This window comes from Pseudomonas putida (genome assembly GCF_002741075.1).
Classification (GTDB): Bacteria; Pseudomonadota; Gammaproteobacteria; order Pseudomonadales; family Pseudomonadaceae; genus Aquipseudomonas; species Aquipseudomonas putida_T.
Genome location: NZ_CP016634.1, coordinates 4,213,209 through 4,387,500 on the forward strand (window position 1 = coordinate 4,213,209; position 174,292 = coordinate 4,387,500).

Annotated in this window: 153 protein-coding genes, 2 tRNA genes, 2 rRNA genes, 3 pseudogenes and 1 riboswitch (2 of these 161 only partly in view); of the genes and pseudogenes, 71 read left to right on the forward strand and 89 right to left on the reverse strand. The window is 62.9% G+C overall.

Annotated features, from left to right (window positions below; all coding sequences use genetic code 11):
* From IEC33019_RS19710 to IEC33019_RS19735, 5 genes are all read right to left on the reverse strand, one after another.
* On the reverse strand, nucleotides 1-891 hold the 5' portion of the coding sequence (locus IEC33019_RS19710; protein ID WP_070093625.1) for a tetratricopeptide repeat-containing response regulator. It extends 717 nt beyond the left edge of the window; the window shows 891 of its 1,608 coding nt (coding positions 1-891); its start codon is at nucleotides 889-891; the stop codon falls past the left edge of the window.
* A 148-nt stretch (nucleotides 892-1,039) separates the two neighbouring features.
* Nucleotides 1,040-3,754, reverse strand: coding sequence for a LuxR C-terminal-related transcriptional regulator (locus tag IEC33019_RS19715; protein ID WP_070093624.1), 2,715 nt, complete (start codon nucleotides 3,752-3,754; stop codon nucleotides 1,040-1,042).
* 229 nt (nucleotides 3,755-3,983) lie between these two features.
* Nucleotides 3,984-5,348 (reverse strand): DUF1329 domain-containing protein, encoded by a 1,365-nt coding sequence (locus IEC33019_RS19720; RefSeq protein WP_070093623.1) that lies wholly within the window; start codon nucleotides 5,346-5,348, stop codon nucleotides 3,984-3,986.
* Between the two features lie 24 nt (nucleotides 5,349-5,372).
* A complete protein-coding gene (locus tag IEC33019_RS19725) occupies nucleotides 5,373-7,235 on the reverse strand; it encodes a DUF1302 domain-containing protein (protein WP_070093622.1) in 1,863 nt (620 codons plus the stop codon).
* A 313-nt stretch (nucleotides 7,236-7,548) separates the two neighbouring features.
* Entirely contained in the window at nucleotides 7,549-9,231 is a 1,683-nt protein-coding gene (locus tag IEC33019_RS19735) for a fatty acid--CoA ligase (RefSeq protein WP_070093621.1), read from the reverse strand.
* A 226-nt stretch (nucleotides 9,232-9,457) separates the two neighbouring features.
* Here IEC33019_RS19735 and IEC33019_RS19740 point away from each other — a divergent pair, with 226 nt between their 5' ends.
* From IEC33019_RS19740 to IEC33019_RS19750, 3 genes are all read left to right on the forward strand, one after another.
* Entirely contained in the window at nucleotides 9,458-10,423 is a 966-nt protein-coding gene (locus IEC33019_RS19740; protein ID WP_070093620.1) for a 2-hydroxyacid dehydrogenase, read from the forward strand.
* Between the two features lie 50 nt (nucleotides 10,424-10,473).
* A complete protein-coding gene (locus IEC33019_RS19745) occupies nucleotides 10,474-11,472 on the forward strand; it encodes a class I SAM-dependent methyltransferase (protein ID WP_070093619.1) in 999 nt (332 codons plus the stop codon).
* Nucleotides 11,473-11,510: 38 nt separating this feature from the next.
* Nucleotides 11,511-11,632: riboswitch (yybP-ykoY riboswitch) on the forward strand.
* Nucleotides 11,633-11,722: 90 nt separating this feature from the next.
* Nucleotides 11,723-12,307 (forward strand): TMEM165/GDT1 family protein, encoded by a 585-nt coding sequence (locus tag IEC33019_RS19750; RefSeq protein ID WP_170831795.1) that lies wholly within the window; start codon nucleotides 11,723-11,725, stop codon nucleotides 12,305-12,307.
* A gap of 56 nt (nucleotides 12,308-12,363) precedes the next feature.
* Here IEC33019_RS19750 and IEC33019_RS19755 read toward each other — a convergent pair whose 3' ends face one another.
* Nucleotides 12,364-13,179 carry a M48 family metallopeptidase gene (locus IEC33019_RS19755; protein ID WP_070093617.1) on the reverse strand — a complete coding sequence of 272 codons (816 nt, stop codon included), beginning with the start codon at nucleotides 13,177-13,179 and terminating at the stop codon, nucleotides 12,364-12,366.
* A gap of 148 nt (nucleotides 13,180-13,327) precedes the next feature.
* Between IEC33019_RS19755 and IEC33019_RS28275 the strand changes: the two are divergent.
* From IEC33019_RS28275 to IEC33019_RS28285, 3 genes and pseudogenes are all read left to right on the forward strand, one after another.
* Nucleotides 13,328-14,180 (forward strand): annotated as a pseudogene (locus IEC33019_RS28275) (cache domain-containing protein); the annotation flags it as partial.
* Between the two features lie 239 nt (nucleotides 14,181-14,419).
* Nucleotides 14,420-14,614 (forward strand): annotated as a pseudogene (locus IEC33019_RS28280) (HAMP domain-containing protein); the annotation flags it as partial.
* Nucleotides 14,615-14,725: 111 nt separating this feature from the next.
* Entirely contained in the window at nucleotides 14,726-15,469 is a 744-nt protein-coding gene (locus tag IEC33019_RS28285) for a methyl-accepting chemotaxis protein (protein ID WP_372340677.1), read from the forward strand.
* 33 nt (nucleotides 15,470-15,502) lie between these two features.
* Here the strand turns inward: IEC33019_RS28285 and IEC33019_RS19765 are convergent, their stop codons facing one another.
* Genes IEC33019_RS19765 through IEC33019_RS19775 form a run of 3 tightly spaced genes read right to left on the reverse strand, consistent with a single transcriptional unit; the run spans nucleotide 15,503 to nucleotide 16,581 of the window.
* Nucleotides 15,503-16,123, reverse strand: a complete 621-nt coding sequence (locus tag IEC33019_RS19765) for an SOS response-associated peptidase (protein WP_070093615.1) — start codon at nucleotides 16,121-16,123, stop codon at nucleotides 15,503-15,505.
* 12 nt (nucleotides 16,124-16,135) lie between these two features.
* The gene (locus tag IEC33019_RS19770; RefSeq protein ID WP_070093614.1) at nucleotides 16,136-16,396 is read right to left on the reverse strand and encodes a putative signal transducing protein; all 261 of its coding nucleotides are present in this window, start codon (nucleotides 16,394-16,396) and stop codon (nucleotides 16,136-16,138) included.
* On the reverse strand, nucleotides 16,396-16,581 hold the full coding sequence (locus tag IEC33019_RS19775) for a CPXCG motif-containing cysteine-rich protein (RefSeq protein WP_043213807.1): 186 nt from the start codon (nucleotides 16,579-16,581) through the stop codon (nucleotides 16,396-16,398). Before IEC33019_RS19775 ends, IEC33019_RS19770 begins: the two co-directional genes overlap by 1 nt.
* A 123-nt stretch (nucleotides 16,582-16,704) precedes the next feature.
* Here IEC33019_RS19775 and IEC33019_RS19780 point away from each other — a divergent pair, with 123 nt between their 5' ends.
* Nucleotides 16,705-17,874 (forward strand): 1-acyl-sn-glycerol-3-phosphate acyltransferase, encoded by a 1,170-nt coding sequence (locus tag IEC33019_RS19780; RefSeq protein ID WP_170831794.1) that lies wholly within the window; start codon nucleotides 16,705-16,707, stop codon nucleotides 17,872-17,874.
* Between the two features lie 96 nt (nucleotides 17,875-17,970).
* On the opposite strand, the gene IEC33019_RS19785 is transcribed toward IEC33019_RS19780, so the two are convergent.
* On the reverse strand, nucleotides 17,971-18,231 hold the full coding sequence (locus IEC33019_RS19785) for a hypothetical protein (RefSeq protein WP_070093612.1): 261 nt from the start codon (nucleotides 18,229-18,231) through the stop codon (nucleotides 17,971-17,973).
* A gap of 159 nt (nucleotides 18,232-18,390) precedes the next feature.
* Between IEC33019_RS19785 and IEC33019_RS19790 the strand changes: the two genes are divergently transcribed.
* Nucleotides 18,391-18,597, forward strand: a complete 207-nt coding sequence (locus tag IEC33019_RS19790; RefSeq protein WP_070093611.1) for a hypothetical protein — start codon at nucleotides 18,391-18,393, stop codon at nucleotides 18,595-18,597.
* 72 nt (nucleotides 18,598-18,669) lie between these two features.
* On the opposite strand, the gene IEC33019_RS19795 is transcribed toward IEC33019_RS19790, so the two are convergent.
* Nucleotides 18,670-19,254, reverse strand: a complete 585-nt coding sequence (locus IEC33019_RS19795; protein WP_043213803.1) for a YajG family lipoprotein — start codon at nucleotides 19,252-19,254, stop codon at nucleotides 18,670-18,672.
* Between the two features lie 717 nt (nucleotides 19,255-19,971).
* Between IEC33019_RS19795 and mqo the strand changes: the two genes are divergently transcribed.
* Complete coding sequence (mqo, locus tag IEC33019_RS19800; protein ID WP_099593862.1) at nucleotides 19,972-21,483, forward strand: malate dehydrogenase (quinone); 1,512 nt, start codon at nucleotides 19,972-19,974, stop codon at nucleotides 21,481-21,483.
* Nucleotides 21,484-21,583: 100 nt separating this feature from the next.
* On the opposite strand, the gene IEC33019_RS19805 is transcribed toward mqo, so the two are convergent.
* The 4 genes from IEC33019_RS19805 to IEC33019_RS19820 form a co-directional block, all read right to left on the reverse strand.
* Nucleotides 21,584-21,874: a PA4642 family protein gene (locus IEC33019_RS19805; RefSeq protein ID WP_070093609.1), complete on the reverse strand. Its 291-nt coding sequence runs from the start codon at nucleotides 21,872-21,874 to the stop codon at nucleotides 21,584-21,586.
* A gap of 68 nt (nucleotides 21,875-21,942) precedes the next feature.
* Complete coding sequence (locus IEC33019_RS19810) at nucleotides 21,943-22,413, reverse strand: hypothetical protein (protein WP_070093608.1); 471 nt, start codon at nucleotides 22,411-22,413, stop codon at nucleotides 21,943-21,945.
* 128 nt (nucleotides 22,414-22,541) lie between these two features.
* Nucleotides 22,542-23,015 carry a WbuC family cupin fold metalloprotein gene (locus IEC33019_RS19815; protein ID WP_070093607.1) on the reverse strand — a complete coding sequence of 158 codons (474 nt, stop codon included), beginning with the start codon at nucleotides 23,013-23,015 and terminating at the stop codon, nucleotides 22,542-22,544.
* Between the two features lie 2 nt (nucleotides 23,016-23,017).
* The gene (locus IEC33019_RS19820; RefSeq protein ID WP_070093606.1) at nucleotides 23,018-23,575 is read right to left on the reverse strand and encodes a hypoxanthine-guanine phosphoribosyltransferase; all 558 of its coding nucleotides are present in this window, start codon (nucleotides 23,573-23,575) and stop codon (nucleotides 23,018-23,020) included.
* Between the two features lie 168 nt (nucleotides 23,576-23,743).
* Between IEC33019_RS19820 and upp the strand changes: the two genes are divergently transcribed.
* The gene (upp, locus tag IEC33019_RS19825) at nucleotides 23,744-24,382 is read left to right on the forward strand and encodes a uracil phosphoribosyltransferase (protein WP_028691132.1); all 639 of its coding nucleotides are present in this window, start codon (nucleotides 23,744-23,746) and stop codon (nucleotides 24,380-24,382) included.
* 2 nt (nucleotides 24,383-24,384) lie between these two features.
* The gene (locus IEC33019_RS19830; protein WP_070093605.1) at nucleotides 24,385-25,659 is read left to right on the forward strand and encodes a uracil-xanthine permease family protein; all 1,275 of its coding nucleotides are present in this window, start codon (nucleotides 24,385-24,387) and stop codon (nucleotides 25,657-25,659) included.
* Nucleotides 25,660-25,776: 117 nt separating this feature from the next.
* Here IEC33019_RS19830 and hemH read toward each other — a convergent pair whose 3' ends face one another.
* Together hemH and IEC33019_RS19840 are read right to left on the reverse strand one after the other, a co-directional pair.
* A complete protein-coding gene (gene hemH, locus IEC33019_RS19835; RefSeq protein WP_070093604.1) occupies nucleotides 25,777-26,790 on the reverse strand; it encodes a ferrochelatase in 1,014 nt (337 codons plus the stop codon).
* A gap of 13 nt (nucleotides 26,791-26,803) precedes the next feature.
* Nucleotides 26,804-27,709, reverse strand: coding sequence for a TIGR01777 family oxidoreductase (locus IEC33019_RS19840; protein ID WP_070093603.1), 906 nt, complete (start codon nucleotides 27,707-27,709; stop codon nucleotides 26,804-26,806).
* Nucleotides 27,710-27,896: 187 nt separating this feature from the next.
* Between IEC33019_RS19840 and IEC33019_RS19845 the strand changes: the two genes are divergently transcribed.
* From IEC33019_RS19845 to phrB, 4 genes are all read left to right on the forward strand, one after another.
* A complete protein-coding gene (locus IEC33019_RS19845; protein WP_070093602.1) occupies nucleotides 27,897-28,883 on the forward strand; it encodes an NAD(P)/FAD-dependent oxidoreductase in 987 nt (328 codons plus the stop codon).
* A 106-nt stretch (nucleotides 28,884-28,989) separates the two neighbouring features.
* Complete coding sequence (locus IEC33019_RS19850; RefSeq protein WP_099593865.1) at nucleotides 28,990-29,958, forward strand: DUF523 and DUF1722 domain-containing protein; 969 nt, start codon at nucleotides 28,990-28,992, stop codon at nucleotides 29,956-29,958.
* Nucleotides 29,948-30,811, forward strand: coding sequence for a MerR family transcriptional regulator (locus IEC33019_RS19855; protein ID WP_070093600.1), 864 nt, complete (start codon nucleotides 29,948-29,950; stop codon nucleotides 30,809-30,811). Before IEC33019_RS19850 ends, IEC33019_RS19855 begins: the two co-directional genes overlap by 11 nt.
* Nucleotides 30,812-30,821: 10 nt before the next feature.
* Entirely contained in the window at nucleotides 30,822-32,237 is a 1,416-nt protein-coding gene (gene phrB, locus IEC33019_RS19860; protein ID WP_070093599.1) for a deoxyribodipyrimidine photo-lyase, read from the forward strand.
* 60 nt (nucleotides 32,238-32,297) lie between these two features.
* Here the strand turns inward: phrB and murI are convergent, their stop codons facing one another.
* The 5 genes from murI to hemA are packed head-to-tail and all read right to left on the reverse strand — an operon-like array spanning nucleotide 32,298 to nucleotide 37,024.
* Nucleotides 32,298-33,095, reverse strand: coding sequence for a glutamate racemase (gene murI / locus IEC33019_RS19865; RefSeq protein WP_070093598.1), 798 nt, complete (start codon nucleotides 33,093-33,095; stop codon nucleotides 32,298-32,300).
* A complete protein-coding gene (locus tag IEC33019_RS19870; RefSeq protein WP_070093597.1) occupies nucleotides 33,088-33,843 on the reverse strand; it encodes a molybdopterin-synthase adenylyltransferase MoeB in 756 nt (251 codons plus the stop codon). Before IEC33019_RS19870 ends, murI begins: the two co-directional genes overlap by 8 nt.
* Nucleotides 33,837-34,667 carry a peptide chain release factor N(5)-glutamine methyltransferase gene (gene prmC / locus IEC33019_RS19875; protein ID WP_070093596.1) on the reverse strand — a complete coding sequence of 277 codons (831 nt, stop codon included), beginning with the start codon at nucleotides 34,665-34,667 and terminating at the stop codon, nucleotides 33,837-33,839. The genes IEC33019_RS19870 and prmC overlap by 7 nt, the downstream gene beginning before the upstream one ends.
* The gene (gene prfA / locus IEC33019_RS19880; RefSeq protein ID WP_070093595.1) at nucleotides 34,668-35,750 is read right to left on the reverse strand and encodes a peptide chain release factor 1; all 1,083 of its coding nucleotides are present in this window, start codon (nucleotides 35,748-35,750) and stop codon (nucleotides 34,668-34,670) included.
* Nucleotides 35,747-37,024, reverse strand: a complete 1,278-nt coding sequence (gene hemA / locus IEC33019_RS19885; protein WP_070093594.1) for a glutamyl-tRNA reductase — start codon at nucleotides 37,022-37,024, stop codon at nucleotides 35,747-35,749. Before hemA ends, prfA begins: the two co-directional genes overlap by 4 nt.
* Before the next feature lie 520 nt (nucleotides 37,025-37,544).
* On the opposite strand from hemA, the gene IEC33019_RS19895 reads away from it, so the two are divergent.
* The 8 genes from IEC33019_RS19895 to ychF all read left to right on the forward strand — a co-directional run bounded on the left by IEC33019_RS19895 (nucleotide 37,545) and on the right by ychF (nucleotide 44,344).
* Nucleotides 37,545-39,272, forward strand: coding sequence for a tetratricopeptide repeat protein (locus IEC33019_RS19895; RefSeq protein ID WP_070093593.1), 1,728 nt, complete (start codon nucleotides 37,545-37,547; stop codon nucleotides 39,270-39,272).
* Between the two features lie 3 nt (nucleotides 39,273-39,275).
* On the forward strand, nucleotides 39,276-39,893 hold the full coding sequence (gene lolB, locus IEC33019_RS19900; protein ID WP_070093592.1) for a lipoprotein insertase outer membrane protein LolB: 618 nt from the start codon (nucleotides 39,276-39,278) through the stop codon (nucleotides 39,891-39,893).
* A 3-nt stretch (nucleotides 39,894-39,896) separates the two neighbouring features.
* Nucleotides 39,897-40,742 carry a 4-(cytidine 5'-diphospho)-2-C-methyl-D-erythritol kinase gene (ispE, locus tag IEC33019_RS19905; RefSeq protein WP_070093591.1) on the forward strand — a complete coding sequence of 282 codons (846 nt, stop codon included), beginning with the start codon at nucleotides 39,897-39,899 and terminating at the stop codon, nucleotides 40,740-40,742.
* Nucleotides 40,743-40,776: 34 nt separating this feature from the next.
* Nucleotides 40,777-40,851: transfer RNA gene (locus tag IEC33019_RS19910), tRNA-Gln, on the forward strand.
* A 47-nt stretch (nucleotides 40,852-40,898) separates the two neighbouring features.
* A complete protein-coding gene (locus tag IEC33019_RS19915) occupies nucleotides 40,899-41,840 on the forward strand; it encodes a ribose-phosphate pyrophosphokinase (protein WP_043214915.1) in 942 nt (313 codons plus the stop codon).
* A gap of 120 nt (nucleotides 41,841-41,960) precedes the next feature.
* A complete protein-coding gene (locus IEC33019_RS19920) occupies nucleotides 41,961-42,557 on the forward strand; it encodes a 50S ribosomal protein L25/general stress protein Ctc (RefSeq protein WP_070093590.1) in 597 nt (198 codons plus the stop codon).
* Between the two features lie 79 nt (nucleotides 42,558-42,636).
* On the forward strand, nucleotides 42,637-43,221 hold the full coding sequence (pth, locus tag IEC33019_RS19925) for an aminoacyl-tRNA hydrolase (protein ID WP_043214910.1): 585 nt from the start codon (nucleotides 42,637-42,639) through the stop codon (nucleotides 43,219-43,221).
* Nucleotides 43,222-43,243: 22 nt separating this feature from the next.
* A complete protein-coding gene (ychF, locus tag IEC33019_RS19930; protein WP_070093589.1) occupies nucleotides 43,244-44,344 on the forward strand; it encodes a redox-regulated ATPase YchF in 1,101 nt (366 codons plus the stop codon).
* Between the two features lie 94 nt (nucleotides 44,345-44,438).
* Here the strand turns inward: ychF and IEC33019_RS19935 are convergent, their stop codons facing one another.
* Nucleotides 44,439-45,743: a cation:dicarboxylate symporter family transporter gene (locus IEC33019_RS19935; RefSeq protein ID WP_070093588.1), complete on the reverse strand. Its 1,305-nt coding sequence runs from the start codon at nucleotides 45,741-45,743 to the stop codon at nucleotides 44,439-44,441.
* 203 nt (nucleotides 45,744-45,946) lie between these two features.
* Entirely contained in the window at nucleotides 45,947-46,360 is a 414-nt protein-coding gene (locus IEC33019_RS19940; protein ID WP_070093587.1) for a VOC family protein, read from the reverse strand.
* Between the two features lie 100 nt (nucleotides 46,361-46,460).
* Between IEC33019_RS19940 and IEC33019_RS19945 the strand changes: the two genes are divergently transcribed.
* Nucleotides 46,461-47,327, forward strand: a complete 867-nt coding sequence (locus IEC33019_RS19945; RefSeq protein ID WP_070093586.1) for a LysR family transcriptional regulator — start codon at nucleotides 46,461-46,463, stop codon at nucleotides 47,325-47,327.
* 195 nt (nucleotides 47,328-47,522) lie between these two features.
* Here the strand turns inward: IEC33019_RS19945 and ycaC are convergent, their stop codons facing one another.
* Nucleotides 47,523-48,143, reverse strand: coding sequence for an isochorismate family cysteine hydrolase YcaC (gene ycaC, locus IEC33019_RS19950; protein ID WP_043214892.1), 621 nt, complete (start codon nucleotides 48,141-48,143; stop codon nucleotides 47,523-47,525).
* Nucleotides 48,144-48,455: 312 nt separating this feature from the next.
* Here ycaC and IEC33019_RS19955 point away from each other — a divergent pair, with 312 nt between their 5' ends.
* Nucleotides 48,456-49,580: a hypothetical protein gene (locus tag IEC33019_RS19955; RefSeq protein WP_070093585.1), complete on the forward strand. Its 1,125-nt coding sequence runs from the start codon at nucleotides 48,456-48,458 to the stop codon at nucleotides 49,578-49,580.
* Here IEC33019_RS19955 and IEC33019_RS19960 read toward each other — a convergent pair.
* From IEC33019_RS19960 to IEC33019_RS20015, 12 genes are all read right to left on the reverse strand, one after another.
* Nucleotides 49,577-50,998 carry an undecaprenyl-phosphate glucose phosphotransferase gene (locus tag IEC33019_RS19960; protein ID WP_070093584.1) on the reverse strand — a complete coding sequence of 474 codons (1,422 nt, stop codon included), beginning with the start codon at nucleotides 50,996-50,998 and terminating at the stop codon, nucleotides 49,577-49,579. The two genes, IEC33019_RS19955 and IEC33019_RS19960, sit on opposite strands and share 4 nt — an antisense overlap.
* 423 nt (nucleotides 50,999-51,421) lie before the next feature.
* Nucleotides 51,422-52,159: a WecB/TagA/CpsF family glycosyltransferase gene (locus IEC33019_RS19965; RefSeq protein WP_099594207.1), complete on the reverse strand. Its 738-nt coding sequence runs from the start codon at nucleotides 52,157-52,159 to the stop codon at nucleotides 51,422-51,424.
* Between the two features lie 5 nt (nucleotides 52,160-52,164).
* Entirely contained in the window at nucleotides 52,165-53,352 is a 1,188-nt protein-coding gene (locus IEC33019_RS19970; protein WP_070093582.1) for a glycosyltransferase family 2 protein, read from the reverse strand.
* Entirely contained in the window at nucleotides 53,349-54,551 is a 1,203-nt protein-coding gene (locus IEC33019_RS19975) for a glycosyltransferase family 4 protein (RefSeq protein ID WP_070093581.1), read from the reverse strand. Before IEC33019_RS19975 ends, IEC33019_RS19970 begins: the two co-directional genes overlap by 4 nt.
* A 30-nt stretch (nucleotides 54,552-54,581) precedes the next feature.
* The gene (locus IEC33019_RS19980; RefSeq protein ID WP_070093638.1) at nucleotides 54,582-55,550 is read right to left on the reverse strand and encodes a DUF535 family protein; all 969 of its coding nucleotides are present in this window, start codon (nucleotides 55,548-55,550) and stop codon (nucleotides 54,582-54,584) included.
* 7 nt (nucleotides 55,551-55,557) lie between these two features.
* Complete coding sequence (locus IEC33019_RS19985) at nucleotides 55,558-56,535, reverse strand: glycosyltransferase family 2 protein (protein WP_070093580.1); 978 nt, start codon at nucleotides 56,533-56,535, stop codon at nucleotides 55,558-55,560.
* 4 nt (nucleotides 56,536-56,539) lie between these two features.
* Nucleotides 56,540-57,049, reverse strand: a complete 510-nt coding sequence (locus IEC33019_RS19990) for a serine O-acetyltransferase (RefSeq protein ID WP_070093579.1) — start codon at nucleotides 57,047-57,049, stop codon at nucleotides 56,540-56,542.
* A gap of 8 nt (nucleotides 57,050-57,057) precedes the next feature.
* Nucleotides 57,058-58,014: a glycosyltransferase family 2 protein gene (locus IEC33019_RS19995; RefSeq protein WP_070093578.1), complete on the reverse strand. Its 957-nt coding sequence runs from the start codon at nucleotides 58,012-58,014 to the stop codon at nucleotides 57,058-57,060.
* On the reverse strand, nucleotides 58,011-58,631 hold the full coding sequence (locus IEC33019_RS20000; protein WP_070093577.1) for an acyltransferase: 621 nt from the start codon (nucleotides 58,629-58,631) through the stop codon (nucleotides 58,011-58,013). The genes IEC33019_RS19995 and IEC33019_RS20000 overlap by 4 nt, the downstream gene beginning before the upstream one ends.
* A 126-nt stretch (nucleotides 58,632-58,757) precedes the next feature.
* On the reverse strand, nucleotides 58,758-60,224 hold the full coding sequence (locus IEC33019_RS20005; RefSeq protein WP_070093576.1) for an FAD-dependent oxidoreductase: 1,467 nt from the start codon (nucleotides 60,222-60,224) through the stop codon (nucleotides 58,758-58,760).
* A 2-nt stretch (nucleotides 60,225-60,226) separates the two neighbouring features.
* Complete coding sequence (locus tag IEC33019_RS20010) at nucleotides 60,227-60,430, reverse strand: twin-arginine translocation signal domain-containing protein (protein ID WP_306282826.1); 204 nt, start codon at nucleotides 60,428-60,430, stop codon at nucleotides 60,227-60,229.
* Nucleotides 60,431-60,493: 63 nt separating this feature from the next.
* The gene (locus IEC33019_RS20015; protein ID WP_070093575.1) at nucleotides 60,494-61,870 is read right to left on the reverse strand and encodes an oligosaccharide flippase family protein; all 1,377 of its coding nucleotides are present in this window, start codon (nucleotides 61,868-61,870) and stop codon (nucleotides 60,494-60,496) included.
* Nucleotides 61,871-61,967: 97 nt separating this feature from the next.
* Here IEC33019_RS20015 and IEC33019_RS20020 point away from each other — a divergent pair, with 97 nt between their 5' ends.
* From IEC33019_RS20020 to IEC33019_RS20035, 4 genes are all read left to right on the forward strand, one after another.
* On the forward strand, nucleotides 61,968-63,494 hold the full coding sequence (locus IEC33019_RS20020) for an O-antigen ligase family protein (RefSeq protein ID WP_070093574.1): 1,527 nt from the start codon (nucleotides 61,968-61,970) through the stop codon (nucleotides 63,492-63,494).
* 5 nt (nucleotides 63,495-63,499) lie between these two features.
* Nucleotides 63,500-66,127, forward strand: a complete 2,628-nt coding sequence (locus IEC33019_RS20025) for a cellulase family glycosylhydrolase (protein WP_070093573.1) — start codon at nucleotides 63,500-63,502, stop codon at nucleotides 66,125-66,127.
* Between the two features lie 134 nt (nucleotides 66,128-66,261).
* Nucleotides 66,262-67,233, forward strand: coding sequence for a UDP-glucose 4-epimerase GalE (gene galE, locus IEC33019_RS20030; protein ID WP_070093572.1), 972 nt, complete (start codon nucleotides 66,262-66,264; stop codon nucleotides 67,231-67,233).
* 243 nt (nucleotides 67,234-67,476) lie between these two features.
* On the forward strand, nucleotides 67,477-68,439 hold the full coding sequence (locus IEC33019_RS20035; protein ID WP_099593050.1) for an IS110 family transposase: 963 nt from the start codon (nucleotides 67,477-67,479) through the stop codon (nucleotides 68,437-68,439).
* Between the two features lie 326 nt (nucleotides 68,440-68,765).
* On the opposite strand, the gene IEC33019_RS20040 is transcribed toward IEC33019_RS20035, so the two are convergent.
* The 5 genes from IEC33019_RS20040 to eppA form a co-directional block, all read right to left on the reverse strand.
* The gene (locus IEC33019_RS20040; RefSeq protein WP_070092719.1) at nucleotides 68,766-69,557 is read right to left on the reverse strand and encodes a CpsD/CapB family tyrosine-protein kinase; all 792 of its coding nucleotides are present in this window, start codon (nucleotides 69,555-69,557) and stop codon (nucleotides 68,766-68,768) included.
* 11 nt (nucleotides 69,558-69,568) lie between these two features.
* Entirely contained in the window at nucleotides 69,569-71,134 is a 1,566-nt protein-coding gene (locus IEC33019_RS20045; RefSeq protein ID WP_070092720.1) for a GumC family protein, read from the reverse strand.
* Nucleotides 71,135-71,155: 21 nt separating this feature from the next.
* Nucleotides 71,156-72,271 carry a hypothetical protein gene (locus tag IEC33019_RS20050; RefSeq protein WP_070092721.1) on the reverse strand — a complete coding sequence of 372 codons (1,116 nt, stop codon included), beginning with the start codon at nucleotides 72,269-72,271 and terminating at the stop codon, nucleotides 71,156-71,158.
* A gap of 18 nt (nucleotides 72,272-72,289) precedes the next feature.
* Nucleotides 72,290-72,847: a polysaccharide biosynthesis/export family protein gene (locus IEC33019_RS20055; protein ID WP_070092722.1), complete on the reverse strand. Its 558-nt coding sequence runs from the start codon at nucleotides 72,845-72,847 to the stop codon at nucleotides 72,290-72,292.
* Between the two features lie 364 nt (nucleotides 72,848-73,211).
* Nucleotides 73,212-73,388: an EPS-associated small membrane protein EppA gene (gene eppA, locus IEC33019_RS27570; protein WP_170831782.1), complete on the reverse strand. Its 177-nt coding sequence runs from the start codon at nucleotides 73,386-73,388 to the stop codon at nucleotides 73,212-73,214.
* A 343-nt stretch (nucleotides 73,389-73,731) separates the two neighbouring features.
* Between eppA and IEC33019_RS20060 the strand changes: the two genes are divergently transcribed.
* The 4 genes from IEC33019_RS20060 to IEC33019_RS20075 all read left to right on the forward strand — a co-directional run bounded on the left by IEC33019_RS20060 (nucleotide 73,732) and on the right by IEC33019_RS20075 (nucleotide 78,634).
* The gene (locus tag IEC33019_RS20060) at nucleotides 73,732-74,121 is read left to right on the forward strand and encodes a YybH family protein (RefSeq protein ID WP_070092723.1); all 390 of its coding nucleotides are present in this window, start codon (nucleotides 73,732-73,734) and stop codon (nucleotides 74,119-74,121) included.
* Between the two features lie 89 nt (nucleotides 74,122-74,210).
* The gene (locus tag IEC33019_RS20065) at nucleotides 74,211-75,710 is read left to right on the forward strand and encodes a purine-cytosine permease family protein (RefSeq protein ID WP_070092724.1); all 1,500 of its coding nucleotides are present in this window, start codon (nucleotides 74,211-74,213) and stop codon (nucleotides 75,708-75,710) included.
* Nucleotides 75,711-75,723: 13 nt separating this feature from the next.
* Nucleotides 75,724-77,154, forward strand: coding sequence for an aldehyde dehydrogenase family protein (locus IEC33019_RS20070; protein WP_070092725.1), 1,431 nt, complete (start codon nucleotides 75,724-75,726; stop codon nucleotides 77,152-77,154).
* 262 nt (nucleotides 77,155-77,416) lie between these two features.
* A complete protein-coding gene (locus tag IEC33019_RS20075) occupies nucleotides 77,417-78,634 on the forward strand; it encodes a DUF3422 domain-containing protein (protein WP_070092726.1) in 1,218 nt (405 codons plus the stop codon).
* A gap of 108 nt (nucleotides 78,635-78,742) precedes the next feature.
* Here IEC33019_RS20075 and IEC33019_RS20080 read toward each other — a convergent pair whose 3' ends face one another.
* The 5 genes from IEC33019_RS20080 to IEC33019_RS20100 all read right to left on the reverse strand — a co-directional run bounded on the left by IEC33019_RS20080 (nucleotide 78,743) and on the right by IEC33019_RS20100 (nucleotide 85,906).
* Nucleotides 78,743-81,136 (reverse strand): DUF3772 domain-containing protein, encoded by a 2,394-nt coding sequence (locus IEC33019_RS20080; protein ID WP_099593867.1) that lies wholly within the window; start codon nucleotides 81,134-81,136, stop codon nucleotides 78,743-78,745.
* Nucleotides 81,137-81,192: 56 nt separating this feature from the next.
* Complete coding sequence (ada, locus tag IEC33019_RS20085; protein WP_070092728.1) at nucleotides 81,193-82,260, reverse strand: bifunctional DNA-binding transcriptional regulator/O6-methylguanine-DNA methyltransferase Ada; 1,068 nt, start codon at nucleotides 82,258-82,260, stop codon at nucleotides 81,193-81,195.
* Nucleotides 82,261-82,350: 90 nt separating this feature from the next.
* Nucleotides 82,351-82,977 carry a DNA-3-methyladenine glycosylase family protein gene (locus IEC33019_RS20090; RefSeq protein WP_070092729.1) on the reverse strand — a complete coding sequence of 209 codons (627 nt, stop codon included), beginning with the start codon at nucleotides 82,975-82,977 and terminating at the stop codon, nucleotides 82,351-82,353.
* A 192-nt stretch (nucleotides 82,978-83,169) separates the two neighbouring features.
* Nucleotides 83,170-84,330 carry an MFS transporter gene (locus IEC33019_RS20095; RefSeq protein ID WP_099593869.1) on the reverse strand — a complete coding sequence of 387 codons (1,161 nt, stop codon included), beginning with the start codon at nucleotides 84,328-84,330 and terminating at the stop codon, nucleotides 83,170-83,172.
* A 361-nt stretch (nucleotides 84,331-84,691) separates the two neighbouring features.
* Nucleotides 84,692-85,906 carry an MFS transporter gene (locus IEC33019_RS20100; protein ID WP_070092731.1) on the reverse strand — a complete coding sequence of 405 codons (1,215 nt, stop codon included), beginning with the start codon at nucleotides 85,904-85,906 and terminating at the stop codon, nucleotides 84,692-84,694.
* A gap of 303 nt (nucleotides 85,907-86,209) precedes the next feature.
* On the opposite strand from IEC33019_RS20100, the gene IEC33019_RS20105 reads away from it, so the two are divergent.
* A tRNA-Met gene (locus tag IEC33019_RS20105) sits at nucleotides 86,210-86,286 on the forward strand.
* Between the two features lie 71 nt (nucleotides 86,287-86,357).
* Here the strand turns inward: IEC33019_RS20105 and IEC33019_RS20110 are convergent.
* Complete coding sequence (locus IEC33019_RS20110) at nucleotides 86,358-86,975, reverse strand: LysE family translocator (protein ID WP_070092732.1); 618 nt, start codon at nucleotides 86,973-86,975, stop codon at nucleotides 86,358-86,360.
* A 198-nt stretch (nucleotides 86,976-87,173) separates the two neighbouring features.
* Here IEC33019_RS20110 and IEC33019_RS20115 point away from each other — a divergent pair, with 198 nt between their 5' ends.
* Nucleotides 87,174-88,067, forward strand: a complete 894-nt coding sequence (locus tag IEC33019_RS20115; protein WP_070092733.1) for a LysR substrate-binding domain-containing protein — start codon at nucleotides 87,174-87,176, stop codon at nucleotides 88,065-88,067.
* Here IEC33019_RS20115 and IEC33019_RS20120 read toward each other — a convergent pair.
* The 4 genes from IEC33019_RS20120 to IEC33019_RS20135 form a co-directional block, all read right to left on the reverse strand.
* Nucleotides 88,031-88,615 (reverse strand): D-Ala-D-Ala carboxypeptidase family metallohydrolase, encoded by a 585-nt coding sequence (locus IEC33019_RS20120; protein WP_216641843.1) that lies wholly within the window; start codon nucleotides 88,613-88,615, stop codon nucleotides 88,031-88,033. The genes IEC33019_RS20115 and IEC33019_RS20120 overlap by 37 nt on opposite strands.
* A gap of 63 nt (nucleotides 88,616-88,678) precedes the next feature.
* Complete coding sequence (can, locus tag IEC33019_RS20125) at nucleotides 88,679-89,317, reverse strand: carbonate dehydratase (protein ID WP_070092734.1); 639 nt, start codon at nucleotides 89,315-89,317, stop codon at nucleotides 88,679-88,681.
* A gap of 52 nt (nucleotides 89,318-89,369) precedes the next feature.
* Entirely contained in the window at nucleotides 89,370-89,825 is a 456-nt protein-coding gene (gene rimI, locus IEC33019_RS20130; protein WP_070092735.1) for a ribosomal protein S18-alanine N-acetyltransferase, read from the reverse strand.
* Entirely contained in the window at nucleotides 89,822-90,610 is a 789-nt protein-coding gene (locus tag IEC33019_RS20135) for an energy transducer TonB (RefSeq protein ID WP_070092774.1), read from the reverse strand. Before IEC33019_RS20135 ends, rimI begins: the two co-directional genes overlap by 4 nt.
* 289 nt (nucleotides 90,611-90,899) lie before the next feature.
* Between IEC33019_RS20135 and mksB the strand changes: the two genes are divergently transcribed.
* The 3 genes from mksB to mksF are packed head-to-tail and all read left to right on the forward strand — an operon-like array spanning nucleotide 90,900 to nucleotide 95,702.
* Nucleotides 90,900-92,177 carry an Mks condensin complex protein MksB gene (gene mksB, locus IEC33019_RS20140; protein ID WP_043208486.1) on the forward strand — a complete coding sequence of 426 codons (1,278 nt, stop codon included), beginning with the start codon at nucleotides 90,900-90,902 and terminating at the stop codon, nucleotides 92,175-92,177.
* On the forward strand, nucleotides 92,167-92,874 hold the full coding sequence (mksE, locus tag IEC33019_RS20145) for an Mks condensin complex protein MksE (protein WP_070092736.1): 708 nt from the start codon (nucleotides 92,167-92,169) through the stop codon (nucleotides 92,872-92,874). The genes mksB and mksE overlap by 11 nt, the downstream gene beginning before the upstream one ends.
* Complete coding sequence (mksF, locus tag IEC33019_RS20150; protein WP_070092737.1) at nucleotides 92,871-95,702, forward strand: Mks condensin complex protein MksF; 2,832 nt, start codon at nucleotides 92,871-92,873, stop codon at nucleotides 95,700-95,702. The genes mksE and mksF overlap by 4 nt, the downstream gene beginning before the upstream one ends.
* A gap of 113 nt (nucleotides 95,703-95,815) precedes the next feature.
* On the opposite strand, the gene IEC33019_RS20155 is transcribed toward mksF, so the two are convergent.
* The 5 genes from IEC33019_RS20155 to rplU form a co-directional block, all read right to left on the reverse strand.
* Nucleotides 95,816-96,229, reverse strand: coding sequence for a CreA family protein (locus IEC33019_RS20155; RefSeq protein WP_170831783.1), 414 nt, complete (start codon nucleotides 96,227-96,229; stop codon nucleotides 95,816-95,818).
* Nucleotides 96,230-96,281: 52 nt separating this feature from the next.
* Entirely contained in the window at nucleotides 96,282-97,400 is a 1,119-nt protein-coding gene (gene proB, locus IEC33019_RS20160; RefSeq protein WP_070092739.1) for a glutamate 5-kinase, read from the reverse strand.
* A gap of 87 nt (nucleotides 97,401-97,487) precedes the next feature.
* The gene (gene cgtA / locus IEC33019_RS20165; protein WP_070092740.1) at nucleotides 97,488-98,711 is read right to left on the reverse strand and encodes an Obg family GTPase CgtA; all 1,224 of its coding nucleotides are present in this window, start codon (nucleotides 98,709-98,711) and stop codon (nucleotides 97,488-97,490) included.
* Between the two features lie 187 nt (nucleotides 98,712-98,898).
* Nucleotides 98,899-99,156 (reverse strand): 50S ribosomal protein L27, encoded by a 258-nt coding sequence (gene rpmA / locus IEC33019_RS20170; RefSeq protein WP_070092741.1) that lies wholly within the window; start codon nucleotides 99,154-99,156, stop codon nucleotides 98,899-98,901.
* 37 nt (nucleotides 99,157-99,193) lie between these two features.
* Nucleotides 99,194-99,508 carry a 50S ribosomal protein L21 gene (gene rplU / locus IEC33019_RS20175; protein WP_003247466.1) on the reverse strand — a complete coding sequence of 105 codons (315 nt, stop codon included), beginning with the start codon at nucleotides 99,506-99,508 and terminating at the stop codon, nucleotides 99,194-99,196.
* Between the two features lie 246 nt (nucleotides 99,509-99,754).
* Between rplU and IEC33019_RS20180 the strand changes: the two genes are divergently transcribed.
* The 3 genes from IEC33019_RS20180 (at nucleotide 99,755) to IEC33019_RS20190 (ending at nucleotide 101,617) form a co-directional block, all read left to right on the forward strand.
* Complete coding sequence (locus tag IEC33019_RS20180) at nucleotides 99,755-100,723, forward strand: polyprenyl synthetase family protein (RefSeq protein WP_070092742.1); 969 nt, start codon at nucleotides 99,755-99,757, stop codon at nucleotides 100,721-100,723.
* 159 nt (nucleotides 100,724-100,882) lie between these two features.
* The gene (locus IEC33019_RS20185) at nucleotides 100,883-101,224 is read left to right on the forward strand and encodes a zinc ribbon domain-containing protein YjdM (RefSeq protein ID WP_043208469.1); all 342 of its coding nucleotides are present in this window, start codon (nucleotides 100,883-100,885) and stop codon (nucleotides 101,222-101,224) included.
* Nucleotides 101,225-101,371: 147 nt separating this feature from the next.
* Complete coding sequence (locus IEC33019_RS20190) at nucleotides 101,372-101,617, forward strand: PA4570 family protein (protein ID WP_070092743.1); 246 nt, start codon at nucleotides 101,372-101,374, stop codon at nucleotides 101,615-101,617.
* A 102-nt stretch (nucleotides 101,618-101,719) separates the two neighbouring features.
* Here the strand turns inward: IEC33019_RS20190 and IEC33019_RS20195 are convergent, their stop codons facing one another.
* From IEC33019_RS20195 to IEC33019_RS20215, 5 genes are all read right to left on the reverse strand, one after another.
* Nucleotides 101,720-102,337, reverse strand: a complete 618-nt coding sequence (locus tag IEC33019_RS20195; protein ID WP_070092744.1) for an FKBP-type peptidyl-prolyl cis-trans isomerase — start codon at nucleotides 102,335-102,337, stop codon at nucleotides 101,720-101,722.
* A gap of 93 nt (nucleotides 102,338-102,430) precedes the next feature.
* The gene (locus IEC33019_RS20200; protein ID WP_070092745.1) at nucleotides 102,431-102,736 is read right to left on the reverse strand and encodes a DUF6482 family protein; all 306 of its coding nucleotides are present in this window, start codon (nucleotides 102,734-102,736) and stop codon (nucleotides 102,431-102,433) included.
* Between the two features lie 138 nt (nucleotides 102,737-102,874).
* Nucleotides 102,875-103,363, reverse strand: a complete 489-nt coding sequence (locus IEC33019_RS20205) for a TIGR00645 family protein (protein WP_043208460.1) — start codon at nucleotides 103,361-103,363, stop codon at nucleotides 102,875-102,877.
* A 183-nt stretch (nucleotides 103,364-103,546) separates the two neighbouring features.
* Nucleotides 103,547-103,885, reverse strand: coding sequence for a hypothetical protein (locus IEC33019_RS20210; RefSeq protein WP_070092746.1), 339 nt, complete (start codon nucleotides 103,883-103,885; stop codon nucleotides 103,547-103,549).
* 162 nt (nucleotides 103,886-104,047) lie between these two features.
* Nucleotides 104,048-106,486 (reverse strand): Lon protease family protein, encoded by a 2,439-nt coding sequence (locus IEC33019_RS20215; RefSeq protein WP_070092747.1) that lies wholly within the window; start codon nucleotides 106,484-106,486, stop codon nucleotides 104,048-104,050.
* Between the two features lie 262 nt (nucleotides 106,487-106,748).
* Here IEC33019_RS20215 and IEC33019_RS20225 point away from each other — a divergent pair, with 262 nt between their 5' ends.
* The 4 genes from IEC33019_RS20225 to IEC33019_RS20240 all read left to right on the forward strand — a co-directional run bounded on the left by IEC33019_RS20225 (nucleotide 106,749) and on the right by IEC33019_RS20240 (nucleotide 110,253).
* The gene (locus tag IEC33019_RS20225) at nucleotides 106,749-107,237 is read left to right on the forward strand and encodes a DUF3015 domain-containing protein (RefSeq protein ID WP_043208451.1); all 489 of its coding nucleotides are present in this window, start codon (nucleotides 106,749-106,751) and stop codon (nucleotides 107,235-107,237) included.
* 79 nt (nucleotides 107,238-107,316) lie between these two features.
* Entirely contained in the window at nucleotides 107,317-109,170 is a 1,854-nt protein-coding gene (locus IEC33019_RS20230; protein ID WP_070092748.1) for an Lnb N-terminal periplasmic domain-containing protein, read from the forward strand.
* A gap of 161 nt (nucleotides 109,171-109,331) precedes the next feature.
* On the forward strand, nucleotides 109,332-109,688 hold the full coding sequence (locus IEC33019_RS20235) for a hypothetical protein (protein ID WP_070092749.1): 357 nt from the start codon (nucleotides 109,332-109,334) through the stop codon (nucleotides 109,686-109,688).
* Nucleotides 109,689-109,755: 67 nt separating this feature from the next.
* Nucleotides 109,756-110,253 (forward strand): GreA/GreB family elongation factor, encoded by a 498-nt coding sequence (locus IEC33019_RS20240; RefSeq protein WP_070092750.1) that lies wholly within the window; start codon nucleotides 109,756-109,758, stop codon nucleotides 110,251-110,253.
* Between the two features lie 145 nt (nucleotides 110,254-110,398).
* Here IEC33019_RS20240 and gdhA read toward each other — a convergent pair whose 3' ends face one another.
* The 3 genes from gdhA to IEC33019_RS20255 all read right to left on the reverse strand — a co-directional run bounded on the left by gdhA (nucleotide 110,399) and on the right by IEC33019_RS20255 (nucleotide 114,331).
* The gene (gene gdhA / locus IEC33019_RS20245; protein WP_070092751.1) at nucleotides 110,399-111,739 is read right to left on the reverse strand and encodes an NADP-specific glutamate dehydrogenase; all 1,341 of its coding nucleotides are present in this window, start codon (nucleotides 111,737-111,739) and stop codon (nucleotides 110,399-110,401) included.
* A gap of 281 nt (nucleotides 111,740-112,020) precedes the next feature.
* Nucleotides 112,021-113,688, reverse strand: coding sequence for an energy-dependent translational throttle protein EttA (gene ettA, locus IEC33019_RS20250; RefSeq protein ID WP_070092752.1), 1,668 nt, complete (start codon nucleotides 113,686-113,688; stop codon nucleotides 112,021-112,023).
* A gap of 250 nt (nucleotides 113,689-113,938) precedes the next feature.
* The gene (locus IEC33019_RS20255; protein ID WP_070092753.1) at nucleotides 113,939-114,331 is read right to left on the reverse strand and encodes a hypothetical protein; all 393 of its coding nucleotides are present in this window, start codon (nucleotides 114,329-114,331) and stop codon (nucleotides 113,939-113,941) included.
* Between the two features lie 241 nt (nucleotides 114,332-114,572).
* Between IEC33019_RS20255 and IEC33019_RS20260 the strand changes: the two genes are divergently transcribed.
* The 3 genes from IEC33019_RS20260 (at nucleotide 114,573) to IEC33019_RS20270 (ending at nucleotide 120,641) form a co-directional block, all read left to right on the forward strand.
* Nucleotides 114,573-118,403, forward strand: a complete 3,831-nt coding sequence (locus tag IEC33019_RS20260) for a sensor domain-containing protein (protein ID WP_070092754.1) — start codon at nucleotides 114,573-114,575, stop codon at nucleotides 118,401-118,403.
* Between the two features lie 243 nt (nucleotides 118,404-118,646).
* Nucleotides 118,647-119,900, forward strand: coding sequence for a serine hydroxymethyltransferase (glyA, locus tag IEC33019_RS20265; protein ID WP_043208438.1), 1,254 nt, complete (start codon nucleotides 118,647-118,649; stop codon nucleotides 119,898-119,900).
* Between the two features lie 159 nt (nucleotides 119,901-120,059).
* The gene (locus IEC33019_RS20270) at nucleotides 120,060-120,641 is read left to right on the forward strand and encodes a hypothetical protein (protein ID WP_099593871.1); all 582 of its coding nucleotides are present in this window, start codon (nucleotides 120,060-120,062) and stop codon (nucleotides 120,639-120,641) included.
* Nucleotides 120,642-120,684: 43 nt separating this feature from the next.
* Here the strand turns inward: IEC33019_RS20270 and yjiA are convergent, their stop codons facing one another.
* The 3 genes from yjiA to IEC33019_RS20285 form a co-directional block, all read right to left on the reverse strand.
* The gene (gene yjiA, locus IEC33019_RS20275) at nucleotides 120,685-121,668 is read right to left on the reverse strand and encodes a GTPase (RefSeq protein ID WP_070092756.1); all 984 of its coding nucleotides are present in this window, start codon (nucleotides 121,666-121,668) and stop codon (nucleotides 120,685-120,687) included.
* Nucleotides 121,669-121,865: 197 nt separating this feature from the next.
* Nucleotides 121,866-122,063, reverse strand: coding sequence for a YbdD/YjiX family protein (locus tag IEC33019_RS20280; protein ID WP_008094130.1), 198 nt, complete (start codon nucleotides 122,061-122,063; stop codon nucleotides 121,866-121,868).
* A gap of 18 nt (nucleotides 122,064-122,081) precedes the next feature.
* Complete coding sequence (locus IEC33019_RS20285; RefSeq protein ID WP_070092757.1) at nucleotides 122,082-124,148, reverse strand: carbon starvation CstA family protein; 2,067 nt, start codon at nucleotides 124,146-124,148, stop codon at nucleotides 122,082-122,084.
* Nucleotides 124,149-124,317: 169 nt separating this feature from the next.
* Between IEC33019_RS20285 and IEC33019_RS20290 the strand changes: the two genes are divergently transcribed.
* Together IEC33019_RS20290 and IEC33019_RS20295 are read left to right on the forward strand one after the other, a co-directional pair.
* Nucleotides 124,318-124,683, forward strand: coding sequence for a PilZ domain-containing protein (locus IEC33019_RS20290; RefSeq protein ID WP_070092758.1), 366 nt, complete (start codon nucleotides 124,318-124,320; stop codon nucleotides 124,681-124,683).
* A gap of 261 nt (nucleotides 124,684-124,944) precedes the next feature.
* Nucleotides 124,945-126,462 carry a nucleobase:cation symporter-2 family protein gene (locus IEC33019_RS20295; RefSeq protein ID WP_070092759.1) on the forward strand — a complete coding sequence of 506 codons (1,518 nt, stop codon included), beginning with the start codon at nucleotides 124,945-124,947 and terminating at the stop codon, nucleotides 126,460-126,462.
* A 186-nt stretch (nucleotides 126,463-126,648) separates the two neighbouring features.
* Here IEC33019_RS20295 and radA read toward each other — a convergent pair whose 3' ends face one another.
* Nucleotides 126,649-128,016, reverse strand: a complete 1,368-nt coding sequence (radA, locus tag IEC33019_RS20300) for a DNA repair protein RadA (RefSeq protein ID WP_043208425.1) — start codon at nucleotides 128,014-128,016, stop codon at nucleotides 126,649-126,651.
* A gap of 175 nt (nucleotides 128,017-128,191) precedes the next feature.
* Between radA and mscL the strand changes: the two genes are divergently transcribed.
* Nucleotides 128,192-128,602 carry a large-conductance mechanosensitive channel protein MscL gene (mscL, locus tag IEC33019_RS20305; RefSeq protein ID WP_070092760.1) on the forward strand — a complete coding sequence of 137 codons (411 nt, stop codon included), beginning with the start codon at nucleotides 128,192-128,194 and terminating at the stop codon, nucleotides 128,600-128,602.
* 121 nt (nucleotides 128,603-128,723) lie between these two features.
* Here the strand turns inward: mscL and IEC33019_RS20310 are convergent, their stop codons facing one another.
* Nucleotides 128,724-129,500 (reverse strand): ferredoxin--NADP reductase, encoded by a 777-nt coding sequence (locus IEC33019_RS20310; RefSeq protein WP_070092761.1) that lies wholly within the window; start codon nucleotides 129,498-129,500, stop codon nucleotides 128,724-128,726.
* 169 nt (nucleotides 129,501-129,669) lie between these two features.
* Here IEC33019_RS20310 and IEC33019_RS20315 point away from each other — a divergent pair, with 169 nt between their 5' ends.
* On the forward strand, nucleotides 129,670-130,794 hold the full coding sequence (locus IEC33019_RS20315) for a methyltransferase (RefSeq protein ID WP_070092762.1): 1,125 nt from the start codon (nucleotides 129,670-129,672) through the stop codon (nucleotides 130,792-130,794).
* Nucleotides 130,795-130,825: 31 nt separating this feature from the next.
* On the opposite strand, the gene IEC33019_RS20320 is transcribed toward IEC33019_RS20315, so the two are convergent.
* Genes IEC33019_RS20320 through IEC33019_RS20330 form a run of 3 tightly spaced genes read right to left on the reverse strand, consistent with a single transcriptional unit; the run spans nucleotide 130,826 to nucleotide 133,425 of the window.
* Nucleotides 130,826-130,966, reverse strand: a complete 141-nt coding sequence (locus IEC33019_RS20320; protein ID WP_043208419.1) for a DUF2474 domain-containing protein — start codon at nucleotides 130,964-130,966, stop codon at nucleotides 130,826-130,828.
* Nucleotides 130,967-130,977: 11 nt separating this feature from the next.
* Complete coding sequence (gene cydB, locus IEC33019_RS20325; RefSeq protein WP_070092763.1) at nucleotides 130,978-131,985, reverse strand: cytochrome d ubiquinol oxidase subunit II; 1,008 nt, start codon at nucleotides 131,983-131,985, stop codon at nucleotides 130,978-130,980.
* A gap of 3 nt (nucleotides 131,986-131,988) precedes the next feature.
* Nucleotides 131,989-133,425 carry a cytochrome ubiquinol oxidase subunit I gene (locus IEC33019_RS20330; RefSeq protein WP_070092764.1) on the reverse strand — a complete coding sequence of 479 codons (1,437 nt, stop codon included), beginning with the start codon at nucleotides 133,423-133,425 and terminating at the stop codon, nucleotides 131,989-131,991.
* 343 nt (nucleotides 133,426-133,768) lie between these two features.
* Here IEC33019_RS20330 and IEC33019_RS20335 point away from each other — a divergent pair, with 343 nt between their 5' ends.
* From IEC33019_RS20335 to IEC33019_RS20355, 5 genes are all read left to right on the forward strand, one after another.
* The gene (locus IEC33019_RS20335; protein ID WP_070092765.1) at nucleotides 133,769-134,989 is read left to right on the forward strand and encodes an MFS transporter; all 1,221 of its coding nucleotides are present in this window, start codon (nucleotides 133,769-133,771) and stop codon (nucleotides 134,987-134,989) included.
* A gap of 253 nt (nucleotides 134,990-135,242) precedes the next feature.
* Entirely contained in the window at nucleotides 135,243-136,538 is a 1,296-nt protein-coding gene (locus tag IEC33019_RS20340) for an NCS2 family permease (protein ID WP_070092766.1), read from the forward strand.
* Complete coding sequence (gene trmA, locus IEC33019_RS20345; RefSeq protein WP_070092767.1) at nucleotides 136,535-137,620, forward strand: tRNA (uridine(54)-C5)-methyltransferase TrmA; 1,086 nt, start codon at nucleotides 136,535-136,537, stop codon at nucleotides 137,618-137,620. The genes IEC33019_RS20340 and trmA overlap by 4 nt, the downstream gene beginning before the upstream one ends.
* A gap of 58 nt (nucleotides 137,621-137,678) precedes the next feature.
* The gene (locus IEC33019_RS20350; protein ID WP_070092768.1) at nucleotides 137,679-138,584 is read left to right on the forward strand and encodes a LysR family transcriptional regulator; all 906 of its coding nucleotides are present in this window, start codon (nucleotides 137,679-137,681) and stop codon (nucleotides 138,582-138,584) included.
* Nucleotides 138,585-138,687: 103 nt separating this feature from the next.
* The gene (locus IEC33019_RS20355; protein WP_070092769.1) at nucleotides 138,688-139,125 is read left to right on the forward strand and encodes a cupin domain-containing protein; all 438 of its coding nucleotides are present in this window, start codon (nucleotides 138,688-138,690) and stop codon (nucleotides 139,123-139,125) included.
* 32 nt (nucleotides 139,126-139,157) lie between these two features.
* Here the strand turns inward: IEC33019_RS20355 and pcaG are convergent, their stop codons facing one another.
* A complete protein-coding gene (pcaG, locus tag IEC33019_RS20360) occupies nucleotides 139,158-139,763 on the reverse strand; it encodes a protocatechuate 3,4-dioxygenase subunit alpha (protein ID WP_070092770.1) in 606 nt (201 codons plus the stop codon).
* Nucleotides 139,764-139,774: 11 nt separating this feature from the next.
* Nucleotides 139,775-140,494: a protocatechuate 3,4-dioxygenase subunit beta gene (pcaH, locus tag IEC33019_RS20365; RefSeq protein ID WP_070092771.1), complete on the reverse strand. Its 720-nt coding sequence runs from the start codon at nucleotides 140,492-140,494 to the stop codon at nucleotides 139,775-139,777.
* A gap of 199 nt (nucleotides 140,495-140,693) precedes the next feature.
* Here pcaH and ypfJ point away from each other — a divergent pair, with 199 nt between their 5' ends.
* From ypfJ to IEC33019_RS28295, 3 genes and pseudogenes are all read left to right on the forward strand, one after another.
* Nucleotides 140,694-141,581, forward strand: coding sequence for a KPN_02809 family neutral zinc metallopeptidase (gene ypfJ, locus IEC33019_RS20370; protein WP_070092772.1), 888 nt, complete (start codon nucleotides 140,694-140,696; stop codon nucleotides 141,579-141,581).
* A 413-nt stretch (nucleotides 141,582-141,994) separates the two neighbouring features.
* Nucleotides 141,995-142,885: pseudogene (locus IEC33019_RS28290) on the forward strand (methyl-accepting chemotaxis protein); the annotation flags it as partial.
* 198 nt (nucleotides 142,886-143,083) lie between these two features.
* The gene (locus IEC33019_RS28295) at nucleotides 143,084-143,788 is read left to right on the forward strand and encodes a methyl-accepting chemotaxis protein (RefSeq protein ID WP_372340683.1); all 705 of its coding nucleotides are present in this window, start codon (nucleotides 143,084-143,086) and stop codon (nucleotides 143,786-143,788) included.
* Between the two features lie 147 nt (nucleotides 143,789-143,935).
* Here IEC33019_RS28295 and ggt read toward each other — a convergent pair whose 3' ends face one another.
* The 3 genes from ggt to IEC33019_RS20390 form a co-directional block, all read right to left on the reverse strand.
* Nucleotides 143,936-145,603, reverse strand: coding sequence for a gamma-glutamyltransferase (ggt, locus tag IEC33019_RS20380; RefSeq protein WP_070092776.1), 1,668 nt, complete (start codon nucleotides 145,601-145,603; stop codon nucleotides 143,936-143,938).
* A 118-nt stretch (nucleotides 145,604-145,721) separates the two neighbouring features.
* Nucleotides 145,722-146,618 carry a LysR family transcriptional regulator gene (locus tag IEC33019_RS20385; RefSeq protein ID WP_070092777.1) on the reverse strand — a complete coding sequence of 299 codons (897 nt, stop codon included), beginning with the start codon at nucleotides 146,616-146,618 and terminating at the stop codon, nucleotides 145,722-145,724.
* Between the two features lie 77 nt (nucleotides 146,619-146,695).
* Nucleotides 146,696-147,286 (reverse strand): NAD(P)H-dependent oxidoreductase, encoded by a 591-nt coding sequence (locus tag IEC33019_RS20390; protein ID WP_070092778.1) that lies wholly within the window; start codon nucleotides 147,284-147,286, stop codon nucleotides 146,696-146,698.
* A gap of 191 nt (nucleotides 147,287-147,477) precedes the next feature.
* On the opposite strand from IEC33019_RS20390, the gene IEC33019_RS20395 reads away from it, so the two are divergent.
* The 8 genes from IEC33019_RS20395 to IEC33019_RS20430 all read left to right on the forward strand — a co-directional run bounded on the left by IEC33019_RS20395 (nucleotide 147,478) and on the right by IEC33019_RS20430 (nucleotide 154,162).
* Entirely contained in the window at nucleotides 147,478-147,792 is a 315-nt protein-coding gene (locus IEC33019_RS20395; protein WP_070092779.1) for a putative quinol monooxygenase, read from the forward strand.
* A gap of 148 nt (nucleotides 147,793-147,940) precedes the next feature.
* On the forward strand, nucleotides 147,941-148,336 hold the full coding sequence (locus IEC33019_RS20400; RefSeq protein ID WP_070092780.1) for a hypothetical protein: 396 nt from the start codon (nucleotides 147,941-147,943) through the stop codon (nucleotides 148,334-148,336).
* An 84-nt stretch (nucleotides 148,337-148,420) separates the two neighbouring features.
* Nucleotides 148,421-149,026 carry a CDP-alcohol phosphatidyltransferase family protein gene (locus tag IEC33019_RS20405; RefSeq protein WP_070092809.1) on the forward strand — a complete coding sequence of 202 codons (606 nt, stop codon included), beginning with the start codon at nucleotides 148,421-148,423 and terminating at the stop codon, nucleotides 149,024-149,026.
* A gap of 30 nt (nucleotides 149,027-149,056) precedes the next feature.
* Nucleotides 149,057-150,811, forward strand: coding sequence for a bifunctional alpha/beta hydrolase/class I SAM-dependent methyltransferase (locus IEC33019_RS20410; protein WP_070092781.1), 1,755 nt, complete (start codon nucleotides 149,057-149,059; stop codon nucleotides 150,809-150,811).
* Nucleotides 150,811-152,169, forward strand: coding sequence for a phosphatase PAP2/dual specificity phosphatase family protein (locus tag IEC33019_RS20415; protein WP_070092782.1), 1,359 nt, complete (start codon nucleotides 150,811-150,813; stop codon nucleotides 152,167-152,169). Before IEC33019_RS20410 ends, IEC33019_RS20415 begins: the two co-directional genes overlap by 1 nt.
* The gene (locus IEC33019_RS20420; protein WP_070092783.1) at nucleotides 152,166-152,594 is read left to right on the forward strand and encodes a hypothetical protein; all 429 of its coding nucleotides are present in this window, start codon (nucleotides 152,166-152,168) and stop codon (nucleotides 152,592-152,594) included. Before IEC33019_RS20415 ends, IEC33019_RS20420 begins: the two co-directional genes overlap by 4 nt.
* A 10-nt stretch (nucleotides 152,595-152,604) precedes the next feature.
* The gene (locus IEC33019_RS20425) at nucleotides 152,605-153,228 is read left to right on the forward strand and encodes a lysophospholipid acyltransferase family protein (RefSeq protein ID WP_070092784.1); all 624 of its coding nucleotides are present in this window, start codon (nucleotides 152,605-152,607) and stop codon (nucleotides 153,226-153,228) included.
* Nucleotide 153,229: 1 nt separating this feature from the next.
* Entirely contained in the window at nucleotides 153,230-154,162 is a 933-nt protein-coding gene (locus tag IEC33019_RS20430; protein WP_070092785.1) for a phosphatidate cytidylyltransferase, read from the forward strand.
* A gap of 121 nt (nucleotides 154,163-154,283) precedes the next feature.
* On the opposite strand, the gene IEC33019_RS20435 is transcribed toward IEC33019_RS20430, so the two are convergent.
* The gene (locus IEC33019_RS20435) at nucleotides 154,284-154,559 is read right to left on the reverse strand and encodes a metal/formaldehyde-sensitive transcriptional repressor (protein ID WP_043208377.1); all 276 of its coding nucleotides are present in this window, start codon (nucleotides 154,557-154,559) and stop codon (nucleotides 154,284-154,286) included.
* Nucleotides 154,560-154,629: 70 nt separating this feature from the next.
* On the opposite strand from IEC33019_RS20435, the gene dmeF reads away from it, so the two are divergent.
* Both dmeF and IEC33019_RS20445 read left to right on the forward strand, forming a co-directional pair.
* Nucleotides 154,630-155,568 carry a CDF family Co(II)/Ni(II) efflux transporter DmeF gene (gene dmeF, locus IEC33019_RS20440; RefSeq protein WP_070092786.1) on the forward strand — a complete coding sequence of 313 codons (939 nt, stop codon included), beginning with the start codon at nucleotides 154,630-154,632 and terminating at the stop codon, nucleotides 155,566-155,568.
* Nucleotides 155,569-155,883: 315 nt separating this feature from the next.
* Nucleotides 155,884-156,228, forward strand: a complete 345-nt coding sequence (locus tag IEC33019_RS20445) for a cupin domain-containing protein (protein ID WP_043215260.1) — start codon at nucleotides 155,884-155,886, stop codon at nucleotides 156,226-156,228.
* Nucleotides 156,229-156,471: 243 nt separating this feature from the next.
* Here the strand turns inward: IEC33019_RS20445 and mmsB are convergent, their stop codons facing one another.
* A complete protein-coding gene (mmsB, locus tag IEC33019_RS20450) occupies nucleotides 156,472-157,359 on the reverse strand; it encodes a 3-hydroxyisobutyrate dehydrogenase (RefSeq protein WP_070092787.1) in 888 nt (295 codons plus the stop codon).
* A gap of 10 nt (nucleotides 157,360-157,369) precedes the next feature.
* Nucleotides 157,370-158,896, reverse strand: coding sequence for a CoA-acylating methylmalonate-semialdehyde dehydrogenase (locus tag IEC33019_RS20455; RefSeq protein WP_070092788.1), 1,527 nt, complete (start codon nucleotides 158,894-158,896; stop codon nucleotides 157,370-157,372).
* A gap of 129 nt (nucleotides 158,897-159,025) precedes the next feature.
* Here IEC33019_RS20455 and IEC33019_RS20460 point away from each other — a divergent pair, with 129 nt between their 5' ends.
* Entirely contained in the window at nucleotides 159,026-159,970 is a 945-nt protein-coding gene (locus IEC33019_RS20460) for a LysR family transcriptional regulator (RefSeq protein WP_070092810.1), read from the forward strand.
* Nucleotides 159,971-160,016: 46 nt separating this feature from the next.
* Here IEC33019_RS20460 and IEC33019_RS20465 read toward each other — a convergent pair whose 3' ends face one another.
* The 8 genes from IEC33019_RS20465 to IEC33019_RS20500 all read right to left on the reverse strand — a co-directional run.
* Nucleotides 160,017-160,517, reverse strand: coding sequence for an OmpA family protein (locus tag IEC33019_RS20465; RefSeq protein WP_070092804.1), 501 nt, complete (start codon nucleotides 160,515-160,517; stop codon nucleotides 160,017-160,019).
* A gap of 3 nt (nucleotides 160,518-160,520) precedes the next feature.
* A complete protein-coding gene (locus IEC33019_RS20470) occupies nucleotides 160,521-161,792 on the reverse strand; it encodes a diguanylate cyclase domain-containing protein (protein WP_070092805.1) in 1,272 nt (423 codons plus the stop codon).
* Complete coding sequence (locus IEC33019_RS20475; RefSeq protein ID WP_099593873.1) at nucleotides 161,789-162,331, reverse strand: YfiR family protein; 543 nt, start codon at nucleotides 162,329-162,331, stop codon at nucleotides 161,789-161,791. The genes IEC33019_RS20470 and IEC33019_RS20475 overlap by 4 nt, the downstream gene beginning before the upstream one ends.
* 107 nt (nucleotides 162,332-162,438) lie before the next feature.
* Complete coding sequence (gene recD, locus IEC33019_RS20480) at nucleotides 162,439-164,514, reverse strand: exodeoxyribonuclease V subunit alpha (RefSeq protein ID WP_070092806.1); 2,076 nt, start codon at nucleotides 164,512-164,514, stop codon at nucleotides 162,439-162,441.
* Nucleotides 164,511-168,188, reverse strand: a complete 3,678-nt coding sequence (recB, locus tag IEC33019_RS20485) for an exodeoxyribonuclease V subunit beta (protein WP_070092807.1) — start codon at nucleotides 168,186-168,188, stop codon at nucleotides 164,511-164,513. Before recB ends, recD begins: the two co-directional genes overlap by 4 nt.
* The gene (gene recC, locus IEC33019_RS20490) at nucleotides 168,185-171,667 is read right to left on the reverse strand and encodes an exodeoxyribonuclease V subunit gamma (RefSeq protein ID WP_070092808.1); all 3,483 of its coding nucleotides are present in this window, start codon (nucleotides 171,665-171,667) and stop codon (nucleotides 168,185-168,187) included. The genes recB and recC overlap by 4 nt, the downstream gene beginning before the upstream one ends.
* Nucleotides 171,668-171,858: 191 nt before the next feature.
* Nucleotides 171,859-171,974 (reverse strand): 5S ribosomal RNA (gene rrf / locus IEC33019_RS20495).
* A gap of 128 nt (nucleotides 171,975-172,102) precedes the next feature.
* A 23S ribosomal RNA gene (locus IEC33019_RS20500) occupies nucleotides 172,103-174,292 on the reverse strand; it runs 701 nt beyond the window's last position.

Here is a 174,292-nt window from a genome sequence, read left to right on the forward strand (position 1 = left end):
CTGGCCTTGGTTGACCGCATGGCGATAGGCCTTGGAAGCGCTTTCGAAATCCTCGTTGTCCAGCGCCAGCTTGCCCAGCGCCGCCTGCCGGCGTACCGCTAGCGGCGACAGGCGCACCGCCTCTTCCAGCATGTGCTGGGCACGCTTGGTCTCGCCCTGGGCCACCAGCACTTCGGCCATGCCGTCGTACAACCCCGGCATGATCGGGAAGGCTTTGAGCGCCTGCTCATAGACACCCTGGGCCTGGGCGTGCTGGCCGCGCTTGTGCAGCAGGCTGCCGAGGGCTGAGTAGACCCAGGGCTGGGGGCGGCTGGCGAGGATGCTGGTGAGGAATTTTTCCAGTTCCTCGAAGCGGTTCAGGTCGCGCAGTGCGTCCGCGCGGTAGCGCAGGCACAGCGGGGCGAAGCGCGGGTCCTTCTTGCACAGCTCGGCGCAGGCCGCCAACACTTCGGCGGGGCGTGCGCGGTCCAGGGCCTGAAGGATCGGCTTGAGCAAGGTCTTGCGCTGAACCAGTTTTTCCAAGCGCTGGGCCAGGCCCACGCGGTTGAACGGTTTGGTCAGATAGGCATCCGGCTCGTGCTCGAGGGCGCTCAGGACGATGGACTGGCTGCTCTCGGCAGTGACCATGATGAACACGCATTCATGGCTGATCAGCTTGTCGAGCAGCAGGTCTTCGAGCACCTGCTGGCCGTTCTTCTTGCCATCACCCAGGTGGAAGTCCTGGAGAACGAAGTCGTAGCGCTTCTGCGCACACATGCGCAAGGCCTGCTCGCCGCTGTCGGCGGTATCCACGTCGCGTACACCCAGCTCACGGAGCATGGAGCGGGTCGAGGTACGAAAGTCGGTGAAATCGTCGACGATCAGGAAGCTTTTTTGCCCGTACTGCAGCATCAACACGACCTTGTATTGGCAAGAGATGGAAAATGGTCCGTGGCGATGCGTACCGCCGAACAGGCTATCGGCAGCGAGTCAGGAAAGATGAGCCCGCAGTGGCTGGCCAAAATAATGGCCATGCGCCATTATCCGATCCGATCAACGATCAGGCAAGCAGCCCCAGGCTCTTGGCTTTGGCCACAGCCTGGGTGCGACGCTCCACCCCGAGCTTACTGTTGATGTGGCTGGCGTGGGTCTTGACGGTATGCAGGGAGATGAACAGCCGCTCACTGATCTGCTGGTTCGAGCACCCCTGGGCGATCAGTTCGAGTACCGCCAGCTCACGCCCACTGAGCGCCTCGACGTTTTCCGTGACTGTCGCAGGGCGCGGCAGGCGCGCGAGCAGTTCGGTCTGCACCTGGCACGCCGGGCGTGCCACCAGTTGCTCGCGCAGCCAGTGCGGCTGCTGCTCGAGCAGTCGCTGGAACGGCTGCAGCACGCCGCCTCGGGCGGCCTCCAGAGCCTGAGGCAGCAAGGCCGCCGCTTCCTGCTCCTGCCCCTCCACCAGCAGCAGTGCCATCCATTGGCACAAGGCGTTGACGACCAGCATCATGCCTCCACTGGCCTGGCCACGCGCCACCAGCGCGCGCAACCGCTCCACCGCCTCCTGGGGCCGCGCCAGCACGGGTTCGAGCAGTGACTGCTGCAATTCGATGTGCAACGCCAGCAACGGGTGGAACTCCGGCGCTGCCGCCGGTCGCTCGCCGCCGTAGGTCTGGCCCAGGCGCAACAGCCAGGACCCGGCCAGGTCGGTACGACCCTGGGCCAGCCACAGCTCGCATTTCACCAAGGTGATCATGGCCAGATAGAAGATCGGCGGGACATCCCAGATATGCATCAGCCGCTCGGCCTCGGCCAGTTCGGCGAAGGCTTCGGCGAACTGGCCCTCGCGACCGTCGAGCGAGGCGATCACGCAATGACCGATCAGCACACTGATATCGCGACAAGCCCGCGCTTCGCTGAGACCGGCACGCAGCCGTGCACGGCCCTGGGCCGGCTGCAGGCGCGAGACCAGCAGGTACCCCTCGTACAACGTCAGCCGCGCGCGCACGGCATACAGGCGTTGCGCCGATAGCCCCTGCAAACGCTGCAACCCCTGGCGCACTTCATCCAGGGCGCGCAGCACCTCGCCCCGGGCGTGCAGGACCCGCGCCCGGTCGTAATGGGCCAAGGCCTCGAACAAGGGATTGCCCACCCGCTGCGCCAACTCCAGGGCTTCACGGTTCCAGCCTCGGGCCCGCCAGAAATCACCGTCGGCGATCGCCAGATTGGAAAGCGTGGACAGGCACACCAGGCGCTGGCCATAGCGCTTGTAGGGCAGGCTGCGCAGCGCCTCGCCACAATAGGCCAGGGTGCGTTGACGATCTCCTCGCCCCCGGGCGATGACCCCGCTCAATGCCAGCCACTGGGCGAGCATGGACTTCTGCGCGGTGGCCGAAGGCGCTGGCAGAAAACGGCTCAGGTGAGCCGCAAGCTCTTCAGCAGCATCGAGCTGACAGGCCAGGCCCAAAGCCCAGCTGTACAGCACGATCAAGCGCGGAGTGCTGATCAACAGACTGTCGGGCAGGTCCATCTTCCAGCGCAGTAGCATGCCGACATTCTGTTCGGCCAGAAGCTGCTCTTCGGACAGGCTTTGCACCAGGTCGGCGGCCACATCCAGATGCCCCGCGCGCAGGGCTTGCTCCACGGCTTCATCGAGCAACCCCTGGGCCTGGAACCAGCGGCACGCCCGCAGGTGCAACGCGCCCAGAGGCTCGCTGGCCTGGCGGCTGCGCAACAGGTCGGAGAACAGATGGTGATAGCGGAACCAGTGGCCATGCTCGTCCAGCGGCACGAGGAACACCTGGTGGGCCTGCAGGTATTTCAAGATGCCGGCGCTGTCCTCGCGCTCGCGCAGGGCGTCGCACAGCTCGGCGCAGAAGCGCTCCTGGCTGGCGGTGTCGTAGAGAAACGCCTGCACAGGGGCCGGTAGGATCTCGATGACTTCCTCCAGCAAATAGTCGCGAATCAACCCTTCCCCGCCGTGCAAGGCCTGGGGCAAGGCATTGTCCTCGCCGGACTCGCTGGCCGCCAGTTGCCAGAAGCGCAGCCCTGCAACCCACCCGTCGCTACGCTGGATCAGGTTGTCCAGCGCCTGCCCGCGCAGACCCGTGGGTTGGCGACCGATCACCGCCAACGCTTCATCGGGTGTCAGGCGCAGGTCCTGCTCGTTGAGCTCGACCAATTGACGCGACAGGCGCAAGCGCGCCAGGTGCCAGTCCGGTCGCTGGCGGCTGGTGATCAGCAGCACCAGGCCGTTGGGCAGGTGGCTTAGGAAGAACTGCAGGCAACGGTCCAGCACCGGCCCTTGGGCCAGGTGGTAGTCGTCCAGCACCAACAGTAAGGGGGCATCCGGCTGCAGGTAGAGCGCGAGTTCGTCGAGCAGGCCGTCGAGCCACTGTTCGAAGGCGAACGGTTGGTGGCGCTGACGCATTTTCAGCAGCCCCATGGCCTGGCCACCCAGGGCCGGACAGCACTGCTGGAGGCCTTCGAGCAGGCGCTCGAGGAAGCGCCCAGGGTCTGCATCGCGCTGGCTCAGGCCAAGCCACAGGCTGCGCCAGTGAGCGGGTAAGGCCTGACAGAACTCGATCGCCAGGGAACTTTTGCCAAAACCTGCCGGGGCATTGACCAGCAATAGGCGCCCGCTGAGGCCGAACTGCAGACGCTGGCATAGCCGTGACCGGGGTACATGGCCATCAGGCAAGGGCGGCCGGAAGAAACGCCCGTCCGACAGGCCAAAGGCCTGACTGGCAAATCCATGCGTACGGGACAGGTCTGTCATGGCCGGCTCGGTCTGGGTGGAGGACTACGGCGGGTACGGATTGTTGCGAGACTAGCGGGTAACGCAGCGCATTTGAAGATGATGGCCGCGACTGACAAGAAAAAGACTACAACAAAAAGAAACAAGGCCGATGGCGGGAATGAGCAGGCATTGGATGCGTGAATGGCCAGGGGGGGCAAATCCCTTGGGGCTGCTTTGCAGCCCCAAGGACTTCAGGCGAAATCAAACCTCAACGGACGCCATCCTGGCGCAGCGCTGCCGGCTGGAAGTCGCTCTTGCTGGCACTGAAGCCGAAGTCGTAGGCGCGTTTTTCCTCGTTCTTCATGCCCAGCGCCAGGTAACGGCCCGATTGCAGGTCATAAATGGTCTCCAGGGTGTACCAGGGCACCTGCACGTTGTAGTAGTCCTGGGCATGAGCCTCAGAGACCCGCCACAGCTGGCCACGGCCGTCATACTGGTCGATCACCGCAGCCTGCCAGGTGTCCTCGTCGATGTAGAAATCACGCTTGGCATAGATGTGCCGCTGACCCGGCTTCAAGGTCGCGACCACATGCCAGACACGGCGCAGCTCGTAGCGCGCCAGGTCCTGGTTGATGTGGCCAGGCTTGAGGATGTCGGCGTACTTGAGGTTGGGCGAGTCGAGCTTGTAGCTGTTGGAAGCGATGTACAGCTCCTTCTTGCCTTCGAGCTTCCAGTCGTAGCGGTCCGGTGCACCGTTGTACATGTCCAGGTTGTCGGAGGTACGCAGCCCGTCCGCGGCGGTGCCCGGCCCGTCGTAGGACACCTGCGGGGCCTGGCGCACGCGGCGCTGGCCGGCGTTGTAGATCCACGCCTTGCGCGGTTCCTTGACCTGGTCGAGGGTCTCGTGAACCAACAGCACGGTGCCCGCCAGACGCGCCGGCGCGGTGACCTTCTGCTTGAAGTAGAACAGGATGTTGCCCGGGTTGTTCGGGTCGTAGTCCTTCATCCGGTCACGGAAGACGAACTGGTCCTGGAAATACACCAGGCTGTAGGAGCCGTTCTGCTGGGGCGTGGCCTGGGTGACCAGGCGGGTCACGCTGCCGCCGCGATAACGGGTGATGTGGTTCCAGATCACCTCAAGACCGCTCTTGGGGATCGGGAAAGGGATGGCAGTGCGGAAGTTGTTCAGGCCGTTGCCGCCTTCGACCAGCGTGGTCTTGGTGGCGTTTTCCTTGATGGCAGCGAACACTTCATCGGGCACGGTCGCGCCACGATGGGTCTTGTACACCGGGATCCGGTAACTGTCTGGGTAGCGTTTGAACATCGCCACCTGGCCCGGGGACAGCTTGTCCTTGTACTGATCGACGTTCTGCGCGGTGATGGTGTACAGCGGCTTGTCGCTGGCATAGGGGTCGGACAAAAAGCCCTTGGCGTCAGCGCTGCCCGCCGTCTTGGACAAAGGCTCCCAGGGGCCGATGGAACCATCGGCATTGCCGGCCTTCTCTGCGCCCATCGGGGTCAGGCTGGTGCCCAGCTTGGCAGCCTCATCGGCGGACACCGCGGCCATCACGCTGGTGGCCAGCAGGGACAGCCCCAGTACACCGGCTTTGAGCAGACTTCTGGTCTTGTTCATTGTTGTCGTCCTGGATCAGTGTTCTTAGAAGTTCACGCCGAAGCTCAGCGCCACGAAGTCGCGGTCGTCCACGGTGCTGTACTTGCCATCGAAGAAGTTGGTGTACGAAAGGCTCGCCGTGTAGGTGTTCTGGTACTCGGCGTCCAGGCCCAGGCTGACGGCTTTGCGACCTTCCTCGAAGTTGGCGCCAGGGCCTGGTGAGTAACCCGAGACGTCATGGGACCAGGCCACGTTCGGCCGCAGGTTCACCCCGGCGAAGACATCGTTGTAGTCCCAGATGGCGCGGGCGCGGTAACCCCAGGAGGTCGTGGTGGTAAAGCCATCGTTCTCGCAGTTGCGGCTGATGTTGGCGGTGGAGCTGTTCAGGCCAGAGCCGCCGATGGTGCTGCCGTTGAGCGCCTCGCAGGTACCGTTGGGCAGATTGCCTGGGCCAAAGACCGGGTCGCGACCGTACCGCGCTTTGCTCGAGCTCTCGAGCCCGCCTACGTGGGTGACGCCCACTTCACCCACCACGGTGAGGCGGCTGGCGCCCATGACCTGATCGAAGAAGTGGGTCAAGGTGGTCTGGAACTGGGTGATTTCCTTTCGGGTGTACCCGTGCAGGTCTTCGCCCGGCACGCCGGTGAGCACCGAGGCATCGGCGTAAGGACCGCCCAGCGGACGCACGGCCGAGAAGAGGATGTCGGTGGTGTTCAACTGCACCGGAGCGTTGGGGCGGTAGCTCAGCTCGCCACTCCAGGCAGTGCCGGTGGGCAGCGTGGTGGAGAAGCTGAGGCCATACAGACGGATATCCTCAGGGTATTCGACGAAGTATTTTGAGTTACCCGCGACGATGATCGGCGCCAACCGACCGAAGTTGCCCGCTGCGGCATAGACCGACGCAGGTGCGCCAGTCGCGCTGAAGATCGGCGCACGGCTGTGGTAGTTCATGAAATACGCGCCGAACTCGGTATCCAGCGGCTCGAACATGTAGCGCATGGCCACGCCGAACTGGCCACTGTCGCGTGCATCGCGGTCCGGTCCACGGGCGACCTTCACGCCCTCCTGGTTGATATCCACCCCTTGGCTGGCCAGAAGGCCCAGCACCGGAGCCGGCAGGGAGCGGCTGCTGTTGAGCACCCGCAGGTTGTCGGTGCAGCCGTCGGCGATGATGTCCGCCTGGGAGAAGAAGGTGCCGCAGTTGTCGACGACCGTCTGGTCCCATTCGATCTGGTAGAAGGCCTCGGCCGACAGGTTGTCGGTCAGGCTCTGGGAGATGTAGAACATGTTGACCGGGATCAGGCCTTCCTTGATCTCGGCGCCAGGGCGACGGAAGGCGGAGACGTCGATCGGGTTGATCGCGTTGATGCCGCCGCCGATGAAGGTGCTCTCCCCCCAGCTGACCACCTGCTTGCCCAGGCGCACCGAGCCTGGCTGATCGCCGATGGAGTAGTTGTGGTAGACGAAGGCGTCGAGCAGCTCGGCGCCCGACGACTTGGCGCCTTCCTTGCGATTGGAGTCGCTGATGTCCTTGAACTCGCGGTGCTCGTCCTTGAGTTCGAAGTCATACCAGTACTTGCCACGGACGAACACACCCGTGTCGCCGTACTTCAGCTCCAGGTCATGGATGCCCTTGAAGATCTTCGAGAAGGTCTCGCCCTTCTTGAAGTTCAGGTGGCCGTCATCGGAGGTCTGGGACAGGCCCTTGCCGCCATTGTTGACCCCGATCAGGTTCTGGTTCGGATTGGCCGTCGACCAGCTGGCGCCGACGGAGAGCGACGAATCGAACTGGCCTTCGATTTCCCCGATGTTGAAGCTGACACCGAATGCGGGGCTTGCGAGCGTGGAAGCGAGACTGACGGCCAGAGGCAACTTCGCCCGGCGCCAGAACAGGTTTGCGGATGTCATCGACGCTACTCCATGTACTTTATTGTTATGGCAGTGAGTCCTTTCAGAAACGGCCCGTGCGACCGGTCTGCAGGCTTTCGCCCGCGGCACTGCGACTTGCACGCAGTGACTTGCCCCATTCCTGAAAATCACCTGGGCCCGACTATAGCCAGCAGGTCCAGGTGCTTGATCCCTCTAAAGTGTGATTTGTGTATCCCAGGGCCGAAGGCGGCCTGCAGGGCGCGCGCAAGCATGGCGCAATTTCAGCGTTTTACAAGCATCAGCCGCTCTGGAATGCGGGTCGCGCACGAATGAGCGCGACCCGTGGGAGGGGTTACAAGGTCGACAGGAACGCGCTGTTGCTGGCCTGCCAATGGACGATGTCCTGGCGGATGCGCTTCTTGTCGAGCTTGCCGACGCTGGTCTTGGGAACTTCAGTAACAATCGCGATCTGGCTAGGGATCGCCCACTTGTTGATGTGCCCCTGCTCGACGAACGGCTTGAGGTGATCCTTGAGCGCACGGGCATCGATGGCCTGCCCTTCGCGGACCACCAGCAAGGCGAACGGCCGCTCGCCCCACTGCGGATCGGCGACACCGACCACCGCCACTTCGCGCACCGCCGGGTGGCGGCTGATCAGGTCTTCGAGGTCGAGCGAGGAGATCCACTCGCCACCGGTCTTGATCACATCCTTGATGCGGTCGCGGATGTCGATGTAGCCCATGCCGTCGAGGGTCGCGACATCACCCGTGTGCAGCCAGCCGCCCGCCCAAAGCTCCTCGCTCTTCTCGGCTTCCTTGAAGTAGCCCTGGGTCAGCCAGGGCGCGCGCAATACCAGTTCGCCCTGGGTCTCGCCATCGGCCGGCAGGAAGTTGCCATCGCCATCGACGATCGCGGCCTCCACCAACGGTACCGGCACACCGGCTTTGATGCGGTAGGAAATACGCTCGTCCTCGCTGCCGGCCTGCAACTCATCGTTGAGGTGGGCGCAGGAAATCAGCGGACAGGTCTCGGACATTCCGTACGCGGCGGTCAGCTGGATACCCCGGGCCAGCGCGGCCTGGTAGAGCGCCCGGTTGAGCGCGCTGCCGCCGATGATGATTTTCCAGCCGCCAAAATCCTCGCCTTGGGCAGAGGGGCAATTGAGCAGCATCTGCAGGATGGTCGGCACGCAGTGGGAGAAGGTGACCTTTTCTTCGCGCCACAGCTTCACCAGCATTTCCGGCTCGTAGCGTCCCGGATAGACCTGCTTCATGCCGAGCATGGTGGCCGCGTAGGGAATGCCCCAGGCATGCACGTGGAACATCGGGGTGATGGGCATGTAGACATCGTTGCTGCCCAGCAGGCGCACGCTGTCGATGCTGCCGGTGACCGACGCCTCGGCCAGGGTGTGCAGCACCAGCTGGCGGTGAGTGAAATACACTCCCTTGGGGTTGCCGGTGGTGCCAGTGGTGTAGAAGGTGGTGGCCACCGAGTTCTCGTCGAAATCGGGGAAGTCATAGCGCGGACTCGCCGCGGCGAGCAGTTGCTCGTACTCGCCAACCAGATTGGGCAGGTCGGCCTGCTTGTCCGGCCCATCGGTCAGCAGCAGGGTCTTGTCCACCGTGGTCAACTGGCCGGCGATAGCCTGGTAGAGGCCGACGAAGTCGCTGTTGACCAGCACCACGCGATCCTCGGCGTGGTTCATGGTGTAGAGAATCTGCTCCGGCGACAGGCGCACGTTGATCGTGTGCACCACCGCGCCGATCATTGGAATGGCGAACATGCACTCCAGGTAGCGGTGGCTGTCCCAGTCCATCACCGCCACGGTATCGCCGGCCTTGACCCCGGCCTCGGTCAGCACGTTGGCCAGGCGCGCGATGCGCTCGACCAGTTGCGGGTAGGTCAAGCGCAGTTGGTCACGATAAACGATCTCACGGGTCTTTTCGTAGCGGCTGCCAGACATCAGCAGACGTTTGATCAACAGCGGGAAGGTGTAGGCGCCCTCGGCGGGCTGGATGATACGCGTCTGCAACATAAGGATCCCTTTTCTGCAATGCTGGCCGGAGAAGTCTGATATCTACTCTAGAACTGTGACGCTCCGATCAAATCAGCCGAAGGAATGATTCGACGGGATAAAGGTATGAGTGACCTCGCACCCCACGCTTGACACTTTGCCAGCCCACCTTCAGCTTGATGGGCTGCGCTGTCGCGCAACGGCTGACCTGAACTGTCACCGCCCGAACCCCAGCCCGGAGCCCCTCATGCCCAGCCCGCGTCGCGCCGTCTTTCTCGATCACCAGTCCCTGGACCTAGGCGACCTCGATCTCTCGCCCCTGCAGCGCCCCTTCGACAGCCTGCAGTTGTTCGCCTCCACCCTGCCCGAACAGGTCGCCGAGCGCCTGCAAGGCGCCACGGCGGTGATCAGCAACAAAGTGATGGTCGACGCCGCGGCCATGGCGGCCAACCCACAGCTCAAGCTGATCCTGGTCGCCGCCACCGGCACCAACAATGTCGACCTGGCTGCCGCCCGCGCCCAGGGCATCACCGTGTGCAACTGCCAGGGCTATGGCACTGCGTCGGTCGCCCAGCACACCCTGGCCTTGCTGCTGGCCCTGGCCACGCGCCTGTGCGACTACCGCCAGGCGGTCGCCGAAGGCCGTTGGGCCAAGGCCAGCCAGTTCTGCCTGCTGGACTTCCCCATTGTCGAACTGGAAGGCAAGACCCTCGGCCTGCTCGGCCATGGCGAACTGGGTGGCGCGGTGGCGCGGCTGGCAGAGGCGTTCGGCATGCGCGTGCTCAGCGGGCAGATTCCAGGTCGCCCGGCCCGCGCCGAACGCCTGCCGCTAAATGAACTGCTGCCCCAAGTCGATGCGCTGACCCTGCACTGCCCGCTCAACGAGCACACCCGCCACATGATCGGCGCGCGCGAACTGGCGCAGCTCAGGCCCGGCGCCTTGGTGGTCAATACCGCCCGAGGTGGCCTGATCGATGAACAGGCCCTGGCCGACGCCCTGCGCAGCGGCCATCTCGGGGGCGCGGCCACTGACGTGCTGAGCGTCGAACCTCCGGTCGATGGCAACCCTCTGCTGGCCCCGGACATCCCGCGCCTGATCATCACCCCGCACAGCGCCTGGGGCGCAGTGGAGTCGCGCCAGCGCATCGTCGGCCAGTTGAGCGAGAACGCGCAGGCCTTCTTCGCCGGTCAGCCACGGCGAGTGGTCAGCTGAATCAGCAAGGGGCTCTGGTACACTGCGCGCTTTTTCAGGAGACGTCGTCCATGGACCCGCGCAGTGAAGTGTTGCTTCGCCAGGCCGAACTGTTCCAAGGCCCGCTGCTGCTCGCCGGGCTGCCCGCCGACGACTTGCTCGGCCAACTGCCGCAGGCCAGCGGCTGGTCCTGGCACGCCGGGGACCAGGCCCTGCTCGACAGCCGTTTCAGCGGCCGCAGCCACTATGGGGTGAACGTGCCCGAGGTGGCCTTCGCAGCCGCCGTGCTGTTCCTGCCCAAATCCCGGGAGCTTGCCGCCTATCTGCTCAATGCCCTGGCCTCGCGTCTTGCGGGCCGCGAGCTGTACCTGGTCGGCGAGAAGCGCGGCGGCATCGAGGGCGCGGCCAAGCAGTTGCAAGCCTTCGGCAAGCCTCGCAAGCTCGACAGCGCGCGTCACTGCCAGCTGTGGCAGGTGACGGTGGACAACGCACCACAGGCCAAAACCCTGGAGAGCCTGGCCGAACGTTTCGAGCTGCCCCTGGACGACGGCCCGCTGCAGGTCGTGAGCCTGCCCGGCGTGTTCAGCCATGGCCGCCTGGATCGCGGCACAGCCCTGCTGCTCCAGCACCTGGACGACCTGCCAGCCGGTCACGTGCTGGACTTCGGCTGCGGCGCCGGCGTACTGGGGGCGACCATCAAGCGTCGTTATCCACAGAGCCGAGTCACTCTGCTCGATGTGGATGCCTTCGCCGTGGCCAGCAGTCGCCTGACCTTGGCGGCCAATGGACTGGAGGGCGAGGTGATCAGTGGCGACGGCATCGATGCCGCGCCCACCGGCCTGAACGTGATCCTGAGCAACCCGCCGTTCCATACCGGCGTGCACACCAATTACCAGGCCTCGGAAAACCTGCTGAAAAAATCAGGCGATCATCTGCAAAAAGGTGGTGAGATGCGCTTGGTCGCCAACAGCTTCCTGCGTTACCAACCCCTGATCGAAGGCGCCCTGGGCAATTGCCAAGTTTGCGCCGAAGCGGACGGTTTTCGCATCTACCGGGCCACCCGCGGCTGAAACAGGGCTTGCCGAAACGCTTTCACCTAGGCAGAATCCGCACCGTCCTAGGGGAGTAGTCTCCCGCGAGCGCCCTGCTCGCCCGGCACGCGTCAACACACTTGGCCCACAGGCCATGGCGCGTGCGACCCACGATCTGCACCAGACAGATCCAGGGTTTGACAAGACCTATGACACGCACACCTTACCCGGGGCGGGGAGGTCGTACGTGTCATAGCCGTGTCGGCCCGCCCCCGTAGGAAACCTGATGCTGGAATCCCTGCTCGTCCCCACCGCAATCGTCGCCCTCGCTGAAATCGGCGACAAGACGCAATTGCTCGCGCTCATCCTCGCCGCACGTTTTCGCAAGCCTTGGCCAATCATCGCCGGCATCATCGCCGCCACCCTCGCCAACCACGCCGCCGCCGGTGCCGTTGGCGCCTGGGTCAGCAGCTTCTTCAGCGAAACGGTGCTGCACTGGATCCTTGCCGCGAGCTTCACGGCAACGGCCTTGTGGACGCTGGTTCCGGACAAGATGGACGATGACGAAAACAGCGCCGCACGTCGCTTCGGCCCATTCGTCACTACCTTGATCGCGTTCTTCCTGGCTGAAATCGGCGATAAGACCCAGGTTGCCACGGTCATGCTGGCGGCCCAGTACCCTCACCTGATCATGGTCATCATCGGAACCACCTTGGGCATGCTGATCGCCAACGTGCCGGTGGTGCTGGCGGGCAACTTCGCCGCCGAGAAGCTGCCGCTGACGCTGATTCGCCGCCTGGCAGCGGCTGCATTCTTCGTCCTGGCCATCGTCGCGGTGTACTCGGCGATGAAGACCAGCGGCTGGGTGGGCTAAAAGCTGCAAGAGAAGCGAGTCGCCTTCCTTGCAGCTTGAAACTTGCAGCTCGAAGCTTACTTCTTGGCCGCCTGATACAACGGCATCACCTTCGGAATTGCCGCCTGCAGCGAGGCAATACGGCTGCTCGAGGCCGGGTGGGTGCTCATGAACTCAGGCGGTGCACCTTCAGAGGCCTGGCTCATCTTGTTCCACAAGGTGATCGCGGCATTCGGGTCGTAGCCGGCACGAGCCGCCAGCTCCAGGCCGATCAGGTCGGCTTCGTTCTCGTTGGCGCGGCTGTTGGGCAGGGTCATGGCGTAATTCACCACGGTGTCCGCCAGGGCCATGCCGCCCTGACCCAGGCCGAACAAGGCACCGGCGCCCTGGCGCGCCATTTCCACGCCATAGGCCTTGGACATGGCCTCGCGGCCGTGCTCACGCAGTGCGTGGGCGATTTCATGGCCCAGTACGGCCGCGATCTCGGCGTCAGTGAGCTGCAGCTTGTCCATCAGACCGGTATAGAAAATGATCTTGCCACCCGGGCCGCAGTTGGCGTTGAGCTCGTCGCTGTCGATCAGGTTGACTTCCCAGTTCCACTGCGCGGCGTCCGGCCGGAACTTGGGCGCCTGGGCGATCAGGCGGCTGGCGATGCCCTGGATACGCTTGGCCTTGGCACTGTTCTTGTCCAGTTCGCCCTTGGAAGAGGCCTCGCTGAGCGTCTGTTGGTAGGACTGGGCATACATCTGATTGACCTGGTCGGTCGAGAGCATGCTGAACATGTACTGCTGGCGATCGACGCCCACCGCACCACCGCTGGTGGTATTCACTGCCTGGCAACCAGACAACAGGATACTGGCGCCGATCAGGCTGGCAACGAATGAACTACGCATGAAAGCACTCCGTTTTTACATGCCGCGTATCCTAGGCCGAGTCGTCTGGCCTCGCCAGAGCCGCAGGTAAGATTTCTCGCGCCCCCTCATGCTTTGGCAGGCCCCCGCCGATAACTCGGGAAACAACCATTCTCGTGCGCGGTGCCCCATGAAGTTCAAGTCGATCCAGTTTTCCGTGGCCGCCCTGGCGGGCGCCATCGTGTTGAGCATTGTCGCGGCCCTGGTGCTGTACGCCGTGTACTCCGGCGAACGCACCCAATCGCTGGTGCAGGAGCGCACCCGTCAACAGTTCGAAACCGTGATCGAGCAGCGCCTGGCTGCCCTCGCCCGCACCCAGGTCAGCGAGATCCAGCGTGGGCTGGAGGCGCCGCTGCTGATTTCCCGTAGCCTGGCCACCAGCAATGCCATGATCGGCATGCAGGGCGCCGATGGCCAGCCGTTGATGCGCATCGATCGCCAATCCCTGGTCAACCAGCTCAAGCGCACCGTCGAGGTCAACCCGACCGTGCTCGGCGCCTACCTCGGTTGGGAGCCCAACGCCCTGGACCATGACGATGCCCGCTATGTCGGCAGCAACATGGTTGGCGTCGATGGTGCTACGGGGCGCTTCCTGCCGTGGTGGTTCCGCAATGGCGATGGCAGCCTCGGCCAGGACAAGCTGATCGATGTGAACGACCACACGGTACTGGCCACGGGCGTGCGCGCCAGTGAGTACTACCTGTGCCCGAAAGAGTCGAAGAAGGCCTGCGTGATCGACCCTGCGCCCTACAAGGTAGGCGACAAGACCGTCATGCTCGCCTCTTTCGTCGCACCGATCATGATCGATGGCCAGTTCCAAGGCATGGCCGGTGCCGACCTGTCGGTGGACTTCATCCAGGACCTGCTCAACAACGCCGACCGCCAGCTGTACAACGGCGCCGGCGAACTGGCCCTGGTCTCGAGCAACGGCCGCCTGGTGGCCTATACCCGTGACTCGTCGAAGTTCGGTGAAAAAGCCAGCGACGTGCTGGATGCCGAGGAGTCGGGCACGCTTACGTCCCTGACGGGCGAGGACCTGCACTACGAGCTCGACGAATCCAAAGACCGCATCGAACTCTACCTACCCTTCCGCGTCGCCAACACCGACGCCCGCTGGACCCTGCTGCTCGAACTGCCGCTGAGCACGGTGATGGCCGACGTCAATCAACTGCAGAAAGACCTGGCCGCGCAGCGGCGCACCGACATCACCGGCATGACCCTGATGGGCCTGGGCATCGCCGCCGTCGGCTTGCTGGTGATCTGGCTGCTGGCCCATGGCATCGCCCGCCCGCTGCGTCAGATGGTGGCCATGCTCGACGACATCGCCCAGGGCGAAGGCGACCTCACCCGCCGCCTGCACAGCGACCGTGCCGACGAACTGGGCGCGATCGCCAAAGGCTTCAACACCTTCCTGGCCAAGTTGCAGGCGATGATCACCCAAGTGGTGGGCTCGGTGCAGAAGGTCAGCGACTCCTCGGAGCACACTGCCGACATCGCCATCCGCACCAACCAGGGCGTGCACAAGCAAATGGCCGAGATCGACCAGGTGGCCACTGCGGTGCAGGAGATGACCGCTACCGCCCAGGACGTGGCCCGCAACGCGACCCACGCCGCCCAGGCCGCGAACAATGCCGACCAGGCGGCCAACCAGGGCTTGCAGATCGTGCGCGACACCTCCCACTCGATCAGCGTCCTGGCCACCGAGATCGGTCGCGCGGTGGATGTGGTCCAGACCCTGGCCCGCGACAGCGAAAACATCAATGCGATTCTTGTGGCGATCCGCGCCATCGCCGAGCAGACCAACCTGCTGGCGCTCAACGCCGCCATCGAAGCCGCCCGTGCGGGCGAGCAAGGCCGAGGCTTTGCCGTGGTCGCTGACGAGGTGCGCAACCTGGCGCAGAAGACCCAGCAGGCTACCGAAGAAATCCAGCAGATGATCCAGCAGTTGCAGCAAGGCACCCGCGAAGTGGTCAAGGTCATGGAAGACAGCCAGGGCAAGACCGACGACAGCGTGCAGCAAGCCACCCGCGCCGCCGAGGCGCTGGAGAGCATCACCCAGGCCGTGTCGGTGATCAACGACATGAACACCCAGATCGCCAGCGCCGCCGAGCAGCAGAGCGCCGTGGCCGAAGACATCAACCGCAACGTCATCAACATCGGTCAGGTGGCCGGTGAAGTGGCCGGCGGTGCCGATGAATCGAGCCAGGCCAGCGCCGAACTGACCAAGCTGGCCGAACAGCAGCGCCGGTTGATCAACCAGTTCCGCGTTTGAGGAACAAGGGGTTGCTTTGCAGCCCCTTGAGGCTCACGCCGGGGTCAGGCACTCCGGCGCATCGAGCTTCGGATCATTGACGAAATGCGCCAGCGCCCGCTCGCGCAAAGCCGCAGGCGGGCTGGCGAGCAGGTCATGCAATCGCGCCAGCGGCGTGCCCACATCCAGCCAGGCCGCCTGGCCCGCTTCGTCGAGGATGAGCGGTCGACGTTGGCTCATTGCCGCCTGAGTCACCACCGCACAACTCAACCAGATCTGATCCTGTACCGGGTAGGCCTCCCACACCGCAGCGAAGAACAGCGAGGCCCCCTCCCCCGGCGTCAGCCAGTACGGCCGCTTGCGCACCGTACCACGCCACTCGTAGAAACCATTGGCCGGCATCAGGCAACGCCGCTGGCGGAAGGCTTCGCGGAACATCGGTTGTTCAGCCAGGGTTTCGGCACGCGCCTGGGCCGGCGTGCGGGACAGGTCGGTCAGCCAGGCCGGGGTCAATCCCCAGCGGGCCCTGGCCAGCTGCATCTGGCCATCGAGCTGACGCTGGATCAGCACCGAAGCGCCTGGGGCTATGTTCCATTGCGCCTGCTGGTCGGCGGGATACCCGGGCAAGGCGGCAAAGGCCGGGGACCAGCGAAACAGGGCGTAGCGTCCACACATGGCGATAAAAACTCAGCAGATCAGGGTTCCGGGAAAACTCTCCGGTTCGTCGCCGGCAAGTGGCAGGGCCGCATTGTACGCATCGATCAACTGCCGTGCGTACCCGGCCTGCTCGTCGGGCACCACCAGACCGAGCAACCCGTGCATCGGCAGCTCCCCGGCACCACCGACCAGATCACGCCCAGCCAGATGCACCTCGACTCCCTCGCTGGCGAGCATGCCCATCAGCAACTGCGCCTCCATCAGGCTCTCGGGCTCGTAGATCCGCCTCATCAGGCATCGTCCTCGCGTCTGACATCGAGCATCCATTCGTCACCGTGGACCTGCAAGATGAACACCACGGGCTGGCAGCACACCTGACAGTCCTCGGTGTACACCTGGTCGCCGCCGGAAATATCCACCGTGGTTTCCACGGTTTCACCACAATAGGGACAACGATAGAAGTCGGTTTCCAGCATCGCGGCCTCCACGGTGACTTATGCGTATAATTGCCGGTCTGTTTACAGGGCCTGCGTGTGTCCGAGCCGTTTTTTCGGGCCCCACCCCTACCTTATTACCCTAGCCGTTTCCAACAAGAGAGCATGATGGGCGAATTCGATGCCATCCGACCCTACGACGACGCTGAGGTCCCTGCCGTCCTGGCACGCCTGCTCAGCGACCCGGCATTCCTGGATATCCTCACCCACTTCCGCTTCCCGCGGGCAGCCGGTGCCTTTGGCTGGTTGCTCAAGCCGCTGATCGCCCGCCGCCTGCGCAACGAGTTCGCCGGCGTTACCTGCGTCTCGACCCTGCAGGACAAAGTCGAGCACTACGTCGACCAGACCATCGAGCGCGCCACCGACGGCGTCACCTACTCCGGTGTCGAACAGCTCAAGTCCGGGACCGCCTACCTGTTCCTGGCCAACCACCGCGACATCGTCATGGACCCGGCCTTCGTCAATTACGCGGTGTACCACGCAGGCCTGCCGACGCCGCGCATCGCCATCGGCGACAACCTGCTGCAAAAGCCCTTCGTCAGCGACATGATGCGCCTGAACAAGAGCTTCATCGTCCATCGCTCGCTGAGCGGTCGCCGGGAAAAACTGGCCGCCTACCAGCTGCTGTCGGCCTACATCAACCACTCGATCCGCACCGACTGCGTATCGATCTGGATCGCCCAGGCCGAAGGACGGGCGAAGGACGGCGACGACCGTACCGACTCGGCGATCCTCAAGATGTTCCACATGAGTCGCAAGGACGAGCCGTTCGGCGCGGTGATCCAGGGCTTGAACCTGACGCCGGTGTCGATCAGCTACGAGTACGACCCGTGCGACCTGGCCAAGGCCCGCGAGCTGTACATCCGCGCCACCACCGGCACCTACAAGAAGGCGCCGGGCGAGGATGACAACAGCATCGCCCAGGGCATCACCGGCTATAAAGGCCGGGTACATATCAACTTCGCAGCGCCGGTGACCGAGTATTTCGAGGACACCAAGCAACTGGCCCAGGAAATCGACCGACAGATCCTCGGCGGCTACCGCCTGTTCCCGGTGCATTACCTGGCCTATGGCATGTGGAGCGAAGCAGACCCGGCGCTGCAGGTGCCGAGTGCGGAGAAACTGTTCCCCGCGCAGGAGTTAGCCAAAGCCAAGGAAGAGTGGCAGCGTCGCCTGGACGCCTGCCCGGTGGAACACCAGCCTTACCTGGTGCAGCAATATGCAACACCGGTGCGCAACCAGTACCAGGTCAAGGCCCAAAGCCCCGTCGCCTGACACTCTGCCTCTGTGAGAAGGGCGCTACCCGCGAAAGCTATGGCATGGCCGCCATCTGATTCGCGGGTGGCCCGCTCCCGGAGGGGTATCAGGCATTCAGACCCAGGTGCTGAACCAAGACAGCAGCAGGGCCATGGCCAGGCAAGAGAATCCGAGGATGTAGTAGTAGCGCGGCACCCGCTGGCCGAAGGCATCGACCACCGCTTCGTCGCTCGCACCACTCGCCCGGGCCACCACCTCGCGCCGCCGGGCACTTTGCAGCAGCAGCCCGCCAGGGCAGGTAATCAGCAGGGCCAGCAGGTTGATCAACTTGGCAGGATGGGCAGCCAGGAATCCCCAGAGCACTTGCAAGGACATCGCGTAACCTCGGAAAAGAACGACAGCAAAGCCCGGCATTCTACCCAAGCCCACCCCAACTGCTCGGCTTTTGCGACCAACTGTCATTGAATTTCACTGTCACACGCTCGTCATCAGGACAGGCCACCATGTCGGCCTTTTCCTACGATGGAGCTCGTCATGTTGCACGCCGAAAACCAGGACCGCCTCTACCTCGTCGCCCAAAGCGATGAACAACAGGCGCTGATCGACGGCTTCGCCATCAATGTCCAGGACCGCCAGTGGCTTGTCTATTGCGCCTTGGGCGGCCACGCTCACCAAGATTTGCCCGAAGTGGATCTCTGCACCGGCCGCAGCGTGCTCGACTTTCATATAGAAGCAGCCTGAGGCAACGAACAGCCAACAAAAAGCCCGCTGCCGGCATACCCGGCAGCGGGCTTTTTATCGAGGACGCTGCGTTTACTCGCCCAGGACCTGACCGATGGTTGGATCCTTGAACAGGCGGGTCAGGGCATCGCTGAGCACATCGCCGACCAGCTTGGTATTCGTTTCCTGGTTCGGCGCCATGCCGAAGCGCTGGTCCAGGGAGGCGCCGTAGCGGCCACTGTAGCGGCGGTTGGCATTGGACACATCGGCACGGAAGGTGGCGCCGATGGTAGCTTCGGTCACATACATCTTGTCCTTGGGCGACTGATACTTGAGCTCGGCCAGGGTCACGGTCAACTGAGGCGCATTGTAGGCGTTGGGCGTCGGGGTGAAGCCGAGCAGACGTACCGCGGCTTCGGCCTGAGCCTGCAACTTGGGCACGATATCGTTGCCACTGACGCTGATGGTGCTGGTTTCAGGGTACATGCCACCACGGGTGCCCAACGATTGCGAGGCACGGCCATCGACCACCTTGACCACGACCGGCTGGCCACGACCTACCGGGTTGAGCTGGGCAGTGAGCTTGGGTTGCGGGCTGAGTTGTTGCGGGCTGTGGGCACAACCGACCAGGCTCAGGCTGGCCACCGCGATCAAACCGAACAACAGACGTTGCAACATGCGCGTTTCTCCAGAAAATGCGGCAAAGGCCCACAGTATACCTAGCGGCGAGAAAAAGCGGGACGGGCCGCCTTGCCAGCCTGGTCCTGGCTTTTGCATCCATGCAAGTGATCAGCCTGACAAACGCAGCAATAAAAAGCCATTAAGCGCACCTTTCTGCCCGCGACATCGTTATAATCTCCCCCCGATTATAAGGACGTCTCCTGATCGGGCCCCGCATCGCCGTTGACCACGGCACTTTTGACGCTTTGCCCACAGAGAGCCTTCCACTCAGGTCTTGCATCTGCCCGCGCCTGCTGTTTCCGGCCTTTGCATTGCAGGAACCTGTGGATTGCCATCGCGCAGTCCCTTTTGAGGTTCACGTTCCAAAAGAGCGTGAAAAAACGGGTTTTTCAAACTTCACAAGAGTGTGGCGAGCAAATGAACAGTCTGGCATGTGCAAAAGCGACAGATGCGTCCCGAACAGCCTCGAACAGACGGCAAAAGTGCTCATCCTCGATGAACTGCTGAAGCCGGTCCATACCGCACGGCGGATACCTTGACCATAAGTCGAATTGCCGCACCCGTGGCAAGCGGCGTTCAATAGCTGAACACCAAGACTGAGTTGGCAGGGTCCGCGGAAGTGGCAAGAACTGCGAAGAGTCGGACATGGCGATCCTGGCCACCCCAGGGATCCTATGCTGTCAATTAGGTGCTGTAGATTGTGGAGACGCGTTAATGGCGCAGAACGAATCGGTTGATGTGGTACTGGTAGGCGCAGGCATCATGAGTGCCACCCTGGCCGTACTGCTCAAGGAACTCGACCCGTCGATCAAGCTGGAGGTCGTCGAGGCGATGGACTCCGGTGCCGCGGAAAGTTCCAACCCCTGGAACAACGCAGGGACGGGCCACGCAGGCCTGTGCGAGCTGAACTACACGCCCCAGGCCGCCGATGGCAGCATCGACATCAAGAAGGCCGTGCACATCAATACCCAGTTCGAGGTGTCCCGCCAGTTCTGGGCCTACCTCGTGCGCAAAGGCGGCTTCGGCTCGCCCCGTGCCTTCATCAATCCGGTCCCGCACCTGAGCTACGTCGAAGGTGACAAGGGTGTTTCCTTCCTCAAGAAGCGCTTCGAGCTGCTCAAGCAGCACCATGCCTTCACCGAGATGGAGTACACCGAAGACAAGGCCGTGATGGAACAGTGGATGCCGCTGATGATGCCGGGCCGCCCGGCCGACCAGCGCATCGCCGCCACCCGCGTGCTCAAGGGTACCGACGTGAACTTCGGCGCCCTGACCAACAAGCTGCTCAAGCAACTGGGCAACAGCGCCGATGTGCAGGTCAAGTACAGCAAGAAAGTCGTCGGCCTGCGCCGCAACGGCAGCGGCTGGACCGTCAGCATCAAGGACGTCAACAGCGGCGGCAGCCGTGAAGTCGACGCCCGCTTCGTCTTCCTCGGCGCCGGTGGTGCCGCCCTGCCGCTGCTGCAGCTGTCCGGCATTCCGGAAAGCAAAGGCTTCGGTGGTTTCCCGGTCAGCGGCCAGTGGCTGCGCTGCGACAACCCCGAGATCGTCAAGCAGCACCAGGCCAAGGTCTACAGCCAGGCAGCAGTCGGCGCACCGCCCATGTCGGTTCCGCACCTGGACACCCGCGTGGTCGATGGCAAGAAGTCGCTGCTGTTCGGCCCGTACGCAGGCTTCACCACCAAGTTCCTCAAGCACGGCTCGCTGCTCGACCTGCCGCTGTCGGTACGCATGGGCAACATCGGCCCGATGCTGGCCGTCGCCCGTGACAACATGGACCTGACCAAGTACTTGGTCAGCGAAGTGATGCAGTCGATGGAGCAACGCCTGGACGCCCTGCGTCGCTTCTATCCAGAAGCCAAGGCCGAGGACTGGCGCCTGGAAGTTGCAGGCCAGCGTGTGCAGATCATCAAGAAGGACCCGAAAAAAGGCGGCATCCTGCAGTTCGGTACCGAGCTGGTCGCGGCCCAGGACGGCAGCCTGGCTGCCCTGCTCGGCGCCTCGCCAGGTGCTTCGGTGACCGTCTCGATCATGCTCGAACTGATCGAACGCTGCTTCCCCGAGCAGGCCAAGGGTGCCTGGGCTGCCAAGCTCAAGGAAATCTTCCCGGCTCGCGAGAAAGTCCTGGCCACCGATGCCGCGCTCTACCACAAGATCAGCGCCCAGAACGACGAAGCGCTGGAAATGGTGGAAGACAGCAGCAGCCCGGCTCAGCACTACGCCTGATTCCGGCCCATAAAAAAACGCCCCTCGGGGCGTTTTTTTATGCCTGACTCTTGCCACCCTCTTCGCGGGGTTCCCCGCGAAAGGGCCGGTGGCTTACAGATCAGCCACGGGCGTTTTCGATGATCTCGATGTACTCAGGGGCATTGCGCTGGTCGGCGATCAGTTCGACGAAGGTCTTGCCGTGCTCGTCCTTGCCGTCCAGGTCCAGGCCTGCCTCGACGAAGAAGCCGACGAAACGCTCGAAGTCGTCGACGCGCAGGCCACGATAGGCCTTGACCAGTTTGTGCAGCGACGGCGAGGTCACGCCATCGGCCGGCTCGAACTGGAGGAACGTCTTGACGTAGTCGTCGCTGATCTCGTCACCAATCACCTGCTTCTTGTCTTTACGCATTGCCGACTCCAACTGGGCCATCATGGGCATTCAAAGGCCGGCAGTTTACCCCTCACGACCCACGGGCCTCAACGCGTACGTACGGTGCCGGTGTGCAGATCCGCCCAGAGGTGACCGTTGGGATAAGTGAGGAACTGCACATACAACGTCTCGTTGCGCAGCAGGTCCATGATGACCCGGTAGTTGGCCAGCGGGTAGCTCAGGGTCAGCGTTCGGGTCTTCTCGTCGTAGACCGGCTTCTTCAGGCTCTTGCCGCCCTCGCCATCAAAGTTGATCAGGACTTGGCTGAGGGTGGCGCCCTTGCTCAGCGGCTTGCCTTTCAGGCGCAGCAGCAACGAGGAGGTGATCGGGATCGGTTGCTGGTCAGACTGACGCTGGATGCCGGTCACCACCGAATAGTCGGTCACCTGCAGCAGTTGCTGGCTGCTTGGGGCCTCCTGGCGCAGGGACAAGTCATCGGGGGGCAGGAACTGGCCATGCAGCGGCGCCGCGGACAACGGCAGGCTCACCGCCAGCAGAAAAGGAAGAATCGCACGCATGTGAGGCTCCTTGGCAGGGAGGAGCACTCTAGCACGCAGATGAGCCCAGGATCCCGGAGTCCCAGAGAAACGCGAAACCTTGAAGGAGCGACCTCGTGCGGCGAAAGGGCCGCAGCGCGGCCCCAGTATCAGTCAAACTGCGCGCGCATCCAGGCATGGTATTGCGCCACACCCGGCTCGCCTTCACGAGGCGCCCAGTGGGCATGCTCGCCCTCACCCACCGGCCGGTAAGGCCCGGCCTTGCATTCGAACAGCATGCTGTCGGCTTCGAGCACCACCAGCCCATGGTAGGTGCCCGGTGCCAGGTCGACGCCCAGGCAATCGCCCCCGGCCTGCATCACCCGCTTATCGATCACTGCGCCCTGCTCATCGAAGATCAGCAGGCCAAGACGCCCCTTGAGCACGATCAACGCCTCGGCCTTGTCGTCGCTCAGGTGACGGTGGGGCGGGATGTAGGTGGTGGGCTGCAGGCCGACGACCATGCGGTGGCAGGGCTCCTCCATCGCATGGAAGTTGTGATGCTGCCGGCCACGGGGGCTGTCGGCGGCTTTTTGCGCCAACTCGGCAAACAACGCATGGTCGATGAATGCAGGTTGGCGCATGGTTACAGGCCCTTGACCGCGAAGATGCCGTTGGCGTTGCGCCAGTAGCCCTTGTAGTCCATGCCATAGCCGAAGATGTAGCGATCGACGCATGGCAGGCCGGCGTAGTTGGCCTTCAGGTCCGGGCTGGCCTTACGGTCGTGGTCTTTGTCGATCAGCACGGCGGTGTACACGGAGCGGGCACCGGCATGCTTGCAGAAGTCGATGATGGCGCTGAGGGTATGCCCTTCATCGAGGATGTCGTCGACGATCAGCACGTCGCGGTCGATGAACGAAATCTCGGGCTTGGCCTTCCAGAACAGCTCACCACCGCTGGTCTGGTTGCGGTAGCGTGAGGCGTGCAGGTAGGAAGCTTCCAGCGGGAACTGCAGGTGGGTGAGCAGCTTGCCGGCGAAGATCAGGCCACCGTTCATGACGCAGAAGACCACCGGATTCTTGTCATGCAGGTCTTGGCTGATCTGTTCACCGACCTTGGCGATGGCCGCTTCGACCTCGGCTTCGGTGTACAGGCAGTCAGCCTCGCGCATGACTTGACGGATATGCTCGAGATCGGCGGACATGGCGCTCTCCAGGGGGGGCTTGGAATTGGAAAAGCGGGCAAAGGTACGCATCCGCCCGTCACAGATCAAGCATTTATGGACTAACGTCCAGAATGAGCAGACGACATGCTGAGCTGAATAGATTAATCTAGCGCGGTTTTTTTGCCCGCCTCCCGGAGCCCTCCCCCTATGCCTACTCGTGAGATCCGCCATCCGCTGATCCGCCACAAGCTCGGCCTGATGCGCCGTGCCGATATCAGCACCAAGAATTTTCGCGAACTCGCCCAGGAAGTCGGCGCCCTCCTGACCTATGAAGCCACCCAGGACCTGCCGCTGGAAACCTACGAGATCGACGGCTGGTGCGGCAAGGTGCAGGTCGAGAAAATCGCCGGCAAGAAGATCACCGTGGTCCCGATCCTGCGCGCCGGCATCGGCATGCTCGACGGCGTGCTCAGCCTGGTACCGGGCGCCAAGGTGAGCGCCGTGGGCGTCGCCCGCAACGAAGAAACCCTCGAAGCGCACACCTACCTGGAAAAGCTCGCGCCGGACATCAACCAGCGCCTGGCCCTGATCATCGATCCGATGCTGGCCACCGGCGGCTCGATGGTCGCCACCATCGACCTGCTCAAGAAGGCTGGCTGCAAAGAGATCCGTGCCATGGTCCTGGTCGCCGCCCCCGAAGGCATCGCCGTGGTGGAAAAAGCCCACCCTGACGTGCAGATCTACACCGCCTCGATCGACCAACGCCTGAACGAACACGGCTACATCGTCCCTGGCCTGGGTGATGCCGGCGACAAGATCTTCGGCACCAAGCAGAAGGACGCCTGACCATGCAGGACGGCTTCAACGACCCGCTCTGGCGCCAGGTCGTCTCGGGCGCGCAGATGCTCTTCGTGGCATTCGGCGCGCTGGTACTGATGCCGCTGATCACAGGCCTCGACCCCAACGTGGCGCTGTTCACCGCAGGCATCGGCACCTTGCTGTTCCAGCTGGTCACTGGCCGTCAGGTCCCGGTGTTCCTGGCCTCAAGCTTTGCCTTCATCACCCCCATCATCCTCGCCAAGGGCCAGTTCGGCCTCGCCGAGACCATGGGCGGCGTGATGGCAGCAGGCTTTGTGTACACCTTCATGGGCCTGATGGTGAAGATCAAGGGCACCGGTTTCATCGACCGTATGCTGCCGCCCGTGGTGATCGGCCCGGTGATCATCTCCATTGGCTTGGCCATGGCGCCGATCGCGGCCAACATGGCCATGGGCAAAGCCGGTGACGGCAGCGTGCTGATGCCATACAAGACCGCCATGTTGATCTCCATGCCGGCCCTGCTGACCACGCTGATCGTGGCCGTGTTCGGCAAAGGAATCTTCCGCCTGGTACCGATCATCGCTGGCGTGCTGGTGGGCTTTGGCCTGTCGTTCGCCTTTGGCGTGGTCGATACCGCCAAGATCGCCGCGGCGCCATGGTTGGAACTGCCGAACTTCACCGCGCCGGCATTCAACTGGCAGGCGATCCTGTTCATCGTTCCGGTGGCGCTGGCGCCGGCGATCGAGCACATCGGCGGCGTCATCGCCGTGGGCAGCGTGACCGGTCGCGACTACCTGAAGAAGCCTGGCCTGCACCGCACCCTGCTGGGCGATGGCCTGGCCACCACCGCAGCCGGCCTGTTCGGCGGCCCGCCCAACACCACCTACGCCGAAGTGACCGGCGCGGTGATGCTGACCAAGAACTACAACCCGAAGATCATGACCTGGGCGGCGATCTTCGCCATCACCCTGGCCTTCATCGGCAAGTTCGGCGCGCTGTTGCAGAGCATCCCGGTGCCGGTGATGGGCGGCATTCTGTGCCTGCTGTTCGGTTCGATCGCCGCGGTGGGCATGAACACCATGATCCGTCACAAGATCGACCTGGCCGAAGCCCGCAACCTGGTGATCGTCTCGGTGACCCTGGTGTTCGGTATCGGCGGCGTACTGATCGGCAGCGGCGACGGCCCGGATGACTGGGGCCTGAAGGGCATCGCCCTGTGCGCCATCGTGGCCATCGCCCTGAACCTGATCCTGCCGGGCAATGACAGCTGGAAGCACAAGAAACTGGATGATCAGTTGCCTTGAGAACCAGGGGCTGCTACGCAGCCTTTTCGCGGCCCAAGGCCGCTCCTACAAAAGAACGCGATTGCCTTGTAGGAGTGGCCTTGTGTCACCAAAGCCCCACAAAGGGGCCTTAGCTATTCAGGCCTTTTCGCACATTCCTGCCAGCGCTTTCACCCACTGCGGGTGATCGTTCAGGCACGGCACCAGCACCAGCTCCTTACCTCCCGCCTCGATGAACTGCTCGCTGCCGCGCTGACCAATCTCCTCCAGCGTCTCGATGCAGTCGGCGACGAACGCCGGGCACATCACCAGCAACTTTTTCACCCCTGCCTTGCCCAGCTCGTCCAGGCGCGTCTCGGTATAGGGCTCGATCCACTTGGCGCGCCCCAGGCGTGACTGGAACGACACCGACCACTTGCCATCGGCAATCCCCATCTTCTGCGCAAATGCCTTGGCCGTGGCCAGGCATTGACCGCGATAGCAGATCGCACGAGTCTGGGCGTCGGCATCCTTGCAGCAATCGGCGGCCTGGAAATCGTGCTTGCCGGTCGGGTCGAGCTTCTTCAGATGGCGCTCGGGCAAACCGTGGAAACTCAACAGCAAGTGATCGTAGTCCTGCTCCAGGTAAGGCCTGGCGCTGGCGGCCAAGGCCTCGATGTAGTCGGGGTGCTCGTAGAACGGCTGCAGCACGCGCATCTGCAACGGCAACTGCCGGGTCGCGAGGGTCTGCCTGGCCAGCTCTACCACGGTGGTGACCGTGCTGTCGGCGAATTGTGGATAAAGCGGCGCCAGGGTGACCTTGCGCACGCCCTGGGCAGCCAGACGTTCCAAGACTTCAGGCAAGGCCGGCTCGCCATAGCGCATGGCGATTTCCACCGGGCCATGGGGCCAATGCTCGGCCATGGCCGCTTGCAGGCGGCGAGTCAGCACCACCAGGGGCGAGCCCTCGTCCCACCAGATCGAGGCGTAGGCATGGGCCGACTGCTCGGGTCGCTTGATCAAAATCAACGACACCAGCAGACGGCGCACCGGCCACGGCAGGTCAATCACGTAGGGGTCCATCAGGAACTGGTTGAGGTAACGGCGTACGTCGGCCACCATCGTTGAAGCCGGCGAACCCAGGTTGACCAGTAGCAGGGCGTGATCGGTCATGCAGCGTCCTATGTCAGAGGCGGCTGGAGAGGTTGTCCAGGGCCGATTGCAGATCGTTGAAGCGGAATGTGAAGCCTGCCGCCAGCAGACGGACCGGGCGCGCCCGTTGCCCGCCGAGCAGCAGCGTGGACAGCTCGCCCAGGCCCACCCTGAGCAGCGGCGCCGGCATCGGCATGAACGCAGGCCGATGCAGGGCCCGGCCCAGGCGCTTGGCGAATTCGCGGTTGCGCACCGGCTCCGGCGCGCAGGCATTATAAGGACCGGTGGTGTCCTTGTGCTGCAAGAGAAAATCAATCAAGCCGATCTGGTCGTCTATATGGACCCACGGCATCCATTGCCGACCATCTCCCAAAGGCCCGCCCAGTCCCAGCTTGAACGGCAGGCGCAGGCGCGACAAAAAGCCGCCGTCGCTGGCCAGTACCAGCCCGGTACGCACCAGTACCACGCGAATGCCCAGCCGTTGCGCACGCTGGGCGGTCTCTTCCCAGGCGATGCAAAGCTGGCTGGCGAAGTCTTCTTTCACGGGGGGCGAAGCCTCGGTCAATTCCCGCTCGCCACCATCGCCATACCAGCCCACCGCGGATCCGGATATCAGCACCTCCGGGCGCTGCTCGCGGCTCTCCAGCCAGGCCAGCAACTGCTCGGTGAGGGTGATGCGACTGGTCCACAGCAAGGTGCGTCGCGACGCGGTCCAGGGACGGTCAGCGATCGGTGCGCCAGCCAGATTGATCACCGCGTCCACGGCATCGTCCGCTGCCAGGTCTTCCAGCCGGGCGATGCCGCGCACGCCGGTACCGCAGATCCGGGGGACCTGCTCCGGGCGACGGCTCCATACGGTCAGGCGATGGCCCTGGCCGCGCCAGTACTGGCACAGGTGCCGGCCGATCAAGCCAGTACCGCCGGTCAGCAATATATGCATGGCTGTGTCCTCGCAAGTTGCGGCCGTGGTCTATTTTTAAGAACAAGGCACTTTTTAGACCGGATGCTCTCGGATAAACATAGGCCAACCTGCCCTATCGAGGGGAATAACCTTATACAAATATTATGCATTGTACAGGTTTTCCTGACAGCGTAGTCTGCTAACAGCAAGGTTCGAAGAGGCCATCATGACAGTACCTATTGCCATCATCGGTGCCGGTATCGCCGGCCTTTCCGCCGCCCAGGCCCTGCAGAAAGCCGGGCAGACCGTCCACTTGTTCGACAAGGGCCATGGCAGCGGCGGCCGCATGGCCAGCAAGCGCAGCGAGGCCGGTGCGCTGGACTTGGGCGCGCAGTATTTCACCGCCCGCGACCGGCGTTTCGTCGAGCAGGTCCACCAGTGGGTCGAGGCAGGCTGGGCCGCGCAGTGGAAGCCCCAGTTGTACAACTACCGCGATGGCGAGCTGACCCCCTCCCCCGACGAGCAGACACGCTGGGTGGGCGTGCCGCGCATGAGTGCCATCACCCGAGGCCTGCTCAAGGACGTGACGGTGAACTTCGGCTGCCGCATCGCCGAGGTCTTTCGTGGCAAACAGTACTGGCACCTGCAGGACACCGAAGGGTGCAGCCATGGCCCGTTCAGCCGCGTGGTGATCGCCGTCCCTGCGCCCCAGGCCACCCCGCTGCTGGCGGCGACGCCCAAGCTCGCGGCCGTGGCCGCTGGCGTGCAGATGGAACCCACCTGGGCCGTCGCCCTGGCCTTCCAGACCGCCCTCGATACGCCCATGCAAGGCTGCTTCGTCCAGGACAACCCGCTCGACTGGCTGGCCCGCAACCGCAGCAAGCCAGGGCGCGACGAGCAACTCGATACCTGGGTGCTACACGCCACCTCGAGCTGGAGCAAGCAGCATATCGACCTGCCCAAGGAGGACGTGATCGAGCAGTTGTGGGGTGAGTTCGCGGAGCTGGTCGGTTGCATCGTGCCACCGCCGACCTTCGCGCTGGCGCACCGCTGGTTGTATGCCCGTCCGGCCGGCAACCATGAGTGGGGCGCCCTGGCCGACGCCGACCTGGGGCTGTACGCCTGCGGCGACTGGTGCTTGTCCGGGCGCGTAGAAGGGGCCTGGCTCAGCGGTCAGGAGGCCGCCAGACGGCTGCTGGAGCACCTCGATTAACGACCACGGATAGCTATACAAAAAATTCTGCTTGCATAAGTTTTTCGGTGTGCTGGAATTAACCTGTACAAGACCAATATTTGTGTACAGGTTTTCCGGAGACCGCATGGACATCAATTCGATCACCGACAAGCCGCGGATTGGCATCAGCGCGTGTCTACTGGGCCATCCCGTGCGCTTCAACGCCGGCCACAAAGCCTCACCCCTATGCCTTGAGCTACTCGAAGACCATTTTGAATGGGCACCCGTGTGCCCGGAAATGGCCATCGGGCTGGGCGTTCCCCGTGCGGCCATCCGCTTGGTCGGCGACCCCGCCCATCCCGAAGTGGTGGCCGCACAAAACCCTGGCACCGACCTCGCCGGCCCCCTGCGAGGCTATGGCGAGCAGATGGCAGAGGCGCTCGACGACCTGTGCGGTTATATCTTCATGCAGAAGTCGCCCTCCTGCGGCCTGGAGCGGGTGAAGGTCTATCAGCACGACGGCCAGCTCTCCCGCCAGCCGGGGCAAGGCGCCTACGCCAGTGCATTCTGTGCCCGCCGCCCGGATCTGCCAGTGGAAGAAGAAGGTCGCCTGCACGACCCGGTGCTGCGCGAAAACTTCATCAGCCGCGTTTACGCCTACGCCGACTGGCAGCGCCTACTGGCGCAGGGCCTGGATCGCGGAGCCCTGGTACGTTTTCATTCGCGCTATAAGTACCTGCTCATGGCCAACAACCCCCAGGCCTATCGTGAGCTGGGCAGGATGCTCGGCAGCATGCGCCGTGACGACGACCCACAGGTCATCGGCCCTCGTTACTTCAGCGCGCTCATGCAGGCCCTACGCCGCCGCGCCAGCCGAGGTACCCATGGCAACGTCTTGCAGCATCTGAGTGGTTACCTGCGCACGGTTCTTGGCCAAGGCGACCGCACGGAACTGCACCACATCATCGGCCAGTACCAACAAGGCGTGGTGCCGCTGGTGGTACCTCTGACCTTGCTCAAGCACCACCTGCGCAAGCACCCCGACCCTTATCTGCTGCAACAGGCCTACCTGCAGCCGCACCCCGAGCCACTGGGCCTGCGCAATGCGCTCTGAAATCCTGCTGCCGATCGGCGAGCTGGCCCGACGCACAGGCGTCAACCCAATCACCCTGCGGGCGTGGGAGCGACGTTACGGCTTGCTCAAACCCCAGCGCACCGCCAAAGGCCATCGCCTGTATCCGCCAGAACAGGTCGAGCGGGTACACGCCATCCTGAGCTGGCTGGAGCGCGGCGCGTCGGTGGGGCAGGTGCGTGAGCTGCTCGAGCGAGCGCCCAAGATTGCGCCGGTGGGCGACTGGCAACTGCGAGAACAGGCGATGATCGAGGCCATCGCATCACTTTCCCATAACGCCCTCGACCAGCAGTTCAACCAAGCTATGGCGCTGTATCCGGCGTTCACCCTATGCGAGCAATTGCTGCTGCCCCTGCTCGACAGCCTGGAACAACGCTGGCGCAATTACTTCAATGCCCGGCTCGAACAGGCATTCTTCCACACCTGGCTGCGTAGCAAGCTGGGCGCTCGCGTTGCCCACGACAGCTTGTCGCTGCCTGGCCCCCCCGTGCTGGTCACAACCCAAGACGAGGGCTCGTTCAATCCACACCTATGGCTGTGCGCTTGGCTGCTCGGCAACAGCGCGATCGCGGTCGAAGTATTCGATCACTCTCTCAGCGCGCCTTGTCTGCATCGTGCGGTACAAGCCCTACGACCCCGGGCGGTGATTCTCTACCTGGGTACACGCATCGATACCCGGGCGCTCAAAGCCGCGTTGGCAGACATTCACATCCCGATACTGGCAGGCGGCGGCACGATCCCTTTGCACGGCCAGCGCCTGGTCGAGTCCGACGTCGAGGGCTTGCAGTTGTTCGACACGCCCCTGGCAGCCCTGCGCCTGCTGCAATCACTGTGAGGAAATGGTTTTGCAATTGATCTGGCTGCGCAGCGATCTGCGCGTCGATGACAACACTGCCCTGAGCGCCGCCTGCGCCCGCGGGCCGACCCTCGCCCTGTGGCTGGCCAGCCCCGGTCAGTGGCAGGCCCATGACGATGCCCCCTGCAAGGTCGACTTCTGGCTGCGCAACCTGCAGGCCCTGCGCCAGTCGCTGGAGCGCCTGAACATTCCGTTGCTGATCCGCCATGTCGACACCTGGCGGCAAGCGCCCCAGGCAGTGCTGGAGGTCTGCCGGCAGCATCGGATCGAGGCGGTGCACTGGAACGAAGAGTACGGCGTCAACGAGCAGCAACGCGACACCGCGACCCAGGCCCTGCTCGAGCAGGCGGGCATCCTCATCCATAGCCATCTGGACCAACTGCTGCTGCGTCCAGGCTCGGTATTGACCCGAAGCGGTCAGTACTTCCAGGTGTTCGGCCAATTCCGCAGGGCTTGCCTGGAGCAATTGCACCTGAGCCTGCCTCGCCTGGCACCTCAGGTTAAGCGTCAGGCGCCACTGGCCATTGCCAGCGACCCCATCCCCCAAGGCTTTGCCGGGTTTACCTCACCTTCGCGCAGTCTGCGCGAGCACTGGCCCGCCGGTGAAAACGAGGCGCAGCGACGCCTCACGCGCTTCATCGATGAGACTGTCGAGGATTACCCCCAACTGCGGGACCTGCCCGCCCGGACCGGCACCAGCCAGCTTTCGCCATACCTGGCTGCCGGCGTGATCTCACCGCGCCAATGCCTGCATGTCGCGCTCAGTGGCAACCAGGGTGAGCTGGATAGCGGCAGCGTGGGCGTACAGACCTGGATCAACGAGCTGCTGTGGCGGGAGTTCTACAAGCACATCCTGGTGGGTTATCCACAGGTCTCCCGACACCGGGCATTCCGTGCTCACACCGAGGCATTGCCCTGGCGTGATTCGCCTGAAGACCTGGAGGCCTGGAAAGCCGGTCGTACCGGCTTCCCGATCATCGATGCCGCCATGCGCCAGTTGCTGCACACCGGCTGGATGCATAATCGGCTGCGCATGGTCGTGGCGATGTTTCTGAGCAAGAACCTGCTGATCGACTGGCGCCTGGGCGAGCGCCATTTCATGCGTCATCTGATCGACGGCGACCTGGCTGCCAACAACGGCGGCTGGCAATGGTGCGCCTCCACCGGCACCGATGCGGTGCCGTACTTTCGCCTGTTCAACCCGGTGAGCCAGTCACGGCGCTTCGATCCCAAGGGGCAGTTCATTCGTCATTGGTTGCCGGAGTTGCACGGTCTGGATGACAAAGCCATCCATGAACCGGGGACAGGGGGGGATCTGTTTGCTTCGCCCTATAGGCAGCCGATCGTCGACCTGGGCAGCAGTCGAGCACGGGCGCTGGCGGCATTTCAGGGACTCAGGGGTTGAGTTTGGGGACACGAAGCGACGCTTCAGGTACACCAGGGTTATCGGCCTGACAGCCCCACTTTAAAGAGGCAGTGGCAGAACCCGATCAGCCCGGCCCCAGAGCAACGGCAGGACCTTGTCCAGCGACTGTGGCTCGGCGCTGGTCCAAAACGCGGTATCGCGCGCCGGCCCTTCGGCCAGCAGATCCCGTGCCGCCAGCAGCCGCTGCAGTTGTCGCGCCACGGCGGCGCCGGTGTCGATGATGGCTACGTCCGCCGGCACCATGTCGGCCAGCAGCGCGCGCAAGAAGGGGTAATGGGTGCAACCCAGAATGACCGTGTCGCAGCCGGCGTCCAGCAAAGGCTGCACATAGCCTTGCAACAACTGGCGCAGTTGCGGGCTATCGAGGTCACCGGCCTCGATGCGCTCCACCAGCCCAGGGCACGGTTGGGTGATCACCTGGACATCGTTGGCAAAACGATCGAGCAAGGCGGCGAACTTGGCGCTCTGCAAGGTGCCGGTGGTGGCCAGCACCCCAACCACGCCAGAACGAGTCGCCGCAGCGGCCGGCTTGACCGCAGGCTCCATGCCCACCAGGGGCCAGTCCGGGTACAACTCGCGCAGGTCGGCCACCGCGGCCACGGTCGCGGTGTTGCAGGCCAGGACCATCGCCTTGGCACCCCGCTCGCGGAAGAACCCGGCAATGTGGCGTAGGCGCTGGCGGATGTAGTCCGGTGATTTTTCGCCGTACGGCACATGACCGCTGTCGGCAACATACAGCAGTGATTCGTTGGGCAGCAGACGCTGGATCTCGGCGAGCACCGACAGGCCGCCGACCCCGGAGTCCATCACGCCGACCGGCGCCGAACGCTCAGCCATGCCGGCTGCCACAGACCGCGCACGCCGGGTCGCGCTTGACCCGCAGCTCACGCATGCGTGTGCCCAGCGCATCGATCAACAACAGGCGCCCCACCAGTGGATCGCCGAAGCCGGCCAGCAGCTTCATCGCCTCCAGCGCTTGCAAACTGCCCACCAAGCCCACCAACGGACCTAGCACGCCCGCCTCGCTGCAGGTCAGCTCGGCCTCGCTGCCATGGCCGTAGAGGCAGTGGTAGCAGGGGCTGTAGTCACGACGAGGGTCGAACACCGACAACTGCCCTTCCAGGCGAATCGCCGCGCCACTGACCAGCGGCTTGCCTGCGGCGACACAGGCGGCATTGACCGCTTCGCGGGTGGAGAAATTGTCGGAGCAGTCCAACACCACATCGACCGCACCGACGGCCGCGGCCAGGGAATCTTCGTCCAGGGCCTCGCGGTGCGGGACCAGCTTGACCTCGGGGTTGATCGCTTCCAGGCGCTTGCACGCCGAGTCGACCTTGCTCATGCCCACGCTGTCGCTGTCATGGATGACCTGGCGCTGCAGGTTGGTCAGATCGACCGTGTCGAAGTCGGCCAGGTGCAGCTCGCCCACACCCGCGGCGGCCAGGTACAGGGCCACCGGCGAGCCAAGCCCACCGAGCCCGACCACCAGCGCCTTGCTGCGCTTGAGCCGCAACTGGCCGTCGATATCCACCTGAGCCAGCAGGATTTGCCGGCTGTAGCGCAACAGTTCCTGATCACTCAGCATGGCAGTCGTCCCATGGAAATACGTTCGTGCCCGGCCAGGTCCAGACGGCTGGCCACGTCGATGAAGCCGTGGCGGGTGAGCAGCTCACGCACAGCCATGGCCTGGTCGTAACCGTGTTCGAGCAGCAGCCAGCCACCGGCCGCTAGATGATCTGGCGCCTGGGCGATGATCACCCGCAGGTCATCCAGACCATCCTGGCCCGCCACCAGGGCACTGCTGGGCTCGAAGCGGACGTCACCGGCAACCAGGTGCGGATCGTCAGCGGCGATGTACGGCGGGTTGCTCAGGATCAAGTCGAAGCGCCCGCCAGCCACCGCGTCGTACCAGTGGCTCAGCCGTACCTGCGCATTGGCCAGCCCGAGGCGCTCCCGGTTGCGCTCGGCCAAGGCCACGGCTTCCGGCACGCGGTCCAGCGCCGTCACCTGCCAGGCCGGGCACTCGCTGGCCAGGGCCAGGGCGATGGCGCCCGTGCCGGTGCCCAGATCAAGCACCCGCGCAGGTCGCGCGGGCAGCAGCTCCAGCGCAGCTTCCACCAGCAGTTCGGTTTCAGGGCGCGGGATCAGGGTGTGTGGCGCGACCTCCAGGTCAAGCTTCCAGAAACCCTGCTGGCCCAGGATGTACGCCACCGGTTCACCGGCCCGGCGACGCGCCAGGTAGCCGGCGAAGGTCTCGGCCGCTTCGCTGCTGACGATGCGCTCGGGCCAGGTGTGCAGGTAGCTGCGCGACTTGCCCAGGGCGGCAGCCAGCAACAGCTCGACGTCCAGGCGCTCGGTCGGGGAATCCGGCAGCTGCGCGTCACGCAGCAGGCTGGCGATGATGGTCATTCAATCCCCCAGGGCGGCCAGCTGATCGGCCTGGTATTCGGCGAGCAAGGGCTCGATGACCGCATCGACGCCCCCGGCCAGAATGTCATCCAGGGAGTACAGCGTCAGGTTGATGCGATGATCGGTCACCCGGCCCTGTGGATAATTGTAGGTGCGAATGCGCTCGGAGCGATCGCCCGAACCCACCAGCAGCTTGCGCTCGGAGGCAATGGCATTCTGCGCGGCGCTGGTCTGCATGTCGTTGAGCTTGGCCGACAGCCAGGACATGGCCCGGGCGCGGTTCTTGTGCTGCGACCGCTCCTCCTGACACTCGACCACGATACCGGTGGGCAGGTGAGTGATGCGGATCGCCGAATCGGTCTTGTTCACGTGCTGACCACCGGCGCCCGAGGCGCGGTAGGTATCGATACGCAGGTCGGCCGGGTTGATCTCGATCGCGACCTGCTCGTCAGGCTCCGGCAGCACGGCAACGGTGCAAGCGGAGGTGTGGATACGCCCTTGTGACTCAGTCTCCGGCACCCGCTGCACGCGGTGCGCGCCAGATTCGAACTTGAGCTTGCCGTAGACACTGTCGCCTTCGACCCGGGCGATGATCTCCTTGTAGCCGCCGTGCTCGCCTTCGTTCTCGGAGAGAATCTCCAGGCGCCAGCCACGCTTTTCGGCGTAGCGCGAATACATGCGGAACAGGTCGCCCGAGAAGATCGCGGCCTCGTCGCCGCCGGTACCGGCGCGGATCTCGAGGAACACGTTGCGCCCGTCGTTGGGGTCCTTGGGCAACAGCATGCGCTGCAACCGGGCCTCCAGGCCGACCAACTGCTCCTTGGCCTCACGCACTTCCTCGACAGCCATCTCGCGCAGGTCCGGGTCGCTGTCCTTCAGCAGCGCCTGGGCCCCGGCCAGATCGTCCTGGACCTTGCGCCACTCTTTATAGGCGTCGATGACCGGCTCGACCTCGGCGTATTCACGCGAGTAGGCGCGGAAACGGGTCTGGTCGGAAATGACCTCGGCATCGCCCAGGAGGGCGGTGAGTTCTTCGAAGCGGTCCTGGAGCGTGTCCAGTTTATTGAGCAGCGACGCTTTCATTGCGGGGTTTTGTCCGTCGAGCCCTCGTTGAGGGCAAAGAGTTCCTGGGCCATGGCCAGCGCATCGAGGCGGCCTTCGGCGGAGAGCTTTTTCAATTGCACGCTGGGTGCATGCAGCAGTTTGTTGGTCAACCCCCGGGCCAGTTGGGCCAGTACGTCTTCGGGGTTACCGCCGTTGGCGAGCAGGCGCTGGGCCTTTTGCAGTTCTTCGTCCCGCAGCCGCTCGCTTTGCTGGCGATAGGCCTTGAGCACATCCACCGCCGCCAGCTCGCGCAGGCGCGCCATGAAGTCCTCGGCACCGACCGACACCAGTTCCTCGGCGGCCTGGGCAGCGCCTTGGCGGCTCTTGAGGTTTTCCGCGACGACGTCATGCAGGTCATCGACTGTATAGAGGTAGACGTCATCAAGCTCGCCAACCTGCGGCTCGATGTCCCGTGGCACGGCGATATCGACCATGAAGATCGGCTTGTGCCGACGCTGCTTCAGGGCGCTTTCCACCGCACCCTTGCCGAGGATCGGCAACTGGCTGGCGGTGGAACTGATGACGATGTCGCTGTTGGCCAGCTCCTGAGGGATGTCCGAGAGCAGCACCGCGTGGGCGCCGAACTGCTCGGCCAGGATGCTGGCACGCTCCAGGGTACGGTTGGCCACGACGATACGCCGTACGCCCTGCTCGTGGAGATGGCGGGCGACCAGGGTGATGGTCTCGCCAGCGCCGATCAGCAGCGCCTGGCTGCGCCCCAGGTCACTGAAGATCTGCTTGGCCAGGCTGACTGCGGCGAAGGCCACGGAAACCGGGTTCTCGCCGATGGCGGTATCGGTGCGCACCTGCTTGGCGGCGCTGAACGTGGCCTGGAACAGGCGCCCGAGCAGCGGGCCGATGGTGCCAGCCTCGCGGGCCACGGCATAGGCCGACTTCATCTGACCGAGGATCTGCGGCTCGCCCAGCACCAGCGAATCCAAGCCCGACGCCACGCGCATCATGTGCTTGACCGCGTCATGCTCTTCGTGGATGTAAGCGCTGGCCCGCAGCTCATCGAGGTTGAGCTGATGATACTCGGCCAGCCACTGCAGCACGGCGTCGGCGGCCAGGTGGTCCTGTTCGATATAGAGTTCACTGCGGTTGCAGGTCGACAGGATCGCCGCCTCACGGCTGGCGGTCAGTCGGCAAAGCTGCTGCAGGGCATCGACCAGTTGCTCTGGCGTAAACGCCACGCGCTCGCGTACGTCTACCGAGGCAGTCTTATGGTTGATACCAAGTGCAAGAAAGGCCATGCAAGGTCGCTGGTTGTGACGAGAAGCCGATAATTGTCCTACTTCGCAGGTTCCAGAACAACCACCGTTCGCTATTGTCGCGATACCTGGGGGCTATCGTCGGTAGCGGGCCGTTGCGCAGGCCAGAGGCGCCGGCTGCATAGCCCATAGAGCCCGCCCTCCACTTGCCCCTACCTTCGCTTGGCTTTGGCTTTGGCTTTGGCTTTGGCTTTGGCTTTGGCTTTTCAGTGCACAGTGGCCCAGGCGCCGTCAGTTGCGACTTCAGGAGGCCGAGTGGAGGTGCCTTGACTATTTGTGCAATTAAAAAGCAAAGCAGATCGGGATCGGGATCGGGATCGGGATCGGGATCGGGATCGGGATCGGGATCGGGATCTCAGGCTATTGATTTCGACCGTTCAGAACAACGCGCTCATAGAATGGTCCGAACAATCCGAAACCTTGCAACCACGACCTTCGCTGGTGGGTTTGCCATCGCGCTTGTGTCATCATGCTCCGACCGCCGGTATCCAAAGCCTTCTTTATGAACAAGTCCTACGCATTGCTGCTTGCCCTCGCCCTGCTACAGGGCTGCCAAAGCCTGGCCCCGCAGAAGAACGAGGCCGGGTCGCCCGTTGCCGAGGCTGGCAAAGGCGCGCCGGAAAAGCCCGTTGTGTACGGCTCGTTCAAGGAAGAAACACTCTATAGCCTGCTGGTGGCGGAACTGGCCGGGCAACGCAACCGCTTCGACATCGCCTTGGCCAATTATGTCGACCAAGCCGAGAAGACCCAGGACCCAGCCGTTTCCGAACGCGCCTACCGCATCGCCGAATACCTCGGTGCCGACGAGCCTGCGCTGGATACCGCACTGATCTGGGCACGCAATGATGCTCAAAACCTCGACGCCCAACGCGCCGCCGCCATTCAACTGGCCCGCGCCGGGCGCTACGACGAATCCATGGCCTACATGGAGAAAGTCCTGCAGGGCCAGGGCGATACCCATTTCGACTTCCTCGCCCTGTCCGCAGCCGAAACCGACCAGAACACCCGCGACGGCCTGCTGCAGAGCTTCGACCGCCTGCTGGTCAAGTACCCGGACAACGGCCAGTTGGTGTTCGGCAAAGCACTGCTGCTGAACCAGGATGGCAAGACCGAGCAAGCCCTCGAGCTGCTCGAATCGCACCCACCGCAAAACGGCGAAGTCGCCCCGGTACTGCTGCGGGCCCGCCTGTTGCAGGCACTGGACCGTGGCTCGGAGGCCCTGCCGCTGCTGCGCGGCGCGATTCGTGACAACCCGGATGACAAGCGCCTGCGCCTGACCTACGCCCGCACCTTGGTCGAGCAAGACCGCATGGCCGACGCCAAGGCCGAGTTCGAAAGCCTGCTCCAGCAATACCCCGAAGATGACGAACTGCGCTACTCACTCGCCCTGGTCTGCCTGGAAACCAAGAACTGGGACGAGGCCGAGGGATACCTTCAGGAACTGGTCGAGCGTGACAGCAATGTCGACGCCGCCCACCTGAACCTCGGCCGTCTACGCGAAGAACGCGGCGACCCCGTGGCTGCCCTACGCGAATACGCCCTGGTTGGCCCTGGCCCCGATTACCTGCCTGCGCAACTGCGCCAGGCCGACATCCTCATCGCCAACGGCCGAGCCAGCGAAGCGTCGCGCCTGCTCGGCGAAGCCCGCGAGGCCCAGCCGGATTACGCCATCCAGCTGTACCTGATCGAAGCGGAAAGCTACGGCAACAACGGCAAGGAGGCCCAGGCCGAACAAATCCTGGCCCAGGCGATCAAGCGCTACCCGGACGACCTCAACCTGCTTTATACCCGCGCCATGCTGGCCGAAAAGCGCGATGATCTGGGGCAAATGGAAAAAGACCTGCGCGCCATCATCCAACGCGAGCCGGAAAACGCCATGGCCCTGAACGCGCTCGGCTATACCCTGGCCGACCGCACCACCCGCTACGCCGAAGCCAAGGCGCTGATCGAGAAAGCCCACCAGCTCACCCCGGACGACCCAGCCGTACTCGACAGCCTGGGCTGGGTCAATTACCGCATGGGCAACCTCGACGAAGCCGAACGCCTGCTGCGCCAGGCCCTGGAACGCTTCCCCGACCATGAAGTGGCTGCCCACCTGGGCGAAGTCCTCTGGGCCAACGGCAAACGCCGCGAAGCCCGCCAGGTCTGGGCCAAAGCCTTCGAAGGCCAGCCCGACAGCCAAATCCTGCGCAAGACCCTCCTGCGCCTGACCGGATCAGAGACCCTGTAAACCATGTTCCTGCGTCATTGCATCACCTTCACCCTGATCGCCCTGCTCGCCGGCTGCGCCGGTTTCGGTAGCCGCGAGTCCTTGCAAGGCCACGGCGACCCGCAGTTGTGGCGCGCCCATAAAGAGCAGTTGAGCACCCTCGACGGCTGGCAGATCAACGGCAAGGTCGGCATTCGCGCCCCACGTGACTCCGGCAGTGGCACCTTGTTCTGGCTGCAGCGCCAGGACTACTACGACATCCGCCTGGCCGGCCCCCTGGGTCGCGGGGCGGCACGCCTGACCGGGCGCCCCGGTGGCGTGGTGCTGGAGGTGGCCAACCAGGGCCGCTACGAGGCACCGAGCCCCGAGGCACTGCTCGAAGAACAACTGGGCTGGGAACTGCCGGTGTCGCACCTGGTCTGGTGGGTCCGCGGCCTGCCCGCCCCCGACAGCAAGAGCCAGCTGACGCTGGACGGCGACAGCCGCCTGGCCAGCCTGACCCAAGACGGCTGGCAGGTGCAGTACCTGAGCTACACCCAACAGAACGGCTACTGGCTGCCCGAGCGCCTTAAGCTGCACGGCCAGGACCTGGACGTCACCCTGGTGGTCAAGGACTGGCAGCCACGCCAGCTGGGGCATTGATCGATGACCATGCTCACGCTTCCCGCCCCGGCCAAGCTCAACCTGTGGCTGCACATCATCGGTCGCCGCCCCGACGGTTACCACGAGCTGGAAACCGTATTCCAGTTTCTCGACCATGCCGATGAGCTGCGCTACAGCCTGCGTGAAGATGGTCAGATCCACCTGCGCACCGAGATCGCTGGCGTGCCCCACGACAGCAACCTGATCGTGCGCGCCGCCCGCCAGCTACAGCAAAAATCCGGTTGCTCGCTCGGCGTCGACATCTGGCTGGACAAGATCCTGCCCATGGGCGGCGGTATCGGCGGCGGCAGCTCCAACGCCGCGACCACCTTGCTGGCACTCAACCACCTGTGGCAACTGGGCTGGGACGAAGACCGTCTGGCCGACCTGGGCCTGGGGCTCGGCGCCGATGTGCCGGTGTTCGTCCGAGGCCACGCCGCCTTCGCGCAAGGCGTGGGTGAGCAATTGATCCCGGTGGACCCTGAAGAGCCCTGGTACGTCGTGCTGGTGCCGCAAGTGTCTGTCAGCACAGCGGAAATTTTTTCGCATCCAGAGTTGACACGTGATTCCCTCCCCCTTAAGATGCGCCCCGTTCCCGAGGGAAACAGTCGAAATGACTGCCAACCGGTGGTAGAGCAAAGTTATCCAGAAGTTCGCAATGCGCTGAATATGCTGGGTAAATACACTGAAGCTCGTCTAACCGGCACTGGAAGTTGTGTGTTTGGGGCCTTCCCAAGCAAAGCCGAAGCTGATAAAGTTCTGGCCCTTCTTTCAGAGACCCAAACAGGGTTTGTGGCAAAGGGAAGCAACATTTCGATGTTGCATCGCAAGCTGCAGAGCCTGCTCTAGAAGTCGAGTATTCGGTACTCGCAGCAACAGATACAGGGGCGTCGCCAAGCGGTAAGGCAGCAGGTTTTGATCCTGCCATGCGTTGGTTCGAATCCAGCCGCCCCTGCCATTTTCCTTATACTCATCCAGGTTACCCTCAGCCTTCAGGTACTGCGCGTGTCCAAGATGATGGTCTTCACGGGGAATGCCAACCCCGATCTGGCTCGGCGTGTCGTACGTCAGCTGCATATTCCACTGGGTGATGTTTCTGTCGGTAAATTCTCCGACGGTGAAATCAGTGCTGAAATCAATGAAAATGTTCGTGGTAAGGACGTTTTCATCATTCAGCCAACCTGTGCCCCTACCAACGACAATCTGATGGAACTGGTAGTGATGGCCGACGCCTTCCGCCGCTCCTCAGCGTCACGAATCACTGCCGTGATTCCTTACTTCGGATACGCCCGCCAGGACCGCCGTCCGCGTTCGGCACGTGTAGCCATCAGCGCCAAAGTCGTCGCTGACATGCTCACTGTCGTGGGTATCGACCGTGTTCTCACCGTCGACCTGCACGCTGACCAGATCCAGGGCTTCTTCGATATTCCCGTCGACAACATCTACGGCTCGCCCGTACTGGTCGACGACATCGAAGACCAGCGTTTCGAGAACCTGATGATCGTCTCCCCGGACATCGGTGGTGTCGTGCGCGCACGTGCCGTCGCCAAGTCCCTGGGTGTCGACCTGGGTATCATCGACAAGCGCCGCGAGAAGGCCAATCACTCCGAAGTGATGCACATCATCGGCGACGTCGAAGGACGCACCTGCATCCTGGTAGACGACATGGTCGACACCGCTGGCACCCTGTGCAACGCTGCCAAGGCCCTGAAGGACCACGGCGCTGCCAAGGTCTACGCCTACTGCACGCACCCGGTACTGTCGGGCCGTGCGATCGAGAACATCGAGAAGTCCGTGCTGGACGAGCTGGTGGTTACCAATACCATCCCGCTGTCCGCCGCTGCTCAAGCCTGTGACCGTATCCGCCAGTTGGATATCGCACCGGTTGTCGCTGAAGCGGTTCGCCGTATCAGCAACGAAGAATCGATCAGCGCGATGTTCCGCTAAGCGGAACGCTCGCTGACGAAAAGCGCCCCGCCCCGGCATCTTGTCGGGGCGGGGCTTTTTTGCCAATCCCAATGGCGCTGGTCGCAAACGCCATTCGGGAGGCTATTTTGGAGAAGCAAAATGACCAACTTCACCCTGAACGCCCAAGCGCGTACTGACCTGGGGAAAGGTGCGAGCCGCCGCCTGCGTCACTCCGCCAGCATCCCAGCCGTTGTCTACGGTGGTAACCAGGACGCCCAGTCGCTGACCATCGTCGCCAAGGAAATCGCCAAGCTGTTCGAAAACGAAGCTGCCTTCAGCCACGTTCTGGAACTGAACGTCGACGGCGCCAAGCAGAACGTTGTCGTCAAGGCCCTGCAGCGTCACCCAGCCAAAGGCTTCATCATGCACGCCGACTTCGTTCGCGTCGTTGCTGGCCAGAAGCTGACCGCCAAGGTACCGGTTCACTTCATCAACGAAGAAGCCCCGGTCAAGAAAGGCGGCGAGATCTCCCACGTCGAAGCCGAGATCGAAGTTTCCTGCGAAGCCAAGGACCTGCCTGAGTTCATCGAAGTCGACCTGGCCAAGGCTGAAATCGGCACCATCATTCACCTGTCGGACCTCAAAGCTCCGAAAGGCGTAGAGTTCGTCGCTCTGGCCCACGGTGATGACAAAGCTGTTGCCAACGTCCACGCCCCGCGCGTAGCCGCTGACGCTGCTGAAGGCGCTGCCGAGTAATCCACTCGCACGCCGGCGTTGATCGGGTTACAGTGCCGCGCGCACCGTAACCCACCAACTCCAAGGAAGAGCCCCTGACGTGACCGCCATCCAGTTGATCGTCGGCCTGGGTAACCCCGGCCCCGAATACGAACAGACCCGGCATAACGCAGGGGCTCTTTTCGTTGAACGCCTCGCCAGCGCCCAGCGTGTATCGCTGACCGCTGACCGCAAATATTTCGGCCTGACGGCTAAATTCAGCCATCAGGGCCAAGACGTTCGTCTGCTCATTCCCACCACCTACATGAACCGCAGCGGCCAGTCCGTGGCGGCATTGGCCAATTTCTTCCGGATCCCGCCGGCGGCCATCCTGGTGGCGCATGACGAACTCGACCTGCCCCCGGGCGTCGCCAAGCTCAAGAAAGGCGGCGGCCATGGTGGGCACAACGGCCTGCGCGACATCATCGCGCAGCTCGGCAACCAGAACGACTTCCATCGCCTGCGGCTTGGCATCGGCCACCCGGGTGACGCCAAACTGGTTTCCAACTTCGTCCTGGGCCGCGCACCGCGTGCCGAGCAGGAGAAGCTCGACGCCAGCATCGATTTTGCCCTCGGCGTGATGCCCGACGTGCTCGCTGGCGATTTCGCCAAGGCGATGCGCGAACTGCACAGCCAGAAGGCCTGATTTCCTAGAGAGGGGAATTCCCATGGGTTTCAATTGCGGCATCGTCGGCCTGCCCAACGTCGGCAAGTCCACCCTGTTCAACGCCCTGACCAAGTCCGGTATCGCGGCGGAGAACTTCCCCTTCTGCACCATCGAGCCGAACAGCGGCATCGTGCCGATGCCCGATGCACGCCTCGACGCCTTGGCCGAAATCGTCAAGCCTGAGCGCGTACTGCCCACCACCATGGAGTTCGTCGACATCGCAGGTCTCGTCGCCGGCGCCTCGAAGGGCGAAGGCCTGGGCAACAAGTTCCTCGCCAACATCCGCGAGACCGACGCCATCGCCCACGTGGTGCGCTGCTTCGAAGACGAGAACGTCATCCACGTCTCCAACAGTGTCGACCCCAAGCGTGACATCGAGATCATCGACCTGGAACTGATCTTCGCCGACCTGGACAGCTGCGAGAAGCAACTGCAGAAGGTCGCGCGCAACGCCAAGGGCGGCGACAAGGAAGCCCTGGCCCAGAAGGCCCTTCTGGAGAAGCTCATCGCCCACTTCACCGATGGCAAGCCTGCGCGCAGCCTGATGAAGAACATGAGCGTCGAGGAGAAGGCCGTGATTCGCGGCTTCCACCTGCTGACCAGCAAGCCGGTGATGTACATCGCCAACGTTGCCGAGGACGGCTTCGAAAACAACCCGCACCTGGACGTGGTCAAGGCCATCGCCGAAGAAGAAGGCGCCGTCGTGGTGCCGGTGTGCAACAAGATCGAAGCCGAGATCGCCGAACTGGAAGAAGGCGAAGAGAAGGACATGTTCCTCGAGGCCCTGGGCTTGGAAGAGCCTGGCCTGAACCGCGTGATCCGCGCCGGTTACGCCCTGCTCAACCTGCAGACCTACTTCACCGCTGGTGTGAAAGAAGTCCGCGCCTGGACCGTTCGCGTAGGTGCCACTGCGCCACAAGCCGCCGCCGTGATTCACACCGACTTCGAGAAAGGCTTCATCCGCGCCGAAGTCGTGGCCTATGACGACTTCATCCAGTACAAGGGTGAAGGCGGCGCCAAGGAAGCCGGCAAATGGCGTCTGGAAGGCAAGGACTACATCGTCAAGGACGGTGACGTGATGCACTTCCGCTTTAACGTCTAATCGGGAATCGAGATCGCACCAGATCCTGATGGACATCAAAACCCCTTGAATCCAGCCGATTCAAGGGGTTTTTTATTGTCCGCGGGCGTCCGATTCAAACACCCCCTTCGCTTGCCAAGGCGCTCGCAGGGCGCTCACTCGTAACGGCACCAGGCTGCTCGGTAGGCGCTATTCGAAATTGGTTTTCCCACTTGGCGATCACCAAGGGAGCCAAGGCGTTGCCCAGCACATTCAATGCGGTGATCGGCATGTCCATGAGGCGGTACACACCGGCGATGAAAGCGATGCCCTCCACGGGAAGCCCGGCACTGGTCAGCGTCGCGGTGAGGATGACGAACATCGCTCCCGGTACACCCGCCGCGCCTTTGGACGTCAGCACCATGATGAGCACCAGCACCGCTTGGTCAGCAAGGCTCAAGGGGATCTCATACAGTTGGGCGATGAAAAGCGTACCAATGCCCACGAAGAGCGATGCGCCATCCAGGTTGAATGAGTACCCGGTAGGAATCACCAACGTAGCAATGGACCTCGGGGCGCCGTAAGCCTCAACCTTCTCGATAAGCTGTGGCATCACGGTAGCCGAGGTGGCGGTACTGAACGCCAGAATCAATTCATCCTTGATGAACTTGATCAGGTCGAAGATGTTAATGCCGACGGCTTTTGCTATCCCGCCCAGCACGACCAGTCCGAACAACAGGACAGCGGCGTAAGTGACAAGAATCAATTTACCCAACGGCAACAGCGCAGAAAGCCCAAAGTTAGACACCGTCACGCCAATGAGGCCGAAGATGCCGATCGGCGAATAGTGCATGACAATGTGCGTGACTTTGAACATCGCCCCAGAAATGGCGTTGAACACAGCGATCAGCGGGCGCTTCTTATCCGCATCAAGCGCATTCACACCAAAACCGAACATGATCGAAAAGAACAAGATGGGCAGCAAGTTACCCTGCGCCATTGCGTTCACGATGTTATCCGGAATGATAGCAAGCATCACATTCCCGAAATCGCCGCCCTCCGAGGAAGATGGCAGCGTCAGTGATTGGGCAGCCGAAAGGGTGCTCAAGTTTGCGCCGGTACCCGGCTGGGCCACATTACCTATGATCAAACCACAAACAATGGCGATACCCGTGACGACGAAGAAATAGAACATCGTTTTGACACCCACCCGCCCTATCGCCTTGCTGTCGCCATTACCGGCAACGGCACTGACCATGCAGGCAAAGACCAGAGGCGCCACGATCATTTTCATCATCTTGATGAAAATATCACCAGCCGGCTGCAGAACCTGACTACTCACCCATACCTTGTAATCTGGATAAATATTCAACAGGGCACCCACTAGAATGCCCAGTACCAAGCCCACGATGATTTTTGTAACCAAACTCGTCTTAGCCATATGTCCTCCCGTTATTATAATTTGGACTGTCAACTGGCTGGCAAACGTCGCGCACACTTAAGCATCTGCTCTTATCTGGCAGGCGTTGATGCTCATGATCTAGGCAACGCGTGTGGACCCTGGCATTGAAAGACTTTCACACCAGAATCATTTGACCATTAACTTCTATCAAAACAAGGGGTCGGCTTGATCAAAGCATGCCCTCAAGCAGCAAAGACCCCTTTAAAGTCTTTGAAACCTTTTATCTCGATTGGGTTGCCGCTTGGATCGAGGAAGAACATTGTCCGCTGCTCACCCGGCTGACCAGGAAAGCGCACAACGGGAGGAATATCGAACTTCACCCCATGGGCTTGTAGGCGCTCAGCCATCGCCATCCAGTCATCCAACTGAAGCACCAGGCCGATGTGCGGCATCAGCACCATGTGCTCGCCGACCTTGCCGGTGCGCGTAGTCGGAAATGGCGTACCTAGGTGAAGGGAAATTTGATGACCGAATAAGTCGTAATCGATGTACGTCTCGCTGGCGCGGCCTTCTTTACAGCCCAGCACCTCGCCGTAAAACTTACGAGACTCTTCAAGATTTGTTACATGGTAGGAGGCATGGAAAAATGCAGTCACGGAAACGCCCTCTTGTTTACATGGGAATTTCGTGCAGCCTACCCTATCCTTTCTCGTGTTCTGGAGCGTGATTTTCCATCTCTGACCGAAAGGAATTGTTTTGGACATTCGATTTCTCGAAAGCTTGATCGCGGTTATTGAGACAGGCTCCATCGCGGCAGCCGCCCGCAGAGAAAACCTTACTGCACCTGCCGTCAGCCAGCGTATCCAAGCACTCGAGAAATCGCTCAGCTGTGAACTATTGAACCGTGGATCCCATTCGGTTGAGCCCTCAGAGCAATGCTTGGCACTCTTGCCGAAAATGCGCAACTTGATTCAGAGCGCCACCGAACTCAGGGATGGACTCGACAGGAGTGGACTCACAGGTGATTTCAACTTAGGGGCTATTTCAACCGCATTGACAGGCTTACTGCCAGAGTTAATGCACCAATTAACGATAACGGCACCTCAGCTGAAACTAAGAATCACACCTGGCGATTCGCGCACACTGTATGAGCAGGTGGTATCGGGCGAACTCGATGCTGGGCTCATGGTCTGCCCCCCGTTTTCCGTACCGAAGTCCATTAAAATGCAAACACTGCGACATGAACCCTTGATGCTGTTGACAAAGGAACCCATTGAACCGATCAATATAAAAAAGACCCTCCTCACCCACCATTTGATTCGCTACGATTCAAATGCCTGGGGCGGGCAGATAGCCCTGCAGTACTTGCATGACCACGATCTGAGCCCTGAACTCCTGTGTAACCTCGATGCACTTGATGCCATTTACATCATGGTAGAGAAAGGGATGGGCGTATCGCTCGTTCCCTCATGGGCAGGTTTGAAAAGTGGGGAAGTATTCGCCACGCCCGTCTCAGATTCCGATGACTACATACGCCAACTCGTTTTACTTTATAAATCCACCCCGCGAAGGCCCAAGGCGCTGGGCGCCATAAAAGAAATACTCAAGCGCACGACCTCATGATCCGCCCTCGATGAAACGGATACCGAGCCCTGCAGCTCCCAGACCTCCCCAAACAACCCCTCGCGGCCTCCTCGCCTCAAGGGGTTTGTTGTGTCCTAAGACTCCTGCTCGAGCTGCTCACCACATCCGCCCGTACCCGGGCATCGCGGGTCCACGGAGCGCGGGAGTACGCTCAGACGAGGCCCCTGCGCCGGACTACTTCGTCAGTGTGCTGAAGCTGGTCATCAGGTTGCGGTAGTCCGGGATGTGGTTGGAGAACAGCGTGCCCAAACCTTCGATGTCGTTGCGCCAATCGCGGTGCAGCTCGCAGGCCACGCCGAACCAGGTCATCAGTTGCGCACCGGCCGCTTCCATTCGGCGCCATGCCGAATCACGGGTCAATTCGTTGAAGGTGCCGGAGGCATCGGTGACCACGAACACATCGAAGCCTTCTTCCAGAGCCGACAGCGCTGGGAAGGCCACGCACACCTCGGTCACCACGCCGGCGATGATCAGTTGCTTCTTGCCAGTGGCCTTCACCGCCTTGACGAAATCCTCGTTGTCCCAGGCGTTGATATTGCCGGGACGGGCGATATACGGCGCATCCGGGAACTGCGCCTTGAGTTCGGGTACCAGCGGGCCGTTAGGGCCGTTCTCGAAGCTGGTGGTGAGGATGGTCGGCAGCTTGAAGTATTTGGCCAGGTCCGAGAGGGCCAGCACGTTGTTCTTGAAGCGGTCCGGTTCGATATCACGCACCAGGGAGAGCAGACCCGTCTGGTGGTCAACCAGCAAGACAGCGGCGTCATTCTTGTCCAGACGCTTGTATTGGAAAGCCATGGCGATGCTCCTTTCTTCGGTGGAATTATTAGACGTACGCAATCCAGTTGTCGCCTGCCCACAATTGCTGTGCGGGACTATCAGCGTAGGCAATACCGGCCACGCCAAGCGACCGTCAGTCGGCTGGATTCGGCAGTCGGCGCCCCCTGTGAAACACAACGGGCATAACGTTGGTTCGAGCCGGTAGATGCCAAAATCGAACCCCTGCGTTCCATCAGGTGAACACTGACGCCCCGCCTTGCGAGCTGGCTATTTCACATCTTTACTCGTTCTAGACAGGCTCATGCCCCCTGAAGGAGCGCCAGCACCGCGATGAAAGAACAGCTCGCCTTACTGGCCAGGCAGTGCATTTCGCCGTCGACCCGCTTCGAAATCAGGGCCGCGTCGGCCCGGTTCAAAGACCTGCTCAGCCGCGCCTGCCTGTGGCGATGGGAGCGCAGCCGCTTCAAGCCCGGCCAGCAGAGCAGCCATGAGGTGGTCTACCTGGGCCGCAAAGCCCACCGGGACCTGGCCAAGCTGCTGATGGGTGCCACCACCCCAGCCAGCTCGACCAGCGATGCCGTGGTCCTGGCCAGCGAGATGCCGGTGCCCGGTGCCTTGCAGGTGCCGCACTTTCTGAGCGCCGTGGTCCCACTGGGCCGCTCTCTGGACAGCATCGTCGCCACCTACAACAGCGAGCTGCGGCGCAGCCTGCGCAAGCATCGGCCGCGCTATCACATGCGCCCGGCCGTGACCGACGAAGAGATCGCCCACGCCGACACGGCAATGCTGCAACCCTATGCCAAAGCGCGCCACGGGGAATCCGCCTCGCAGATTTCCACCGCCGAAGTCTTCAGGCTCGCCAAATCCGCCGGGCGGCTGGACCTGATTCTGCGCGACGATGAAGTGGTGGCCTGTCACCTGGGCTGCGTCATCACCCGCGCCGGCAAGCGCTACTGGAGCACCATCCGCTTCGGCTACCCGGAGTCGGTTTTCACCGATGCCAAGCAGCTGCGCGAGGTCAACTCGATCACCACCTTCATGGCCTTGGAGTGGGCACTGGACAACGGCTTCGACTATTACGACATCGGCTGTTGCCTGGCCCGACCCGACGATGGGCTGCTGGAGTGGAAAAGACGCCGTGGCGGCGATGTGGATACCTTGGGCAACCATGCCCACTTCTTTGTGAGGCTCCCCCGCAGCGGCTCGGAATGGTTCCTGTGGAGCACGCCACTGTTCGCGGTGGAGGATGGCCGACTGACCCTGCACCTGGGCCTGCCCGAGGGGCCGAGTGACGAAGAGATCGCCAGCCGCTACCGGGAAATGGGTTTTGGCGGGTTATCCAAGGTGTACCTGCATTGCACCCGGGAACCGAGCCCGTCGCTGATGGAGACCTTGCGCAGCCGCTACGCGCACCTGAATCCGATGCCGATGATCCAGACACGCCTGACTCGCTAGTACGCCTGCTTGCCGGTGAACGCCGAAAGCGTGCGCACGAGAATGATGAAGTCCAGCCACACCGACCAGTTGTTGATGTACTCGATGTCCGAGTCGACCCGCTGGATCATCTGCCCGAGGTCCTTGGTCTCCCCCCGGTAACCGCGCACCTGCGCCAGCCCCGTCATGCCAGGCTTGATGTTGTTGCGCGCAAAGTAGTCGGCGATGTCCCGGGAATACTGGGTGTCGTGCTGGATGGCATGCGGGCGCGGCCCCACCAGAGACATCTCGCCCATCAGCACGTTGAACAGCTGCGGCAGTTCATCGAGGCTGGTACGGCGAATGAACGCGCCGACCCGGGTCATGCGCGGGTCGTTCTTCTGCGCCTGTTGGAGCACACCGGCTTCGGGCTGATGCACGAACATGCTCCTGAACTTCCAGATGCGGAAGGTCTCACCGCTCCAGCCCATGCGCTCCTGGCGGAAGAACACCGGCCCCGGGCTGTCGAGCTTGATGGCCAGCGCGACGATCAGCAGTACCGGCGCGGCGCACAGCAAAATCAACGCGGCCAGGAGTTTGTCCTCGAGGTTCTTGAGGAACAGGCTGGTGCCGGTGAGTGGTGTTTCGGAAAGGGTGAGCACCGGAATACCGGCAATTTCACGCACGCTGTGGTTGATCAGCCGCAATGAGAAGATGTCGGGAATCCAATTGACCGAGACGCACTTGTCCAGCAGCCGCAGGTAGACATCGCGGATCAGCTGCGAGCCCTCCAGCGGCGTGACCAGGTAGACGGTCTTGATGCCATGGCGCACCACGATGTCATCCAGGTGGGAGATATCGCCCAGGATCACCGGGCCGCCCTCGCCTTCCTGCTCCCCCACTTTTACGTCCGTCTCGCCGATGTGCACGCAGCCGACGATCTTCTCGCCAAGCCAGGGGTTGTTGCTGATCTTCTTGTGAAGGAAGGTCGCCAATTCACCGGAACCGATGATCAAAGCGTTCTCCTGGCTGTAGGGCAGCGTCAGGAACTTCACCTGGATTTCGCGTACCAGAAAATGCAGCAGCAACTGGATGAAATAGCCAATGACGAACAGCTCGCCCACCAGCAACCGCGAATACTGCTCGCTCTGCTTGGTGAGAAAGGCCATGGCCACGAGGAAACAGAACGTCACCGTCCACGCCTTGAACAGCTTGAACGCTTTGATCGACAGGCCCACGTTGCTGCGGTAGATGGCGTAATGGTCGTAGACCACCGCCAAGGCGCCGATCAGCAACAGCAGCATGATGACGTAATCGGGGGTGATGTAGCCGACATGCAGGTAGATCAGGTACCAGGCGACCCCGGTCACCGCGATGCCGTCGAGCCCGGCCTGGATGGCGTTGCTGATGCTGCGTCTGCGCTGGAGTAGGGAACGGTTACTTCTGGGTTCGAAAACCATTGTTCGTCCTCACTGATGCCGAGAAACCACACGCTTTCCTACCAAGCCAAGAACAACCGCATTCATCCTGAAAAGACAAAGACCCGACGCGCACTCGGCGAGTGCCGCCTGGTCAATGACGTAGGAAGATCGTCCCCGTGACTATCGATCACCTGAGGCACACGCCAATGCGTGGACCGCTTCCCAGGGGCGATAGTGCGACCCGTTTGCCGAGGATCCCCGACACAGGGTGCGTTTGATATCACTGTAGCAGTACTTTGGAATGACGCCGGGGGATTTGCACCCTTTGGGGTCGCTTCAGATATGTGTCACGCCCTTCGCGGGCAAACCCGCTTGCAAGAGGGTGTTTACTCACTCCACAGGTTCGGCGCAGGTCGTGTGGGAGCGGGTTTGCGAAGCAGACACCGCGCAGGTAGCGACCTGTCAGTGACTATGGAGCCGCGCATAGCTGAGCGTACGCCAGAGGAACAACGGATTGCCGACCACATACCGGCTGAACAGCCGCCTGGGCTCGCGCACCAGTCGGAACAACCATTCGCAGCCCAGGCGCCGCATCCACCCCGGTGCACGCGTCACCTTATTGCCGAGAAAGTCCAGGATCGCCCCGCCGCACACCACCACACAGGGCACGCCGCTTTGCGCCAACCGGGCAGCGACCGCCTCCTGCTTGGGCATGCCCATGCCCAGCACGATCAGCTCCGGTCGCTGCCGATGCGCCAAGGCCAGGTAGGTATCAACCTCATCGAAGCCATGATGAACCGACATCACCTGAACCCCGAACCGCGCTTCGCTGCTGCGCGCCGCGTTGTCCAGAAAAGGCGCTTCGGTGCCCCAGAACGCCACTCGCCGCCCTTTGAAGGCGGACAGTAACTTGGGAATGAAATCGGTGCCATTCATGTTCAACCCCGGCGTCAAGCCCAGCCGACGCAGCAGAATCGCCATGCCCGAGCCATCGCGCAGCAGCACGTCCGCCGAGGTCAGCGCCTGGTGATAAGCGCTGTCTCGGGTCACCAGGTTCATGGCATGGGCATTGACGAAGCCCAGCACCCGCTGCGCTCCGGGTGTGGACAGCTGCGCCAGCAAACGCTGCTCGTGCTCTGCGTCCTCCACCACCTGCAGCTTGTCGACGATGGTTTTCCAGTGGCCCTGCCAGATCGAGATAGGCATCAGCTGTCATCCCGTTTCGAACGCACCCAGTCCACCTGGCGCTTGACCAGGAACCCCAAGTAGATGGGGATCTTCTTTGCCGCATAGAGGGGCGCGTAGAGCAACACCGAAAACGCGATCAACCCTCGGCAGAACCGATACCAGGCCAGCAAGATGGCAATGCCCAGCAGCCCCAGCGCGCCGCTCGCCAACCAGAACGCCGCACTGACGTCCAGCAGCAACCAGGCCAGCCACGAAAGGCAGAAGACCCCGGTCAAGGCCAGCACCAACAAGGCCAGTGGTGGCACCATCAAGTCCAGCGCGAGCGCCAGCAGCGCCCCGTCGCGACGAACGAGGCTTTCGATCAGCAACCGTGGCGCATCCTTGAGCAGAACGCCCAGATGCCCATGCTCCCAGCGCCGGCGTTGCGCGCCCAGGCCTTCGTCACTGACGGGAAACCAACTGGTGACCAAGGCATCGGGACAGAACAGCGGCGCCTTGCCGATGCGGCACAGGTCCAGGCCCATCTTCACGTCCTCCACCAAATGCCCACTGGCAAGCTCCAGCGAGGCCAGGTCACGCCAGGTGAAGGCCATGCCGGCGCCCATCAACTGACAGGGCAGGCCAAGACGCGCCGAGCCGCGCGGGCGCACCAGGTTCTTCACCCGCCAGGCGAACTCGGCCACCCGGGTCTTGAGCCCTGCGCCGGCAGGCGCTTGCATCAGGTACAACGCCTGCACCGGGCGCCCGCTGTCGATGCAGCAGGTGGCAAGGCGTGTGAGCGCGCCTTCGCCCAGTTGGCAATCGGCATCCACCACGATGATCACCGGTGGTGGATCGAAACCCAGGTAGCGCACCCCGAAGTCCAGCGCATAGCCCTTGCCCCGCGCCTGTGCATCGAAGCGCTCGACCACCTCGGCACCGGCTGCCCGCGCAAGCGCTGCGGTGTCATCGGTGCAGTTGTCCGCCACCACCAGCAGCCGATCACCCTCGCACAGCTGCGCGCGGATGCTGTCCAGCGTCGCGGTGATGATCAAGGCCTCATCGTGGGCCGGCACCAGTACTGCCAACCGCGGGCGCGGCACCCGCGCCGCTGGCGGCATGCGCGCGGGCAGGCACGCCATCACCACCTCGACGAACAACACCAGCGTCGGCAACAGCACGAGCAACGCCAGCGCGCCCAGTACGCCCGCCACGAGCCACGTCATGCCGGCGCCCTGAACAGTGCGGCCAGTTTGCCGGCCTCGGTGTCGATGTCATGGCGCTCCAGCACCCGCGCGTACGCCGCGTCGCCCATGCGCTGAAGCACCTCCACCGGTTGCTCCAGGCAATCGGCCATGGCCTGCGCCAGCTCCTCCACGGCCCCGGCGCAGAACAACCAGCCGTTCTCACCCTGGCGGACCAGCTCGGGAATGCCCGCCACATAGGTCGTCAAAACAGGTCGACGCAACGCCATGGCCTCCATGATCACCACCGGCAAACCCTCAGCGAAACTCGGCAATACCAACGCACGTGCCGCCAGGATCTCGGCACGCACCTGGGCGCTGCTGATCCAGCCGGTGATGCGCACCTGAGCGTGCAGGCCGTACCGGGCGATCAGCGTCTCGATGTCCGCGCGCATCTCGCCATCGCCCGCCAGCACCAGCTCGAAGGCCACGCCGCGTTCGGCCAGGCGCCGCGCCGCCTCGAGCAACAGCAACTGCCCTTTCTGCTCACACAGCCGCCCCACGCACACCAGCCTCGGCACAGCGGCGGCCGGCACCGCCGGCACCTCATGGAACATCCGCTCAAGACCGCAATGCACCACCTTCACCTTGGCCCAGTGCCCATGGGCCACCCAGCGGAACAACTGGCTGCGCCCATAGGAGCTGATCGCCGCGACGAACGCCGCGCGCCGGACCTTCTCGCCCAAGTGGAGAAACTGAGGTTTGTCGAACTCTTCGGGGCCGTGCACCGTAAAGCTGTACGCCGGCCCGCCGAGGGCGTTGGCCAGCATCACCACTTCGGTGGAGTTGGTGCCAAAGTGTGCGTGCACATGCTCGCTGCCGAATGCCCGCAACCCCTGCAGCACCCAACAGGCTTCGGCCAGGTAGACCAAGTGATACGGCAAAGGCCGGTCGGCGCGCCGGCCCAGGCGCAGGGCCAGCCAGAGCGCGCTGAAAAACCGTCGAGGATCGGCCCGCAGCACCTGCAGCAAGGGTTTGATCAGGCCTTTCAGGCCACCCTGCAGGACGTACTGGGTCTGATCCCGCTCGGCCACGTCGTCGGCATCCAGCAACTGCGCATCCCAACCCCGCAAGGCCATGCGCTGGATGGTGAAGCCCTGACGCTCCAGCGCCAGGATTTCACGGCGAATGAAGCTATGGCTGACCTTCGGGTACTGATTGACGAAATACGTAATGCGCATAGGGACCCGGCTGAATGCGTGTTCGATTGATTATGGGTGCACTCCTGACTCAGGGTAGCCTGCCTCCTTCAAGCGCACCGATTGTTTACCCTGCAAGCGCAACGTGGCGTCAACCTGGGCGAACACATCGTCCAGCAGTTCATGACGCCGGCGGTACATGGCGCGCTTCTTGGGCGCAATATCGTCCAGGCTGCGCCGGACCTCGTCGATCGGCATGGCGTAGAAGTCCTGACGCTGCGAAGGCAACGCGCCATGCTCCTGCCAGATGACGTCATAATTGGTCGCCAGCTCCTGGGCTTTTTCCGCGCCGAAGTAGGCATGGCGGTGATGCCGGTAGCCATCCCCCACGGCGTACAGCCGCGCGACGCCAAGCCGCGTGGCCAGGTGGCGGAGCACCTCGATCAACAGGCTGCGGGGCCGCAGCCCTTCGAAATCCTTGGTCAATGTCCGGTAGATTGACAGCGACGTTTCGCTGTCGATGCCTTTGTGAATGCCCTGCACTGCGCCGATGAACACGCACAGCTCGCCCTCCTCCAGGCCCAGGCTGAAGGCCAGTGACGCCACCCGCAGATCGTGCTGGAACAGGTTCAGCACCAGCTCCCCTTCGCGCATGAACCAGAACGCGCGATCCAGCACCAAGGTGCATGCCGGCGAATAGCGCGACAGGTCATCGAGCAGCAGGCGCTCTTCGCGTCCGAGCAGCAGCAGGCTCGGGCACCGGCTGCTGACCACTTCGTAGTGCGAGGCCAGCGCATCGAAGCGCGTCGACGCCGGCCACTCCTTGCTGATGTAGGGCCACTGGACCAGGCCGATGCAATCGATGCCCAGCCGCTCCCGGCCACGGTCGCCCAAGGCAAGCGACAGGCGCCGCTGGAAGGCATTGAGGCCAGACCATTCACGCGCCATGTGCTGCACCAGGCGAAGCTTGTTGTGCAGCGCCCGCAGCGAATAACCGGGGTGCAGGGTGAATACGCTTTTGACCAGTGACCGATATGTCATGGGCATCTCACTTGTATTCGATCAACACGGATTTTCCGACACCGAACCTTTTCAGCAAGAACTTCACCTGCCCACACATCTCGGGAAATTTGCCCAATACCAAAAATCCCGCCTGCAACCCGTTCTGCTGCAACGACCCTCGCCCCCGGCGCATCAGCCGCACCACCTGCAGCGGATAGACCAGCAACAACAAAAGCCCGCCCCAACCGAACTGCACACAGGCCAGCAAGGTCGCCAAGGGAATTGCCAGTCCCCATACCCAGGCCCGGCGTGACTCGCGCAGCCAATGGCGCTCCGGTGCAGCGCCATGCAGAAAAGCGCCTTCGGCAAAGGCGTAGCCACCGCGCAGGCTGCGCCGCCACCACTGGCTGAAGCGGGTCATGGCGGCGTCGTGCAGGGTCATTTCGGCGTCCAGGCGCCAAATCTTCCAGCCCTGGGCACGCAGGCGCACGCACAGCTCAGGTTCTTCCCCGGCGATCAGGTCGGCGCGGTAACCGGCCGCCTGGATGAAGGCATCGGCGCGCATGAGCGCATCGCCGCCACAGGCCTTGGCCAGGCCGACCGGGGTGTCCCATTCAAGGTCACACAGCTGGTTGTAGATCGAGCGTTTGGGGAATCGCTCGCGGCGCCGTCCACAGACCACCGCGACGTCCAGATGCTGCTCGAGGAAGGCGCGGGCTGCAGGCAGCCAGCCGGCCACCACCTCGCAATCGCCATCGACGAACTGCACGTAGCGCACCTTAGGCATCAAGCGATGCAACCGGGTGAAGCCTTCGTTGCGCGCCCGTGCGGCGGTGAAGGGCTGTGTCATGTCCAGGGCCAGCACCTCGACGCCTCGCGCCTGGGCCATCTGCACCGAGCCGTCGGTGGAGCCTGAGTCGACGTACACCACCTGATCGGCCAAACCGGCCAACGAATCCAGGCAGCGCTCCAGCCGCGCGCCCTCGTTGCGGCCGATCACCACCACACCGATGCCAGTCATCATGGGCTTACCCGCCACTGCGTCGGGGTTTGATGATCGCGGGCACGCCGACAGCCAGCGAATCGTCGGGCACATCGGTCAACACCACCGCGTTGGCCCCAATGATCACGTTGTTGCCGATGCGGATATTGCCCAGCACCTTGGCGCCGGTGCCGATATCGACATTGTTGCCGAACACCGGCGCGATGGGCTCCTGCACGTTCTTCAAACCCACCACCACGCCATTGCGGATGCGGCAGTCGTCACCGAAGCGGGCATAGCCGCTGACCACGATGCCGCCAAAATGGTCGATGACGAAGTTGCGCCCCAGCTCCACCTCGCAGGGCAGCTCGATGCCGGTGAGGATCTGCACCAGCTTGAACAGCACCTTGTAGACGAACGACAGCAGCTTGCGCAGCAACGCCGGCCGCACCCCGTAGCGCCAGCGTCCGAAACGGTAGACCAGCATCACCCAGAAGCCCTGGGCCGCCCAATCGCCTCCATGGGCCCGCAGGTCCGCGCGAACGTTTTCGAACATACGGCCCCCTAGCGCGTTGGCTGACTGGCAAAGCGAGTGTCGAAGAGCAACGCCCAGGTTGCCCGGGCATGCTTCCAGCTGGCTTTGACGGCCCCCCAGCCGCGACGTTTGAGCAATGCCTTGAGCGCCAGCAAGGTGTCACCGAGGCTCACCAGCAGCATGTGCAGCGCAAGTCCGGGCACGCCATGGTGCTTGCGAAAGTACAGCAGCTCGCTTTCGATCTGCATCACCGAGATCTGCCGGCTGGCCGCTTCGAGCTCGGTGACCGACTTGGAACTCTCACCGCCGATATGCACCACCGTGGTGTAGGGGTAGTACACGACTTTCCAGCCGGCCTGTTTGACCCGTTTGCAGTGGTCCACCTCCTCGTAATAGAGGAAGTAGCGCGGGTCGAACAGGCCGACCTGTTCGATGACCTCACGCCGCACCAGGTAGAAGCACCCCGGCAGCCAGTCGCATTCACGCACCGAGTCGTGGTCCCAGTTCATCTCATCGATGGTCTGCAGCCCGGGGAAGAAGTGCTCCAGCCCCGTGCGCGCGGCAAACATGTTCAGCGGCGTCGGAAAGTACCGGCAGCTGGGCTGCAAGTCTCCCTCACGCCCCACCAGACGCACGCCGAGCACGCCGCACTCCGGGTGCGCCTCCATGTACTCGACCGTGCGCGCCAACGTGTCGTCCGCGACGAAGGCGTCGGTGTTGAGCAGCAAGGCGTACTTGCCCCTCAGGTGCTCGACCAGTTGGTTGTTGGCGCGGCCGAAACCGACGTTCTTCGGATTGGCCAACAGCAGCGCCTCAGGACAGACCGCCGCCAGGCGCTCCAGGGAATCATCGACCGAGGCGTTGTCGACCACCAGATAGCTCGCCAGATCCGCACCCTCGCCACGGCGCAGGGCATCGAACATCGGCTGCAACAGCCCTGCGGTGTTGTAGTTGACGATCAGCACATCGACGAGCTTTTCAGTCATGTCTCCTGCCTCCCGGCCCCGTAGAAGTACTCGGCGCGCATGGCGGCCAGTTTCGGCTCCAGCTGTGGATCGAAGACATCTGCGCGATTTTTGATCAGGTCGATCCAAGGGTAGGCCTCGCAACGCGCCTCGACCCGCTTGATCAGGTCTTCGAGCGTGCACAGTACCTTGGCCGGATTGCCACCGACGACGGTACCCGGTGGCACGTCCTTGGTGACCACCGCCCCTGCGGCCACGATGGAGTTCGGCCCGATGGTCACCCGGGGCATGACGATCGCTCCGTGGGCGACCCAGCTGTTGTCACGGACATCGATGAAACCCACCGAATCGAGTTTCTTGCCGTAGACGGCCTCGATCAGGTCCACCACGCCGTCATGCCCGATCAGCGTGCAATCGGACAGCCCGCAATTGCTGCCCAGGCGCACCAAGGTAGGGTCGGTGATATTGCACCCCGGGTTTATATGGACGTTGTTGCCGGTGGAATAGAACTGTCCCCAACGTGTCATGAACTGGCCCCACTCCATTGCGGTCGGTCGGCACAGGCGCCTGTACAACCCGCGTCCACGTCCGGTGGACATGGCGTAGTGCCTCACGATTTTCTTCAACAATCCCATCATGCTGTCGCCCTCACACACCTATCGATATCGAACCGAACCCAGGCCACGCGCCCCTCGCGCACGGTACCTGCCCCCATCAGCGCAGCTGCGAAACATCCACAGGTTGCAGACACGCTGTCACACTCTTCAGGCGACTTCGCCCGCCTGAGACTTCATCTTTGCATCCAGATGGTCCGCCAGTCGCAAGGCGAACTGGAGCAGCGGCATCGTCGGATTGCTGGCCCCGCCCTTGGCGAAGATGCTGCTGCCAGCGATGTACAGATTGTCCGTGCCGAACACCTTGCAGTCCGGGTCGACCACGCCGGCATCCGGCGAGGCCGCCATGCGCGTCGTACCCATGTGGTGCGCGTGAGGCGACATTTTCAGTGGCAGGGTGGTGTCGTAGACGAAGTCGTTCAACTTGACGAAGGCCAGCCCGTTCTCGGCGAAACGCTTGGCCAACTCAACGCCAATGCACTTGATGGTCTGGCGGTCATCGCCGCTCAATACCCAGTGCATGTTCACCTTGGCCACGCCCAGCGCGTCTTTCTCCTCCAGCGTCGAAAGACGGCTCTGCAGGTTCGGGAACTGTTCGATCATGGTGCTCAGCACCCCATCGCCGGGGCAGTTGAACTTGGCGATGAAGTCGATCTTGTGGGCGATCCCCATATCGCAACTGAGGGTTTCGAGGAAATCCTTGACCTGAGCGGTCCGGCCGTAGTTCGTCACCTCGTCCAGCACCGTCGCGGAGACATTGCCTTTGCCCGCGTGATACTCGGCCACGAATGCATCGGTGGTGAAGTACTGACGAGGCTTGTCCACCTTCCCGCTGTTGAGGATGAACGTGCCCAGGTCGACATTCAGGTGCTCCATGAAACAGCGCCCCACGAATCCCTCTTGCTTGACAACGCCTGCGGCAGCGAGGGATTGGCTATTGAGCAACTGCCGGGCATTTTCGACAGCGCCCATGGCCAGCACGAACTGTCGGGCGATCACCCGCTCACGGTGCTGATCGTAATCGGACACCACTACAGCCTTGACCCTATCGGCCGCGTGATCGAATTCCAGGTCAACGCAATTGCAGTGGATGAACACATCGAGCCCTGGCGTCTGCTCCAGCGCCTTGCCGTACTTCTGGGCAAACCGTGTGGGCGGGCTGAGCAAGAACTCATCGGGCACGAAGTCATCACCGAGCCGACTGACATTGATCGCCTGGAAGTGCGCGCCCTCCGGCAGGTCGACGATGGCCATGGCGGCCGGCAGGTAACGCTCGATCTCGGCATAGGCGATGGGCCAGCCAGGAATGCCGCCCGGAGGAGGGACAGAAAAGTCCGAGGCTTCAAATGGCCGGCAACGCCCGGCCCAATGGTTGGAAGTGCCCCCCAGAAAGCGCAGGCGCGTATCGTGGACATACGCCTCCAGACCGGAGGAACTGCATTGATAGAGGTCCTGGGACTGCTGGGAATACTCGTGCCCGCCGCCTTCGAGCAGCACCACGCGCCAGCCTGCTTCGGCCAGGCGCAAGGCCAGGGTGATGCCCGCAGGTCCCCCGCCGATGATGCAAAAGTCGTAATCGTCACGCAGTTCTTTGTGCGTCTGATAGTCCTTGATCATGCTCACGCCTTCCGGAAGTACTCGGCGGGCAGTACCCATCCGTTGATGACGACAAAGCCCCCGGCCTGAGCGGTTTTTCGGGTATCACTACCGGAAAGTCCGAAGACCAACCCTCCCACGCCCAACACCGCGCATCCCTGGAGAAAGCCCCTGCGTCCTAGCAGCGGGGAAACAGAGTCATGCTTTCCCATGATTCCAAGACCCATGCCGTGAAATTGACTTTGAATTCTAGGTTTCCGACGGCGACAGACAGAGTATTCGCGATGGAATCAGAACCCGTTGAAAAGCCGCGTCACCAGCTCACCACACAACGCGCCGACCGCGATGATCGGCAGGACCATCAGCTCACGCTTGAGGCTGAATATCTCCAACTTGCGATTGACGTAAAACACCAGGATCAAGGTGGGGAAGGTATGCAGCGCAACCCACCAGATCGCGTAATCCACGCCGCCGAGGGCCAGCATCAGCGGCATCCCCACCCAGAGCGAAACGGCCCGGATGATGTTGTCCATGGCCTGGTACTTGGTCAGCCCCACGGCCAGCCACACCTGGTGGGCCAGGCTGTAGCGCAATGTGAAGAACGACCATGAAAGAATAGCCAAGATCCGGCCCGCGTCCTGGTAACGGTCGTCGTACAGCCAGCTGATGATCAGCGGGCTGACGGTGAGGAACAGGCCACAGGCGAACAGGCAGGCCGTGTCGAAGTACAGCCTGAAATGGTTGTACAGCTTGAGCAGGCGTGGCTTGTCACCGGCGCGGGTGGCCTCGCTGAAGGCCGGCAGCACCACCGCTCCGCCCAGTTTCAGCAAACCGACCTGCACGGCGGAGAGAATCAGCACGGCGATGGAATAGACACCCATGTCGAAGGTGGACATGACCCCGCCGAACCAGATGCGGTCACCGTTCATGGCCAGCACGCCCACCATCGAGGACAGCAGGATCCAACGGCCATAGTTGATCAGCTCGGTCAGCGCGGACTTGTCCCAGCACAGGCGGCTGCGTGGCCCTTCGAACAGCAGGTGGCTCATCACGGTGGAGACGAGGGTGGAGACGATCCCTGCGGCCACCAGCGACCAGATCGAACGGGTGAGGTAACCGAACACCAGCATGACCAGCAATCCGACGAACTGCGCCGTGAGTTCGAGAATCACCACGCGTTTTTGCTGGAACGCGCGCACGGCCAGGTCGATGGTGTTGGACTGCAAGCCATAGATCACTGCGGAAATACCGGTGACCGCCAGCACCAGCGGCAGCTCCGGTGCGGCATACGAGGAGCCGGCTGGCCACAGGTTGATCTGCTGGGTCACCCAGGAGCCGAAGGCGATGAGCAGCGTCACGGCGAACAGTAGGATGCCGCGCAGCAGTTGCACGGTCCAGGCGGTATTGAGGAACAGCGGATCGTCGCCGCGCGGGCTTTGGATGATGTTCTGGCGCAGCCCGACATCCGATAGCAGGTGCAGGACCACCGACAAGGTGGTGGAGATGGCCATGATGCCGAACATGTCCGGCACCAACAGCCGCGCCATGATCAGGTTGCCGCCAAGGCGCAAGGCCTGCGTACCGACCAGGGAGACCATGTTCCACGCACCCGCTCCCAATGCGCGTTTGCGCAGACTGGTCGGCGGCGATAAGTCGACTGACGGCATGACTACATTCCCTGACCTATTGGCTAAAGTCACTATAGTCTCAATCTGCCATGCCGCTAGCTGTCGTCCATCACAAAGGGACAGGTCATTACCGACTATGCCAGAACATCTTCGCGCACTGATCGTCATCCTGTTCCTGGCCACCGTGGTGTTCACCATGGCGCGACGGCCAGCGCAGGACCTGATCCGCCCAGCCGACTACAAGCGTCGGCGCAACCTCTGGTTCACCCTGACCTTGCTGGTATTCGTCTCCGGCAATTTCTGGATCTACTCAGCCATTGCGGTGCTGGTGCTGCTGGTGGTCGGGCGGCGTGAGCGCAACCCGATGGCGCTGTTTCTGATGCTGCTGTTCCTGATGCCGGCAGCGGCGATACCAGTACCTGGTTTTGGCGTGATCAACTACCTGGTCGACCTGGACCATATCCGCCTGCTCAGCCTGAGCGTGTTGCTGCCCGCAGCGCTCGCCCTGCGCCAGGAGTCCGATACGCTGCCGTTCGGACGCACCTGGCCTGACCGCTTCCTGCTGGGCAGCCTGGTGCTGATGAACCTCTTGTACCTGCGTGAAACCAGCCTCACCGACACCTTGCGCCAGACGCTGTACCTGTTCCTGGATATCTTCCTGCCCTACTACGTGGCCAGCCGGGCACTCAAGGAACTCAGCCATTTCAAGGACGCGCTGCTGAGTTTCGTGATCGCCACCATGCTGTTGGCGCTGATCGGCACCTTCGAGTACGTGCGCCATTGGCTGCTGTACAACGCGTTGACCTACGTGCTGGGCATCCAGATGGACATGACCAGCTACCTGAGCCGTGGCGGTTCGCTGCGCGCCAGCGCCACCACGGGCCAGGCGATCGTCCTGGGTTACGTGATGATGGTCGGCATCGGCTTGTACCTGTTCGTCCAAGGCTACGTGCGCAGCACCCTGCAGCGCACCCTGGGTGCCCTGTTGCTGGCCGCCGGCCTGTTCGTGCCGATGTCGCGCGGACCCTGGGTCGGCACCGGGGTGATCATCGTCGTGTTCATCGCCACCGGGCGTGGCGCCGTCAAGCGCCTGGCGATGCTCGCGGTGGCCGGGATGCTCTCGCTGCCCCTGCTGGCCGTGGTGCCGGGGGGCGAGAAAGTGATCGACATGCTGCCGTACATCGGCACGCTGGAAAAAGACAACATCACCTACCGGGAGCGGTTGCTCGACAACTCGCTGATCGTCATCGAACGCAACCTCTGGCTAGGTTCGTTCGATTTCCGCAAGACCCCGGAAATGCAGTCGATGGTCCAGGGCCAGGGCATCATCGATATCGTCAACACCTACCTCAACCTGGCCCTGCGCTTTGGCGTGATCGGCCTGTCCTTGTTCATCGCCTTCTTCGCCTCCACGGTGCTGAGCCTGCGCAAGACACTGCGTACGTTTGCCGACAAGGACGAGCACCTGTGTCGGCTCGGGCGCTGCCTGTTGGCGACCCTGCTCGGCATCCTGATCACGATCTTCACCGTCAGCAGCATCACGTTCATCCCCGTGGTGTACTGGTCCCTCGCCGGCGTGGCCGTTGCCTATGTGCAGATGGTGCGCCGACACAAACTCGCCCACGCTGCCGGCATCGTTGGTGCCGGCCTGCCCGCCCGGTGACCCGCATGACACGACGCTGCCTGTTTTCCTCCTTGCTACTGACCCTGCTGTTGGCACTGACGCCCGTCACCCACGCCGAGGACTGGGTCGCCAGCATCGACGAAAGCCAGGGCCTGCCGCAGTTGACCCGCGGCGGAAACCTGGCGATGCAGGCGAAGTTCAAGTTCTTCGCAGCCAACTGGGCGTGGGCGAACTTCGACAGCGGCGCGTTCAAGGTGGACGCGCCCTACACCTACAGCCTGCAGGCCAGGAACTCGACCTTGGGGTTCGACCTCAAGGCCCAGATCGCCAAGTCCTCTGAGCAAAGCCTGACCTGGGACTTCGACCTGCAGGCGCACAGCCGCAAAAGCAATGTGATGGGCGGCGGCATCTCGTTCCAGTTCGACCGCGCCCTGTTCGCCGAGATGGGCAAGCCCACTCTGCTGCCGGGCAACCGCGGCTGGACCTGGGGCGACCGCGCCAAGGGGCCGTACATCGAGATGCGCTTCGACCCACCCCTGACGAGCGTGTACATCGAGCCCATCGACGACGCCCAAGTGCGGGCGTTCTTCTACAAGGACCAGATTGCCCCAGGCACCCAGAAGATCAAGGGCGTGCTCACCGTCTCGCAGGGGGTCGAGCTGGCCCAGACCTCCGAGGAGCGCTTCGGCCTGGGCGACACCAGCCGCTGGCCGCTGGACCAGACCGATTGGCGCAGCTCGCCGGTAGACCTGTCGTTCCTCAATGCCGGGGAAAAGCCGGCCGGCAAGCGGGGCTTCGTCAAGGCGGTGGGTGACCAGCTGCAGTTCGCCGATGGCACCCCGGCGCGCTTCTGGGGTACCAACGTCTCGGCCTATGCCCTGTTCAACACCTCGGACGAAGAGATCCGCGCCCAGGCCAAGCGTCTGTCGGCCCTGGGCTTCAACCTCGTGCGCCTGCATCACCACGACTCGTACTGGGTGACGCCAAGCATCTTCGGCAGGCACGACCAAGTGCGTGACACCCAGGACCTGAGCCCTGAGTCACTGCAGAAGATCGACTGGTGGATCAAGTGCCTCAAGGATGAAGGGATCTATGTGTGGCTGGACCTGCACGTCCAGCGCGCCCTCATGGCCAGGGACAATATCCTCGGTTTCAAGGAACTGCCCAAGCGCGACGGCTTGACCGACCGCGACGGCAAACCCATCGCCGACCTCAAGGGCTACAACTATGTGAACGACACCATCGCCCAGGCGATGAAGCGCTTCGCCGAGCAGTACCTGGGGCACGTCAATGCCTACACCGGCCTTGCCTACAAGGACGAGCCGGCCATCGCCGCGGTGCTGATCACCAATGAAAACGACCTCACCGGGCACTACGGCAACGCCCTGCTCCCCGACAAGAAACCGACCCAGCACATCAAGCGCTACATGGAGCAGGCCGAGGCCTTCGCCAACCAACATGGGCTCCCAAAGGAGCAGACCTGGCGCGCCTGGGAACATGGCCCCTCCAAGCTGTTTCTCAACGAACTGGAACGACGCTTCGACCAGCAGATGATCGATCACCTGCGCGGGCTTGGGGTCAAGGTTCCGATCGTCACCACCAGCACCTGGGGACGCAACGGCCTGAGCGCCTTGCCAGCCCTGACCAGTGGCGACCTGATCGACGTCCACAGCTATGGCGGCGCGGGGCAGTTGGAGAAGAACCCGCTGACCAGCGACAACCTGGTCGACTGGCTCGCTGCCGCCCAGGTCGTGGGGCGGCCGCTGAGCGTGACCGAGTGGAACAACGAATGGCAAAGCGATACCCAGCCAGTCGCTGACCGCCACACGTTGCCACTTTATGTCGCCGCCACGGCGCGCTATCAGGGCTGGGACGCCTTGATGCATTACGCTTACAGCCAGGAGCCGTTCCGCGAGCAGGACCGCTCGGCGAGCAACTGGCACGCCTACAACGACCCCAGCCAATTGGCCACGCTCCCAGCCGCCGCCCTGATCTACCGGCGGGGCGATGTGCGCGAAGCCGGCCAGAGCTACGTCTTCGCCCCCACCTCGGACACCTTGTTCAACCAGTCCATCTCGCCGGCTGATTCGGTGCTGCTGCGCACGGCCATGGAAAAGGGCAAGTTGCAGATCGCCATGCCAAAGACACCGGCGCTGCCGTGGCTGCAGGCCAGCGCATTGCCGGCCGGTGCGAAAGTTATCCAGGACCCCAATCAGTCCCTGCTACCGGCCAATGCCAGCGAGGCCCGCAGCGACACCGGCGAGCTCAGGCGCAACTGGCAGCAAGGGCTCTATACCATCGACACACCTCGGACCCAGGCGGCCACCGGCTGGCTCGGCGACAAGACGCTCACGCTCGGTGATATCCAGGTCAAGCTCAAGACCCCCAGCGCCAGCGTGGTGGTGCAGAGCCTGGACAGCAAACCGCTGAAGCAGTCGCGAAGCCTGTTGATTTCCCTGGGCTCGCGGGCGGAGCCCCAGGCGAACAAACGGACACCGTTTCGCGTCGAGCCGCTTGAAGGCACCTTGGCGATCAAGGCCGTCGAAGGCTTGAAGCTGTTCAGCCGAAACGCGCAGGGGCAGCTTCAGGAACACCCCGTCAGCTACCAGGACGGCCGCTACCTGATCCGTTTCGACGGTAACCAGATGACGAATTGGCTGTTCTTGAAATAGGCATCTAGGCTCCAAGAAACCAGGGTTGTGCCAAGCAGATGGGCGACCCGCTGATGACCCGATCCGCTTGCTAGGGATGACCGCCCGGACCCTCCGGAGCGCGCTTGCACATCAACAGATTCCAGGAGGCTTGGATGAAGTTCTTGGTTGTCGGCGGCGCGGGCTACATAGGCTCGCACATGGTCAAACACCTGCGTTGCGCAGGTCACCAAGTCATGGTGGCGGACAACTGCGCCTGCAGGCCACGTCCAGACTGGGTCAGGCTGGACATCGCCGATGCCCATGCCCTGGATGCCTTGTTCACCCAGCATCGGTTCGACGCGGTGTTTCACTTCGCCTCGTTCATCCAGGTGGGCGAGTCGGTGATCGAGCCGTCCAAGTACTACCAGAACAACGTCGTCGCGACCCTGACCTTGCTTCAGGCCATGGTGCGCGCCGATATCCGTCACCTGATCTTTTCCTCGACCGCCGCCGTGTACGGCGACCCGCAGCATGTGCCCATCGACGAAGCGCATCCCAAGCATCCGATCAATCCTTATGGACGCAGCAAATGGATGGTCGAGCAGATCCTCGAGGACTTCGACCGCGCCTATGGCCTGCGCTCGGTATGCCTGCGCTATTTCAATGCCGCGGGTGCGGATCCGGAAGGCGAGCTGGGCGAATGCCATGAGCCGGAGACCCACCTGCTACCCTTGATCCTGCAGGCGGCCTCCGGGCGGCGCGAGGCGATCACGGTGTACGGTCGGGACTACGACACGCCGGATGGCACCTGTATCCGCGATTACATCCATGTGGCCGACCTGGCCGCGGCGCATTCACTGGCGGTGGACTACCTGCTCGCCGGTGGCGCGAGCACGGCATTCAACCTGGGCAATGGCCTGGGCTTCTCGGTGCAAGAGGTGATCGACACTGCCTGCGGCGTGACCGGCCGCAAGATCGCCACCAGCGACGCACCACGCCGCGCAGGGGACCCACCCCGGTTGGTGGCCGATGCCAGCCGGGCGAGGACCGTGCTCGGCTGGCGCCCGGCGTTCGCAGCGCTGGAGCAGATCGTCTCGCATGCCTGGCACTGGGAGCAGAAGTACCCGTGGTACACGCCCAACTGATCAGCAATCCTCACCGGCCCATTCGCGGGTAAACCCGCTTGTATGGTGATACTCGAAGGGGTGGTGGGACGAACAAACCGATTCTGACTGTTAGGCGCAGTACAGACCGTGGGAGACATCGCCCCACCCCTTCACCAAAGCGCCGATAAAGAATGCATCGTTTGCAAACGACGATAGAAGCAAGCCAGCGCCTCTTGGTGAAACCCCTCCGAGTTCAAAAACCATACCGTGGGAGTTCAGGCGATGGCAATGCGAGTAGACAATTTCATCATCGGCATCGATGTCGCCAAGGCTGAGCTGGTCTGTTATTACGAAGACTCCGCCCAACAGCAGACCGTTAGAAACACCAAGCCTGAAATCCAAAAGTGGCTGGCACTTCAGCCGGCCAATACCGCTATCTGCGTTGAAGCTACCAATGTTTACCATCTGGACCTGGTTGAGATGGCATACGAAAAGGGCTTCGCCGTCTATGTCGTCGACGGGTTTCAACTCAGCAACTACCGCAAGGGCGTTGGCGGACGCGTTAAAACCGATGCGTCCGATGCCTGCCTGCTGGCTCGCTTCCTGGATCGCGAGGGCAGTGCTCTTCGTCCTTGGTCGCCCCCTCCAGCTGTCTACGGCAAGCTCCAGAGCCTGCTCCGGCGCAGAGCAGCGCTGGTTTCGGCGCGGACAAGTCTGACTCAGAGCTGGGGCAATGAAATGTCGCTCAAAGAGGCGTTCAACAGCTTTGCCAAGCACTTCGAGTCGCTTGATCTTCTGATCCAGAAACGCCTGAAGGTCTTGGTAAAAGAGGCTGGCCTAGCCGAACAAGTCGCCCGCTGTCAGAAAGTTGAAGGGATTGGCTTCCTGACCGCTGTTGCCCTCGTCACCGCATTTATTCGGGGCGAATTCAAGAACAGTGATTCATACATCGCTTTTCTAGGCATGGACCTGAAAGTTGCAGATTCCGGCCAAAAGGCCGGACGTCGACGGTTGACCAAGCGGGGTTGTTCAGAGATCCGTCGATTACTGCATAACGCCGCCATGGCGGCCAGTAGGTCTGCGGCCTGGAAAGACGTCTACGAGCACTATCGCCGGGCAGGTAAGGCAACGACTCAGGCCCTGGTTATCTTGTCACGCAAGCTCGCCAGAGTTGCATTCGCCTTGATGAAGACCCAAGGCGAATACGTCAGCAAAGGGGCAAAAAAGCTTTGCCCTCAACCATAGAATCTCCCACAGATTGGACTGCCCCCAACAACAGGAGGGGTGTCCAATATATTGGGGGCAGTCCAATGCTTGCAATGGAACTGTGAGCCTCCAGCGAGGCTGAAGGCTTGCAGTGAACCTGTGAGACCTGCAGTGAGCCTATGAGACTTGCAGTGAGACTAGAGGCTTGTAGTGAACCTGTGGGAGCGGGTTTACCCGCGAAGAAAACGCCACGGAACAAGACAGGTACGGACAAACGCAGGCCATAACGGACTGCCGCGCCGAAAGCCGGACTGCCCCCAAGCCTCCCAGCACCGGTGCAAGTAACAAGGCCGTCGCCACCCGGGTCAGTAATAGGTGCGCGGCTGCTCCTCAGCCTTGTTCAACACCGTCCCGATCAGGTTGCTGGTCCCCAGGTGATAGAGGCTGTCCTCGATGTCCTTCTTGCTGTTCATGCCATTGGCCACCACCAGCAACACACAATCGAATTTCGGCAGCAGGGTGATGGCGTCATCGGAGCTCAGCAGCGGCGGCAGGTCGAAGATCGTGATGCGCGACTCGTAACGCTCACGCAACTCGTAGATCAGGTCGCTCACCTGCGGCGAAGACAGCAACTCGGTGGACAGTGGAATGGGCTCGCGGGTCGGCAACACCACGAAACGTGGCAAGGTCGGGTTGACCATGGCATCGCACAGCTCGGCTTCGTTGACGAAGTAGTCGTTGAGCGCCTTTTCCATCGGCAGCCCAAGGCAGGCGCCGACGCGCGGCCTGCGCAGGTCGAAGTCCACCAACAACGCGGTCTTGGTGGTGTGGTGGGCGATACTCATCGCCAGGTTGATCGCCAGCACCGTCTTGCCTGCTTCGGGCGTCGGCGAGGTGATAGCCAGCGTGCGCCAGCCGTTCTCTTCCATGGCCTGCAGCACCTGGGTGCGCAGCAGGTCGAACGCCGAGCTGATCGCCGAGTTCTTCTTGTAGGCCACGATGCGGTGACGCTCCAGATGGTCCGGGCGCAAGGGCACGACCTTGGTGCGCACATAGTCGAACAGGCCTGGCACTTCCGGGTGCTTGACCGGCACGATGGAGGAAGGCGCTGAGGCGCCTGACTTTTTCGTTTCGTCTATCGGCGTGATCTTGTTCATCGCAGCTATCCCTATCCGAACCGACTCATGGCCTTCATCAGCAAGAGGTCAAACGGCATATAGAAGAAGTGCAGCAACACCCCCCCCAGCACCGCCAGCGCAAGGAACGCGATCACCAGCCACACGCGCCACCTGCGCCGCTGCGCAAGCTCGGCCTGGGTCGAGATATGCGGGATGCTGACCAGGACACGCTTGCCCACGATGCTTTCCAGAGCCCCCACACCCCGCACCCGCTGGTTGAGCATCTCCAGCACCATCACCAGTGCGCCACCGCCAGCCGGGGCCAGGACGAATCCCAACGCGACGATCTTCTTGCGGTTAGGCTTCACCGGTTTTTCCGGCATCATCGGCGGCTCCAGGAGCACGAAGCGCTCGGCTTTGTTCTCCTGCTCCAGGCTTTCGGAAATCTTCGCCGCCATTTGCTTGGCGCGGATCTCTTCGTACTTCTTGCGGGCGTTGTCGTGGTCGCGCATCAGGTTGACCAGGCCACGCTCGACCTGTGGCGCCTCGAGGATCTCAGCCTCGTAGGCGTTGATCTTCTGCGACATGTCGCGCTTCTGCTGGGCCAGTGAGGCGATGCGCTCCTGCGCCGCGGCCATGCGAGTGCGTACCTTGGCCACGTCGAGGTTACCCTCGACGCCAATGCCACTCGCGCCACCGCCTGCTTTCAAGGCGTCTATCTTGCGCTTGACTGCACGTACGTCAGGGTGCGCTTCCTTGTAGCGGGACAGCAACTGCGTGTACTCGGCCTGCAGGCTGGCCAGATCCTGCGGCGGCTCAGCCGCACGAGGCCTGCCGCCATCGAGGGTGCTAGGTACGCCGGCCTTGGCCCCGGCCAATTCCAGATCCAGGTAGCGCAACTCCTCCTGTGCCGCCTTGTAGTCGCGATCGATTTCCCTGAACTCCATCTCCGAGCGCGACAGCATGTTCATGCGCAGGGTCTGGTGTTCCGGCAAGGCGTTGGCGTGAGCTTGCTTAAAGTCGGCCAACTGATTCTCCAGGCTCTGAAGCTCGGCGCCCAGTTTGTCCGCTTCCTGGCTGAGGAACTCGGTGGTCTCGCTGGCGCGTTCGGTGCGCTGCTTGATGTTCTCGTTGAGGAACAGGGTCACCAACTCGTTGGCGACCTCCCTGGCCACCTCGGGTTGCTTGTGCTCGAAGGACACATTGAAGGCGACCGTGGCCTCGCCACGTCCTTTGATGAACGTGCTGAGGGTCTCGACCACGATTGCGGTGCGCATCAGCTCAACCTTGTCGGCGTCACTGAGCTGACGGGCCTTGCTGGAGAACAGCCCGTACTTCTCGATGATCCGCAGCAGGTTTTCACGGGTCATCACCCGCTGGCGGATCACCTCGATGCGCTCGTCGGCGAAGCTGTTGTTGTTATTGGCGACCAGATCCGGAGATATCTGCTGGGACTCCACCAGGATGGTCCCGGTCGACTGGTAGACCGGCGGCACCGCCACGGCGACCGCCACGGTCGCCGCGAGGATCACCACGATGACGATCCCCAGCACCAGTGCCCGATCCTTGATGATGGAGATGTAGTCCCTGATCGACAGCTCGTATTCAGATTTCATAGTCACCACACCGCTGAAATATCAGTAGTCGGGAAATCTATAGGTCAAGCTCAATCCGATAATCGTGCCGGTGGCATCTGGCAGGTTGTCTTGCTGGCGTTCTCTGTACACCAAGGATAGGCGCGCCACCCAAAATGGCGAGAGTTCGCGACTGGCCCAAGCGCCGGCCGACCACAGCTTGTTGGGCGTCTGCCCTTTGCTGTCCTGCCAGCTGGCATCGAACCCGATCCGATCGGTATCGGCGACCAGGTAACTCCAGGAGCCACGCAGGGTATCGATTTCGGAGAATCCACCCTGACCGCTGGCCACCGAACTGCGGTCGGCCGCGATGTTGGCGTCCATCCGTTCGCCCCGATAGCGCAACGACACGCCCCCCTGCCCCTTGCGTCCACCGCCGTCGCCGGAAACTTCGTTGACACCGACGTTCACGCTTCCTTCCAGGCGCTCGGTGAACTGGTGCGTCAGGCCGATCACCGGCGTGTAGCTGTTCGACGCGATCGCCGCGTTGCGATCATCCGGCTCGTAGCGCCGGTAGATGAACCGGGTGAACAGGTCGGTGCGCTCAGTCCAGGCATAGGTGTAGCTCAGCCGGTTGGCGTACTCCTTGTAGCCGATCAGCGTTGACACGTCGTAGCTGGCGTCGTCGTACGAGGTCTCGTTTTCCAGAAGGCCCCGCTCGCTGAGCTGCCGGCTCCAGTTGCCGGTCAGGGTGTAGAGTTTCTGCGTGCCGTCCGTGGTGATCACACCGGTTTCCAGTATCGCACTGGACAGCGTCGAACTCTCGACGTAGGTCCCTACCAGGCCATACCGGCCCTTGTCGTAATCCCGTTGCCACCCCAGCCGCACGCGTGGATCCTCGCGGTCGCCGAGGATGTTGCGATCGGATGAGCGCAACACATGGGCGCCGAGACCGAAGTCGAACTGGTCGCGATCGAACGTGCCCAACAGGCCGACTTCCGGATCGAGGTAAGTGCTGGTCACCGCCTTCTCCTGGGAGGTCAGCAGCAACGGGTTGCTGTCATGTTCGACGGTCATGGGTACGGCGACCGACGTGTGCCAGATAGCTGCCTGGACCAAGGCCGGGCACGGAAGAATCAGGATCGCCGCGGCGACCCGGGAAGTTTTCAATACAGACACGATAGGCTCAGAACAGGATCAAGGTACGACCAGCGTATCGCCGGCCTGCAGTTGGAAATTGGTGGTCATGTCACGTCCGGAAATCAGGTCCCGGTAGCGCACGGGCAGCACTTGCTGGCTCTCGCCCTTGCGCCGAATCACTTTGATGGAGCCTTCATCAGCGAATTTGTCCAGGCCACCGGACATGCTCAGGGCCTGCAACACCGCCATGGGGCCTTCCATCAGCACCGGGCCGGGCTTGAGCACCTTGCCCTGCACATAGACGAGGTTGCCGGCGATGCTGGTGACGACCACGCTGACGTTCGGCTCGGGCAGGAACTGCTCAAGTTTCTTGGCGATCTTCTGGGAGACCGTGCTGGCATCGAGGCCCGCTACGTCGACTCGCCCGGCCAGGGGGAAGGTAATGCTGCCATCGGGAAGCACCTTCACCTCCTGGCGAAGGTTTTCCTCCTGCCAGACAGAGACCAGGATCACATCGCCCGGACTCAGCAGGTAGGCCGCATTCGGCTCAGTGGCGTTGGCCGCCGAAGGCAGGAGCATCAATGCGCAGAGTGTGGAGATCAGGAAACGGAACATCGGGATCCCTCCGGTCAAGTAGCCATGCCCAGCGCTACACAAAAGAACGGGGCGAAAACGCTCGCCTTTGCCGTAAAACAAGTACCGACCGCAATCGCCTCGACCGTCCTGGAGGATGTTTCCGCGATGAGACACATCGACGAAGCTCCCTGCTCCGACGCGCCCGCTGGGGGCGCCGACAAATGGAATATAGCAACGGCTTGGGATTCCACAAGCCATTGCTCAGCCCTGATAAAAACGCGGGGTCTTCCAGAACTTTCACATCTTTTTCACTTATTGGCGCAGGGCAATACACCGCACGCCAACTTTAAATCGTACGCATTAAAACAAAAGTGCTAGTGCCGGGGAAGGCGAATAACTTTCACTATATTTTCGATCGGTTGGCGAGTGCGATAAACCCAATCACCGCAAAGAAAAACAGCCATCCCGCCGTCGCGGCAGGTACTACACTCGCCTTGCTGATATAGGAGTCCGCAGCACCGGCCGCGCCACTCATCAGCACCAACAAGAAAATCGACTTGATGATCAGTGTCGAGCGCATGATCCCCTCCCTGAAAGAGGATTGGAACTGTTTAATGGGGAAACAGCTTTCTTTTTATATGGGTTGAGTATGGGGCACCATGACACTACGTCAATAGACCGCCACCATGATAAATCTCAATGGGGCCCGCCCTGCCTCGTCAAAATCTCGACAGCCATTCTGTGGCTGAAAAACACGCACTGTTTCAGCAACGTTGCAGAGCCCCTGCTGACCCTGTGGGAGCCGGCGAAATGACTTGGTTCACAAATTCCTGAACTGATTATTTATCTCCAGCGATTTTCCCCCCCGCCAAGGCTCACCAGAATCGCTTCACCACAATCACAATAACCGTGAGGCCACTCCCGTGGACCAAACCCTCCAGGTGCGCCAGGCCGCCGCCGAACTCGTCGCCGCCTTCGCCAGTAACGATACCGCCCGCTATTTCGCCTGTTTCAGCGAAGACGCCACCTTCCTCTTCCATACCCTGGCGCAACCGCTGCTGTCACGCCGCGCGTATGAGCAACTGTGGGCGCAGTGGCAGGCCGAAGGCTTCGCCGTGCTGGCGTGTCAGTCCAGCAACCAGCACGTGAGCCTGCAGGGTGACGTGGCGATCTTCATGCACGATGTCGCCACCCGAATCCGCATCGCAGGCCAGGAGCACGCGCTGGCCGAGCGCGAGACCATCGTCTTGCGCCGCCACGACGAAGGCTGGCTGGCCTGCCACGAGCACCTGTCGGTCGTCTCCGACACCTGACGTTTTGCGCGGCCTTGCCGCACTGCCAACGCAACCACAATAGGGTCGCGCCCCGCGCCGACCTACAACATACGCGCTGGAGCCTTGCCATGAGTCAATCGACCGGTATCGAGACCAACGGCGTCGAGCAGATCCCCGACGATCAACGCGACGCCTCCCCGCTGGACCTGTTCCGCCTGATCTTCGGCGGCGCCAACACCTTCGCCACCGCCGTACTGGGCAGCTTCCCGGTACTGTTCGGCCTGTCGTTCCAGGCCGGCGTCTGGGCGATCCTGCTCGGCGTCGGGGTCGGCGCCCTGATCCTGGCGCCCATGGGCCTGTTCGGCGCGCTCAACGGCACCAACAATGCAGTGTCGTCGGGTGCGCACTTCGGTGTGCATGGGCGCATCGTCGGTTCGTTCCTGTCGCTGCTCACCGCCGTGGCGTTCTTCTCGCTGTCGGTGTGGAGTTCGGGCGACGCCCTGGTCGGCGGCGCCAAGCGCCTGGCCGGGCTGCCGGAAACCGACCTGACTTTGGGCCTGGCCTACGGCCTGTTCGCGGTGCTGGTGCTGGTGGTGTGCATCTTTGGCTTTCGCTTCATGCTGTGGGTCAACAAGATCGCGGTGTGGGCGTCGAGCCTGCTGTTCCTGCTGGGCATCGTGGCCTTCGCCGGCCCCTTCGACATGAACTTCGCCGGCAGCGTCAACCTCGGCCAGCCAGGCTTCTGGGCGGCATTCGTGGGCGCAGCGATCCTGGCCATGAGCAACCCGGTGTCGTTCGGTGCCTTCCTGGGTGACTGGTCGCGCTACATCCCGCGCCAGACGCCCAAGGCGCACATCATGCTGTCGGTGATCGCCGCCCAGGTGGCGACGCTGATTCCGTTCCTGTTCGGCCTGTGCACCGCGACCTTGGTCGCCACCCAGGCGCCGGACTACATCGCGGCCAACAACTATGTCGGCGGCCTGCTGGCGATCTCGCCGGGCTGGTTCTTCCTGCCAGTGTGTTTGATCGCAGTGATCGGCGGTATGTCCACCGGCACGACAGCGCTGTACGGCACGGGGCTGGACATGTCCAGCGTGTTCCCGCGTCTGCTCAGCCGCGCTGGCGCCACGCTGCTGATCGGTGTCGCCGCCATTGCCTTCATCTTCATTGGCCGCTTCACCTTCAACCTGGTGCAGAGCGTGTCGACCTTCGCCGTGCTGATCATCACCTGCACCAGCCCGTGGATGGTGATCATGATCCTCGGTCTGATCACTCGCCGCGGCTTCTACCACGCCGATGACCTGCAAGTGTTCACCCGCGGCCAGCGCGGCGGCCACTACTGGTTCCTGCACGGCTGGAACTGGCGCGGCATGGGCGCCTGGATCCCCAGCGCGGCGGTGGGCCTGTGCTTCGTCAACCTGCCGGGGCAGTTCGTCGGCCCCCTGGGCGAGTTGGCCGGCGGCATCGACCTGAGCTTGCCGGTCACCTTGGGCCTGGCGGGCGTGCTGTACCTCATTCTGCTCAATCTGTTCCCTGAACCTGCTGGCGTCTATGGCCCGAACGGCCCGCGCTGGGTGCGCTGCAAAAACGCACCGCGCACGCCTGTGATCACCGCCGAAATCGCCTGACTGGAATCCGATCATGACCACACCTCACTACATCGACGGCCGCTGGGTCGAAGGCCAAGGCAACGACTGCATCACCGTGAACGACCCGTCGCTCGGCCAGCCGTTCGCCGAATTGATGTCGGCCAGCGCGGCTCAGGTCGACCAGGCCGTGGCCGCCGCCCGCCGCGCCCTGCCCGCCTGGAAGACCACTTCCCCGACACAACGCGCCACCTTGCTGCGCGGCTTCGCCGAGCAGCTCGGTCAGCGCCGTGAAGCGCTGATCACCCTGCAGATGCGCAACAACGGCAAGCCGCGCCACGAAGCCGAGATCGACCTGGACGACGCTATCGCCACCTTCGGCTACTACGCAGACCTTGCCGAGCAACTGCCTGAAAAGAACCGCGACGTTCCCCTGGCCGCCCCAGGCTTCACCGCCCGCACCCGCCTGGAGCCGGTCGGCGTGGTCGGCCTGATCGTGCCGTGGAACTTCCCCCTGGTGACCAGCGCCTGGAAGCTCGCCCCGGCCCTGGCCGCAGGCTGCACCGTGGTGCTCAAGCCCTCGGAGGTCACACCGCTGATCGAACAGGCCTATGGCCAGATCGCCGACGCCCTGAACCTGCCTGCCGGCGTACTGAACATCGTCAACGGCAAGGCCGAGACCGGCGCAGCCCTGAGCGGCCACAACGGCCTGGACAAGCTGTCGTTCACCGGCAGCAATGGCGTCGGCAGCCAAGTGATGCGCGCCGCCGCGGCCCAATGCCGGCCGGTGACCCTGGAGCTGGGGGGCAAGTCGGCGATCGTGGTGTTCGACGATTGCGATGTGGACCAGGCGGTGGAGTGGATCGTCGCTGGCATCACCTGGAATGCCGGCCAAATGTGCTCGGCCACCTCTCGCCTGCTGGTGCAGGACGGCATTGCCGATGCCCTGTTGCCACACCTGCAGGCCGCCCTGGAACAGATGCAGGTGGGCAATCCGCTGACCGAAGAAGTGGCGATGGGCCCGCTGACCAGCCAGGCGCAATGGCTCAAGGTCGCAGGCTACTTCGCCACGGCGCGCGAAGAAGGCCTGCGCTGCCTGACCGGCGGCCAGGTGTTGGACCGTGATGGCTGGTTCGTCAGCCCCACCCTGTATGCGGACGTCCCCGAAACAAGCCGCCTGTGGAGCGAGGAAATCTTCGGCCCGGTGCTCTGTGCCCGTCGCTTCACTACGGAAGACCAGGCCATCGCCCAGGCCAACGACAGCCGCTTCGGGCTGGTCGCCACGGTCTGCAGCGCCGACCTCGAACGCGCCGAGCGCGTGGCCGATGCGCTGGAGGTCGGGCATGTGTGGATCAACTCAGTCCAGGCGGTGTTCGTCGAGACGTCCTGGGGCGGCACCAAGGGCAGCGGCATCGGCCGTGAACTGGGGCCGTGGGGCTTGTCGGCCTATCAGTCGGTCAAGCATGTGACGCGCTGCCTGGGTTGATAGCCGGACACGAAAAGCCCCTTGCTGACGGCTGTCACAAGGGGCTTTCACAAACACCGGATTGGCTATCGAAGCGCCAGCTTCATCGTCTTGGATGACAGACGAGGAAAGTGTCTGAACCTCGCATACTTTGCGTGAGCGGGTGGACAACCAGCGCAACGCAACCCACCCGCATATTTCTGTGCCCCTGGTGACTTTTACCTACAACGGAAAAGTCCCACTCCTGGTAGCCCAACAATCACAACACCAGGCCAGACCTCCCATGCACCCGCAACGCACCGCCCTGCACAACGAGCTGCACGCCCGACCTTCGCTGTATTTCAACGAGCCCGCCCATGTCCATCACCTGGCTCTGCTGGGCGATGAGGCCGACTGCCAGGCTTTGCTGCAACGCTGCTGTCCGGATGCGCTGGACACCGATGCAGCCCAAGGCATCACCCGGCTGGAGGGTCATCCGTTCAAATGGGAGCGTCACGCCGAGTTCTTCACCCTCACACTGGTGGTGCCCTGCGCCAGCCATGACACGGGCTGGCAGGGGCTGCCTCAGGTCCTGGCCGAGGCCATCGCGCCGCAGGCGGCGCAGGTGATCAATGCCGTGCAGGTGCTGGTGCGCGGCGATCAGGATCTGGATCTGACCCGCTACGGTTTCAAGGACCCGTGCGGCTCCTGCGTCGGCGGTGGCGACGCGGTGGTGTGGAGCGACTTTCGCCTGACCGAGGACGGCACCAACCGCCTGCTGTTCGTCAACCGGCGACTCAATGCCTACCGCCAGGGCCGAATGATCCGTCGCCTGCTGGAGATCGAGACCTATCGCATGATGGCCTCGCTGAGCCTGACCACGGCCAAGACATTGAGTCAGGAGCTCGATGCTTTCGACAGAACCCTGGTGAGCCTCTCCGAGCGCAGCGCCAGCGTCGATGGCCATGACTCCAAGGCGCTGCTCGAAGCCATCGCCCACCTCTCGCGCCAGGTGGTCAGCCGCACGGTCAAGACCCGCCATCGCTTCGGCGCCACCCAGGCCTATGCACAGCTGGTGTTCGAGCGCCTGGGCGAGCTACGCGAAAGCCATGTGGGCGACTGCCAGCGCCTGGGGGTGTTCATCGAGCGGCGTTTCAAGCCGACCGTGCGTTATTGTGCGGCCACCGAGCAACGCCTGGAGCAACTGGGCAAGAACGTGGCCAACCTGGGCGATCTGCTGCAGGCACGGGTGCAGGTGGAGATGGAAGAACAGAACGCCGAGATCCTGCGCAGCCTCAATGCCCGGGCCGACGCCCAGGTGAAGATCCAGCGGGCAGTGGAAGGGCTGTCGATCATCGCCATCACCTACTACCTGCTGAACCTGTTCAAACTGCTGTATGGCGGGCTGAACGTGCTGGGCGCGGGGCTGACCGCGCGCGAGGCGCTGCTGGGGATGGCAGTGCCGGTGATGCTGGTGCTGGGGATGATCCTGTTGCGGATCCGGCGGGCGAAACAGCATTAAGGGGCGCCGAAGCGCCGCTCCCACAGGATCTACGCTGCTCCCAACACAACGCGGTGCCTGTGGGATTGGGCTATCCGCAAAGCAAACCCCACGGGCCTGCGATGGGCATCACTGCGCTTCGTCCGCAGGGCGCGGGCTGTCCTGCAACAGCACCATGCTTTGCGGAGAAGACAGCGCGATGCCCTCGTCGCGCAAGCGCCCCAGCACCGTGAACAACAGGTCACTGCGCGCACCCGACACCTGACGAGGGCTGGACACGTAGCCGCTGACGCTGAGCACCATGCCGCTGGCGGTGAGGTCCTTGAAGGTCACCGACGAGGCTGGCGCATCGAGGATCGCCTCATGTTCGCGGAAGGCCGTCAGCAGCAGTTCACGCACTTTGTTCGCATCGGTTTCCAGCGGCAGGGTCAGGGTGATGCCGACCACACCCAAGGCATTGCCCATGGTGACGTTGCGCACGTTCTGCGAGATGAACTGGGAGTTGGGCACGATCACCGTGGAGCGGTCGGACATCTGGATTTCCGTGGCTCGCACATTGATCCGGCGGATATCCCCTTCGACCCCGGCCAGGCTCACCCAGTCCCCCACCTTGACCGGACGCTCAGTGAGCAGGATCAGGCCCGAGATGAAGTTCTGCACGATCTGTTGCAAGCCAAAACCGATACCCACCGACAGGGCGCTGACCACCCAGGTGAGGCTGGTGAGGTTGATGCGCAAGGTCGTCATCACCAGCATGGCCAGGAACAGGAAGCCCAGGTAACCGACCAGGGTCACCAGGGAGGCGCGCATGCCGGCGTCCATGTCCGTCTCCGGCAGCAGGCGCTCGCTCAGCCAGCGCTTGACCACACGAATGGCGAACAGACCGCCCAGGAACATGGCGACGGCGAGCAGGATGTCCTGGGGCACGATGTTCAGGTTACCCAGCAACTTGCCACCGGTGTCGTCCCAGTCCGCCAGGCTCAGCAGCAATTCGCCCGGGCTGGTGCCCGACGGCATGAGCACCAGCAAGGCGGCGACGAACAGCAAGAGCGTACGACCGATCCCTGCCAGGATCGTGCTGGCCTGGGCCTGGTGACGCTGCTGCAGCCCCAGCGCGGAGGCCAGGGCCAGGCCACCGGGCTGGCGTGGTGACAGGAGCGTTTCGCACAGGTCGCCGAACACCGTGACCAGCAGGTAGGCGCAGGTGCCCACCACACTGACCCACAGCAGCTTGGCGGTGAGGAAGTAGGCCAGGGTCAGGTAACCGATGAGCAGCGCCAGCAGGATCAGCCCGACCCACACTACGATCACGAACGGGATCAGCCCCGCCAGCCCAGGCGCTCGCTCCAGCTGGTGCTGCTTGCGGGCACGGCGGTAGCACACCAGCGCCGCGACGAAGATCAGCGACACCACCAACGCAGTCAGGCCATTAGTGGCCACGGTGAGCGCAAGGCTCGTGCCGATCACGCTGTTGATGCGCTCCTGGGTCAGCAGCACCATCAGGGCCAGGGCCAGGAGCTTGGGGAACCAGCCCAGGGCGCTGGCCACCTCGTCCGGGATCGGCGGCAACCGCCAGGACGGGCGCTGGAGCATCAGCATGGCGCGGCCAAGGCCGGCGATGAAGGCACTGAACACCACCAGCGTCAGGATATGGTTGACCAGGCTGGCAATGTCGTTACCCAGTTCGGCGCTGCTCTCCAGGCCCCACCGCACCAGCGACACCGAGCCGCCGATGGTGCTCAAGGTTGCCAGGCTGACACTCAAGGCCAGGGCGCTGCGGCGCAGGCGGCCCTCAGGCAACCAGCGGACCATGGCATTGGCCAGCAAGCGCTCAAGCAAGCGGCGTACCCATGTCCAGACCAAGAGCGCGGCCGCCAGACTGCCAATGAACAGCCAACGGTGATCGGCACTGAAGGCACTGGCCACGGCGTCGGCCGCCTCGCCACGCAGATCGCGCAGACGGGCGACATCTTCGTCGGTCGGGCGGATCAGGCTCGACCAGAACGCCGGGTTCAGGGGGCTGGCGGCACGGGTGGTGACTTGGGAGTTGAACTGACTGCGGCGCAAGTTGACGATCTGCGTGGCCAGGTCGCGTGCCGACTGGGTCAGCTGGATGGCCTGCTGTTGCTCGGCCAGTACCTGTTTTTTCTCGTCACTGAGCTGCTTGCGCTGACGAGTGATGCTTTCGGCTTCGTCCGGGAGCACCGGGCCGAGCACCTTGAGCTGGTCGTCCAGGCGTTCCACATCAGTGGTGCGTTGGGTGCCCACAGCATCGGCCTGCCGCTGTACTTGCAAGGCGGCCTGACGCAGCTGCGACAGCAGGTCGTCGTTGGCTTCGCTGGTCAGCCCTTGGCGAACCTGGTCAAGCCGATCGCTCAATTGCTCCAGGCTGGCGTTTTCCTCCAGCGCCGGCAGCTCGTCCACGTTCAGTGGACCGACCGGTGCCGACCAGGCTGGTGTCGCCACCCACAGCAGCAAGGTGAGGATTCCTACGCAAAAACGGTAAAGGCTCAGGCGCCTCATCGAATTCCCCTATTTACACACTCGATTTGGCGGGAATTCTACGCTGCTCCCAATGATCACGTGAGTGCCGTTTCTCGCTCCAGCAACTGTCGCTTGCGTTCGACGCCCCAACGGTAGCCACTGAGATCGCCATCACGGCGTACCACCCGGTGACAAGGAATGGCCACGGCCAGGTGGTTGGCCGCGCAGGCCTGGGCAACCGCGCGCACGGCCTTGGGCGCGCCGATGCGCTGGGCGATGTCGGTGTAACTGACCCGGCTGCCCAAGGGCACCTCGCGCAGCGCCTGCCAGACCCGCTCCTGAAAGGCCGTGCCCTGCACATCAAGCGGCAAGGCCAACCCCAGCGCCGGCTGCTCGACGAAGCCCACCACCACCGCGACCAACTGCTCGAAACTGGCATCGCCCCCGATCAACTGCGCATTGCGAAACTGATCCTGCAACTCGCACAGCAGTTGCTCAGGGTCGTCACCCAACAGAATGGCGCAGATTCCGCGCTCGCTCTGGGCCACCAGGATCGCCCCCAGGGAGCACTGGCCGATGGCGAAACGAATGCGCGCTCCCGCCCCGCCAGCGCGATATTCACGCGGACGCATGCCCAGGCGCTGACCAGCACTTTCATAGAATCGGCTATTGGAGTTGTAGCCGGCGTCATAGATCGCGTCGGTCACGGAACTGGCTTGATCATCGAGCCGCTCACGCAGGCGCCGGGCGCGGAAGGCCGAGGCATAGGCTTTGGGTGTAAGCCCTGTCTCGGCCTTGAACAGCCGATGCAGGTGGAAGGGACTGAGCGCCAGTTGCTCGCCCAGTTGCTCAAGGTTGGGCGCGGTGTCGCTGGCCTCGATCAATCGACAGGCCCGAGCAACCAGCTCGGTGCGTCGCGCAACCTGTTCGGCCTTGGCCTCGGTGCAGCGGCGACAGGCACGATACCCGGCCGCCTGGGCCGCCTCGGCGTCGGCGAAGAACTCGACGTTCTCGCGCTTGGCCAGGCGCGACTTGCAACCCGGCTGGCAGTAGACGCCCGTGGTGCGCACGGCATAGACGAAATGGCCGCAGGCCGCAGCGTCGCGGGCCTGCACGGCGAGCCAGCGGTCGGCATCGGTGAGGTAGGTTGAGGCAGGCTTCATGGGCATCTCCTGACTGCGGATGGTTCAAGCCTGACAGGATGGAAGGCGCGTGGCACTCCGATTCTTGCCGAGCAATGTGCGCTTGATCGCCTACGCTCGCCACAGGTACCAGGACGCCACCGTGCGGTAAGGGCTCCAGCCGCCGCCCAACGACCGCAACTGCGCAGGTGTTGGCGCCTTGTCCATACCCTTGAGCCGCCGGTACCCCTCTCGCACGCCAAAATCGTCCACCGGCAGAATGTCGGAGCGCTCCAGGCAGTAAATCAAGAGCATCTCCACCGTCCAGCGGCCAACACCGCGCAGGCTGACCAAACGCTCGATCAGCGCATCATCCGTCAAGGCCAGGGCCTGTTCGCGGCTGGGCACGATACCGTCCAGCCGCGCCTGGGCGATGCCCTGCACGGTCGCCAGCTTGCTGGCGGAGAACCCACAGGCGCGCAGTACATCAGCCGGTGTGGCCAGCAACTGCTCAGGGGCGGGAAACGCAGCCTCAGGAAACAAGGCCAGCATCCGCGCCAGGATCGCCTCGGCCGCCCGGGCGTGCAGTTGCTGGTACGCCACCGCACGCACCAGCGCTTCGAAGGGTTCACGCTCGGGCGCCGCGCTGTGCAGGCAGGGGCCGATGGCAGCGATATGCCGGGCCCAGTCCGGGTCCAGGGCGGCGAGAAAATCCGTGGCTTCACGGTAGGCCACGGGCGAGAGGTCGGCGTGGATCATGCGCAGTGCCCTCCAGTGATCGGAAAACACCCAGCTTAGACCAATCGCTTAGCGGCTAAACGACGGATCTTGCGCGGGTAATTTCGCTGTCAACGGCCTTACGCCGTGGCGCCTTCCTCGCGGGGAGCCCGCTCCCATTGGTATCCCTCAGGCCCGCTGGGAGCGAACTTATTCCGCGACGGCGCACCGCTCTCAGTCTGTCACAGCCCGCAGCTTGGCCGCCCGTCGATACGACTGCCGGGCAAAGCACACGAACAGCCCCGCCATCAGCGCCAGTGCCATCGGCAGCCCGTGGGGCGCCACATCCATCGCCGCGCCGCTGACCAGCGGCCCGACCAGGCTGCCGACACCCCACAGCAAGCCGACGCTGGCGTTGGCGGTGACCAGGTCCTGACCCTTGAAGCGCTGGCCGATCAGCACCAGCGCCAGGGTGTAGATGCCACCGGCCACCGCCCCCAGCAATACCAGCATTGGCCAGAGCAACCAGGTTGCCTGAAGCAGCCACGGCAGGCCGATGCCGATCGACATGGCCACCAGGCCGCACACCAGGTGCAGCCCAGTGCGCTCGACCCGGTCTGCCAGCCAGCCCAGAGGCAATTGGAAGATCATGTCGCCGGCGAACACCACCGTCACCATCAGCGCCGCCACGCCTACGGCAAAGCCATGACTACTGGCATACACCGGCAGCAACGACAGCACCACGGCATCGAAGAAGGAGAAGAACAGCACCGCCACACACAGCGCTGGCGCCACGCGGAAGAAACCGGCCAGGGTGAAACTCTTTTCGCCCTCCTCGCCATGCTCCACATGATCGTTGGGCACCGTCAGCACGATGCACAGCAAGGCCAGACCATAGCAGGCCGTCACCACGCCGGTGACCCAAGGGCTGTTGGCACCGACCAGCGCCAGCATCGCCGGGCCCAGCACCTGGAAACCGGTGAAACTGGTGGCGTACAGCGCCATGATCTTGCCGCGATTGTGATCCGGGCACAGCTCGTTGACCCAGGATTCGCCCAGGATGATCGCGATCCCCATGCCAACCCCCAACGCCAGGCGCAGCAGCGCCAGGTGCCAAATTGAGGCGAACGACCATTCCAGCAAGGCGATGCTCAGGGTGCACGGACTGAAGCACAGCAGGTAGATGGTGCGCCGGGTCAGGTGCCGGCAGCAGGCGTCGACCATGAACGCCGAGAGCATCATCCCTGCCGCCGGAATGGCCGAGATGATGCCGATTTCAAGGGTACTGGCCCCCGCCTCGTGAAGGCGCAACGAGACCAGCGGCAAGCTCGCCCCCAGGCTGAAGCCCACCACCGACACGGCGAACAACAGGCCCGCCAGCAAACGCATGTTCATGTACCACTCCTTGCACGCCACCCGCCGGCACCCACGTGCGCCGGTCGGCTGGAAACCACTGAAAAGATGTGCGAACGCAGGCGCCCAGGCTCACGCCGAGAAGGCGAGGCACAGCCGAGCGCGAATCAGTTCAGGGCAAGGTGTGGCGAGAAAGTGAAGGCGAACAGCACGCTGCGTCGACGCTTGAGCACCGTGTCGCTCGGCCACGTGCGACGTGCAGCCTGGAAAGCAGGCTGGCGAACAAGGCGAAGGAACAGGGAACAGCGCATTGCATCGACTACGTGGGAAGAAAAGAGGCGGCACTCTAGGCCAAGGGCCGCCGACTCGTCAATCTCGGGACCGCCAGGCGGTCCCAAGGTCATCAGCGCTTGCCGGTGGACGGCAAGAACACCGCCAGCAAACCGAACAACGGCAGGTACGAACACAGCCCGTACACGTACTCGATCCCCCGCAGGTCGGCCAGGTACCCGAGCAATGCTGCCCCGATGCCCCCGAACCCGAACATCAGGCCAAAGAAGATCCCGGCGATCATGCCGACACTCCCCGGTACCAGTTCCTGGGCGTACACCACGATCGCCGAGAAGGCCGACGCGAGGATGAAGCCGATCACGACACTGAGCACGGTGGTCCAGAACAGGTCGGCGTAGGGCAGCACCAGGGTGAATGGCGCCACGCCCAGGATGGAGAACCAGATCACCGCCTTGCGCCCGATGCGGTCGCCGATCGGCCCGCCAAAGAACGTCCCGGCCGCCACCGCGCCGAGGAACAGGAACAGGTGCAACTGGGAGCTGGCGACCGACAGGTCGAACTTCTCGATCAAGTAGAAGGTGAAGTAGCTGGTGAAACTGGCCATGTAGAAGTACTTGGAGAACACCAGCAGGCCAAGCACCACCAGCGCCAGGATCACCCGCTGGCGGGGAATGCCATTGCTGGCCTGCACGGCCTTGCGCGCCTTGAGCTGGTTGAGGTGGCCGGTGTACCAGCGGCGCAGCAGCAAGGTCACGGCAAAGAAGAACAACCCGGCCAGGCCGAACCAGGCCACGTGGGTCTGGCCGAAGGGAATGACAATGGCCGCCGCCAGCAGCGGGCCAAAGGCCGAGCCGGCATTGCCGCCGACCTGGAACGTCGACTGGGCCAGGCCAAAACGTCCGCCCGAGGCCAGCCGGGCGATCCGCGAGGTCTCAGGGTGGAAGGTCGACGAACCAATGCCTACCAGCGCCGAGGCCAGAAGGATCATGGGGAAACTGCCGACGAACGCCAGCATCACGATCCCGACCAAGGTACACACCGTGCCCAGCGGCAACAGGTTCGGCGTCGGTCGCCGGTCAGTGAAGAAGCCCACCCAGGGTTGCAACAGCGAGGCGGTGACCTGGAAGGTCAGGGTGATCAGGCCGATCTGGGCAAAGCTCAGGTCATAGTTCGCCTTGAGCATTGGATAGATGGCCGGCAATACCGACTGGATCAGATCGTTGATCAGATGCGCCAGCGCACAGAAGGCGATGATGCGCATCACCAGCGGGTTGGCTTGGGCCGTCGCGCTGGTGGCGGTGGAAGTCTGGGCGCTGCTGGTGGCCATGGCAGGGAGTCCGTCCGCGAATTTGGGATCCGATTATCCGGAAACAAGTAGATAGATAGCTACCTTTTTATATCGTCGCCACAGCCTTTGCAGCGGCGTGTCAGTGATGACGTCAACCTCGCCCCCCACACAGCGCGCAGAACGCTTGGCTGGCGAACAGCATTTGCACCTGCCCAAGGTGCTCGGCCATTGCCTGGTGGTACGTTGATCCGGGCTTTCTGGCTAAGCGATTGAAAGCGCGTAAATTTTTTTTGAAATGAGTGTTGACACAATCGCGTTTCAGGCGAATAATGCGCGCCACTTGGCTACATAGCTCAGTCGGTTAGAGCACGGCATTCATAATGCCGGTGTCCGGGGTTCAAGTCCCTGTGTAGCCACCATATTGAAAAGGGCTTATCGAAAGATAAGCCCTTTTTCTTTGCCCGCGAAAAACCGCACGTCCCGCCACAACTCATCGCACCCCCGCCGCCATCATCGCGACACCCAGCCCGATCAGGGCCACGCCGATCACCCGATCAACCATCACCTGTCGCTCGATCATTGCCTTGCGCAGCACTGTACTGGAAAAAAACACTGCCACCAGACTGAACCACACCCAATGGGCGAACGACATGAACGCACCATAGGCAAAGTCCAGGGCCATCGGGCTTCCGGGCTGCACCACCTGGGTATAGGCACTGACCACGAACAGCATGGTCTTGGGGTTCAGCGCATTGGTCAGAAAGCCCGTGCGAAGTGCCTTCAGCGCGCTCACCTGGCCGGCCTGCGCAAGGTCGTCGAGACTGATCCGCGCGGTGTTGGTCAGCGATTGATAGCCCAGGTAGATCAGGTACCCCGCACCCAGCACCTTCATGATCATGAACAACAGCGGGCTCTGACTGATGATCACGGCAATGCCCAGAACCGTGTACAGCACATGCACCTGCACCCCCAAAGCGATGCCGACGGCGGCGGCAAGACCCGCCTTGCGTCCCTGTGCATAACTGCTGCGGGTGACCATGGCGAAATCGGCGCCGGGGCTGATGACAGCCAACACAGTGAACAGGGCGACAGCGATCAGTTCATTCACGAAAAGCTCCTCGATAGGCGATGAAAAAACACAGATGCGCCAATTATCTAGGGCTTATCCACAGGCAAAAATCGATTTATAGTGCGATGAATCCGCTAGTTTTCTTCACAGATTGGGGAGCGGACTCACTCTCGAAGCCGCGGTGTTCTCCTCGCGCGGCTGAGCCCACTCCCACAAGGCTGTCGCGCCGATACGATCATGAAACTGCCGCCACTTACCGCTTTTCGTTACTTCGACATCGCCGCCGAAACCGAAAGCTTCGTGCGCGCCGCCGAGCGCCTGCATGTGACCCATGGCGCCGTCAGCCGCCAGGTGCGACTGCTGGAAGAGAGCCTTGGCGTCGAACTGTTCGAACGACGCAACCGGGCGATCTTCCTCACCCCTGCGGGCCGGACGCTGCACAGCACCACCCAGTCGATATTCGAGCAACTGGAAGGCACCGTGCAGCGCCTGCAAACACAGGAGCGCGATAACGTACTGGTGTTGTCATGCGAACCGACCATCGCCATGCGTTGGCTGATTCCGCGCCTGCCCCGCTTCCACGCCGCCCACCCAGACCTGCAACTGCACCTGGTAGCCGCCGGCGGCCCGGTGGACTTCGCCCGTGCCGGCGTCGACCTGGCCCTGCGCCGTGACGACTTTCATTGGGACCGGCAACTGCATAGCCTGAAGATCTGCGACGAATGGATCGGCCCCGTCTGCCAACCCAACCTGAGCAGCAGGCTCGACGGGCAACGTCTGCTACACAGCGCCACCCGTCCCAACGCCTGGGCTACCTGGCTGCGTCTGAACGACAGGCAAACCCGAGATACCGAGCGAAGCGACTTCGAGCATTTCTACCTGTCCATCCAAGCCGCCAGCGCGGGCCTGGGCCTGGCGATTGCGTCGGCCCTGATGGTGCGCGACGAACTCGACAGCGGGCAGCTACAGGCGCCGTTTAGCTTCTTGCGCGATGGCTCTGCCTACCACCTGCTCAGCCCCCGACCATTGGAGGCCGGTGACAAGCGCCAGCGCTTTGCCACATGGGTGGTTCAAGAATGCCAGAGCTGCTTGGCTCACTTGGGCTTGATGCAAAACGACGAGCCCGAGTGACCGTCGCCGCCCCACGTCCGAAACCCTGCAGTATCCAGATGGATGCGCCCCGTCGGGTAACGCCCCAGCCCCATGTTCCAGGCTTGGCCGTACTGCTGCCAGAAGCGGCATAGCGGATTGGGATCCGACCAGGCTGGCAGGAGCAGGTCGACGGCGAAGGCGCGCGCATGGGCACTGCCCACCGCTCCGCCCGCACAGGCGTTCAGGCGAGGATCGCGATAGGCCGAGACCACTTCGAACTGGCGCAGAACGCGTTGCTCGTCGAGCGTCTTGAGCAACGCCAGGGTAGAACGCACCTGAGGCCACTGGGCAGCCGGCGGCACGGCGAAGGGCGAGGCCCGGCACAGGCGCCAGTCCGACGCCGAGCGCAGCAGTTGGTGGATCGGCACCACGCCATATAGGCGCGCATCCACCAGCATCTGGCGAAAGGCACGGGTCTCATGGTCACCCGCCCACTGGGCGAACATCCACAGGTCTCGATCATCGGCGCAGGCTTGAGCGCCCATTACCAGACTTGCCGCCAGCGCCGCCAGTGTCGTGCCTTTCATCTGCCACCCCTGTGCCCACCCTTTCATCGAGTAAAGCACGAGACCTGCGCCGCAGATGGCGGGTTACTCCAGAGGCCGCAGGCGATACTGGGGCGGCAACTGGGCAAAGCCGCTGATGGTGGTGTCCAGGCTCTTCCAGCGACCATCCTTGATGCCATAGATGCAGCCATGAATGGACAGGTCCTGCCCTCGATGCCAGGCGTTCTGCACGATGCTGGTATGAGCCACGTTGGCGACCTGCTGGATGACATTGAGCTCGCACATCCGATCGACCTTGGCCTCTTCACTTTCCAACTTGGCCAACTCGCCGCGCTTTTCGTAGTACAGGTCGCGAATCGAACGCAACCAGCCATCGATCAGGCCCAACTGCCGGTCCTGCATGGCCGCCCGTACACCACCGCAGCCATAGTGGCCGGTGACCAGGATATGCTTGACCTTGAGTACCTCGACCGCGTACTGGATCACCGACAGGCAGTTCAGATCGGTGTGCAGCACCACGTTGGCGACGTTGCGATGCACGAACAAATCCCCCGGCAGCATGCCGACGATCTCGTTGGCCGGCACGCGGGCATCGGAGCAGCCGATCCAGAGGAATTCAGGGGTTTGCTGACGGGCCAGCTTGGCAAAGAAGTCCGGGTCGCGCTGCTTGATCGCATCGGCCCAGCGTTCGTTGTTGTCGATCAGTTCCTGCAAGTCATGCATGGTCGTTGCCTCATCAGGGTATGGCTGTGTGACACGACCTGGCCCTGCGAGGTCACTCTTCGAGCAGGGTGCAGGCCATCACCAGGGCGTCTTCGCGACCGCCCGCGACAGGGTAGTAATCCCGGCGCCGGCCGATTTCGTTGAATCCGTAGCGCTCATACAGACGATAGGCCGACTGGTTGCTCGCGCGCACTTCCAGGAAGCATTCACGACCATTGAGCTGGTAGGCCCGCGCCATCAGGTGCTCGAGCAGGCGCAGCCCCAGGCCGCATCCCTGGTTCTCCGGCTTGACGGTGATATTGAGCAGGTGCGCTTCGTCGATGATCACATTGATCACGCCATGCCCCACCTGCTGCTGGCCGTCGAACATCAGCCACACTTCGTAGGATTTGAGCGCATCCTGAAAGATCCCGCGGGTCCAGGGATGACTGAACGCGGCATATTCGATCTTAAGCACGGCATCCAGATCCGCCTCGGTCATCCGGCGGAAACTGATCGAGTCACTCATTCAACGCTCTTCCAGCGCGCCATCAGCCGGCGCATCGCTTGCCAGACGTCCGCCTTGCGCTGCGGCTCGTCCATCAACAGTTCAAGGCCCGGCAAGGCCCAGGCATCGCCCAGGCCCTCGACCTTAAGTTCTTGGTAGTAGGCCTCGCCGTCGGCTTGGCCGGCGAAGCGCACGGCCGGCAGGCCGACCAGCCAGAGGCAGGTACAGGGCGCCTCTTCCAGGCGAGCCTGGATGAACCCTTGGACGAAATCCCGCGCCGCCTCAGGGCCCTGGTCCATGTTGCCACGCACCAACAATGGCCAGCGCACCGGTTCGCCGATGATCTGCGGTGCATCGGGCAGGCCGGCGGCACGTAGCATGTCCTTGAGCAGCAGGTAGGACGGGTCGCGACTCTGGAACGGCTGGCCGGTCGCCAGCTCCACCAACAGCAGGCAACTGCCCGCGCGCAGCAACTGCAGGGCGAAACGCGGCGGCGGGACAGGTGCAGGCCGAGGTGCCGGAGCCTGCTCCTCGGCTTCGACAGGTTTGCTGGCCGGCTTGGGCACACTGCCGGGGCGGGGAATCTCGATCTTCGGTCGCTCGACCGAGCGGGCCTGGGGCCCAACTGGCGCCTCCCGGGACGGCTGTGCCGGTGGCTGCACGTCCCCGTGGAAATCCTCGACCGGCGCCAAGGGCGCCAGCAGCTCCGGACGCGATGGCGCGGCGAACGGCAATTCGGCGCGCGGCAGCCAATGCACCACTTGCATGGCGGAAAGGTAGGCGCGGCGGCGGGGCTCGGTCAGCAAGGCACAGGCATCCGGGGAACGAAAACAGTCGGCCATTCTAACGCCGTTACCCTGCAAGCGCCGCAACTGGTCGGCGGAAATTTGTTGCCTGCTCTGCTCCATTCGCGGGTAAACCCCATACAGCAGTCGCCACACGGCTTGTACTGTGCGTGGCACCTGGGCCCGCGAAGGGACCAATCAACGCTCAGCAAGCCTTCAGGCCATACCTCATTACAGACCAAGGGGTGAAATCCTCCCCCCCGGATGCAGTACAATCGCCCCTTTTATTTGGCAACGAGTCGACCCGCCAATGATCGAACCCAAGCGCGTCCTGCGCGCCCTAGCCGAACACTGGGCCCTGATCGAGCCGCTGTGCGAGCGTTTCGACCAGGGCACCCTGAGCCTGGTCGAACTGCGCCAGCAACTGGCCCGGCAGCAGGTGGAGAGCACGCCGCAGGACATCACCCAGCTGCTGGACGTATGGATACGCCTGGATATCCTGGTGCCGGTGGCCAAGAGCCCGAACCGCTTCGAGCTCAACGCCCAGATCCATGACTTCCTCGCCTACCTGCGTCGCGAGCATCGCCTGGGTCTGTGCCTGGAGATCGAAGCCTACCTGCGCCACCTGGAGCGCCTGGCCGGGCACATCCAGGACGCCTTCGACAACCGCGACAGCGACGACCTGGCGCGCCAACTGCGCCTGCTCGACATGCGCGTGCGCGATGTCCTGAAGAAGCTCGACAACGACGAACAGGCGCTGGTCGCCGTGGCCGAACGGGCCAAGACCAGCAACCGCCAGATCCCCCTTCGCCAGCGTTACGCTGAAGTCCTGGCCACCTGGGACGAATACGTCGAGCCGATGATCCAACTGGTCAATGCCGACGGCGCCTTCGAGCAGGGCGTGCGCAAGGTCGAGACCGTGCTGCTGCGCCTGCTAGGCGAGCAGGCACGCTTGGGCCACCTGGTCGACGACGACATGCTGCTGCGCACCCACGCGCGTATTCTCGAAATGCAGACCAGCGCCCAGCTCACCTTGCGCCACGCCCGAGAGCTGCTGCTGCCACTGCGCGAAGAAGCGCGCCGGCACAACGCCGTCACCCGTGGCGCGGCCCTGGCCCTGTCGGTGATCCGCCGCAAAGGCATCGACGCCGTGCCCCATGCGGCCATGCCGATGTTCACCCGCCCGCAGAGCACCTTCCTCGGCAGCGCCAGCCAGGTCGAGGCCTATGTGTATGCCCTGGCCCGCTTCGAGCCCAAGCCCGCGCGCTTCCCCAAGGCGCATAAGAGCCAGAAGGGCCCTTTGCCCCGCGCCCCGCGCACGGTCAAGGAAATGCTCGAACGCTGCGAGGATGCCCTGCCGTTGCCAGATCTCATGGTCTGGCTGCTCGAGCAGGAGCCCGAAGGCGCCACCGACGAATTGCTGTACTGGTTCTCGCGCCTGTCGCGGGAGAAGCGCTTTAGCCGCGAACGCCTGGACCGCCGCGAGTACACCACCCGCGAGCACCTGGTCAGCCTGCGCTCCTTCGCCCTGACCTCCAGCCGCGAAACCACGCCTGAATCCAACGCGAGCCCAGCCAATGCATCTTGATCTTTCCGAACTGTCCCAGCTCGCGCCCATCTTCCGCGAGCTGTTCAAAGGCTTTCACATAAGCCGCCGCGACCCTGAGCTGTATGCCCAGCTGTCGAACTTCCAGGACCAATACCGCACCCTGTTCAAGGCCCTGGGCTTCGAACTGGTGTGCGATACCCGCGGTTTCTATTACTTCGTGCCCGAGCAGGCCGCCGCGCAGGTCAACAAGACCGCCCAGCGCCTGTCGCTGTTCACCTTCATTCTGGTCGAGCACCTGGCCGACCAGGGGCGCGACCCGATGGCCGTGCTCGACGGCGGTAGCATCGGCCGCGATGAGCTGCCTTCACTGCTGGAAAAGTACCGCGACCTGTTCATCCAGGCCGAAGTACAGACCGTCGACGAACTGGAAGAAAAGATCCTGCGCCGCATGACCCAACTGGGCTTCGCCCACGAGGAGGGCGGCATCTACCGCTTCCTGCCGCCAATGCATCGCTTCCTCGACGTCTGCCTGTCGGTCCAGCAGGACCGCGACCTGGCCGCCAGCCTGCACAGCGACCTGCCGCTGCCAACGCCGGTACTGGTCGAGGAAGAGAGCCCGGAAGAACTCAACCGCACCGACGACCCGCTCGACCTATCACCGTTCGACGGCGAAGAGAGCGAGGAAGAAGCCCTGGCACGGGCCATTCGCGAAGAGCAACAGGAGATTGACGCATGAGCCAGGAACGCTACGGTATCCGCCGCTTCGCACTGCTCAACACCGCCGGCTACAGTCTGGGCCTGTTCCCCCTGGAGCAGCCGCTGTCGGTCTACGGTGCCAACAACCTCGGCAAATCCGCCTCGATCAACGCGTTGCAGTTCCCGATCCTGGCGCGCATGTCCGACATGAGTTTCGGCAAGTACAGCCTGGAGCAGTCGCGCCGGTTCTACTTCGCCAGCGACACCAGCTACATCCTTTGCGAACTGAACCTGCCCCACGGCCCGCATGTGATCGGCGTTGTCGGTCGCGGCCCAGGCGGCGGCTTCGGTCACCAGTTCTTCGCCTACCAGGGCCAGCTGGACCTGGCGCACTACCAAAAGAACGACACCTGCCTACGTCAGAAAGAGCTGTTCACCAACCTCGAGCAGCACGGCCTGAAGGCCTATGAACTCAAGCCGGACGAACTGCGCCGACTGCTGGTCGGCGGCCACACGTCGGTGCCGCTGGACCTGACCCTGATCCCGCTGCGCTCGACCAGCGAACAGAGCCTCAAGACCTTCCGCTCGCTGTTCATCAACCTGCTGCACATGCGCGAAATCACCGCGGCCAAGCTCAAGCAGCTGTTCCTCGATGCCTTCGAGCACAGCCTGCGCTCGGGCAGCGTCGACTACATCGCCGCCTGCGAAGAAGCCTTCCGCGACGTGCGCCGCATGGAGCAGGACTACAACGCCCTGGTCGCCGCTGGCCCGCTGGTCGAGGCCCTGGCTGGTGGCGTCGCCCAGCGCGACATCCTGCGCGGCAAGCTGCACCGCCTTTCGCCCCTGCTCGACAACCTGCTGGGCACCTGGCAGGAATACGCCATGGCGCGCAAGGAAGAGCTGGTCATCCAGGCCGAGCACTTCCGGGGCGAGCAGGACCGTCTGCAGAACGATCAGCGTGGCGGCACTCAGGAACTGATGCGCCTGGAGCGCGAGATCACCGGCATCCAGCGCTGGCTCGGCGAGCTGTCGGTGCTCAAGCACCGCTTCGCCCTGGTCGAGGACGCCAAGGTCCTGGAGCAGCAACTGCTGGCTGCCAAGGACGCCCACGACGAACTGGCCGGCGCCCTGGCGCAGTCGCGCCAGTTCTCCGCTGAGGATCTCGACGAGCGCGTGCGCGATCTGGAAAAACGCCTCAAGCAGGTCAAGCAGCAGCTCGACCATGCCGACAACAACAGCTATGCCCGCCTGCGCGAGGAGTTCTCCCAGCAGGACGTCGATCGCCTGATGCGCCTGTTCAACGGTGCGCTGTTCAGCCTGCCACTGGGCGATCGCGGCATCGAGCTGGATGACAGCGATATCTGGGTCAAGACCCTCGAAGCAGTGCTCGACAGTTTCAAGGGCGAGCGTTTCGAAGTGCCTGGCCTGTCCATCGACCTGTCGCACATCGACCCACCGGCCCTGCAGGCCCTGGCAGACCGCGCCGCCCTGCGCGACCAGAAAGAACGCCTGGAAAAAGAACTCAAGCAGCTCAAGACCCAGCAGGCCGTCGCTGCCGACCGCAGCGCGAGCAAGGCCCAGACCGAGGCCCTGTACCAGCAGGTGCTCGATGCCCAGAAGGCCCTGGAGGACTTCCGCCGCAGCGAAACCCTGAGCGCCGAAGAGCCTGAAAAGATGGAGCAACTGGCGCAACTGGAAGCCGCCCAGGACGAACTCAAGCGCTCCAGCGACGCCTTCACCGAACGCGTCCAGCAACTGTCGGCCAAGCTGCAATTGGTCGGCCGCCAGATCGCCGACCTCGAAGCCAAGCAGCGCACCCTCGACGACGCCCTGCGCCGCCGCCAGTTGCTGCCGGCCGATCTGCCGTTCGGCACGCCATTCATGGAGGCGGTCGACGACTCCATGGACAACCTGCTGCCACTGCTCAACGACTATCAGGACAGCTGGCAGGCGCTGCAACGCGTGGACAACCAGATCGAGGCGCTGTACGCCCAGGTACGCCTAAAGGGCGTGGCCAAGTTCGACAGCGAAGACGACATGGAGCGCCGCCTGCAGCTACTGATCAACGCCTACTCGCACCGCACCGAAGAGGCCCTGACCCTGGCCAAGGCCCGTCGCGCGGCGGTTACCGACATCGCCCGGACCCTGCGCAACATCCGCAGCGACTACGACAGCCTCGAACATCAACTGGCGCTGTTCAACCGCGAGATCAACAAGCGCCAGGTGTCCAACCTGGAAAGCTTCCGCGTGGTCCTTGCACCGAACAAGGAAGCGCTCAAGCACATCGACCAGATCATCCACAGCGCCGGCCAGTACGAGGAAGGCGAGACCCTGTCGGTGTTCGATCTGACCCAGAGTGCCGAGCAGGATCACAAGAACGAAGAGGCCAAGGAATACCTGGCACGGCTGGTGGCGGCCAACCACAACCAGTTGGGCCTGAAGGACCTCTTCGAGCTGGCCTTCGAGATCACCAAGATCAACAGCCAGCCCGTGATCCACGCCGACATCGATGGCGCCGCGTCCAACGGCACCACCATGACCATCAAGGCGCTGACCAACATGTACCTGTTGCTGCACCTGATGGACCGTGACCTGGCCGGGCGCATCCGTCTGCCCTACTACCTCGACGAAGCGGCGGACATCGACGAACGCAACCAGGCGGCATTGCTGGAAACCAGCCAGCAGTTGGGCTTCGTGCCAATCCTGGCGAGCGTCAAGCCGCAGGTGTCGGCGCGGGTGGCGATCGATCTGGAAGGCGGTAGCGGGCCGAACGGCATCTATATCGACGAGGCGGACTGGAAATTCATCAGCCGTATCGATGAAGTGAAGGCGATCGTGCGTGAGGATGAGGCCGAGGAGCTGGCCTGATTCGGTAAACAAGGGCCGCTTTGCGGCCCTTTCGCGGCACAAGGCCGCTCACGCGCACTCGTCTAGGAGCGGCCTAGTGCCGCGATAGGAGGCCAGAGGCCTCCCATTCGGTATTACTGGGCCCACGGCAAGATCGGAATCGCCGTCACCGCATTCTGCGGGCTGCCTTCGATCAGCCGGTCGCTGTACACCAGGTACACCAGCGTGTTGCGCTTCTTGTCGAGAAAGCGCACCACCTGCATGGTCTTGAATACCAGCGAAGTGCGCTCTTTGAACACTTCCTCGCCGTCCTTCAACTCGCCCTTGAAGTTGATCGGCCCCACCTGACGGCAGGCAATCGACGCCTCCGCCCGATCCTCGGCCAAGCCCAGCCCACCTTTCACACCGCCAGTCTTGGCCCGCGACAGGTAGCAGGTCACACCCTCGACCTTCGGATCGTCGAAAGCCTCGACCACGATACGATCGTTCGGCCCGAGAAACTTGAACACAGTGGATACCTGGCCGATCTCGTCGGCGCCGACCAACATCGGCAGCGCCAAGGCTGCCACGGCAATGATCCTTTTCAGCACACCCACCTCCTCAGACCAGCACCAGGTTGTCGCGGTGCACCAGCTCCGGTTCGGCGCTGTAGCCCAGCAGGCTCTCGATGGCGTCGGAAGGCTGGCCGATGATCTTCTGCGCCTCCAGGGCGCTGTAGTTGGCCAGGCCACGGGCCACTTCACGGCCATCGGGAGCTACGCAGACCACCATCTCGCCACGGCGGAAGCTGCCTTGAACGGTCTTCACGCCGACCGGCAGCAGGCTCTTGTTCGATTCGCGCAGAGCCTTCACGGCGCCATCGTCCAGCACCAGCGTCCCGCGGGTCTGCAGATGGCCGGCCAGCCACTGCTTGCGTGCGGCGAGCATGCCGCGCTCGGGCGACAGCAGGGTACCCAGGCGCTCGCCGGCCTTCAGGCGATCCAGGACACGCTCGATGCGGCCACCGATGATGATGGTATGAGCACCGGAACGAGCGGCCAGGCGGGCGGCGCGCAGTTTGGTCTGCATGCCGCCACGACCGAGGGCGCCACCGGTACCGCCGGCAACGGCATCGAGCGACGGGTCATCGGCACGGGCCTCATAGATCAGCTGCGCCTCGGGGTTGTTGCGCGGGTCGGCATCGAACATGCCATCACGGTCGGTGAGGATCACCAGCAGGTCAGCCTCCACCAGGTTGGCCACCAGGGCGGCCAGAGTGTCGTTGTCGCCGAAGCGGATCTCGTCGGTGACCACGGTGTCATTCTCGTTGATCACCGGGACCACACCCAGGTCGACCAAGGTACGCAGGGTGCTGCGGGCATTGAGGTAACGCTTGCGGTCGGAAAGGTCGTCGTGGGTCAGAAGAATTTGCGCGGTGTGCTTACCATGCTCGCCGAAGCTCGACTCCCACGCCTGCACCAGGCGCATCTGGCCAATGGAAGCGGCGGCCTGTAGCTCGTTCATTGCGCTCGGTCGCGAGGTCCAGCCCAGTTGGCTCATGCCCGCTGCCACGGCCCCGGAGGAGACCAGCACCAATTCCACACCTGCTTCCCGCAGTGCGACCATCTGCTCGACCCAGACGGCCATGGCGCCGCGGTCGAGGCCTTTGCCATCCGCCGTCAGCAGAGCGCTGCCGATCTTCACGACCCAGCGCTTGGCGCCTGTCACCTTGCTTCGCATCTTCTCTTCCAACCTATGTCGAATCTGTAGATACCGTAGATACAAAAACGCCGCTCGTTCGAGCGGCGTTTAGTGTACTGCAACCGATCAGTCGCGCACGTAAATGATTTCCGGGCCGTCTTCGTCGTCCTCGAAATCATCCCAATCATCGTCGTCGCCGATGTCATGCACACTCTTGACGCCAGTGCGGCGCAGGGTGCGCGCATCATCCAGCGCCTGCAGCTGGGCACGGGCCTCGTCTTCAATGCGCTGGTCGAGTTCGGCCAGTTCCTCGGCGTAGGCCGGATCATTGGCCAGGCGGTCGGCACGGTCTTCCAGGTAACGCATCAGGTCGTGGCTGAGCTGCTCGGTGCCCTGCTTGGCAATGGCCGAGATCACATAGACCGGGCCATCCCAGTTCAAGCGCTCGACGACTTCCTTGACGCGCTCCTCGCGCTCCTCGTCCAGGATCATGTCGGCCTTGTTCAGCACCAGCCAGCGCTCGCGATCGACCAGGGCCGGACTGAACTGCGCCAGCTCGTTGAGGATGATTTCAGCGGCATCGGCCGGGCTGCTGCCGTCGAGCGGAGCGAGGTCGACCAGGTGCAACAGCACGCGGGTACGCGCCAGGTGCTTGAGGAAGCGGATACCCAGGCCAGCGCCATCGGAGGCACCTTCGATCAGGCCCGGGATGTCGGCGATGACGAAGCTCTTCCAGCGATCGACGCTGACCACACCCAGGTTCGGCACCAAGGTGGTGAACGGGTAGTCGGCGACTTTCGGCTTGGCTGCGGAGACCGCGCGGATGAAGGTGCTCTTGCCGGCGTTCGGCAGGCCCAGCAGACCGACATCGGCCAGAACCTTCAGCTCCATCTTCAGGTCGCGCTGCTCACCTGGCTTGCCTGGCGTGGTCTGGCGCGGCGCACGGTTGGTACTGGACTTGAAGCGGGTATTACCCAGACCGTGCCAGCCGCCCTGTGCGACCATCAGCTTCTGCCCTGGGGTGACCAGATCCCCGATGACTTCCTGGGTCGAGGCGTCGATCACGGTGGTGCCGACCGGCACACGCAGGAACAGGTCCTCGCCCTTCTTGCCGGTGCAGTCGGTGCTGCCACCGTTCTGACCACGCTGGGCTTCGTGGTGACGGGTATAGCGGTAGTCGACCAGAGTGTTGAGGTTCTCGTCGGCAACCATGTACACCGAGCCGCCGTCGCCACCGTCACCACCGTTGGGGCCACCGTTCTCGATGAACTTCTCGCGGCGGAAGCTCATGCAACCATTGCCGCCATCACCGGCCTTGACCCGGATCGATACTTCGTCAACAAACTTCATAAAAACCGCCTCTCGCCTTCCGGCGAGCTGAATACTTGAAAACCTGAGGCTCTTGCAAAAATGAGCGCGGCGGCCCCGTACGACCGTAGAAACCCACGCCGGCAGCCCATACAAACAGCTTTGCAAGAGGCTCACCACAAACGAAAAAGCCCCGTCGCATGACGGGGCTTTTGAAGCGACGTCGCGATTAGGCTGCGACGATGCTCACGTAACGGCGGTTGAACTCGCCTTTCTTCTCGAACTTGATCACGCCTTCGATCTTGGCGAACAGAGTGTGATCCTTGCCCATACCAACGCCGTAGCCGGCGTGGAATTCGGTGCCGCGCTGGCGGACGATGATGTTGCCCGGCTTGATAACCTGGCCACCATACATCTTCACGCCAAGGCGTTTCGATTCTGAGTCGCGACCGTTACGAGTACTACCACCAGCCTTTTTGTGTGCCATGGTTCAATTCTCCAATAAATTCAGGGGATCGGGGCGATTAAGCCTGGATACCGGTGATTTTGATCTCGGTGAACCACTGGCGGTGGCCCATGCGCTTCATGTGGTGCTTACGACGACGGAACTTGATGATGCGAACCTTGTCGTGACGGCCTTGCGAAACGACTTCAGCCACAACCTTGGCACCTGCGACGACTGGAGCGCCGATGGTGACTTCTTCGCCGTTGGCGACCAGCAGAACGCGATCGAAGGTCACGGATTCGCCAGTGGCGACTTCCAGCTTCTCGATCTTGAGGAATTCACCTTCAGCGACTTTGTACTGCTTGCCGCCGGTAACGATTACTGCGTAAGACATTGGGTATTTCTCCGATAATCCTGCTCACCCAGCGCTTTATATGATGAGTATTGGCTGGCATGGCTGCACTGGGCTGGAACGGCCCGGTGCAATTGCGTAAGGCAGGTGCTGCCCAGGAAGTTAGGGTGCGCGATTGTACGCAACCCAATAAATGCTTGCAAGTGGCGGCCAGGGGCCACGGGCACCGCGCCTTGACACACCGGGACCCGCGACCTAGCATGCCGCGCAACCTCAATGGAGCAGCCGATGCAACCCCAAACCTTCTACCGCGCGGTAGCTGACGATTTCAGCGCCGTCGACGAGATCATCAAGAAGCAGCTGACCTCGCGCGTGCCGCTGGTATCGAAGATCGGCGACTATATCACGTCCGCTGGCGGCAAGCGCCTGCGCCCCCTGCTGGTACTGCTGTGCGGCAAGGCCCTGGGCCGCGAGGGCGACGACCTGCGCCTGCTGGCGGCAACCATCGAGTTCCTGCACACCGCCACCCTGCTGCACGACGACGTGGTCGACATGTCCGGCATGCGCCGTGGCCGCTCCACCGCCAACGCCCTGTGGGGTAACGCCCCGAGCGTGCTGGTCGGCGACTTCCTCTACTCGCGCTCGTTCGAGATGATGGTCGAACTGGGCTCGATGCCGGTCATGCAGATCCTCTCCAAGGCCACCCGGGTGATCGCCGAGGGCGAAGTGCTGCAGTTGTCGCGCGTTCGCGATGCCAGCACCACTGAAGAGGTCTACATGGACGTCATCCGTGGCAAGACCGCGATGCTGTTCGAAGCGTCCACCCACAGCGCCGCTGCGCTGGCCGGTGCCAGCGATGAACAGCGCGAGGCCCTGCGCACCTTCGGTGACCACTTGGGCGTGGCTTTCCAGCTGGTCGACGACCTGCTGGACTACAAGGGCGACTCGCAGACCCTGGGCAAGAACGTCGGCGACGACCTGGCCGAGGGCAAGCCTACCTTGCCGCTGATCTACACCATGCGCGAAGGCACCGCCGAACAGGCCGCTCTGGTACGCCAGGCAATTCAGAAAGGCGGAATCGAGGACCTGGAGCAGATCCGCGTCGCCGTCGAAGCCTCCGGTGCCCTGGACTACACTGCCCAGCTGGCCCGCGACTACGTCAAGCGCGCCATCGAATGCCTGGAAGTGCTGCCGGCCAGCGAGTACCGCGATGCCCTGATCGAACTGAGCGAATTTGCGGTAGCCCGTACCCACTAAAGATCGCATCAGCCCTCATTCGCGGGTAAACCCGCTCCCGCAAGTACGCTACTTGTAGGAGCGGGTTTACCCGCGATGCATTTGTGCAGGCAAAACACACTATCCGATCAAAACCTTATACAATGTGGGCCTTAATCCCGTTTGTCTTGAGGAACCCCTGTGAGCACTTTGCCACCTTGTCCCAAATGCAACTCCGAATACACCTATGAGGATGGCACCCAGCTGATCTGCCCCGAATGCGCCCACGAGTGGTCGGCCAATGGCGAAGCTGAAGCCGCCAGCGACGATGTGGTGAAGAAGGATTCGGTCGGCAATGTCCTGCAGGATGGCGACACCGTCACCGTCATCAAGGACCTCAAGGTCAAGGGTTCGTCCCTGGTAGTGAAGGTCGGCACCAAGGTCAAGAACATCCGCCTGTGCGACGGCGACCACGATATCGACTGCAAGATCGACGGCATCGGCGCCATGAAGCTGAAGTCCGAGTTCGTGCGCAAGGTCTGATCCCCGCACCGGGGCTGCCACCCAGGCAGCCCCATCGTATCCTGCAACAAGTTCCCTACCCCGCCCGGAAGAAAACTTCCAATAGGGACTTGCTATTCATGTAATAAGAATTATTCTCATTGGAAGCGCATTCCAAGGAGAACAGCCATGACCTATCTCATCGATGCCTGGCTCGACCGGCCCCACCCCTACCTCCGTATCCTGCACCGCGAAACAGGCGAAGTCTGCGCCGTACTCGAGCAAGAAGCGCTCGACGAGTTGCGCGACCAGGGCGACCTGGACCTCAATGGCCTGAATTCAAGCGAACCGGGAGTGCTCAAGGAGTTGGTGCGAAATCTGTTTCTGTATTGCTATGCCCGGGCATTGCGCCCAGGGGGAACAGAGTGGAGCTAAGGGGCTCGCCCAGCGCCACTGCAGGCTTGACCTGCTCCCACCCGTATTGGCAGTGGGAGCGGGCGTGTCCCGCGATTAGGCCGCCAGGCGGCCTCAACGCTATTACAGGACGTCGAGCAGCTCGACGTCGAACACCAGCACGCTGTGCGGCGGGATGCTGCCGACGCCTTGGGCGCCATAAGCCAGCTCGCTCGGCACGTACAGACGCCATTTGCTGCCGGCGTTCATCAGTTGCAGGGCCTCGGTCCAGCCAGCGATCACGCCACCGACCGGGAATTCAGCCGGCTGGCCACGATCGTAGGAACTGTCGAACACAGTGCCGTCGATCAGGGTGCCGTGGTAGTGGGTACGCACGTTGTCTTCGCGCGTCGGCTTGGCGCCTTCGCCCGCGGTCAGGACTTCGTACTGCAGGCCCGACGCCAGGGTAGTGATGCCGTCACGCTTAGCGTTATCGACCAAGAATTGCTTGCCAGCGGCAGCGGCGGCTTCGGCCTTGGCCGCAGCTTCGGCTTGCATCAGTTCACGGATGACCTTGAAGCTGGCCGACAGATCGGCTTCGCTGACACGGCTCTCGGCGCCGTTGAAAGCGTCGGTCAGACCGGCCAGGATGGCGTCCAGGCTGACGCCTGGTGGCGGGTTGTCACGCAGTTGACCGCCCAGCTGACGGCCAATGCCATAGCTGACGCGCGTTTCGTCGGTGCTCAGGTTCAGTTCGGACATTTCACTCTCCGCTTGAGGGCGAAGGAAATCCGCCCTGCATGAAAAAGGGCAAGAAGCCTAGCACACAGCGGCGTAGTGATTCAGCAATCAGGGCTACCAGGCCGAACGCTGGGAGATCGGCACCTTCAGGTCTTCCTCCGGATGCGACCCCATACCGCACATTTCATCCTGCACGGACCAGTGCACGAGGTTCATGGACAACAGCGGCAAAGCGTTGAGCAATTGCCGCGCATCCTCCACTGAGTGCACCCGCAGCCGTTCGCCACGACCATCTGCCAGCGGGTGGGCATGGCCGTGGACCCGGGCCTCGAGCAGATAGTCACCACCCTCGATGGCGATCAGATTGAGTTCTTCGACATGGCCAGCCCTGGCTTCGACATTGAGCTGTTGCAGGTTCATGAGAGCACCTCACAAGTGGGAACCATGCATGACTGCTCATTTTTTGTACACAGGCTGAAAAATCACAAGCCATGAACGCAACCGCCCGTCCGTTTGGCAACGGACAGGCGGCGGTACAGCGCTCGGCGACAGCGGCGATCAGTGCTTGGTGAGCTTGTCCAGATAGCCCATGACGAATGCCGAAACCACGAAGGTCATGTGGATGATCACATACCACATCAGGTAGTCGGTGGAGATGTTCTGGGCATCCATGAACACCCGCAACAGGTGAATCGAGGAAATTGCCACGATGGAGGCCGCGACTTTCATCTTCAGCGAGGAAGAGTCCATCTTGCCCAGCCAGTTGAGCTTCTCTTTGTTGTCGTCGATATCCAGCTGCGAGACGAAGTTCTCGTAGCCAGAGATCATCACCATCACCAAGAGGCCACCGACCAGCGACATGTCGATCAGCGACAGGATCACCAGGATCAGGTCGGCCTCGCTCAGGGCGAAAACGTTGGGCAAGACGTGGATGACTTCCTGGAAGAACTTCAGCGCCAGGGCCAGCAAGCCCAAGGACAGGCCGAAGTAGATGGGGGCGAGCAGCCAACGCGAGGCATACATCGCATTTTCAAGGATACGTTCCATGGGGGAGATAGAGACTCGTCAGATGGCGAAAAAACGAGCGCGAGTATAGCTACCCCTCCAGGACAGCAAAAGCCTGTGGCCCTGCGCTCGGCAGGTAAACGCGTCCCCATGAGGACACCCGCCCCCAGTGGAAGTGTCTACCCCCGACACCGGCAGCGCCGAACGCAACGACGCCCCTAGAACTCAGGTCTCAGGATGGAACTGGAAGTCCCCGAGGTTTCGGCAGCGCTCGCCATTGATCCTTCGCAACTGCGCTTGCAGGTGCAAGCACCAGATCTGCCGGTCATCAGCGACCTGATAACCGTGCAGCGTCAGGCTGTCGACAATGGCATTGAGAACCGACTCGGCGACCAGCGGACCATGGAACGGCCCTTGGGCCTTGATGGCCGAAGGTTGCTCTCCTTCCATCCCGGCCGCGAAGAGCAAGGTCCACATCCCCGTGTCGCCGGCCAGCGGACGGATACTGCACTCGATACGTGTCACCAGGCCCAGGCACTGGCGAGTGAGGCTGAGGTTGCGCATGGCGGCGTCCCCTCTGTGAAGCCTTGTTCAGCCCGAACACTTCAGGCTGTTTCCATCCTGAACGCTGATGCCGTCCTTAGTTCCAGCATAGAAGACCCGCGCAAGAAGATGGAAAACTGGCGCTGAACGGTAGCCATTTGCCTCCAGCGCCGATTTATTGACTCAAGCAGGGTTCGCTTGGGCCACCACCTCTTCCATGCGTTCTTTTTCGGCTTCCTTGATGTCTTCTTCGCTGATCATCTCGGCAATCACCCGCAAGCGCTCGACTACCCGTGCGTTGACACTGCCTTCGGGGAACTGGCCCTTCTCGTCAGGCGCCCCGGCCTCCTCGCCCACCAGCAAGCTCAGGGCCTCATCGGCCTGGCTGACGGCATAGACGTGGAACCGCCCGGCCTCGACCGCCTGCACCACCCGTTCATCGAGCATCAGCGTGGCGACGTTGGCACGTGGGATGATCACCCCTTGCTCGCCCGTCAGGCCGCGAGCCTCACAGAGGCGGAAGAAGCCTTCGATCTTCTCGTTGACACCGCCCACCGCCTGCACCTCACCGAACTGGTTGATCGATCCGGTGATGGCGAAGCACTGCTTGAGCGGAGTACGGGACAAGGCCGAGATCAGCGTGCAGACTTCGCCGAGCGATGCGCTGTCCCCGTCGACATATCCATAGGACTGCTCCAGCGCGATGCTGGCCGAGATCGCCAGCGGGAACTCCTGGGCATAGCGACTGCCCAGGTAACCGGTGAGGATCATCACGCCCTTGGAGTGAATCGGCTGGCCCAGGTTGACCTCGCGCTCGATGTCGACGATGCCGCTGCCACCCGGGTAGACCGTGGCGGAGATCCGTGCCGGCATGCCGAACGCCGAATCCCCGACCTCGAGCACGGTCAGGCCGTTGCACTTGCCGATGGCGGCGCCCTCGGTGTCGATCAGGATGATGCCGGCGAGCATGTCGTCGAGCACCCGCTGCGAAACCCGTCCGGTGCGCGTGGCCTTGGCCTTGAGGGCGCGCTCGATATGCCCGGCATCGGTCATGTCCTCGCTGGCCAGTTGACGGATGAAGTCCGCCTCGCTGACCAACTGGAACAGGTCGCCGATACGCGCCGATAGGCGTGTCTGGTTCTCCGCCAGGCGAGCGCTGTAGGTGGCCAGGCGCGCCACGGCATCGCTGGTCAGCGGGGCCATGCCTTCCTCATTGGTGCGAGTGCGCAGCAACTGGGCGAACTGCTCGAGGTTCTCGTCGACCATCGGCATGTCTTCATCGAAGTCCACCAGTACCCGGAACATCTCCTGGAAATCCGAGTCGTGGTCCTGCAGGGCGTAGTACAGCTGGCGCGAGCCAATGATGACCAGCTTGATGGTGAGCGGGATCATTTGCGGCGTGAGGGTCACGCTGGCGACCCGCCCCAGCTCACCCAGCGGCGATTCCATCTTCAGCTTGCGCGATTGCAGGGCGCGCTTGAGGGCATCCCAGACGAACGGCTCGCCGAGCATCTTCTCCGCTTCAAGGATCAGGAACCCCCCGTTGGCCCGGTGCAGCGCTCCTGGGCGCAGTTGGCGGTAGGAGGTATAGAGCGCGCCCTGGTCGGTGCTGTATTCGATACGGCCGAACAGATTGTCGTAGGTCGGGTGCGGCTCGAAGACCATCGGCGCTCCACCGCTGACATGGTGGCCGACCACCAGGCTCGGGGCGTATTGCTCCTCAAGCATCTTGCGCGCCGCCGCATCGGTCTTGCTGTCATCGACCAGTTGCTCGACCACGGTGCGCAGCAGGTTCAGTTGCATGGACTGCAGGTAGGCGCAGACGGCCGCATTCTCCGCATACTTTTCAGACAGCGGTGCCAGCAGTGGCTGAAGGGCCAGGGTGATGGTTTCTTCGTTGAGCTGACGCAGTTGGTTGTTCGATTCACGCTTCCATTGCGGCAGGCTGGCCAGTTCCTCGTTGAGGCGTTCTTCCAGCTCGGCGATGTCCTCGTGGAACTGCTCGCGCACCTCTTCGGGCAACTGGGCGAACTCGGCCTCGTCCAGTGCCTTGCCATCGGCCATGGGGGTGAAAGCGACATTACTGGCGTCGCGGTACAGGGCCACGTCCTTTTCCAGCGACGCCCGTTCGATCACATCCAGGGCCCGGTCGTAGCGTTGGTTGAAGGCACGGTCGATCGCGCCTTTCTTCTGTTGGTAGGACGGATGCTCGAACACTGCCGGGAACGTGGCCAGCAGGTTGTCGATCAGCCCGTTCATGTCGGTGATGAATTCATTGGCGCTGCCGGCTGGCAGCTCCAGCGCCCGTGGCTCGCGAGTGTCGTCGAAGTTGTTGACATAGACCCAGTCAGACGGCGTCTGCTGGCGCTTACCCTCGGCCTTGAGGTAGCGCTTGACGAACGAGAAGCGGCCGGTGCCCGGCTCGCCCATGACATACACGTTGTAGCCTGGGCGCGGCATGGCCACGCCGAACTGCAGGGCCTCTACGGCGCGTTCCTGGCCCAGGACCCCTCGAAACGGCTCCAGATCGTCAGTGGTGGAAAAGGCAAACTGCTCAGCGGAGAAACGCCGGGTCAGGGCTTCGGGCGCGAGACGCAGGCGCGAGGCGACAGAATCGGGCATTGGGTTTCCTTACTTCGGCGGGGCGGATGAAAGGCATTCTGGCGCTGCCTGCGCGCTGCTTGCAAGGCTTGGCAGGACTTTATGTCGCAGCCCAGCCGATGCGAATGCGCAAGCAATTTTTCGCAATAAATAACGCAACCTTTGGATCGTGCCTAAACTCCAACCTGCGCGGGTGGGCGTATTGCTTTCCCGACCTGGCAACCGCGTTGCCAGAACCCTGACCATTGGTACGTCTACTGAAACCGAAAAAGAGAACAAAGCTATGAAACGGATTCTTCTGGGTACTCTGTTCGCCGCTGTTTCGATCAATGCCATGGCTGAAGCGCCAGGCGGCCCGAACTGCGGCTGGGGCAACTTGCTGTTCGAGGGCCAACGCGGTACACCGGCCCACTTCCTGGCTTCCACCACCAACGGCACTTCCGGCAACGCGACCTTCGGCATGACCTCCGGCACCAACGGCTGCTCGACCAAGGCAGCGCTCACCTATGGCGGCAAATCCTGGTTCGCCATGAACGGTATGATGAACGAGCTTTCCGAAGACATGGCCCAGGGCCAGGGCGAAGCCCTGACTACCTATGCCGTGGTCCTTGGTGTGGCACCTGAAGACCGCGCGCACTTCGCCGCTGTCACTCACCAGCACTTCAGCGAAATCTTCAGCAGCGCCGACGTCACGGCCGAGACCGTCCACAGCAACACGCTCGCTGTTCTCAAGAGTGACCCACGCCTGGCCAAATACGCCACCGAGGCTTGAGTCCTGCCCTTCCCGCCCCGGCTCCGGGGCGGGTTCGGTCACTTTCACCTTCGGCATCATCCAGACGTAGTTGCCCGATATGCTCAAACGCTTCGCTTCCCTGGCGCTGGTCGCCAGTGCTCCACTTCATGCCGCGCCACAGCTCGATCAGGCGCGCGTCCAACAACTGGCCTCCACCCCTTACTGGATTGCCCTGGGTCATTACGAAACGGCCAAGCTCGGCGGCTGGCGCAGCTATGTGGACGATGATGCGTTCTTCCTGGCCCCCGATGGCGCCCATCACCCCGACCAGGAGCTCCAGGCCACGGTCCAGGCTCTGTATGCCCCGGCCAGCCTGGGCGACAAGCATGCCCAGTGCGTCTTCCCCGCCCGCACCCGCTGGCTGCGCGAGCAACTGCAGCTCACGGACTTGCCACAACCGAACTGCCAGGAATTCACCACCTGGTACAAATCCATCGATCCGCACAGCGCCGTGCTGGTCTTCCCGGCGGCCTACCTGAACAGCCCGTCCTCGATGTTCGGCCATACCCTGCTACGCATCGACCAGTCCAACACCCGCAGCGACGACACCACGCTGCTGAGCTACGCGATCAACTTCGGCGCCTACATCGAAGGCAGCGACAACAGCATCCTCTATGCCTGGAAGGGCCTGATGGGCGGCTATCCCGGCCTGTTCGCGCTGATGCCCTACCAAGAGAAGCTCTCGGAGTACCGTAGCCTGGAAAACCGCGATCTGTGGGAATACCAACTGGACCTGACCCCGGAGGAAACCGGGCGCATGGTCGAGCATGTATGGGAACTCAAGCAGATCCAGTTCGACTACTTCTTCTTCGACGAAAACTGCTCCTACCGCTTGCTGGAGCTGCTGCAAGTCGCGCGCCCCAGCCTGGACCTCACTTCGCAGTTCCCGCTGACGGCCATCCCCACCGACACGGTCAAGGCGGTCAAGCAGTCCGGCCTGGTCGCCAGCGTCCATTACCGCCCCTCGCGCGAGCGCGAGCTGCTGGCCCGTGCCGAATCCCTGGACCATGACGAAAAACAGCAAGTGCTGGCCGTCAGTGCCGATACCGCAGAACTGCAGGCGCCGGCCTTCACCGCCCTGCCCCGCGAGCGGCAGGCCCTCGTGCAGGACGCCGCCTACCGCCTGGAGCGTTACCGCGCCAACGGCCAGGCCCGTGATCCGGCCCAAGCCCGGCGCAGCTTCGAGCTGTTGCAGGCCATCAACCGCAACCCACCACCGCCCCTGGCGATCGAGCGGCCGGGCCTGCCGGAGAACGGCCATCAGTCCCGCACCTGGCAACTGGGTGTCGGCACCCGCGAGGACCGCGCCTACGCCGAATACGGCCTGCGCATGGCCTACCATGACCTCAACGACAACGCCTACGGGTTTCCGCTGGGCGCGCAAATAGAAATCCTGCAGCTCAAGTTGCGCCAGTACGAAAACAACGACTGGCAGGTGCAACGCCTGGACCTTGCGACCATCCGCTCCCTGACCCCGCGCAATGAGCTGCTCCAGCCTTGGTCCTGGCAGGTGGCGGGCGGCCTTGAGCGGGTACCGGGCAAACATGACGACGAAGTGCTGGTCAGCCATGTCAACGGCGGTGCGGGTTCCACGTGGCAATTGGCCGACGGCCTCCTGGGCTTTGCACTGGGAACGGTGCGGATCGAGCATCACAACGACTTCGCCCAGTTCATTGCCCCGGCGGCAGGGTTCAACGGCGGCCTGTTGTGGCGCAACGGTCTGGGCAATATGACCCTGGAGGCCAAGGGTGACTACTTCACCAATGGCGAGGTGCGTCGCAGCCTGAGCCTCAACCAGCAGTGGGAGATCAGCCAGAACCTCGGGCTGCGGTTAAGCGCCAGCCGTGAGTTCAGCCATCTGGCGACCGCCCAGAACGAGGTGATGCTGGAGTTGAAGTGGTATCACTACTGAGTCGATGCGCTTCGTGCGTAAACCCGCGCCCATCGTGGGAGCGGGGACACCCGCGAAGCGGCCGGCACACTGCAACGCCGAGCGACTCATTGACACGGTTTTGACGCCCCACCGACAAATCGCCGCCTAGACTTCCCCGCATCGTTCGGAGGTATGTGGTCATGCGCGGGTGCGGGCTCGGGTTGTGGATAATGTTGTCGCTCGCAGGTTGCCAGTCGGCCCACCAGCAGATGATCGACCAGGGCTATCCGCCCGCCTACGCCGACGGTTTCGAGGACGGCTGCGGCAGCGGTCGCCAGGCGGCAGGGTTGATGGTCGGAGGCTTTCGCAAGAACGTGCCGCGCTACCTGCACGATCGCCAGTACGAAACCGGCTGGGACGACGGTTTTCGCCAGTGCAATGCAATGCAGTCCAACGAAGATCTACGCCAGTATCGCGAACGCTATTGGGATGAGCGCGACCGGCAATGGCAGCAAGAAAAAGACCGCGACGCCGCACGCGCCTATCGCCGCCAATGAGTCGCAAACGGACAACCGTTGAAACCCGCAAGCTGCCACCATGGTCTCCTGCACAAGGAGGCCTTTCATGAGTCGAGCATTCGTCAACGAAGACCAGGCCGCTGCCCAGGCCAACCAGCCGGTGGAACGACGGGTCAGTGACCAACCCAACTACGTCACCGCCAGCGGGCTCGCCCAATTGCAGCAACGCGTGGCCGAGCTCAACACACTGCGCAGCGAACTGCTGGCCCAAGGCGAACGTGCCGACCAGCAGCGCCTGGCCGACAGCGAACGGGATTTGCGCTACTTCTCCGCGCGTGTGCAGAGCGCCCAGGTCGTGCCCCCCGCCCACTCCACCGAGAAAGTGCAGATCGGCAGCCGGGTGACCTTCGTCGACGAACAGGACCAGCAACACACGGTGCAACTGGTAGGCGAAGACCAGGCCGACGCCACGCGCGGCCTGATCAACTGGGGTTCCCCGCTGGGCCGAGCGCTGCTGGGGGCGGGGCCGGGGGATCAAGTGCTGTGGCGACGACCTGCAGGGGATCAGTCGATCGAGATCGTCAGCATCGAAGGCGAGCCCTAGGGTCTGTATGAAAAGTCTTGAGACGAAGGTCAGGCAAGGCTGTTTTCAACGCAGCATCACCGAGTATCAAGGCTTTTCGTACAGAGCCTAAAACATCGGGCGCCCTTTTCGCGGGTAAACCCGCGAAAAGGGCCAGTGCGGCGTTTTAGACCACGCCCTGGGCCAGCATGGCATCGGCGACCTTGACGAAGCCGGCGATGTTTGCGCCCTTGACGTAGTTGATGGTGCCGTCGGCTTCTTCGCCATAGTGCACACAGGCGTGGTGGATCGACTGCATGATGTTGTGCAGCTTGCTGTCCACTTCACCGGCAGTCCACAGCAGGCGCATGGCGTTCTGGGACATTTCCAGACCCGAAACCGCCACACCACCGGCGTTTGAGGCTTTGCCCGGCGCGTACAGGATGCCCGCTTCCAGGAAGATATCCACAGCCTCGAGGGTGGTCGGCATGTTGGCGCCCTCGGCTACGCAGATGCAGCCGTTTTGCAGCAGGGTGCGGGCATCTTCGGCGTTGAGCTCGTTCTGGGTGGCGCAAGGCAGCGCGATATCGCAGGGCAGGGTCCATGGCGTCTGGCCCTTACGGAACTCCAGGCCATACTGGCCAGCCATCTCGCTGATGCGACCGCGCTTGACGTTCTTGAGCTCCATCAGCGCATCCCACTGCTCGTCGGTCAAGCCGGCTTCGCAGAACAGGGTGCCTTCGGAGTCCGACAGCGAGATGACCTTGCCGCCCAGGTCCATGACCTTGCGCGCAGCGTACTGGGCCACGTTACCGGAACCCGAGATCGCCACACGGCGGCCGTCGATACGCAGATCGCGGCGCTTGAGCATTTCTTCGGCGAAGTACACGCAGCCGTAGCCGGTGGCTTCAGGGCGGATCAGGCTGCCGCCGTAGGTCATGCCCTTGCCGGTCAGGACCGAAGTGAACTGGTTGGCCAGGCGCTTGTACTGGCCGAACATGTAGCCGATTTCACGAGCGCCGACACCGATGTCACCGGCCGGCACGTCCAGGTCGGCGCCAATGTGACGATACAGCTCGCTCATGAAGGCCTGGCAGAAGCGCATGACTTCGGCATCGCTCTTGCCCTTCGGATCGAAGTCCGAGCCGCCCTTGCCACCGCCCATGGGCAGCGAGGTCAGCGAGTTCTTGAACACCTGCTCGAACGCCAGGAACTTGAGCACGCCCAGATTGACCGACGGGTGGAAACGCAGGCCGCCCTTGTATGGGCCGATGGCGCTGCTCATCTGGATGCGATAGCCACGGTTGACCTGCACTTTGCCTTGGTCGTCGACCCACGAAACGCGGAACAGCACGGCACGCTCCGGCTCGACCATACGCTCGAGAATGCCGGCTTTCAGGTACCGGGGATTGGCTTCGAGGAAAGGCCACAGGCTGCGCAGTACTTCTTCCACCGCCTGATGGAACTCAGGCTGGGCCGGGTCGCGCTGCTTCAGGCGGGCCAGGAAATCGTCGACGGATTCGATCATGGTAGACATCTCACCAAGAGGATTGGACTTATTGGTTTTTTTCGAGACTTTACCAAGAACCAATCGCACCGGAACAGGGCGACATGTCGTTTTTTTGAAATTTTCTGGTGCAATTTCTATAACTGTATACAAAGCCCTGTCCTGTATAAGCGGCCTTGCGCCCGATCGCGGCGCAAGGCGCCCCTACAGACAGGGCCCAGATTCGTTGAAACAGCGCGCCAAACGCCCGGCACAAAAATGGGGCCCCGAAGGGCCCCATTCTTGTGCAGCACTTTGCCGGCTTACTGGGCCAGCTTCTTGTGACGTACCCGGTGCGGCTGGGCAGCGGCATCGCCCAGGCGCTTCTTGCGGTCGGCTTCGTACTCGGTGTAGTTGCCCTCGAAGAACACCACGTTCGAGTCGTCCTCGTAGGCCAGGATGTGGGTGGCCACACGGTCCAGGAACCACCGGTCGTGGGAAATCACAATCGCGGCGCCCGGGAAGTCCAGCAGGGCTTCTTCGAGCGAGCGCAGGGTTTCGACGTCGAGGTCGTTGGACGGTTCGTCGAGCAGCAGGACGTTACCGCCCTCCTTCAGGGTCAGGGCCAGGTGCAGACGGCCACGCTCACCACCGGAGAGGTCCTTGACGAACTTCTGCTGGTCGCCACCTTTGAAGTTGAAACGGCCGACATAGGTACGCGATGGGATTTCATAGTTGCCGATGCGGATCACGTCCGAACCGTCGGAGACCTGCTGGAACACGGTCTTGCTGCCGTCCAGGTCCTCGCGGCTCTGGTCGACGCAGGCCAGTTGCACGGTTTCACCGATCTCGATGCTGCCCGAGTCCGGCTGTTCCTTGCCCATCAGCATGCGGAACAGGGTCGACTTACCGGCACCGTTGCCGCCGATCACGCCAACGATGGCGCCCTTGGGCATGGCGAACGACAGGTTGTCGATCAGTACACGATCGCCATAGCCCTTGGTGACGTTCTTGAACTCGATGACCTTGTCACCCAGGCGTGGACCAGCCGGGATGTAGATCTCGTTGGTCTCGCTGCGCTTCTGGAATTCCTGCGATTGCATCTCCTCGAAGCGTGCCAGACGAGCCTTGGACTTGGACTGACGGGCCTTGGCGCCTTTGCGCACCCATTCCAGTTCTTCCTTCATGGCCCGCTCGTGAGCGCTCTGCTGCTTGGATTCCTGCTCCAGGCGCGCCGACTTGGCTTCCAGCCAGCCCGAGTAGTTGCCTTCGTATGGAATACCGGCGCCGCGGTCCAGCTCAAGGATCCAGCCTGCGACGTTGTCCAGGAAGTAACGGTCGTGGGTGATCGCCACCACAGTGCCCGGGAAGTCGTGCAGGAAGTGCTCCAGCCAGGCCACCGAGTCGGCGTCCAGGTGGTTGGTCGGCTCGTCCAGCAGCAGCATGTCGGGGGCCGACAGCAGCAGGCGGCACAGGGCCACACGGCGCTTCTCGCCGCCGGAAAGGTGTTCGATCTTGGCCTCCCATGGCGGCAGGCGCAGGGCGTCGGCGGCAACCTCCAACTGACGCTCCAGATTGTGGCCGTCGGAGGCCTGCAGGATGGCTTCGAGCTTGGCCTGCTCGGCGGCCAGCTTGTCGAAGTCGGCATCCGGCTCGGCATAGGCGGCATAGACCTCATCCAGGCGCGCCTGGGCGTCCTTGATCACGCTCACCGCTTCCTCGACGACCTCACGGACGGTCTTGCTCGCGTCCAGCTGAGGTTCCTGGGGCAGGTAGCCGACATTGATATCCGGCATCGGACGGGCTTCGCCGTCGAACTCCTTGTCGACGCCGGCCATGATGCGCAGCAGGGTCGATTTGCCCGCGCCGTTGAGGCCGAGCACACCGATCTTCGCGCCAGGGAAGAACGACAGGGAAATGTTCTTCAGGATTTCCCGCTTCGGCGGCACGACCTTGCTCAGCCGATGCATGGTGTAGACGTATTGAGCCAAAACCAAGCCCTCTATCAGAAAGGTAAAGACAACGACCCCGGCATGGGCCAGGGGGCTGTGTTTACGGGGTGTCGTTGAACAAAGTGGGCCATTCTACGCCAAGTCGTGGCGTTTCACAGATGGCGGGGCATCGAATGGGGCTGCATTGAAGGCCAAGCGCCCCGGCAAGGCCGCTCCCGTTCGTACGCAGCGGCACCGGTGGGAGCGACCTTGTGCCGTGAGGGAGGGCACAGCCCTCGCCGAGGCTTGCTCAGACGTGAGCTTGTTTCACCTTGCCGCGAGGCAGGCGGCAACGGTCGTTCTGCTCGGCCAGGCGCGCCGCCCAGGCCGCCTTGACGCTGAAGCTACCGGTACGTGCCGGCTTGCTCATGCCTTGCTTGGCGGTAGGTTGGGCGGCTGGCTTAGCGGCAGATTTTACCGAAGGCGCAGCTACAGCAACCGGCTCGACGGCTGCGTTGGCCGACTTGCGCAGCTCAGCCAGCGAAGGGCTCTTGCGCACCGCCGCGCTGGCCGCATCTGGCTTTGCCAGCGAACGCTGGCAGGACTTGCAGGATACGTCGTCGGTCACGGCAGTGCTGACCAGGGTCTGACTGCTGCGCCCACAGGCGGAATCGAGGCCATTGGTGGAATAGTGAGTAACCAAAACCGTACATCTCCAGAAGCGTTGACTATGAAGCGGCCGGCATTCTCGCACAGCTTGAAGGGTCTTGCCGAACAGGATATCGACCATCGGCAGAGGACAGGGGAGTGGCACTTAGCCATAATTCAAGGCATGCTAGTCGGCTTGATGCGCCACTCTATAATAGTGCGCCCGGCGATCTGCCTCGGCACATCCCATGCATGTTCAGCCCCTGCCATCGCCAGCCCAATCGCAGGATCAACGCTTGACCAATCTCACTCAACCGCCCTCCCTGCCCCCTGCTGAATCTGCCTCGGCTGGCAATCCGCGTGGCTCGCTAAAAGGGGCCTTGGCGTTGTTGGCCCTTGTCCTGCTGGCATTACTGCTGTGGCAACTGTTCGCCCAATACCGTCATACCCAGACCGACCTGCAGCGCCAGAGTCTGGAAGCGAGCGCCCAGCTGGCCGACCATCTGAGCCTGAACATGGCCCTGAAGGCGGAGCAGGCCGGCAGCATTCTCCAGCCTTATGTCAATGTGCCGACGCCTTCGGCGTTGCCGGCTGTGCTGCGGGCGGTGAGTGATCGGCTTCCCGCCCTGCAGCAACTGGCCTGGCTGGACGACAACGGCAGGCTCAAGGCCGACACCCTGGCCAGCAGCCCCGATCGTCAATTGATTGACGAGCTGCTGCAATTGATCCAAGACCGCCCCTATTTCTTCAGCAACGCCGCAGACAACAGCCAGGTCTATCTGTTGCTGCGTCAGCCAGACCAGCCGGGCCGCGGCTACTGGTTGCTGCGTCTTGCACCCAGTTATTACCGGCAACTGTCCGACCACCTCGAAGGCAAGGGCCATCCGTTGTGGCTGCTGGAAAACAGCCGCAGCGGCAAAGTCCTCGAGCGGCATGGCGCCGTGCCGCCAGCCAGCGAGCCCCTGCAAAGCGTGATGCTGGCCTTCATCGACAACAGTACCTGGCAACTGCGTGGGCTGTTCGATGCCGAGCAAGCGCGCGCGGACTTGCTCCCGCCGTTGATCGGCAAGTGCCTGCTGGTGCTGTTCTGCGCCCTGCTGCCGGTGCTGGCCCTGATCAACATGCGTCGCCGCCATCGGGCGCTGCAGGAGGATCGCCGCCGCTACCAGGAAATCTTCGAAGGCACTGGCGTGGCATTGTGTGTGCTCGACCTGTCCAGCCTGCCCGGTCAGCTCGATCGCTACCACCTGCGCAACCATGCGGCGCTCAAGCAGAGCCTGGCCCTGGATGCCAACCTGCGCCGCTCGCTGCTGCAAGAGTTGAAGATCACTGAAATCAACGAAGTCGCCCGTCAACTGCTCAACGTGCAGTGCCACGAGGGGGCCTGGCAGCGCCTGATCGACGGCAGCGGTGATGGCCGCGAAAGCGTTGGCATGCAGTTGATCGATGCGCTGATCGAGCAACGCAGCCTGCTGGAGCTGGAAGTGCGCCTGCCCGCGCCCACCCGTGGAGAGCTGCACCTCTGGCTGATGGCGCGCCTGCCCCAGCAGCGCCGGGACTACCAGGCGGTGATCCTGAGCATCAGCGATATCACGCGCCGCAAACAGGTCGAGCTGTCGCTGCTCGAACGCGAGAGCTTCTGGTCGGACGTGGTGCGAACCGTTCCCGATCAGTTGTACGTGCAGGATGTGCACAGCCAACGGATCATCTTCAGCAACCGCCACCTGGGCCAGACCCTGGGCTACGATCGCGCTGAACTTGCGCAGATGGGGGGCCGTTTCTGGGAACTGCTGCTGCACCCGGAGGATGCCGAACACTACCAAACGCTACGCAAACAGCAACGTGACACCGGTCATGGCCAGACCCTGCATTGCCAACTGCGCTTCCGTCACCGCGATGGCACCTGGCGCTGCTACGAAATCCGCGAGCAGGTCCTGACCCGCGAGGCCGATGGCCAGGTGACGCGCATCATCGGCGTGGGCAAGGACGTCACGGTGCAGATCGAAGCCAGCGAATCGCTGCGCGACAGCGAGCAGCGCTACCGCATGCTGGCCGAGAGCATCAGCGATGTGATCTTCTCCACCGACAGCCACTTGCAACTCAACTATGTCAGCCCGTCGGTGCAGGCTGTGCTGGGCTACCAGGCCGACTGGATCTTCGAGCACGGCTGGCAGTCGATCGTTGCCAACCCGGCCCAGCTCACGGGGGTCTATACCCTGCTCGAACGGGTCAGCAGGGCCTTGAGCGACAGCGAACAGCTCGCCCTGCTGCGCAGCCAGCTGCCAACCCAGTTGTTCCTGTTCGACTGCCTGCGCGCCGATGGCCGCAAGATTCCCATCGAATTGCGCCTGGTGCTGGTCTGGGACGAGCACGAACACTTCGAAGGCGTGCTCGGCGTGGGGCGTGACATCAGCCAGCAGCGCCGCGCGGAAAAAGACCTGCGCATGGCCGCGACGGTATTCCAGCATTCCACCTCGGCCATCCTCATCACCGACCCGGCGGGCTATATCGTGCAGGCCAACGAGGCGTTCAGCCGGGTCAGCGGCTACGCGGTCAGCGAGGTGCTCGATCAGTTGCCGGGGATGCTCACGGTCGATACCCAGCAGGAGGCGCACCTTCGTTATGTGGTCAAACAACTGCATCAACGCGGTAGCTGGGAAGGCGAAGTGTGGCTCAAGCGTCGCAGCGGCGAGCACTACCCGGCCTGGGTCGGCATCACCGCCGTGCTCGACGACGAAGGCGACCTGGCCAGCTATGTGTGCTTCTTCAGCGACATCAGCGAGCGCAAGGCCAGCGAACAGCGCATCCATCGCCTGGCCTACTACGATGCCCTGACCCACCTGCCCAACCGGACCCTGTTCCAGGACCGTCTGTTCACCGCGTTGCAACAGGCCGAGCGGCACAAGTCGTGGGTGGTGTTGATGTTCCTGGACCTGGACCGCTTCAAGCCGATCAACGACTCCCTCGGCCACGCCGCAGGCGATCGCATGCTCAAGGACATGGCCCAGCGCCTGCTGGCCTGTGTCGACGACGACGATACCGTGGCGCGCATGGGCGGCGATGAGTTCACCCTGCTGCTGCAACCCAGAGCCAGCCGCGAGATGGCCCTGAACCGCGCCATTCACGTGGCCGAGAGTATTCTCGGCAGCCTGGTGCGCCCGTTCGTTCTGGAAAACCGCGAGTTCTTCGTCACTGCCAGTATCGGCATCGCCCTCAGCCCCCAGGATGGCGGTGAGCTGAGCCAGTTGATGAAGAACGCCGACACTGCCATGTACCACGCCAAGGAACGCGGCAAGAACAACTTCCAGTTCTACCAGGCCGACATGAACGCCAGTGCCCTGGAGCGCCTGGAGCTGGAAAGCGATCTGCGCCATGCCCTGGAGCAGAACGAGTTCATCCTGTACTACCAGCCGCAATTCAGCGGCGACGGCAAACGCCTGACCGGCGCCGAGGCGCTGTTGCGCTGGCGCCACCCACGCCGAGGCCTGGTTCCGCCAGGCGACTTCATTCCGGTCATCGAGGAACTTGGCCTGGTGGTGGACGTCGGCGACTGGGTGCTGCGAGAAGCCAGCCGCCAGCTCAAGGCTTGGCATAAAGACAAGCTGCGGGTACCGAAGGTGTCGGTGAACATCTCGGCGCGGCAGTTCTCCGATGGCCAGTTGGGCACGCGCATCGCCACCATTCTGGAGGAAACCGGCCTGCCGCCGGCTTGCCTGGAGCTGGAACTGACCGAAAGCATCCTGATGCGTGAGGTCAACGAGGCCATGCACATCCTGGACAGCTTGAAGAACCTCGGCCTGAGCATCGCGGTCGACGACTTCGGTACCGGCTATTCGTCGCTCAACTACCTCAAGCAGTTCCCCATCGACGTGCTGAAGATCGACCGCACCTTCGTCGATGGGCTGCCTGAAGGCGAGCAGGATGCCCAGATCGCCCGGGCGATCATCGCCATGGCCCACAGCCTGAACCTGGCGGTCATCGCCGAGGGTGTCGAGACCCATGAGCAGCTGGAGTTCCTGCGCGAGCACGACTGCGACGAAGTGCAGGGCTATCTGTTCGGCCGCCCCATGCCGGCCAACCAGTTCGAGGCGCAGTTCAGCCACGAGACGTTGTTCGTCTTCCAGTGATCCGGCTGGACACGATCAGTGTAGGAGCGGCCTTGTGCCGCACCTACAGATACCGCGTCCAGGCTGAGATTCGCGCCAGCCAAAATGGACCTGAGAGTCAACTCAAATATGCAGCCAGCCCAGTCAGGGCGCGGGTTGCAACATGAACCCCATTGGTCTGCGACGTGACACCACTTCATATGCCAGGGGCGAATCAATCGGTTAGAATGCCCACCCAATTCAGCCCGATCCTTGAGGACCGCCATGTTCAGCCGTGATTTGACCATTGCCAAGTACGACGCCGAGCTCTTCGAAGCCATGCAGCAAGAAGCTCTGCGCCAGGAAGAGCACATCGAGCTGATCGCTTCGGAAAACTACACAAGCCCCGCCGTCATGGAAGCCCAGGGCTCGGTACTGACCAACAAGTACGCCGAAGGCTACCCAGGCAAGCGCTACTACGGTGGTTGCGAGTACGTCGACGTCGTCGAGCAACTGGCCATCGACCGTGCCAAGCAGCTGTTCGGCGCCGACTACGCCAACGTCCAGCCGCACGCCGGCTCCCAGGCCAACGCAGCGGTCTACCTGGCCCTGCTCTCGGCCGGTGACACCATTCTGGGCATGAGCCTGGCCCACGGTGGCCACCTGACCCACGGCGCCGCCGTAAGCTCCTCCGGCAAGCTGTACAACGCCATCCAGTACGGCATCGACAGCAACGGCCTGATCGACTACGACGAAGTCGAGCGCCTGGCTGTCGAGCACAAGCCAAAGATGATCGTCGCCGGCTTCTCGGCCTACTCCCAGGTCCTGGACTTCGCCCGCTTCCGCGCCATCGCCGACAAGGTTGGTGCCTACCTGTTCGTCGACATGGCCCACGTTGCTGGCCTGGTCGCCGCTGGCGTCTACCCGAACCCTGTTCCTTTCGCCGACGTGGTCACCACCACCACCCACAAGACCCTGCGTGGTCCGCGTGGCGGCCTGATCCTCGCTCGCAAGAACGAAGAGATCGAGAAGAAACTCAACTCGGCCGTCTTCCCAGGCGCCCAGGGCGGGCCGCTGGAGCACGTCATCGCTGCCAAGGCGATCTGCTTCAAGGAAGCACTGCAGCCTGAGTTCAAGGCTTACCAGCAGCAGGTCGTGAAGAACGCCCAGGCCATGGCCAGCGTCTTCATCGAGCGTGGTTTCGACGTCGTCTCCGGCGGCACCCAGAACCACCTGTTCCTGCTGTCGCTGATCAAGCAGGACATCTCCGGTAAGGACGCCGATGCCGCCCTGGGCAAGGCCTTCATCACCGTCAACAAGAACTCGGTCCCGAACGACCCACGCTCCCCGTTCGTTACCTCGGGCCTGCGTTTCGGCACCCCAGCCGTGACCACCCGCGGTTTCAAGGAAGCCGAGTGCCGCGAGCTGGCCGGCTGGATTTGCGACATCCTCGCCGACCTGAACAACGAAGCGGTGATCGACGCCGTTCGCGAGAAGGTCAAGGCCATCTGCAAGAAGCTGCCGGTCTACGGCAACTGATCGGCAATCGCCTGATGTGAAAAAGCCCGGCCTTGTGCCGGGCTTTTTTGTGCGTTGTGTCCTACCTGTATCTTCTATTAGGAAGATCTCCTTCCATCTTGGAAGAAAAGTACGACGCCTTAGTCTGAAGTCACCCTCAAACATCCAAGGATGCGCAAAGTGACTCAGAACATTTCCCTTTCCTTCACTGCGACCATACTGGTCAATGGTTTTCCGCTACTGGTGCTGAACGATGCCGCTGACAAGGCGGTAGTGGTTCCGCATGTTGATTCCAATCTGGGCCAGATGAACATTTCCCGGGGCCTGGGCATGCTGGGCACACCAGACGAAGTCTGGGACGATGCACGCCAGCAAGCGCTCGTCGATTTTCATGTGACCGGCCAAACCTCTCCCGCAGTGTTCCACTTCCGCCACACCGATGAGGGTTATCAGCTCTCCCTGCGTAGCGGTGGCTCTTCCGGGCAAGCCGTGGTCAAGAACAGGTTTGGCATTCCCAAGGTAAAACCGGTCGAAGAGGCCACGCCTTCGTCCTGGCACATGCGCCTGGCCCATACGGGAGAAGTAGTGACGCTTTCCGATCTGTACACCGAGACAGCCGTCATCAATCTTGAATGTGCCGATAGCCACAAGCACCTGACCACCCATTTGATTGCCCAAGGCGAGGGTGGCTATCTCATTACCCACGGTTCAGCCCCCGCCACCCGCCTGCGCCTGAATATCCTGGAGCGTGGCGTCGAGTGACCCTAAGGCCCAGGTCAAGCGGAGGCCCGGGCTCTGATCTCGTTCATTGCGGTACGCGACTCAACGCCTCGAACCCCGCCCGAATCTTCTCTTCCGGCAGTTCATCGGCAATGAACACCATGACGCTTTCGCGCGCCTCGCCTTCGGCCCACTCGGCATCCCAGTCGAAGCCATACAGCTTGAGCACGCCCTGGAACACCAGGCGACGGTCTTCGCCGGCGATGTTCAGCACGCCTTTGTAACGCAGCAGTTGCTTGCCGTGACTCTCCAGCAGCTCGTTCATGAAGTCGCTGAGGCGGTCGATGTCCAGCGGGGTGTGAGTGCGCAATACCAAGGTGGCGATGCGATCTGCGGTGGCGGGCTGGAGCACGGGCCGCAGGGCGGGCTTGAGGTTGCTCCCCAGGTCGGTGTTGAGGTTGAAGCCGCGCACATCGAGCAGTTCGGCCAGATCGATGCGACCGTGATCGACCTCACGGACCGCAGCACGGCCATTGATGCGGGAAAGACGCGCCGTCAAAGCCTCCACCGCCTCGGGTTCGACCAGATCGGTCTTGCTCAGCAACAGGCGATCAGCGAAACCCACCTGGGCCTGGGCGATGGCCTGGGTGAGATGCACTTCGGCGTGGGCCGCATCGACCAGCGTGATGATGCCGTCCAGCAGATAGCGCTCGCGCAGGTCTTCGTCGATGAAGAAGGTCTGCGCCACCGGCGCAGGGTCGGCCAGGCCCGTGCATTCGATCACCAGGCGGTCGAAAGCGATTTCGCCGGCATCCAGGCGTTCGAGCAGCAGGTACAAGGCCTTGGTCAGGTCGGTATGGATGGTGCAGCACACGCAGCCGTTGGCCAGGGTCATGACCTGTACCGGCTCGTCACCGAGCAGCTGACTGTCGATGCCCGCTTCGCTGAACTCGTTCTCGATCACGGCGATCTTCAAGCCATGCTCGGCCTTGAGCATGTGCTTGAGCAGGGTGGTCTTGCCGGCGCCGAGAAAGCCGGTCAGCACCGTCACGGGAATAGGCGTTTGCACGCAGTCGTCTCCTGAAGCTGATAAGAATTGCGCAAGGCCGCAAGCAAGAAACCTGTGGGAGCGAGTTCACCTCGCGAAGACATCAGTGAACTCACCGACGTATTCGCGGGTAATCCCGCGCCCACAGGTTCTGCCAATCAATGAAAAGCGTGATGTTCAGGGGAGGCCGGCGGCCCGGCCTCCCAGGGATTGCGGCGTCAACAGCACTTGGGGCCGGACTTGCCACCGTAACGGGCCTCCTGGCGTTCGCGGAAGAACGCCTCGTAGCTCATCACCGGCTTGTCCGGGTGCTTGGTCTGCATGTGCTCGACATAGTTGTCGTAGTCAGGCATGCCGACCATCAGGCGGGCCGCCTGTCCCAGGTACTTACCCAGTCGACCCAGGTCGTTGAACATCACTGCATTCCTCTTCGGTTACGCGTCAGGCAAAGCCTGGAATGGAGTTTCCTTGTCGCTGCGCTCCTTGCGGCCCAAGGCGGCGATGCCGACCTTGATGGCGAAGATCAGCACGCTGAACACTACCACCAGGAACAGCACGGTCAGGCCCGCGTTGGTGTAGGCGTTGTAGATCACGTGCTGCATCTGGCCGATATCCTTGGCCGGCGCCAGTACCTGGCCTGCGTCCAGGGCGACGCTGTACTTGTTGGCCAGCGCCAGGAAGCCCACTGCCGGGTTCGGATCGAACAGTTTGATCAGGCCTGCGGCGGTGGTGCAGATCAGCAGCCAGGCGGCTGGCAGCAGGGTGACCCACACGTACTGCTGGCGCTTCATCTTGATCAGCACCACGGTGCCGAGCATCAGGGCGATACCGGCCAGCATCTGGTTGGAGATGCCGAACAGCGGCCACAGGGTATTGATGCCCCCAAGCGGATCGATCACGCCCTGGTACAACAGGTAGCCCCACAAAGCCACGCAGCCTGCGGTGCCCAGCAGGTTGGCGCCCCACGAGTCGGTACGCTTGAGGGCCGGAACGAAGCTGCCCAGCAGGTCCTGCAGCATGAAGCGACCGGCACGGGTACCGGCGTCCACCGCGGTGAGGATGAACAGTGCTTCGAACAGGATCGCGAAGTGGTACCAGAACGCCATGGTGTTATCACCCGGCAGCACCTGGTGCAGGATCTGGGCGATCCCCACTGCCAGGGTCGGCGCACCACCGGCACGGGCCAGGACAGTATGCTCGCCGATGTCACGGGCAGTGGCCTCTAGCTGCTCGGGGGTGATCATGAAGCCCCAGCTGCTGACCGTCTGGGCGACCGACACGACGTCAGCACCGACCACTGCGGCCGGGCTGTTCATGGCGAAGTACACACCCGGCTCGATCACCGAGGCGGCGACCATGGCCATGATGGCGACGAACGATTCCATCAGCATGCCGCCATAGCCGATGTAGCGGGCGTTGACTTCGTTGTCCAGCAGCTTGGGCGTGGTCCCCGAGGAGATCAGCGCGTGGAAGCCGGACACCGCGCCACAGGCGATGGTAATGAACAGGAACGGGAACAGGGTGCCCTTCCAGACAGGGCCGGTGCCGTCGGTGAACTGGGTCAGGGCCGGCATCTTCAGTTCCGGCGCGATGATCAGGATACCGATGGCCAGGCCCACGATGGTGCCGATCTTGAGGAAGGTCGACAGGTAGTCACGCGGCGCAAGCACCAGCCACACAGGCAGCACGGCAGCCACGAAGCCATAACCGACCAGCATCCAGGTGATCTGCACGCCAGTGAAAGTGAACGCCGGGCCCCAGACCGGATCCGCCGCCACCTGGCCCCCCAGCCAGATCGACAGCAGCAGCAGGACCACACCGATGATCGAGATCTCACCAATGCGGCCCGGGCGGATGTAGCGCATGTACACGCCCATGAACATCGCGATCGGGATGGTCGCCATCACCGTGAACATGCCCCATGGGCTCTCGGCCAGGGCCTTGACCACGATCAGCGCCAGCACCGCGAGGATGATGATCATGATCAGGAAGCAGCCGAACAGGGCGATGGTGCCGGGGATGCGGCCCATTTCCTCACGGACCATGTCCCCCAGGGAACGGCCGTTACGGCGTGTGGACAGGAACAGGATCATGAAGTCCTGCACCGCACCGGCCAGCACGACGCCTGCGATCAGCCAGAGCGTGCCGGGCAGGTAGCCCATCTGTGCGGCAAGCACTGGGCCGACCAGGGGGCCCGCGCCGGCGATGGCCGCGAAATGGTGACCGAATAGAATGTGTTTGTTGGTCGGGACGTAATCCAGGCCATCGTTGTTGAGCACCGCCGGTGTGGCCCGACGGGGGTCGAGCTGCATCACCTTGGTGGCGATGAACAGGCTGTAGTAACGATAGGCGACCAGGTAGATGGCCACTGCCGCGACCACGATCCACAAGGCGTTGATCGCCTCGCCACGACGCAGGGCGACCACACCCAGCGCACAGGCTCCTATGACTGCCAGCGCCAGCCACGGAATGTGGCGTAGCAGGCTATTATTGTTGTTCATGGTTTACTTCCAGCTGGTGGATTGGAAAAAGACCGCCCATCGAGTCTAGGGCGTGTCATCGCGCATTGCCACACTTGCTTTGGTCTAGAGCCTCTGCGGCCCGATTTCGGCACCGGTAGGACATACACAATCAACTATAGTCAGGAAGTCTCCCCGGAGGGCCTGCCCCATGAGCGAACACGACGAACGCCGCCGTTTCCTGCGCATTGACTTCGACGCCCCCACCGAACTGCGCCAGGGCCTCAAACGCTGGCCGGTAAAGCTGCTGGACCTCTCGCTCAAGGGCTTGTTGATCGAGAGGCCAGAACCTTGGGATGCCGACCTGACCCAGGATTTCGATGCCATCATCCACCTGGACCCACACAACCACGTGCGCATGCAGGTCGAACTGCGCCATGAAGAGCCCACGCGCCTGGGCTTCATCTGCCTTTATATCGATATCGATTCGATGAGCCATTTGCACCGTCTTGTAGAGCTGAATGTGGCCGACAGCACCGAAATGATGCGCGAGCTGCGCGAACTCATCGAATATTGATATCTCTTAGCTTGCTAACCTTCTAGCCTTCTCGTGTTTCCTGTCTACCCAGACAGCTTTCTGCTGTGGGGTGGACAGGGTGCTCACACCCCTCTAGCACCGCCTCTGACACTTTGGAACACAACCTGCATTGAGATGAACCGCACGTGGCGGTTACCTGTGCTCGTGCTCCAATCAAAAACTTGTATACAATTCATGTGGTATTTGTTTGTAGGAATTGTCTACAGTAGCGGCACAACAATAAACAAGTGAGCCTGCTCCATGACTACGTCCCCTAGCACGTCTCCCACCAAACGTCCCGAAGACGAAAACCTCGGGCTTGGTGCCAACTTGGCTTATGGTCTGCAGCACGTATTGACCATGTATGGGGGCATCGTTGCCGTACCCCTGATCCTCGGCCAGGCAGCAGGCCTGGCACCTGCGGAGATCGGTATCCTGATCGCCGCGTCGTTGTTTGCCGGCGGACTGGCAACCTTGTTGCAAACCCTCGGCCTGCCGTTCTTCGGCTGCCAGCTACCGCTGGTACAAGGGGTTTCGTTCGCAGGCGTGGCAACCATGGGCGCCATTCTCAGCAGCCAGGATGGCGGCGGTCTGCCGGGGGTGCTCGGTGCGGTGATGGCAGCGTCGTTCATTGGCTTTCTCATTACCCCGGTGTTCTCGCGCATCACCAAGTTCTTCCCGCCGCTGGTGACCGGTATCGTCATCACCACCATCGGCCTCACCCTGATGCCTGTCGCCGCACGCTGGGTCATGGGCGGCAACAGTGCCTCACCGGAGTTCGGCAGCGTGGCCAACATCGGCTTGGCGGCACTGACCTTCGCCATCGTCCTGGTGCTGAGCAAGCTGGGCAGCGCGACCATCTCGCGTCTGTCAATCCTGCTGGCCATGGTCATCGGCACCCTGATCGCCTGGTCGCTGGGCATGACCGACTTCAGCAAGGTCACCGAAGGCCCGATCTTCGCCTTCCCCACTCCGTTCCATTTCGGCATGCCGACCTTCCACATCGCCGCGATCCTGTCGATGTGCATCGTGATCATGGTGACCCTGGTGGAAACCTCGGCAGACATCCTCGCCGTGGGTGAGATCATCGACACCAAGGTCGACTCCAAGCGTCTGGGCAACGGCCTGCGCGCCGACATGGCCTCAAGCATCCTGGCGCCGATCTTCGGCTCCTTCACCCAGAGCGCCTTCGCCCAGAACGTCGGTCTGGTGGCCGTGACCGGGGTCAAGAGCCGCTACGTGGTGGCCACCGGTGGTGTGATTCTGGTGGTCCTGGGTCTGCTGCCGATCATGGGTCGCATCATCGCCGCAGTACCTACCCCGGTACTGGGTGGCGCCGGCATCGTGCTGTTCGGCACCGTGGCAGCCAGCGGCATCCGCACCCTGTCGACGGTCAACTACAAGAACAACGTCAACCTGATCATCGTCGCCGCCTCCCTGGGCTTCGGCATGATCCCGATCGCTGCGCCGACCTTCTACCACAACTTCCCGAGCTGGTTCGAAACCATCTTCCACTCGGGCATCAGTTCCGCAGCGATCATGGCCATCCTGCTGAACCTGCTGTTCAACCACGTCAAGACCGGCAATTCGGACCAACAGTCGGTGTTCGCCGCCGCCTACGAACGCACCATCCAGTACTCGGACATCTCGTGCCTGCGTGATGGCGACTACTTTAAAGATGGCAAGCTGTTCGACGCCGAAGGCAACGAAGTGCCCGTGATGGAAATCGACGAAGATGGCAACCAAGCGCCCCGGCGCAAAGCGTTAGCCGAGCACTGATCGCCCGTAGAGGTGATCGAGGGGAGCCGATGCGCATCGTCGGCTCCCCTTTTTCTTTGTTCTGAACTGGCCCGATGCCGCGGCGCTTTGTTCGCGGGCAACCCGCTCCGACAGGTTCTCCAGCACTCTCAGTAGCGGCGCGGTACCTGTGGAAGCGGGTTTACCCGCGAAAGGGCCGCTGCGATGTCACTCGAACAACGCATCCAGCGCCTGCTCAAGGCGCGTCACCGCAATGACCTGCAAACCTGCCGGCGCCTCCTTCGGCGCATTGCCCTTGGGCACGATCGCGCGCTTGAAACCATGCTTGGCAGCTTCCTTGAGGCGCTCCTGACCACTGGGTACAGGGCGTACTTCGCCAGACAAGCCGATCTCGCCGAACACCAGCAACCCATGGGCCAGCGGGCGGTTGCGCAGGCTGGACATCACCGCTGCGAGCAGCGCCAGGTCCGACGCCGTCTCCAGCACCTTCACCCCGCCCACCACGTTGAGGAACACGTCCTGATCATGGGTGGGAATGCCGCCATGGCGGTGCAACACCGCCAGCAGCATGGCCAGGCGGTTCTGGTCCAGCCCCAGGGTGACCCGGCGAGGGTTGGCCAGGTGGCTGTCGTCCACCAACGCCTGGACTTCCACCAGCATCGGCCGGGTGCCCTCCCAGGTGGCCATGACCACGCTGCCGGGAACCTCCTCCTGGGTGCGGTTGAGGAAGATCGCCGACGGGTTGGAGACCTCCTTGAGTCCTCGGTCGGTCATGCCGAACACGCCCAGTTCGTTGACGGCGCCGAAGCGGTTCTTCACCGCCCGCAGCAGGCGCAGGCGGCCATCGGACTCGCCTTCGAAATACAGCACGGTGTCGACCATGTGCTCCAGCACCCGCGGCCCGGCCAGCGAGCCCTCCTTGGTGACGTGCCCCACCAGGAAGATCGCCGTACCGCTCTGCTTGGCATAACGCACCAACAATGCCGTGCTCTCGCGCACCTGGGCGACGCCGCCGGGGGCCGACTGCAACTGCTCGGTGAAGATGGTCTGGATCGAGTCGATGACCATGACCCGGGGCTTTTCCACCCGTGCGGTGGCGATGATCGTCTCGATGCAGGTCTCGGTCATCACCTTGAGCTGTTCCTGGGGCAGGCCCAGGCGCCGTGAGCGCATGGCCACCTGCTGCTGGGACTCCTCCCCGGTGACATACAGGGCCGGCATGCGGGTGGCGATGTTGCACAGGGTCTGCAGGAGGATGGTCGACTTGCCGATACCAGGGTCGCCGCCGATGAGCACCACCGAGCCATCCACCAGGCCGCCGCCGAGCACTCGGTCGAGTTCGGTGCTGCTGGTGGTAAAGCGCGGGATTTCCTCGACGCTGACTTCGGCCAGGGTCTTGATCTGCGCCTGTTGCCCAGCCCAGCCGGTACGCCCGGCCGGCGCCGCGGCGCCACCGCTTTCGATCATGGTTTCGACCAGGGTGTTCCAGGCCCCGCATTCGCCGCACTGGCCTGCCCATTTGGGAAAGGTTGCGCCGCACTCGGTGCAGCCATACAAGCGCTTGGCCTTGGCCATGGGCTCAGTCTCCTGGAAAAATCGCCATGATAGCCGAGCCGGACGTGTCTCGAACGCGCTCAGGGGCGACAAAACTATTCGCTCTAAGCGAAGTCTGTAATCGCGATGCAACGCATGAAGCGCATTGCTGGCTTACACTGCGATTTACCTCTCCATTTGTTACAAGGAATAAACCATGGGCATGCTCAGTGAATTCAAGGCCTTCGCGGTCAAGGGAAATGTCGTCGACATGGCAGTCGGTATCATCATCGGAGCGGCCTTTGGCAAGATCGTATCGTCCTTCGTCGGCGACGTGGTCATGCCACCGCTGGGCCTGTTGATTGGCGGCGTGGACTTCAGCGACCTGGCCATCACCCTCAAGGCCGCCGAAGGTGACGTGCCGGCGGTAGTGCTGGCCTACGGCAAGTTCATCCAGACGGTGATCGACTTCCTGATCGTCGCCTTCGCCATCTTCATGGGCATCAAGGCGATCAATCGCCTCAAGCGTGAAGAGGCCGTGGCGCCGAGCGCACCGCCTGTGCCGAGCGCCGAGGAAACCCTGCTGACCGAGATCCGCGACCTGCTCAAGGCGCAGAATCGGCAGTGACACAAGGGCCCGCCGGGAGCAGGCAAGCGTAACCCTCCTGCTCCGTGGCATCCTCTTCGCGGGTGAACCCGCCCCCACCGGGGCCAGCGCCGACCTGTGGGGGCGGGTTTACCCACGGCGTTTACCAGTAGTTCTCCACCGCCACCTGCCCTGGCCGCTTGCTCAGGCTCAACTGCAGGTCCCGCGCCTTCAGGACCTTGCGCGTGTCATCGATCATGTCCGGGTTGCCGCACAGCATGATGCGTGAATGCTCCGGCGACAGCGCCAGCCCCGCCGCCTTTTCCAGCTCACCGTTTTCGATCAGCGTGGTGATCCGCGCATTGAGCGCACCCGGATACGCCTCACGGGTGACCACCGGAATGAACTGCAGCTTGCCCGCGAATTCCGCCAGGTACTCACGTTGCTCGAGGCCTGCAATCAGGTCCAGATAGGCCAGCTCCTTCGCTTCGCGCACCGAATACACCAGCTTGATGTGCTCGAAACGCTCCCAGGCTTCGAAGTCCTGAAGGATCGACATGAACGGCGCGATGCCGGTGCCTGTCGCCAGCAACCACAGGTCGCGGCCGCCAACGAAGCGGTCGAGGGTCAGGTAGCCGAAGGCCTGGCGGTCGATCAGCAAGGTATCGCCCTCACCCAGACGGCTCAACTCGCTGGTGAACTCGCCCCCCGGCACGACGATGGAAAAGAAGTCGAGAAACTCGTCATGGGGCGCGCTGACCATCGAGTACGCCCGCCATACCACGCTGCCGTCGGCCTTGGTCACGCCCAGGCGCGCGAACTGCCCGGAGCGGAAGCGAAAGCCTGGATCGCGGGTGACCCGCAGAGTGAACAGGCTGGAGGTGAGCGGCTGGACCTCGAGCAGGGTCTGACGGGTGAATTTGTCGGCGCTGGCGGTCATGACGGACTCCATCGGGCAGGTGCGCCCAGTGTCGCCCAAAGCGCCAGGGATGAACACCGATGGTTTGTAGGGCCTCCATCGTACAAGCGGACGGCAAAGCCCTGTAGAATCGCGCCTTTGAAGCTCGACGTGGCCTGCGTCGAACAGATTGGTACCCGAGCCCTACGCCATGCCCCTGCTGACCAGCCCCTTCGCCGAACTTGACCTGATCCGCCAGCCGGATCAGGCCAACGACCCCTTGCAAGCCTTCGACGCCGCCGACCAGTACCTGCTGGAGCACCTGGCCAGCCAGGCGCCTGCCGCCGATTGCCGGGTACTGGTGCTCAACGACAGCTTCGGCGCCCTGGCCACCAGCCTGGCGGGCCAGTTGCCGGTCGTCAGCAGCGGCGACTCGCACCTGGGCCGCGTGGCGCTGGAGAAGAACCTCGCGCGCAACGGCAAGCCGTTCGACAGCGTGCCCTTCGTGCCGGCCAGCGAGACCTGGCAAGGGACGTTCGACCGGGTGCTGGTGCGCGTGCCCAAGACCCTGGCCTTGCTTGAAGAACAACTGATTCGCCTGCAAGGCCACCTGGCCCCTGGCGCCGAGGTGATCGCAGGCGCCATGATCAAGCACCTGCCACGCGCGGCAGGTGACCTGATGGAGAAGTACATCGGTCCGGTTCAGGCGTCGCTGGCGCAGAAGAAGGCCCGGCTGTTGACCGCCACCGCTGCCGAGCGCCCGAGCGCCCAATCGCCCTACCCTACCCGTTATCGCCTGGAGGCTCCGGCCCTGGAGCTGATCAACCACGCCAATGTGTTCTGCCGCGAAGGGCTGGACATCGGCACCCGCGCCTTCCTCCCGCACCTACCGCGCAACCTGGGCCAGGCCCGCGTCGCGGACCTTGGCTGCGGCAATGGTGTGCTGGCGATCGCCAGCGCGCTGGCCAACCCCGAGGCCCATTACACGCTGGTCGACGAGTCGTACATGGCGGTGCAGTCGGCCCGCGAGAACTGGCAGGCGGCCCTGGGTGAGCGGGATGTGGAAATCCGCGCCGCCGATGGTCTGGCGGGGCTGGAGAAACAGTCGCTGGACGTGGTGCTGTGCAACCCGCCGTTCCACCAGCAGCAGGTCGTAGGAGATTTCCTAGCCTGGCGCATGTTCCAGCAGGCCCGTGAGGCGTTGGTCGTGGGTGGGGCGCTGTACATCGTCGGCAACCGCCACCTGGGCTATCACAGCAAGCTGGGGCGGTTGTTCCGAGGGGTCGAGCAAGTAGCGGCGACGCCGAAGTTCGTGATTCTCAAGGCCCGCAAGTAACCTGATCGGGGCCGCCTTGCGGCCCCAGGGTTCAATGAGTGCTCAACCCCGCCGCACTCATGAACATCCGCATCAGCCAGGCCACCACGCCGAGGGCGGCCACGCTGCCCGCCCAGATCAGCACCAGCCAGCCCAGACGCTGCCACAAGGGCTTCTTCTGTTCAGCCATCATCACCCGTCCTCCTAGTGATAGCCCTGGTCATGGGTCACCTTGCCGCGGAACACGTAGTAGCTCCAGAAGGTGTATCCCAGGATGAACGGCAGGATGAACAACGTCCCCACCAGCATGAAGCCCTGGCTCTGTGGCGGTGCCGCGGCATCCCAGATGGAGATCGACGGCGGGATGATGTTCGGCCAAAGGCTTATGCCCAAGCCGCTGTAACCCAGGAAGATCAGCACCAGCGTCAGCAGGAACGGGGTGTAGTGCGCATTGCGCGCCACCGCCCGCAACAGGCCGTAGAAGGTCACCAACACCAGGATCGGCACCGGCATGAACCAGATCAGGTTGGGCATGCTGAACCAGCGGTCGGCGATCTGCGGATAGGCCAGCGGCGTCCACAGGCTGACGATACCGATCACCGCCAGCAGCACCAGCGCCAGGGGCCGCCCCAGGTCATGCATCTGCTGTTGCAGCGGGCCTTCGGTCTTCATGATCAGCCAGGTGCAACCAAGCAGGCTGTAGGCCACGATCAGGCCTACCCCGGAGAACAGGCTGAACGGGGTCAACCAGTCGAACGCCCCGCCGGCATAGTGGCGGTCGACCACTTTGAAACCTTCGATGAAGGCCCCCAGGGCCACGCCCTGGAAGAAGGTCGCCACCAGCGAACCCCAGATGAACGCCTTGTCCCAGAGGTGGCGCTTCTGCGCCGTGGCCTTGAAGCGGAATTCGAACGCCACACCCCGGAAGATCAACCCCACCAACATCAGGATCAGCGGCAGGTACAGCGCTTCGAGCACCACCGAGTAGGCCATCGGGAAGGCACCGAACAACCCCGCGCCCCCCAGCACCAGCCAAGTCTCGTTGCCGTCCCATACGGGGGCCACGGTGTTCATCATCACATCACGGTCACGCTCTGCCTTGACGAAGGGGAAGAGCATGCCGATCCCCAGGTCGAAGCCGTCCATCACTACGTACATCATCACACCGAAGATGATGATCACGGCCCAGATCAACGGAAGGTCGATACCCATGGCTCAGTTCCCCTTGCTCAGACTGGCGGAATCGGCCTGATGGCCTTCATCGGCGGCGGACAGCGGCCGCGCCGGCGTGCGTTGCTGGCCAGGCCCGCCAGGATTGTGCTCATCGCCCTCGCCGGTCTTCGGCCCTTTGCGCACCAGGCGCATCATGTAGCCAAGGCCGGTGCCGAACAGCGCGAAGTAGACCACCACGAAGATCACCAATGTCAGGCCCAACTGACCGTAGCTGTGGTTGGAAACCCCATCGGCGGTGCGCATCAGGCCATAGACCACCCAAGGTTGACGGCCGATTTCAGTGGTGAACCAGCCGGCCAGCAGCGCGATCAACCCCGACGGCCCCATCCACAGCACCAGGTGCAGGAATGGCCGCGAGCTATACAACGTGCCGCGCTTGCGCAGCCACAGGCTCCAGAAACCGACGGCGATCATCAGAAGGCCCAGGCCGACCATGACCCGGAACGACCAGAACACGATGGTCGAGTTGGGACGGTCTTCGGGCGGGAACTCCTTCATCGCCGGGACCTGCTTGTCCAGACTGTGGGTCAGGATCAGGCTGCCGAGCGCCGGGATCTCGATCTTGAAGTGGGTGGTCTCGGCCTTCATGTCCGGGATGCCGAACAGGATCAGCGGCGTCGGCTCACCGGGCTTGTTTTCCCAATGGCCTTCGATAGCGGCGATCTTCACAGGCTGGTGCTTGAGGGTATTCAAACCATGGAAGTCACCGATCACCGCCTGAATCGGCGCGACGATCAGCGCCATCCACATGGCCATCGACAGCATCTTGCGCACCGCCGGGTTGTCCCGCCCGCGCAGCAGGTGCCAGGCGGCCGAGGCGCCGACGAAGAAGGCCGTGGAGACGAACGCGGCAGTGGCCATGTGCATCAGGCGGAAGGGGAAGGACGGGTTGAATATCACCGCCAGCCAGTCCACCGGGACCACCCGACCATCGATGATCTCGTGGCCCTGGGGCGTCTGCATCCAGCTGTTGGAGGCCAGGATCCAGAACGTCGAGACCAGCGTCCCGAGCGCCACCATGACCGTGGAGAAGAAGTGCAGGCCTCGACCGACGCGGTTCCAGCCAAACAGCATGACGCCCAGGAAGCCCGCCTCGAGGAAGAAGGCCGTGAGCACTTCGTAGGTCAGCAAGGGGCCGGTGATTGCGCCCGCAAAGTCAGAGAAACGGCTCCAGTTGGTGCCGAACTGATACGCCATGACCAGGCCTGAGACCACACCCATGCCGAAGTTGACGGCAAAGATCTTGGACCAGAAGTGGTAGAGGTCACGGTAGGTGTTGTTGCCGGTCCTGAGCCAGAGGCCCTCAAGAACCGCCAGGTAGCTCGCCAGGCCAATGGTGATGGCCGGGAACAGGATATGAAAGGATACGGTAAACGCAAACTGGATTCGGGCGAGCTCCAAGGCCTCTAAACCGAACATAGTGCTTCCTCTTCAGGTAATCCGGCGTTCGGGCTCGTGACCCTGACGCCCACTGCCCCCACGGTTATCGAGTGCGCTGTTGTGGAATTGTTCTGTTCGATCGCAGGGATTGCGGCCAATGGCCAGATCGTTGCATTTGGAACGATTGACCCAAGTCAACGACTGCTGGCAAGCATAGACCCGAATGCGCCGCCGAGCCGTGTGGTTGATTGCCGCGTGACCGGTTGTCCCACCGTCTTGAAGGGGCGTGAAAAAGCTGCCTGTCTCGGCAAACAGCAACCGTTTGTTACAAACAGGTGATACCCTGCAGCGCCTCCCCGTACCGAGGTCAAGGCTCACCGAGATGTCCGATTCCACCCCGCTTATGCTGCGCCAGCATCGCCCCTTCCTGGCGTTCTGGCTGGCCCGTGTGTTCACCGCCAGCGGCTTCCAGATGCTCACCGTCGCCATCGGCTGGCACCTCTACCAGTTGACCGGCAACGTCCTGGACCTGGGCCTGGTGGGACTGGTGGAGTTTGCCCCGCGGGTGCTGTTCATGCTGCACACCGGCCACGTCGCCGACCGCTATGACCGGCGCCGTGTCGCCGCCCTGTGCCAGAGTCTGCAGGCACTGATCGCCCTGGCGCTGGCCATGGGCAGTGCCACCGACAACGTCAGCCGCGAACTGATCTTCGTGCTGGCCTTCCTGCTTGGCGCCACCCGTTCCTTCGAAATGCCCGCCACCCAGGCACTGCTGCCTAACGTGGTGCCTCCAAGTCTGTTTCCCCGCGCCGTGGCGGCCTCGGCATCGGCGACCCAGGCGGCGACCATCGTCGCTCCGGCCGTGGGTGGCTTTCTCTATGCCTTTGGCAGCATCTGGGTGTACGGACCGACCGTGGCGCTCTACGTCATCGCCTGCCTGCTCACCCTGAGCCTCGATGCCCGCCAACAGGTCGCCCAGCGCGGACGCGCCAGCCTGGAGTCCCTGCTGGCCGGGATCCGCTTCATCCGCAGCCGCCCGGACATCTTCGGCGCGATCTCCCTGGACTTGTTCGCCGTGCTGCTTGGCGGCGCCACGGCCTTGTTGCCGGTGTTCGCCAAGGACATCCTGCTGACCGGCGCCTGGGGCCTGGGTCTGCTGCGCTCGGCACCAGCGGTGGGGGCGCTGCTGATGTCCCTGTGGCTGGCGCGTTTTCCGGTGGAGCGCAAAGTGGGCCTGACCATGTTCACCGCCGTCGGTGTGTTCGGCGTGGCCACCATCGCTTTCGGTCTGTCGACCTCGTTCTGGTTCTCCCTCGCGGTGCTGGTGGTACTGGGCGCGGCGGACATGATCAGCATGGTCATCCGCGGCGCCTTCGTGCAGCTGGAGACGCCGGATGAGATGCGCGGACGGGTCAGTGCGGTGAACGGGCTGTTCATCGGTGCCTCGAACCAGTTGGGTGAATTCGAGTCCGGGGTGACGGCGCACTGGTTCGGCACCGTGCCGGCGGTGGTGCTCGGTGGTGTGGGCACATTGGTGGTGACCGGGGCCTGGATGAAGTTGTTCCCGACCTTGGCCAAGCGCGACAAGCTGCACGGCGACTGAAACCACCGTTCGCGGGTAAACCCCACCGGGATTGCGTCGCTCTTGAGACTTGCGCCGTTCATGTGGGTGCGTTTACCCCCGAACGGGCAGGCACAGTCAGCAGCTTCCCACCGGCCATAGGCCCTTGCCACCCATGCTGGTATGATGCGCGGCTTTTTTGCGCCCCACACAAATGCAGGCATCGTCGACGGTCTGTGCTTTGCTGATTGGGGACGATTCAATCGCGGCGCCGGGGGCGCCTTGGGGAGCGGGCATGCTGGAAAGGCTGTTTCAACTAAACGCACACAACACCAACGTGCGCACCGAGATTCTCGCGGGCGTCACCACCTTCCTGGCCATGGCCTACATCCTGTTCGTCAACCCGAGCATCCTCGGCGAGACCGGCATGGACAAAGGCGCGATCTTCGTCGCCACGTGCCTTGCCGCCGCCATCGGCTCGGTGACCATGGGCCTGATCGCCAACTACCCCATCGCCCTGGCACCGGGCATGGGCCTGAACGCCTTCTTCACCTACACCGTGGTCCTGCACATGGGCCACACCTGGCAGGTGGCCCTGGGCGCGGTCTTCCTCTCGGCGGTGCTGTTCTTCCTGCTGTCGATCTTCCGCATCCGCGAATGGATCGTTAACAGCATTCCACTGCCGCTGCGCTCGGCCATCGCCGCCGGCATCGGGCTGTTCCTGGCGCTGATCGCCCTGCACAACGCAGGTATCGTCGTGGACAACCCGGCCACCCTGGTAGGCTTGGGCGACCTCAAGCAACCCGCACCGATCCTGGCGACCCTGGGCTTCTTCCTGATCGTGGCCCTGGAGGCCATGAAAGTCCGCGGCGCCGTGCTGATCGGCATTTTGGCGGTGACCCTGGCCTCGATCCTGATGGGCGTGACGCCGTTCGGTGGCGTGGTGTCCATGCCGCCCTCGCTGGCGCCGACCTTCCTGCAACTGGACATCAAGGGCGCCCTGGACGTCGGCCTGATCAGCGTGATCTTTGCCTTCCTGTTCGTCGACCTGTTCGACAACTCCGGCACCTTGATCGGCGTGGCCAAGCGCGCCGGCCTGATGGGCAAGGACGGCCACATGCCGAAGATGGGCCGGGCCCTGATCGCCGACAGCACCGCCGCCATGGCCGGCTCGCTGCTGGGCACCTCGACCACCACCAGCTACATCGAATCCGCCGCGGGCGTGAGCGCCGGCGGCCGCACGGGCCTGACCGCCATCGTGGTCGCGATCCTGTTCCTGCTGGCGCTGTTCTTCGCGCCATTGGCCGGTAGCGTACCGGCCTTCGCCACCGCGCCCGCGCTGCTGTTCGTCGCGGTGCTGATGGCCTCGGGCCTGGCGGAAATAAACTGGGACGACGTCACCGAAGCCGCGCCGGTGGTGGTCACCGCCCTGGCCATGCCGCTGACCTACTCGATCGCCAACGGCATCGCCTTCGGCTTCATCACCTGGACCGCCATCAAGCTGATCTCCGGCCGCTACCGCGACCTGAACTCGGCGCTGGTGATCCTTTCCATCCTGTTCGTCATCAAGCTGGGCTGGTTCAACGCATGAGTGCTGTTTTCGACCCTTCCGCCTATTCCACGCAGCTTGAGGGCAAAGTCGCCCGGCTGCGTGAACTGCTGGCGCCGTTCGGCGCGCCGGAGCCGGCCGTCTTCGACTCGCCACGCGAGCACTATCGCCTGCGCGCCGAGTTTCGCCTGTGGCGCGAGGAGGGCCAGCGCCACTACGCGATGTTCGCCCCGGGCGAGAAACACCAGGCGATCCTGATCGACGATTTCCCCATCGCGAGCGAACAGATCAACGCCCTGATGCCGCGCCTGAAGGCCGCCTGGCAGGCCAGCGAGGAGCTGGGTAACCGCCTCTTCCAGGTGGAGTTCCTCACCACCCTGGCCGGCGATGCCATGATCACCCTGTGCTACCACCGCCCGCTCGATGAGGCCTGGGAAGCCGCTGCACGGCAATTGTCCGAGGACCTGGGCGTCAGCATCATCGGCCGCTCCAAGGGCAAGCGCCTGGTCATCGGTCGCGACTATGCCGTGGAAAAACTGGATGTGGCTGGCCGCGTATTCAGCTATCGCCAGCCCGAAGGCGCCTTCACCCAGCCCAACGGCGCGGTGAACCAGAAGATGCTGAGCTGGGCCTTCGAGGCCATCGGCGATCGTGAGGATGATCTGCTGGAGCTCTATTGCGGCAACGGCAACTTCACCCTGCCGTTGGCCACCCGCGTGCGCCAGGTGCTGGCGACCGAAATCAGCAAGACATCGGTCAATGCCGCGCTGAGCAACCTGGATGAGAACGGAGTGGACAACGTGCGTCTGGTGCGCCTGTCGGCCGAAGAGCTGACCCAGGCGCTGAACGAGGTGCGTCCGTTCCGTCGCCTGGAAGGCATCGACCTGAAAAGCTACGACTTCGGCACGGTGTTCGTCGACCCGCCGCGCGCCGGCATGGACCCCGACACCTGCGAACTGACCCGCCGCTTCGAGCGGATCCTGTACATCTCGTGCAACCCCGAGACACTGGCGGCCAACATCGCCCAGTTGCAGGACACCCACCGCATCGAGCGTTGCGCGCTGTTCGACCAGTTCCCGTACACCCACCACATGGAAAGCGGCGTACTGCTGGTTCGACGCTGATCCGCGCAATGGCGGGGTCGCCCTGGCCCCGCCACTGGCAGCAAGGAGCGATGTGCCAATGGACCAGTTGAGCGCCATGCAGACCTTTCGCCGGGTCGTCGACCTCGGCAGTTTCAGCGCCGCCGCCGTCCAGGCCGGCGTGTCCCACACCGTACTGTCACGCCAGGTGAAGAATCTCGAGCGCCAGCTCGGCACGCAACTGCTCACCCGAACCACGCGCCGGCTGCACCTGACAGAAGCCGGGGGGCTGTTCTATCGTCACTGCGTGCAGATCCTCGAACAGATGCAGGCCATGGCCCTGGAGTTGTCCGAGCACCAGCAACAACCGACCGGCACTTTGCGCTTGAGCGTGTCCACCGCCTTTGGCGAACTGGAGCTGGGGCGATGGTTGCCAGACTTCGTCGAACGCCATGAGCGCCTGCAGATCGAGCTCAACTGCACAGACCGCTTCGTCGACTTGCTAGCGGAAGAAACCGATGTCTGCCTACGGGTCACCGACCACCTACCCGACTCCAGCCTAGTGGCACGCAGACTGGCGACCAGCGACGTCGTGCTGGTCGCCGCGCCAGCCTACCTCCAGCGCCATGGCACACCCAGCACACCCGACGCACTCGCCGCCCACCCGCTGCTCGGCTACAGCCAACTGCTGCACCCACAACGGCTGTTGCTCACTGGCGCCAATGACGAGCAGCGCCAGGTCCTGATGCCTTCGCGCCTGAGCGCCAACTCGCCCATGGCCTTGCGCGCCGCCGCCATCGGAGGCCTGGGCATCGCCAGCTTCGATCGCTTCATCGTTCATGACGCCCTGCGTGATGGGCGATTGGTGCCGGTGCTCGCGCAATGGTCACTGCCCCCACGCACCCTCTATGCCGTATACCCCCAAAGCCGTTACCTGGCTCCCAAGGTCCGTGCCCTGCTCGATTATGTACAGGCGTACTACGCCCAACCGCGCTGGCAAGACTGACCTGTGCACAAAGAGCACAAGTCATGAACATTGAATAATGTATTTGTGCGAAAACAGATTGATTAACCTTCGCCTCACACCCATCACGCGAAGGAGTCACCCCATGAAAGCACTGCACGCGCTGTTCACCGGTCTGACCTTGGTCACCCTGGCCGGCGCGGCTCTTGCCGCCAACGATAGGCTGGTCTCGGTCCCTGACAGTACCACCCTGAAATGGCAGGACGTGCCAGGAACCCAAGGCGTGGTGAGCTTTGCCAATGTCGAAGGTGAGCTGTTCGGCAACGGCCCCTACTCGGCCTTCGTGAAGTTCCGCAAAGGCACCGACAACGGCCTGCATATGCACAGCCAGACCCTGCCGACAGTGGTGCTCAGCGGCACATTCTATGCGGTGATCGATGGCAAGCGCACCGAGTACCCGGCGGGCGCCTACTACCAACTGCCTGCCAAGCTGGTGCATCAGAGCGGTTGCACCGCAGTTGCCGATTGCCTGTTGTTCCAGTACCAGGCCGATGCATTCGACCTGGTTCCAGCCAAAGGCTAAGCGTCTGGGGCCGCGACGCGGCCCCGATTCACTCAGAAGTCGAAGAACACCGTCTCCCCTTCCCCCTGAATACGGATATCGAAGCGATACGCCGTCTTCCCATCCACCTCGCAACGTCGGGCGATCAACGTCTCACGCCGCTGCGGCTGCTCGATCAGGTTGAGCACCGGACACTTGGCGTTGGCCTCGCCTTCATCATCGAAGTACAAGCGCGTATGCAGGTGGATGTTGATCCCCCGCGCGAACAGACTGATGTTGATGTGCGGTGCCATGGGCACGCCTGCGGCATTGCTCACCACACCTGGCTTGACCGTGTGCAGGGTCCATTCGCCGGCATCGAAGGTGGTGGCGGTGCGACCAAAGCTGTTGAAGGGGTTCTCGTGGTGATACTGATCCTGGTATTCACCGTTGGCATCGGCCTGCCAGAACTCCAGGAACGAGTCACGCACCAGGTGCCCGTTGCCGTCGTACACATGACCGATCAGCAGGATGTGCTCGCCCAACGCGTCCGGTTTGGCCAAGCGATTCCAGATCTCCTGATCACGGGTGGGGTTGCCGGCCGCTTCCAGGGCCAGGCCGATGTGCACGTAGGGGCCGGCAGTCTGCGAAGGGGTTTCCGGCAGCAGTTCGATAGGCATGACGGGGTTCCTCAGCAGTTTTCGAAGTGCGTCTTGCGCTGGCCGCGCAGCACGATGTCAAAGCGGTACGCCAGGCAGTCCATCGGGTTGGCGTTATTCATGTCGAGCTTGGCGATCAGCCGCTGCACGGCATCAGGGTTGGCGATCGACTTGACGATCGGGCACAGCGGGATCAGCGGGTCACCCTCGAAGTACAGCTGGGTGATCAACCGGGTGGCGATCGACGGGCCGCTGACCGACACATGGATATGCGCCGGGCGCCAGTCATTGGGGCCATTGCGCCATGGGTAAGGGCCAGGCTTGATGGTGCGGAAGCTGTAATAGCCATCACGGTCGGTCAGGCTGCGGCCGACACCGCCGAAGTTCGGGTCCAGCGGGGCCAGGTAGCGATCGTTCTTGTGCCGGTAGCGGCCGCCGGCATTGGCTTGCCACATTTCCACCAGGGTGTCGGGCACCGGCTGGCCATACTGGTCGACCACTCGGCCTGCGACGATGATGCGCTCACCAATCGGCAGACCACCGTGGTTGAAGTTGAGCAACAGATCATTGTCGTGAGGGCCGAAGCCCAGATGGGAAAAGTCCGGCCCGGTGCTTTCACTGATCGACTGCGGGATGCTGACCAATGCCTGGCGTGGCGAACGGGCCACGGAGGTCTTGTAGTCGGGCGTGAAGGCCTTGGGGTGCCAGTTGCGATCACGGATCACGAAGCGGCTGGTGTCCTGGGCGGGCATGCCGTGTTCCTCTCTTGGAATTGTCGGGCACCTGTGCGTGGCAGGTGGACATGCAGTTTCGGATAGGTCATGGGACATGAACATTGAAAACAGCGCCACCTTACATAACCATATGGTTATGCATTCACAGATTGGCTGACACTCGAAACAGCCCTGAACTAATCTTTGTGCTCATGTTTCAAGCCCCGGAGAACACTACATGGAATGGCGAAAAGGCCGGCGCAGCGACAATGTGGTCGATGCCCGAGGTGAAGGGGGTGGTGGCGGCATGCGCTTTGGCGGTGGCAAAGGGCTGGGGCTCGGCGCCATCCTGCTGATCGTCGGCATCGGCTGGATCACCGGGCAGGACCCGCTGCAAATCCTCGGTCAGCTCGCCGGCCAGATGGAGCAACAGCAGCAACAGGCGCCGTCTGGCGCGGGCGGCAAGGCGCCTCCAACCAATGACGAGCAGGCCGAGTTCGTCGCCTCGATCCTGGGCGACACCGAGGACACCTGGAAGGCCTTGTTCGCCCAGGCTGGCAAGCAATACCGCGACCCCAAGCTGGTGCTGTTCAGTGGCCAGGTGAACTCCGCCTGTGGTTTCGCCTCCTCGGCGGTCGGACCGTTCTACTGCCCGGCAGACCAGCGGGTGTACCTGGACATGACCTTCTTCCGCGAGATGGAAACCCGCTTTGCCGCCGCCGGCGACTTCGCCCAGGCCTATGTGATCGCCCACGAGATCGGCCATCACGTGCAGACCTTGCTTGGCGTCTCGGCCAAGGTCGATGCGGCCCGGCGCAACGGTCAGCGCATGGAAGGCGACAACGGCCTGCTGGTCCGTCAAGAGCTGCAGGCCGATTGCCTGGCGGGCGTCTGGGCCTACCAGGCCCAAAAGCGCCTGAACTGGCTGGAGCCCGGCGATGTGGAAGAAGCCCTCAACGCCGCCAACGCCATTGGCGACGACCGCCTTCAGCAGCAGGGCCAGGGCCGTGTGGTGCCGGACTCCTTCACCCATGGCACCTCGCAGCAGCGGGTGCGCTGGTTCAAGACCGGCTTCGCCAGCGGGGATGTGAACCGCTGCGATACTTTCGGTGCACGTAGCCTCTGACAGACCGGGCCGCTTTGCGGCCCATCGCAGGCTTCGCCCCCCCCCCCCCCCGGTAACCTTCTGTAGGCACTGGTGAGGCCTGCGATAGGTTGCAACGCAGTCTCCTGCCATCTCCAAAACGCAAACGTTTTCAGTGGGTTACAAATCTGCTGAAAAAGCGTTTCAGCTTCACCTCGCCTTGCCGATAACTCCAGACATGAATCAGCGGGCGCCGATAACAACAATGCCCAGCGATTGGAGATCAAGCGAGCGAAAATCAATTTTCTGGAGAGCGTGCCATGAACGGCTGGTTTGCCAATATCAGCGTCAACCTCAAACTCGGATTGGGCTTCGGCCTGGTCCTGCTTCTGACCGGCCTTCTGGCCCTGACCGGCTGGACCAGCCTGGGCGGCCTGATCGATCGCAGCAACTGGATGAGCGACATCACCAAGCTCAACAGTGACCTGACCAACCTGCGCGTGGCGCGCCTGCAGTACATGCTGACCAACGGCGACGACACCTCGGCCGCCAACGTGCTAAACAAGCTCGACGCCTTCGGTGCCCAGCAACAGCACCTGGTCAACACCTTCAAGAGCCCCGAGAACGTCAAGCTGCTGCGCGAGCAGGGCGATACCATCGCCAAGTACCGGGTCTCGCTGGACAAGATGCGCAAGGCCTACAAAGCCAGCCTCGCCGCCCGCAGTGGCATGGACCAGGCCGCACGCCAGGCCAGCGAAGCGCTCGCCGCCATCGAGACCAGCAGCCGCGACGCCCTGGCGCGCACCTCCAGTGATCCAGCCACCCTGGAGCAGTTCCTGGCGATCAGCCAGGCCAAAGAGCAATTCGTCCAGTTGCGCCTGGATGCCCGTGGCTACATTGCCGATCTCACCAGCGAGGCCGAGCAGACCGCCAGCCGCCAAGTCGAGAAAACCCTGGGGGAAATCGACAACCTCAAGCGCCGCCTGCCAGGCGAGACCGCCCGCATCCAGTCGTTCGAAACAGCCATGACCGGCTACCGCGATGCCCTGCGCCAGTTCCGCGACGCCATCGCCGAGGTCGCCGTGGCCCGCGCGGAGATGACCGTCGAAGGCGCCGACATCGTCAAGCGCAGCGACCAGCTGTACCAGATCCAGCTGGATCGTCGCGACAGCGAAAGCGCCCAGGCCCGCAGCCTGCAGACCATCGCCACGCTGCTGGCACTGCTGGTCGGCGTGCTGGCGGCATTCCTCATCACCCGCCAGATCACTCGCCCTTTGCGTGAGACCCTGGTGGTTGTGGAAAAAATCGCCAATGGCGATCTGACCGAGAACCTGCGCGTCACCCGTCGCGACGAACTCGGCGCGTTGCAGCAAGGCATCGCGCGCATGGGCACGACCCTGCGCGAGCTGATCACCGGCATCCGCGATGGCGTTACCCAGATCGCCAGCGCCGCCGAGGAGCTGTCGGCGGTGACCGAGCAGACCAGCGCGGGTGCCAACAGCCAGAAAGTCGAGACCGACCAAGTGGCCACTGCCATGCACGAAATGGCCGCCACCGTGCAGGAAGTAGCGCGCAACGCCGAGCAAGCCTCTCATGCCGCCACCGGTGCCGATGAAGAAGCCCGCGCCGGTGATCGAGTGGTGGGCGAGGCGATCAACCAGATCGAGCGCCTGGCCTCGGAAGTGCACCGCTCCACCGAAGCCATGAGCCTGCTGCAGCAGGAAAGCCAGAAGATCGGCAGCGTCATGGATGTGATCAAGTCAGTGGCTGAGCAGACCAACCTGCTGGCGCTGAACGCCGCCATCGAAGCCGCCCGCGCCGGTGAGGCCGGCCGTGGTTTCGCGGTGGTCGCCGATGAGGTCCGCGGTCTGGCGCAGCGCACCCAGCAGTCCACTGAGGAAATCGAAGGCCTGGTGGCCAGCCTGCAGAACGGTACCCAGCAGGTGGCCGATGTGATGAACGACAGCCGCAGTCTGACCGACAGCAGCGTTGAGCTGGCGCGCAAGGCGGGCGCGTCGCTTGAGAACATCACCCGCACGGTGTCGAACATCCAGTCGATGAACCAGCAGATCGCCGCCGCTGCCGAGCAGCAGAGCGCCGTGGCCGAAGAAATCAGCCGCAGCATCCTGAATGTGCGCGATGTATCGGAGCAGACCGCGACCGCAAGTGACGAGACCGCTGCCTCGAGTGTCGAACTGGCGCGTCTGGGTGGGCATCTGCAGACGCTGGTCAGCCAGTTCCGCGTCTGACTTCACCTTTAGTAGCGCCCTGTTCGCGGGTGAACCCGCCTCCACAGGCTCGGCGGTGCCCTTGAGAGCAGCGCACCCCTGTGGGAGCGGGTTCACCCGCGAATGCGTCAGGCCAGGCAACCTTGCATGACCTGACTCACGACCGGCTTACTTGACGATCATCCCTACCCCCCGCCCACGTGGGTCAGAGGCAGTCTCAAGCTTCTCGCCCGTCACCCGGATCGCCTGGATGTCGCCCATCTCCCAGCCCTGATCCTCCAGCACATAGCCCATCTTCTTCAGATCGTCAGCCACCTGGCCGGTCAGCGGCGCATAGCTGTCGAAATAAATGGTGTCTTTGGGCAGCAGCTGGTGATGCACACGCTGGGCCGCGACGGCTTTCTCCAGCGGCATGTCGTAGTCGTACAGGTTGTTCATCACCTGGAAGATCGAGGTGAAGATCCGCGAGCCACCGGGCGTGCCGAGCACCAGCGCTACTTTGTCGTCACGGGTCACCAGGCTTGGGCTCATCGACGACAGCATACGCTTGCCCGGCTCGATGGCATTGGCATCGCCACCGACCACGCCGAAGGCGTTGGCCGCGCCAGGCTTGGCGCTGAAGTCGTCCATCTCGTCGTTGAGCAGGAAGCCTGCGCCCTTGACCACCACGCCACTGCCGTAGTCGAGGTTCAGGGTGTAGGTGTTGCTCACCGCGTTGCCCTGCTTGTCCACGATGGAGAAGTGCGTGGTCTGGTGCGGCTCCAGGCCCGGCTTGACCTTGTCGGTGTCGGAGATCGCGTTCGGGTTGACCTGCGCGGCGCGTTTGGCCAGGTAGTCCTTGGCGACCAGTTTGTCGACCGGCACCTTGGTGAAGGCCGGGTCACCCAAGTAGTCGGCACGGTCGGCGAACACGCGCTTCTCGATCTCCGAGAGCAGATGGATGTACTTGGCCGAGTTGTGCGCCACACCTTTGAAGTCCGCCGCGCGGTCTTCCTTGATGCCCAGCAACTGGGCCAGGGCCACGCCACCGGAGCTCGGAGGTGGCGCGGTGTAGACGGTGTTGCCGCGCCAACTGATCGCCATCGGCTGGCGCCACACGGCCTTGTAGTCCTTGAGGTCGGCCTTGGTGATCAGGCCCTTGTCGGCCTGCATCTGCGCCACCAGCAGGTCGGCGGTCTTGCCCTGGTAGAACTCGCTGACGCCCTTGTCGGCGATGCGCTCCAGGGTCTGGGCAAGCTCAGGCTGCTTGAACAGCTCGCCCACTTTCATGTTGCCGAAATAGTCGTTGAAGTTGGTGGCGGTCTTGAACATGCCCTGGGCATCGTTGCGGTACTGGTACTGCTTCTCGGCCACCTTGAAGCCGTTCTTGGCATAGCCAATGGCGGGGGTCAGCAGTTCGCTCCAGGGCAGCTTGCCGAACTTCTTGTGGGCCTCCCAAAGGCCCATCACGGTGCCCGGCACACCGGCTGCGCGAGCACCGACCAGGCTGAGGTTCTCGATGACCTCGCCTTTTTCGTCCAGGTACATGTTGCGGCTGGCCGCCTTGGGCGCCACTTCGCGGTAATCGAGGAAATACGGCTTGCCATCGACGAACAAGGTCATGAAGCCGCCGCCGCCGATGTTGCCGGCCTCAGGGTAGGTCACCGCCAACGTGAAGGCCGTGGCCACGGCGGCATCCACCGCGTTGCCGCCCTTTTTCAGGATGTCGGCAGCCACCTGTGCGCCATATTGATCGGGCGCGGCCACCGCGCCACCCTCCAGGGTGACCGCAAAGGCGGAGGAACAGCTCAGGATCGCGGCCCCGAGGGCCATGGACTGGAACATGACGATACGCATGCGCACTTCCTTGGTGTTGTTTTTGTTGATCAGTCATTAAGGCCGAAGCCGCTCGACTACGCAAACATCCTGGGAAGATTGCGCCGCCCCTGCGCAGGTCCTGTCGTGTTCAGGCAATTCAGCAGGCGTACATCGCCAGCTTCTTCTGGATGAAATCCAGGAAGCACTGGATGCGCAGGGCCAATTGGGTATTGCGGTAGTAGACCGCATGGATGGGCTGGCGATAGCCATTGTTGAAATCGCCCAGCACCACCTGCAGGCGGCCACTGCGGATGTCCTCATGGGTCATGAAGTGCGAGAGGCTGACGATACCCTCTCCCGCCAAGGCCAGTTGACGCAAGGTCTCGCCGCTGGAGGCAATCAGGCTGGGACGGATCTGCCAGTAGTCACCCTGGGCATGGCGCAGCGGCCAGCGATTGAGCGACTCCGGCTGGCTGAAACCGAGCAAAGAATGCGCATTCAGGTCCTCGACCTTCCCTGGCGTGCCATGGCGCGCCAGATACTCAGGGCTTGCCAGCACCTGGATCGGGCTGCACCCCAAGGCGCGGGCGTGCAGGCTGGAGTCGGCCAGCTCGCCGATGCGGATGGCCACGTCTGTGCTCTGCTCCAACAGGTCGATGATCAGATCGTCCGTATTGAGCTCCAGCTCGATATCCGGGTACTGACGACGGAACTCACCGATCCACGGCAGGATGGCGTGCAGCATGAACGGCGCCGCGGCGTTGATGCGCAGGCGCCCGGAAGGCGTCTGGTTGTGCATCGAAAGGTGCTCTTCCATGTCGTCCATCTGCTCGAGGATCCGCCGCGAGCGTTCGAGGAAAAAGCGACCTTCCTCGGTCAGGTCCATACGCCGGGTGGTGCGATTGACCAGCGTGGTGCCGAGCTTGCTCTCCAGCCGCGACAGCGTGCGGCTGACCGCCGACGGGGTCTGGCCGATCTGCTCGGCGGCGGCGGAAATCGAGCCGCAGTCGATCACGGCGACGAATACCTGGAGCTCTTCGGATCGGGTTTTCACGTATCAGGCCTGTATCGGGGAATGCCGTGATTGATAGCGGGTGACAGGGCTTCATGCAAGGCGCCCATCGCAGGCCCTCACTGAGCCTTGCCGAACACCTTGTCCAGGTGGGCTTCATAGGCCGCCACCGCCGCAGGCACATCCGGACGCTTCATCACGTCCACCGCCAGGAAAGTCGGCAGACCGGTCATGCCCAGGAACTGGTTGGCCTTGTGGAACGGGAAATACACTGCATCCACTCCCTTGCCCTCGAAGAAGTCGCTTGGATCGTCGAAGGCTTGCTGTGGCGCGTTCCAAGTGAGCGAGAGCAGGTACTGCTTGCCCTGGATCAGGCCGCCGCTGCCGTACTTCTGCGAGGCGTCGGAGCGGGTGCGGCCATCGTTGGCGTACAGGCTGCCGTGGCCTGCGGTGAAGACCTCATCGATGTACTGCTTGACGGTCCACGGGGCGCCCATCCACCAGCCGGGCATCTGCCAGATCACTGCATCAGCCCAGAGAAACTTCTCGACTTCTTCTTGAACGCTGTAGCCACCATCGATGAAGGTCTGCTTCACATCGAAACCTGCGCGGTCCAGATGGGCCAGGGCAACGTCATGCAGGGTTTCGTTGAGACGGCCGTCGGAATGGGCGAAGCGTTTGCCGCCGTTGAGCAGAAGAATCTTTTTCATGGGAGCCTCCAATAAGGGAATGATCGGAGGCTGTCGGCCACCGGTCAGGTCAACTTCGATGGCGGCAGATTAGGCATCTGGGAGGCTGAGAAAAAGCGTTCGAAAGGCAAAATACATTTGCGCTCAAATCATGAATGTCACGCCAATTATTGCTTTAAAATTTTTCCATCTCCCATCCCATGAGGCCTGTCATGACCGAGCAATACGCGTTCATTCTCAAAGCCAAGACCCGTCCGGAAAAAGCCGAGGCCTTCGAGCGATTGTTCCGCGCCTATGTCGAGCCGAGCCGCCAGGAACCGGGCTGCATCGAGTACCACATGCTGCGTGACCAACAGGACCCCAGCCTGTTCGTGTTCTATGAAGTCTGGGCCAGCAAGGCCGACCTGGACGTGCACTCTGCCCTGCCGCACATGCGCGAGTTCTTCGAACAGCGCATGGAGTACCTGGAGCGCGACTTCGACATCCAGCTGATCGAGATGCTCAGCCCCTCCTCGGCTAGCCGTTGAGCAGCAGGTGCCCGCCCAGCAGCGCCAGCAGGGCGGGCACCAACATCAATCAAGACTGCCCCTACAGCCATCCCGGCACCGTCCTGACGCCCCCACCCCGGCATCCACGTTAAAACCTCACAAGGGTTCGTTTCTACGGGGTACTTTCTTGAGTCGACACGACAATCGCCACGGGTCCCATGACCATCTCGAGCACCTGCTCCAGGCGTTCGCACAGCGCTACATCCGCAAGACATTCACCTCGCGCTTCATGCATGAGGCAGCAAAAAGGCCCCAGCAGTTGCACACCCGGGTTTGCCATACCCCTGAGCAACTGTTCGAAGACAGGTTCAAAGGCCCCCCGGCGAGCCTGCCGGGCACAGGCGAATTCGTCGCATTGGAGAACGCCGGCTTCTGGATCGGCACCTGGGAGCGCTGCGAGGTGAATCTGCTGGTTGCCCAAGGCGGCCTGGTCATCGCGCAGGGTGGCGCGTGGTTCTGGGCGCGCAGCGAACCGACCAGGCATCTGCCAGGCGGCGAGTATCACGCCATGGCGCAGCGTTGAGCGGCAAAGCAACGTCCCCCTTGCCGCCTGCCAGGCTCATTCTCCACAATCCAGCTCATGTCGCGCCATGAAAGGGAGTTCAACGTGCCATCGATCTACCAACTCAAACCCCGTTTCCAGGCCCTATTGCGCCCTGGCGTGAAGCGCCTGTACGAACGGGGCGTCACCGCCAATCAAGTCACCGTCGCCGCCGCGCTGGTATCGGTGCTGCTGGGCCTGCTGCTGGCCTGGCAACCCTCTATGACCGGGTTGTTCATCCTGGTGCCGGTGTGGATGCTGCTGCGCATGGCGCTCAATGCGGTCGACGGCATGCTGGCCCGGGAATTCGGCCAGCAATCGAAGCTTGGGGCCTACCTCAACGAGCTGTGCGACGTGGTCGCCGATGCCGCGCTGTACCTGCCCTTCGCCCTCCTGCCCGGCGTCTCGCCGGCGCTGGTGGTGCTGGTGGTCGTGAGCGCGCTCGTCAGTGAGTACGCCGGGGTGATGGGGCCGCTGGCGGGAGCCTCGCGGCGGTACGACGGGCCGATGGGCAAGAGCGACCGAGCCTTCGCCTTCGGCGTGCTGGGCACTGGGGTCGCCTTCGGGGTGCTGAGCGCAGCGTGGATCGACGGCCTGCTGCTGGTCATCCTCGCACTCTCGCTCTATACCCTCTACAACCGGGTTCGCCAGGGCCTGGCCGAAACCCGCTGACTCCTTCGCTGCCGGACAAGGACCTACGCCATGCGCCAAGCGCAATCGCTGCATTTCTCCACCCATGACGGTGTCGAGTTGCATTACCGCTACTGGCCCGCCACCCGCAACGAATACCAGCCACGCCGGGCCGTTGTGATGTTCCACCGAGGACACGAGCACGGCGGGCGCATGGCCCACCTGCCCAACGAACTGGACATGCCTGGCTACGATTTCTTTGCCTGGGACGCCCGAGGCCATGGCCAGTCGCCCGGTGCACGCGGCGACAGTCCAGGCTTCGCCACCAGCGTGCGGGACGTGCAGACCTTCATCGAGCATATCCGCGACAGCCACGGCATCGCCGAGGCGGACATGGTGGTGCTGGCCCAGAGCGTGGGTGCCGTACTGGTGGCGACCTGGGCCCATGACTACGCGCCGAAGGTGCGTTGCCTGGTACTGGCCTCGCCGGCCTTCAAGGTCAAGCTCTACGTGCCGTTCGCTCGCCCGGGCCTGAAGCTGCTTAAAGCGTTGCGTGGCAACTTCTTCGTCAACAGCTACGTCAAGCCACGCTTGCTGACCCACGACCCGGAACGGGTCATGTCCTACCTGGCCGATCCACTGATCAGCCGACCGATCTCGGTGACCATGTTGCTGGGCCTGTATGAAGCGGCCGACCGGGTGGTGGCCGACGCCCAGGCGATCCAACTGCCGACCCAACTGCTGGTGTCCGGCGCGGACCTTGTGGTCGAACGCCCACCCCAGGAGCGCTTCTTCGAGCGCCTGGGCAGTGCACGCAAGGAGATGCACGTTCTCCCGGGCTTTTTCCACGACACCCTCGGCGAGCGCGACCGGCCCCATGCCCTGGCACGGATCCAGCGCTTCGTCGCCCACTGCTTCGACGCGCCCGCAGCCCTGCCTTCGCTGCTCGACGCCGACAAGAGCGGCGCCAGTTGCGCTGAAGCCGAAAGCCTGGCTGCGCCCCTGCCGCGCAACTCGCCCCGCGAACTCTACTGGCGAGCCACCCGAGCCGGGCTGCGCCTGGGCAAGGGTTTCTCGGAAGGGGTGAAGCTGGGGTTCGACACCGGCTTCGACTCCGGCAGCACCCTGGACTACGTGTACCGCAACCAGCCCACCGGCAAAGGCAAGCTGGGCGAGCTGATCGACCAGAACTACCTCAACGCCATCGGCTGGCGCGGCATCCGCCAACGCAAGCTGCATGTGGAGGAACTGCTGCGTGAGGCCATCCGACGCCTGCGTGAGCTGCAACGCCCGGTGCACATCGTCGACATCGCGGCAGGCCATGGCCGCTACATTCTCGAAGCCCTGCAGGAGCAGGAGCAGGTGCCCGACTCGATCCTGCTACGCGACTACAGCGAGCTGAACGTCCAGCAAGGCAACGCACTGATCGGTGAGAAAGGCCTGAGCGAGGTCGCCCGCTTCGTCCAGGGCGATGCCTTCGACCGTCAGAGCCTGGCCAGCCTCGACCCCCACCCGACCCTGGCGGTGGTGTCGGGCCTCTACGAGCTGTTCGCCAGCAATGACCTGGTGGGCAACTCCCTGGCAGGCCTGGCCGATGCTGTCCAGCCTGGCGGCTACCTGGTGTACACCGGCCAACCCTGGCACCCGCAACTGGAGATGATCGCCCGCGCCCTGACCAGCCATCGCGATGGCCAGGCCTGGGTTATGCGGCGGCGCAGCCAAGCGGAGATGGACCAGTTGGTAGAGGCGGCAGGCTTTCGCAAGATCACCCAGCGCATCGATGAGTGGGGCATCTTCAGTGTCAGCCTGGCGCAACGGGTGGACTGATGGCGCGCGAACCCGGGTTGATCCGCCGAGGCGTGCTCTGGCTGTTGCTGCTGGCGCCGTTCTTCTTTCTCAGCTACGGCCTGGTCAACAGCCACACCGCCTCCCGCGACGACGTTGGCAGCCTGGTCTTCGGCTGGGAGGAGCAGACGCCTCTTTGGCCGTGGACGATCGTGCCCTACTGGTCCATTGATCTGCTCTACGGACTGTCCTTCCTGCTGCCAACCAGCCGCCGGGAAATGGACCGTCATGCCCTGGCGCTGCTGAGCGCGCAGGTCATCAGTGTCAGTTGCTTCTTGCTCTGGCCGTTGCGTTTCACCTTCGAGCGCCCGGCGCTGGACGGTGTGTTCGGCTGGTTGTTCGATGTGCTGATGGGCTTCGACAAACCCTTCAACCAGGCCCCCTCGCTGCATATTGCCCTGCTCGTGATCATCTGGACGATGTTCGCCCGGCATATCCATCGCCAGCCTTGGCGTTGGCTTATGCACGGGTGGATGGCGCTGATCGGGGTGTCGGTGATGACCACCTGGCAACATCACTTCATCGATCTGCCCACTGGGGCGCTGGCGGGGCTGGTCTGCGTCTGGCTGTGGCCACGGGAGGGCGATGTGCCGCTGCAGGCGGCACGCCTGACCCGGGATACTCGGCGTTGGCGGCTTGCGCTGTACTACGGGATCGGGGCGTTGTTGTGCGCGGCGTTGGCGCTGCACTTGGCGGGTGCCTGGCTGTGGCTGTTGTGGCCGGCCGTTTCGCTGCTGATGGTGGCGCTGAACTATGCCGTGTTCGGTGCCGACGGTTTCCAGAAAGGCGCAGATGGGCGGTTGTCCAACGCCGCCAGCTGGTTGCTGGCGCCTTACCTGTTGGGCGCCTGGCTCAACTCGCGAATATGGACGCGCAAACGGCCACAAGCCGATGAGGTGTGCGATGGGGTGTATCTGGGGCGCATTCCCGAGTTCGGCGCGGCCTCGTCGTTCAATGCCGTGGTTGACCTGACGGCTGAACTGCCGTGCTTTGCCTGTGCCGACGCATTCGCGGGTAAACCCGCGAATGGGCCGAGCCAGACAATGCAAATGCCTGCACATTACACCTGCCTGCCAACCCTGGACCTGATCGTCCCGGATACCAACCTGCTCAAACAGGCCGCCGAGGCCATCGAGCGTCTGCGCCAGCAAGGCCCGGTGCTGGTCTGCTGCGCCCTGGGCTATTCCCGCAGCGCCAGTGCAGTGGCCGCCTGGTTGGTACACAGCGGCCGTTGCACCAGCGTCACCCAGGCCGAAGCGCTGATCCGCAAGGCCCGCCCCAGTATCGTGTTGCATCCAGGCCATCGCATAGTGCTCCAACAATTGGAGGCCCAGCCATGAACCTGCATCTGGTGGCCAGCCTGCTGGGGCGCGGCCGACAGCTCGAACGTCTGTCAGATGGCATCACGCTGCTGGCCCTGGCCTACGGTCTGGCACCTCTGGTGACCCACCTGCCCCCGTTGGCCAGTGCGGTCTGCGCGGTGTTGCTGGGGCTGGGGCTGCTGCACAAGTACTGGGCGATCCGCGTGGCCCTGGACGCCGGGCTGTTCGCCCGGCTCGCCACCAGCACCGACCTCGCAATCGATACCCAGGCCCTGGATCGCGCCCTGTTCGACTTGAACCTCAAGCCCCACGCCCACGACGCACGTGACTGGCCCACCCGCAGCCAAGGCGCACTGAGCCTGCTGCGACGCCAAGCGCTGTGCCTTGCCGCGCAAGTCGTGCTGGCCCTGACTACCCTGCTGATACTCTCTTTCACCGGATAAGCATCGCGCCATGTTCGCTGCCCTGACCGCTTTTGCCATCACCTCTGCCGCACGCCTGATCACCGGTGCCCGCGCCCTCTGGCTCGGTTGCACACCGCACCCCAGGCAGCGCCTTTATTTTGCCAACCACAGCAGCCACGGCGACTTCGTGCTGCTCTGGGCCTCGCTACCCGAACCCTTGCGCCGCCACACCCGCCCCGTGGCAGGGGCCGACTACTGGGCCAAGCCTGGCATTCGGGACTTTCTGATCCGCAGGGTGTTCGACGCCGTGCTGATCGACCGCCAGCGCGGCGAGGGCCAAGACAATCCCCTGCAGCCGGTGCTCGACGCCCTGGGCCAGGGCGACTCGCTGATCTTCTTCCCCGAAGGCACCCGCAACCTCAGCGATGAACCACTGCTGCCGTTCAAGAGTGGCCTGTTCCACCTGGCCTCGGCCCACCCGGATATCGAGCTGGTGCCGGTGTGGATCGCCAACCTCAACCGCGTCATGCCTAAAGGCCGCGCGCTGCCTTTGCCACTGCTGTGCACCCTGAGCTTCGGCGACCCCCTGCACCTGCTGCCCGACGAGCGCAAGCAGGCCTTTCTCGAACGGGCCAGCCAGGCCCTGCTGAACCTGGCCCCGAAGGATGCCTGAGATGGACGACAACACCCTATCCCTGTTCGCCGGTATCGGCGCCCTGCTTGTGCTCGCCAGCGTGATCGGCCGCCTGCTCAAATGGCGCGCCGGCTCCGCGCCGCATGCGGTGATCGACAACCTCAACGCACGCATCAACGCCTGGTGGGCGATGGTGCTGGTGATCGGCATCGCATTCGTGTTCGGCAAGTACGGGGTGATCGTATTGTTCTACTTCGTCTCGTTCTATGCCCTGCGCGAGTTCATGACCCTCACGCCCACCCGACGCAGCGATTACCCGGCATTGGTGGCGGCCTTCTACGTGGCGTTGCCGGTGCAGTACCTGTTGATCGCCATGGACTGGTACGGCTTGTTCAGCATTTTCATCCCGGTGTACCTGTTCCTGTTCCTGCCGATCCTGGCAAGTTTCGGTGGCGATACCACCCGCTTTCTCGAGCGCGCCTCCAAGGTGCAATGGGGGTTGATGATCGCGGTGTACTGCCTGTCCTCGGTGCCGGCGCTGATGACCTTGGACATCCCCGGCTACGAAGGCCGCAACCTGCTGCTGATCGCCTGGCTGATCCTGGTGGTGCAGATCAGCGATGTGTTGCAGTACGTGTGCGGCAAGCTGTTCGGCAAGCGTAAGGTGGCGCCCAACCTGTCACCCTCCAAGACCGTCGAAGGGCTGGCCGGCGGCATTGTCCTGGCCACACTGGTGGGTGCCTCGCTGTGCTGGATCACCCCCTTCAGCTTCTGGCAGGCAGCGCTGATGGCGCTGATGGTCAATGCCATGGGGTTCTTTGGTGGGCTGGTGATGTCGGCGATCAAGCGCGACCGCGGGGTGAAGGATTGGGGGCATATGATCGAAGGACACGGCGGCATGCTCGACCGCATGGACTCGGTGTGCTTCGCAGCGCCGGTGTTCTTCCACTTCGTGCGGTATTGGTGGGCGTAGGGCCATACCCCCAGGGGGTATCCAACAAGGCTGGTTCGACGGCCTATCGCAGGCTTCGTCTGCTACCCGCGTGGTGAGAGCTGACGAACCCTGCGATGGGCCGCAGCGTGGCTCCATATCGTCATTTGAGGTAAGAGCGCAACAACGAGGCGACCTTGTCGGCCTCCTCCTGGCGTTGTTCGGCGCTCAGGTCATCGGCCACCAGATGCTCACGGATATGCCCTTCCATCACTTCGGCCATCAACCCGTTCACCGCACCACGCACAGCGGCGATCTGCTGCAGGATCGCCAGGCAGTCCTTGTCCTGCTCCAGGGCGCTCTCCAGGGCTGCGGCCTGGCCCTTGATCTTGCGCACGCGGGTCAGCAGTTGCTTCTTGCTCTTGATGGTATGTGCCATACAGTTCCGCACCACTCTAGGTATACTGGGGTATAGTATATTTCACCTATCTACCGGAGCATGATAAACCATGGCGGCGCCAATCTCAGACAAGTGGCTGCACAGCCATCAGTTCCATACCAGCAACCTCGGCGCCGAGCGCAAGACACGCCTGGCCGTCTGGCTCACGGCAGTGATGATGGTGGCGGAGATCGCCGGCGGCTGGTACTTCAACTCCATGGCGCTGTTGGCCGACGGTTGGCATATGAGCTCCCACGCCCTAGCCCTTGGGCTGTCGCTGCTGGCCTATGCTGCCGCACGACGCTTCGCCCGGGACCGGCGCTTCGCGTTCGGCACTTGGAAGATCGAGATCCTCGGCGGCTACTCCAGTGCCCTGCTCCTGTTGGGCGTGGCCGGGCTCATGGCCTTCCAGTCCATAGAGCGGCTGCTAGCTCCGGGGCCGATCCACTATGACCAGGCCATTACCCTCGCCGTCCTGGGCCTTGGCGTGAACCTCGTTTGTGCCTGGCTGCTGCGCGACGATCACCACCACGATCATCACCATGACCATCATCATGATCATGACCATCACCACCACCACGACCTCAACCTGCGCTCGGCCTACCTGCACGTGATGGCCGACGCCGCGACCTCGGTCCTGGCGATCATCGCACTGCTGGCCGGCAAGTTCTGGGGCGCCGCCTGGCTCGACCCGGTAATGGGTCTGCTGGGAGCGGTGCTGGTGGCGGTGTGGGCCAAAGGCCTGCTGCGAGACACTGGGCGGGTGCTGCTGGATGCCGAGATGGACGCACCTGTCGTCGAGGAGATTCACCGAGTCGTGGCCCAACTGCCGGTACCCGCCACCCTTACCGACCTACATGTGTGGCGCGTCGGCAAGGACCAGTACGCCTGTATCCTGAGCCTGGCAGCGGCAGGCACCCTGAGCGCCGATACCGTGCGCCATGCACTGGCCATCCATGAGGAGTTGGCGCACATCACGGTCGAGGTCAACGCGATGTCCATCGCCTGAGGGTGATTGCTAGGGTGTGCCTTCAGCAGGCACCCCCTGACCGATCCACAACTGCTCGCCACCTAGGGTCTGAATGAACGTCTTGAGACTAAGGTCAGGCAAGGCGGTCGGATTCGCGCTCGACTTTACGGGCTGTAAATGAGCATTCCGACGCTGTTTTCAACGCAGCCTCACCAAGTATCAAGGCTTTTCGTACAGAGCCTCGTCATGCCCATATAGCGCATCCAGACACCTGGGCGTCGAGCCCAGGCAACTCCAGAGCCAGCACAGGCCCTATGGTGACGTGTCATTCAGCCACTTACCTGGGAACCTGCCATGTCCGACTTCATCACCGTCCTGCGCGAAACCTGCCCGACTCCGGCCCTGAACGCCACCCCGTGGAAGCGCATCGGCGGCAACCCGCAGACCGTCAACCTGAACGCCTACCTCTCTGCCGATGGCAGCAAGATCATGGGCACCTGGATCTGCACCCCCGGCAAGTTCGAGATCAACTATGAGAAGTGGGAGTTCTGCCACTTCCTCGAAGGCTACGTGATCATCACCCCGGAAGGTGAAGAGCCCAAGCACCTGAAGGCAGGCGATGTGTTCATCATCGAACCCGGCCTGAAAGGCACCTGGGAAGTGGTCGAGACCGTGCGCAAGTACTTCGTCTTCGCCTGATGCCAAAGCCCTTTCGCCGGGCCTTCCATAGCGCAGACAGTTGAGCACGACTCGACCCTGTGGGGTTTACCCGCGAATGTGGTGCTACAGCCGCTACAGTGTTCGCGGGTGAACCCGCTCCTACAGGACTATGCAGCGCTCAAGAAATCGAGCACGAAAAAAATCGCGAGGCAGGTGCCCTTCCCTCTGGTGCGCAGTTACAGAGGGAAGGTCACCTGACCCGCGATAAATTCACCTCGCTCGTCAATCCTTCTTGCGATAGCTCTCGACGATCGCCGAAAAATCCTTTCCGCCTTCGCCGCGCAGGCTCATGGCCTGATACAGCTGCTGCGCCACGGCACCGAGGATCACGGGCTGGTGCGCCAGACGCGCAGCCTCGGTGGCCAGCCCCAGGTCCTTGAGCATCAGCTCGGCGCCGAAGCCGCCGGTGTAGCCGCGCGAAGCCGGGGCAGTCTCGATGATGCCCGGCCAAGGGTTGTAGGTATCCGAGCTCCAGCAGCGTCCGGTAGAGCTGTTGATGATGCCGGCCAGCACTTTGGTATCGATGCCAAGCGCATTGCCCAGGGCCATGGCTTCGGAGACACCGATCATCGAGATACCCAGCAACAGGTTGTTGCAGATCTTGGCGATCTGTCCGGTCCCCACCTCACCGCAGTGCACGATGTTGCGCCCCATCTGCTCCAGCACAGGCTTGAGCGTGGCGAACAGCTCGGCGCTGGCACCGACCATGAAGGTCAGGGTGCCCGCCGCCGCGCCACCGGTACCGCCGGACACCGGCGCATCGCCCATGTCCACGCCCTTGGCCGCGGCGGCCTTGGAGACTTCGCGGGCGGTCTGTGGATCGATGGTGCTGCAGTCCACGGTCGGTGTACCCGGCCGCACGCCCGCCAGGACACCATCGTCGTTGAGGTAGACACTGCGCACATGGGCTGCCGCCGGCAGCATGGTGATCACCAGGTCGCTGCTGGCCGCCGCTTCCTTGGGCGAGGCGCTGACCTGTCCGCCCAGTTCGGCGAGCTCGGCCAGCACAGTCTTGTTCAGGTCGAACAGGTTCAACTGATGCCCGGCCTTGATCAGGTTGCGGGCCATGGGCGCGCCCATATTGCCCAGGCCGATGAATGCGATACGCATGATGATCTCCTTAGCGCAGGCTGATGGTGGTGTTCACACCGTCATTGACGCTGTCATCGTCGAACCAGCGGGCGGTGACAGTCTTGGTCTGAGTGTAGAACTGCACCACTTGCTTGCCGTACGGGCCCAGGTCGCCCAGCTTGGAACCGCGCGAACCGGTGAAGCTGAAGAACGGCACCGGCACCGGAATCGGAATGTTGATGCCGACCTGGCCGATATCGATCTCGCTCTGGAACTTGCGCGCCGCTGCACCGCTCTGGGTGAACAGGCCCGTGCCATTGCCGAACGGGTTGGCGTTGACCAAGGCGATGGCCTCATCGAGGGTGTCGACTTCCAAAGTCACCAGCACCGGGCCGAAGATTTCCTGGGTATAGATCTGCATGTCCGTGCGCACCCCGGAGAACAGGGTTGGGCCGACAAAGTTGCCCTGCTCGTAACCCGGCACCTTGACGTCGCGACCGTCCAATTCAAGCTTGGCCCCTTCCTTGATGCCACTCTCGATCAGGCCCAACACACGCTCCTTCGCGCGTTTGGAAACCACCGGGCCAACGTCGGTGCCTGGCTCGCAGCCAGCATTGACCTTGAGCTTGCTGGCGGCGTCCTTGATGTCTGGTAACCATTCGCGGGCCTTGCCCACCAACACTGCCACCGAGGTGGCCATGCAGCGTTGGCCGGCCGCGCCGAAGGCAGCACCGACCAAGGCGTTGATAGTCTGGGTGCGGTTGGCGTCTGGCAGTACCACGGCGTGGTTCTTGGCACCCATCATCGATTGCACGCGCTTGCCGTGCTGGCTGCCCAGGTTGTAGACGTGGGTGCCGACCTCAGTGGAGCCGACGAAGGAAATCGCCTTGATGTCCTTGTGGGTGCAGATCGCATCCACCACTTGCTTGCCGCCATGCACCACGTTCAGCACACCAGCCGGTACGCCGGCTTCCAGCGCCAGTTCCACCAGCATCATGGTCGACAGCGGATCCTGTTCGGACGGCTTGAGCACGAAGGTATTGCCGCAGACGATGGCCATGGGGAACATCCACAGTGGGATCATCGCCGGGAAGTTGAACGGAGTGATGCCAGCGCAGACGCCGATCGGTTGGCGCAGGGTGTAGGTGTCCACACCACCTGCGACGTTCTCGGCGAACTCGCCCATCTGCAGGGTGCCGATGGAAGCCGCGTGCTCGACCACTTCCAGGCCGCGGAAGATATCGCCTTCGGCATCGGCGAGGGTCTTGCCCTGCTCGGCACTGAGGGTCTGTGCGATACGCTTGGTGTGTTCGCGGATCAGTGCCTGCAGCTTGAGCATGATGCGCATGCGGGCACCGATGGGGGTATCGCGCCAGCTGGCAAAGGCTCGCTGGGCCGCAGCCACGGCGGCGTCGACTTCCTCTACGGTGGCAAACGGCACCCGCGCCAGCACCTGCTGGGTGGCCGGGTTGACGATGTCGCGCCACTCGGTGGTCTTGGACTCGACCCAGTGGCCGTCGATCAGCAGCTTGACCTGCTCGACCTTGGCCTGGTCAGGGGTATGGGGTGCGTTCATCTGCGCTCTCCTTGGAATTATTGTCGGAACGAGATTGCCAGCGCGCCGAGGCGGGGTGGCGCCGTGGGGCTTTTTTCGAGTATAGATGTGCAAACATCCAACAAGAACGCACAAAAAAACCGGATCATCATGCAAAAAGACCTCACCTCCCTGAGTTCGCTGAACTGGGACGACTTGAAGTTCTTTCTTGAAGTGGCGCGCACCCGCAAGGCCAGTAGCGCGGCCAAGCGCCTGGCCGTGGACTACACCACGGTGTCGCGGCGCATCAGCTCGCTGGAAGGCGCGTTAGGTACGTTGCTGTTCGAAAAGTCGCGGACCAACGGTTTTGTCCTCACCTCCGAGGGCCAACGCCTGCTGGGCTATGCCGAATCGATCGAAAGCACCCTGCACATGGCCTGCGAGCAAGTCTCCGGTTCCGGGGTGGCGCTGTCGGGCCATGTGCGCATGGGCTGCACCGAGGGCTTCGGCAGCTTCTTCGTCACGCCGCAACTGAGCCACTTCGTCGATGCCTACCCGGCGATCTCGGTCGACATCCTGCCCCTGCCGCACTTCATCAGCCTGTCCAAGCGCGAGGCCGACATCGTCATCGCCCTGGAACGCCCCGAGCATGGGCCCTACGTGTGCTGCAAGCTGTGCGACTACCGTTTGCGGCTGTACGCGACCCAGGAGTACCTGGACAACCACCCGCCCATCCGCCAGGCCACCGACCTGACCCAGCATCGGTTCATCAGCTATGTGGACGACCTGGCTTTCAGCTCCGAGCTTTTGTACCTGGCCAACCTGATCCCCAACGCAAATGCACATTTGCGCAGTACCAGCGTGATCGCCCAGTACACCGCAGCCTTGCAGGGACGCGGATTGGCGATCCTGCCGTGCTTCCTGGCGGCGCAGGATGCGCGGTTGATCAACCTACTGCCGGAAGAGGTGGAGATCACCCGGCAGTTCTGGATGTACTGCCGGGAGGACCTGCGCAAGTTGAAGCGCATCACCCTATTGTGGGACTACATTCGCGATGTGACCGAGGCGAACGCACCGTTGCTGATGGGCAACAGCCGCGAGATGAAGTTCGCCTGATGCCGAATAGGCGCTCTGCGCCCAACTGCAAGAGCCTGCGCTTGGCTCAGTAGGATGCCACCACGATCGACACGCGGCGGTTCTCGGTTCGCCCGCTGGCGGTACGGTTGTCCGCCACCGGCTGACTGCTGCCCAGGCCAACAGTGCGGATGTTCTGCGGCTGCATGCCGATACCGATCAGTGCCTGGGCAACGCTCTGCGCACGACGCTCGGACAACTGCTGGTTATAGGCCTCCTTGCCCGAGGCGTCGGCATGGCCGTCGACGCGCACCCGTTGGATATCCACCGACAGCAAGGCTTTGCCGATGCGCTCGACGATCGCCCGGCTCTGGCTGTTCAGGCTGTCCAGATCGCTGCCAAACAGCACCTTGCCGGAAAGGTCGTATGCCCAACCTTCGTCAACAGGCGCAAAGCCTTCGCGCTTGAGCACGGCGATCTGCGCTTCGCTCAAGCCTTTGGGAACGCTCTGGCAACCGCCGAGCGCCAGCAACGTCAGCAATGCCAACACCAGCGCGGGAAAACGCAATGCAAAGACACGGTGAATCACGGTTCAGCTCCTGTTATCAACGTCAGTGGCGGAGCGCTCCGTCTGCGCCACTTGCCAATGGCCACGGCGCATGCGCTTGGCCTGATACATCGCCCCATCGGCGGCATTGAGCAACCCGGCCGGGTCCAGGCCATCGTCGGGGAAGTAGGCGATGCCCACGCTCAACGAGGTGGTGATGCTGTTGCCGGCGTCCAGCTGGATCGGCAGTTGCATGCTGGCGATGATCTTTTCAGCGATGCGCTCGGCGTCATCCCGCGACTGCAGGGGCGTCAGCAGCACCGCAAATTCATCTCCGCCCAGGCGCGCTACCAGGTCATGCTCGCGCAACTGCGCGCGAATCCGACTGGCCACGCTGATCAGCACCTCATCTCCTGCCGCATGGCCCAGGCTGTCATTGATCTGCTTGAAGTGGTCGCTGTCGAGGAACAACAGCGCCAGCCGCTCCTGCTGGCGGACGGCATTACGCACGCTGCGACTCAGGCGACCCTCGAAGAACGCGCGATTGGGCAGGCCGGTAAGGCTGTCATGGGTGGCTTGGTGCGCCAGGTTCTCGTTCTCGCTCCGCAGGTGACTGTCCCAGGCTTCCAGTTCGTCGAGCAATGCATTGAAGTCGTTGCCCAGTTCGTTGAGCTCGGCGATCTGCGTTTCGGGCACGCGCCGGTCGAAGGTGCGCTCGCGGCGAGCGGCGTGGGCGACACTGGCCAGGTTGCGCAACGGGCGAATGATGTCGCCGAACAGCCGCCGTGACAGATAAAGAGCCACCACTGCGCTGAGCAGCGTGCAGAAGACGATCCCTGCAAGCCCACTGAACAAGAAGCGCAGCAGGTTGCCACCCTGCCCGGACACTTCGATGTGCCCGACTTCTTGTTGCTGATGCATCACTGGCAATGTGATCGGCTCCTCCAGCAGCGCGCTGGCCACCTGTGCCTCCAACTGGGCGAACATGCCATCGTCGTCACGGTGCCAATGCGCCAACTGTTCCCCTTCGTCATTGAACACCTTGGCATCGGCCACCTCCTCGGTGGCGGCGATCAACGCCAGGGCCTCCTTGGCGGCAGGGGCATCGTTGAACACCACGGCCGCTTCGACGGTGTAGTTGATCGACCGGGCAATCAGGTGCAGGTTGTGATTGGCATAGACGCGCAAGGCGAGCACGCCGAGCAAGGTCAAGGACACGCCCGCCAATCCCACCGCCAGCAAGGCGAGCCCAAGATGGCCACGGCCGAGCACCGAACGCAGGGTCGGGCGCACGCCAGGCTTGATGAGCCATGTCATGGCTGCACCGCCCGTCGGCGAGACAACTGCAACACACTGGGATGGATGCGCACACCGCTACGGGCGACCGAATCCAGGTTTACCTCAAAGGCCACCTGCTCGTCGCTGACCCGCAGGCAAAACAGACTGCCCACCGCACACGGGTCGTCCGCCTCGCTGATGCTGAGCACCGGATGGCCGCTGACCGATTGGAACAACCGATCCCGTTCACCTGGGTCGAGCTTGCCGATATAGAGGGCGTCGCAGGCGGTGGCGACACGCGGGTCGTTCGCCAGCAAACGCCGTACCTGCAAGGGCTGGCCGGAGTTCTGCACATTACCCTTGATCAGGTCATCGGCGTATTCGGTCGGCCCTACCAAGCACAGACGCAACGGCACCGGCTCCACCGGCCAGCGCGCATAGCTGAGGATGCCCAACACGACCTGGGTCACAGCCTTGGCCCGCTGCTGGACCTGGGCTGCGCTCGCAGGTGTGTCCGCCCATGCAGGGCCTGCGAACAGCAACCAGGCGGCCATCAACAGCGCAAGCGCACGGCCCATCACGCATCCCTGAGGCGAGACAGCCACCATTTAGGAAATCCCACAAAGTCCCTTCAGAATTGGCGCAACGATAGCACAAGGCCTGTCGCCCAGAAATGTGCGCTGCGTCACACTTGCTCGAGCATCAATCCGGAGATCCGCCGCACCTTGCGCGCCACCGCCTCCTCGAAAATACCTGCTCGCGGCTCGATCAGACTGAAGCATTGCTTGGCCCGAGTGATACCGGTATAGACCAACTCTTTGGTGAGCACCGGGTTGAGTGCATCCGGCAGCACCAGGGCGGTGTGGCTGAACTCCGAGCCCTGGGATTTGTGCACGGTCATGGCGAACACCGTTTCTACTTCGTTCAGTCGGCTGGGCAGTACGAAGCGTACCCCGCCGCTGCCGTCGTTACGCGGGAAGGCCACGCGCAACACCGGCTCGCCCAGCTCGTCCGGTAGGCGCAAGGCAATGCCAATGTCGCCGTTCATCAGGCCCAGGCCATAGTCGTTGCGCGTGACCAGCACCGGACGGCCTTCATACCAGGGTTGCTGGTTGTCGATCAGCCCGGCGTTGCCAAGTACCCGTGCCACACGTTCGTTCAGGCCGGCCACGCCCCAGGGGCCCTTGCGCACCGCGCAGAGCAACTGGAAGTGCTCGAAACTGTGCAGCACTTTGCTGGCCCACTGCTCCCAACGGGGGTCGTCGGCGGGCGTGCCAGGGGGCGGACGATGGCGGCCAATGGCACGCAGGTAGCTGCGGTAACCCTGGGGCCCCGCCTCGTCTCGGCCCAGTCCGTCCAACAGCAAGCGATCGAAAGCTCGATCCTGTTCACCGCGCAAGGTCAGGCCGAACACATCGCTCGGCGGCAGGGTCAACAGATCACGGGCCTGCTGCGCCTGTTGTCGGTTGACCAAACGTGCCAGCTGACCGATCCCGCTGCCTTCGCCGAATCGGCGGGAATAGCGCAACATCACCACCTGCTGGGCCAGCGGATTGCGCTGCGCATCTCCAGGTGTGAGGCCGCTGCCCTCCAGCGATTGGCCACCGACCTGCTCCAGCCAGGCCTGGGTAGCCGGGGAATAGCAGCCCTCCTCGGCGTCCCGGCACAGATCGCCCAGCACCGCGCCGGCCTCGACCGAGGCCAACTGGTCCTTGTCGCCCAGCAGTACCAGACGTGCCTTGGGCGGCAAGGCATCGAGGAGGTTGGCCATCATTTCCAGATCGATCATCGAGGCTTCATCGACCACCAACACGTCCAACGGCAACGGGTTACCCGCGTGGTGACGGAAGTGCCGCGACCCAGGTCGACTGCCCAGCAGACGGTGAACGGTACTGACCTCAGTCGGGATCTGCGCGCGCACCTCGCCGCTGACCTTCAGGCGCTCTACCTGCTGGCCGATCGACTCGGTCAGTCGCGCGGCGGCCTTGCCGGTAGGCGCCGCCAGGCGAATGCGCAAAGGCCGCCCCCTCTCCACGGCCGGCGCCTGCAGCAATGCCAGCAAACGCACCACGGTGGTCGTCTTCCCGGTTCCAGGGCCCCCGGTAATGATGCTGAACGCCGCGCGCGTGGCGAGCGCGCAGGCTAGCTTCTGCCAGTCCACCTGCCCTGCCGGGGCGCCGCCTTCGAACAAATGTTCGAGACGTGCGGGCAGGTCTGCAGGCATGGCTTCGTTCTGGGTCAGACGCTGACGCAAGGCTTCGTCGATGCGCCGCTCGTAGCTCCAATAACGGCGCAGGTAGAGGCGCTGGCCGCTGAGCACCAGCGGGCGGGCACCTTGCCCCGGGCTATTGCCAGCGGCCACCAAAGGGCTGGCAGCGATGCGCTGCAGCCAGGTGTCCAGGGCCAGGCTGGCGAGCAGTTGCGAGGGCAGCAGCAAGGGGCCGGCCAGGGCGTCGCCTTCCGGCGGCAAGGACAAGGCAAAATCTGGCTCGGCGAGGGTCTGCTCCAGATCCAGGCAGACATGACCGTGACCCAACTGATGACTGGCCAGGGCCGCTGCCAGCAGCAACAAGGTGTCGCTACCGGGTGCGCGCTCTTCGAGGAAATTCACGAAGGCACGGTCCAGTGCCCGCAGCCAACCCCGCTCGACCCAGCGATCGAGCAGCACCAACAGGTCACGGCTCTCGCGCAGCGGCACCAAGGCCGTCAACTGTTCGGCATTTACAGGGGTGGGAAGGAGGTCATCGAGGCATCGACTCATGGCGCGGCTCCGGCAAACAGGTCTTGCTGTTCGGGCTCATGGGTACCGCGGAACAACGCATCGAGTGCCTCGATCAGCGCCCGCGGCGGTTTGGCGAAATACAGGCCGTGACCGGCGCTATCGATGCCTCGCAGGAAGATAAACACAGCACCGCCCACATGACGGTCGTAGTCGTAGTCAGGTAACCGAGCCCGTAGCTGGCGATGCAGGGCCAGCAGGTAGAGCACGTATTGCAGATCGTAGCGATGCTCCAGGATCGCCTGTTCCATGGCCAGGCCGGTGTAGGCCTGGAGGTCCGGGCCAAGCCAGTTGGACTTGTAGTCCGCCACGTAGTAACGACCGTCCAGCTCGAATGCCAGGTCGATGAAGCCTTTGAACATGCCGTTGAGCACAGTGGGCAGGGCCGCAGGACGCGCCACACCGCCATGGGTATGGCGCGCTACCAGATGGTCCAGGCGCACGGCATCCACTTGGTGGCTGGCGAACCAGAACTCCATCTCGATCTGGTAGTGACGCAGCTCGGCGAGGACCAGGTTCGGGCCCTCGGCGTGCAACGGCATCGTTTGGCTCAGCAATTGCCCCAACCACTGCTCCAGGGTAGGAATCCACCCGGTCCAGTCCCGGCGGTTGCAACGCTCCCCCACCGTGCGCTTGATCAACTCCGGCTTGCCGCTGACCTCATCGAAGCCCTCCCGGCCCGCCCATTCCAACAGGCCGTGAAGGAAGGTGCCGGGGTTCGGCCCGCGAGGGAAGCGATGGATATCACCGCCCTCGGCGGGCACGTCACGCAACGCCTGGGTATCGACAATTTCGTCGTCCAGCAGTTGCTGGGCCTGGGAGCTGTCGGCGCTCAAGGTCTGATCACCGACACGCAGGGCACTGTAGGAAGCGATCCACCACTGCTCGGCGGCGGCCCGTCGCGGCTTACGTGCCGGCAGCAGCTCGCGCTCGTCCCGTGGGGGGCGGTAGCACTGGGCGTCGGCTTCGGGCAGCCCGGTGCAGGTGATGTCCGCACAGGCGCCTTGCAGCACCGAAAGCCAGTCACCAAGCTCGCTGGAGGCTGCCAGAGGCAAGCCACCGCCGAGCAGATAGCCCAACGCAGAGCGGTGCAGTTGCGAGGTTTTCTGGGTGCCGCGCTTGAGGTCGGCGACGCCCAGCCAGCAGGCATACTGTGCTCGGGTCAGGGCCACGTAGAGCAGGCGCAGGTCCTCAGCCAGGCGTTCATCATCGGCGCGGGCAATCTGCGTCTCGTCGGGAGTCAGGGTCAGGTGGGCCTGGCCTTGGCTGTCATGCCACGTCAGCGGTAGGCGCTGGCCATCCACTGGTTTGCTGGTGCAGATGAACGGTAGGTAGACCAAGGGGTATTCCAGCCCCTTGGATTTGTGGATGGTCACCACCTTGACCAGTTGCTCATCGCTCTCAAGACGCAGGATCTGCTCTTCACCGGCATGCCCGGCATTGGCCAGGTGTTCGGCCAGGTGGCGAATCAAGGCCTGCTCGCCATCCAGCTCACCCGCCGCCTGCTGCAACAGCTCGGCCAAGTGCAGCAGGTTGGTCAGCACCCGTTCACCGTCGCTGCGGGCAATGAGCATGCGCGGTAGCTGGAAGTCATGCAGCAGGCGGCGCAGCATTGGCAATACGCCCTGACGCTGCCAGGTGTCGCGGTACTGACGAAAACGCATGACCCAACCTTCCCAGACCCGCTCGTCCTGGTTCAGGCGCTCCAGTTCGGCGAGCGGCAGGTCGAGGGTCAGGCTGGCCAGGGCGCCCTTGAGCAGGCGCTCGGAATCCGGTTCGGCACAGGCCTTGAGCCACACCAGCAGGTCATGGGCTTCCTGAGCGGCAAAGACCGAGTCCTTGTCCGACAGGTAGACGCTGCGTACATCGCGGGCCGCGAGTTCGGCGCGAATCATCTGGGCCTCCCGGCCATCGCGCACGAGTATGGCAATGTCCGACGGCAAGCAGGGACGCAGCGAGCCCTGGCTGTCGACGAGTCCAGTCACGCCTTGCTGGCCGCCATTGAGCAGGCCGACGATATGGCTGGCGCAACTGGCCGCCAGCTGCTGGCGGTAGAGCGTGCTGGAGACCGGCTCCTCGCTTTGCAGTTGCCAGCATTGAAGCGCCGCAGCGGGCTGACCATCGATCACCAGTTGCTCATCTCGCCCCTTGGCCCGAACCTCGACGAACGGCAAAGGGTTTTCCTGGCCTTCTCGGAACAGGAAGGCGCCACGCCCCTGATCGCGCGCTTCTGCCTGGAGAAACACGCGATTGACCGCCGCCACCATCGCCTGGCTGGAGCGGTAGTTGGTGTCCAGGCTATGCAGGCGCCCTGCCGTAGCGCGACGGGCGGCCAGGTAGGTGAAGATGTCGGCGCCACGGAAGGCGTAGATCGCCTGCTTGGGGTCGCCGATCATGAACAGGCCGGTTTCCCGGTGATTCTCGCTGATCCGGTAAATGCGCTCGAAGATGCCATATTGCACCGGGTCCGTGTCTTGGAACTCATCGATCAGCGCTACCGGGAACTGCTCGCGAATCAAGCCGGCCAGGCGTTCGCCAGACTCGCTGGCCAACGCGTGCTCCAGACGCAAGAGCATGTCGTCGAAGCCCATCTCAGCGCGCTTGCGCTTCTCCACCTCAAAGCGCGCCGACACCCAGGTAGCGGCGTGCTCCAGCAGCCGCGCATCGGGGCTGGCCAGGCCCTGCAATTGCTCACGCAGGCTCTGCATGGCATGCAGCGCTGGATGGTCGGGGGGCTCGCCGGACTTCCAGGCCTCAGCCATCCCCTCAGGCGTCAGCCGGGTGAAACCGCTCCCCAGGTCCAGTTCCAGAACCTGATCGTCACCTGCCCAGGCGCGCAGCTTATCGAACCAAGGCTCGAAGAAGCGTGCCTGCAGCTTGCGCCCATCCGCCAGCTTGCCGGCCACGGCCTGCTGGCAAATCTGGTGCAGCTCATCGGCCCACCGCCCCCAGGGTGCCTTGAGCTGGCACAGTTGCGCGGCACGTTCGTGCAGAGCCTGCTCGATCAACGCTTGTGGTTGCGCATCATCCTCCTCGCCGCGCACCCGGCCAAACAATGGACGGATACGGGGCAGCAACGCGTCAGGGCTGCCCCACTGGCTGCGCACCCACGCCAAGGCTTCGCCTTGCATGCCGTAGCAGAAGCGCCGCCAGTAATCGCGCATGACCTGCCCCAGCAGCTCGCTATGGTCGGTCTCCAGGCTCTGGGTGAATAGGCTGCCGCTGTCGAAAGCGTGCTCGCGCAACATGCGCTGGCACCAGCCATGGATGGTCGACACCGCCGCTTCGTCCATCCATTGAACAGCGACTTCAAGGCGGCTGGCGCAACGCGGCCAATGCTCGGTAGGGTAGTCGTCGCGCAGCATCTGCAGCAGTGGATCGGCCTCGGCCAGCTCGCCTCGGAAGAATCGTGCCGCTTCAGCCAGGCGAGCGCGGATCCGTTCACGCAGCTCTTTGGTCGCAGCGTCGGTGAAGGTCACCACCAGGATCTGTGGCGGCAGCAGCTCACGGTTAAAGCCTTGCTCGCCGCCATGGCCCAGAATCAGGCGCAGGTACAATGCCGAGATGGTGAACGTCTTGCCGGTACCTGCACTGGCCTCAATCAGTTGGCTGCCGTGCAACGGAAAGCTCAGTGCCAAGGGGCGGGCCTGGATCATGCGGCATTCTCCGGGGAGCCCAGGGTCTGCCAGGGCGCTGCGAACAAGGGACGGTACAAGGTCTCGCACCAGCCTTCGAAGGTTTCGTCCGCGCAGAGCGCAGCGAAGTCAGGGAACTGCCGGGCCAAGGCAAGGCTCTCACCGCACTCGCCGGTGGTGTTGTGTCCATCACCCTCGTAGGCACGGGCTGCAGCGGCCAGGGCTTTGTCCGGGTCACTCTGGGCCAGCCAGGCGAAGGCGGTCTTGGCAGCCACGGGCAGCGGCGCATTCATCGCCGCCTGGCGCGCCACGAGCAGATCGCCCAGAAGCTGCGCAGCCTGGGCCTGGGGCAATGGATCGAGCAACAAGGTCAGGTCGCTGGCGACCATGGCGCTGTGCAACGGATAGCCGGCGGCGCAGGCTGCCAGGTGTACAACCCAGGTCGGGATCAGCCGATGCCATTTTCGGCTGTTGCGCCCGGCACTCAGGGTGTTGGGCACGGTGGTAATGCTCAGCAGGCTCTGGTCCTGCGCCTGGTATACCCGTCCCAGCCATCCCTCCAGACGCTGCGCGGTATGCTCAAAATGAATCGGCAGCGCTCCATCGACCACGGTTGGCCAACGTTGCAACAAAACGCGATGGCGTTGCAGCAGGTCAGGCAGGGGCTGGATCAGCTCGGCCTGGAGGATTTCGCCAAATCCAGCCAGGGGCAGCAGGCCGCAGGCCTGCAGGCGGCGAGCCTGGCTGAGCAGCGCCTGATCGGCGTTGTCAGGGTCAGCCAGCGCTGCACCGAGCAGGCTTTCACTCAGACCGTAGCGCTGCAAGGCATCGAGCACGAAGGGTTCTTCATCCGGTGTTGGCGTCTCCAAGGCTTCGAAGAATACTTTCAGACGCTGGCTGAAAAAATGCCGTACAGGATGACGCAGGAAATCCTGCAACTGAGTCAGGCTCAGTGCTTCCTCGGCCGTGTAGGGCGGCAGCACGTCATCCCGGGTGCCAGCGGACGCGTCGAGCTGATGCAATACCTGCCACTCATGGGCATAGCTGAACAACGCACTGCCTTTCTGGAAATAACGCGGGCTGAAGGGTTGAAGCGGATGCTCCTGGGTCAGGGCATGCAGCAACTGCTCGCCAGCGTTTTCCCGCTGGCCCTCCTTGGCACCTGCCAGGTGCCAACCCGCAGCCAGGTGATCGCGCAATTGCCCGATCAGCACTGAGGCGGGGCGGTCACTGTTGTCACGAATGCTGCGCCCGACCCAGCTGATGTAGAGCTGGTCACGCGCCGAGAGCAGGGCTTCAAGCAGCAGGTAACGGTCATCTTCACGGCGGGACCGATCACCTGGGCGGTAGTCGCTGGCCATCAGGTCGAAGTCCAGCGGCGGCTGGGCACGTGGGTAGTCGCCATCATTCATGCCCAGAAGGCACACCACGCGGAAGGGAATCGCGCGCATGGGCATGAGCGTGCAAAAGTTCACCGAACCTGCCAGGAAGCGTTGAGACAGCTTGCCTTGGTCCAGGCCCGACAACCATGCCTCGCGAACCACCGTTAGCGGCAGAGCGTCCTGCAGACCGACCGCTTCGCACGTGGCCAGCCAGGTGTCACGTAGATCCTGCAGTTGCATCAACAGGAACTCGTCGTGCTCATCTTCGGCGAGGAAAAACACCCGCAGCAACGCTTGCAGACGCTCACCCCACTCCCCCGCATCGGCCGGCTGCGACAAGGCTTCGCATGCCACATCGAGCGCGTCGAGCAGGGCCACCAGCGGGCCGATCAACGCGGCATCGAGCCCCCCGATTTCATCATAGGGCTCGATACCGTCGAAGCCCTCCCCGACACCGACTGCGTACCCCAGCAACATGCGTCGCAGGCCGAACCGCCAGCTGTTCTGCTCCAGGCCCTCGGGCAGGCCCAGGGTCGCACGCTGCTCGGCACTCAGCCCCCAGCGAATGCCCGCGCCTTCGATCCAGCGATGCAAGGTCGGCAGGTCGCTTTCCTGGATGGCAAAGCGCGCACGCACAGCCGGAACATCCAGCAGGTCGAGGACTTCGCTGACGGCAAAACGGCTCTCTGGCAGCTTGAGCAGATGCTCCAAGGCAATCAGCAGTGGTTCACGACCGCGCTGCCCCTGGTCGGTGAGGGTGAAGGGAATGTAGCGAGGGTCGTTGCGCTCCAATTGGCCAAAGACCGCACGGATGTGGGGTGCGTAATCGTCGATCGCCGGCAGCATGACGATGATGTCACGCGGGCGCAGCGTGGGGTCTGCGCTGAAACGGGCCAGCAATTGGTCATGGAGGATCTCCACTTCACGCTGCGGACTGTGGGCCACATGGAAGCGTACGGAGCGATCTTTGTTGGGATCGATCGGAGCCCACTGCTCACGGGTTTCCACGAGGGGGCGCAACTCCAGGATATCGTCCTGCAGTTGTCGAAGCAGGCAGTTTGGCTCTGCCTCCTGGAACAGGTCGATGCGGCCATCGCTGAACACCCCGCGGTAGCTGCCAGGGTCATCATAACTATCGAGCAGGTTGATGTAGTCACGACCCTGCTTGCCCCAGGCAGCCAGCAGTGGGTGGGCATGCTGGTGTAGGCTTTCGTCGTCCAACTGCAAGGGTGTGCCTTGCTTGCGCTGTTGGCGCTTGTACTGGTGACGCAGCAGGTCTTTGTCCGCGACGATATCAGCCCAGTGGTGGCGACACGGGTTATGCACACACAGCAACACCTGACTGAAGCGAGCAAGACCCGCCAGCGCCTCCAGCGCCTGGGCGGGCAAGGATGAAATGCCGAAGACGATCACCCGTTTCGGCAAACCCGCCGGCGCCTGATCCAGGCTGTTGATGCGCTCGATGAAACGCTGGTGCACACCGGCGCGACTCTGGGCCATGCCTGCCTCGCCGACATCCTCGAGCAAGGCTCGCCAAAGCTCCGCCTGCCAGCGATTAGCAGCGGCCAATGGCTTGCGTTCGCCACGGGCGCTGTTGAGAACGTGCTCCCCCCCCGCCCAATCCTTGAGCCAGTCGGCGCGATAGACCTGGTACTGATCGAACAGGTCAGCCAAGCGCTCGGCCAATTGGTAACGCTTGCGCAGATCGCTGTCGTCGGTGAGGAAACGGCGCAGGGGTTCGAAATGGGGACGTTCGATCAGCTCTGGGAGCAGGCGCATCAACCGCCAGGTAAGCGGCGCTTTGTCCAGTAACGAAACCTCTGGAATCTCATCGCGCCCAAGAACGCGACGATACAACTGCCACATGAAACTGCCCGGCAGTTGCACATCGACGGCGGCCGCGATACCACATCCACCTTGATCGTCTTCCTGCGGATCTTCGGCCAGGGCCAACTTGAGCCATTGGGCGATGCCATTGCTCTGGACCAGGGCGATCTCGTTCTCCAGCGGCGCCAAGGGGTACCGACGCATCACGCCCACTACCAGATTGCGCAGGTCATCCAGACGGTTGCCTTGAACGATCATGAAACCTGGATGCAGGGAGGATGTATCGGTCATTGAGCGTCTCTGCCGGGGGGGAGGTTCTGGTAGGGAACCATATCACAGGGCTATGCATCGCCCGAGGTGTCGCAGGCCCCATATCGCTGTAGGAAGCGCTCCTGGGGAAGTACCGATTGGGCTGCCAATACAGCATGCAGAAAAGACAAAACCCCTACCTGCTCGCGCAGATAGGGGTTTTGCGAAATGAATCTTGACGATGACCTACTCTCACATGGGGAAGCCCCACACTACCATCGGCGATGCATCGTTTCACTGCTGAGTTCGGGATGGGATCAGGTGGTTCCAATGCTCTATGGTCGTCAAGAAATTCGGTTGCCGAAATGTCTCGTGAACACTCCAGCCAATTCGGATATGTGATCTTTGTGGTTGCGAACTTTCGGTTCTTTCGTCTTCACCACCGCAATCTGCAGAAGCAAATTGCTTGGGTGTTATATGGTCAAGCCTCACGGGCAATTAGTATCGGTTAGCTCAACGCCTCACAGCGCTTACACACCCGACCTATCAACGTCGTAGTCTTCGACGGCCCTTTAGGGGATTCAAGATCCCAGTGAGATCTCATCTTGAGGCAAGTTTCCCGCTTAGATGCTTTCAGCGGTTATCTCTTCCGAACATAGCTACCCGGCAATGCCACTGGCGTGACAACCGGAACACCAGAGGTTCGTCCACTCCGGTCCTCTCGTACTAGGAGCAGCCCCTCTCAAATCTCAAACGTCCACGGCAGATAGGGACCGAACTGTCTCACGACGTTCTAAACCCAGCTCGCGTACCACTTTAAATGGCGAACAGCCATACCCTTGGGACCGGCTTCAGCCCCAGGATGTGATGAGCCGACATCGAGGTGCCAAACACCGCCGTCGATATGAACTCTTGGGCGGTATCAGCCTGTTATCCCCGGAGTACCTTTTATCCGTTGAGCGATGGCCCTTCCATACAGAACCACCGGATCACTAAGACCTACTTTCGTACCTGCTCGACGTGTGGGTCTCGCAGTCAAGCGCGCTTTTGCCTTTATACTCTACGACCGATTTCCGACCGGTCTGAGCGCACCTTCGTACTCCTCCGTTACTCTTTGGGAGGAGACCGCCCCAGTCAAACTACCCACCATACACTGTCCTCGATCCGGATCACGGACCTGAGTTAGAACCTCAAGGTTGCCAGGGTGGTATTTCAAGGATGGCTCCATGAGAACTGGCGTCCCCACTTCAAAGCCTCCCACCTATCCTACACAAGCAAGCTCAAAGTCCAGTGCAAAGCTATAGTAAAGGTTCACGGGGTCTTTCCGTCTAGCCGCGGATACACTGCATCTTCACAGCGATTTCAATTTCACTGAGTCTCGGGTGGAGACAGCGCCGCCATCGTTACGCCATTCGTGCAGGTCGGAACTTACCCGACAAGGAATTTCGCTACCTTAGGACCGTTATAGTTACGGCCGCCGTTTACCGGGGCTTCGATCAAGAGCTTCGCTTGCGCTAACCCCATCAATTAACCTTCCGGCACCGGGCAGGCGTCACACCCTATACGTCCACTTTCGTGTTTGCAGAGTGCTGTGTTTTTAATAAACAGTCGCAGCGGCCTGGTATCTTCGACCGGCATGGGCTTACGGAGCAAGTCCTTCACCCTCGCCGGCGCACCTTCTCCCGAAGTTACGGTGCCATTTTGCCTAGTTCCTTCACCCGAGTTCTCTCAAGCGCCTTGGTATTCTCTACCCGACCACCTGTGTCGGTTTGGGGTACGGTTCCCAGTTATCTGAAGCTTAGGAGCTTTTCTTGGAAGCATGGCATCAACCACTTCGTCGCCTTAAGGCAACTCGTCATCAGCTCTCGGCCTTGAAATCCCGGATTTGCCTAAGATTTCAGCCTACCACCTTAAACTTGGACAACCAACGCCAAGCTGGCCTAGCCTTCTCCGTCCCTCCATCGCAATAACTGGAAGTACAGGAATATTAACCTGTTTTCCATCGACTACGCTTTTCAGCCTCGCCTTAGGGACCGACTAACCCTGCGTCGATTAACGTTGCGCAGGAAACCTTGGTCTTTCGGCGTGCGAGTTTTTCACTCGCATTGTCGTTACTCATGTCAGCATTCGCACTTCTGATACCTCCAGCAAGCTTCTCAACTCACCTTCACAGGCTTACAGAACGCTCCTCTACCGCATCACCTAAGTGATACCCGTAGCTTCGGTGCATGGTTTGAGCCCCGTTACATCTTCCGCGCAGGCCGACTCGACTAGTGAGCTATTACGCTTTCTTTAAAGGATGGCTGCTTCTAAGCCAACCTCCTAGCTGTCTAAGCCTTCCCACATCGTTTCCCACTTAACCATGACTTTGGGACCTTAGCTGACGGTCTGGGTTGTTTCCCTTTTCACGACGGACGTTAGCACCCGCCGTGTGTCTCCCATGCTCGGCACTTCCAGGTATTCGGAGTTTGCATCGGTTTGGTAAGTCGGGATGACCCCCTAGCCGAAACAGTGCTCTACCCCCTGGAGTGATACATGAGGCGCTACCTAAATAGCTTTCGAGGAGAACCAGCTATCTCCGAGCTTGATTAGCCTTTCACTCCGATCCACAGGTCATCCGCTAACTTTTCAACGGTAGTCGGTTCGGTCCTCCAGTCAGTGTTACCT

Bases quoted from the DNA above. Each gene is read 5' to 3' on its own strand.
- ychF (WP_070093589.1), top strand. From the start codon at position 43,244: ATGGGTTTCAATTGCGGCATCGTCGGCCTGCCCAACGTCGGCAAGTCC.
- IEC33019_RS20205 (WP_043208460.1), bottom strand. From the start codon at position 103,363: ATGGAACGTATCCTTGAAAATGCGATGTATGCCTCGCGTTGGCTGCTC.
- trmA (WP_070092767.1), top strand. From the start codon at position 136,535: ATGAGTGCTGTTTTCGACCCTTCCGCCTATTCCACGCAGCTTGAGGGC.
- IEC33019_RS20235 (WP_070092749.1), top strand. From the start codon at position 109,332: ATGCGCGGGTGCGGGCTCGGGTTGTGGATAATGTTGTCGCTCGCAGGT.
- ada (WP_070092728.1), bottom strand. From the start codon at position 82,260: ATGAAGCCTGCCTCAACCTACCTCACCGATGCCGACCGCTGGCTCGCC.
- IEC33019_RS20155 (WP_170831783.1), bottom strand. From the start codon at position 96,229: ATGTTGGTCGGCGCCGACGAGATCGGCCAGGTATCCACTGTGTTCAAG.
- dmeF (WP_070092786.1), top strand. From the start codon at position 154,630: ATGGCGGCGCCAATCTCAGACAAGTGGCTGCACAGCCATCAGTTCCAT.
- IEC33019_RS19830 (WP_070093605.1), top strand. From the start codon at position 24,385: ATGCAGGACGGCTTCAACGACCCGCTCTGGCGCCAGGTCGTCTCGGGC.
- IEC33019_RS19895 (WP_070093593.1), top strand. From the start codon at position 37,545: ATGAACAAGTCCTACGCATTGCTGCTTGCCCTCGCCCTGCTACAGGGC.
- IEC33019_RS20035 (WP_099593050.1), top strand. From the start codon at position 67,477: ATGGCAATGCGAGTAGACAATTTCATCATCGGCATCGATGTCGCCAAG.
- IEC33019_RS20195 (WP_070092744.1), bottom strand. From the start codon at position 102,337: ATGTCCGAACTGAACCTGAGCACCGACGAAACGCGCGTCAGCTATGGC.
- IEC33019_RS19755 (WP_070093617.1), bottom strand. From the start codon at position 13,179: ATGCGTAGTTCATTCGTTGCCAGCCTGATCGGCGCCAGTATCCTGTTG.
- IEC33019_RS20395 (WP_070092779.1), top strand. From the start codon at position 147,478: ATGACCGAGCAATACGCGTTCATTCTCAAAGCCAAGACCCGTCCGGAA.
- IEC33019_RS20095 (WP_099593869.1), bottom strand. From the start codon at position 84,330: ATGAACATGCGTTTGCTGGCGGGCCTGTTGTTCGCCGTGTCGGTGGTG.
- IEC33019_RS20215 (WP_070092747.1), bottom strand. From the start codon at position 106,486: ATGCCCGATTCTGTCGCCTCGCGCCTGCGTCTCGCGCCCGAAGCCCTG.
- IEC33019_RS20210 (WP_070092746.1), bottom strand. From the start codon at position 103,885: ATGCGCAACCTCAGCCTCACTCGCCAGTGCCTGGGCCTGGTGACACGT.
- ycaC (WP_043214892.1), bottom strand. From the start codon at position 48,143: ATGGCTTTCCAATACAAGCGTCTGGACAAGAATGACGCCGCTGTCTTG.
- IEC33019_RS20415 (WP_070092782.1), top strand. From the start codon at position 150,811: ATGGCGCGCGAACCCGGGTTGATCCGCCGAGGCGTGCTCTGGCTGTTG.
- rpmA (WP_070092741.1), bottom strand. From the start codon at position 99,156: ATGGCACACAAAAAGGCTGGTGGTAGTACTCGTAACGGTCGCGACTCA.
- IEC33019_RS19955 (WP_070093585.1), top strand. From the start codon at position 48,456: ATGAAAGAACAGCTCGCCTTACTGGCCAGGCAGTGCATTTCGCCGTCG.
- mksF (WP_070092737.1), top strand. From the start codon at position 92,871: ATGAGCCAGGAACGCTACGGTATCCGCCGCTTCGCACTGCTCAACACC.
- IEC33019_RS20445 (WP_043215260.1), top strand. From the start codon at position 155,884: ATGTCCGACTTCATCACCGTCCTGCGCGAAACCTGCCCGACTCCGGCC.
- IEC33019_RS28285 (WP_372340677.1), top strand. From the start codon at position 14,726: ATGGCCGAGATCGACCAGGTGGCCACTGCGGTGCAGGAGATGACCGCT.
- cgtA (WP_070092740.1), bottom strand. From the start codon at position 98,711: ATGAAGTTTGTTGACGAAGTATCGATCCGGGTCAAGGCCGGTGATGGC.
- eppA (WP_170831782.1), bottom strand. From the start codon at position 73,388: ATGCGCTCGACACTGATCATCAAGTCGATTTTCTTGTTGGTGCTGATG.
- IEC33019_RS19980 (WP_070093638.1), bottom strand. From the start codon at position 55,550: ATGACATATCGGTCACTGGTCAAAAGCGTATTCACCCTGCACCCCGGT.
- IEC33019_RS20200 (WP_070092745.1), bottom strand. From the start codon at position 102,736: ATGAACCTGCAACAGCTCAATGTCGAAGCCAGGGCTGGCCATGTCGAA.
- IEC33019_RS20015 (WP_070093575.1), bottom strand. From the start codon at position 61,870: ATGCCGTCAGTCGACTTATCGCCGCCGACCAGTCTGCGCAAACGCGCA.
- IEC33019_RS19715 (WP_070093624.1), bottom strand. From the start codon at position 3,754: ATGACAGACCTGTCCCGTACGCATGGATTTGCCAGTCAGGCCTTTGGC.
- IEC33019_RS19855 (WP_070093600.1), top strand. From the start codon at position 29,948: ATGCGCTCTGAAATCCTGCTGCCGATCGGCGAGCTGGCCCGACGCACA.
- murI (WP_070093598.1), bottom strand. From the start codon at position 33,095: ATGGCTGAGCGTTCGGCGCCGGTCGGCGTGATGGACTCCGGGGTCGGC.
- IEC33019_RS19775 (WP_043213807.1), bottom strand. From the start codon at position 16,581: ATGCTGGAAACCGACTTCTATCGTTGTCCCTATTGTGGTGAAACCGTG.
- IEC33019_RS19970 (WP_070093582.1), bottom strand. From the start codon at position 53,352: ATGACGTGGCTCGTGGCGGGCGTACTGGGCGCGCTGGCGTTGCTCGTG.
- IEC33019_RS20330 (WP_070092764.1), bottom strand. From the start codon at position 133,425: ATGTTCGGTTTAGAGGCCTTGGAGCTCGCCCGAATCCAGTTTGCGTTT.
- mksB (WP_043208486.1), top strand. From the start codon at position 90,900: ATGATCGAACCCAAGCGCGTCCTGCGCGCCCTAGCCGAACACTGGGCC.
- IEC33019_RS19770 (WP_070093614.1), bottom strand. From the start codon at position 16,396: ATGAGGCGGATCTACGAGCCCGAGAGCCTGATGGAGGCGCAGTTGCTG.
- IEC33019_RS19740 (WP_070093620.1), top strand. From the start codon at position 9,458: ATGCCCAGCCCGCGTCGCGCCGTCTTTCTCGATCACCAGTCCCTGGAC.
- IEC33019_RS20045 (WP_070092720.1), bottom strand. From the start codon at position 71,134: ATGAAATCTGAATACGAGCTGTCGATCAGGGACTACATCTCCATCATC.
- IEC33019_RS20070 (WP_070092725.1), top strand. From the start codon at position 75,724: ATGACCACACCTCACTACATCGACGGCCGCTGGGTCGAAGGCCAAGGC.
- IEC33019_RS20390 (WP_070092778.1), bottom strand. From the start codon at position 147,286: ATGAAAAAGATTCTTCTGCTCAACGGCGGCAAACGCTTCGCCCATTCC.
- IEC33019_RS20005 (WP_070093576.1), bottom strand. From the start codon at position 60,224: ATGATCAAGGACTATCAGACGCACAAAGAACTGCGTGACGATTACGAC.
- recD (WP_070092806.1), bottom strand. From the start codon at position 164,514: ATGAGTCGATGCCTCGATGACCTCCTTCCCACCCCTGTAAATGCCGAA.
- IEC33019_RS20010 (WP_306282826.1), bottom strand. From the start codon at position 60,430: ATGGGTCTTGGAATCATGGGAAAGCATGACTCTGTTTCCCCGCTGCTA.
- IEC33019_RS20280 (WP_008094130.1), bottom strand. From the start codon at position 122,063: ATGTTCAACGACCTGGGTCGACTGGGTAAGTACCTGGGACAGGCGGCC.
- recC (WP_070092808.1), bottom strand. From the start codon at position 171,667: ATGACCGATACATCCTCCCTGCATCCAGGTTTCATGATCGTTCAAGGC.
- IEC33019_RS20180 (WP_070092742.1), top strand. From the start codon at position 99,755: ATGCAACCCCAAACCTTCTACCGCGCGGTAGCTGACGATTTCAGCGCC.
- radA (WP_043208425.1), bottom strand. From the start codon at position 128,016: ATGGCCAAGGCCAAGCGCTTGTATGGCTGCACCGAGTGCGGCGCAACC.
- IEC33019_RS19745 (WP_070093619.1), top strand. From the start codon at position 10,474: ATGGACCCGCGCAGTGAAGTGTTGCTTCGCCAGGCCGAACTGTTCCAA.
- prmC (WP_070093596.1), bottom strand. From the start codon at position 34,667: ATGACCATCATCGCCAGCCTGCTGCGTGACGCGCAGCTGCCGGATTCC.
- IEC33019_RS20240 (WP_070092750.1), top strand. From the start codon at position 109,756: ATGAGTCGAGCATTCGTCAACGAAGACCAGGCCGCTGCCCAGGCCAAC.
- IEC33019_RS19990 (WP_070093579.1), bottom strand. From the start codon at position 57,049: ATGTTCGAAAACGTTCGCGCGGACCTGCGGGCCCATGGAGGCGATTGG.
- IEC33019_RS20080 (WP_099593867.1), bottom strand. From the start codon at position 81,136: ATGAGGCGCCTGAGCCTTTACCGTTTTTGCGTAGGAATCCTCACCTTG.
- IEC33019_RS19840 (WP_070093603.1), bottom strand. From the start codon at position 27,709: ATGCATATATTGCTGACCGGCGGTACTGGCTTGATCGGCCGGCACCTG.
- IEC33019_RS20065 (WP_070092724.1), top strand. From the start codon at position 74,211: ATGAGTCAATCGACCGGTATCGAGACCAACGGCGTCGAGCAGATCCCC.
- IEC33019_RS19735 (WP_070093621.1), bottom strand. From the start codon at position 9,231: ATGTTGCAGACGCGTATCATCCAGCCCGCCGAGGGCGCCTACACCTTC.
- mmsB (WP_070092787.1), bottom strand. From the start codon at position 157,359: ATGCGTATCGCATTCATCGGCCTGGGCAATATGGGCGCGCCCATGGCC.
- IEC33019_RS20470 (WP_070092805.1), bottom strand. From the start codon at position 161,792: ATGACATGGCTCATCAAGCCTGGCGTGCGCCCGACCCTGCGTTCGGTG.
- IEC33019_RS20025 (WP_070093573.1), top strand. From the start codon at position 63,500: ATGACACGACGCTGCCTGTTTTCCTCCTTGCTACTGACCCTGCTGTTG.
- IEC33019_RS20350 (WP_070092768.1), top strand. From the start codon at position 137,679: ATGGACCAGTTGAGCGCCATGCAGACCTTTCGCCGGGTCGTCGACCTC.
- IEC33019_RS20100 (WP_070092731.1), bottom strand. From the start codon at position 85,906: ATGGCCACCAGCAGCGCCCAGACTTCCACCGCCACCAGCGCGACGGCC.
- hemH (WP_070093604.1), bottom strand. From the start codon at position 26,790: ATGACCGATCACGCCCTGCTACTGGTCAACCTGGGTTCGCCGGCTTCA.
- gdhA (WP_070092751.1), bottom strand. From the start codon at position 111,739: ATGATCGAATCCGTCGACGATTTCCTGGCCCGCCTGAAGCAGCGCGAC.
- mscL (WP_070092760.1), top strand. From the start codon at position 128,192: ATGGGCATGCTCAGTGAATTCAAGGCCTTCGCGGTCAAGGGAAATGTC.
- rimI (WP_070092735.1), bottom strand. From the start codon at position 89,825: ATGAGTGACTCGATCAGTTTCCGCCGGATGACCGAGGCGGATCTGGAT.
- mksE (WP_070092736.1), top strand. From the start codon at position 92,167: ATGCATCTTGATCTTTCCGAACTGTCCCAGCTCGCGCCCATCTTCCGC.
- proB (WP_070092739.1), bottom strand. From the start codon at position 97,400: ATGCGAAGCAAGGTGACAGGCGCCAAGCGCTGGGTCGTGAAGATCGGC.
- IEC33019_RS19725 (WP_070093622.1), bottom strand. From the start codon at position 7,235: ATGACATCCGCAAACCTGTTCTGGCGCCGGGCGAAGTTGCCTCTGGCC.
- IEC33019_RS20425 (WP_070092784.1), top strand. From the start codon at position 152,605: ATGTTCGCTGCCCTGACCGCTTTTGCCATCACCTCTGCCGCACGCCTG.
- IEC33019_RS19920 (WP_070093590.1), top strand. From the start codon at position 41,961: ATGACCAACTTCACCCTGAACGCCCAAGCGCGTACTGACCTGGGGAAA.
- IEC33019_RS20230 (WP_070092748.1), top strand. From the start codon at position 107,317: ATGCTCAAACGCTTCGCTTCCCTGGCGCTGGTCGCCAGTGCTCCACTT.
- IEC33019_RS20335 (WP_070092765.1), top strand. From the start codon at position 133,769: ATGTCCGATTCCACCCCGCTTATGCTGCGCCAGCATCGCCCCTTCCTG.
- IEC33019_RS19815 (WP_070093607.1), bottom strand. From the start codon at position 23,015: ATGCGCCAACCTGCATTCATCGACCATGCGTTGTTTGCCGAGTTGGCG.
- IEC33019_RS20120 (WP_216641843.1), bottom strand. From the start codon at position 88,615: ATGAAAGGCACGACACTGGCGGCGCTGGCGGCAAGTCTGGTAATGGGC.
- IEC33019_RS20310 (WP_070092761.1), bottom strand. From the start codon at position 129,500: ATGACCGCCAGCGCCGACAAATTCACCCGTCAGACCCTGCTCGAGGTC.
- IEC33019_RS20430 (WP_070092785.1), top strand. From the start codon at position 153,230: ATGGACGACAACACCCTATCCCTGTTCGCCGGTATCGGCGCCCTGCTT.
- ggt (WP_070092776.1), bottom strand. From the start codon at position 145,603: ATGCGTATCGTCATGTTCCAGTCCATGGCCCTCGGGGCCGCGATCCTG.
- IEC33019_RS28295 (WP_372340683.1), top strand. From the start codon at position 143,084: ATGGCCGCCACCGTGCAGGAAGTAGCGCGCAACGCCGAGCAAGCCTCT.
- IEC33019_RS19975 (WP_070093581.1), bottom strand. From the start codon at position 54,551: ATGCGCATTACGTATTTCGTCAATCAGTACCCGAAGGTCAGCCATAGC.
- IEC33019_RS19845 (WP_070093602.1), top strand. From the start codon at position 27,897: ATGACAGTACCTATTGCCATCATCGGTGCCGGTATCGCCGGCCTTTCC.
- IEC33019_RS20355 (WP_070092769.1), top strand. From the start codon at position 138,688: ATGAAAGCACTGCACGCGCTGTTCACCGGTCTGACCTTGGTCACCCTG.
- IEC33019_RS19995 (WP_070093578.1), bottom strand. From the start codon at position 58,014: ATGACTGAAAAGCTCGTCGATGTGCTGATCGTCAACTACAACACCGCA.
- IEC33019_RS20040 (WP_070092719.1), bottom strand. From the start codon at position 69,557: ATGAACAAGATCACGCCGATAGACGAAACGAAAAAGTCAGGCGCCTCA.
- IEC33019_RS19935 (WP_070093588.1), bottom strand. From the start codon at position 45,743: ATGGCTAAGACGAGTTTGGTTACAAAAATCATCGTGGGCTTGGTACTG.
- mqo (WP_099593862.1), top strand. From the start codon at position 19,972: ATGGCGCAGAACGAATCGGTTGATGTGGTACTGGTAGGCGCAGGCATC.
- IEC33019_RS20295 (WP_070092759.1), top strand. From the start codon at position 124,945: ATGACTACGTCCCCTAGCACGTCTCCCACCAAACGTCCCGAAGACGAA.
- IEC33019_RS20090 (WP_070092729.1), bottom strand. From the start codon at position 82,977: ATGATCCACGCCGACCTCTCGCCCGTGGCCTACCGTGAAGCCACGGAT.
- recB (WP_070092807.1), bottom strand. From the start codon at position 168,188: ATGATCCAGGCCCGCCCCTTGGCACTGAGCTTTCCGTTGCACGGCAGC.
- IEC33019_RS19765 (WP_070093615.1), bottom strand. From the start codon at position 16,123: ATGTGTGGACGCTACGCCCTGTTTCGCTGGTCCCCGGCCTTTGCCGCC.
- prfA (WP_070093595.1), bottom strand. From the start codon at position 35,750: ATGAAAGCGTCGCTGCTCAATAAACTGGACACGCTCCAGGACCGCTTC.
- rplU (WP_003247466.1), bottom strand. From the start codon at position 99,508: ATGTCTTACGCAGTAATCGTTACCGGCGGCAAGCAGTACAAAGTCGCT.
- IEC33019_RS19810 (WP_070093608.1), bottom strand. From the start codon at position 22,413: ATGCGTGCGATTCTTCCTTTTCTGCTGGCGGTGAGCCTGCCGTTGTCC.
- hemA (WP_070093594.1), bottom strand. From the start codon at position 37,024: ATGGCCTTTCTTGCACTTGGTATCAACCATAAGACTGCCTCGGTAGAC.
- IEC33019_RS19870 (WP_070093597.1), bottom strand. From the start codon at position 33,843: ATGCTGAGTGATCAGGAACTGTTGCGCTACAGCCGGCAAATCCTGCTG.
- galE (WP_070093572.1), top strand. From the start codon at position 66,262: ATGAAGTTCTTGGTTGTCGGCGGCGCGGGCTACATAGGCTCGCACATG.
- IEC33019_RS19850 (WP_099593865.1), top strand. From the start codon at position 28,990: ATGGACATCAATTCGATCACCGACAAGCCGCGGATTGGCATCAGCGCG.
- IEC33019_RS20075 (WP_070092726.1), top strand. From the start codon at position 77,417: ATGCACCCGCAACGCACCGCCCTGCACAACGAGCTGCACGCCCGACCT.
- ypfJ (WP_070092772.1), top strand. From the start codon at position 140,694: ATGGAATGGCGAAAAGGCCGGCGCAGCGACAATGTGGTCGATGCCCGA.
- IEC33019_RS20410 (WP_070092781.1), top strand. From the start codon at position 149,057: ATGCGCCAAGCGCAATCGCTGCATTTCTCCACCCATGACGGTGTCGAG.
- IEC33019_RS19720 (WP_070093623.1), bottom strand. From the start codon at position 5,348: ATGAACAAGACCAGAAGTCTGCTCAAAGCCGGTGTACTGGGGCTGTCC.
- lolB (WP_070093592.1), top strand. From the start codon at position 39,276: ATGTTCCTGCGTCATTGCATCACCTTCACCCTGATCGCCCTGCTCGCC.
- IEC33019_RS20315 (WP_070092762.1), top strand. From the start codon at position 129,670: ATGCCCCTGCTGACCAGCCCCTTCGCCGAACTTGACCTGATCCGCCAG.
- IEC33019_RS20475 (WP_099593873.1), bottom strand. From the start codon at position 162,331: ATGGGCCGTGCGCTTGCGCTGTTGATGGCCGCCTGGTTGCTGTTCGCA.
- IEC33019_RS20225 (WP_043208451.1), top strand. From the start codon at position 106,749: ATGAAACGGATTCTTCTGGGTACTCTGTTCGCCGCTGTTTCGATCAAT.
- IEC33019_RS19780 (WP_170831794.1), top strand. From the start codon at position 16,705: ATGATGGGCGAATTCGATGCCATCCGACCCTACGACGACGCTGAGGTC.
- IEC33019_RS20420 (WP_070092783.1), top strand. From the start codon at position 152,166: ATGAACCTGCATCTGGTGGCCAGCCTGCTGGGGCGCGGCCGACAGCTC.
- IEC33019_RS19820 (WP_070093606.1), bottom strand. From the start codon at position 23,575: ATGTCCGCCGATCTCGAGCATATCCGTCAAGTCATGCGCGAGGCTGAC.
- IEC33019_RS19960 (WP_070093584.1), bottom strand. From the start codon at position 50,998: ATGGTTTTCGAACCCAGAAGTAACCGTTCCCTACTCCAGCGCAGACGC.
- IEC33019_RS20435 (WP_043208377.1), bottom strand. From the start codon at position 154,559: ATGGCACATACCATCAAGAGCAAGAAGCAACTGCTGACCCGCGTGCGC.
- IEC33019_RS20115 (WP_070092733.1), top strand. From the start codon at position 87,174: ATGAAACTGCCGCCACTTACCGCTTTTCGTTACTTCGACATCGCCGCC.
- can (WP_070092734.1), bottom strand. From the start codon at position 89,317: ATGCATGACTTGCAGGAACTGATCGACAACAACGAACGCTGGGCCGAT.
- IEC33019_RS19985 (WP_070093580.1), bottom strand. From the start codon at position 56,535: ATGATGACTGGCATCGGTGTGGTGGTGATCGGCCGCAACGAGGGCGCG.
- IEC33019_RS20290 (WP_070092758.1), top strand. From the start codon at position 124,318: ATGAGCGAACACGACGAACGCCGCCGTTTCCTGCGCATTGACTTCGAC.
- IEC33019_RS20460 (WP_070092810.1), top strand. From the start codon at position 159,026: ATGCAAAAAGACCTCACCTCCCTGAGTTCGCTGAACTGGGACGACTTG.
- IEC33019_RS20320 (WP_043208419.1), bottom strand. From the start codon at position 130,966: ATGATGGCTGAACAGAAGAAGCCCTTGTGGCAGCGTCTGGGCTGGCTG.
- IEC33019_RS19785 (WP_070093612.1), bottom strand. From the start codon at position 18,231: ATGTCCTTGCAAGTGCTCTGGGGATTCCTGGCTGCCCATCCTGCCAAG.
- ispE (WP_070093591.1), top strand. From the start codon at position 39,897: ATGACCATGCTCACGCTTCCCGCCCCGGCCAAGCTCAACCTGTGGCTG.
- IEC33019_RS20340 (WP_070092766.1), top strand. From the start codon at position 135,243: ATGCTGGAAAGGCTGTTTCAACTAAACGCACACAACACCAACGTGCGC.
- cydB (WP_070092763.1), bottom strand. From the start codon at position 131,985: ATGGGTATCGACCTTCCGTTGATCTGGGCCGTGATCATCATCTTCGGT.
- IEC33019_RS20055 (WP_070092722.1), bottom strand. From the start codon at position 72,847: ATGTTCCGTTTCCTGATCTCCACACTCTGCGCATTGATGCTCCTGCCT.
- IEC33019_RS20000 (WP_070093577.1), bottom strand. From the start codon at position 58,631: ATGATGGGATTGTTGAAGAAAATCGTGAGGCACTACGCCATGTCCACC.
- IEC33019_RS19790 (WP_070093611.1), top strand. From the start codon at position 18,391: ATGTTGCACGCCGAAAACCAGGACCGCCTCTACCTCGTCGCCCAAAGC.
- IEC33019_RS19795 (WP_043213803.1), bottom strand. From the start codon at position 19,254: ATGTTGCAACGTCTGTTGTTCGGTTTGATCGCGGTGGCCAGCCTGAGC.
- pcaH (WP_070092771.1), bottom strand. From the start codon at position 140,494: ATGCCCGCCCAGGACACCAGCCGCTTCGTGATCCGTGATCGCAACTGG.
- pcaG (WP_070092770.1), bottom strand. From the start codon at position 139,763: ATGCCTATCGAACTGCTGCCGGAAACCCCTTCGCAGACTGCCGGCCCC.
- IEC33019_RS20455 (WP_070092788.1), bottom strand. From the start codon at position 158,896: ATGAACGCACCCCATACCCCTGACCAGGCCAAGGTCGAGCAGGTCAAG.
- IEC33019_RS20190 (WP_070092743.1), top strand. From the start codon at position 101,372: ATGACCTATCTCATCGATGCCTGGCTCGACCGGCCCCACCCCTACCTC.
- IEC33019_RS19805 (WP_070093609.1), bottom strand. From the start codon at position 21,874: ATGCGTAAAGACAAGAAGCAGGTGATTGGTGACGAGATCAGCGACGAC.
- IEC33019_RS20285 (WP_070092757.1), bottom strand. From the start codon at position 124,148: ATGAACAACAATAATAGCCTGCTACGCCACATTCCGTGGCTGGCGCTG.
- IEC33019_RS20020 (WP_070093574.1), top strand. From the start codon at position 61,968: ATGCCAGAACATCTTCGCGCACTGATCGTCATCCTGTTCCTGGCCACC.
- upp (WP_028691132.1), top strand. From the start codon at position 23,744: ATGCCTACTCGTGAGATCCGCCATCCGCTGATCCGCCACAAGCTCGGC.
- glyA (WP_043208438.1), top strand. From the start codon at position 118,647: ATGTTCAGCCGTGATTTGACCATTGCCAAGTACGACGCCGAGCTCTTC.